This window comes from Mesorhizobium sp. MC2-1-1 (assembly GCF_057597255.1).
Window position 1 is genome coordinate 2,558,500 of the sequence record NZ_CP195205.1, and the last position, 227,727, is coordinate 2,786,226.

General features: G+C 64.1%; 203 protein-coding genes, 2 other RNA genes and 1 pseudogene (2 of these 206 cut by a window edge). 81 read left to right on the top strand and 125 right to left on the bottom strand.

Translation table 11 applies throughout. The features are described 5' to 3' along the window. On the bottom strand, positions 1–262 hold the 5' portion of the coding sequence (locus ACR64R_RS12870) for a DUF2853 family protein (RefSeq protein ID WP_278048133.1). Its footprint begins 50 nt before the window's first position; 262 of the gene's 312 nt are visible here — the first part of the coding sequence; it begins with the start codon at positions 260–262; the stop codon falls past the left edge of the window. A 168-nt stretch (positions 263–430) separates the two neighbouring features. On the opposite strand from ACR64R_RS12870, the gene ssrA reads away from it, so the two are divergent. After that, positions 431–791: a transfer-messenger RNA gene (gene ssrA / locus ACR64R_RS12875) on the top strand. A gap of 100 nt (positions 792–891) precedes the next feature. Further along, positions 892–1,449 carry an AAA family ATPase gene (locus ACR64R_RS12880; RefSeq protein ID WP_487361990.1) on the top strand — a complete coding sequence of 186 codons (558 nt, stop codon included), beginning with the start codon at positions 892–894 and terminating at the stop codon, positions 1,447–1,449. A 44-nt stretch (positions 1,450–1,493) separates the two neighbouring features. Here ACR64R_RS12880 and ACR64R_RS12885 read toward each other — a convergent pair whose 3' ends face one another. Beyond that, positions 1,494–2,699, bottom strand: coding sequence for a multidrug effflux MFS transporter (locus ACR64R_RS12885; RefSeq protein ID WP_487361991.1), 1,206 nt, complete (start codon positions 2,697–2,699; stop codon positions 1,494–1,496). Positions 2,700–2,911: 212 nt separating this feature from the next. Here ACR64R_RS12885 and ACR64R_RS12890 point away from each other — a divergent pair, with 212 nt between their 5' ends. The 4 genes from ACR64R_RS12890 (at position 2,912) to ACR64R_RS12905 (ending at position 4,684) form a co-directional block, all read left to right on the top strand. Beyond that, positions 2,912–3,595: a TetR/AcrR family transcriptional regulator gene (locus tag ACR64R_RS12890; protein ID WP_487361992.1), complete on the top strand. Its 684-nt coding sequence runs from the start codon at positions 2,912–2,914 to the stop codon at positions 3,593–3,595. 115 nt (positions 3,596–3,710) lie between these two features. Beyond that, positions 3,711–4,241 carry an SspB family protein gene (locus ACR64R_RS12895; protein ID WP_487361993.1) on the top strand — a complete coding sequence of 177 codons (531 nt, stop codon included), beginning with the start codon at positions 3,711–3,713 and terminating at the stop codon, positions 4,239–4,241. Between the two features lie 9 nt (positions 4,242–4,250). Continuing rightward, on the top strand, positions 4,251–4,448 hold the full coding sequence (locus tag ACR64R_RS12900) for a DUF4169 family protein (protein ID WP_487361994.1): 198 nt from the start codon (positions 4,251–4,253) through the stop codon (positions 4,446–4,448). 8 nt (positions 4,449–4,456) lie between these two features. Next, positions 4,457–4,684 (top strand): ribbon-helix-helix domain-containing protein, encoded by a 228-nt coding sequence (locus tag ACR64R_RS12905; RefSeq protein ID WP_487361995.1) that lies wholly within the window; start codon positions 4,457–4,459, stop codon positions 4,682–4,684. Here ACR64R_RS12905 and ACR64R_RS12910 read toward each other — a convergent pair. Continuing rightward, positions 4,681–6,486, bottom strand: coding sequence for a chloride channel protein (locus ACR64R_RS12910; protein ID WP_487361996.1), 1,806 nt, complete (start codon positions 6,484–6,486; stop codon positions 4,681–4,683). The two genes, ACR64R_RS12905 and ACR64R_RS12910, sit on opposite strands and share 4 nt — an antisense overlap. Positions 6,487–6,655: 169 nt before the next feature. Between ACR64R_RS12910 and ACR64R_RS12915 the strand changes: the two genes are divergently transcribed. Then, positions 6,656–7,084 (top strand): MarR family winged helix-turn-helix transcriptional regulator, encoded by a 429-nt coding sequence (locus ACR64R_RS12915; protein ID WP_487361997.1) that lies wholly within the window; start codon positions 6,656–6,658, stop codon positions 7,082–7,084. 43 nt (positions 7,085–7,127) lie between these two features. Here ACR64R_RS12915 and ACR64R_RS12920 read toward each other — a convergent pair whose 3' ends face one another. Further along, a complete protein-coding gene (locus ACR64R_RS12920; RefSeq protein WP_487361998.1) occupies positions 7,128–11,051 on the bottom strand; it encodes an AsmA family protein in 3,924 nt (1,307 codons plus the stop codon). A 191-nt stretch (positions 11,052–11,242) separates the two neighbouring features. On the opposite strand from ACR64R_RS12920, the gene ACR64R_RS12925 reads away from it, so the two are divergent. Continuing rightward, positions 11,243–12,211 carry a Dyp-type peroxidase gene (locus ACR64R_RS12925; RefSeq protein ID WP_487361999.1) on the top strand — a complete coding sequence of 323 codons (969 nt, stop codon included), beginning with the start codon at positions 11,243–11,245 and terminating at the stop codon, positions 12,209–12,211. Between the two features lie 15 nt (positions 12,212–12,226). Here ACR64R_RS12925 and ACR64R_RS12930 read toward each other — a convergent pair whose 3' ends face one another. Then, positions 12,227–13,642: an FAD-binding oxidoreductase gene (locus ACR64R_RS12930; RefSeq protein WP_487362000.1), complete on the bottom strand. Its 1,416-nt coding sequence runs from the start codon at positions 13,640–13,642 to the stop codon at positions 12,227–12,229. Between the two features lie 165 nt (positions 13,643–13,807). Here ACR64R_RS12930 and ACR64R_RS12935 point away from each other — a divergent pair, with 165 nt between their 5' ends. Further along, a complete protein-coding gene (locus tag ACR64R_RS12935) occupies positions 13,808–14,293 on the top strand; it encodes a thioesterase family protein (protein ID WP_487362001.1) in 486 nt (161 codons plus the stop codon). A 145-nt stretch (positions 14,294–14,438) separates the two neighbouring features. Beyond that, a complete protein-coding gene (locus ACR64R_RS12940) occupies positions 14,439–14,636 on the top strand; it encodes a hypothetical protein (RefSeq protein WP_487362431.1) in 198 nt (65 codons plus the stop codon). Positions 14,637–14,654: 18 nt separating this feature from the next. Here ACR64R_RS12940 and ACR64R_RS12945 read toward each other — a convergent pair whose 3' ends face one another. Further along, the gene (locus ACR64R_RS12945; protein WP_487362002.1) at positions 14,655–15,131 is read right to left on the bottom strand and encodes an Lrp/AsnC family transcriptional regulator; all 477 of its coding nucleotides are present in this window, start codon (positions 15,129–15,131) and stop codon (positions 14,655–14,657) included. A gap of 88 nt (positions 15,132–15,219) precedes the next feature. Between ACR64R_RS12945 and ACR64R_RS12950 the strand changes: the two genes are divergently transcribed. From ACR64R_RS12950 to ACR64R_RS12965, 4 genes are all read left to right on the top strand, one after another. Then, positions 15,220–16,149, top strand: a complete 930-nt coding sequence (locus ACR64R_RS12950; RefSeq protein WP_487362003.1) for an EamA family transporter — start codon at positions 15,220–15,222, stop codon at positions 16,147–16,149. 172 nt (positions 16,150–16,321) lie between these two features. Next, complete coding sequence (locus tag ACR64R_RS12955) at positions 16,322–17,419, top strand: histidine kinase dimerization/phosphoacceptor domain -containing protein (RefSeq protein ID WP_487362004.1); 1,098 nt, start codon at positions 16,322–16,324, stop codon at positions 17,417–17,419. Beyond that, positions 17,416–17,865, top strand: a complete 450-nt coding sequence (locus ACR64R_RS12960) for a response regulator (protein ID WP_487362005.1) — start codon at positions 17,416–17,418, stop codon at positions 17,863–17,865. Before ACR64R_RS12955 ends, ACR64R_RS12960 begins: the two co-directional genes overlap by 4 nt. A 267-nt stretch (positions 17,866–18,132) precedes the next feature. Continuing rightward, positions 18,133–18,576 carry a hypothetical protein gene (locus ACR64R_RS12965; protein WP_487362006.1) on the top strand — a complete coding sequence of 148 codons (444 nt, stop codon included), beginning with the start codon at positions 18,133–18,135 and terminating at the stop codon, positions 18,574–18,576. 34 nt (positions 18,577–18,610) lie between these two features. Here ACR64R_RS12965 and ACR64R_RS12970 read toward each other — a convergent pair whose 3' ends face one another. After that, positions 18,611–20,926: a glucose/quinate/shikimate family membrane-bound PQQ-dependent dehydrogenase gene (locus ACR64R_RS12970; RefSeq protein WP_487362007.1), complete on the bottom strand. Its 2,316-nt coding sequence runs from the start codon at positions 20,924–20,926 to the stop codon at positions 18,611–18,613. Between the two features lie 240 nt (positions 20,927–21,166). On the opposite strand from ACR64R_RS12970, the gene ACR64R_RS12975 reads away from it, so the two are divergent. Beyond that, positions 21,167–23,791 (top strand): ATP-dependent helicase, encoded by a 2,625-nt coding sequence (locus ACR64R_RS12975; protein WP_487362008.1) that lies wholly within the window; start codon positions 21,167–21,169, stop codon positions 23,789–23,791. Between the two features lie 9 nt (positions 23,792–23,800). On the opposite strand, the gene ACR64R_RS12980 is transcribed toward ACR64R_RS12975, so the two are convergent. The 5 genes from ACR64R_RS12980 to ACR64R_RS13000 form a co-directional block, all read right to left on the bottom strand. Continuing rightward, positions 23,801–24,859, bottom strand: coding sequence for an ABC transporter permease (locus ACR64R_RS12980; protein ID WP_487362009.1), 1,059 nt, complete (start codon positions 24,857–24,859; stop codon positions 23,801–23,803). Next, entirely contained in the window at positions 24,859–25,647 is a 789-nt protein-coding gene (locus tag ACR64R_RS12985) for an ATP-binding cassette domain-containing protein (RefSeq protein ID WP_487362010.1), read from the bottom strand. Before ACR64R_RS12985 ends, ACR64R_RS12980 begins: the two co-directional genes overlap by 1 nt. Positions 25,648–25,724: 77 nt before the next feature. Continuing rightward, positions 25,725–26,738, bottom strand: a complete 1,014-nt coding sequence (locus ACR64R_RS12990; RefSeq protein ID WP_487362011.1) for a substrate-binding domain-containing protein — start codon at positions 26,736–26,738, stop codon at positions 25,725–25,727. A gap of 83 nt (positions 26,739–26,821) precedes the next feature. Then, positions 26,822–27,730, bottom strand: a complete 909-nt coding sequence (locus ACR64R_RS12995; RefSeq protein ID WP_487362012.1) for a sugar phosphate isomerase/epimerase family protein — start codon at positions 27,728–27,730, stop codon at positions 26,822–26,824. Beyond that, positions 27,727–28,758 carry a Gfo/Idh/MocA family protein gene (locus ACR64R_RS13000; RefSeq protein WP_487362013.1) on the bottom strand — a complete coding sequence of 344 codons (1,032 nt, stop codon included), beginning with the start codon at positions 28,756–28,758 and terminating at the stop codon, positions 27,727–27,729. The genes ACR64R_RS12995 and ACR64R_RS13000 overlap by 4 nt, the downstream gene beginning before the upstream one ends. A 196-nt stretch (positions 28,759–28,954) precedes the next feature. On the opposite strand from ACR64R_RS13000, the gene ACR64R_RS13005 reads away from it, so the two are divergent. The 3 genes from ACR64R_RS13005 to ACR64R_RS13015 all read left to right on the top strand — a co-directional run bounded on the left by ACR64R_RS13005 (position 28,955) and on the right by ACR64R_RS13015 (position 33,180). Then, the gene (locus tag ACR64R_RS13005; protein ID WP_487362014.1) at positions 28,955–29,980 is read left to right on the top strand and encodes a LacI family DNA-binding transcriptional regulator; all 1,026 of its coding nucleotides are present in this window, start codon (positions 28,955–28,957) and stop codon (positions 29,978–29,980) included. A 166-nt stretch (positions 29,981–30,146) separates the two neighbouring features. After that, a complete protein-coding gene (locus ACR64R_RS13010; RefSeq protein WP_487362015.1) occupies positions 30,147–31,616 on the top strand; it encodes an esterase-like activity of phytase family protein in 1,470 nt (489 codons plus the stop codon). 91 nt (positions 31,617–31,707) lie between these two features. Beyond that, positions 31,708–33,180 (top strand): MATE family efflux transporter, encoded by a 1,473-nt coding sequence (locus ACR64R_RS13015; protein WP_487362016.1) that lies wholly within the window; start codon positions 31,708–31,710, stop codon positions 33,178–33,180. Between the two features lie 121 nt (positions 33,181–33,301). Here ACR64R_RS13015 and ACR64R_RS13020 read toward each other — a convergent pair whose 3' ends face one another. Continuing rightward, entirely contained in the window at positions 33,302–34,510 is a 1,209-nt protein-coding gene (locus ACR64R_RS13020; protein ID WP_487362017.1) for an MFS transporter, read from the bottom strand. A gap of 138 nt (positions 34,511–34,648) precedes the next feature. Between ACR64R_RS13020 and ACR64R_RS13025 the strand changes: the two genes are divergently transcribed. Then, positions 34,649–35,224 carry a TMEM175 family protein gene (locus ACR64R_RS13025; protein WP_487362018.1) on the top strand — a complete coding sequence of 192 codons (576 nt, stop codon included), beginning with the start codon at positions 34,649–34,651 and terminating at the stop codon, positions 35,222–35,224. 3 nt (positions 35,225–35,227) lie between these two features. Here ACR64R_RS13025 and ACR64R_RS13030 read toward each other — a convergent pair whose 3' ends face one another. After that, positions 35,228–35,509 (bottom strand): hypothetical protein, encoded by a 282-nt coding sequence (locus ACR64R_RS13030; RefSeq protein WP_487362019.1) that lies wholly within the window; start codon positions 35,507–35,509, stop codon positions 35,228–35,230. Positions 35,510–35,660: 151 nt separating this feature from the next. Between ACR64R_RS13030 and ACR64R_RS13035 the strand changes: the two genes are divergently transcribed. Then, on the top strand, positions 35,661–36,527 hold the full coding sequence (locus tag ACR64R_RS13035) for an SDR family NAD(P)-dependent oxidoreductase (RefSeq protein ID WP_487362020.1): 867 nt from the start codon (positions 35,661–35,663) through the stop codon (positions 36,525–36,527). Positions 36,528–36,535: 8 nt separating this feature from the next. Here the strand turns inward: ACR64R_RS13035 and ACR64R_RS13040 are convergent, their stop codons facing one another. The 4 genes and pseudogenes from ACR64R_RS13040 to ACR64R_RS13055 form a co-directional block, all read right to left on the bottom strand. Next, positions 36,536–37,030, bottom strand: a complete 495-nt coding sequence (locus tag ACR64R_RS13040) for a low affinity iron permease family protein (RefSeq protein WP_487362021.1) — start codon at positions 37,028–37,030, stop codon at positions 36,536–36,538. A gap of 270 nt (positions 37,031–37,300) precedes the next feature. Further along, entirely contained in the window at positions 37,301–37,942 is a 642-nt protein-coding gene (locus ACR64R_RS13045) for a DapH/DapD/GlmU-related protein (RefSeq protein WP_487362022.1), read from the bottom strand. A gap of 59 nt (positions 37,943–38,001) precedes the next feature. After that, positions 38,002–38,488, bottom strand: a pseudogene (locus ACR64R_RS13050) (CreA family protein). Positions 38,489–38,569: 81 nt separating this feature from the next. Beyond that, a complete protein-coding gene (locus ACR64R_RS13055; protein WP_487362023.1) occupies positions 38,570–39,073 on the bottom strand; it encodes a cytochrome b in 504 nt (167 codons plus the stop codon). A 200-nt stretch (positions 39,074–39,273) separates the two neighbouring features. Here ACR64R_RS13055 and ACR64R_RS13060 point away from each other — a divergent pair, with 200 nt between their 5' ends. From ACR64R_RS13060 to ACR64R_RS13070, 3 genes are all read left to right on the top strand, one after another. Beyond that, positions 39,274–39,858, top strand: coding sequence for an SCO family protein (locus tag ACR64R_RS13060; protein ID WP_487362024.1), 585 nt, complete (start codon positions 39,274–39,276; stop codon positions 39,856–39,858). Between the two features lie 58 nt (positions 39,859–39,916). Further along, positions 39,917–40,789, top strand: coding sequence for a 50S ribosomal protein L11 methyltransferase (locus tag ACR64R_RS13065; RefSeq protein ID WP_487362025.1), 873 nt, complete (start codon positions 39,917–39,919; stop codon positions 40,787–40,789). 85 nt (positions 40,790–40,874) lie between these two features. Then, positions 40,875–42,719, top strand: a complete 1,845-nt coding sequence (locus ACR64R_RS13070; RefSeq protein ID WP_487362026.1) for an aminopeptidase P family protein — start codon at positions 40,875–40,877, stop codon at positions 42,717–42,719. Positions 42,720–42,796: 77 nt separating this feature from the next. Here the strand turns inward: ACR64R_RS13070 and ACR64R_RS13075 are convergent, their stop codons facing one another. The 11 genes from ACR64R_RS13075 to ACR64R_RS13125 form a co-directional block, all read right to left on the bottom strand. Further along, positions 42,797–43,093: an AzlD family protein gene (locus ACR64R_RS13075; protein WP_487362027.1), complete on the bottom strand. Its 297-nt coding sequence runs from the start codon at positions 43,091–43,093 to the stop codon at positions 42,797–42,799. Next, entirely contained in the window at positions 43,090–43,818 is a 729-nt protein-coding gene (locus ACR64R_RS13080) for an AzlC family ABC transporter permease (RefSeq protein ID WP_487362028.1), read from the bottom strand. Before ACR64R_RS13080 ends, ACR64R_RS13075 begins: the two co-directional genes overlap by 4 nt. A gap of 119 nt (positions 43,819–43,937) precedes the next feature. Then, complete coding sequence (locus tag ACR64R_RS13085) at positions 43,938–45,332, bottom strand: glutamine synthetase family protein (protein WP_487362029.1); 1,395 nt, start codon at positions 45,330–45,332, stop codon at positions 43,938–43,940. Positions 45,333–45,361: 29 nt separating this feature from the next. Beyond that, positions 45,362–46,456: a branched-chain amino acid ABC transporter permease gene (locus tag ACR64R_RS13090; protein WP_487362030.1), complete on the bottom strand. Its 1,095-nt coding sequence runs from the start codon at positions 46,454–46,456 to the stop codon at positions 45,362–45,364. A gap of 16 nt (positions 46,457–46,472) precedes the next feature. Further along, positions 46,473–47,372: a branched-chain amino acid ABC transporter permease gene (locus ACR64R_RS13095; RefSeq protein WP_487362031.1), complete on the bottom strand. Its 900-nt coding sequence runs from the start codon at positions 47,370–47,372 to the stop codon at positions 46,473–46,475. A gap of 8 nt (positions 47,373–47,380) precedes the next feature. Continuing rightward, positions 47,381–48,085 (bottom strand): ABC transporter ATP-binding protein, encoded by a 705-nt coding sequence (locus ACR64R_RS13100; RefSeq protein ID WP_487362032.1) that lies wholly within the window; start codon positions 48,083–48,085, stop codon positions 47,381–47,383. 16 nt (positions 48,086–48,101) lie between these two features. Next, positions 48,102–49,256, bottom strand: coding sequence for an ABC transporter substrate-binding protein (locus ACR64R_RS13105; RefSeq protein WP_487362033.1), 1,155 nt, complete (start codon positions 49,254–49,256; stop codon positions 48,102–48,104). 42 nt (positions 49,257–49,298) lie between these two features. Next, positions 49,299–50,024, bottom strand: a complete 726-nt coding sequence (locus tag ACR64R_RS13110) for an ABC transporter ATP-binding protein (protein ID WP_487362034.1) — start codon at positions 50,022–50,024, stop codon at positions 49,299–49,301. A gap of 139 nt (positions 50,025–50,163) precedes the next feature. Beyond that, positions 50,164–50,748 carry a helix-turn-helix domain-containing protein gene (locus ACR64R_RS13115; protein WP_487362035.1) on the bottom strand — a complete coding sequence of 195 codons (585 nt, stop codon included), beginning with the start codon at positions 50,746–50,748 and terminating at the stop codon, positions 50,164–50,166. Positions 50,749–50,937: 189 nt separating this feature from the next. Then, the gene (locus ACR64R_RS13120; protein ID WP_487362036.1) at positions 50,938–51,777 is read right to left on the bottom strand and encodes an N-formylglutamate amidohydrolase; all 840 of its coding nucleotides are present in this window, start codon (positions 51,775–51,777) and stop codon (positions 50,938–50,940) included. Next, complete coding sequence (locus tag ACR64R_RS13125) at positions 51,755–53,164, bottom strand: aldehyde dehydrogenase family protein (RefSeq protein WP_487362037.1); 1,410 nt, start codon at positions 53,162–53,164, stop codon at positions 51,755–51,757. The genes ACR64R_RS13120 and ACR64R_RS13125 overlap by 23 nt, the downstream gene beginning before the upstream one ends. Positions 53,165–53,321: 157 nt before the next feature. On the opposite strand from ACR64R_RS13125, the gene ACR64R_RS13130 reads away from it, so the two are divergent. After that, complete coding sequence (locus ACR64R_RS13130) at positions 53,322–54,080, top strand: SDR family NAD(P)-dependent oxidoreductase (RefSeq protein ID WP_487362038.1); 759 nt, start codon at positions 53,322–53,324, stop codon at positions 54,078–54,080. A 39-nt stretch (positions 54,081–54,119) separates the two neighbouring features. Here ACR64R_RS13130 and ACR64R_RS13135 read toward each other — a convergent pair whose 3' ends face one another. The 21 genes from ACR64R_RS13135 to mraZ form a co-directional block, all read right to left on the bottom strand. Then, complete coding sequence (locus tag ACR64R_RS13135) at positions 54,120–54,812, bottom strand: DUF2461 domain-containing protein (protein WP_487362039.1); 693 nt, start codon at positions 54,810–54,812, stop codon at positions 54,120–54,122. Further along, on the bottom strand, positions 54,812–57,019 hold the full coding sequence (gene ligA / locus ACR64R_RS13140; RefSeq protein WP_487362040.1) for an NAD-dependent DNA ligase LigA: 2,208 nt from the start codon (positions 57,017–57,019) through the stop codon (positions 54,812–54,814). Before ligA ends, ACR64R_RS13135 begins: the two co-directional genes overlap by 1 nt. A 188-nt stretch (positions 57,020–57,207) precedes the next feature. Continuing rightward, on the bottom strand, positions 57,208–58,881 hold the full coding sequence (gene recN / locus ACR64R_RS13145) for a DNA repair protein RecN (RefSeq protein ID WP_487362041.1): 1,674 nt from the start codon (positions 58,879–58,881) through the stop codon (positions 57,208–57,210). 8 nt (positions 58,882–58,889) lie between these two features. Then, a complete protein-coding gene (locus ACR64R_RS13150) occupies positions 58,890–59,759 on the bottom strand; it encodes an outer membrane protein assembly factor BamD (protein ID WP_487362042.1) in 870 nt (289 codons plus the stop codon). 201 nt (positions 59,760–59,960) lie between these two features. Continuing rightward, positions 59,961–60,908: a UDP-3-O-acyl-N-acetylglucosamine deacetylase gene (gene lpxC / locus ACR64R_RS13155; protein ID WP_487362043.1), complete on the bottom strand. Its 948-nt coding sequence runs from the start codon at positions 60,906–60,908 to the stop codon at positions 59,961–59,963. Between the two features lie 376 nt (positions 60,909–61,284). Next, positions 61,285–62,940, bottom strand: a complete 1,656-nt coding sequence (gene ftsZ / locus ACR64R_RS13160) for a cell division protein FtsZ (RefSeq protein ID WP_487362044.1) — start codon at positions 62,938–62,940, stop codon at positions 61,285–61,287. Positions 62,941–63,007: 67 nt separating this feature from the next. Beyond that, complete coding sequence (gene ftsA, locus ACR64R_RS13165; protein WP_487362045.1) at positions 63,008–64,315, bottom strand: cell division protein FtsA; 1,308 nt, start codon at positions 64,313–64,315, stop codon at positions 63,008–63,010. After that, entirely contained in the window at positions 64,312–65,256 is a 945-nt protein-coding gene (locus tag ACR64R_RS13170) for a cell division protein FtsQ/DivIB (RefSeq protein WP_487362046.1), read from the bottom strand. The genes ftsA and ACR64R_RS13170 overlap by 4 nt, the downstream gene beginning before the upstream one ends. Next, positions 65,244–66,170, bottom strand: coding sequence for a D-alanine--D-alanine ligase (locus tag ACR64R_RS13175; RefSeq protein ID WP_487362047.1), 927 nt, complete (start codon positions 66,168–66,170; stop codon positions 65,244–65,246). The genes ACR64R_RS13170 and ACR64R_RS13175 overlap by 13 nt, the downstream gene beginning before the upstream one ends. A gap of 334 nt (positions 66,171–66,504) precedes the next feature. Then, the gene (gene murB / locus ACR64R_RS13180; protein ID WP_487362048.1) at positions 66,505–67,470 is read right to left on the bottom strand and encodes a UDP-N-acetylmuramate dehydrogenase; all 966 of its coding nucleotides are present in this window, start codon (positions 67,468–67,470) and stop codon (positions 66,505–66,507) included. Beyond that, a complete protein-coding gene (murC, locus tag ACR64R_RS13185; RefSeq protein ID WP_487362049.1) occupies positions 67,467–68,873 on the bottom strand; it encodes a UDP-N-acetylmuramate--L-alanine ligase in 1,407 nt (468 codons plus the stop codon). The genes murB and murC overlap by 4 nt, the downstream gene beginning before the upstream one ends. Beyond that, positions 68,870–69,994 carry an undecaprenyldiphospho-muramoylpentapeptide beta-N-acetylglucosaminyltransferase gene (gene murG, locus ACR64R_RS13190; RefSeq protein WP_487362050.1) on the bottom strand — a complete coding sequence of 375 codons (1,125 nt, stop codon included), beginning with the start codon at positions 69,992–69,994 and terminating at the stop codon, positions 68,870–68,872. Before murG ends, murC begins: the two co-directional genes overlap by 4 nt. 6 nt (positions 69,995–70,000) lie before the next feature. Then, positions 70,001–71,152, bottom strand: a complete 1,152-nt coding sequence (ftsW, locus tag ACR64R_RS13195; RefSeq protein WP_487362051.1) for a putative lipid II flippase FtsW — start codon at positions 71,150–71,152, stop codon at positions 70,001–70,003. Further along, on the bottom strand, positions 71,152–72,555 hold the full coding sequence (gene murD / locus ACR64R_RS13200) for a UDP-N-acetylmuramoyl-L-alanine--D-glutamate ligase (protein ID WP_487362052.1): 1,404 nt from the start codon (positions 72,553–72,555) through the stop codon (positions 71,152–71,154). Before murD ends, ftsW begins: the two co-directional genes overlap by 1 nt. 9 nt (positions 72,556–72,564) lie before the next feature. Beyond that, complete coding sequence (mraY, locus tag ACR64R_RS13205; protein ID WP_487362053.1) at positions 72,565–73,647, bottom strand: phospho-N-acetylmuramoyl-pentapeptide-transferase; 1,083 nt, start codon at positions 73,645–73,647, stop codon at positions 72,565–72,567. 27 nt (positions 73,648–73,674) lie between these two features. After that, complete coding sequence (locus ACR64R_RS13210; RefSeq protein ID WP_487362054.1) at positions 73,675–75,108, bottom strand: UDP-N-acetylmuramoylalanyl-D-glutamyl-2,6-diaminopimelate--D-alanyl-D-alanine ligase; 1,434 nt, start codon at positions 75,106–75,108, stop codon at positions 73,675–73,677. Beyond that, positions 75,105–76,559, bottom strand: a complete 1,455-nt coding sequence (locus tag ACR64R_RS13215) for a UDP-N-acetylmuramoyl-L-alanyl-D-glutamate--2,6-diaminopimelate ligase (protein WP_487362055.1) — start codon at positions 76,557–76,559, stop codon at positions 75,105–75,107. Before ACR64R_RS13215 ends, ACR64R_RS13210 begins: the two co-directional genes overlap by 4 nt. Positions 76,560–76,613: 54 nt before the next feature. Beyond that, positions 76,614–78,341, bottom strand: a complete 1,728-nt coding sequence (locus tag ACR64R_RS13220; protein WP_487362056.1) for a peptidoglycan D,D-transpeptidase FtsI family protein — start codon at positions 78,339–78,341, stop codon at positions 76,614–76,616. Next, positions 78,338–78,733 carry a cell division protein FtsL gene (gene ftsL, locus ACR64R_RS13225; RefSeq protein ID WP_487362057.1) on the bottom strand — a complete coding sequence of 132 codons (396 nt, stop codon included), beginning with the start codon at positions 78,731–78,733 and terminating at the stop codon, positions 78,338–78,340. The genes ACR64R_RS13220 and ftsL overlap by 4 nt, the downstream gene beginning before the upstream one ends. A gap of 4 nt (positions 78,734–78,737) precedes the next feature. Then, complete coding sequence (gene rsmH / locus ACR64R_RS13230) at positions 78,738–79,754, bottom strand: 16S rRNA (cytosine(1402)-N(4))-methyltransferase RsmH (protein WP_487362058.1); 1,017 nt, start codon at positions 79,752–79,754, stop codon at positions 78,738–78,740. Then, positions 79,751–80,209 carry a division/cell wall cluster transcriptional repressor MraZ gene (mraZ, locus tag ACR64R_RS13235; RefSeq protein ID WP_487362059.1) on the bottom strand — a complete coding sequence of 153 codons (459 nt, stop codon included), beginning with the start codon at positions 80,207–80,209 and terminating at the stop codon, positions 79,751–79,753. Before mraZ ends, rsmH begins: the two co-directional genes overlap by 4 nt. A 391-nt stretch (positions 80,210–80,600) precedes the next feature. Between mraZ and ACR64R_RS13240 the strand changes: the two genes are divergently transcribed. After that, positions 80,601–81,716, top strand: coding sequence for a cystathionine gamma-lyase (locus ACR64R_RS13240; protein WP_487362060.1), 1,116 nt, complete (start codon positions 80,601–80,603; stop codon positions 81,714–81,716). 94 nt (positions 81,717–81,810) lie between these two features. Here ACR64R_RS13240 and rnpB read toward each other — a convergent pair. The 5 genes from rnpB to ACR64R_RS13265 form a co-directional block, all read right to left on the bottom strand. Continuing rightward, positions 81,811–82,207, bottom strand: an RNA gene (gene rnpB, locus ACR64R_RS13245) — RNase P RNA component class A. Between the two features lie 128 nt (positions 82,208–82,335). Then, complete coding sequence (locus ACR64R_RS13250) at positions 82,336–83,043, bottom strand: lytic transglycosylase domain-containing protein (protein WP_487362061.1); 708 nt, start codon at positions 83,041–83,043, stop codon at positions 82,336–82,338. A gap of 176 nt (positions 83,044–83,219) precedes the next feature. Beyond that, the gene (locus ACR64R_RS13255) at positions 83,220–83,996 is read right to left on the bottom strand and encodes an N-acetylmuramoyl-L-alanine amidase (RefSeq protein WP_487362062.1); all 777 of its coding nucleotides are present in this window, start codon (positions 83,994–83,996) and stop codon (positions 83,220–83,222) included. Next, positions 83,993–84,712 (bottom strand): TerB family tellurite resistance protein, encoded by a 720-nt coding sequence (locus ACR64R_RS13260; protein ID WP_487362063.1) that lies wholly within the window; start codon positions 84,710–84,712, stop codon positions 83,993–83,995. Before ACR64R_RS13260 ends, ACR64R_RS13255 begins: the two co-directional genes overlap by 4 nt. A gap of 132 nt (positions 84,713–84,844) precedes the next feature. Beyond that, on the bottom strand, positions 84,845–85,051 hold the full coding sequence (locus tag ACR64R_RS13265; protein ID WP_487362064.1) for a hypothetical protein: 207 nt from the start codon (positions 85,049–85,051) through the stop codon (positions 84,845–84,847). Positions 85,052–85,227: 176 nt separating this feature from the next. Between ACR64R_RS13265 and ACR64R_RS13270 the strand changes: the two genes are divergently transcribed. From ACR64R_RS13270 to ACR64R_RS13280, 3 genes are read left to right on the top strand one after another with little or no spacing between them, the layout of a single operon-like run. After that, positions 85,228–88,860: a hydantoinase B/oxoprolinase family protein gene (locus ACR64R_RS13270; RefSeq protein ID WP_487362065.1), complete on the top strand. Its 3,633-nt coding sequence runs from the start codon at positions 85,228–85,230 to the stop codon at positions 88,858–88,860. 43 nt (positions 88,861–88,903) lie between these two features. Then, on the top strand, positions 88,904–90,202 hold the full coding sequence (locus ACR64R_RS13275) for a BtaA family protein (RefSeq protein WP_487362066.1): 1,299 nt from the start codon (positions 88,904–88,906) through the stop codon (positions 90,200–90,202). After that, on the top strand, positions 90,199–90,858 hold the full coding sequence (locus ACR64R_RS13280; RefSeq protein ID WP_487362067.1) for a class I SAM-dependent methyltransferase: 660 nt from the start codon (positions 90,199–90,201) through the stop codon (positions 90,856–90,858). Before ACR64R_RS13275 ends, ACR64R_RS13280 begins: the two co-directional genes overlap by 4 nt. A 19-nt stretch (positions 90,859–90,877) precedes the next feature. Here the strand turns inward: ACR64R_RS13280 and ACR64R_RS13285 are convergent, their stop codons facing one another. Continuing rightward, positions 90,878–91,906 (bottom strand): NAD(P)-dependent oxidoreductase, encoded by a 1,029-nt coding sequence (locus ACR64R_RS13285; RefSeq protein ID WP_487362068.1) that lies wholly within the window; start codon positions 91,904–91,906, stop codon positions 90,878–90,880. A 12-nt stretch (positions 91,907–91,918) separates the two neighbouring features. Between ACR64R_RS13285 and ACR64R_RS13290 the strand changes: the two genes are divergently transcribed. After that, positions 91,919–92,797 (top strand): LysR family transcriptional regulator, encoded by an 879-nt coding sequence (locus tag ACR64R_RS13290; protein ID WP_487362069.1) that lies wholly within the window; start codon positions 91,919–91,921, stop codon positions 92,795–92,797. On the opposite strand, the gene ACR64R_RS13295 is transcribed toward ACR64R_RS13290, so the two are convergent. Next, entirely contained in the window at positions 92,794–94,176 is a 1,383-nt protein-coding gene (locus tag ACR64R_RS13295; protein WP_487362070.1) for a serine hydrolase domain-containing protein, read from the bottom strand. The two genes, ACR64R_RS13290 and ACR64R_RS13295, sit on opposite strands and share 4 nt — an antisense overlap. Positions 94,177–94,465: 289 nt before the next feature. Here ACR64R_RS13295 and ACR64R_RS13300 point away from each other — a divergent pair, with 289 nt between their 5' ends. Together ACR64R_RS13300 and ACR64R_RS13305 are read left to right on the top strand one after the other, a co-directional pair. Continuing rightward, positions 94,466–95,257 (top strand): glycoside hydrolase family 25 protein, encoded by a 792-nt coding sequence (locus tag ACR64R_RS13300; RefSeq protein ID WP_487362071.1) that lies wholly within the window; start codon positions 94,466–94,468, stop codon positions 95,255–95,257. A 180-nt stretch (positions 95,258–95,437) separates the two neighbouring features. Beyond that, a complete protein-coding gene (locus ACR64R_RS13305; protein ID WP_487362432.1) occupies positions 95,438–96,616 on the top strand; it encodes a lytic murein transglycosylase in 1,179 nt (392 codons plus the stop codon). Between the two features lie 168 nt (positions 96,617–96,784). On the opposite strand, the gene ACR64R_RS13310 is transcribed toward ACR64R_RS13305, so the two are convergent. Beyond that, positions 96,785–98,005 carry an alanine racemase gene (locus ACR64R_RS13310; protein ID WP_487362072.1) on the bottom strand — a complete coding sequence of 407 codons (1,221 nt, stop codon included), beginning with the start codon at positions 98,003–98,005 and terminating at the stop codon, positions 96,785–96,787. Between the two features lie 213 nt (positions 98,006–98,218). Between ACR64R_RS13310 and ACR64R_RS13315 the strand changes: the two genes are divergently transcribed. Beyond that, positions 98,219–99,139: a DMT family transporter gene (locus tag ACR64R_RS13315; protein ID WP_487362073.1), complete on the top strand. Its 921-nt coding sequence runs from the start codon at positions 98,219–98,221 to the stop codon at positions 99,137–99,139. A 374-nt stretch (positions 99,140–99,513) separates the two neighbouring features. Here the strand turns inward: ACR64R_RS13315 and metF are convergent, their stop codons facing one another. Both metF and ACR64R_RS13325 read right to left on the bottom strand, forming a co-directional pair. Continuing rightward, positions 99,514–100,431, bottom strand: coding sequence for a methylenetetrahydrofolate reductase [NAD(P)H] (gene metF / locus ACR64R_RS13320; protein ID WP_487362074.1), 918 nt, complete (start codon positions 100,429–100,431; stop codon positions 99,514–99,516). Continuing rightward, entirely contained in the window at positions 100,431–101,438 is a 1,008-nt protein-coding gene (locus ACR64R_RS13325) for an ArsR/SmtB family transcription factor (RefSeq protein ID WP_487362075.1), read from the bottom strand. Before ACR64R_RS13325 ends, metF begins: the two co-directional genes overlap by 1 nt. Positions 101,439–101,577: 139 nt before the next feature. Between ACR64R_RS13325 and tsaA the strand changes: the two genes are divergently transcribed. The 3 genes from tsaA (at position 101,578) to ACR64R_RS13340 (ending at position 103,372) form a co-directional block, all read left to right on the top strand. Then, positions 101,578–102,084 (top strand): tRNA (N6-threonylcarbamoyladenosine(37)-N6)-methyltransferase TrmO, encoded by a 507-nt coding sequence (gene tsaA, locus ACR64R_RS13330; RefSeq protein ID WP_487362076.1) that lies wholly within the window; start codon positions 101,578–101,580, stop codon positions 102,082–102,084. Further along, entirely contained in the window at positions 102,081–102,395 is a 315-nt protein-coding gene (locus ACR64R_RS13335) for a DUF2293 domain-containing protein (RefSeq protein WP_487362077.1), read from the top strand. The genes tsaA and ACR64R_RS13335 overlap by 4 nt, the downstream gene beginning before the upstream one ends. A 137-nt stretch (positions 102,396–102,532) precedes the next feature. Further along, positions 102,533–103,372 carry an SDR family oxidoreductase gene (locus tag ACR64R_RS13340; RefSeq protein ID WP_487362078.1) on the top strand — a complete coding sequence of 280 codons (840 nt, stop codon included), beginning with the start codon at positions 102,533–102,535 and terminating at the stop codon, positions 103,370–103,372. 37 nt (positions 103,373–103,409) lie between these two features. Here the strand turns inward: ACR64R_RS13340 and ACR64R_RS13345 are convergent, their stop codons facing one another. Then, a complete protein-coding gene (locus tag ACR64R_RS13345; RefSeq protein ID WP_487362079.1) occupies positions 103,410–104,039 on the bottom strand; it encodes an MOSC domain-containing protein in 630 nt (209 codons plus the stop codon). A 180-nt stretch (positions 104,040–104,219) separates the two neighbouring features. On the opposite strand from ACR64R_RS13345, the gene ACR64R_RS13350 reads away from it, so the two are divergent. After that, on the top strand, positions 104,220–104,786 hold the full coding sequence (locus tag ACR64R_RS13350) for a methyltransferase family protein (protein ID WP_487362080.1): 567 nt from the start codon (positions 104,220–104,222) through the stop codon (positions 104,784–104,786). 7 nt (positions 104,787–104,793) lie between these two features. On the opposite strand, the gene ACR64R_RS13355 is transcribed toward ACR64R_RS13350, so the two are convergent. The 3 genes from ACR64R_RS13355 to ettA form a co-directional block, all read right to left on the bottom strand. Next, on the bottom strand, positions 104,794–105,915 hold the full coding sequence (locus ACR64R_RS13355) for a beta-ketoacyl-ACP synthase III (protein ID WP_487362081.1): 1,122 nt from the start codon (positions 105,913–105,915) through the stop codon (positions 104,794–104,796). 101 nt (positions 105,916–106,016) lie between these two features. Continuing rightward, on the bottom strand, positions 106,017–106,784 hold the full coding sequence (gene tam, locus ACR64R_RS13360; protein WP_487362082.1) for a trans-aconitate 2-methyltransferase: 768 nt from the start codon (positions 106,782–106,784) through the stop codon (positions 106,017–106,019). Positions 106,785–106,827: 43 nt separating this feature from the next. After that, the gene (gene ettA, locus ACR64R_RS13365) at positions 106,828–108,477 is read right to left on the bottom strand and encodes an energy-dependent translational throttle protein EttA (protein WP_487362083.1); all 1,650 of its coding nucleotides are present in this window, start codon (positions 108,475–108,477) and stop codon (positions 106,828–106,830) included. 267 nt (positions 108,478–108,744) lie between these two features. Here ettA and ACR64R_RS13370 point away from each other — a divergent pair, with 267 nt between their 5' ends. Further along, positions 108,745–110,022 (top strand): GGDEF domain-containing protein, encoded by a 1,278-nt coding sequence (locus tag ACR64R_RS13370; RefSeq protein WP_487362084.1) that lies wholly within the window; start codon positions 108,745–108,747, stop codon positions 110,020–110,022. Positions 110,023–110,037: 15 nt separating this feature from the next. Here the strand turns inward: ACR64R_RS13370 and ACR64R_RS13375 are convergent, their stop codons facing one another. Continuing rightward, positions 110,038–111,045, bottom strand: coding sequence for a ribonuclease T2 family protein (locus tag ACR64R_RS13375; RefSeq protein ID WP_487362085.1), 1,008 nt, complete (start codon positions 111,043–111,045; stop codon positions 110,038–110,040). Between the two features lie 191 nt (positions 111,046–111,236). On the opposite strand from ACR64R_RS13375, the gene ACR64R_RS13380 reads away from it, so the two are divergent. From ACR64R_RS13380 to ACR64R_RS13390, 3 genes are all read left to right on the top strand, one after another. After that, a complete protein-coding gene (locus ACR64R_RS13380; protein ID WP_487362086.1) occupies positions 111,237–112,169 on the top strand; it encodes an alpha/beta fold hydrolase in 933 nt (310 codons plus the stop codon). Positions 112,170–112,250: 81 nt separating this feature from the next. Next, complete coding sequence (locus tag ACR64R_RS13385) at positions 112,251–113,423, top strand: CaiB/BaiF CoA transferase family protein (RefSeq protein WP_487362087.1); 1,173 nt, start codon at positions 112,251–112,253, stop codon at positions 113,421–113,423. After that, positions 113,420–115,069 carry a thiamine pyrophosphate-binding protein gene (locus ACR64R_RS13390; RefSeq protein WP_487362088.1) on the top strand — a complete coding sequence of 550 codons (1,650 nt, stop codon included), beginning with the start codon at positions 113,420–113,422 and terminating at the stop codon, positions 115,067–115,069. Before ACR64R_RS13385 ends, ACR64R_RS13390 begins: the two co-directional genes overlap by 4 nt. Positions 115,070–115,127: 58 nt before the next feature. Here the strand turns inward: ACR64R_RS13390 and ACR64R_RS13395 are convergent, their stop codons facing one another. The 5 genes from ACR64R_RS13395 to ACR64R_RS13415 all read right to left on the bottom strand — a co-directional run bounded on the left by ACR64R_RS13395 (position 115,128) and on the right by ACR64R_RS13415 (position 119,576). Further along, the gene (locus ACR64R_RS13395; RefSeq protein WP_487362089.1) at positions 115,128–115,565 is read right to left on the bottom strand and encodes a CHRD domain-containing protein; all 438 of its coding nucleotides are present in this window, start codon (positions 115,563–115,565) and stop codon (positions 115,128–115,130) included. A 165-nt stretch (positions 115,566–115,730) separates the two neighbouring features. Then, positions 115,731–116,702, bottom strand: a complete 972-nt coding sequence (locus ACR64R_RS13400; protein ID WP_487362090.1) for an ABC transporter substrate-binding protein — start codon at positions 116,700–116,702, stop codon at positions 115,731–115,733. A 39-nt stretch (positions 116,703–116,741) separates the two neighbouring features. After that, a complete protein-coding gene (locus tag ACR64R_RS13405) occupies positions 116,742–117,896 on the bottom strand; it encodes an ABC transporter permease (protein ID WP_487362091.1) in 1,155 nt (384 codons plus the stop codon). Further along, positions 117,893–118,771, bottom strand: a complete 879-nt coding sequence (locus ACR64R_RS13410; protein ID WP_487362092.1) for an ABC transporter permease — start codon at positions 118,769–118,771, stop codon at positions 117,893–117,895. Before ACR64R_RS13410 ends, ACR64R_RS13405 begins: the two co-directional genes overlap by 4 nt. 13 nt (positions 118,772–118,784) lie before the next feature. Then, entirely contained in the window at positions 118,785–119,576 is a 792-nt protein-coding gene (locus ACR64R_RS13415) for an ABC transporter ATP-binding protein (RefSeq protein WP_487362093.1), read from the bottom strand. A gap of 119 nt (positions 119,577–119,695) precedes the next feature. Between ACR64R_RS13415 and ACR64R_RS13420 the strand changes: the two genes are divergently transcribed. Continuing rightward, the gene (locus ACR64R_RS13420; protein WP_487362094.1) at positions 119,696–120,100 is read left to right on the top strand and encodes a cupin domain-containing protein; all 405 of its coding nucleotides are present in this window, start codon (positions 119,696–119,698) and stop codon (positions 120,098–120,100) included. Positions 120,101–120,186: 86 nt separating this feature from the next. On the opposite strand, the gene ACR64R_RS13425 is transcribed toward ACR64R_RS13420, so the two are convergent. The 4 genes from ACR64R_RS13425 to ACR64R_RS13440 are packed head-to-tail and all read right to left on the bottom strand — an operon-like array spanning position 120,187 to position 123,497. After that, on the bottom strand, positions 120,187–120,543 hold the full coding sequence (locus tag ACR64R_RS13425) for a hypothetical protein (RefSeq protein WP_487362095.1): 357 nt from the start codon (positions 120,541–120,543) through the stop codon (positions 120,187–120,189). A gap of 23 nt (positions 120,544–120,566) precedes the next feature. Further along, positions 120,567–122,018, bottom strand: a complete 1,452-nt coding sequence (hydA, locus tag ACR64R_RS13430) for a dihydropyrimidinase (protein ID WP_487362096.1) — start codon at positions 122,016–122,018, stop codon at positions 120,567–120,569. A gap of 13 nt (positions 122,019–122,031) precedes the next feature. Continuing rightward, positions 122,032–122,250 carry a hypothetical protein gene (locus tag ACR64R_RS13435; RefSeq protein WP_487362097.1) on the bottom strand — a complete coding sequence of 73 codons (219 nt, stop codon included), beginning with the start codon at positions 122,248–122,250 and terminating at the stop codon, positions 122,032–122,034. Then, positions 122,247–123,497 carry a Zn-dependent hydrolase gene (locus tag ACR64R_RS13440; protein WP_487362098.1) on the bottom strand — a complete coding sequence of 417 codons (1,251 nt, stop codon included), beginning with the start codon at positions 123,495–123,497 and terminating at the stop codon, positions 122,247–122,249. The genes ACR64R_RS13435 and ACR64R_RS13440 overlap by 4 nt, the downstream gene beginning before the upstream one ends. Positions 123,498–123,618: 121 nt before the next feature. Here ACR64R_RS13440 and ACR64R_RS13445 point away from each other — a divergent pair, with 121 nt between their 5' ends. Beyond that, positions 123,619–124,257, top strand: a complete 639-nt coding sequence (locus ACR64R_RS13445) for a TetR family transcriptional regulator C-terminal domain-containing protein (protein WP_487362099.1) — start codon at positions 123,619–123,621, stop codon at positions 124,255–124,257. 98 nt (positions 124,258–124,355) lie between these two features. Here ACR64R_RS13445 and aptA read toward each other — a convergent pair whose 3' ends face one another. Further along, the gene (gene aptA / locus ACR64R_RS13450; RefSeq protein ID WP_126060037.1) at positions 124,356–125,684 is read right to left on the bottom strand and encodes an omega-aminotransferase AptA; all 1,329 of its coding nucleotides are present in this window, start codon (positions 125,682–125,684) and stop codon (positions 124,356–124,358) included. A gap of 235 nt (positions 125,685–125,919) precedes the next feature. Here aptA and ACR64R_RS13455 point away from each other — a divergent pair, with 235 nt between their 5' ends. Further along, positions 125,920–126,549: a TetR family transcriptional regulator C-terminal domain-containing protein gene (locus ACR64R_RS13455; RefSeq protein ID WP_320252537.1), complete on the top strand. Its 630-nt coding sequence runs from the start codon at positions 125,920–125,922 to the stop codon at positions 126,547–126,549. 54 nt (positions 126,550–126,603) lie between these two features. Here the strand turns inward: ACR64R_RS13455 and ACR64R_RS13460 are convergent, their stop codons facing one another. Continuing rightward, a complete protein-coding gene (locus tag ACR64R_RS13460; protein WP_487362100.1) occupies positions 126,604–127,476 on the bottom strand; it encodes a helix-turn-helix transcriptional regulator in 873 nt (290 codons plus the stop codon). A 103-nt stretch (positions 127,477–127,579) separates the two neighbouring features. On the opposite strand from ACR64R_RS13460, the gene ACR64R_RS13465 reads away from it, so the two are divergent. Both ACR64R_RS13465 and ACR64R_RS13470 read left to right on the top strand, forming a co-directional pair. After that, positions 127,580–128,425 (top strand): SDR family NAD(P)-dependent oxidoreductase, encoded by an 846-nt coding sequence (locus tag ACR64R_RS13465; protein ID WP_487362101.1) that lies wholly within the window; start codon positions 127,580–127,582, stop codon positions 128,423–128,425. Then, entirely contained in the window at positions 128,422–129,144 is a 723-nt protein-coding gene (locus tag ACR64R_RS13470) for an SDR family oxidoreductase (protein WP_487362102.1), read from the top strand. The genes ACR64R_RS13465 and ACR64R_RS13470 overlap by 4 nt, the downstream gene beginning before the upstream one ends. A 58-nt stretch (positions 129,145–129,202) precedes the next feature. On the opposite strand, the gene ACR64R_RS13475 is transcribed toward ACR64R_RS13470, so the two are convergent. The 5 genes from ACR64R_RS13475 to ACR64R_RS13495 form a co-directional block, all read right to left on the bottom strand. Beyond that, a complete protein-coding gene (locus ACR64R_RS13475) occupies positions 129,203–129,661 on the bottom strand; it encodes a carboxymuconolactone decarboxylase family protein (RefSeq protein ID WP_487362103.1) in 459 nt (152 codons plus the stop codon). A 28-nt stretch (positions 129,662–129,689) separates the two neighbouring features. Continuing rightward, positions 129,690–130,208, bottom strand: coding sequence for an RrF2 family transcriptional regulator (locus tag ACR64R_RS13480; protein WP_487362104.1), 519 nt, complete (start codon positions 130,206–130,208; stop codon positions 129,690–129,692). A gap of 114 nt (positions 130,209–130,322) precedes the next feature. Further along, positions 130,323–131,636 (bottom strand): NAD-dependent dihydropyrimidine dehydrogenase subunit PreA, encoded by a 1,314-nt coding sequence (preA, locus tag ACR64R_RS13485; protein WP_487362433.1) that lies wholly within the window; start codon positions 131,634–131,636, stop codon positions 130,323–130,325. Positions 131,637–131,638: 2 nt separating this feature from the next. Further along, on the bottom strand, positions 131,639–133,003 hold the full coding sequence (locus ACR64R_RS13490; RefSeq protein ID WP_487362105.1) for an NAD(P)-dependent oxidoreductase: 1,365 nt from the start codon (positions 133,001–133,003) through the stop codon (positions 131,639–131,641). Positions 133,004–133,261: 258 nt separating this feature from the next. Then, on the bottom strand, positions 133,262–133,549 hold the full coding sequence (locus ACR64R_RS13495) for a gamma-glutamylcyclotransferase (RefSeq protein WP_487362106.1): 288 nt from the start codon (positions 133,547–133,549) through the stop codon (positions 133,262–133,264). 252 nt (positions 133,550–133,801) lie between these two features. Between ACR64R_RS13495 and ACR64R_RS13500 the strand changes: the two genes are divergently transcribed. After that, on the top strand, positions 133,802–134,578 hold the full coding sequence (locus tag ACR64R_RS13500) for a VOC family protein (protein ID WP_487362107.1): 777 nt from the start codon (positions 133,802–133,804) through the stop codon (positions 134,576–134,578). A 28-nt stretch (positions 134,579–134,606) separates the two neighbouring features. Here the strand turns inward: ACR64R_RS13500 and ACR64R_RS13505 are convergent, their stop codons facing one another. Continuing rightward, complete coding sequence (locus tag ACR64R_RS13505; protein ID WP_487362108.1) at positions 134,607–135,095, bottom strand: hypothetical protein; 489 nt, start codon at positions 135,093–135,095, stop codon at positions 134,607–134,609. A gap of 199 nt (positions 135,096–135,294) precedes the next feature. Here ACR64R_RS13505 and ACR64R_RS13510 point away from each other — a divergent pair, with 199 nt between their 5' ends. Then, a complete protein-coding gene (locus ACR64R_RS13510) occupies positions 135,295–135,687 on the top strand; it encodes a DoxX family protein (RefSeq protein ID WP_487362109.1) in 393 nt (130 codons plus the stop codon). A gap of 262 nt (positions 135,688–135,949) precedes the next feature. Here the strand turns inward: ACR64R_RS13510 and ACR64R_RS13515 are convergent, their stop codons facing one another. Next, positions 135,950–137,488, bottom strand: coding sequence for a trimethylamine methyltransferase family protein (locus ACR64R_RS13515; RefSeq protein ID WP_487362110.1), 1,539 nt, complete (start codon positions 137,486–137,488; stop codon positions 135,950–135,952). 210 nt (positions 137,489–137,698) lie between these two features. Here ACR64R_RS13515 and ACR64R_RS13520 point away from each other — a divergent pair, with 210 nt between their 5' ends. Further along, on the top strand, positions 137,699–138,289 hold the full coding sequence (locus ACR64R_RS13520; RefSeq protein WP_487362111.1) for a transglycosylase SLT domain-containing protein: 591 nt from the start codon (positions 137,699–137,701) through the stop codon (positions 138,287–138,289). Positions 138,290–138,399: 110 nt separating this feature from the next. Here the strand turns inward: ACR64R_RS13520 and ACR64R_RS13525 are convergent, their stop codons facing one another. The 6 genes from ACR64R_RS13525 to ACR64R_RS13550 form a co-directional block, all read right to left on the bottom strand. Next, on the bottom strand, positions 138,400–140,733 hold the full coding sequence (locus tag ACR64R_RS13525) for a dipeptide ABC transporter ATP-binding protein (protein WP_487362112.1): 2,334 nt from the start codon (positions 140,731–140,733) through the stop codon (positions 138,400–138,402). A 50-nt stretch (positions 140,734–140,783) separates the two neighbouring features. Next, a complete protein-coding gene (locus ACR64R_RS13530; RefSeq protein ID WP_487362113.1) occupies positions 140,784–141,941 on the bottom strand; it encodes an ABC transporter permease in 1,158 nt (385 codons plus the stop codon). A 12-nt stretch (positions 141,942–141,953) separates the two neighbouring features. Beyond that, on the bottom strand, positions 141,954–142,988 hold the full coding sequence (locus ACR64R_RS13535; RefSeq protein ID WP_487362114.1) for an ABC transporter permease: 1,035 nt from the start codon (positions 142,986–142,988) through the stop codon (positions 141,954–141,956). A gap of 147 nt (positions 142,989–143,135) precedes the next feature. Next, positions 143,136–144,794: an ABC transporter substrate-binding protein gene (locus tag ACR64R_RS13540; RefSeq protein ID WP_487362115.1), complete on the bottom strand. Its 1,659-nt coding sequence runs from the start codon at positions 144,792–144,794 to the stop codon at positions 143,136–143,138. Between the two features lie 275 nt (positions 144,795–145,069). Continuing rightward, on the bottom strand, positions 145,070–151,123 hold the full coding sequence (locus tag ACR64R_RS13545) for a translocation/assembly module TamB domain-containing protein (protein ID WP_487362116.1): 6,054 nt from the start codon (positions 151,121–151,123) through the stop codon (positions 145,070–145,072). A 2-nt stretch (positions 151,124–151,125) separates the two neighbouring features. Further along, positions 151,126–153,054 (bottom strand): autotransporter assembly complex protein TamA, encoded by a 1,929-nt coding sequence (locus ACR64R_RS13550; protein WP_487362117.1) that lies wholly within the window; start codon positions 153,052–153,054, stop codon positions 151,126–151,128. A gap of 277 nt (positions 153,055–153,331) precedes the next feature. On the opposite strand from ACR64R_RS13550, the gene ACR64R_RS13555 reads away from it, so the two are divergent. The 10 genes from ACR64R_RS13555 (at position 153,332) to ACR64R_RS13600 (ending at position 169,018) form a co-directional block, all read left to right on the top strand. Further along, on the top strand, positions 153,332–158,812 hold the full coding sequence (locus tag ACR64R_RS13555; protein ID WP_487362118.1) for an alpha-2-macroglobulin family protein: 5,481 nt from the start codon (positions 153,332–153,334) through the stop codon (positions 158,810–158,812). Between the two features lie 76 nt (positions 158,813–158,888). After that, on the top strand, positions 158,889–160,979 hold the full coding sequence (gene pbpC, locus ACR64R_RS13560) for a penicillin-binding protein 1C (protein WP_487362119.1): 2,091 nt from the start codon (positions 158,889–158,891) through the stop codon (positions 160,977–160,979). 37 nt (positions 160,980–161,016) lie between these two features. Beyond that, complete coding sequence (locus ACR64R_RS13565) at positions 161,017–161,703, top strand: M15 family metallopeptidase (protein ID WP_487362120.1); 687 nt, start codon at positions 161,017–161,019, stop codon at positions 161,701–161,703. 200 nt (positions 161,704–161,903) lie between these two features. Then, positions 161,904–162,932, top strand: a complete 1,029-nt coding sequence (locus ACR64R_RS13570) for a sulfate ABC transporter substrate-binding protein (RefSeq protein ID WP_487362121.1) — start codon at positions 161,904–161,906, stop codon at positions 162,930–162,932. Positions 162,933–162,997: 65 nt separating this feature from the next. After that, the gene (gene cysT / locus ACR64R_RS13575; RefSeq protein ID WP_487362122.1) at positions 162,998–163,849 is read left to right on the top strand and encodes a sulfate ABC transporter permease subunit CysT; all 852 of its coding nucleotides are present in this window, start codon (positions 162,998–163,000) and stop codon (positions 163,847–163,849) included. Next, the gene (gene cysW, locus ACR64R_RS13580; protein ID WP_487362123.1) at positions 163,842–164,726 is read left to right on the top strand and encodes a sulfate ABC transporter permease subunit CysW; all 885 of its coding nucleotides are present in this window, start codon (positions 163,842–163,844) and stop codon (positions 164,724–164,726) included. Before cysT ends, cysW begins: the two co-directional genes overlap by 8 nt. A 70-nt stretch (positions 164,727–164,796) precedes the next feature. Beyond that, a complete protein-coding gene (locus ACR64R_RS13585; RefSeq protein WP_487362124.1) occupies positions 164,797–165,837 on the top strand; it encodes a sulfate/molybdate ABC transporter ATP-binding protein in 1,041 nt (346 codons plus the stop codon). 192 nt (positions 165,838–166,029) lie between these two features. Beyond that, entirely contained in the window at positions 166,030–167,016 is a 987-nt protein-coding gene (locus ACR64R_RS13590; RefSeq protein ID WP_487362125.1) for a sulfate ABC transporter substrate-binding protein, read from the top strand. Positions 167,017–167,266: 250 nt separating this feature from the next. Continuing rightward, positions 167,267–167,716 (top strand): RrF2 family transcriptional regulator, encoded by a 450-nt coding sequence (locus ACR64R_RS13595; protein ID WP_027167615.1) that lies wholly within the window; start codon positions 167,267–167,269, stop codon positions 167,714–167,716. A gap of 156 nt (positions 167,717–167,872) precedes the next feature. Further along, entirely contained in the window at positions 167,873–169,018 is a 1,146-nt protein-coding gene (locus ACR64R_RS13600; RefSeq protein WP_487362126.1) for a hypothetical protein, read from the top strand. Between the two features lie 15 nt (positions 169,019–169,033). Here the strand turns inward: ACR64R_RS13600 and ACR64R_RS13605 are convergent, their stop codons facing one another. From ACR64R_RS13605 to ACR64R_RS13635, 7 genes are all read right to left on the bottom strand, one after another. Beyond that, positions 169,034–169,537 (bottom strand): gluconokinase, encoded by a 504-nt coding sequence (locus ACR64R_RS13605; protein ID WP_487362127.1) that lies wholly within the window; start codon positions 169,535–169,537, stop codon positions 169,034–169,036. A 44-nt stretch (positions 169,538–169,581) separates the two neighbouring features. Beyond that, entirely contained in the window at positions 169,582–170,568 is a 987-nt protein-coding gene (locus tag ACR64R_RS13610) for an ABC transporter permease (RefSeq protein ID WP_487362128.1), read from the bottom strand. Beyond that, positions 170,565–171,545 (bottom strand): ABC transporter permease, encoded by a 981-nt coding sequence (locus ACR64R_RS13615; protein WP_487362129.1) that lies wholly within the window; start codon positions 171,543–171,545, stop codon positions 170,565–170,567. Before ACR64R_RS13615 ends, ACR64R_RS13610 begins: the two co-directional genes overlap by 4 nt. Continuing rightward, complete coding sequence (locus ACR64R_RS13620; protein WP_487362130.1) at positions 171,542–173,086, bottom strand: sugar ABC transporter ATP-binding protein; 1,545 nt, start codon at positions 173,084–173,086, stop codon at positions 171,542–171,544. Before ACR64R_RS13620 ends, ACR64R_RS13615 begins: the two co-directional genes overlap by 4 nt. Positions 173,087–173,159: 73 nt before the next feature. Further along, the gene (locus ACR64R_RS13625) at positions 173,160–174,287 is read right to left on the bottom strand and encodes a sugar ABC transporter substrate-binding protein (RefSeq protein ID WP_487362131.1); all 1,128 of its coding nucleotides are present in this window, start codon (positions 174,285–174,287) and stop codon (positions 173,160–173,162) included. A gap of 351 nt (positions 174,288–174,638) precedes the next feature. Beyond that, positions 174,639–175,667: an HTH-type transcriptional regulator GntR gene (gene gntR / locus ACR64R_RS13630; protein WP_487362132.1), complete on the bottom strand. Its 1,029-nt coding sequence runs from the start codon at positions 175,665–175,667 to the stop codon at positions 174,639–174,641. Between the two features lie 158 nt (positions 175,668–175,825). Beyond that, the gene (locus ACR64R_RS13635) at positions 175,826–177,058 is read right to left on the bottom strand and encodes an MFS transporter (RefSeq protein ID WP_487362133.1); all 1,233 of its coding nucleotides are present in this window, start codon (positions 177,056–177,058) and stop codon (positions 175,826–175,828) included. Positions 177,059–177,213: 155 nt separating this feature from the next. On the opposite strand from ACR64R_RS13635, the gene ACR64R_RS13640 reads away from it, so the two are divergent. Further along, positions 177,214–177,501, top strand: coding sequence for a DUF3175 domain-containing protein (locus tag ACR64R_RS13640; RefSeq protein WP_487362134.1), 288 nt, complete (start codon positions 177,214–177,216; stop codon positions 177,499–177,501). 62 nt (positions 177,502–177,563) lie between these two features. On the opposite strand, the gene ACR64R_RS13645 is transcribed toward ACR64R_RS13640, so the two are convergent. Further along, the gene (locus ACR64R_RS13645) at positions 177,564–178,340 is read right to left on the bottom strand and encodes a FadR/GntR family transcriptional regulator (RefSeq protein ID WP_487362135.1); all 777 of its coding nucleotides are present in this window, start codon (positions 178,338–178,340) and stop codon (positions 177,564–177,566) included. 101 nt (positions 178,341–178,441) lie between these two features. Then, complete coding sequence (locus ACR64R_RS13650; protein ID WP_487362136.1) at positions 178,442–179,338, bottom strand: NAD-dependent epimerase/dehydratase family protein; 897 nt, start codon at positions 179,336–179,338, stop codon at positions 178,442–178,444. A gap of 74 nt (positions 179,339–179,412) precedes the next feature. Here ACR64R_RS13650 and ACR64R_RS13655 point away from each other — a divergent pair, with 74 nt between their 5' ends. Beyond that, a complete protein-coding gene (locus tag ACR64R_RS13655; protein WP_487362434.1) occupies positions 179,413–180,426 on the top strand; it encodes an NAD(P)-dependent oxidoreductase in 1,014 nt (337 codons plus the stop codon). A gap of 101 nt (positions 180,427–180,527) precedes the next feature. On the opposite strand, the gene ACR64R_RS13660 is transcribed toward ACR64R_RS13655, so the two are convergent. Next, positions 180,528–181,517, bottom strand: coding sequence for a sugar-binding protein (locus tag ACR64R_RS13660; protein ID WP_487362137.1), 990 nt, complete (start codon positions 181,515–181,517; stop codon positions 180,528–180,530). A 450-nt stretch (positions 181,518–181,967) separates the two neighbouring features. On the opposite strand from ACR64R_RS13660, the gene ACR64R_RS13665 reads away from it, so the two are divergent. From ACR64R_RS13665 to ACR64R_RS13715, 11 genes are all read left to right on the top strand, one after another. Further along, positions 181,968–182,711 carry an ATP-binding cassette domain-containing protein gene (locus tag ACR64R_RS13665; RefSeq protein WP_487362138.1) on the top strand — a complete coding sequence of 248 codons (744 nt, stop codon included), beginning with the start codon at positions 181,968–181,970 and terminating at the stop codon, positions 182,709–182,711. Positions 182,712–182,752: 41 nt separating this feature from the next. Further along, the gene (locus ACR64R_RS13670; RefSeq protein WP_487362139.1) at positions 182,753–183,751 is read left to right on the top strand and encodes an ABC transporter permease; all 999 of its coding nucleotides are present in this window, start codon (positions 182,753–182,755) and stop codon (positions 183,749–183,751) included. A 150-nt stretch (positions 183,752–183,901) separates the two neighbouring features. Beyond that, positions 183,902–184,729, top strand: coding sequence for a helix-turn-helix domain-containing protein (locus ACR64R_RS13675; protein ID WP_487362140.1), 828 nt, complete (start codon positions 183,902–183,904; stop codon positions 184,727–184,729). A 107-nt stretch (positions 184,730–184,836) separates the two neighbouring features. Continuing rightward, the gene (locus ACR64R_RS13680) at positions 184,837–185,280 is read left to right on the top strand and encodes an SRPBCC family protein (protein ID WP_487362141.1); all 444 of its coding nucleotides are present in this window, start codon (positions 184,837–184,839) and stop codon (positions 185,278–185,280) included. Positions 185,281–185,292: 12 nt separating this feature from the next. Continuing rightward, positions 185,293–186,087, top strand: coding sequence for an FAD binding domain-containing protein (locus tag ACR64R_RS13685; RefSeq protein ID WP_487362142.1), 795 nt, complete (start codon positions 185,293–185,295; stop codon positions 186,085–186,087). A gap of 52 nt (positions 186,088–186,139) precedes the next feature. After that, the gene (locus ACR64R_RS13690) at positions 186,140–186,622 is read left to right on the top strand and encodes a (2Fe-2S)-binding protein (protein ID WP_487362143.1); all 483 of its coding nucleotides are present in this window, start codon (positions 186,140–186,142) and stop codon (positions 186,620–186,622) included. A 9-nt stretch (positions 186,623–186,631) separates the two neighbouring features. After that, complete coding sequence (locus ACR64R_RS13695) at positions 186,632–187,999, top strand: xanthine dehydrogenase family protein molybdopterin-binding subunit (RefSeq protein WP_487362144.1); 1,368 nt, start codon at positions 186,632–186,634, stop codon at positions 187,997–187,999. A gap of 1 nt (position 188,000) precedes the next feature. Further along, the gene (locus tag ACR64R_RS13700) at positions 188,001–189,005 is read left to right on the top strand and encodes a xanthine dehydrogenase family protein molybdopterin-binding subunit (RefSeq protein ID WP_487362145.1); all 1,005 of its coding nucleotides are present in this window, start codon (positions 188,001–188,003) and stop codon (positions 189,003–189,005) included. 9 nt (positions 189,006–189,014) lie between these two features. After that, positions 189,015–189,896, top strand: a complete 882-nt coding sequence (locus tag ACR64R_RS13705) for an AAA family ATPase (protein ID WP_487362146.1) — start codon at positions 189,015–189,017, stop codon at positions 189,894–189,896. Positions 189,897–189,966: 70 nt separating this feature from the next. Next, positions 189,967–191,103 (top strand): vWA domain-containing protein, encoded by a 1,137-nt coding sequence (locus tag ACR64R_RS13710; RefSeq protein WP_487362147.1) that lies wholly within the window; start codon positions 189,967–189,969, stop codon positions 191,101–191,103. Then, complete coding sequence (locus ACR64R_RS13715; RefSeq protein WP_487362435.1) at positions 191,103–191,990, top strand: amidohydrolase family protein; 888 nt, start codon at positions 191,103–191,105, stop codon at positions 191,988–191,990. The genes ACR64R_RS13710 and ACR64R_RS13715 overlap by 1 nt, the downstream gene beginning before the upstream one ends. A gap of 44 nt (positions 191,991–192,034) precedes the next feature. On the opposite strand, the gene ACR64R_RS13720 is transcribed toward ACR64R_RS13715, so the two are convergent. The 6 genes from ACR64R_RS13720 to ACR64R_RS13745 form a co-directional block, all read right to left on the bottom strand. Continuing rightward, positions 192,035–192,442 (bottom strand): carboxymuconolactone decarboxylase family protein, encoded by a 408-nt coding sequence (locus tag ACR64R_RS13720; protein WP_487362148.1) that lies wholly within the window; start codon positions 192,440–192,442, stop codon positions 192,035–192,037. Positions 192,443–192,665: 223 nt separating this feature from the next. Then, positions 192,666–194,162 (bottom strand): sugar ABC transporter ATP-binding protein, encoded by a 1,497-nt coding sequence (locus tag ACR64R_RS13725; RefSeq protein ID WP_487362149.1) that lies wholly within the window; start codon positions 194,160–194,162, stop codon positions 192,666–192,668. Continuing rightward, positions 194,162–195,217 (bottom strand): SMP-30/gluconolactonase/LRE family protein, encoded by a 1,056-nt coding sequence (locus ACR64R_RS13730; protein WP_487362150.1) that lies wholly within the window; start codon positions 195,215–195,217, stop codon positions 194,162–194,164. Before ACR64R_RS13730 ends, ACR64R_RS13725 begins: the two co-directional genes overlap by 1 nt. Beyond that, the gene (locus tag ACR64R_RS13735) at positions 195,214–197,337 is read right to left on the bottom strand and encodes an ABC transporter permease (protein WP_487362151.1); all 2,124 of its coding nucleotides are present in this window, start codon (positions 197,335–197,337) and stop codon (positions 195,214–195,216) included. The genes ACR64R_RS13730 and ACR64R_RS13735 overlap by 4 nt, the downstream gene beginning before the upstream one ends. Positions 197,338–197,431: 94 nt before the next feature. After that, positions 197,432–198,457 carry a sugar ABC transporter substrate-binding protein gene (locus tag ACR64R_RS13740; protein ID WP_487362152.1) on the bottom strand — a complete coding sequence of 342 codons (1,026 nt, stop codon included), beginning with the start codon at positions 198,455–198,457 and terminating at the stop codon, positions 197,432–197,434. An 87-nt stretch (positions 198,458–198,544) separates the two neighbouring features. Then, positions 198,545–199,531: an ABC transporter permease gene (locus tag ACR64R_RS13745; RefSeq protein ID WP_487362436.1), complete on the bottom strand. Its 987-nt coding sequence runs from the start codon at positions 199,529–199,531 to the stop codon at positions 198,545–198,547. A gap of 444 nt (positions 199,532–199,975) precedes the next feature. Between ACR64R_RS13745 and ACR64R_RS13750 the strand changes: the two genes are divergently transcribed. Both ACR64R_RS13750 and ACR64R_RS13755 read left to right on the top strand, forming a co-directional pair. Further along, on the top strand, positions 199,976–200,977 hold the full coding sequence (locus ACR64R_RS13750) for an ornithine cyclodeaminase family protein (RefSeq protein ID WP_487362153.1): 1,002 nt from the start codon (positions 199,976–199,978) through the stop codon (positions 200,975–200,977). Further along, entirely contained in the window at positions 200,974–202,470 is a 1,497-nt protein-coding gene (locus tag ACR64R_RS13755) for an HAL/PAL/TAL family ammonia-lyase (RefSeq protein WP_487362154.1), read from the top strand. The genes ACR64R_RS13750 and ACR64R_RS13755 overlap by 4 nt, the downstream gene beginning before the upstream one ends. Before the next feature lie 189 nt (positions 202,471–202,659). Here the strand turns inward: ACR64R_RS13755 and ACR64R_RS13760 are convergent, their stop codons facing one another. The 8 genes from ACR64R_RS13760 to ACR64R_RS13795 all read right to left on the bottom strand — a co-directional run bounded on the left by ACR64R_RS13760 (position 202,660) and on the right by ACR64R_RS13795 (position 210,106). Then, positions 202,660–203,724, bottom strand: a complete 1,065-nt coding sequence (locus tag ACR64R_RS13760) for an ABC transporter ATP-binding protein (protein ID WP_487362155.1) — start codon at positions 203,722–203,724, stop codon at positions 202,660–202,662. Next, entirely contained in the window at positions 203,724–204,512 is a 789-nt protein-coding gene (locus ACR64R_RS13765; RefSeq protein ID WP_487362156.1) for an ABC transporter permease, read from the bottom strand. Before ACR64R_RS13765 ends, ACR64R_RS13760 begins: the two co-directional genes overlap by 1 nt. Then, a complete protein-coding gene (locus ACR64R_RS13770; protein WP_487362157.1) occupies positions 204,512–205,381 on the bottom strand; it encodes an ABC transporter permease in 870 nt (289 codons plus the stop codon). Before ACR64R_RS13770 ends, ACR64R_RS13765 begins: the two co-directional genes overlap by 1 nt. Before the next feature lie 25 nt (positions 205,382–205,406). Further along, entirely contained in the window at positions 205,407–206,471 is a 1,065-nt protein-coding gene (locus ACR64R_RS13775; RefSeq protein ID WP_487362158.1) for an ABC transporter substrate-binding protein, read from the bottom strand. A gap of 41 nt (positions 206,472–206,512) precedes the next feature. After that, positions 206,513–207,487: a PfkB family carbohydrate kinase gene (locus tag ACR64R_RS13780; RefSeq protein ID WP_487362159.1), complete on the bottom strand. Its 975-nt coding sequence runs from the start codon at positions 207,485–207,487 to the stop codon at positions 206,513–206,515. Further along, positions 207,484–208,518 carry an ADP-ribosylglycohydrolase family protein gene (locus tag ACR64R_RS13785; RefSeq protein ID WP_487362160.1) on the bottom strand — a complete coding sequence of 345 codons (1,035 nt, stop codon included), beginning with the start codon at positions 208,516–208,518 and terminating at the stop codon, positions 207,484–207,486. Before ACR64R_RS13785 ends, ACR64R_RS13780 begins: the two co-directional genes overlap by 4 nt. Before the next feature lie 2 nt (positions 208,519–208,520). Continuing rightward, a complete protein-coding gene (locus tag ACR64R_RS13790; RefSeq protein ID WP_487362161.1) occupies positions 208,521–209,246 on the bottom strand; it encodes a GntR family transcriptional regulator in 726 nt (241 codons plus the stop codon). 89 nt (positions 209,247–209,335) lie between these two features. After that, the gene (locus ACR64R_RS13795; protein WP_487362162.1) at positions 209,336–210,106 is read right to left on the bottom strand and encodes an IclR family transcriptional regulator domain-containing protein; all 771 of its coding nucleotides are present in this window, start codon (positions 210,104–210,106) and stop codon (positions 209,336–209,338) included. Positions 210,107–210,213: 107 nt separating this feature from the next. Between ACR64R_RS13795 and ACR64R_RS13800 the strand changes: the two genes are divergently transcribed. From ACR64R_RS13800 to ACR64R_RS13815, 4 genes are all read left to right on the top strand, one after another. Continuing rightward, on the top strand, positions 210,214–211,071 hold the full coding sequence (locus ACR64R_RS13800) for a CoA transferase subunit A (protein WP_487362163.1): 858 nt from the start codon (positions 210,214–210,216) through the stop codon (positions 211,069–211,071). Beyond that, positions 211,068–211,871, top strand: coding sequence for a CoA-transferase subunit beta (locus ACR64R_RS13805; RefSeq protein WP_487362164.1), 804 nt, complete (start codon positions 211,068–211,070; stop codon positions 211,869–211,871). Before ACR64R_RS13800 ends, ACR64R_RS13805 begins: the two co-directional genes overlap by 4 nt. Next, positions 211,872–213,077 (top strand): 3-oxoadipyl-CoA thiolase, encoded by a 1,206-nt coding sequence (gene pcaF, locus ACR64R_RS13810; protein WP_487362165.1) that lies wholly within the window; start codon positions 211,872–211,874, stop codon positions 213,075–213,077. 78 nt (positions 213,078–213,155) lie between these two features. Further along, positions 213,156–213,446: a hypothetical protein gene (locus tag ACR64R_RS13815; RefSeq protein ID WP_487362166.1), complete on the top strand. Its 291-nt coding sequence runs from the start codon at positions 213,156–213,158 to the stop codon at positions 213,444–213,446. A 21-nt stretch (positions 213,447–213,467) separates the two neighbouring features. Here the strand turns inward: ACR64R_RS13815 and pobA are convergent, their stop codons facing one another. From pobA to ACR64R_RS13870, 11 genes are all read right to left on the bottom strand, one after another. Further along, complete coding sequence (pobA, locus tag ACR64R_RS13820) at positions 213,468–214,640, bottom strand: 4-hydroxybenzoate 3-monooxygenase (protein WP_487362167.1); 1,173 nt, start codon at positions 214,638–214,640, stop codon at positions 213,468–213,470. Further along, positions 214,640–215,692, bottom strand: a complete 1,053-nt coding sequence (locus tag ACR64R_RS13825) for a 3-carboxy-cis,cis-muconate cycloisomerase (RefSeq protein WP_487362168.1) — start codon at positions 215,690–215,692, stop codon at positions 214,640–214,642. Before ACR64R_RS13825 ends, pobA begins: the two co-directional genes overlap by 1 nt. 11 nt (positions 215,693–215,703) lie before the next feature. Continuing rightward, entirely contained in the window at positions 215,704–216,318 is a 615-nt protein-coding gene (gene pcaG, locus ACR64R_RS13830) for a protocatechuate 3,4-dioxygenase subunit alpha (protein ID WP_487362169.1), read from the bottom strand. Beyond that, the gene (gene pcaH, locus ACR64R_RS13835; RefSeq protein WP_487362170.1) at positions 216,318–217,070 is read right to left on the bottom strand and encodes a protocatechuate 3,4-dioxygenase subunit beta; all 753 of its coding nucleotides are present in this window, start codon (positions 217,068–217,070) and stop codon (positions 216,318–216,320) included. The genes pcaG and pcaH overlap by 1 nt, the downstream gene beginning before the upstream one ends. Then, positions 217,063–217,461 (bottom strand): 4-carboxymuconolactone decarboxylase, encoded by a 399-nt coding sequence (gene pcaC / locus ACR64R_RS13840; RefSeq protein WP_487362171.1) that lies wholly within the window; start codon positions 217,459–217,461, stop codon positions 217,063–217,065. The genes pcaH and pcaC overlap by 8 nt, the downstream gene beginning before the upstream one ends. Next, entirely contained in the window at positions 217,454–218,266 is an 813-nt protein-coding gene (pcaD, locus tag ACR64R_RS13845; RefSeq protein WP_487362172.1) for a 3-oxoadipate enol-lactonase, read from the bottom strand. Before pcaD ends, pcaC begins: the two co-directional genes overlap by 8 nt. Before the next feature lie 102 nt (positions 218,267–218,368). Next, on the bottom strand, positions 218,369–219,223 hold the full coding sequence (locus ACR64R_RS13850; protein ID WP_487362173.1) for a sugar phosphate isomerase/epimerase family protein: 855 nt from the start codon (positions 219,221–219,223) through the stop codon (positions 218,369–218,371). 1 nt (position 219,224) lies between these two features. Further along, positions 219,225–220,001 carry an ATP-binding cassette domain-containing protein gene (locus ACR64R_RS13855; protein ID WP_487362174.1) on the bottom strand — a complete coding sequence of 259 codons (777 nt, stop codon included), beginning with the start codon at positions 219,999–220,001 and terminating at the stop codon, positions 219,225–219,227. After that, on the bottom strand, positions 219,998–220,990 hold the full coding sequence (locus ACR64R_RS13860) for an ABC transporter permease (RefSeq protein WP_487362175.1): 993 nt from the start codon (positions 220,988–220,990) through the stop codon (positions 219,998–220,000). Before ACR64R_RS13860 ends, ACR64R_RS13855 begins: the two co-directional genes overlap by 4 nt. Before the next feature lie 67 nt (positions 220,991–221,057). Next, entirely contained in the window at positions 221,058–222,047 is a 990-nt protein-coding gene (locus tag ACR64R_RS13865) for a sugar ABC transporter substrate-binding protein (protein WP_487362176.1), read from the bottom strand. A 61-nt stretch (positions 222,048–222,108) separates the two neighbouring features. Next, complete coding sequence (locus tag ACR64R_RS13870) at positions 222,109–223,185, bottom strand: LacI family DNA-binding transcriptional regulator (RefSeq protein ID WP_487362177.1); 1,077 nt, start codon at positions 223,183–223,185, stop codon at positions 222,109–222,111. Between the two features lie 144 nt (positions 223,186–223,329). Between ACR64R_RS13870 and ACR64R_RS13875 the strand changes: the two genes are divergently transcribed. Next, on the top strand, positions 223,330–224,361 hold the full coding sequence (locus ACR64R_RS13875; RefSeq protein WP_487362178.1) for a hydroxyacid dehydrogenase: 1,032 nt from the start codon (positions 223,330–223,332) through the stop codon (positions 224,359–224,361). Positions 224,362–224,374: 13 nt separating this feature from the next. Here ACR64R_RS13875 and ACR64R_RS13880 read toward each other — a convergent pair whose 3' ends face one another. Further along, positions 224,375–225,052: a GntR family transcriptional regulator gene (locus ACR64R_RS13880; RefSeq protein WP_487362179.1), complete on the bottom strand. Its 678-nt coding sequence runs from the start codon at positions 225,050–225,052 to the stop codon at positions 224,375–224,377. Between the two features lie 138 nt (positions 225,053–225,190). Here ACR64R_RS13880 and ACR64R_RS13885 point away from each other — a divergent pair, with 138 nt between their 5' ends. The 3 genes in view from ACR64R_RS13885 to ACR64R_RS13895 are tightly spaced (at most 5 nt apart) and all read left to right on the top strand, a layout consistent with a single transcriptional unit that may run on beyond the window. Further along, positions 225,191–225,778 carry an amino acid synthesis family protein gene (locus ACR64R_RS13885; RefSeq protein ID WP_487362180.1) on the top strand — a complete coding sequence of 196 codons (588 nt, stop codon included), beginning with the start codon at positions 225,191–225,193 and terminating at the stop codon, positions 225,776–225,778. Then, on the top strand, positions 225,771–227,576 hold the full coding sequence (locus ACR64R_RS13890; RefSeq protein ID WP_487362181.1) for an alpha/beta fold hydrolase: 1,806 nt from the start codon (positions 225,771–225,773) through the stop codon (positions 227,574–227,576). Before ACR64R_RS13885 ends, ACR64R_RS13890 begins: the two co-directional genes overlap by 8 nt. A 5-nt stretch (positions 227,577–227,581) precedes the next feature. Then, positions 227,582–227,727 carry the start of an LLM class flavin-dependent oxidoreductase gene (locus tag ACR64R_RS13895; protein WP_487362182.1) on the top strand. Its footprint extends 907 nt past the window's final position, so 146 of the gene's 1,053 nt are visible here — the first part of the coding sequence; its start codon is at positions 227,582–227,584; its stop codon lies off the right edge, out of view.

Sequence of the window (227,727 nt, forward strand, 5' to 3'; positions counted from 1 at the left end):
TCACGCGGCTCTTGGTGTTGTCGGCATGCATCGCCTTGCAGGTCTTCTCGATCGAGGCGTTGGCTTTTGCGGCATCCGCCACGCCAAGCTTCTTGCCGATCCAGTTCTCCCGCACGCGGTCGAGTTCCTTCGGGTCGGTGCAGGACACCAGCGAGGAATCGCGGTTCCTGAGGGCAATGCCCAGATGCTTGACGATCTTATCCACCGCCTCGGCGCTGGCGCCGGCATCGTATTTCTTCACATCCGCAAGATAGTCGGCCATCGAACTTCCCCTCGTCGGCGCCACGGATCCGGTCGATGAGGGTTGTGGCGCGTTACGCAACGTGTGCGTCAGGTCAGAGATTCCTCACCGGGAGCGAGATTTGATTGAGCGGGCGCGCAAGTCAACCCTTGGCTGCACAGTTTGGCATAACCGGATAAGCGCCGGTTTGGCCTTTCTTTTTCCGTTATCGGTCCCTATATTCGCTTCGTCGGCTTGACCGACTATGGCGATAAACAGGCGATGAAATAAGCCGTTCGGACCCGGGGGCGGTACCCGGCGCCTCCACCAAAAACCGCTCTGGCTGACGGAGCGGCTTTTGCTGGGGGCGAAATAGGATCGACGAAGGTGTAAAGATCGTACTTTTGCCCGGCATTGTACCACCGTCATCGGGCTAAACTTATAGTTGCCAACGACAACTATGCGGAAGCTCGTCTCGCTGCTTAATGCGGCGCGAACGCTTCAAATCAAGTCCTAGCGGTTCGCACTTCTAGGCGGGGTTCGGAGGTACCTGGCAACAGAAACCTCCACCTTCCCCCATTTTGCTTCTTCCCGATCAACCGACGGCCAAGGCACGTCCGGCGCTTGGTGCGTGGCGCGCAGCCTTGCCGCTCATCCTCAATGGACAAGCGATGCAAAATGATTGCGACCGATTTTTCGCGCTGACCGGCGGCCCCGGCTCGGGCAAGACCACCTTGATCGAGGCGCTGCGGGCTAATGGCTTCGCCACGGCGACCGAGGCCGGGCGCGGCATAATCCGCGACCAGATGGCCGTCGGCGGCCCTGCCCTTCCTTGGCAGGATCGCGCGCTCTTCGCCGAGCTGATGCTGTCGTGGGAATTGCGCTCGTGGCGCGCCGCACACGCCGAACCCGGCCCGGTGTTCTTCGACCGCGGCGTGCCCGACACGATCGGCTATCTCAGGCTCTGCGGCTTGCCGGTGCCGGACCACGTCACAGGCGCGGCGCGGAAATTCCGCTACGCGCGCCGCGTCTTCGTCGCGCCTCCCTGGCCGGAGATCTTCATCCAGGACGAGGAGCGCAAGCAGACGTTCGACGAGGCCGAGCGCACATTCCGCTCGGTGACCGGCGTTTATGCCGAGTTCGGCTACGACCTTTTGCCGTTGCCTCTCGCTCCAGTCCAGGAGCGACTGCGCTTCATCATCGACCAAGCAGGCCTGCCGCAGACATGAAAAATGTCGGGCAAGCCCGGCCTTTTTGTGTCGTCCGAGATGACCTATTCCGCCGGTGCCTCGGCCGCCTCGCGTGCGCGGCCGAGGGTCAGCTTGGCCAGGGTGAACGAGATCACTGCGCAGAGCGCGATGCCGGCCACCATCGGAAGCGGCGTGCCGTCGAAAAAGATACCGGCGATGCCCATTGCCAGCGCGCCGATGGCGAAATGCAGCGTGCCCATCAGCGCCGAGGCCGTGCCCGCGATCTCGCCATGCTCTTCCATCGCCAGCACCGAGGTGGTCGGGATGACGAGGCCAAGGAAGCCGTAGCCGATGAAGAGCAGCGCCGCCATCACGTCGAGCCGGTCGACGCCGGACGCCATGATCGCGAAGAGCGCCATCATCACCGTGGCATAGCCGGTGACCGCCACCCAGACCACGCGCTTCAAGCCGAAGCGATCGGCCAGCATCCCGGTCAGCTGCGACATGCCGATGAAGGCGACCGCGTTGATCGAGAAGAACACGCTGTAGACCGACGGCGACAGGCCGTAATGGTCGATCAGGATGAACGACGAACTCGACAGATAGACGAAGAAGCTAGCAATGCCGAAGCCCGCGATCGCCACGAGGCCGAGGAAGTTGCGGTCGCCCATCAAGTAGCGATAGCCGGCAATCGCCGTGCCGAAGGACGAGCCGGCGCGCTCCTCGACCGGCCGCGTCTCTTTGAGCGATGTGGCAAGCAGAATCGTGGCCAATGCCGCGGCGCCCGTCACCGTCCAGAATACAGCGCGCCAGCCAAAGCTTTCGATGATCTGGCTTCCAGTCAGCGGCGCGAGGATAGGCGATACCGAGAACACCAGCATCAGGAGCGACATCAGCTTGGCGGCCTCGTTGCCCGTGTGCAGGTCGCGCACGATGGCGCGAGGCACAGCCATGCCGGCGCTGGCGCCGAGACCCTGCAGGAAGCGGAAGGCGATCAGCCATTCGATGTTGGGCGCCATCGCCGAGCCGACGCCGCCGACCATGAACAGCGCGAGACCGGCATAAAGCGGCGCCTTGCGCCCGACCATGTCGGAGATGGGACCGACGACGATCTGCCCGAAACCCATCGACAGGAAGAAGATCAGAAGGCTCATCTGCACGGCGGCCGTGCCGGCATGCAGGTCCTGACCGATCGAAGGCAGCGCGGGAAGATACATATCGATCGCGAACGGGCCGATCGCGGACAACAAGCCGAGCACGACCGCGATGCGGAGGAATTTGGGACTCATGAGAAGGCTCTTTCGGATCTGGTTGCCGCCGCGAAATGCCGGCGTCTGAACCCAGGACGTTCCATCCCGCGGAAATCCGACATCCGGGAGCGAACCTCGTTTCGTCTCCGCGGAGGCGAACTTGTCTATCCCGCAGCGCGGACTCTCCTTTGTTGTGTCCATAAATTTAGACAGACTTGTCCAATTCGTCAATCACCGCTATATAGATTTTCATGAAGCACGGCGTCTCTCCTGACACTTTCCCGCCACGCAGCCATGAGGCCAAACGCGTGTCGGTGGTCGACGCTGCAGCCTCGGTCTTCTGCCGGGAAGGCTATGCCGGCGCCAATATCGACCTGATCGCGGCCGAGGCCGGCGTGTCGCGCCAGACCGTCTACAACCATCACGGCGACAAGGAAAAGCTCTTCGTCGCCGTCGTACGCGACCTGACGGAGCGCTGCAATGCCGGGATCTTCGCCACCATCGCGACCTTTCCCGACCAGCCCACGGACCTCGAAGCCGACCTCATCGCCTTTGCCGTGCGCATGAACCGCAACTGCATCTGCAACCGCGATGGCCGCTTCCTGCGCAAGCTGATCCATGCCGAAGGCGAACGTTATCCGGAACTGTTTGCCGAATGGCGTGAACAAGGCCCGGGCCGAACCTGGTCAGCGCTTGCCGCGCGCTTCGCCCGGCTCGCCTTTGCCGGCCACTTGTCGATCGGCGATCCCGACGTCGCTGCGCGGCAGTTCCTAGCTCTCGTCAATGCCGAGCTTCAGGTCACTTTCATGCTGGGCGGGGTGCCTACGGAGGAAGAGGTGCTGCGCTCCGCCACCAATGGCATGCGAACCTTTCTCGCCGCCTTCGCCAGAAAGAAATTCCCGGCCGGCAAACAGGCGGCGCTGGCCCACGCCTAGCGATCAAATCGCCGGTACCCCTATTGGCCTGAGCGCTTTGCGCCTATATGCGGTTTACGCCGCGCCTAAGCTTCATTACAGCTATGCGGACGATTCAACGGAACCCGACCATCACATGGCCGACGACCACATCCGCTACGACATTCTGGCCCAGGAGGCACTGCGCGGCGTCATGCGCAAGGTCCTGGCCGAGGTCGCGCGCACCGGCCTTCCGGGCAATCATCATTTCTTCATCACCTTTCTGACCGGCGCGCCGGGCGTGCGGATCTCGTCCAGGCTACGCGAGCGTTATCCGGACCAGATGACCATCGTCATCCAGTTCCAGTATTGGGACCTCAAAGTGACCGATGCGGGCTTTGAGGTGGGACTCTCTTTCTCCGATGTTCCGGAAAAGCTGGAAATCCCCTTCTCCGCAGTGCGTGGCTTCTACGATCCGTCGGTCAATTTCGAGCTCGAATTCGACGTCAAGACGGAGAACGTCGAAGACGAGGCAGCCGCTCCCGCGCCCGAGCCGATCGCCGTCGTGCCTGAGAAAAAGGCCGAAACGAAAAAGAAGGCTGCCGAAGCCGAGAAGAAACCAGCCGTCGCCGAGACCGGCGGCAAGGGCGCCGACGTCGTTTCGCTCGACGCCTTCCGCAAGAAATAGCCCGGCGGCATGGGCGAGGTCGTCAATCTCCGCCAGGCCCGCAAGCAGAAAGCGCGCACCGAGAAGGACCGCCGGGCCGTCGAGAACCGTGCGCTGCATGGCCGGACCAAAGCCGAGCGCGAGCGCGAGCGGCTGATCTCCGAAAAAGCCGGGAAATTCGTGGCCGGCCATCGCCGTGAAAAGCCTGACGACCTTGGCAAGCGCTGAGTCCTCCGATGGCCGCGGTCGAAAAACGTTCGGTAACGATCCGCGGTCACCGCACCAGCTTTTCCCTGGAGCAACCATTCTATGACGATCTCATCGCCATCGCAGCCGAGCGGTCGCTGTCGCTCGCGGCCCTGATCGCCGAGATCGACGAGAGCCGCACCCGGGATGCCAACCTTTCTTCCGCTCTGAGGCTCTATGTGCTCGCCTGGGCTAAGCGCCGCGGTACCGCGTTCTAGGCCGCGTTGTCGCTAACGCTTTGCCCAGCCTTGCGCCTGGCGCCGAAGCTGAGAAGCGCCGAGCGCTCGCGCTCTTCCGCCTGCTTCTTCGACCTTACCCGCATCATGTCTTTCCAGCCGATATAGCCGATGAGCCGCTCGTCCTCGCGTGAGACCACGGGCAGATGTGAGACATTGGCGGTGAGCAGCTTGTCGGAAAGCGCCTCCAGATATTCGTCTGGATAAGCCAGCGTGATCTTGCTGCCGGCGAGCAACTCGCCGAGAGTCGTCTTGCGATGCATACCGGCCCGCCGCCAGCGCAGGATCGCGGGCGGGTCGATGAGGCCGAGCACATGCCCCTCCCCGTTGACCACCGGGAAGCTCGGATGCCGGGTGTCCGGGGCGGTCAGGAAGGTCGCCGCGCCATGCAGCGTCATCGTCGCCGGCACGCTCTCGACCTTGGTCGTCATCACCTCCCTGACCCTGGTCAGCGCGAAAGGATCGACGCGGTATTCGCGGACGAGGTGATGCCCGCGACGCGCTACTTTCTCGGTCAGGATCGAGCGCTTCATCAACAGCACGGTTACCGCGTGCGCGGTGGCGCAGGCCGCGATCAGCGGCACGAGGACATGCGTGTTACCGGTCAGCTCGGTGGCGAAGAAGGTCGCGGTCAGCGGGGCGCGCATGGTGCCGCCCATCGTCGCCGCCATCGCCAGCAGCGGCCAGAAGCCGGGGCTCGCCTCGGGCAGGATGCCCGACAGCACCGCCCCCATCGCGCCGCCCATGATGAGCAGCGGCGCCAGCACGCCTCCCGATGTCCCCGACCCCAGCGCCACCGACCAAATGACGGCCTTCACCACCAGAAGCAGCATCGCGGCGGCCGCGACCGTGCGGCCGTCGAGCATGTTGGCGATGTTATCGTAGCCGACGCCAAGCGCGTGCGGCTCGACCAGTCCGCCGATGCCGACCACCAGACCGCCGATCATCGGCCACCACATCCAGTGTATCGGCAACTTCAGGAAGGCGTCCTCGCAGGCATAGACCAATTGCGTCAGCAGGCCCGAGAGAAGTCCGGCGGCAATGCCGATCAGCACCCAGCCGCCCAGCCCGGCGATCGATGCCTGCATGGTCCCGGAGAACGGAAAAATCGGACCCGGCAGGTGCAGCAGACTGCGCTCGACTTCCGCTACGATCGCGGCGACGGCGACAGGAATGAAGCTGCGCGGCGTCCATTCGAACAGGAGCAGCTCGACCGCAAGCATGATGGCGGCGATCGGCGTTCCGAACACCGTCGTCATGCCGGCCGCCGCGCCCGCCACCAGCAGCGTCTTGCGCTCGTTGTCGCTGACCGGCAGCATCTGCGCGATCAGCGAGCCGATCGCCCCGCCGGTCATGATGATCGGGCCTTCGGCGCCGAACGGCCCGCCCGAGCCGATCGAGATCGCCGACGACAGCGGCTTCAGCACCGCGACCTTGGCGTCGAGCCGCGAGCGCCCGAGCAGGATCGCCTCGATGGCCTCGGGAATGCCGTGGCCGCGGATCTTCTCGCTACCAAAGCGCGCCATCAGGCCGATGATCAGCGCGCCGATCACAGGGACGATCACGGCGGCATAACCCAGCGGCGAGTCCTCAAGCTTGAGGTCGGCCAGCGAGAACTGGCCAAAATAGGCGATATTGGTGGCAAGCCTGATCAGCCGCAGAAGCACGATGCCGGCGAAGAGCCCGGCGGTTGCCACCACCACGGCGATGGCAGCGATGACGAGCACGCGCGGATCGGTAGTGAAGTCGCCAAGATGGCCGTTGCCGGCGCGAGCGGATTTCATATGGGAGCCTGAGCTTTCTGTTGGGCGCGAAGGCCGTCCGGTTTCAGGTGGCTCATATCGTAATACGATATAAATCATCAAGCGGTTTTCGGTCGCTGGGCCGCGTCATTTTGGACTTGGATCGCGACTGCCAGTTGAGCTTTCGCCGTAAAGGACCATAAGTCGGGGAATGACGCCGCCGAAACCACGCCCCGCCATCAGCCAGGCTGATTATCAGCGGCTGTCGCAATTCCGCTACCTGATCCGCCGCTTTCTCGAATTCAGCCAGGTCCAGGCCAATGAGGCGGGCCTCACGCCGCGCCAGCATCAGGCGCTGCTGGCGATAAAGGGATTTCCCGGCGGCGGACCGGTGGCAGTGGGCGACCTCGCCGAGCGGCTGCTCATTCGCCACCACAGCGCGGTGGAACTGGTGAACCGCCTTGCCGAGGCAGGGCTGGTCATCCGCGATCAGGACAAAGACGACCACCGTCGCGTCTTGTTGCAGCTCACCCCTCTCGCCGACGATCGCCTGGCCGAATTATCGGCCGCGCATCTCGACGAGCTTTCGCGGATAGAGCCGATGCTGCGGCGTCTGCTCTCGCGCCAGGAAGAGTCGTAGGCGCCCTGGTCTTCGGCTGGTTCCGTCACGCGGAGCGTAAAGCTCAACCGCCGTCGAGCGACTTCAACAGATTGTCGATCGTGAACGGATTGGCCTTTGGCTTCGCCGGCGTCGGGGTCGAACCGACGCCGGGCAGCGATCCGTCGGCCTTCCGCGTCTGCTCGGCCGCCTTGCGCGCTGCTTCCAGCTTCGCTTGCTCGGCCTTCTTGCGATCAGCCTCGGCCTGCGCCTTGGCTGCCTCGTCCGCGGCCCGCTGCTCGGCCTCCGCCTTCGCCTGCGCATCTGCATTCGCCTTGGCGTCCGCCTCGGCCTGCGCCTTGGCGTCGGCCTCCGCCTTGGCCCTCGCCTCTTCATCGGCCCTGGCTTTCGCGTCGGCTTCCGCCTTTGCCTGCGCTTCCGCCTCGGCTTTCGCCCTGGCTTCGGCCTCGGCCTTTTGCCGCGCTTCTTCCTCCTGCCGGCGCAACTCCTCCGCGGCCTTGTCGCGCTCGGCCTGCAGCGATGCATAGTAGCGCACTTCACGCCGCAGCCGCTGCTTCTCCAGCAGCGCCGCCTGCATCGCCTCGACCCGCTGCTGTTCCTTCTCCAGCGCGCGCTGCGTCAGGAACTGCGCCAGCGGACCGCTATCGAACTGGAGCGCGGTCGCCCCAAGCGGGCCCGAGAGGCTGAAATTGACGGCCGGCTCGGAGCCGACCATCGCCTCGTCGCCGGGACGGTAGGTCAGCGCCCCCTTTGCCGTGACGGTGCTTGTGTTGAGATCGGCGGTTACGTCGGCGGACAGGGTCGCGCCGGGATTGTCGAGACTGATTGGCGGCACCCGTAACGTGCCGTTGGCGACTGTGAAGGCCACATCCGTGTCGCCGGCGGCGAAGCTGCCGTCCCCGGCGATCCGCGGCGCGAAATCAGCCGTCCTGGCCGCGTCGATGTCACGTCCGATCGCGTCGGCCTTGGCGATAATTCCAGCAAACCCGTCCGGATTGATGCCGTCCACTTTCAATCCCCTCAGCGCCGCGGTTCCGGACCCTGACAGGGCGGCAATCATGGCGTCGACGGATTTGCCGCTGGTCGACAGCGCCGCCGAAAGGTCACCGCTGCCGCCGATCCCGGCGCCCGGCAGAACCGCGGAAAGATCGGCGCCGGCAAGCCTTATCTGGCCGGAGAACAGGCCGGTGCCCTCCGTGTTCTTCAGGTCGAACAGGCCGGTCAGATCGCCGCCATGCAGCTTCGCCTTGAGGTCGGAGACATGGATGCCTTCCCGATCAAGCTTCAGCGAGAATGAAGCGTCATGCGCCGTCGCGAATGACCCGACGGCGAGCGCCGATGTGTTTAGATCGAGGTCCGCGTTGAACGGCAGCGTCGATTTCTGGCTGAACGGCGTCGTCGGCCATCCACCCTTGGCGGGAGTGAAGGACTGGTCGCCGAACAGCGAAACCGCCAGCGGATCGAGGTCGAACTCGTCGAGCGCGACCGCCCCCGCTAGATGCGGCAGCCCATCCTTGGCGTCGATATTGATGTCGCCGGACACCGCCGCCTTGTTGATCGACCCGGTGAGACCGCTCAGCACAAGGAGCCCGTTGCCGAAGTCGGCATCGGCCGCCAGCGACGTAGACGTCCCGGTTCCCATGCCGGGCAGGCCTACCCCCGTCGTCATCAGCCACGGTTCGATGTCGGCGGCATCGAGATTGACCTTGCCCTTGGCGGTCGGGCCCTGCGCCGTCGCGGCGACGGTTCCGTCGAAGCCCGCCCTGAAATCGTCGGCCGTCAGGTTGAAGCTGGTCGCGAGACCGCCGGCGATCGAGCCCTTCGCCGAGACGTCGGTATTGGCATGGCCGAGCATGCCGAGTGGCAGGGTCGGCAGGCCGTAAAGCGCCAGCAGCGTGGTTGCATTGTCGTTACGGGCGTTGAAGGTGATCGACACCGGCGCCTGGGATAGCTTGTCCACGGTTCCCTTGCCGGAAAGCGAGGCCGAGAAGGCCGAGCCGCCGGCCTTGCCCTGGGCCGAGAGCGCCAAGCCCGTGGTGCCGTCGCCATTGTCGGCGGCGCTGGTCAGAAGATCGATGCGCGCATCCTGAAACAATTCGGGATAGGCCGCCGCGCGACTGGCCAGGCCCCTGAGCGCGGCATTGTCGGGATAATGCTCGGCCGCCATATCGATCAACGGCTTGAGGTCCACCGCCACCACGGAGGCGTTGAGCTTGCCCGTCGGGCTCTGCGGGAAATCCTTGACCCGGCCCGTGGCGCTGATCGAGGCGCCGGCCAGGCCGCCGATCGAAAGCCGGTCGATCTCGAGCAGGCCTTCGCGCAGCCGCAGCGCCGTGTCGACCGCGTCGGCGCTCAGGCCGCCGGCGCTGACTGGGCCCGCCTTGATCTGGAAATCGAGATCGCGATTCGAAAAGCGGTTGGCGCCCTTGTCGCTGATGAAGATCGACGCGAAGGCGGCGAGCCCGTCCAGGTCCATCTCGCCGCCCGTCAGCCGCATCAGCACCGATGGCCTGGCGCCCTCCGGCTGGCTGGAATCGATGCTGCCCGAAAATTTCGCCTTGCCGAGGACAAGTTCGAGGTCGCTGAAGGACTGCCGGTTCTCGCTGAGATCGACCTTGGCCTTGAAGCCGGCCGCGGGCAGCCGGCGGATGGCCTCGTCGACATCCTTCGACAGCCAGGCGGCAAAGCCCGAAGGCTGCCCGACGGCGAGCAGCAAAGAGCCGGTGAAGCCGAAATGGTCTTGCAGGCTCAGCATGCCGTCCGCTTCGAGCGTCGTGCGGCCCGGCAGGGTCGCGGCAAGCGACTTGACCGACCAGCCGCCTTCGACCGGCTCAGCCGAGAGCCGCACGTCGCGCACAGTCGTATCGCCGGCCACCACCGCCGGCAGCCGGACCTCGAGCGTGCCCGGTATCGTCGGCTTCGGCATGTGCTGCAGCGTCTGCTCCAATGCCGCGATACGCTGGTCGAGCGTGAAGCCCGATCCAGGGGCGCCGCCGACAGCCTCGTCGAACTGCACCTGCGCGCCATCGGCTTCGACCGCGAAATGCGGCTTCAGGCCGAGATCGACCGAGGCCTTGCCGTCGGCTGTGTAGGGATTGTCGAGTGGCCCGGTCTCGAAGCGGAACTCGTCGACATTGAGCTTCTGGTGGTCGAGCGCGAACTTGCCGTTCAGCCGGAAGCCCGGGTCGGGTTTGCCGGTGCTGATCTTGACCGGCTCGCCATTGTTGCCACGCAGTTCGCCCGAATTCTTGTCGGCGCCGGAGATCTTGAACTGGCCGGAATAGACCGCGGCGCCCTTGACGATGCCGGCATTGCCGTCAGTTTCGATGATCAGGGGATAGGCATCGGGGTCGGCCTTCAGCCTGAGCCGCATCTGGCCGTCCGCTTCCACCTTGCCGGTCGAGGCCGAGACGTCCGCGTGCAGGCCGTCGAAGCGAAGCGTTCCGTCCATGCGCCAGGGGCCGGCGAGCGATTTGGCGGAAATCGTCGAATTGATCTCGGAGATCACATGGCTGCGCCCGCCGGCTTCATGACGTAGTTCGATCCGCCCTTCGGTCACGGTCAGCTTCTCGATGGCGATCTGGCCCGGATCGAATGGGCTCGACGGCCGGATCGCCCAGTCGACGGTGCCGTCATTGGCGACGTCGATGGTCGCCTTGGGATGCACCAGCCGCATGTCGAAGATCAGCACCTCGCCGCGCAGGAAGGGTGCCAGTTCAGCATCCATCGAGAAGGTTTCGACCGTCATGGCGGGCTGGCCGCCAGGGCCGCCCGCGACCTCGACATTCGAGAAGGTCACCGACGGGAATGGCAGAAGCCGCGCCGTCGCGTCACCCTTCACCGTCACCTTGCGCCCGAGGATGGCGCTCGCCTCGCGCTCGAAATCGCCCCGGTAGCCCGTCCAGTCGATAAAATACGGCACCACCAGCGCCGCGCACAGCACCAGCACGAACAGGCCACCGAAGATCACGAACAGGCGGGCGAGCATCTGTTTACCAGGTTGAAAGTCAGCCGCACTCTACCCGCATCCGCGTGTCGATAAAGAGGCAATTCAGCGCGACAGCCGCCAACGTCTCCAGTTGCGCGGCGGCTCGAGGTCGGGGTATCTCCTTTTGCCTACCCCACCCCTCCGGCCACGCCCTGGCCGCAACGGATCTCAACCCAACCGGAGCGTTCCCGATGTCAGGCAAGAACTGGGATAGAGTGCCCATCGACGCGCAGAGCGTTGACGCTCCGCTGTCGACGGCCGCGATCTTCCTCGTCGTCACGGTCGGCGGCGACAAAGCGGCGTTGGCGAACGTCGCTACGGTGCTCGGCGAGCTCGACGACCTCGTCAAGAATGTCGGTTTTCGCGACCTCTCCGGCCGGCTGTCTTGCATAGCCGGCATTGGCGCCGACCTCTGGAACCGTCTGTCGCCTGACCGGCGGCCGCGCGAGTTGAAACCCTTCGCGCCAATCGAGGGGACAGCGCATTCGGCGCCCTCGACGCCGGGCGATCTGCTTTTCCACATCCGCGCCGAGCGGCCCGACATGTGCTTCGAACTCGAACGCATGCTGCTGAACAGCCTTAGCGATAGCGTGACGGTCGTCGACGAGGTATCGGGCTTCCGCTATTTCGACGCGCGCGATCTTCTGGGTTTTGTCGACGGCACCGCCAATCCGACCGGCCTCGACCTGCCTGCCTCGGCCCTGGTCGGTGACGAGGACGGCGACTTTGCGGGCGGCAGCTATGTCGTGGTGCAGAAATACCTGCACGACATGGCCGCCTGGGGCAAAACGCCGACCCATGTCCAGGAGGAGATCATTGGCCGCACCAAGATCGACAACATCGAGATCGACGATGACGACAAGCCGCGCAAGTCGCACAAGTCGCTGGCCACGATCGAGGACGACGCCGGCAACGAGTATGACATCCTGCGCGACAACATGCCGTTCGGCCGCCCAGGGCAGAACGAATTCGGCACCTATTTCATCGGCTACACGCGCTATTTGTGGGTGATCGAGAAGATGCTGCAGCGCATGTATGTCGGTGAGCCGCCCGGCGCCTATGACAGGCTGCTCGACTTCTCCACCCCGCGCACCGGCACCACCTTCTTCGCGCCGACACGGTCCATGCTGCAGAAGCTGGCCGAAGAGGCGCGGGAATGACCTCTGGCCGGCGGACTACCCGGCCGCCGGCAATATCTTGCCCGGGTTCATTATGTTGAGCGGATCAAGCGCCTGCTTGATCGTGCGCATGACATCGACGCCATGGCCTAGTTCGCGCCTTAGGAAGCCGATCTTGCCCTGGCCGATGCCGTGCTCGCCCGTGCAGGTGCCATCCATGGCAATGGCGCGCATGTTGAGCCGGGCGACGAATTCCTCGCACCGCGCGATCTCCTGGGGATCGTTAACGTCCATCAGCACCAGGGTATGAAAATTGCCGTCGCCGGCATGGCCGACGATCGGTGCGATCAGCCCCATCTCGGCGATATCGGCCTCGGTCTCGGTAACGCATTCGGCCAGCCGCGAGATCGGCACGCAGACATCGGTCGACAGCCCCTTGGCGCCGGGGCGCAGCGTCAGCGACGACCAATAAGCATCATGCCTGGCCTTCCACAGCTTTGTCCGCTCCTCGGCGACGGTGGTCCACAGGAACGGCCCGCCGCCATTCTCCTCGGCGATCATGCCGAACGTCTCGGCCTGTTCGGCGACGCCGGCATCGCTGCCGTGGAACTCGACGAACAGGCACGGGCTCTCCGGATAGTCGAGCTTGGAATAATTCTTCATCGCCCGCATCTGAAGCGCGTTGACCAGTTCGATGCGCGCCACCGGGACACCCATCTGGATGGTCGCGATCACCGTGTTGCACGCCGCCTCCAGGCTGGGGAACGGACAGACGCCGCCGGAAATCGCCTGCGGAATGCCCTGCAGCCTCAGCGTCAGCGACGTGATGACGCCGAGCGTGCCTTCTGACCCGACCAGAAGCCGCGTCAGGTCATAGCCGGCCGAGCTCTTCTTCGCCCGCTTGCCGGTCGTCACCGTCTCGCCGTCGGCCATGACGGCGGTCAGCGACAGCACGTTCTCGCGCATCGTGCCGTAGCGCACCGCATTGGTGCCGGAAGCCCTGGTCGCCGCCATTCCGCCAAGCGAGGCGTTTGCGCCGGGATCGATCGGAAAGAACAGGCCGGTGTCGCGCAGGTGCCGGTTGAGGTCCTCGCGCGTCACACCCGGTTCGACGGTGCAATCGAGATCCTGCGGGTTGACGGCGAGGATCCGGTTCATGCGCGAGGTGTCGATCGAGATGCCGCCGCCAGGAGCATTGGTGTGGCCCTCGAGCGAGGAGCCGACGCCGAAAGCGATGACCGGCACCCGGTGCGCGGCGCAAGCGCGCACGATCTCCTGCACCTCCTCGGTCGTCTCTACAAAGGCGACGCCATCCGGCGCCTGGGTCGGGATATAGGTGGTGGTGTGCGCATGCTGGCTACGGATCGCCGCGCCGGTCTGAAATCGCTCGCCGAAGCGCTGCTTGAGGATGCCCAGCACCGAAGCGATGCCTTCCTCATTGCGTTCGACAGGGTTGAGGTCGCTCAAAGCCATGAATTCCTCCGCGAATGGACCAGTGGCCACCCTTGTTCTGCAGCTATGGATGGTGCCTAAAGCAATTCCAGGAAAGGTGTGAAGCGGTTTTCCGGCCGGAATTACGCCAATCTTATGAGAACCTCACCAACAACGCTCTGTCCAGCGACGATCAAGGAAAACCAGATGATCATCCCCGCCCCCTTCATTTCCGATCCGATGGGCATCGAGAAAGACTGGATCGACTATAATGGCCATCTCAACATGGCCTATTACAACGTGCTGTTCGACCGCTGTTCGGACGAGGCCTTCGAAATGATGGGCATGGGGCCGAACTACGCAAGGGATCGCCGCCTCACCATCTACACCGCCGAAGTCCATGTCTGCTACGTCCAGGAGCTTCACCTCGACCACAAGGTGAAGGTCTCGTTCCAGCTCATCGACCATGACGAGAAGCGGCTGAGGGTCTATCAGGAAATCCGCCATGTCGACGGCTGGCTGGCCGCCACATCCGAGCAGCTTGCCCTGCATGTCGACATGTCGGGTCCGAAGGTCGCTCCCTTCCCCACCGACGTGATGGCCAAGGTCGAAGCTCTGCGCGCCGCCCACTCCCTTCTGCCGATGCCGGAGCGCGCCGGCCGCTCCATCGGGATCAAGCGCAAGAACGCTTGATGCACCCCGACGCCCGCGTTAACCTTACCAAGGTTTTAACGTGAACAAGCCGCTTGAGTCCGTTGAACGACTCAGTGTCACGTTCGAAAACCGCCGTACCGGGCTTGCGCGCGGGCGGCTGCGGAATGCGGTGCGAGGACAGGGCATGAAAACAGACATCAAGGTCGAAGTGGAGCGCTTGGCGTCCGATCCACGCATCAGCGACTATGATTTCTGGCGATCGTTGAAGAACGTCAACAACGAGATTTTCCACATCGCCAACAACAACGAACCCATACCCTTCGACATGATCCGCTGGCGCGCCATTCTGAAGCAGGCGCGCATGAAGCGCGGCCACGCTTGAACCATTATTGCCACCTCATCATCGCGGCTTGAACCCACCCAGCGGCGAGCGCGGCTCGACCGGTGACGACTGGATGATGGCGGTGTTGGTCATCGCATATGGGATGATCCGGTCGATCACACGCTCGAGCTCGCTCACCGAACCGACATGGGCAAGCGCGATGAAACAGTCCTCGCCGGTCACCCGGTCGCATTGCGCGATTTCCTGCAGTTCGCGGATGATTTCCGCCACCACTGAAAGCTGCCCGGGCACCGGCCGGATTCTGAGCCATGCCGACAGCTTCAGCCCAAGCGCCGCCGGGTTGATCCTTACCGTGTAGGCCTCGATCACGCCGTTTTCCTGCAGCTTGCGGATACGCTCCGCCACGCTCGGCGGCGACAGCCCGACCCCGCGCGCCAATTCCGCCGTGCTGATGCGCGCGTCCCTTTCCAGCAGCCGCAGGATCTTCAGGTCCGTGGCGTCCAGGTCGGCATTTTCATTTCGAAGGTCTTTCAACGTGATTCCCTTTCATAAGAAAGAAGAAAAGCCAGAAAGCAATTCATCAAACATATGATCGTCGATTTTCGCCTGCGACAATGCCCGCATGAAAGCTCAAACGCAAATCCCAGTTAGGAGCCTGCCCGCCAGCGCTGCCGACGCGCGCTCAACCCTCGCCGGTCCCACCACATTTGCCAGAACGGCCAACGCGCTGCCTCCGCATGCCTGGTTCTGCGTCAGCGCCGTGTTTCACTATCTTGGACCGGCCTTCGCCGTGATGCTTTTCGCCGAGGTCGGCGTGCTCGGCATGGCCTGGCTGCGCATCGCAACAGCCGCGCTTATCTTCGCTCCGTTGACCAGGCCCTGGCGCGTCTTCGCTCGTGCGGATCGAGCTCAGCGGCTGTTGCTGCTGGCCTTCGGCATCTGCCTGGCGGTGATGAACTGCTCGTTCTATCTCGCGCTCGAGCGCTTGCCGATCTCGCTGGTGGCGGCGATCGAGTTCGTCGGTACAATCGTAATCGCGCTCGTCGGCCTGCGAAGCTGGCGCAACTTTGCAGCGCTCGCTGTTGCCGTTGCCGGTACCTTGCTTCTCATCGACGTTAAATGGTCAAGCAATCCGGTCGGCCTTTCCTGGGCCTTTCTGAACGGCGCCCTGTTCGTCGGCTACATCGTGATCGGTCACCGTGTCGCCCGGACCGGCATCGGCATTGCAGGCCTCGGCACCGCGATGGCGATCGCGTTCCTCGTCGTGCTGCCTATCGGCTTCCGCGACGCGCTGCCGGCCTTCTCGTCGCCGCGACTGCTCGGCGCCGCGGTAGGCGTCGGAGTCTGCTCCTCGGTCATCCCTTACATTTGCGATCAGTTCGCCATGGCGCGGCTACCGCGCGCGAGCTTCGCGCTGATGTTGTCGCTCCTGCCGCTGACCGCGACACTGATCGGCGTCATCGTGCTGCGCCAGGTGCCGGGCGTCGCCGACTGCATAGGTGTCGCAATGGTGATCGCGGGCGTCGCCATGCACAAGCCGCTGCCGCACTAGATCAGAAAACAATTTCCGCCCAAGCCCTTACAAGAATGACGGTTTTGTTCCTTCACTTTTCCATCCGCGACTACAAAACCCGCGATTGAACCAATTCCAAACCTGCACCGTTGTGGCCGCGGTTATTGGCTTGGACGAAAAGCGCACGAAAGAGTCGCCAGATGCCTGGCACATGACCGACGATCTTCACGCCGAGCAGGGCAAGGGCGATCCTTTTGCAGCGGCCATCCGTGCCACGCGCATGTCGATGATCATCACCGATCCGCGCAAACCGGACAATCCGATCGTATTCGCGAACGACTCGTTTCTGCGGTTGACCGGCTACGCACGCGAGGAAGTGATCGGCAGGAATTGCCGCTTTCTCCAAGGCCCCGACACGGACGCTGATGCCGTCGCCGAAGTTCGCGACGCTGTTGCCGGGTGCAGGGACATCAGCATCGACCTTTTGAACTACCGAAAGGACGGTTCCACGTTCTGGAACGCGCTCTATCTCAGTCCTGTCTCCAACGCCAAGGGTGAGCTCTTGTTCTTCTTTGCCTCGCAACTCGACGTTTCGGACCGCAAGCGCTCCGAACAGCGCACCGCGGCCGACAAGCAGCGCTTCGAAGAGGCAGTGAAGGAGCGGACCAGGGAGCTCGAGGCCGCGCTCGAGACACAGACGGCGCTGCTGCATGAGGTCGACCACCGGGTGAAGAACAACCTGCAGATGGTCTCGTCTCTGATCCTGATGCAGAGCCGAACCATCAAGGACGAAGCGGTCAAGAATTCGCTCGCCACGATGCTGGAACGCATCGAGGCGCTTAGCACCGTGCATCGTAGGCTCTATCAGTCGAAGGACGTCAGCAAATTCGACGTATCCGATTTTGCCAGGGACCTAGTGTCGGATCTGCTTGCGGCGTCCGGCCGGTCGCAGATCACGTCGAAGCTCGATCTGGAGCCGATCGTCGTCCCGGCTGAAAAGGCGACGCCTGTGGCACTGATCGTCAACGAGCTCGTCACCAACGCGCTGAAGCACGCCTTCAAGGACGAGACGACGCCCGGCAACATCGGCGTCAGGATGCGCCAACCGGAGGAGCATCTGATCATTGAAATTTCCGACGATGGCGTCGGCATGGAAGCCAAGGCCGGCGACGGCACCTTCGGTATGAGGCTTATCCGGCAACTCGGGCGGCAACTTCGCGCCGATGTCGAATGGCGGAACACAAGTCCGGGTACGCAAGTTGTCGTAAAGATGCCGAACGGGCCTCAGCACAAAGGGGACGTGTCATGATCGAACCGCTGAAAGTCCTGATCGTGGAGGACGAAGCTCTTCTGGCGATGGAACTGGAGAGCCTGATCGAGGAAGCCGGCCATAGCGTCGTGGGATGGGCGGTTTCGTCGGACGAAGCCAAGGCAATGGTCGGCACCAGCAAAGCCGATATTGCATTTGTCGACATTCATCTTTCCGACGGCCCGACGGGCCTTGACGTGGCCGAGCATATTCGGCGATCGGGTCAGCCTATGGTCGTGTTCATGACCGCGAATCCGAAACGCATCCCCGAAAACTTTGTCGGCGCGGTAGGCGTAATTGCGAAGCCGTATACGATGAACGGTGTGATGTCGGCTCTGCGCTATCTCCAGGAAGGCGTGCGGCGCCCGCCTCCCGTCTCGGCGTTGCCGGCAGGCTTTACGCTTGCGCCCGATTTTGCAGCGGTATGGGCTCCGTCGATCGCCTGACGCGATATGAGCGTCAGGCGACCTTATCCTTCAAGAAGCCGATCGCTCGGCTCCAAGCAAGGTCGACCGGGTCGAGCTCGGACGGTCAAGTGACGTGCTGCTCCCGATCCCACACGGAAAGCAGCTGCCAGCCTGCGCGCCGCAGCGCTGGCCGCCAAGCCGCTCATCACATTTTGGTCATTTCCGAAAACCTTGATGATGCTGTCACACTGGGCCGGGAAGCTGCCCATGCAGCCTCGTCTGACCCGACGGCGAAAGGGGAATGCCATGAACGTCCAGGACATCGTCAACACCGTCTCGCAAAAGGCAGGACTCGATCAGGCGACGACCGAGAAGGTCGTCGGCACAATCTTCTCAGTGCTGGAGCACGAGGCGGAGGGCACCAGTGTTTCGTCCTTCTTCGCCAAGATCCCCGGCGCCGACGCGCTGGCGCAGAAATATGACGTGATGGCCGCCGGCGCGGCTGCGGGTTCGGGCGGCGGGCTCCTGTCGTCGCTGGAGGGCGCGCTTGGCGGCGTCCTTGGCGAAAAGGCCGGCGCACTGATCAACGGCATTGCCGCGCTCAAGGCGTCCGGCCTCGACATGGCGCAGATCCAGCAGGCCGGCGAGACCTTGATCAAGCAGGCTGAGGCGGCCGCCGGCCCCGACCTGACAAACCAGGTGCTGGACCAGGTGCCGAGCCTCAAGGGGCATCTTGGCCTCCAAGGATAGGCCCTTCCAGGGGTACGCTCGGAACGGCCTCGTCCTATTTCGGCAGAGCGTAGGCCATAACGTAATCGCCCGGCTTGGTACCGACCGAGCCGTGACCGCCGGCGACGATGACGACGAACTGGCGGCCGTCGGCCACCGTATAGGTCATCGGTGTCGACTGCCCACCCGCCGGAAGCCTCGCCTGCCAGAGTTGCCTGCCAGTGGTGAGGTCATAGGCGCGCAGATAGTCGTCAACCGCGGCGCCCAGGAAGGCGACGCCGCCCGCCGTGATCATCGGCCCGCCGATGCCCGGAACGCCGACCTTTAGGGGCAGCGGCAGCGGCGTCATGTCGTAGACGGTGCCGTTGCGGTGCTTGTAGGCGATGTTTCCCGTCTTGAGGTCGACGCCCGCGACGTAACCCCAGGGCGGCGCCTGGCAGGGAATGCCGAGTGGCGACAGGAACGGCCCCATCACCACCGCGTAAGGTGCGCCTTCGTTGCGGTTCAGCCCCTGCTCGCTGCCCTTGGTGGCATCGCCCGGCGGCGGCACGTCCGCGCGCGGGATGAGCTTCGAGGTGAAGGCGAGATAGGTCGGCATGCCGAACATCACCTGCCGCACCGGATCGACCGCGACGCCGCCCCAGTTGAAGACGCCGAAATTGCCGGGATAGATCAGCGAGCCCTGCAGCGAGGGCGGCGTGTAGCGCCCCTCGTAGCGCAATTTCTTCAGTTCGATCCGGCACGCCAGCTGGTCGAACATGGTGATGCCCCACATGTCGGCGCCGGTCAGCGGCTTCGGATTGAAGGACAGGTCCGAAGCCGGCTGCGTTGGGGAGGCATGATCGCCATCGATCGCGCCGCCGGGTGCGGGCACTTCCTTCACCGGAATGATCGGCTCGCCGGTGCGACGGTCGAGCACGTAGAGGTCGCCTTGCTTGGTCGGTCCGACCAGCGCCGGCACGACGCCGTTCGCCGTGGTGATGTCGACAAGCGACGGCTGCGCCGGCACGTCCATGTCCCACAGGTCATGATGCACGGTCTGCCGCACCCAGCGCAATTGCCCGGTGTTGATGTCGAGCGCGGTGATCGAGGAGGAGAATTTCTCGACATTGGCGCTGCGACCCATGCCGAGCTGGTCCGGCGTCTGGTTTCCGAGCGGCAGATAGAGCAGCCCGAGTTTCTCGTCGGCGCTCGCGGTCGACCACATGTTCGGCGAGTTGTGGGTGTAGGTTTGCCCGGCGGGCAACGGCGTCGTCACATCCGGATTGCCGGAATCCCAGTTCCACAGCAGCGCGCCGGTGTTGACGTCGAAGGCACGGATCACCCCTGACGGCTCCTCGGTCGAGTAGTTGTCATTGACCGCGCCGCCGACGATGATCTTGCCGCCGACGATCAGCGGCGCCGAAGTCGAATAGTAATAGCCCGACTTCGGATAGGGCATGTTGGCCATCAGGTTCAGCGTGCCGCCCTCGGCGAAAGACGCACACACCTGCCCGTTCGCGGCGTCGAGCGCGATCAGCCGCGCGTCGGAGGTCGGCAGGTAGATGCGCTGCGCGCAAGGCTGGCCGGCAGCGATCCTGGCGTCGGCGTAATAGGATACGCCGCGACAGGTCTGGTGCTGGCGGTTGTTGTCGAGCTTGATCTTCGGGTCGTAGCGCCACTTTTCCTTGCCGGTCGCGGCATCGATGGCGATGGCGAAATCATGCGGCGTGCAGATGAACAGCGTGTCGCCGATCTTCAGGGGTGTCACCTGATAGGTCGTCTCGCCGATGTCGCCAGGCCCCTTCACGTCGCCGGTGCGGTAAGTCCAGGCCGGCTGCAATTTGGCGACATTGTCGGGCGTGATCTGGTCGAGCGGCGAATAGCGCTGGCCGAAAGGCGTGCGGCCGTAGAAATGCCACTCGCCATCCGGGATGTCGCCGCCGAGATTGGGGGCCGTCGCCACCTTTTCGGTGCCCAGCGTGCCGGCGATGTCCGTAGGATCGGCGGTCATTGAATAGCCGGCGACCGCGAGCGATGCGAGCACGGCCAGGATCAGCGGCGCGCGCGCGTCTGGCCCCCGCAGGCCCCGCCTTGCCCATGGCGTCAGCAGCCACAAGGCGATGAGCACGATGACGCCGCCGCGCGGAGCGAGCTGCCACCAGTCGAAGCCGATTTCCCAGACCGCCCAGCACAAGGTCGCGAGCAAGAACAGCGCGTAGAGCCAGAGCGACGTCGACCTGCGCCTGAAAAACAGCCAGGCGGTGATCAGCAAGACCAGGCCGGCGGCAAGGTAATACCAGCTGCCGCCCAGCACCGCGAGCCAGACGCCGCCACCGCTCAGAATGAGACCGATGATGAGGATGAGGAGGGAAGTGATGGTGACAGCCAAGACGGTGCTCCTTCGACTGTTGCGCGCTTTCAAGCAATTCCAGGAAAAGTGTGAAGCGGTTTTCCGTCCGGAATTGCGTCTAACGAGGAGGCGGCTTTCAGGCGACGGCATGCCGTCCCTGCCCTGCCGCCAGCTTTCCCTTGCCCGCTCCAGCTGTCAAGTTGGCCTGGCACATGCGAAACTGGAACAAAACGTAGACAGTTCTGGTCTTTCGCTGCCGAATCACTACATTCGGGATCAATGTCGGGCTTTTCCGAAGACATGCCTTTTTTTGATGAACCGAATGCGCGGCCCGCGGCGGCCCCGTCCGGCATAGCCGCGCGCGCCATGGCGGCCCGCAGCGGCCAGCACAGCGCCCCCGACTACCTGAAGGGCCTGAACCCCGAGCAGCGGCTCGCCGTCGAGACGACCGAGGGCCCTGTCCTGGTGCTCGCCGGCGCCGGCACCGGCAAGACGCGGGTTCTCACCACGCGCATCGCCCATATCCTTGCCACCGGCAGGGCGTTCCCCTCGCAGATCCTGGCCGTCACCTTCACCAACAAGGCCGCGCGCGAGATGAAACAGCGCATCGGCCACCTGATCGGCGAAGGCAATGTCGAAGGCATGCCCTGGCTCGGCACCTTTCACTCGATCGGCGTGAAGCTGCTTCGTCGTCACGCCGAGCTTGCCGGGCTGAAATCCGATTTCACCATCCTCGACACCGACGACGTCGTGCGGCTGATCAAGCAGCTCATTCAGGCCGAAGGGCTGGACGACAAGCGATGGCCGGCCAAGACCTTCGCCCAGATGCTCGACAACTGGAAGAACAAGGGCCTCGGCCCCGACGAGATAGCGGAAGGCGATGCCCGCAGCTTCGGCAACGGCAAGGGCCGCCAGCTCTACAAGGCCTATCAGGAACGGCTGCAGACGCTGAATTCCTGCGATTTCGGCGACCTGCTCTATCACCCGATCCGAATCTTCCGCGCCTATCCGGACGTGCTGAAGGAATATCACCGCAAGTTCAAATACATACTGGTCGACGAGTACCAGGACACCAACACCGCGCAATACATGTGGCTAAGGCTCCTGGCGCAGCGGCCCGGGCGCAGCCCATCGGCCGAAGGCCGCAAGCCCGACCGGGGGTCGGCCGGTCAGGCCGCCCCCGCGGAGGCCAGCGAGCGCGCGGCCGTGAGCGAGAACAAAGTCAATATCTGCTGCGTCGGCGACGACGACCAGTCAATCTATGGCTGGCGTGGCGCCGAGGTGGACAACATCCTGCGTTTCGACAAGGATTTCCCGGGCGCCACCATCATCCGGCTGGAGCGCAACTATCGCTCCACCGCGCATATACTGGGCGCGGCTTCCCACCTGATCGCCCACAATGAGGGCCGCTTCGGCAAGACGCTGTTCACCGATCGCAACGACCCCGAGGACGACAAGGTGCATGTGCATGCCGCCTGGGACTCGGAGGAAGAGGCCCGGGCTATCGGCGACGCCATCGAGGCCTATCAGCGGCAGAAGCATAATCTCAATGACATGGCGATCCTGGTGCGCGCTTCGTTCCAGATGCGCGCCTTCGAAGACCGCTTCATCACGCTGGGCTTGAACTACCGCGTCATCGGCGGCCCGCGCTTCTACGAGCGCCTGGAAATCCGCGATGCGCTGGCCTTTTTCCGCGTCGTCGCCAACAGCGGCGACGACCTCGCCTTCGAACGCATCGTCAACGTGCCGAAGCGTGGGCTGGGCGAAGCCACCATCCGCCAGATCCACGACACCGCGCGCGCCATGCGCGTTCCGATGCTGGAAGCGGCCGCCACGCTGGCCGAAAGCGACGAACTGAAGCCGAAGCCGCGCGCGGCATTACGTGAGGTCGCCGCCAATTTCGAGCGCTGGCAGAAAGCGCTGGAGACCACGCCGCACACCGAGCTCGCCGAGACCATCCTGGAGGAGAGCGGCTACACCGACATGTGGAAGAACGACCGTTCGGCGGATGCGCCCGGGCGGCTGGAAAACCTAAAGGAGTTGATCCGCTCCATGGAGGAGTACGAGTCGCTTCGTTCCTTCCTCGAACATGTGGCGCTTGTCATGGATGCCGAACAGAACGCCGAACAGGACGCCGTCTCGATCATGACGCTGCATTCGGCAAAAGGCCTCGAATTCGAGACCGTGTTCCTCCCCGGCTGGGAGGAAGGCCTGTTCCCGCATCAGCGCGCACTGGATGAAGGCGGCCGCTCCGGCCTGGAGGAAGAGCGCCGGCTTGCCTATGTCGGTCTGACCCGCGCCAAGAAGAACCTGCATATCTGGTTCGTCTCCAACCGACAGATTCATGGGCTGTGGCAATCGACAATCCCGTCGCGCTTTGTCGATGAGCTGCCGGAAACCCATATCGACATCGCCGATGGCGGCAACTCCTATGGCGGCTACGGCAATCCCTACGGCGGTGGCAGCTTCGCCTCGGGCCGCGGCGGCGGCCGGCAGAACCCCTACGGCGCCTCGCGCTTCGACAATATAGGCGCCAAGGATCAAGGCAGCTTCTCCAACACCTATGCCACGCCCGGCTGGCACCGCGCGCAGGCCAACCGCACCGAAGCCACCGATCGCAACTGGGGCACGCGCTCGGGCCACCAGGTCGAGCGCATCGGCTATGGCGAGACCGATTCGGGCTACGGCGCCGGCCGCACCAGTGTCAAAGGCCGCACGATCGAGGGCGAGCTGGTCGCCAAATCCGTTGCCGACACGCCATCCGCCTTCAATGTCGGCGACCGCGTCTTCCACCAGAAATTCGGCAACGGCAACATCGCCGCGATCGAAGGCAACAAGCTCACCATCGACTTCGACAAGGCCGGCCAGAAGCGCGTGCTGGACGGGTTCGTCGCGCCAGTGTGACCAGCCCCTTCACCTGTACCGTGCCTGGTTCCACTTATGTCCGAGCAGCGACAGGATGATAATCAGCCCGTTGAAGAACTGCACGTAGAAGCCGCTCAGGCCCGCAGCTACCACGCCGGTCTGGATGAAGGATACAGTGACCGCGCCGATCGCACCGCCGACCACGGTGCCGATGCCACCCCAGGTCGGCGTGCCGCCGACGAACACCGAGGCCAAAACCGGCAGCAGATAGCCATCGCCCGCCGTCGGCCACCAGGTGAAGTTGATCATCACCGAGAAGCAGCCGGCGATCGCCGCACCGATGCCGGTGAAGACGAACACCTTCACCCGCACCAATTTGACGTCGATGCCCATCTGCCTGGCGCTGTCGGGATTGTCGCCGACAACTTTCACCTGCGCGCCGAAGCGGTGCCGGTTGTAGAGCAGCGCCGAGAAGACCACGAAGCCTATCGCCCAGAATATCTGCACGGGGATGCCGAAGACCTGGCTGGAGAAGATCTTGTAGGCCGCGCTGTCGGCAAGGCCGGTCAGCGCCATCGACTTGCCCTCGTTGATGATCTGGATCAGGCCGCGCAGCAGGAAGTTCATGCCAAGCGTTGCGATCAGCGACGACAGGCCGCCATAGACGACCAGCGAGCCGACCATGAAGCCGAGCAGCGTGCCGGTGACCAGCGCCGCCACGATGCCTACGAACGGATCGAAGCCGGCCTGCACCACCAGCGCGAAGACCCATGAAGCAAAGCCCATCGTCGCCGGAAACGACAGGTCGATCTCGCCGCAGGTGACGACAAAGACCAGCGGCACCACCACGAACAGCGCCACGGGAAGCGTCGTCAGCACGGAGCTGTAGAGATACCAGGTGGTGAAGACGGTCGGGTTGGCGATCATGAACACCGCCATCATCACGATGAACACGGCCAGAGTGCCTAGCGCCGCGCGGTTATCGAGGACGAAGCCACGCAGCCAGTGATTGGATGGATGGCTCCATTCCTTGGCCGACTCCTTGGCCATCTGGCCGCGTGTCCTTCCCAAAGGCGTTTGCAGATCGGGTTCCATCACCTTGCTCATCACGCTCTCTGCTCCGCTTCACCGTGCAAACCGGGCAATCCGCCGGGATGCGCCACGTCTTCCATGAAGTTGATGAGATCCTCGGCCGACTTGACCTCGGTGCGGTCGGCGGTCAGCGCCACCTTGCCGCGGTCGAGCACCACAAAACGGTCTGCGATGTCGAAGACGTGGTGGATGTTGTGGCCGATGAACAGGATCGAGCGGCCGCTCGCCCGTACCTGGCGCACGAAGTGGAATACCTTGGCGGTCTCGGTCAGCGACAGCGCCGTCGTCGGCTCGTCGAGGATGATCAGTTCCGCCTGCTTGTAGATGGCGCGCGCGATCGCCACGCCCTGGCGTTCGCCGCCTGAAAGCTGGCCGACGATCGAATGCGGCGTGAACACCTTCGAGGTGAATCCGATCTCGCGCATCAGCCGGCTCGCCTCCTCGATCTCCTTGTTGACCTTGAGCCAGCCGAGAAAGCTGGTGAGCTCGCGGCCCATGAAGATGTTTCGGACGATCGTCTGCTGCACGGCCAAAGCGCGATCCTGGAACACCGTCTCGATGCCGGCGTCGCGCGAGCGCGCAGCGCTCCACCCGGTCACCGGCTTGCCGCGCACCAGGATGTCGCCGCTGGTCGGCTTGACCACGCCGGACAGGATCTTGATCAGCGTCGACTTGCCGGCGCCGTTGTCGCCGATCAGGCCGACCACCTCGCCGCGGTCGACGCTGAGGTTGACCCCGCCCAGCGCATAGACCTGGCCGTAGGATTTCTTGATGTCGCGCAGTTCGATGATGCGTTCGCTCATGCGATCCTCGCTTGCAATTGTCAGTATGCCGGCGGTCCAGCCGGCCGGGCCATCCACCCGGCCGGCTGCCTGGGAGGTCAGCGCAGCGCCTGCTTGGCGAGCTCTGAGACGATCTCGTAGTTCTGCGGCGTGACGAAGCCGGCGCCGGTGTCGACATTCATGGGAGCAAGTCCGAGCACCACCTGCTGGCACAGGCTCAAGATGGGCAGATAGCCCTGCAGGAAAGGCTGCTGGTCGGCGGTCAGTTGCACCCAGCCGCCCTTGAAGCCTTCGACGATCTGCGGGCTGGTGTCGAAGCCGAAGTTGAAGATGTCGCCGGGCTTGCGCCCCGCGGCCTGCATATAGGTCGCGACATTGCCGAGCATCTGGCCGCCGGGATAACCGACCGCCTTGACGTCCGGGTGGTTGAGCAGCGCCGCGGTGATCACCGGAATGGCCAGGTTGGGATCGGACGCCCATTCGCCGCTTGGCGGCGAGGACAGCTGGATCACCTCGACGCCGGCTTCCTTCAGGGCCGCCACCGTGCCGCGCTCGCGCGCGCCGCGGTTCTCGTTCTCGAACGGACCGATCATGATCGCCTTGTCGCCGGCCTTGAGCTTGCCGAGCTTGAACGCCTCGGCGCCGAGCGCGCGACCCTGCTGCTCCTGCTGCGCGCCGACATAGCCGCCGCCGAATGCTTCCACCACCTTCGGCACCGGGACGTTCTGGTACATCATCTTGATGCCGTCCTTGTGCGCCTGCTCGGCCAAAGGCATGATCGCGGCGTCGCCCGGATGGCCCATCATGGCGATCCCCTGCGGCTTGACGGCGACAGCCTCGCGCAATTGCTGCACCATCTTCTCGACGTCCCACTGAGAGAAGATGTAGTCGACTTTTGGCCCGAGATCGGCCGCCGCCTGCTTGGCGCCATTGTAGACGATGGTGCCGAAGGCGTCACCCTCGGCGCCGCCGACGAAGAAGCGGATGTGCACGTCCTTGCACCATTGCGCGTCGAGCGCCTGTGCCGGCAAGGTGGAGATCGAGGCGCAGAGCGCCGCGGCGGCAGCCACGACGGTCGAGCGCAGAACAGTCCTTCTGGTCGTCATGCTCATGCACGTTCCTCCCTTTTGGTTCCCTCGCGATCAAGGGTTACGACAGTGATTTCGATCGGCCGGCTCCTCCCGCCGGCCGCTGCTCAAGTCGGATTGGGCAGGTAGCTGGCGCCTCCCCGGCATTGCTTCAGATAGTCGAGCGCCCGCGCCTGACCGGTGATCTCGAGGTCGCCGCGATAAACCGGGTCGTGCCAGCCCTCGATGTCGATGGCGCCCTTGTAACCGGCCAGCCGCAATTCGCTGATCACCCGCGTCCAGTCGCTGTCGCCGAAGCCCGGCGTGCGCATCTGCACGAAAGGCAGGCGGCCGAACACGCCATGCTCGCGGATCACGTCCCAGCGCACCGTCGCGTCCTTGCCATGGACATGGAAGATGCGGGGCGCCCATTTACGGATCTGCGGCATCGGGTCGATCAGATAGACGAGCTGGTGGCAGGGCTCCCATTCGAGACCGAGATTGTCGTTGGGCAATTCGTTGAACATCAGCTCCCAGGCGTCCGGATTGTGGGCGATGTTCCAGTCGCCGCTCGCCCAGTTGCCGTCCATGGCGCAATTCTCGAAAGCGATGCGCACGCCCTTGTCGGCGGCGCGCCTGGCCAGCGGCCCCCACACTTCGCGGAAGCGCGGCAGGCTGTCGGTCAGCTTCTTGCCCCGAATGCGGCCGGTGAAGCCGCTGACCGTCGAAGCGCCGAACAGATGCGCATTGTCGATGACGGTCTCCCAGGCCGCGAGCACGCCGCGATCGACGTCGCCGCTCTCCAGCGGATTACCGAACACGCCGATCGACGACACGATGACGTCGGCGTCGCCGATCGCCTCACGGATCTCTCCGGCCAGCCGCGGCAGATCCTTGCCGCCCAGCGTCTGCCAGAAGAAGGGCTGGATGCTCTCGAAGCCGAGCGGCAGGATCTGCCTGATATAGGCCGCCGGATCGTCGAGATTGGCCCGCACCATGGTGCCGATCCTGATATCGAGAAGCGGGTTCGGCATCATTGCTGTTCCTGTGTGATCGGGACGCGGCGCCCGGTCTCGGCGCTCTCGATGGCACCGAACACCATGGCCAGACTGCGGATATTGTCGATGCCGCGCGTTTCCGGCTCGGTGCCGGCCTCGACCGCCTGCATGAAATCCTGGATGATGCCGAGATGACCGTCGATGCGATCGGCGGGATCGAGCGGCGGCACTTCGATCGGTTGGGTCTTGTCGATGATGCCGTCGCGGCCTGACGCGACCACTTCGGCCTTCAAATCATCATAGCCGTCCCAGATCAGGCTGCCCCGTTCAGCGACGATGCGCCAAGCGCTTTCCCAGCTCGTGCGAAAACCGTCGGCGCACCAGGATCCGGCATAGGTGAAAACCTTGCCGCCACCGAAATCGAAGACGGCGCTTGCCGACGAGCCCTGCCGGTACCAGGAATTGGCCGGCTCCCACTCCTGGCAATAGACGCTCGCCGGTTCGCCCGCGACCATATAGCGGGCCGCATCGAAGGTGTGGATCGCCATGTCGAGCAGCAGCACATGCTCCATCTCCTCGCGAAAGCCGCCGAAATGCGGGGCGACGAAGAAGTCGGCATGGATGCTGGTCGGCGCGCCGATCGCGCCGGAGTCGAGGAAACGCCGGATGCGCCGGACATTGGCGACATAGCGGCGGTTCTGGACCACGGCATGGATGCGACCGGCTCGCCGCGCCGCCGCGATGATGGCGTGTGCGTTTTCGGGACTGTCGGCCAGCGGCTTTTCGGTGAGCAAATGGCAATTATGGGCGAAGGCCGAAAGCGCGACCTCGCGGCGCGCTGCCGGAACCACGACGTCGAACACGGCATCCGGCTTGGTCTGATCAAGGACGGCATCGAGGCTGGTGCCAATGACAGCGTTGGTGAGCTCGTATTCGCGCGCCCGCCCCTGCGCCCGTTCGGCATCGAGATCGACAAGGCCGACAACGGCAAGCCCATCGGCCCGCCTTGCGGCATCGAGCCAGTGCTTGCTCATCGCTCCGCACCCGACCAGGACGACCTTCATCATCCAGCGCTCCTCCTCCGCCCGGTCCCTCCAGACCGGTGATCACGGCATTCACGGCAGGACCGTAAACGTTTTTCCGTAAACGTTTACGAGAACACACCCGATGGCGTAGAATGTCAACCGGCTGTCTCTCAAAAATCTTCCGGATGCCTTGGCCCGGGCGGCGGCCAATGCTAGCCAAGGCAAGGGAGAGTGGCTCTTGGCGTCCAGCATTCACGACCTTGCGCGTCATCTGAACATTTCAATCGGCACCGTGTCCCGGGCGCTGAACGGCCGCGCCGATGTCAACGCCGATACACGCCAGCGCGTGCTGGAAGCGGCCAGGGAATTGAACTATTCGCCAAACCAGTCCGGCCGCAGTCTGAGGCAAGGCGCCACCCGTTCGATCGCCTTCATGCTGCAGCCGCATCCCGGCGACCAGCAATATGGCGAGCCCTTCTTCATCCCGTTCCTCATCGGGCTGCAGGCGAAGCTTGCCGAGCATGACCTCGATCTTATGGTCGTCATGGGTGAGCCCGGCCAATATCAGCAGGAGCGGTTGCGCCGCGTGGTCGAGACGCGCCGGGCCGACGCGGTCGTGTTGGCCAATACACGGCGTGAAGACGATCGGATCGACTATCTCAGCAAGGCCGGCTTCCCCTTCGCAACGCTTGGCCGAAGTCGGTCCGGCGGCGACACCTATCCTTCGCTCGACATCGATTTCGAGCGGGCGGGCGATGAAGCCGTCGAGCGGCTGGTCGCGCGCGGCCACCGCCGCATTGCTGCCATCCGCCCTTCGCTTGATCTCAACTTCGGCTACCTGTTCCTCGACGGCTACCGCAAGGCGCTGAAGCGGCATGGCATCGAGGTCGACCCCGGCTTGGTCGCCGACGGGTTCATCAACGAGACCGGCGGATACCAGGTGACGCCGCAAGTCATGCGCTCCAGGGACCCGCCGACGGCGATCATCTTCAACAATGACGCGATGGCGCTTGGCGGCTGCAAGGCGCTTGCCGAGATGGGAATCAAGCCTGGCCATGACATGGCGGTGATCGTCATCGTAGACACGCCGCTCTGTCGCTACTTCTCGCCGACATTGACCGCCTTCCGTCCGGCACTGGAGCCCATGGGTCGGCGGCTGGCCGAGATGCTTCTGGCCGCGCTGCCTGCTTTCGCTGGCCCGGAAGGGCCGCGCATCATCCGAGAGGTCTGGCCGCTGGAGCTGATCGCAAGAGAGAGCGATTGAGCGGAAGCCTCTCCCTTCTCCCCTTCGTATGGGTGAAGGGCGTCCCCTCCTGTCACGCAACCATCACGTTGGCGTCCTAGACCGCTCGACGGAAAGCGGCTTGCGGCATCTTCGATCCTGCGCCCTTTCAGCCATTGGCCGCCATGCTCGTCACGAAGGGATATTCATGAAGCATCTCAACCGAACCGTCGCGCTCGGCGCGGCACTGGTCCTGCTCACGCTCCCCCCGGCGCTCGCGGATGGCGTCGCCTATGTCAACAAGGGGCTGGTCGGCGTCGGCCGCATCCCGGCCAGCCAGAAAGACAAGTTCGGCGAGACTTTCGGTTCGGGTTCCGGCATGTCGATCGACACCAAGGGCTGGGCGCGCGACGGCGCTGGCTACAAGGGCTCGCTCTGGTTGCTGCCGGATCGCGGCTACAATGTCGTCGGCACCACCGACTACCGTCCGCGCCTGAACACGATCTCGATCGAGCTGACCCCGACCGCTCCAGGTGCCGCGCCCGCCTCGGGGAAGGAACAGACCGGCGTCAAGGCGACGCTCGCCGACACCATGCTCCTGACCGACGACAAGGGCACCGACGCCACCGGCCTCGATCCGTTGAACGGCGTGCGCCAAGCCGCAGGCGATATGCCGATCCTGCCCCAGGCCGACAACGGCAAGCTGGCGCTGGACGACGAAGCGATCGTGCGCCTGCCGGACGGCACCATGTTCATTTCCGACGAATACGGCCCCAACATCTATCGCTTCTCGGCCGAAGGCCGCCTGATGTCGGCGACGCAGCCGCCTGCGGCCCTGGTGCCGACGCGCCACGGCAAGCCGAACTTCGCTTCCGACAATCCCGGTCCCGGCGCCGCCGAGCCCGACCCGAAAGATCCGGAGACCGGCCGCCAGAACAACCAGGGCCTCGAAGGCATGTCGATGACCCCTGACGGCAGGTTCCTGATCGCCGTGCTGCAGTCGGCCACCCGCCAGGATGGCGGCGATTCCGCCGCGACGCGCCAGAACACCCGCGCGTTGGTCTATGACGCCTCCGACCTCGCCCATTTGAAACTGGCGCACGAATATGTCGTGCCGCTGCCGGTCTTCAAGGACGCCAAGGGCAAGACCAAGGTCGCCGCGCAGAGCGAGATCGTCGCGCTCTCCGACAAGAGCTTCCTGATGCTGGCGCGCGACTCGGGCAACGGCCAGGGTCTCAAGGGCGACGAGTCGCTCTATCGCAAGATCGAGATCGTCGATCTCTCCGCCGCCACCGATATCGCCAATGGCCCGTTCGACGCCGCCGACAAGCCGGTCGCGCCGAAGGGCGTGCTTGACCCGTCGGTCACGCCTGCCAAGCTCACCGCCTTCATCGACATCAATGACAAGAGCGAGCTCGGCCGCTTCGGCCTGCACAATGGCGCGCCGAACGACAAGGACAACCTGTCGGAGAAGTGGGAGGCGATGTCGCTGGTCTCCGTGCTCGATCCGAAACTGCCCGACGATTATTTCCTGTTCGTCGCCAACGACAACGACTTCCTCACCCAGGACGGCTTCCAGGTCGGCGCGCCCTACAAGGCCGAGGATGGCGCCGACGTCGACACCACCTTCCTGGTCTATCAGGTCACGCTGCCCGGCCTTTCCAGCAACACACAGTAAGTCAGCTGGTCATCTGGCCCAGCCCGGAAGGGATGCATGAGCGTCAGGCCTGCGATAGCATCGCGGGCCTGATTCATTTTCGGGACGTGCCATGGATGACAAGACGAGCGGCCGCCAGCGTGTCGGCGACCTGACCAGCGGCCCGATCCCGCGAACGCTGCTTTTGTTCGCGCTGCCGGTGCTGGGCTCCAACGTGCTGCAATCGCTCAACGGATCGATCAATTCCGTCTGGGTCGGCCGTTTCCTCGGCGAGGCTGCGCTGACCGCCACCTCCAACGCCAATCTCGTGCTGTTTCTCATACTAGGCACCGTATTCGGCGTCGGCATGGCGGCAACCATCCTGGTCGCGCAGTCGGTTGGTGCCCGCGACCTGCCGAAGGCGCGAAGCATCGTCGGCACCAGCGCAACCTTCTTCTTCCTGGTCTCGGTGGTGTTCGCCGTCTGCGGCTGGGTCTGGGTCGACGCCATCCTCAACGGGCTCGGCACGCCGGCGGACGCCTTGCCGCTGGCGCGCGCCTATCTGCGCATCATCTTCGTCGCCGTGCCGATGATGAACCTTCTGTCCTTCGTCATGACCGTGCTGCGCGGCGCCGGCGATTCGCGAACGCCGTTTATCTTCATGGCGCTGGCGGTCGTTCTTGACGTCGTGCTCAACCCGCTGTTGATCCGCGGCATCGGTCCCTTCCCCGAGCTTGGCATCGCCGGCTCGGCAATGTCGACGCTTGTCGGCCAGACCGTCAGCGTGATCGCCATCCTGATCGTGCTCTATGTCCGCAAACATCCGCTCAGGCTGGCGGGCGCCGACCTCGCCCTTCTCAAGCCGGACCCGGCGCTGCTGCGTATCGTCGTCTTCAAGGGCGTACCAATGGGTCTGCAGATGATCGTCATCTCCGCCGCCGCGCTGACGGTGATGGGCATCGTCAATTCCTACGGATCGCAGGTCGCGGCCGCTTATGGCATCGCCGCGCAGCTCTGGACCTATATCCAGATGCCGGCTCTCGCGATCGGCGCCGCGGTCTCCTCGATGGCGGCGCAGAATGTAGGTGCCGGCCGCTGGGACCGCATCGGCAAGGTCGCAGCCTCTGGCGTTGGCTTCAACCTGGTGCTGACGGGCTCCCTGGTGGCGCTGCTTTTCGTCTTCGACCGCGCGGTGCTCAGCCTTTTCCTCATCGGCGACAGTACCGCGATCGACATCGCCGCCCACATCAACAAGGTCGCGTCCTGGTCGTTCATCCTGTTCGGCATCACCATCGTCCTGTTCGCGACTGTACGCGCCACCGGCGCCGTGATGCCGCCGCTGATCATCCTGGTCATCTCGGTGCTGATCATCCGCACCGGCTTTGCCTACTCCATGCGCAGCGTCATCGGCCAGGAGGCGCTGTGGTGGAGCTTCCCTGCCGGCTCGATCGCGTCGCTTCTGCTGGCCGCCGCCTACTATCGCTTCGGCCGTTGGCGCACGATGCACATGATCGAGGGCAGGCCGGCCGTCGGCGAGCCACCGGACACGGGCCTCGGCGTGCCACGCCAGCGCGCGCGTCTGGCTCCCGAGACGCCGGACGGCTGAGCGGCCGCGTCGGCCGGCAGCTAGGACATGACCCCGAAAGTGGGAACCGGTTTTCGGAAAATATCATGCTCCAACAGGAGTTAGGTCAGGGTCACGATACTCAACGAAACGCCGTCCTGGTCTAGCGTGCGTATTTGGCGCCGAACCCCAGCGCCACCAGCGAAAACACTGTGATCATGACGGCAAAGGCGAGGCTCGCCATCGTCGCATTCGTCACGGTCGTCAGGATGCCGATGCCGATCACCGGCAGCGCGTTGCCGCAGAAGCAGCAGATGAAGAAGGCCGACACGACCTCGGCGCGGCGATCTGCCGGCGCGGTCTGGTTCACCACTTGCAGGCCGCCGCGATAGCCGAGCGCCGCCACCACGCCGCAGGCCGCTGTCGCGGCTATCATGAGCGTCATAGACGCGTAGACCTGCGCTGCCACGATCAGCGCCACAGTCGGGACCATCAGCACCAGCGCCGAAAGCATGGTGGAGCGGCTGGAGAGCCACGTGGTGCCGACAATGGTGATGGCCGCCACGCTCGACAGCTCGAAGAATAGCCCGCCGGCTTCGGCATGATTGGTCACATGCAGTTGCTGCGCCAGGATGCTCGGCGCCAGCGCCGCATAGAAACCGACCAGCGCCATGGCGCCGAAGCCGGTCACGGCCGGCGCGACGAATTGCGCGCGGATATCGTCCGGTACCGATAGCCGCGGCCGCAGCGAAACATTGGAGAGCCGCCCGGGCTCGGAGACTGTTTCCCGCGTCCGCCAGATCAGTGCTGTGACCAGTGCAAGCATCACGAGATAGACGACAAAAGTGAGCCTGAGCGGCCAAGGCGCGTATTGGGCGAGCAACCCCGACACGAGCGCGCCAGCCCCGAGACCGACAAAGTTGGTGCTGGTGGCGATGACGGCGGCGCGCGACTTGTCCTTGCCTTCGCTCAGCTCGGCAAGCCAGGCCGTGCCGGCACCCGCGCCGGCACCGATGCCTAGCCCGCTGAGAATGCGGGCGATGTCGAGCCAGGCGAGACTTTCGGCGAAGAGGAAAAATAGCGCGCTGACCATCGCAACGGCCATCGCGAAAAGCGCGGCGGGGCGCCGGCCGACGACATCCGACAGGCGGCCGAAAAACAGCAGCGCCGCCAGATTGCCGATCACATAGACGGCATAGACCAGCGTCAGCGTGATCTGCGAGAAGCCGAAGGCCTGCTTGTAGATCACGTAGAGCGGGGTCAGCGCGGTGCTGCCGGCAAAGAGCGCGGCGATCATGGCGGCCACGGCAGCCTTGGCGGCGGCCCCGCCAAGTTCATTTGCACGCATCACGGTTTGAGCGTAGCGCGTCACGGCGACCTCCGGCGGTTGCAAGCCCAACGCCTACATAATGGCGCTGTTCCAACCGTCGGACGCCCTCCTGACAATCCTGGCAGGATGGTCAGGCGCGGCGTCCTCCCGTAACCTTTGCCTGTTCAGCGGGGGAGAATCATGGGCAAGGGACGGGTCGAGGCTTTCACCGATGGCGTCGTCGCCATCATCATCACCATCATGGTGCTGGACCTGAAAGTGCCGCACGGCGAGGATTTCTCTGCGCTTCTGCCGCAATGGCCGATCTTTCTTTGCTACGTGCTCTCCTTCATCAATGTCGGCATCTACTGGAACAACCTGCACAACATGTTCCACACCGTGCAGCGCGTCGATGGGCGCGTCCTGTGGGCCAATCTCAACCTATTGTTCTGGCTATCGCTGATGCCGGTGACCACAGCCTTCATGGGGGAAAATGAATTCGCTCCGGCGCCCGTGGCCGTCTACGGCATCGACCTGGTGCTTTGTGCGGTCGCCTATACCATCCTCGTCGTCAAGCTGCGCCATCTGCACGGCGCCGATACGACCTTCGCCAAGGCAGTGGGTCACGACACCAAAGGCAAGATTTCGCTGGCGCTTTACATCGCCGCGGTCCTGCTTAGCTTTCTCAACCAATGGATCAGCGTCGCGATCTACGTGCTTGTGGCGGCGATCTGGTTTGCGCCCGACAAGCGGTTTGAGAGACTGATCGAAAAATAGGACCTACTTGCGCATCTCTTTCAGCTTCTCGGCCACCGAGGCGGCAAGGTCGGCATAGCGCTCCTCCAGCCGCTCGGCCGCCTTGATGATCGGGAAGTCATGTCCGAACCTTTCCAGCGCAAGCCGCAGCTTCTCGGCGAAATCGGCCTGCTTCTCCAATGCCGCGAACAGCGTCTTCACTTGCGCCTCGCTGATATCGGGATTGGCGAGCATCGCGGGCACCTCACGCCCCATCTGGTCGCCATTGACGGTCTGTTCCTTCAGGATTCCGATCCAGTCGGTCAAATGCCGAACTCCTTTTTCCAGGACAACATGCGCGGCGAGCGCCGCAATGGTCAACCCGTTACGGTTCTCGCGGCAGATCCGGGAAGACAACCAGCCTTGCCTCCGCGGCGCTGCGCGTTAAGTTCGCCGCGACCCGAACAGGATGGAAATTATGACCAGCGACGCCCAAATCCAGACCGCCCTGCCCGCTTTTGCTTCCGGCAATGTCGCCGTCATCACGGGCGGCGCCAGCGGCATCGGCCTTGCCGCCGCGAAACGCTTCGCGGCGATGGGCATGAAGACGGTGCTGGCCGATATCGGCGGCGTGCGTCTCGACCAGGCGAAAGATGCTGTCGCGGCGATTGCCGGCGACGATGCCGTGCTGCCTATCCCGACGGACGTCTCCAAAGCCGCCGAGGTCGACCGGCTGGCCGAACTCGCTCACGACGCCTTCGGCGCGGTGTCGGTGCTGATGAACAATGCCGGCGTCGGCAACAACCCGGGCAAGCCCTGGGAGAACCGCGACGCCTGGAAGCGGCTGCTCGACATCAATTTCTGGGGCGTCGTGCATGGCGTCGAGGCATTCGCGCCGCGCATGCTCGCCGCCGGCAAGCCGGGCCTGATCATCAACACCGGGTCCAAGCAGGGCATCACCACACCGCCCGGCAACCTCGCCTACAACGTCTCCAAGGCTGGCGTGAAGACGTTTACCGAAGGTTTGGCCCACGCGCTACGCAACGAGCCGGGAGCAAAGGTTTCGGCGCATTTGCTGATCCCCGGCTTCACCTATACCGGCCTGACCGAAGGCGCGACGGAAAAGCCCGCCGGCGCCTGGACCGGCGAACAGGTGATCGACTTCATGCTGGCATCGCTGATGGACGGCGACTTCTACATCCTGTGCCCCGACAATGAGGTCGCGCGGCCGACGGATGAAAAGCGCATGGCATGGGCGATCGGCGACATCATCGAGAACCGTCCTGCCTTGTCGCGCTGGCATCCCGATCACAAGGAAGCCTTCGCGGCCTTCATGAACCGCTGACAGTCCGGTCAGGCGGCGGGTTTCTTCCTGGAGCTGCTCCCGCCTGCTACGGCTTTCTTCGCGGCGGTCTGGGCAACCTTGCGATTGTCCCTGGTGCCGTTCTTGGCGGCCACGGCCTTCTTGGCCGCCATCTCGGCGATCTTTTGGTCATTTCGTTTGGCGGCGCGCTCGCATTTGTCGCGGATTTGCTCGACCTCGGATTCGGTCGGGTGCTCGATGCCGATGAAATGATTGTGACCGCGGCCGACCCTGATGAGCTCGTCCAGCTTGGCCTGGATCGCCGCGCCGTCGCGATTCTGCGTGTTCTGGATCAGGAACACCATCAGGAAGGTGATGATGGTGGTGCCGGTGTTGATGACGAGTTGCCAGGTATCCGAAAACCCGAAGATGGGGCCGCTGACCGCCCACGCAACCACGATCAGCACGCAGACGGCAAAGGTCGCCGGCAGGCCGGTCACATGGGCCACCTTGTTGGCTATCCTGGTGAAAACCTTCTCGATCATGCAACTCCCTCAAAACCGTGAATGTTCAGGCATCTGCTGAGAAACAAGCTGCCATGTGATCCGGTTCCCAAGGGGTGAATTTTCGTTTGCGCCGAGCCACAATCCGACACGCGAGGAGAAGTGCGGCCGCGTGAGAAACGCCTTATCCGGTGTTTGCCATAGTGCCGGTGCAGGCCGGAAAGCCGGTTCTTCCGCTTCACGGCATGAACTGCCAGCCCCTTCCGCAGCGCCACTCCCGCATGGCGAAAGGGGGCACTGAACCGCAACTTTTCAGGGAGCGTCGTCTTCCCAGCGATCAAGGAAGGCCTCGATCGGCATGACCTGCATATCGGGGATTGCGCCTGCGAGTTTCTCGGGCGCCCAGTCCCACCAGGCGAGGGCCTCGATGCGCGCCGCGACGGCGGCCGGGAACCGCTGGCGCAACGGCCTTGCGGGAGCGCCGGCAACGATCGTGTAGGCCGCAACGTCACGCGTCACCACGGCATTGGCGCCGATGACGGCGCCGTTGCCGATCTCGACTCCCGGCATGACGACCGCGCCATGGCCGATCCAGACATCGTGTCCGACAATGACCGATTTCGCCTGTCGCCGCGCGCGGAATTCGGCGTCGACGCCCAGCCAACGGAAATACTCATTCGGCCGGTAGCTGACCTTGTGCTGCGTCAGCCGCTCGATCGGGTGTTCAAGCGCGTTGATGCGGCTGTTGGCGGCAATCGAGCAGAACTTGCCGATCGTCGCGTAGATCGCCTCGCAATGGCGCTCGAAATAGGAAAAGTCGCCGACGCTCACCTCGCGCAGGATCACCCGCTCGCCGATCGAGGCGTAGCGGCCGAGCCTGCACGCCTTCAGCTCCGCTGTCGGGTGAATGCGCGGCTCGGGATCCTTCAGCAGAAGGTTTTCAGCACGGTCCATGGCGCGGCTTTACGCCCGAGCGACCGGTCCCGCAAGCGGGGCCGGTCGTCCGCCTCATCCTATTGAGGCTTGCCCTTTGTCCACACGACGTTCTGGCCATAGAGCGGCACGGTCGTGACCGACATCTTCGCCGAGCCGTTCTGCACCTGGCGCGAATGCGACAGATAGATCAGCGTCTCGTTCTTCCTGTCGTAAATGCGGTTCACCACCTGCTTCTTCCAGATCAGGCTGAGGCCCTGCTTGAACACCTCCTCGCCGCCTTCGCTCATATCGATGTCGCCGATGGTGATCGGCCCGGTCTGACGGCAGGAGATCGACGAATCGGAAGGATCCGTCGAACCAGTTGCCCTTGTGCAGCCGGTCGATGATGCTGCGGTCGAAATAGGCGACATGGCAAGTGACGCCGTCGACTTTCGGATCCTTGATCGCGTCGATCATGATGTCGTTGCCGACCCAGTCGACACCGACCTTACCCACCTCGTCGGCCAAGGCCGCGCCGGCGCTGAGAGCAAGACATGCGGCGAATAAGCCGGTCAGTTTTCGCAAGGAAGCCTCCTCGGTTCACGTTTGCCGGTGTCAGGTGGGACAGAACCGTGGCTTTTGCAAGCCGCCCGATGACCGCGAGGACTAAGCCTGCCGGAAGGCCAGCATCTGCCGCAGCACATTCGACTTCAGAACAAAGTGCTGGACGAGCGCGCCGGCGATGTGCAGCAGCACGACATAGAGGAGGATGTTCTTGCCGAGGCCATGCACCAGCCCCGCGCCGGGCACCTGCAGGAACCAGGCCGCGGCGCCGGAAAGTGGCACGATGAAGATCAGCGCATAGATTGCCAGATGCGTTATCCTCGCGAGCAACCGCAGCGCCGGATGCTCCATGCCCGACACCGCCGGGACACCGCGCGTTGTTCGCAGCCACAGCCGCCAGGCGGCCAGCACCAGCACCGCAAGGCCTAGCACGATATGCATGTAGGCCAGCGGCCAATCGCCGGCCGAGGCCTCCTGGCCCCGGCGCAGCGCACGCCACACATGCTCCATGCCGTCATGGGCAACGAACTGAACCAGGATCAGCGCCGCGATGCTCCAATGCAGCCAGATCTGGGTCTTCGAATAGGATACTGGCGCACCGGCCATCAGGGCTCTCCATTACGAAAGTCTCGCGGAAGATAGTTGTGAGCCGAGACCGGTCAAATTAAGGATCGGTAATGGTCCACGGCAATCGGTCTGGCCATCCGATTGCGGCAACGCGACATCTTTGCACGGCCGTCACCGACCCGCTAAGACTGTCGCCAAAACTGGCTTGCCCCAAAGCAATCACGACGGGACATTCACTGATGATGCGTTCAATCCTGGTCGGCATTCTCATCCTGATGGCGGCGGGCATCGGCTGGCTGACATTTGACTGGTACCGCAGCCGCTATGGCGGCGAACCCTTCGGCGCGCCCTTTACGCTGGTCGACCAGAAAGGCGCGCCGATCACCGAAGCCGCCTTCAGGGGACACCCGAGCGTCGTGTTCTTCGGCTTCACCCATTGCCCAGAAGTCTGCCCGACGACACTGTTCGAGCTGTCCGGCTGGCTGAAGACGATGGGCGACAGCGGCAAGAACCTCAACGCCTATTTCGTCACCGTCGATCCGGAGCGCGACACGCCGGAGACGATGAATACCTATGTCAGCAACTTCTCCGACCGCATCACCGGCATCACCGGCGATCCTGAAAAGGTGCACGCCATGGCCAAGGCCTTCGGCATCTATTGGAAGAAAGTCGACACCGGCGACGGCGACTACACCATGGACCATACGGCCTCGGTGCTGCTGCTCAATGCCAAGGGCGATTTCGCCGGCACCATTGCCTATGGCGAAAGCGCCGATACCGCTGTCGCCAAGCTGAAGCGGTTGGCTGCCGGCGGGCAAACATGATCCCGAACAGTGGGAACCGGTTTTCGGAAAAGATAATGTTCAAACCTGAGTATTTGCGATGAGCCAGACCCGGCTTTATCTCATCGCCAACAAGGTCGAAGCCGCCCGCATCTTCGAGGCGCTCGACAAAGCTTTCGAAGACGACGGCTTGCCGATTGCCGTCCTGGAGCTCGACGAGGAAAGAGACGTCCACGAAGTATCGCTCTACGCTGACGGCGACATCGACCCCATCGAAGCTAGGGTCAGGGACATCCTCGCCGGTCTCGGCCTGCCGAAACCCGTCGAGCGCGAGGTGCTTCCCGATGTGGACTGGGTGGCGCGCTCACTGGAAGGCCTGAAGCCCGTGCGCGCGGGCCGCTTTCTCGTCCACGGCTCGCACGACCGCGCCAGGCGCCATCCTGGCGACCTTGGCATCGAGATCGAGGCCGGACTTGCCTTCGGCACTGGACATCATGGCACCACCGCAGGCTGCCTCGAAATGCTGGAGCAGGTGGTGTTGCGCGAGCGGCCGCGCAACGCGCTTGACCTCGGCACCGGCAGCGCCGTGCTTGCCATCGCGCTCGCCAAGCTCGCGCATATTCCGGTGCTGGCGACCGACATCGATCCGGTCGCCGTCCGCGTCGCCGCCGCCAACGCCCGCCTGAACCACGTGAAAGCACTGGTCGAGACGGTGACGGCGCCGGGCTTCCACAACCCGATCTTCGCCAGGCGCGCGCCTTTCGACCTCATCGTCGCCAACATCCTGGCCCGGCCTTTGATGCGGCTTGCGCCCCAGATGGCAAAGCACATCAGGCTCGGCGGCTCGCTGGTGCTTTCCGGCATCCTCGACCGGCAACGCGACGCGGTGATCTCGGCCTATGTCGGCCAGAGTTTTCGCCACGTCCGCACTCTGCATCGCGAAGGCTGGGTAACCATTCACCTCAAGCGCTGAGGCCGTCTGGCCCTGCCGAAATCGATTCCGGATTGGCTAGGCATGCGCTAGGCTCGGTCCAAGCCATTCGAGGGAGACGCCAGAAATGTTCCAGACCTTTGATTCCGCTGGTGATCCGGCCGTCGGCAAGCCTCGCGTGGCGCTGCTGCGGCAATGGCTGGCCGAGAACGGCCTGGATGGCTTCCTTGTTCCCCGCGCGGACGAGCACCAAGGCGAATATGTCGCCGACCGCTCGGCGCGGCTGAAATGGCTGACCGGCTTCTCCGGTTCGGCCGGCGTCGCCATCATCCTGCGCGATCGCGCCTTCATCTTCGTCGACGGCCGCTACACGCTGCAGGTGCGTAACGAGGTTGACCTGTCGATCTTCAGCATCGAAAGCCTCATCGACAATCCGCCGGCCTCTTGGATCAAGGACAATCTCGGCAAGGGTGCGAGGCTCGGCTTCGACCCCTGGCTGCACACGATCGGCGACATCAAGGCGCTCAAGGCGTCAGCCGAGCAATCTGGCGCGACCCTGGTGGCGCTCGACAAAAACCCTATCGACATGATCTGGGAAGACCAGCCCGAGCCGCCGCGGGCGCCGGTGGAGTTGCAGGAACTCAATTTTGCCGGCGAGCTTGCCAAGGACAAGCTGGCACGGCTGGCCGGCGCCATCCAGAAGGACGGCGCCACCCACGCCGTGCTGACCGATCCCTCCTCTATTGCCTGGGCCTTCAACATTCGTGGCGGCGACGTTCCGCACACGCCGCTGGCGCTTGGCTTTGCCGTCCTCGCCGCCGACGGCAAGCACCAGCTGTTCATGGACCAGCGCAAATTCCCGCGCCAGGTTGCGGCCTATCTCACGCAGCTTGCCGACCTGCATGATCCGGACGAGTTCGAAGCCGCGATCGTCGAGCTGGCCAAGGACGGCGCCAGGATCGCGCTCGATCCAGTGCTGGCGGCGGACAGGCTCCGGATGCTGGCCGAAGACAATGGCGGCACCGTCGTGCTGGCCGCCGATCCGGCGCGCATTCCGCGCGCCACCAAGAACCAGGCCGAGATCGCCGGCAGCCGCGCCGCGCATCGCCGCGACGGTGCCGCGATCGCCAAGCTGCTCTGCTGGCTCGACCGCCAGAAGCCAGGCTCGCTGGACGAGATCGCCGTCGTCACCAAGCTGGAGGAGATGCGTCGACGGACCGGCGAGGAAACGCAGATGCCGTTGCGCGACGTCTCCTTCGACACGATTTCCGGGGCCGGCCCGAACGGCGCCATCATGCATTACCGCGTGTCGCGCGCCACCAGTCGCAAGCTGGAGAGCGGCGAGCTGTTCCTGCTCGATTCCGGCGGCCAGTATCAGGACGGCACCACCGACATCACCCGCACCGTTCCAATCGGTGAGCCGACCGAGGAGATGCGCGAGCGCTTCACGCTGGTGCTGAAAGGCATGATCGGCATCTCGACACTGCGTTTTCCCGCCGGCACGCGCGGCTCGGAAATCGACGCAGTCGCCCGCATGGCGCTGTGGAAGCATGGCTGCGACTTCGCCCATGGCACCGGCCACGGCGTCGGCTCCTACTTAGCCGTGCATGAAGGGCCGCAGCGCATCGCCCGCACCGGCACGGAAAAGCTGCTTGCCGGCATGATGCTGTCCAACGAGCCAGGCTACTATAAGGAAGGCGCCTACGGCATCCGTATCGAGAACCTGATCCTGGTCACGCCGGCACAGCCTGTGGAGGGCGGCGACATTCCCATGCACCGCTTCGAGACGCTGACCCTGGCGCCGATCGACAAGCGGCTCATCCGCACCGATCTGCTGACCCGGGACGAGTTGCAGTGGCTCGACCAGTATCACGCCTGGGTGCTAGCCGAGATCGGGCCGATGGTCGATGGCGAGACGCTGGCTTGGCTGGAGAAAGCCACCGCCCCGCTGCCTCACGACGCGAAGATATGAGTTTCATTCTCCCCGTTCTACGGGGAGAATGCCCGACCGCGCGATGAGCGGCAGCGCCAGCCATCCAGGATGGAAAGCTATCCGGCGAACTGGCGGGCGATTATCAGCACCGCAGCACCTGCCAGGAACATCGCCATCAGGCCGCCGCGCAGCGACACCGCCGCGGTGACGATCAACGCCGCCCATTCGGCGGGCCCAGCGCCAAGCACTGCCGGCGCGACAAGCGTCGTCAGCACCGCGGCAGGCACGGCGTTCAGCCCCGCCTCGACACGCGGATGGATATTCTCGAAGCGCGAGATGACGAGGTGACCGCCGACACGGGTGAGATAGGTGGCGATGGCGCCGGCAAGGATGATCCAGAAGGTCGTGCTCACGGCCGCTCCCCCACTCCGCTGTGATGCGGCGGCAGGACCACGGCGAGCAGCACACCGGCGATCGCCCCGATCGAGACATGCCAGGGCGAGCCGACCGTTTTGTAGGCGACGATCGATGCGGCCGCGCTTGCGGCGACGACGGGCAGCCAGAGCGGCCGCTTGCGGAAACCGAGGACGAGTCCAAGGAAGTAGATCGGCAGCAGGAAATCGATGCCCAACGCATGGGTGTCGGGAATGAGCTTGCCGAACACCGCGCCCAACCCGCTCTCGATCACCCAGAACACGTAGACCGGCAGGCCGAGCCCAAGATACCAGACGAACCCGACCGGCTTGCCCGACACGGCCCTCGCCTCCGCCACGGCAAATTGCGGGTCCGTCAGGATGAAGTAGCCCAGTGCCTGCTGCAACACCGGCCAATGTGCGATGCGCCTGCCGATGCCGGCCGAATAGAGCACATGGCGGAAATTCACCGCGAAGATGGAAAGCACGATCAGCCACGGCGCCACATGCTGGCCGAACAGTTCGATGCCGACCATCTGGCTGGCGCCGCCATAGATCATGGCGCTCATCAGGAAGGCTTCGAGCACCGAGAAACCGTTGTCTACGGCGATCGCGCCGAACAGCAGCGCAAACGGCGCCGATGCCACGACGACCGGCATGGACAGGCGAACGCCGTCCCAGAAATCGCTCCTCGCTCCGCTTTCGGAGATCGCTTCCGCCGACATCCACTGCTCCCTTGGAGCGCCCGATGTAGGGAGCCTCGCCCTGCTTGTCACACCAATTCGCTTGACCCAGCGATCAGCGGAACTGATCGCCGGGTTGCAAGCGCCGAGGCCTTGGCAGCTCAGCTGACGAAATAACGCTGCCACTCGAAATCGGTGATGTGCGACGCCTGCCAGGCATCGAACGCCGCCTGCTCGGCGCGGCGGCTTTCGGCGTAGTTGTCGCGGAACGCCTCGCCGAAAGCTTCGGCGCAGAAGTCGGATGTGGCAAAGGCTTCGATGGATGCGTTCAGCGTGCGCGGCAGCTTCGGCTTGTCGAGATTGGCAAGGTTGGATGTCACCGGCGGCTCAAGCGGCAGGTCCTTCTCGATGCCTTCGCAGCCTGCCGCCAGGATCGCCGCGATCGAGAGATATGGATTGACGTCCGCCCCCGGCGCTCGGTGTTCGAACCGGCAGGCGGCATCGTTCGGCGTGGTGATGGCGCGGATCGGCGCGGTGCGGTTCTCGAAGCCCCAGGCAACGTCCTCCGGCGACCACGCGCCGCGATCGAAGCGGCGATAGGAATTGACCGTCGGCCGGAAGAAGATATGCGTCTCCTGCATGCGGTTGAGCACGCCGGCGAGAAACCTTTCTGCGACGGGTGTCAGGCGGTTGGGGCCGGCCGCGAAGGCCGGCTTGCCGTCCTGCCATAGGCTGACATGATGATGCGCGCCGCAGGCGCTTTCCTTGCCCGGCGGCTGGAAGCGCGTCATGAAAGTGGCGACAAGCCCACGCTCGGCGCAAAGCTCGCGCAGATGCAGCTTGGCCCGCATGGCGGCGTCCGCGGCTTCCAGCGCGCTCTTCGGCGTCAGCGCAAACTCATACATGCCGTAGCCATATTCGGTCACCATCGAGGCCACGCCGATGCCGATGCTCTTCATGCGCGTGATGAACTCGGCGGCGAAATCCTGGTACTCGCCGCTGCGCACCAGGTCGTAATTGATCAGCGAATGGCCCCAGGGCTTGAGCTCGCGATAGCGGCCGGCGCGCATAAGATCGTGGTCGGCGTGGAAAATGCCGAATTCGTATTCGAGGGCGAATTTCGGCTCGTAGCCAAGCGCCCTGGCGCGCTGCTCGACATGGGCGAGGACGTTGCGGGGGTCATAGGCACAGGGCGAGCCGTCGAGCATGTAGGAGCGCGTGATGGCGGAAGCGAATTTCGGCTTCCAGCCATGCTGCGTCACCGTATCTGGATCGATGATGCCCTTGATATTGGGAAAGCCGTTTTCCTCATTGGCGCTTGGCGAGGCGAAAGCGACATCGCCCATCGGCTGGCCGTCGCCATGGGTGACGCAATAGAGGATGGCGTTGATCGACTCGCCGGAGGCCGAGAGCTTCAGCGGCGCGATCTTGGAGCGCACCACGCCTGACGTGTCGACCGTATGCACCTCGACGAACTCGACGCCGCGCGATGCAAGCTCGGCCTGCAGCGCCTCGAGCTTCGGCGCGTACTCCGCCACCCTGTCCTCGAATTCCACGTTCAACCCTCCACCAGGAAATGACGACGCTATTTGGCGTTGCGCCGGAAAAGAAGCGACAGCAGCTCATCGAGCTCATGCCGTCCGCTAATGCCGCTTGGCCGGAACGCCATGCTGAGCACGATGACCACGCCGAGCGCTACGCCCGACAGGCCGAGCAGTTGCGGCAACTGAATGCCGGCGACGGTCACACCGGATTCGATGCTGCGGATGAATTCCAGTCCGATCGAAAGCACGATGACGCCGGTGACCGCCCCTGTCACCGTTGCCATGCCGCCGAGGATCAGCATCGCCAGCGTGTTGAAGATCATCTGGAAATAGAAAAGCTTGGGGCTGATCGTGCCAGCGAAATAGGCGTAGAGCACGCCGGCGAGGCCGCAGATCAGGGCCGACAGCACCCACGACATCAGCCGCAGCTTCTTCGCATCGATGCCGAGTGCCGCCGCCGCCTGCGGGCTCTGCGCGCTGGCTCTCAGCTGCAGGCCCCAGCGGCTGTCCTTGAACAGCCGCGCCGCGACGATCGCCAGCACCGCAAAGACCAACATCCACGGCAAGCCGACGACTTTGGGAATGCCGAAGAAAGCCTGGTTGCCCTTGAACAGGTCAGTCCAGTTGAGGAACACCGAGTGGACGATGATGAGCAGCGCCAGACTGACGATGGTCGCTGCAACCCCGGACAGCCGGCTGATCACCTTGCCGCTGACCAGCGCCACGATGCCGACGACGGCAAGCGCGATGAGCGCCGACGAAACCGGATCGAGCTCCAACGTCCCGAAACCGAACGGGGCGTTGGGGATCGACACCTTCTTCATGGCAAGCGGCGTCGACAGGATGGCGACGCCATAGGCGCCGAGGCCGACAAAGGCGCTGTGGCCGAGATTGGCGATGTTGGAATTGCCCATGAACACTTGCAGCCCGACCACCACGATCAGGTTCACGAAGGCGCCGAGCGCCAGGAAGGTGTAGTAGGTCGGCGCGAAATTCAGCACCAGGAGCCCGATGACCAGCACCGGCAGCGCCGTCACCAGCCCGCCGATCAGCGAGCGGAAGACCGTGTTACCGGACTGCGCGGCGGCCGGGGACGCGATCTGTTCGACTGCCTGCGACAATTCGGAGCCTGCCATCTCAGATCTCCCCACGTCAGATTTCCTTGTCGCCGAGTTCGATGCGCTGACCGAGCAGGCCTTCGGGCCGGTAGACCAGCAGGGCGACGATGATCGCGTAGGTGAGCGCGTCCCTGAAGCCCGCATATTCCTGCGGCAGGGCGACGAGCAGGCCGACTTCGATGAAGCCGAGCAGCATGCCGCCGACCGCCGCGCCAGGCAGCGAGCCGAAGCCGCCGATGACGCAGGCGACGAAAGCCTTCAGCACCAGGCCGAAGCCGAGGTCGGGCGAGACACTGCCGCGCCGGGCCAGGATGAAGACGGCGGCGATCCCCGCCAGGCCGCCTGAAATCGCGAACGCCGTGGCGATGACCCGGTTTGCCTTGATCCCCATCAGCCGCACAGTGGCGAAATCGCGCGAGGCGGCACGGATCGCCAGACCAAGCGTCGAGCGGTTGAGGAAGAGCACCAGCGCAAGGATGGTCAGGCACGAAACGATCAGCTCCATCACCTGCAGCGAGGAGACGGCAAACGGGCCGAAGAACCACATCTGGTTCAAGCCGTTTAGGATAGAGACCGACTGCGGCTTGGGCGAGATCAGAAGCATGAAAAGGTTCTGCACCACGATCGACACACCGAAGGCGGTGAGGAGCCCGGTCGTGGTCGGCGCGTAGCGCACCGGGCGGAAGGCGACGCGCTCGAACACGACCGCGGCGAGCGCCGCCATGCCGACCGCGATCAGCACCGCGACGAATGGCGAGGTCAGCCCGAGTGCTGCGGCAAGGAACACGCTGTAGGCCGATACGCCGATGATCTCGCCATGCGCGAAATTGACCAGGCCCATGATCGAGAAGACGACGGCAAGTCCGAGCGCCACCAGGGAATATTCCGCGCCGAAGGCGAGCGCGTTGAGAAGCTGCTGCAGGGCATAATCCATGTCGCCGCCTACCCGCCTATATAGAGGTTGAACAGGCCGTGCTCGTCGGCGAGCTTGGCCGGCGGTCCGTCGTAGCGCAGCGTGCCCGAGCTCACGACATAGACGCGGTCGGCGAAGCGCAGCGCCTGCTTGGCGTTCTGCTCGACCACCAGCAGCGTCAGTCCTTGCGCCTTGAGCTCGCCGATGAAATCGAAGATGCGCGACACGATCTTCGGCGCCAGTCCGAGCGACGGTTCGTCGAGCAGCAGGAGTTTCGGCCGCGACATCAGCGAACGGGCGATCGCCAGCATCTGCTGCTCGCCGCCCGAAAGCGTGCCCGCCGCCTGGCCGTAGCGTTCGGAAAGCACCGGGAACAGCGACAGGAACCGTTCGATGTCCTGGCGCACGCCGGCAGGGTCGCGCCGTGTCGCCGCCCCCAGCCGCAGGTTCTCGCCGACGCTGAGATTTGCAAAGATGTGCCGGCCTTCCGGAGTCGAGGTCAGCCCGGCGCGGATGCGGTCCTCGGTGCGGACATGCGAGATGTCCTTTCCGTCAAGGACGATACGCCCCGAGGCCGGCGTAACCAGCCCGGTCAGCGCGTTGATGGTCGAGCTCTTGCCGGCGCCGTTGGGCCCGAGCAGGGCGACAAGCTCGCCCTGCCCGACCTCCAGCGACAATTCGCGCACCGCCGTGACGGCGCCATAGCGCACGACAAGCTTCTCGACCTTCAGCACGTGTTCCCGCCCCGCCCTAGTTCAGCGCCGGAACGAAGGTCGGCCGGGTGTCGGTGATCAGCACCCGCTTGCCATCGGCAAAGCCCATAACCGGAACGGCCTTAACCGGATAGCCCTTCTTCTCGGCAAAGGAGATCGTCGGCGCCGTCGTGCCCGGATAACCGCCCGGCGCGCGGATCGCCTCGCGCAAGGCGGCGGGCTCGACGGTGCCGGCCTTCTTGGCCGCCTCGTAGCTGATCTGCACCATGTCGGCGCCGAGCGCGTCGAAGATGCCGTTGATCTTGTAACCGTCGGCCTTGCACTGGGCGAGGAACTTGTCGATCGGGCCGTCGACGCCGGTCGCGCCGTGAGTCGCGAACATCACCTTCTCCAGCGATTTCGGATCGCCGACGGTGCCTTCCAGCGACTTGTCGTCGAAGGCGTCGCAACCAGCCACCCAGCCGTCATATCCATTGGCGCGCAATTGCCGGATCAGGATGCCGACGTCCGGCAGCACGGCGCAGATATGGATCGCATCCGGCTTCTGCGGCAGCGCCTTGATACTGGCAATCTGCGGCGACCAGTCGGTGGTGCCGTAGGAATAGTTGAACTTGCCGACCACCTTGCCGCCGAGATGCTCGAACACCTCGCCGAACCACTCCGGCAGCTTTTCCGAGTAGGAACCGGCATCGGGCGACACCATCAACGCAACGGTCCCCGCGCCCTTGCCGTAAAGCGCGTTGGCGGTGGCCGAGGCATTGATCGGATCGGGTACCGCGCCAGCGATGAAATTGTCGAGCCCGGCCTGCTGCATCTCGAGCTGTGTGTTCGGCGCCGAAAACACTGTGGCGCCGTAGGGCTGCGCGGTCTGCGCCATCGGGATCAGTGCATCCGGAAACGGCACGCCCGTGATGATCTGCGCGCCGGCATCGAGGAATTTCTGGCCGAGCGAGACCGAGAGCTGCGGATCGGAACGGTTGTCCTCGATCATCAACTCGACCTTCGGATCGCCCGGCCCCGCCGCCTTGTTCAGCTTGTCGGCCATGCAGCGCGCACCCTCGGCCTCGCTATAGGGCGCATAGGCGCCGGTCATTGCGACCGCGAGCCCGATCTTCAGATCGGCGGCGCCAGCCTGCCCGACCTGCAACAGGCCGGCGGTAAGCACCGCGGCTCCCAGCAAAATCTTTTCCATTCCACCCCTCCTTCTTTTCATTGTGGTTGTTCTTCCCGGCCGTCAGACTGTCTCCGACTGCCCGACATAGACCTCGATGACGCGCGGATCGCGCCACACTTCTTCCGTCTCGCCCGAAGCGATCACCTGGCCCTGGTCCATCACGCAAAGCCTGTCGCATAGCCGGTTGATGAAGCGCAGATCATGGTCGATGACGATGGTGGCGCAGCCGACATCGCGGCGGATGCCTTCGATCGCGATCGCAAGCGTTTCCGACTCGGCCTCGTTGAGGCCTGCCGCCGGCTCGTCGAGCAGCAGCAGCGACGGCCCCAGCGCCAGCGCGCGGGCGATCTCGAGCCGGCGCTGGCTGCCATAGGGAAGCGTGCCGGCCGGGCTGTCGGCAAAGCCCGCCAACTCGTATTGGTGCAGCAACTGGTCGACGCCGATGCGCTTGGCTGCGTCGGGGCGCACGGCCCGGCAGGTGATATGCGCGACCTCGACGTTCTGGCGAACGGTCAAATCCTTGAAAAGCCTGATCGTCTGGAAGGTGCGGCCGACCCCTGCCCGCGCGCAATGCTCCGGACCGCGGCCGGTGATCTCCTCGCCTGCCAGGCGAACTTTGCCGCTATCCGGCTTGAGCACGCCGGAGATGGCGTTGACGAGGGTGGATTTGCCGGCGCCGTTCGGACCGATGAGCCCGAGGATCTCGCCAGCCTCGCAGGTCAGCGAGGCGTTGCGCAACGCCTGCACGCCACCAAATGTCTTGCTGACTGCCTCAACCGACAGCATCGGCCATCTCTCCCATTTCCGGCCGCTGGCTGTTCTCCTGTCGGCCGGTCAAAAGGATGCTAGCCCCCCGACTTTTCCATAACAAGTATTTTTTTCCATTTTAGAAAAATTCTTGAGTGGAAAGGTCTCGGCCGGTTCGTCAGGCGCCCGTTCCCGGCGGCAGCCCATCGCGCGGCACCGTGTTCGACATCAGCATGATGACGGGCTCGTCCCCGAGCGCCACATAAGCGTGTTGCATCTCGCCATCGAACAGGATGCTGTCGCCGGGCTGCAGCACGGTCGGGTCGTAATGGAGCGTGTGCAGCTGCAGGCTGCCGCTCAGCACATGGATGAACTCTTCACCCGAATGACTGCGCCAGCCGCCGTTTTCCTCGAAGCTTTTGGCGCGCAGCGTTACACGCCAGAAAATATTGGTCTTGTCGCGGAAATCGCTGCACAAGACCTCGAATTCCATGCCGTTGCCTTCATGCAGGATGCCGCTGCCGGCGCGCGTGATCGAGCGGCGCGCCTGCGGCCCGGGCTTCGGGCTGAACAGGAAGGAGGCCACCGGCACGTGCAGGACGCCGGCGATCATCAGCGCGATATCGACAGTAAGTCTGGCCTTGCCGTTCTCCAGCTTCGACAGCTGCGAAACGGAAAGGCCGGAGCGCTCGCTGAGATCGCGCAAGGTGATGTTCTGCTGCTTGCGCGCGTCGCGGATCTTGCTGCCCACATTGCCTTGCATCGTCCACGCCCTTGGCTGTCGTGTTTCCAATTCGACAAGCTCTAGAGCATGATGCCGAAAAGTGTGAAGCGGTTTTCGGGCGACATCATGCTCTATCTCTCTCTTGGATTTGGAGACGGATTCAGATTTCAGGTCGATTCGACCTGAAATCATCCGGCTCTAGCGGTCCGCTATTTGAGCGTCCAGCCTTCAGACGGCTGCGGCCGATTGCGGCCATAGGGATATCGCGACGGTGGAAAAGGCCTTTTCGAGAAGGCGGCTGATGCGTTCGAAAGTCTCCGGATCGACAAGCAGGTCGTTGCGGACCTCGAGGTAGAGGCAGGGCCGGCCTTGCTGCAGCCCATGCCGGTTCAAAGTGTAGCCCACGGCCTGGCGCCAGTCGTAGGGTTCGTTGTCGCCGATCCTGAAGCCTGCTTCCGCGCCCTGGGTCCCGAGCGTTTTCAGCACCGAGGTGACAAAGGGCGATTGTTCCCGCCACAGCACGCCGATATCGACATTTCGCTTCACCCCGCCCATCACCGGCGTGAAGGAATGCACCGAGATCAGTGCCCGACGGCGCAAGGCGGCTTCGATAAGCTCGCGTTCGACCGGCGCCCAGGCGACAAGCTTGCGCAGCCTCGCATCCGCCACGTCGACCGCAAGATTGCCCGGCACCGGGATGCCGCCGAGATCCGGCCGCATGAAGTCCCATTCGTCCGCAGGCCGATTGTAGTCGAGGAACAGCCGCGAATAGCGCGCAATCACGGCCGGCGCGCGCAGCGTTTGCGAGAGCCGCCGCGTCAGCGCATCGACGCCGATATCGACCGCGAAATGCGTATCGAGATAGGGCTCCGCCAGGCCAAGGTCGCGCCAAGGCGCAGGCACCACATTGCCGGCATGTTCGGCAATCAGCAGATAGGGGCTGTCTGCATCTGGCAGCAACCGTTCCACGCCGTCCGCGGCAAGCGCCGCGACGGCCGAATCGCCCAGCTTTTCAAGGTCCCGCACGACCGGATGCCCTTGGCGGTCAGGCGATGACGGAACGGACATGGTAAGCCTTCGCCGCCGTCGCCTCGATCAGGCCGGCGCGCCCGTTGGTGCGGCCGAGACCGGAATTCTTGATGCCGCCCCAGGGCAGATAGAGGTCGGCGTGGTCGCAACGGTTGAGGTAGACCGTGCCGGCCTCGACCTCGTCGAGCAGTGCCACGCCGCGCTCGACATCGCGCGTCCAGATGGAGGCACTCAGGCCGTAGTCGCTGTCGTTCATCAGCCGGATCGCCTCGTCGTCGCCGCCGACGGCCTGGATGCAGGCCACCGGCCCGAACAGTTCGTCGCGCATGATCTGCATGCCATGGTCGACACAGGTCAGCACCTCGGGCGCGACATAGGCAGTGCCGAGGCTGGCCGCCTTTAGCGCGCCATCCTGCGGCATCAGGCGCTTTGCGCCTGCCCGCACCGCGTTTTCGGCGAGGCCGCGGATGGTATCGGCCGCGACCGCGCGCACCACCGGACCCACCATCGGTTTTTCGCCGATCGGATGACCGATGCCCCATTTCGCCGTCTCCGCGACCAGCGCCTCGACGAAGCGGTCGTGGATCGAGCGGTCGACATAGATGCGCTCCACCGAGCAGCAGGACTGGCCGGCATTGGAATAGGTGCCCTCGGCAATCAGCGGAACCGCCGCCTCGAGGTCGGCGTCGGAGCGCACATAGGTCGGGTCCTTGCCGCCTAGCTCGAGATGCACCTGGGTGAAGGTCCCGGCGGCAGCCGCGTGCACCCTCCGGCCGCCATTGACCGAACCGATGAAGTTGACGGCGTTGAGGACGCCGGAGGCGATCAGCCGCTCGGCGTCCAGATGGTCGAGATGCAGGCTCTGGAAGACGCCTTCCGGTCCGCCGGCGGCGCGGAAGGCCTCCTCGGCAAGCTCCGCGATCAACGGCGTCTGCGGGGAGTGCTTGAAGATCACCACATTGCCTGCCCCAAGCGGCGACGTGACCAGGTAGCCGAGCATCGCAGTCGGATAGTTCCACGCGCAGATCGACAGATGAAGGCCGCCGGCCATCGGCTTGGCGTAGCGGCGGATGTTCTCATCGGACGGAAACGGCATATCGGCCAGCGTCTGCGGAGCGGCGCTCGCAAGCAGCTCGCCGATCAGCGCCAGGCGCGGCGTCTCGTCGGCCTGCCACAAGGGCCTGCCGATCTGCCATGCCACCGCTTCGGCCAGCGGGGCGGCGCGCGCCTTCATCTCTTCGCCAAAGCGCAGAAGGATCACCAGGCGCTCGGCCAGAGGCATGCGCCGCCAGGCCGGCAGCGCCGCGCGAGCTCGGGCGACCGCGGCCTCGATCGCGGCGCCGTCGGCATAGTTTCGCGTGGCATAGGTCGAACCGTCGACAGGAGAGGTCACCGAGAAGGTCCGTGCGCCGGAATGCAGGTTCATCGTCTTGAAATCCACCCAAAAGGAAAGCCGTCAATCGCGGCACGATATCGCGATTTTCCATTTTGGCAAATTTTTTCGAATACGGCTTGATGGTTTTTTTGTCCGCCCCTATTGTCCCGCCATCGCGCCTTGGCGCCAACATCAAGAGGGGTGACGGATGGTCGTCTTTGATTTTACCGGCAGGCATGCGGTGGTGGCCGGCGCTGGCGGTGGCATGGGCGAGGCCATCGCGGTTGCGCTGCTCGATGCCGGCGCCTCCGTCACCGCCATCGACGTGAAGGCGCGTCCGGCCTCGCTTGCCGGATATGACGATCGGCTCACCTTCTCGCAGGGCGACCTCACCGACGCCGCCTTCGTTGAACAGGTCATTGGCGCCGCCGGCCGCGAACGCGGCGGTATCGATTATCTCGCCAATGTCGCCGGCGTGCTGTGGTTCGGTCGCGACAAGTCTGCGCTCGACATGGATCTCGGCGTCTGGGACGACGTCTTCAACATCAACCTGAAATCCTTCGTGCACACCGCGCGTTCCGTGGTTCCCCATATGCGCGCCGGCGGGCGCGGCGGCGCCATGGTGCATTTCTCCACCATCCAGTGGTATCGCGGCGACCCGAACCCGCAGGATGCCTATCAGGCCTCGAAGGCCGGCGTGTGTGCGCTGTCCAAGTCGCTCGCCATGCAGCTTGCCGCCGAGCGCATCCGCTCGAACGCGATCTGCCCCGGCATGGCGCTGACGCCGCTGCAGGCGCGCTGGGATACCGAGGAGAAACGCGCCGCCGTTGCGAACTATGCCCCGCTCGGCCGCATCGGCACGCCGCAGGATATGGCGAACGCGGCCCTCTTCCTGCTCTCGGATGCCGCCAGCTACATCACCGGTATCGAACTCCCTGTCGACGGCGGCCTGTTGATGCGGATGTAACCGCGGGCTTCGCCCGGCTCCGACCAACGCTATTGAAGGTCAGGCCGCTGCCACCGCGCCCTGGATCGCCCTGCCCCAGTCGAGCAGCGGCTTGGCGTCAAGCGTGAAGTCGACGAGATCGTCGACCAGGGCCGGCGAATGGATCGTCGCCGGGTCGATGTCGTGCCGGACCACGAAATGCCGGTTACGCACCGCCTGGGCGAGATCCTCGTCGCCGACCTCCTCGAAGCCGCGCGGCGCGCGCTTCAGGCGGTCTTCAGCATCGAGTTCCAGACCTGCTTTCCTGAGCGACGAGACCATGCCGCGGAACGCGGCCGGCTTGCTCACGATCGCCTTGCGCATGGCCTGCAGCAGCTCCGGCGCCGGCTGCCACCAGGCGACGCCGGCAAAGCAGCGCTCCAGCCCGATATGCACATAGAAGACGCCTTGCTCCATCTTGGTGCCGTCCGGCGACAGGATCGCCGACAGATGCCGGTTGTAGGGTCGCTTGTCCTTCGAGAAGCGCACGTCGCGATTGATCCGGAACAGAGATTTCTTGCGGTCGCCGCGCAGACCGAGGCCCGCTGCCGCAAAGCGCTGGCTGAGCGTTTCCACGAGATCGCAGAACGGCTCGTGTAGTTCGCTTTCATAAAGGTCGCGGTTCTCCTGGAACCACTCGCGGCTCTGGTGAAAGTCGAGCGCCTTCAGGAAGGGGATGGCCTTCTGCCCGAAACCCTTGAACGCGCCGGCCATCAGCCCCCCCTGCCGATGCGCTGCAGCCAGGTGTCCTCGTCGATCACCTCGATGCCGAGGTCGCTTGCGGCTTTCAGTTTCGAGCCGGCTCCAGGCCCGGCCACCACCAGGTCGGTCTTGGCCGAAACCGAACCCGCGACCTTGGCGCCGAGGCGCTCGGCCATCGCCTTGGCTTCCGAGCGCGTCATCTTTTCCAGCGTGCCGGTGAACACCACCGTCTTGCCGGAGACTTCGCTGCCGGCCGAGATTTCCATGACATAGGGCTTCGGGTGGACTTGCGCGAGCAAGGCATCCAGCACGTCGTCGTTGCGCTCATTGCCGAAGAAGTCGCGCAGCGCGTTGATCACCGTGTCGCCGATGCCGTTGATCGACGGGAAGACGCTGTGCGGATCCTCCGCCTTCGCCATCTCCTTGCCGACGCGGATCAGTTCCTCGATGGTCGAGAACTGGCGGGCAAGCACGGCCGCCGTCGTCTCGCCGATATGGCGGATGCCGAGTGCGAAGATGAAGCGGTCGAGTTCCGGCTCGCGCCGCGCGTCGATGGCCGCGAAGAGCTTGTCGAGGCCTTCATAGTTGCGCTCCTCGGCGCTGCGCACATTCTTGCGCGTCTTGCCCGAGGCTTCCTCGCGCAGCCGCGCCTGCTCCTCGCGCCGCTCGGCCAGCGCCTTGGTGACGGCCGGGCGACGATCCTTCAGCGTGAAGATATCGGCCGCGGTCTTGACCAGCCCGGAGTTGAAGAAAAGGTCGATGTTCTCGGCGCCGAGCCCCTCGATATCCATCGCGCCGCGCGACACGAAATGGCGCAGCCCCTCGACGGCCTGCGCGGCGCAGATCAATTCGCCGGTGCAACGCCGGCGCGAATCCTCCTTGCCGGTCTTCTCGTTGATCTCGCGCGTCGCCGGCGAGCCGCAGACCGGGCAGGTATGCGGAAATTCGTAAGGAACCGCATCGGCGGGCCGCTTGTCGAGGACGACACTGACGATCTGGGGGATGACGTCCCCTGCCCGTTGGATGACCACGGTATCGCCGATGCGCACGTCGATGCCGCCGCGGATCGGCTGGCCATTGCTGTCGAGCCCCTTGATGTAGTCCTCGTTGTGCAGCGTCACGTTCTCGACCACCACGCCGCCGACCGTGACGGGCGCCAGCCGCGCCACCGGCGCCAGCGTGCCTGTGCGGCCGACCTGGATGTCGATCTTCTCGACCGTCGTCATCGCCTGCTCGGCCGGGAATTTGTGAGCGACAGCCCAGCGCGGTTCGCCGGTGACGAAACCCCAGCGGCGCTGCAACTCGAGTTGGTCGACCTTGTAGACGACACCGTCGATGTCGTAGCCGAGCGAGGAGCGCTGCTCCTCGATCCTGTGATATTGCGCGATCAATTCCTCGACCGATTTCGCCCGCACCATCAGCGGGCTGACCTTGAACCCCCACTCCCTGAATTTCTGCACCGCATCATACTGGGTCGGGGCAGGATCGGCCGTCGTATAACCCCAGGCATAGGCGAAGAATTTCAGGTTGCGGCTGGCGGTGACCGACGGATCCTTCTGGCGCAGCGACCCGGCCGCCGTGTTGCGCGGATTGACATAGTCCTGGCCGCCTGCAGCGGCGGAACGCTGCTTGAGCGCCTCGAATTCGGCATAGGTCATGTAGACTTCGCCACGGATCTCGATGACGTCCGGCCAGCCCGAGCCCTCGAGTTTCTTCGGTATGTCGGCAATCGTCTTCAGATTGGCGGTGATATCCTCACCCACGGTGCCGTCACCGCGCGTCGCGCCCTGGACGAACACGCCGTTCTCGTAGCGCAGCGAGGCAGAGAGCCCGTCGATCTTCGGCTCGGCGGTGAAGGCGATGTCGAGGTCCTTGTCGCGGTCGAAGAAGCGCCGTCCGCGCTCGATGAAATCGGCGACGTCCTGGTCGGTATAAGCCTTGGCGAGGCTCAGCATTGGCACCGCGTGCCGCACCTTGGCAAAGCCTTCCGCCGGCGGCGAACCGACCCGGCGCGACGGCGAATCCTCGCGAACCAGATCCGGGAAACGCTCTTCGATTGCGAGGTTGCGGCGCGCCAGCGCGTCATACTCGGCGTCGGAGATGATCGGTGCGTCCTCGGCATGGTAGTGGCGGTCGTGCTCGGCGATCTCCGCCGCCAGCCGCTTCAGCTCCGCCGCGGCCTCACTTTCGCTCAGCGATTCGACTGGTTTTTCCGACATGAAGCGCGGTCCTCGAATTATGGCCGATCACTATAAATCAGGATTCGCCGCGAGGGAGATGGCCTGTGGAAAAATCATTCACCGACAGCAGGATACAGCCATCTGCTGACTCTGCTTACGAGGCGCGTGTCAGGCGCTTAGTATGTGTTGAGACCAAGATCAGGACGCGCACCTGAATAACGACGCGGCTAGACCGCGGCCGTATTTTCGCGCAGCAACCTGTCCGCGGCGGCGCGCGCCTCGTCGGTGATGACGGCGCCGGCCAGCATGCGCGCGATTTCTTCCTGGCGCGCCGCGCGGTCCATTTCGGCGATGCCGGTGGCGACACGGTCCTTGCCGCCGGATTTCGAGATCAGGAAATGCGTGGCCGCGCGCGCGGCCACCTGTGGCGCATGCGTGACCGAAAGCACCTGCACCCGCTTGGACAGCCGCGCCAGTCGCTGGCCGATGGCGTCGGCCACCGCGCCGCCGACGCCGGTATCGATCTCGTCGAAGACCAGGGTCGGCGCCGAGCCGCGATCGGCAAGCGCCACTTTCAGCGCCAGGAGAAAGCGCGAGAGTTCGCCGCCGGAGGCAACCTTCATCATCGGCCCGGGCCTGGTTCCCGGATTGGTGCGCACCCAGAACTCGACCTGGTCGATGCCTTGTTCCATGCGGCTTTCGGGATCGCTTTCCATCTCGACGATGAACTCGGCCCGTTCGAGCTTCAGCGCCGGCAGTTCGGCCATCACCGCCTTGGTCAGGCCCGCCGCCGCCGCATGGCGCAGCGAGGAAAGCTGCGCCGCGGCAATATCATAGGCCTCGCGCCCGGCCGCGGCCTGCTTCTCCAGCGTATGCAGCCGCTCCGCGCCGGCATCGAGATCGGCAAGATCGGCCACCATCGTGTCGCGCAGTTGCGCAAGATCGTCGACCGCGACATTGTGCTTGCGAGAGGCCGCACGCAGCGCGAACAGCCTCTCTTCCGCCTTTTCCAGCCGCTGCGGATCAAATTCGGTGGCGCGAAGCGCCGCCTCGACGCCGGACTGCGCGGCGTCGAGCGAGATCATCGCCTCGTCCAGCGATTTAACCACATCGTCGAGCAAGCCGGGCGCTTCGCCCGACTTGCGCTGCAGCCGGCGCAACAGGCTGGCGAGTTGCGGCAAGGGCGAGGACGGTCCCGACAGCACATCCTGCGCGTCATGGATTTCGGTGGCGATCTTCTCCACGCGCATCATCTGCGCGCGCAGTTCAGCCAGTTCCGTTTCCTCGCCCGGCTGAGGATCGAGCTTTGCAAGCTCGGCGACCGAGGCACGAAGATAATCGGCCTCGCGCGCGGCCGCTTCTACCTTGGCGCGATGCCTGGAAAGCTCCTGTTCGCAGTCTCGCCAGTAGCGCCAGGCTTCGCCTGTGCCGCGTGCAGCCCCCAGATGGCCGCCGAAACTGTCCAGCAATTCGCGATGCGCGCCGGGATCGACCAGCGCGCGCTCATCATGCTGGCCGTGGATCTCGACCAGCGCCCGGCCGACATCGCGCATCAGCGTGACGCTGGAAGGCTGGTCGTTGACGAAGACGCGCGTGCGGCCATCGGCCGTCTGCACACGGCGAAGGATGATGTCGCCATCGTCCTCGATGTCGTTTTCGGCAAGTAGCGCGCGGGCCGGATGGTTGCGCGGCACGTCGAACACCGCGATGACCTGGCCTTGCCCCACGCCATGGCGGACGAGCGACGCGTCGCCACGCGCGCCAAGCGCCAGCGACAAGGCGTCGAGCAGGATTGATTTGCCGGCCCCGGTTTCCCCGGTCAGCACCGAGAGCCCGGGCAGGAAGTCGATGTCCAGCTTCTCGATCAGGACGATATCGCGGATCGACAATCTGGATAGCATCGCAAGCTTCAGGCGCCGGTGATCAACTTCCCGGCCTTGGAGATCCACGATCCGGCATTCTCCCGCGGCTGAAGCCCGTTGCTCTGCAGGAGCTTATAGGAGTCCTTGTACCACTGGCTGTCCGGATAGTTGGTGCCGAGCACCGCCGCGGCCGTCTGCGCTTCCGAGGTCAGGCCCATGGCATAGTAAGACTCGGTCAGGCGCGCGAGCGCCTCCTCGACATGGCGGGTGTTGGAATAGTTCTCGACCACGGTGCGGAATCGCTTCACGGCGGCGATGTATTCGCGGCGCTCGAGATAGTAGCGGCCGACCTGCATTTCCTTGCCGGCGAGTTGATCGGTGGCGAAGCGTATCTTGTCCTTGGCGTCGGCCACATATTCGGAGTTCGGCCAGCGCGTCACCAGGTCCTGCATGGTCTGGATGGTCTGACGCGCCTCCTTCTGGTCCTGGGTGACGTCCTTGATCTGACGGTAGTAGCTCAACCCAATGATGTACTGCGCGTATGCCGCGTCGTCGGTCGACGGATAAAGCGTCAGATAACGTTTCGCAGTGCCGATCGCTTCGTCGTAATTGCCCGCCCGATAATCGGCGAAAGCGCCCATCACCATCGATTTGCGGGCGAACTCTGAATACGGATGCTGGCGGTCGACGGCATCGAATTTCTTGCTCGCCTCGTCCAGGCGGCCGGCATTCATGTTGGCGAGGCCCTGATTGTAGAGGACGTCGGCCGGCTCGGTCTGATCGACATAGGTCGCCAGATTGACGTCCTTCTCGGAGGACATGCAGGCCGACAGGACGAGCGCGGGAGCAACCACCGACAGCGCCAGCAAAACACGCCGACGCGGCGTTACCGATTGACCAACTCGCGAAAAAAACATGTTTGGATTCCGCCCCTTCGGCGTCGTTTTCGGTCCGGGCCGAAGCCATAGACCATTATCCCCTTGCCCGGCAACGCTATGTCCGGCCAATCGCACATTTTTGTGGCGGCCCGCCGCTATGCGCGAGGTTGTGCAATTTCAGCGATTCGTGATGCAATCGCGCAACACGCCCGCCTTACAAAGCCAGAAAACGGTTAAAAATCAGATCACCCAGGGCGCGTAGACCGGCCGGCTGACGGCGATCATCTCGGCTACCCGGCCCCGCTCGCGGCGTCTCGTCTCGACGATCTCGAAGGCCGTATGGTCGGAAAGCAGCCGGCGCAAGGCCGATGCATTCATGCGATGGCCGCCGCGATAGGAACGGAAGCAGCCGATGAAGCGCGCGCCGGCCAGCGCCAGATCGCCCATGGCATCGAGCGTCTTGTGGCGGGCGAACTCATTGGGATAGCGCAACCCGCCGACATTGATGACGCGATTGTCGTCGCCGATGACCAGCGAGTTCTCGAGCGATGAGCCGAGCGCGTAGCCGGCGGCCCAAAGCCTCTCTACGTCCTTCATGAAGCCGAAGGTGCGCGCACGCGCGATATCGCGACGGAAGATATCGGGATTGATGTCGGAGGCGAATTGCTGCCGTCCGATCGCCGGGCTTTCAAAATCGATCTCGACCTCGAATCGGGTGCCGTCATAGGGCCGGAACTCCGCCCAGGATGCCCCGGCTTCGACGCGCACCGGCTTGACGACACGGATATAGCGGCGCTTCACCGCCAGCGTCTCGATGCCGGCCTGGTCGAAGGCCTCGACGAGGGCTATGGCGCTGCCGTCGAGGATGGGGACCTCCGAACCGTCGATCTCGATGATGAGGTTGTCGATGCCGAGGCCGAATACCGTGGCCATCAGATGCTCGACGGTGCCGATATGTTCGCCGGCCGGATCGCCGAGCATGGTGCAGAGATCGGTAGCGCCGACCTCCGCGACCAGAGCCCGGAACTCTCGGGCTTGGGCGCCATTCGAAAGATGGAAGACGATGCCCGTATCGGCGTCGGCCGGCAGGAAATGGACGGTGACGGTCTTGCCGCTATGGACGCCGATGCCGGCCACCGTCGCGCGCGATTTCACTGTCGTCTGATAGTCGTGCAAGAGTAACCCCATACGCCCTAATGCCTGCGTCCGCTCTGTCGGCCTTGGGTATCTTGCAGCCAGTCCTGAATGGGCTGGCGCTCGCATAGATGCGGCAAAATAAGCAAGAGCATGCGGCTCTGGTATGATCGGCAGGCTGGGCTACTCCCCGAATCCCGGCGAACCGACTTTAGTCCGTGGCGAAGATAATGGCCTGGCCTGGAGACTCCAAATCACGGTTTCTTACCCCGTGTAACCACGGAATTGCGCCAGGAATAGCTCACAAGCCATTGTTTTAAAACAATTTCACGAAAGACACAGGCAGACGACTGCTCGTCTGCCTGTTAACAACCGTTATATATCGTTAACGATCAGCGACACGCTGTATCGCGACCGGCGACCCGCCGTATCAGTTGGCCTGGCGGCGCAGGAAGGCCGGGATCTCCAACTGGTCGTCTTCCTGGACGGTACGGCTCTGCGGCGTCAGGCGGCCCTGATCGTCCAGCTGGCCACGGCGCGGCGCATAGAGCTGCGGGTCCTGGCTGGCGAGGCGGCGCATCTCGGGCGCGGCCTGGCGCAGTTTCGGCTCGCGCGGCTGTGCCGGCTGAAGCCGCGCCGGCTCTTCCTCGCGACGGGTCAGGCCGTTGGTCAGCCGCTTGATCAGCCCCATCGGACCGCTGTTCTCATGGTCCGCGGGCCGGGTCTTGGCTTCGACTTCAGCCCGCACGACCGGCGGAAAGTCTTCCACACGCGGCATACGCTGCGGTACGGCGGCCACCGGCTGCGGCATCTCGCGCTGCGGCGCGGGCTGCATAACCTGCTGCGGCGCGACCGGCTGCGGCCGAGGCTGGGCAGGCGGCGCCTGGAAGATCTTGCTCTGCGGCTGGAAGTCGTCGACCGGAACCGGGCGCGGCTGCCCCATGGCGGCTGCGTTTGCCTCGGCCAGCTGGATCGCCTCGGCGACCGGATCGATGGCGCGCGGCTCATAGGCCTGCGGCTGAACCGGCGCGGGGCGGATTTCAGCAGCCGGGGCCGCCGGACGGGCGGCCGGCTTCTGCGGCGCGCGGATCGAGATCGGCGCCGCGGCGATTTCGGCCGCCGACTTGTCGATGCCGGTGGCGACGACCGAAACACGGATCACGCCTTCCAGTTCCTCGTCGAAGGTGGCGCCCAGGATGATGTTGGCGTCCTGGTCGACCTCCTCGCGGATGCGGGTGGCTGCTTCGTCCACTTCGAACAGGGTCAGGTCGCGCCCGCCAGTGATCGAGATCAGCAGGCCCTTGGCGCCCTTCATCGACGTTTCGTCGAGCAGCGGGTTGGCGATAGCGGCTTCGGCAGCGGCCATCGCGCGGCCCTCGCCCGAAGCCTCGCCGGTGCCCATCATCGCCTTGCCCATCTCGCGCATCACCGAACGGACGTCGGCGAAGTCGAGGTTGATCAGGCCTTCCTTGACCATCAGGTCGGTGATGCAGGCGACGCCCGAGTAGAGCACCTGGTCGGCCATGGCGAAGGCATCGGCGAAGGTGGTCTTGTCATTGGCCAGCCGGAACAGGTTCTGGTTGGGGATGACGATCAGGGTGTCGACGCATTTCTGCAGTTCCTCGATGCCCATGTCAGCCGTCTTCATGCGGCGCTGGCCCTCGAAGTGGAACGGCTTGGTGACGACGCCGACCGTGAGGATGCCCTTCTCGCGCGCCGCGCGGGCGACGACCGGAGCGGCGCCCGTGCCGGTGCCGCCACCCATGCCGGCGGTGACGAAGCACATATGGGTGTTGGAGAGATGATCGATGATCTCGTCGATGCACTCTTCCGCCGCCGCGCGGCCGACTTCCGGCTGCGAGCCGGCGCCGAGGCCTTCGGTGACATGCGCGCCGAGCTGGATCAGCCGCTCGGCCTTCGACATGGTCAGCGCCTGGGCATCCGTATTGGCCACCACGAACTCGACGCCGCGCAGGCCGGCCGTGATCATGTTGTTGACCGCATTGCCGCCGCCGCCGCCAACGCCGAACACGGTGATGCGTGGCTTGAGCTCGGTGATGTCCGGCTTTTGCAGATTGATGGTCATTGTCTCCGTCCTTTGCCTTTCCCGCCGCTTCGCCGCCGCGGCCGCCTATGGGGCTGTCCCCGTCAAATTAAAAACTGTCTCTCAACCACTGACTCATGCGATGCAGTCTTCCGCCCGTCCCGGTCATCCTGAAACCGGAAAGTCCTTTCGCCGAATGGCTTTCGAAGCTCGCCATCTGCGGATAGATCATCAGTCCGACCGGGGTCGAGAACGCCGGTCCTTTGGCCGCTTCAGGCAAGCCGGCCACGCCGAGCGGGCGGCCGATGCGCACATTGCGCCCAAGGATACGGCGCGCGGCTTCCGGAAGGCCCGCGAGCTGGCTGGCGCCGCCGGTGAGCACGACGCGCTTGCCGACGGCACTGCCGTAGCCGGACTTGTTCAGCCGGTCCCGCAGAAGTTCGAGCGTCTCGTCGATGCGGGCGCGGATGATACGCGTCATCATCGAACGCGGGATCTGCAGCGGCAAATCGCCTTCCTCTCCGATCGGCTGGATCGAGACGAGGTCGCGGTCGTCGGCGCTTCCGGGCAGCGCCGAGCCATGCATCACCTTCAGCCGTTCCGCGGCGGCGAGGGATGTCGACAGGCCCTTGGCCATGTCGAGCGTCACATGGTTGCCGCCAATGGCGATGGCGTCGCCATGGACGAACTTGCCTTCCGAGAAGACCGAGATGGTCGTCGTGCCGCCGCCCATGTCGATGCAGGCGGCGCCCATCTCGAGTTCGTCGTCGACCAGCGAGGCAAGCCCGCTTGCATAGGGCGTCGCCACCATACGCTCGACCGACAGATGAGAGCGGTTGATGCAAAGCTCGAGATTGCGCATGGGCGCCGCATCGCCCGTCAGCACATGCATGTCGACGCCGAGCGTATCGCCCACCATGCCACGCGGGTCGCGCATGCCGCGCTCCGCATCGAGCGAGAAACCGACCGGCAGCGAATGGATTACCTCGCGCTCGGCCCTGAGCGCCTGCTTGGCGCCCGCGGCGAGCACGCGCTTGATGTCGACTTCCTCGACCTGATGACCGCCGAGATTGATGGTCGCCGAAAAAGCTTCGCTCTTCAGCCGACCGGCCGTCATATTGACGATGAGGGAATCGACCGTGAGTCCGGCCATACGCTCGGCCGCGTCGACGGCAAGCCGGATGGCATGCTCGGCGCGATCGAGATCGACCACGACGCCGGATTTCACGCCTTGCGACTTTTGGTGGCCGATGCCGATCACCTGGATGCGGTGCGAACGACCGCGCAAGAGCTTGCCGTCTTCGTTCGGCTTGAGCTTCGCCACCACGCAGCAAACCTTGCTCGACCCCACGTCAAGCACGGTGAGCGTGCCCGACCGGCGCGCAGATTGATCACCGCCGCCGCCAAGCCAGCTCATATCTTCGTCTCCGCCTTGCGCTTGGCCAGACCCTTCGGCTTGTCGCTGAGCGCGGCTTCGCGCTGCGTCGCCGCTTCGGGTGACAGTTCCACGACCAGCCGGTCGGGGAGCCGCATGTCGACGGCGGCGATGTCGCGCGTCAACAACCCATTGTCATGGTCGATTTTGACGAGTTCGGCGATCGAACGGTCCTCGTCGTCTTCCGGCAGCTTGATCGTGACGCCGTTTTCAAGCCTCAGATCCCAGCGCCGCTCGCCGACCCGGATATAACCTTTGACCCGCGCCGCAAGCTCGGGGTAGCGCTTGATCTTGTCGAGAAAGGCCGGCGCCATGGCCGGCGCGCCCGCGCCGATGATCAGCGGGAGCTGCGCCTGCTTGCCGCCCGAGAACGGCGCGATCACCTCGCCCGACCGCTCGATGACCGACACCGAGGCGCCCTGCTGCCAGAGAGCGAAAGGCTCGCGCTCCTCGATGCGCACCTCCAGCGTATGGGGATAGATCTTGCGCACCGCAGCGCCCTCGACCCAGGGCAGCGTCGCGATGCGCTCGCGCGCCGCCTCTGCATCGAAGCCGATCAGCGAGGTCCAGCCGTCGAGGCCGAGCCGGTCAAGCACATCGATCTCGGAAGTCTGGCGGTTACCGACCACCTTGATCTGGTCGACGGCAAAACCCGTGCGCGCGGTTATGCCCTGCACGATGCTGTCGGCATAGCCGCCGAGATAGGCGCCGTAGGCACTGCTCGACGCAAGCAGCGCCGCGGAAAGGATGGCCGCCGAAAAGCGCGGCGCCTCATACTCGCCGCCGCACAGGCGCGCCAGCACCCGCATCGGCCGGCGAAGCTGACGCGGTAATACGAAACGGTCGAATGACAGCGACATGCCGAACGGCGCGGACCAAGCCGCGCCACCGCCATTACCCTGTCCCCACCTCAACGCAGACACGAAGCGTCCTCCACCATCCAACTCAACAAATCGCCGAACGAGTGCCCCGCTTGCACGGCGATTTCCGGCACCAGAGACGTCGGCGTCATGCCCGGCTGAGTGTTGACCTCGAGCCAGACAACCTCGCCGTTTTCGGAGTGGCGGTCGTCGTAACGGAAGTCCGATCGGGAGACGCCCCGGCAACCAATGGCAAGATGAGCCTTGAGCGCCAGTGTCTGTATTTTTTGGTAAATATTCGGTGAAATTTTTGCAGGGATTTCGTGTTTTGACCCGCCGGGAACGTATTTTGAATCGTAATCGTAGAACGAATGCCCGGTCGGAATGATCTCGCAGACGCCAACCGCCACGTCACCCATCACCGCGCAGGTCAGTTCCCGGCCATGGACATAGCGTTCGACCATGACGGTCTCGCCATATCGCCATTCCGTCGAGCCAATCACCTGCGGCGGATGCGACTGCCCCTCATGTACGATGACGACGCCGAAACTCGACCCCTCGTTGACCGGCTTGACCACATAAGGCGGCTTCATCGGATGTTTGTTCTTGACGGTGAAGCGGTTGACCACCCTGGATTCCGCAACCGGAATGCCCGACGCCTTGGCAATCTTCTTGGCCTGCTCCTTGTTCATGGCCAACGCCGAAGCGAGCACGCCCGAATGGGTGTAGGGAATTCCGAGATACTCGAGAATCCCCTGGATGGTGCCGTCCTCGCCGAACGGACCGTGCAGCGCGTTGAAGGCGACGTCGGGCTTGATCTCGGCAAGCACAGCCCCGACATCGCGCGAAACATCGACACGGGTGACCTGATAGCCTTCATTCTCAAGCGCATCCGCACACGCTTTCCCCGACGACAGAGACACGGGCCGCTCCGAGGAGAATCCACCCAGGAGAACAGCCACATGTTTCTTCTTCATTTCCCGCCATCCCTCTCACGCCCGGCCTGCAACCGGTAGTTCCGCACGCAACATTTCCGCACATTGAGTCCGAGTCTTCCGGCAGGTTGCCCCCCAGACGGAAAACGCGGCTGAACGCGTCGAACGACTCAAATCAGGAAACGCTTCAGGGCAGAGAATCAGAGAGTTGATTCCCTGGCAAGTGCCTATGATTCCGACAGATTCACTTTCCGCGAAAACGGGCCAGAAAAGTGTGTTGTTGAGTCTTTGCGGCAACGGTTCACGGCGTTGCCAAGCGCTGAAGTTCAAGCTTTACTTGAACGTCGCGAGACGCCGATCTGTGCCGGGATTCAACTCAAAGAAGCTGCCCGAGGAACTCCTGCACCTCATGACCCGGCCGGAAGTTGCCGATGCGCTTGATCTCCCACTGCAGCCGGATGCCTGAATTCTCGAGCACCCGCGCCCGCACTGTCTCGCCAAGATATTCGAGGTCGTAGCCGGTCGCCGTGCCGGTGTTGATCATGAAGTTGCAATGCATCGGCGACATCTGCGCGCCGCCGATCATCAGCCCGCGGCAGCCGGCCTTGTCGATTTCCTTCCAGGCGGAGGTGCCTTCCGGATTCTTGAAGGTCGAGCCGCCGGTCTTCTCGCGGATCGGCTGAACCGTTTCGCGATGGTTCTGTACGGCTTCCATCGCCGCCTTGATTGCCGCCCTGTCTTCAGGAACCCCTTCCAGGATCGCCGAGGTGAAGATCAGGCCGGCGGGCGCGGACGAGTGGCGATAGGCGTAGCCCATATCGGCATTGCTGAGCGCATGGAGATTGCCCTTGCGATCCAGCGCCCTCACCTCGACGACCCGTTCCCGCGTCTCCACGCCGTTGGCGCCGGCATTCATGCGCAGCGCGCCGCCAATGGCGCCGGGAATGCCGTGGTAGAAGTGGAAGCCTCCGATGCCGGCTTCATAGGCTACCGCGGCGACGCGCTTGTCCGGCGTTGCCGCGCCGGCTTTGATGGTGGTCGGCCCAGTGACCTCGGCCTCGCCGAAACCCTTGGCGGATAGCCTGACGACGAAGCCCGGAATGCCGCCGTCGCGCACCAGGAGGTTCGAGCCGACGCCGACCACCATGACCGGCACCTCTTCCGGCACCGCGCGCAGGAAGGCCGCCAGGTCTTCCTCGTCGGCCGGCTGGAACAGCGCTTCCGCCAGCCCACCGGCCCGGAACCAGGTGATCTTGTCCATCTCGGCGTTCGGCGTGATGCGGCCGCGCAGGCCGGACAGCCGGTCGCCAAGCCTGTCGATGAGATCCTGGCCGCGCATCATGAGGGCGTCCCGCCAAGTTCCTTGGGCAGCGCATAAGCCCATTGCGTGATATTGCCGGCGCCGAGGAAGACGACGAAATCGCCGGGCTTGGCCAGGTCACGAATGACAGGCGCGATCGCCGCCGGGCCATCGATATATCGCGCGTCGCGATGGCCGCCCGCGCGGATACGCGATACCAGCGCGTCCGACGTCACCCCCTCGATCGGCTCCTCGCCGGCCGCATAGACCGGCGCCACCATCACCGTATCGGCGTCGTTGAAGCAGACGGAGAATTCATTGAACAGGTCGTGCAGCCGGGTGAAGCGATGCGGCTGCGCGATGGCGATCACCCGCCCCTTGGTCGCGCTGCGCGCGGCCTTCAGCACCGCCGCGATCTCCACCGGATGGTGGCCGTAATCGTCGAACACCTCGACGCCGTTCCACGAGCCGGTATGGGTGAAGCGCCGCTTGACGCCGGCGAAGGACGACAGGCCCTTCCTGATCGCCTCGGCCGAGAGGCCAAGCTCATGTGCGACCGCGATCGCCGCCGTCGCGTTGGAGACGTTGTGGCGGCCGGGCATCGGCAGGCTGAGGTCCTTGATCGTCGTCGTGCCGCGCCCCTTGCGGTCGCGGATCACCACGTCGAATTCCGAGGCCGCGCCCCGCATGCGGTGATTGGTGAAGCGCACGTCGGCCTGCGCGTTCTCGCCATAGGTGATGACGCGCCGGTCCTCGATGCGGCCGACCAGCGCCTGCACTTCCGGATGGTCCGTGCACATCACGCCAAAGCCGTAGAACGGCACGTTCTCGACGAACTGGCGGAACGCCTCGCGCACATTGTCGAAGCTGCCATAGTGGTCGAGATGCTCGGGATCGATGTTGGTCACGACGGCGATGTCGGCCGGCAGTTTCAGGAAGGTGCCGTCGCTCTCGTCCGCCTCGACCACCATCCACTCGCCGTCGCCCATGCGCGCATTGGTGCCATAGGCGTTGATGATACCGCCATTGATGACGGTCGGGTCGAGCCCGCCTGCCTCGAGCAGCGTCGCCACCATCGAGGTGGTCGTCGTCTTGCCATGTGTGCCGCCGATGGCGACCGCCTGGCGGAAGCGCATCAGTTCGGCCAGCATTTCGGCGCGCCGGACGATGGGAAGCAGCTTCTCCCGTGCGGCCTTCAGCTCGGGGTTGGACTTCTTGATCGCGGTCGAAACGACAACGACTTCGGCGTCGCCGAGATTCTCGGCCCTGTGCCCGACGAAGCATTCGATGCCTTTTTCGCGCAGCCGTTGCACATTGGCGCCGTCCGCCTGGTCGGAACCCTGCACCTTGTAGCCGAGATTGTGCAGCACCTCGGCGATGCCGCTCATGCCGATGCCGCCGATGCCGATGAAATGCACAAGGCCGATCGTCTGCGGCATCTTCATGCGCGCGTCCTCCTGTAGTCCGAAACCGTTTTGCCGGACGCAATAGCCTCTGTGAGATCCGCGAGCAACCGCGCCGCGTTCGGTTTGCCGGCCGAGCGGGCCGCGGCGGCCATGGCCGCCAGCCGGCCCGGATCCAGCATCAGCCCGCTGACCAGCTGCGCTATCCGTTCGGCCGAAAGCGTCGACTGCGGATGGAGCTCGGCCCCGCCGGCGGCGGCAAGCGCCGCGGCGTTCGCCGCCTGATCGTGGTCGAGCGCGTGCGGATAGGGTACCAGCAGCGCCGGCCGGCCGACGACCGCTATTTCGGAGACGGTCGAGGCGCCGGAGCGCGACATCACCAGATGTGCCGCCGCCATCCGTGCCGCCATGTCGGTGAAGAAGGGAGAGACCTGGACGTCGACGCCGAGCTCCGCATAGGCGGCCTTGACCCGCGCCACGTCCTCGGCGCGCGCCTGCTGGGTGACAGCCAGGCGCTTGCGCAGGTCTTGCGGCAAGAGCGCGACCGCCGCCGGAACGGCATCGGAAAAGAATTGCGCGCCCTGGCTGCCGCCGAATACCAGCAGGCGGAACGGCTCGCCCTCGTTCGATGCCACGTAAGGCGTTTTCGCGGCCTCGATGACCTGTGGCCTGACCGGATTGCCCGTGGTCACCGTCTTTGCGCCGTCGGCGCTCGCGCCCTCCGGCAGAAAGCCGCCGGCGATCGCATCGACGCGACTTGCAAGGGCCTTGTTGGCGCGGCCCATGACGGCGTTCTGCTCATGGATCAGCGTCGGCACCTTGCGCCTTGTCGCCGCATAGAGCGGCGGCAACGTCGGATAGCCGCCGAAGCCGACGACCGCCTCCGGCTTGATCCGGGCGATGACCCTTCCCGCTTCGCGCACGCCCTGCCAGATCTTCCAGAAGGCCGAGGCCAAGGCGACCGGATTTTTCGAGCCTAGCGTCGCCGAAGGGATCGCATGGATGTCGGCGGCTGGAAACTGTCCGGAATAGCGCTCGGCGCGCCGGTCGGTGGCAAGATGCACCTTCCAGCCGCGTTCGATCAGCTCATGCGCAAGCGCCTCGGCCGGGAACAGATGTCCGCCCGTTCCGCCGGCTGCAAGCAGGATGACACCCTTCGCCATCCCGCCTCATTCCGCCGGGATTGCGCGCTGCGCGAGGACATAGCCCATCTGCTTGCGCCTTTCCGGACGCTTGCGCGTCAATGCGAGCACCATGCCCATGGAGACGGCGATCGCGATCTGCGAGGAGCCGCCGTACGAGATGAAGGGCAGCGTCATGCCCTTGGCCGGCATCAGCTGAAGGTTGACGCACATATTGATGGCCGACTGCAGGCCGAAGACGGTAACGAGTCCGCCCACCGCGTAGCGAGTGAAATCGTCCTGTTCCTTGAGCGCGATGCTCAAGCCACGCAGCACGATGAAAGCGAAGATCGACATGATGAAGAAGCACATGATGAGACCGAACTCCTCGCCCGCGACCGAGAAGACGAAGTCGGTATGGGCATCCGGAACGATGCGCTTGACGGTTCCCTCGCCCGGCCCGACACCGAACCAACTGCCATTGATCAGTGCCTCGCGGCCCATGTCGACCTGGAAGGTATCGCCTTCGCCGGTCAGAAACTTGTCGATGCGCAAGGCAACGTGCGGGAACACCGAATAGGCGGCGAACAGACCGCTTGCCCCGATGACGCCGAGAGCCATGATCCATAGCCACGGCAGGCCGGCCATGAAGAACATGACGCCCCAAGTGCCGGTCACCAGCATGGTCTGGCCGAGATCGGGCTGAGCGACCAGCAGAGAGACCACCAGCACGAGCAAAAGCAGCGCGAACAGGTTGCCGGGAATATCGGGCTGGCGCTTGTGCTCGGCGAAGAGCCAGGCGCAGATGACGACGAATGCCGGCTTCAGGAATTCAGACGGCTGGATGGAAAGCCCGGCGAGCGACACCCAGCGCCGCGCGCCCTTAACTTCGACGCCGACATAGAGCACCGCCACCATCAGCACCAGCATGATGCAGAGCATCACCAGGGACATGCGCCTGATCTGCCGCGCCTCAAGGAAGGAGACCGCAAGCATGACGATCAGCGCCGGGATGGTGAAGATGACCTGTCTGGTGGCGAAGTGGAAGCTGGAGAGGCCGATGCGCTCGGCCACGGCAGGGCTCGCCGCGAAGGACAAGATGATGCCCAGCCCCATCAGCGACAGGAACGCGGCCAGGAACCAGCGATCGATCGTCCACCACCACGTGGCGACAGGACTTTTGTCGAGACGGCTTTGCATCAACGTGGCCCTCCGATGGGTTTCACACCATCAATAGCAGTCGCAGCTTGCCTGAAGGCTTCGCCGCGGACTTCGAAATTCTTGAACTGGTCGAAACTGGCGCAGGCCGGCGACAGCAGCACCACGGCCTCGCCGCCGGTGTCGCTCGCTGCGTCGCGGGCCGCATGTTCGACCGCCGCCGCCAGCGTTCCGGATATCTCGTAGGGCACCGCTTCGCCGAGCGTGGCCGAAAAGGCGGGCGCCGCCTCGCCGATCAGATAGGCTTTTGCGATGCGCGGGAAGAAGCCGCGCAACGGCTCGATGCCGCCCTCCTTGGGCAGGCCGCCGGCGATCCAGTAGATGCGGTTGGCGAAGCTCGACAGCGCGGGGGCCGCCGCATCGGCATTGGTCGCCTTGGAATCGTTGACGAACAGCACATGATCCTTGCGGCCGACCTGCTCCATGCGGTGCGCCAGTCCGGGGAAGCTCTCGAGTCCGGCCTGGATCTCGCCAAGCTCGAGCCCGACCTTCAGGCAGGAGACGACGGCGGCGAGAGCGTTCTGGGCATTGTGCTGGCCGCGCAGAGAGCCGATGCCTTCTAGGAAGGCGACGCGGCTGTAGCGACCATGCACGGCTTCCATCAGATTGGTGCCGTCGGCGAAAAAGCCATCGGTCAACGGCAGGCGTTTGGAAATCCGCACGACCTGCCGCCCTGCCCGCTCCAGCCGGTCGGCGATCTGGGCGCACCAGGAATCGTCGACGCCGACGATCGCCGCATCGCTGCCGGCGACCAGCCTTTCCTTGATCGAGGCGTAATGCGCCATCGTGCCATGCCGGTCGAGATGGTCGGGCGTCAGGTTGAGCAGGATGCCGGCGGTCGGGTTGATCGAGGGCGCGAGGTCGATCTGGTAGGACGAGCATTCCACCACATAGTGCTGCTTCGGTTCGGGCGGATCGAGCGTCATGATGGCGCGGCCGATATTTCCGCCCATCTGCGTGTCGCGGCCCGCAGACTGCAGGATATGCGCCGTCAGCGCCGTCGTCGTCGACTTGCCGTTGGTGCCCGTGATGGCGATGAAAGGCGCGGTGGGCGCGCGCCTGATGCGCTCGCGGCAGAACAGTTCGATATCGCCGATTACCTCGACGCCGGCGCCGCGCGCGAGTTCTACCGTCCAATGCGGCTTTGGATGCGTCAGCGGCACCCCCGGGGACAGCACGAAGGCGGCGAAATGCTGCCAGTCCGCGGCGCGCAGGTCGCCGGTCGCAATGCCCGCGGACGCTGCCTTGGCGACGCTGTCGGGATTGTCGTCCCAGGCCAGGACCTCGGCGCCGCCCTCGATCAGAGCGTGCGCGGTGGCTATCCCCGAGCCGCCCAGCCCGAAGAGCGAAACGCGTCTGCCTGAGAAAGAAGCGGCGGGAATCAAGCGTGCGTCCTACCTGAGCTTGAGGGTGGAGAGGCCGACCAGCGCCAGGATAACGGCAATGATCCAGAAGCGGATCACCACCTGGCTTTCGGTCCAGCCGAGCTTTTCGAAATGGTGATGGATCGGCGCCATCAGGAAAACGCGCTTGCCGGTCATCTTGAAATAGCCGACCTGGATGATGACCGACAGGATCTCGACCACGAACAGGCCGCCGACGATGACCAGCACGATCTCGTGCTTGGTGGCGACCGCGATGGTGCCAATCAGGCCACCCATCGCCAGCGAGCCGGTGTCGCCCATGAAGATGGCGGCCGGCGGGGCGTTGAACCAGAGGAAGCCGAGGCCCGCGCCGATCACCGCGCCGAGCACGACGGCGAGTTCGCCGGTGCCGGGAACGAAATGGATCTGCAGATATTCGGCGAAGACCGCGTTGCCCGAAAGATAGGCGATGACGCCGAACGACGCCGCCGCGATCATGATAGGCACGATCGCCAGGCCGTCGAGGCCGTCGGTAAGGTTCACCGCATTACCCGCGCCGACGATGACGAAACAGGAGAATGGCACGAAGAACCAGCCGAGGTTGATCAGGAATTCCTTGGCGAAGGGGAAGGTCAGCGACGACGAGAACGGCGCCTGGCCATTGTGCATGATCACCCACGCGGCGATCGCGGCGATGATGAATTCGATCGACAGCCTCGCCTTGCCGGAAAAGCCCAGATGCGACTGCTTGGTGACCTTGAGATAGTCGTCATAAAAACCGATCGAGCCGAAGCCGACCGTGACCAGCAGCACCACCCAGACATAGATGCTGGACAGGTTCGCCCACAGCAGCGACGAACCGATGATGCCGGACAGGATCATCAGACCGCCCATGGTCGGCGTTCCCGCCTTCTTGAAATGGGTCTGCGGGCCGTCGGCGCGGATCGGCTGTCCCTTGCCCTGGCGCAGGCGCAGCGAATTGATGATCGTCGGCCCGAAGATGAAGACGATCAGCGCCGAGGTGATCAGAGCGCCGCCTGTGCGAAAAGTGATGTAGCGGAAGACGTTGAAGAACGAGATCCTGTCAGCGAAATCGACGAGCAGTGTAAACATGGTCCTTCCGTCCCCCGGAGCCCGACCTCAAGTCGGTTGAATGTTTGCGGCTTCCGCCGGAAATTTGCCGAGCAATGCCTCGACCAGCTTTGAAAACCCGATGCCTTTCGACGATTTGACCATCACCACGTCGCCGGGCCTGAGCGCCGAGATCACGACCGGCTTCAGTTCCTCGACGCCTGCCCGATACTCCGTCTGCACATCGGCCGGCAAAACCTCGGCCAGCGCCCGCATTTCCGTCCCGCCGAGAAAGACGTTGCGCGTGCCCGTGCCGACGATGAGTTCCGCGAGCGCCGCATGGAGCTTCTGCGAGTGGCTGCCGAGTTCCAGCATGTCGCCAAGCACCGCGATGCGCCGGCCTTCGCCCGAGACCGGCGTTGCATTGAGCAGTGCCATCGCTGCCGCCATGGACGCCGGATTGGCGTTGTAGCTCTCGTCGATCAGCGTGATCGGCCCGTTCGGATGGTGCAGGACATGGCGCCGGCCGCGCCCGCGTTCGGCCGAGAGATCGGCAAGCGCGGTCGCGACCTTGTCGAGATCGGCGCCGACGAGCTGTGCGGCGCCGAGGACTGCCAGCACGTTTTGCACCATGTGGCGGCCGGGCGCGCCGACACGCGCCGCAACATCATGCTTGCCGATCCTGGCGGTGATGTCGGAATGATCGGCGTAAAGCTCGCAGCCGGTCAGCCGGAAAGTCGAACGGGCATTCTCGCCGAAGCCGAAGACATGTTCGACACCGGCCTCCTTCGCCATCTTCTCGAGCAGCTTCCAGCGGTGATCATCACGATTGAGCACCGCGGCGCCGCCGGGCTCCAGTCCTTCGAAGATCTCCGCCTTCGCCTTGGCGATCTCGTCCAGGTTCTTGAAGAAGCCGAGGTGAGCGGCGGCAATCATCGTCACAATGGCGACATGCGGCCTGACCATCTTGACCAGCGGCCTGATCTCACCCGGATGGTTCATGCCGATCTCGAAGACAGCGTAGTCGCAATCCTGCGGCATGCGGGCGAGCGTCAGCGGCACGCCCCAATGATTGTTGAAGGACTGCGCCGAGGCGTGCACCTTGCCGACCGCCGACAGCACATGGCGCAGCGCTTCCTTTGTCGTTGTCTTGCCGGCCGAACCGGTAACCGCGATGATCTTGGCCTTCGAGCGGGCGCGGGCCGCGATACCGAGTTTCTCGAGCGCCGCAAGCACATCCTGCACCACGATCATCGGCGCCGTCAGCCGGCCGAGCGAGGGCAGCTTGCCCTCGGCGACGACCAGAACCGCGGCACCCGCTTTCACGGCGGCGGTCGCGAAATCGTGGCCGTCCATCGCCTCGCCCTTGATGGCAAAGAAGGCGTTTCCCGGCTCCAGGCTTCGGCTGTCGATCGAAATACCGGTGATGCCTTCCGGCAGCGGGCCGATGGGCCTGCCGCCCATGGCTTCGACCAGCGCTTCCGACGTCCACAGCAAACTCATGCGGCGCGCTCCCTAAGCGCCTCGCGCACTTCCTCATGATCGGAGAAGTGAAAGGTTTCGGCGCCGATGGTCTGGCCTTCCTCATGTCCCTTGCCGGCGACGATGAGCGTATCGCCGGCGCGAAGCATCGCCACCGCCTCGTGGATCGCCTTGCGCCGGTCGCCGATCTCGATGGCGCCGGGCGCCGCTGCGAGAATGGCCGCGCGGATGGTCTCGGGCACCTCCGTGCGCGGATTGTCGTCGGTGACGATGACGATATCGGCGAGCCGCGTCGCGATCTCGCCCATGATCGGCCTTTTTCCCCGATCGCGGTCGCCACCACAGCCGAACACCACGACGACGCGGCCCGTGGTGAAAGGCCTGACCGACGTCAGCACGTTTTCCAGCGCGTCGGGCTTGTGCGCGTAGTCGACATAGACGGGAGCGCCGGCGGCCGTTGTGCCCACGAGGTCGAGCCGACCCGGCGCGCCCTTCAATTTTTCCAGTGCGGCCAAAGCTTTATCCACGGGCGTTCCAGTGGCGATGGCAAGCCCGGCCGAGACCAGCGCGTTGGCGATCTGGAAGTCGCCGGCCAGAGGCAGATCGATCTCGTGCAGCACGCCGTTCGCCTCGACCTCGGCGCGCTGCCGATGGCGCTCGTGCTCGACCCGCTTCAGCGTCAGGAAATCGCCATGACGGCCGACGGTCAGGACCTTGAGGCCCGCCGCCTTTGCGGCCTTGATCGTCGGCTCCGACCACGGATCGTCGGCAAAGATGATCGCGGGCGCGCCCTTCGGCAGCAGCGTGTCGAACAGGCGCAGCTTGGCGTGGTGATAATCCTCGACCGTCGGATGGTAGTCCATGTGGTCGCGACCGAGATTGGTGAAGGCCCCGGCCGCAAGCTTGACTCCGTCGAGACGGCGCTGGTCGAGGCCGTGGCTCGAGGCTTCCATCGAGGCGTGTGTCACGCCGGCATCCGCTAGTTCCTTGAGCAACCGGTGCAGCGCTACCGGATCGGGCGTGGTCAAAGAGCCATATTCGTTGCGGCCGGGGGCCGCCACGCCGGTCGTGCCGATCGAGGCGGCGGCGAAACCCACCTGCTCCCAGATCTGGCGGGTGAAGGCGGCGACGGAAGTCTTGCCGGCGGTGCCGGTGACGGCGACCATGGTCCGCGGTTGGCGCCCGAAAAAGCGTGCGGCGGCGAGCGCCAGCGCATGGCGCGGATCATCCACGGCAAGAACCGGGATCGACAGGCCGGAAACGGCCGCGCTCTTGCCTGTGACGATCGCGGCGGCCCCTCGGCCGGCGGCATCAGCGGCATAGGCCGAGCCATCGGCCTTGCTGCCGGCAAGCGCGAAGAAGATCACGCCCGGTCCCACCTGACGGGAATCGGAGGAAAGTCCGGTAACCTCCAGGTCGCGGGAAGCTGTTCCCTCGACAGGCAGGATACCGGCTAGATCTTTTAGATGCATTGAGTCCCGTTCATCGCAACAAAATAGCGCGCAGTTGCCGGCGCGCCCTAAGAATCACTGATAGGAAACCAGCGTTGCACCATTTTCATGGCTGAAATCTGGCTTCACGCCAAGCATTGCGGCCGAGCGTCTGATGATATTGCCGGCGATAACCCCTGCATTGGCGGCGGCGACGTCCGTCATGCCAGGCTTCTCCGGATGCGGCGCATCGGCGATCGTAAAGACGAGGTATTGCGGATCGTCCATCGGGAAGGCGGCGACGAAGGTGTTGAAGTTCAAGTCCTTCGAATAGCGCCCGTTAATGACCTTCTCAGCCGTTCCGGTCTTGCCGCCGACCCGGTAGCCGGGGACCCTGGCGTTTCTGGCTGAGCCTTTCTCGGCGTTGAGCGAATAGAGGTAACGCATGCCTTCGACCGTCTTTTCGCTGACTACTTTCTTGGCCACTGCCATTGCGTCCTGTTCGCTGCGCACCAGGAATGTCGGCTGGATCAGATAGCCGCCATTCATCAGCGCCGCGCAGCCGACAGCAGCTTGCAGCGGCGTCGTCGACACGCCGTGGCCGAAGGCGATCGTGAAGGAATTGACCTGTTTCCAGACCTTTGGTTCGGTCGGACGGGCGACTTCCGGCAGTTCGGTCTGCATCTTGTCCAGAATTCCGAGCCGATGCAGGAATTCGCGGTGCCCCTCGATGCCGACCAGTTCGGCCTCCCTGGCCGACCCGATGTTGGACGAATAGAGGAACACCTCCGGCAGCGACAGCACGCGATTCTTGCCGTGGAAATCGTGAATGGCCTGGTGGCCTACCCGGATCGGATGCGAAGCGTCGAAGCGGCTCGCCATCGTCGCCTTGCCGGAATCGAGCGCCATGGCCGAGGTGAAGCTCTTGAACGTCGATCCCATCTCATAGAGGCCCGCCGACATGCGATTGAGCCGATCCTTGTCCTGTGCGTTGTAAGGGTTGTTCGGGTCGAAGTCCGGCACCGAGGCCATGGCTATCACTTCGCCGGTCTTGACGTTCAGCACGACCGCGCCGGCACCCATGGCGCGATAGCGTTCCAGGCCGGCGGCGATCTCGTCGCGCACCACATGCTGGACGCGCAGATCGATCGAGAGCTTCACCGGTTTCAGGTCCCTGGCCACCGCCAGGCCCGAGGCCTGCAGGTCGCTCAGACCTTGCTCATCGATATACTTCTCCATGCCGGAGATGCCCTGGTTGTCGATGTTGGTCAGGCCGACGACATAGGAGGAGGTCTCGCCGCTCGGATAGAAGCGGCGCTTTTCCGTGCGGAAGCCGAGGCCGGGGACGCCCAGCGCCAGGATGTCGGCCTGTTGTTTCGGCGTCAGCTGGCGCTGCAGCCAGACGAAACCGGCACCGCTCTTGAGCTTGCGATAGGTCTGCTCGTAGTCGATCTCCGGCAACACGGTCGACAGTTTCTCGATCGCTTCGTCGGCATCGACGATGCGCCGCGGCTCCGCAAACAGCGACGCCGTCCTGATGTCGGTCGCCAGCACTTCGCCATTGCGGTCGACGATATCGGGACGCGACGCGGTCACCCTGCTCTGCGGGCCGTCCGACAGGTCCGGATTCTGCAGGCCGAGATAGACGAGCCGGCCGGCAATCGCCGAATAGATGGCGAAGAACACCGCCATCGTCATGACGATACGGGTCCTGGCCTTGCCGCCCGTCGCCTTGCGCGCCGCGTCGACGACGATCGAGCCGTCCTCGGCGGTTTTCTTCCGACGCCTCAGCAGGCCAGCGACACTTGGAAACCTGCTGATCATTGCACCGTGCTCCCGGTGACGACCGGATCCTTGTCACCCGCGGGTCCATTGCCGGAATTGTCGGCCATGCCGCCAAGCCGCTGCGAGGAAAGGTCCTCGATGGTCAGCGGTTTCACCGGAATATCGTCAAGGCCGCCGATCTGGTGGGCGCCAACCGGTTCGAGCCCGAGTTGGCTCTTGTAGACGTCGGCAAGCTTCTGCAGCCGCGAAGGCTGTGTAAGCAGGCTCCAGTCCGCCTTGAGGAGGTCGATCGTATCCTCCTCATAGCGTATCTGCGCCTGTATCTTCTGCACGGCCGCCATTTGCTCCTCGGCCTCGCGCTTGGTCTTGTAGGTCAGGGCCGCGGCCGAGACCATCACGGCGATCAGGACTATGTCGCTGGTACGAAACACGTGCTCACCTCTCCCCCGGCCGTTCGACGTCGGGAAGCTTTGGAAGGCCGAAAATCGAGAAATCGCCCGCGCGCGCCGGCACATCGGTGCGGATCGCCGCGCGCAGCCTGGCGGAGCGCGCTCGTGGATTGGCCGCTATCTCTGCCTCCCCTGGCGTCACCCCGCCGCCGGCCTTGCGGAATGTCGCGAGACGGGCGGGAGCATCGGGCATGTGGCGCGAGCCGCTGGCGGCTTCGGAACGGTCGGCGATGAAGCGCTTGACGATGCGGTCTTCCAGCGAATGGAACGTCACCACGGCAAGCCGTCCCCCGGGTCTCAGCGCGCGCTCCGCGGCCAGCAGCGCCCTTGCAAGCTCGCCAAGCTCGTCATTGACGAAGATGCGCAGCGCCTGGAAGACGCGGGTGGCCGGATGGATCTTGTCCTTCGGCCCACGCCCGATATGGGTTTCAATGGCGTCGGCGAGATCGAGCGTGCGCTCGAAAGGCTTCTTTTCGCGCCGGCTCTCGATCATGCGCGCGATGCGGCCGGCATGGCGCTCCTCACCGAGAAAGCCGAAGATGCGGGCAAGATCGCCGGCCTTGAAGGTGTTGACGACGTCGGCGGCGGAGAGCCCCGACTGCGCCATGCGCATGTCGAGCGGACCGTCGGCGCGAAAGGAAAAGCCGCGCTCCGCCTGGTCGAGCTGCATGGACGAAACGCCGATGTCGAGCACGACGCCGTCGGCACTCTCGACATGTTCGTCGAGCGTCGAGAACGGCGCCTGGACAAGCCGAAGCCGGCCGCCAGCCCGACGTTCGAGCGCCCTGCCCGCCGCGATAGCGTCCGGGTCGCGATCTATGGCAACGACGGAGGCGCCGCGGTCGAGGATGGCGCTGGTATAGCCGCCGGCGCCGAATGTTCCGTCGACGATAGTCTCGCCGGCCTTCGGCGCAAGCGCGTCGAGCACCTCGGCAAGGAGGACCGGAATGTGGCCGGCCGGTCCGCCGACGGCGTGAGGATCATCGCCGTGGCCAGCCATCATTCCGATCGCTCCCCGGGCTTCGTCCCCTGCCGAAGCTGCAAAAGCCTGGCGCGCGCCTGCGCCCCATAGCCGGCAAGCCGTCCAGGCTCCCAGATCTGAAAGAAATTGCCGCGGCCCACAAAGGCCACCTCGTTCGAGATGCCCGTATGCTCGCGGATGAAATCGGTCATGGTGATGCGGCCGTCCTGGTCGAGCTTCAGGAACGTCCCGTCGCCATGGCAGAAGAACGACATGTCGTCCGCCGTCTGCAGGAAGGAATCCTCCAGCGCGATCCGCTGCTCGTAGCGGTCGAGCAGGTCGAGCCCGCCGACATCCATGGCCGGCAGGTCTAGGCAACGCAGCGCATAAAGCTCCGAATAGCCGCGTTTCTGGACCACCGCGCGGAAATGCGCCGGAACGGAAACCCGCCCCTTCGCATCTATCCTGTTCACCGCGCTTGACAGAAATCGGTCCAATGAACGCTACAGCCGCTTCCGCCGCCGCACCCCTTCCCATGTTGTTCTCCGCGCCCTCTGCCCGCTCGCGGCAAATCGCTTCATTCACCGGGGCGAAAACCGACGAACGCGCAGCCGCCGCGGCTGCCCGATTGGCGTACGCTTCACCCTGACGCGGAACGAAAGCTTGATTTGGATGGGATATCATGGGGTACTATGGGCGTCAACGGGAACAGGCATCACAAACATAAGCGCACAACCAGAAAGCGCAGGCTTCAGGCACGTCTCGTCTTTATCCTCCATTAAGCCTAACGAACCGTTTAGAGCCCTCTGGCCCAAGAAGACGCAGCTTGATGTGAACTGGCGCCGCGCATAGCGTCGGCGCGACCGCTGCAGCTGGAGAACGACCCTCATGTCGGAAAACGCGACGTCACGCGCCGCCGCACTTTCCCATTTGCGCAGCCGCGATTTCGCCAAGGGAGATCCGATCCCCTTGCCGCTGACCATGGCCTCGATCTTCCATACGCCGGGCGCCGAATCCGGTTTCGATCAATATGGCCGCTACGACAATCCGACTTGGCGCGCCGTCGAGCACGCGCTTGGCCATCTCGAAGACGCGCAATGCGTCACCTTTCCCTCCGGAATGGGCGCGATCTCGTCGGTTTTTTTCGCGCTGCTGAAATCCGGTGACCGCGTGCTTTTGCCATCCGACGGCTATCACGCCACGCGCGCGATGGCTGAGCGTTTCCTCAAGCCGCTCGGCATAGTCTGCGACACGAGGCCGACGCCCACCTTCCTCGACGGTGGCTTCGGAGGCTACCGGCTGGTCTTTGCCGAAACGCCATCAAATCCGCGTCTCGACATCTGCGATATACCGGCCGTCGCCGAAGCCGTGCATAAACAGGACGGGCTGCTGGTCATCGACAACACGACGATGACGCCGTGCGGCCAGCGTCCGCTCGACCACGGCGCGGACATCGTCGTCTCAGCCGACACCAAGGCGGTGAACGGTCATTCGGATGTTCTGTTCGGCCACGTCGCGAGCCGCGATCCGCAGATCATCTCCAAGGTGACGGACTGGCGCAGCCTGGTGGGCGGCATTCCCGGGCCGTTCGAGGCATGGCTGGTTCATCGCGGACTGGAAACGCTTGAGGTTCGGTTTGACCGCATGTGTTCGTCGGCGGAAGCGATTGCAAGGAAGCTGAAAGGCCATCGCGCGGTAAGCGGCTTGCGCTATCCCGGCCTCGATGGCGACCCGTCGCACAATCTGGCGCGGGCGCAGATGGAGCGCTTCGGCTTTCTCATCTCGTTCGAACTGGCCTCGGAGCGGAAGGCCGAAGACTTCATCGACAATTGCGCGCTGATTGAATCGGCAACGTCCTTCGGCGGCGTGCACACATCGGCCGAGCGGCGCTCGAAACGCGGCGACGCGGTGCCGGCGGGCTTCGTGCGCCTGTCGATCGGCTGCGAACCGGTCGAAGAACTCTGGCAGGCTATCGAGGCGTCTTTGGACAGGATTGCAAGCTGAGCGATACTTGCTCGCGCCCGATATCTCACTTTGAATCAAAAGGCTCGCCTTCCGGCGTAACCTTTTGATTTCTCAGCGTCGCCGCAGCTTTGAAAATGCCAGCTGGCCTGTAAGCCGGGTTCTGTATGGCCCTCGCCTTGCGGCAAGAACGTGGCGGCCATTCATCTTGGGCGCATGTTGCCACGCGCCTCACGCAACCTACCCGGACGGTGAGCCGGAAACAGCCCTCGAAGGTTTCCCCTCGCACCGCCCCTATTCGGTTTTGCTCCCGGTGGGGTTTGCCCTGCCGCTCCTGTCGCCAGTCGCGCGGTGGGCTCTTACCCCACCCTTTCACCCTTGCCACGGACGATGCCGCGGCGGTTTGCTTTCTGTGGCACTTTCCCTGGGGTCGCCCCCGCCGGCCGTTAGCCGGCACCGTGTCTCCATGGAGCCCGGACTTTCCTCACTCGCAGCCTTTCGGCTCTCGCGGGTGCGGCCGCCCGGCCAGCTGGCACGCGCGTATAAAGGGACTCCCACCTGAAAACGCAAACGAAAAAGTGCGCAGCCAACAGGCAGCGGTTTTGGACAACACGTTCACGAGAAGAGCGCGCGTTGCCCAAAACGCCGCGACAACAGTGCTTCAGGCCGGCGAACCCAGCGCCGCCATCTGCACCTTCACCTTGCTGCAATAGGCGGCCGAAACCGGATTCATCCGCGTCGCGCCGTGACCGGCATTGTATTTCAGGATCGTGCCGCAGGTGGTGCCGCCACCAAGACCCTGCGCCATGGAGAGATATTTCATGCCGAACTTGATGTTGGTGTCGGGATCGAACAGGCCCCTTGCAGAGCCGGTGTAGCCCATCATGCGCGCCGTCGCCGGCTTGATCTGCATGAGGCCGATCTCGCCGGCGCTGCCGACCATGTTCGGCCTGTAGTTGCTTTCGATCTTGATGACGGCCTTGGCCAGCGACACCGGCACGCCGTAGCTCGCGGCATAGCGCGCAATGATCGCCGAATATTGGCCGCTTCCCGTTGCTGACGATGACAGGGACGGCTTCTCAGGATTGATGGAAGCTGTCGTGGTCAGGTCGATGATCTGCCTGTTATGCTTTGAAGCGCGGCTTGCCGGCTTCTTCTCCGCTTTGGACACAGCGACCTTTTCTGCTTTGGTCGCGGCGGTTCTGTTGATCTTCGAACCCTTGGCGGCCGAGCTTGCCTTGGGTGCTGCTGGCATGGCAGCAAAGCCATTATCTGCCCTCAAGCTCAGAGGGGCACTGTTCGCCGGGTTGAAGGCAAAAGTCATCACTCCGGCAGCAACAGCTGCCGCTACAACGGTCAATTTTTGCATGTAGTCCTGTTCTGTTAGGACCGCGCGAAGAACTTCACGCAGTTAAGGTCAAATCCAAATCGAGCATCTTGCGGGATAGACACTCGACAACTTGCGGGAGAGGCATTTGAAGGCGGAATTGGCGGCAATGAAGGCAGCGCAATTCACTTTGAGTGACAGATTGTAATTTAAGGATCTTATCGCGACGGTTGGGCAGCGGGTGACTTAACGGAAGCCAGAAGCCTATGCAGCGTGCGGATCGTCGAATTGTCCGCTACCCCATCCACCAGCCGCCGCCGGAAGTGCCGCTGGAACGCCGCCACCACAATTTCCGTCTGCCGGTCGTAGACACCCGATATCTCGACCCCATAGCCATAGAGCGCCAGCATCGACTGCAACACCTCGATGTCGGGGCCGGTATCGCCGGCCTTCAGGGCGGCGCCCGCCCTTATCGGCGCCGCCGGCACGAGGTGGCCGACACCGGCCACGAACAGCGCCTTCCAGGGGAACTTCTCGCCTGGATCAACCTTGCGGCCCGGAGCCACGTCGGAGTGCGCAAGCACTCTTGTCGCGGGGATGGAGTGGCGGCCCACGATACCCGCGCACAAGTCGATCACGGCACCGATCTGTCGCCGGGGGAAGGATTTGTAACCCAGCGAATGCCCCGGATTGACAATCTCGATGCCGACCGAACACGAGTTGATGTCGGTGCGCCCGAGCCAGGAACTCTTGCCGGCATGCCACGCGCGATCGCTCTCGCGCACCATCTGGACGATGCGGCCGTCCTCATGGACAAGATAGTGCGAGGACACTTCGCTTGCCGGGTCGCATAACCATGCCTCGGCGCCTGCGCCGCTTGCCATGCCGGTGTAGTGCAGCACGATCATGTCGGGCCTTGGCGTGCTGAGGCGCTGACCAAAATTCGGCGACACCCGGACCTCGGCACCTGGCTGGTCGGGCAGGAAACCGCTCATGCGTGCCTGAGGCCCCGCTCGATCATCTCATAGGCGGCATTGATCGCGGCGACCCTGGTCGTTGCGATCTTGATGAATTCCTGCGGCAGGCCGCGCGCGATCAGTCGGTCGGGATGATTGTCCGAGATGAGCTTGCGATAGCGTTTCCTGACTTCCTCGAACGACTTGCCGCGCTCGATGCCCAGAACGACATAGGGATCGGCGGCGCCGAGATTGACGTGCCGCGACAAGATCGCCTCGTAATGCACCTCGTCGATCCGGAAGATCTCGGCAATGCGATGCAGGAACTGCCCCTCTTGCTCATGGATAAGACCGTCCGCCTTGGCGATGTGGAACAAGCCGTCGAGTATGTCTTCCAGCATCACGCAATTTGCATGGCCCGAGCCGCAGAGTTGCGCCATGCGCTGGGCATAGATCTCGAAGCCTGCGACGTCCTGCTTGGCGATATCGTAAAGCCGCGCCACATTGCGTCTCTCGCTGGGAGGCACCTCGAAGATGTCCTGGAAGGCGCGCACCTCATCCTGGGTGACTATGCCGTCGGCTTTAGCCATTTTGGCCGAGAGCGCGATCATGGCCACCGAGAAGGCGACGCGCCGGCGCAGGTCCGGATCGCCGGAAAAAACGGTGCGCACGGCTTCTACGACATCTGCGACGCCCGAGGACGCTGACGACGAAACACGAGCGATGAAGTCGCCAAGGGGGTACCAAATCGACATGCCGGCTTCATAGTGCGAACCGGGCGGTTCTATCAAGCCGGGACGATGCCGCAGGTGATCGGCATCTTTGGGCTCACGGAGCAAAAAAGAAGGCCGGCAATGCCGGCCTTCTCGGAACCTGTTTCTTGGCCCTTACTGCGCAGGCGCGGCAGGAGCCGGATTTGTTGCCGGAGCCGGTTCAGCGGGCTTCGTAGCGTCGGGCGAGGCAGGCTTCATCGGCTGCTCGCTGGCCGGCGGATTGGTGCTCTGGGTGGTGGTCTTGTCGGTGCCACTATCGCTGCAAGCGGCAACCCCCAGCAGGGCGAGCGCGGAAACTGACGCCAGAATGAGCTTCTTCATGATATCTCTCCTTCAGCAGACGCTCACGTTTCGGTGAGCGGTCGCGAGAGAAATGCATCAGCGGGCCCGGCGGTTTCGTAACGTTGCATTTCTACCTGTAACATCAACTTGCGATTGCTGGCGTATAAATGCCGAACTAACAGAGCATGCGCTCAAAGACATGATGGAAAAGCAGGATGCCGGCAGAAGCGGGGACAGGGAAATGGGATTTCTGGGTCGACCGCGGCGGCACCTTCACCGACGTCATCGGTCGTGACCCGCAAGGACGGCTGCACCCTCGGAAACTCCTGTCGGAAAATCCAGAGGCTTATGCGGACGCGGCCATCCAGGGCATCCGCGACCTGTTGGGCTTGAAGACCGGCGACGCCATTGCCGCCGACGCGATCGGCGACCTCAAGATGGGCACAACCGTTGCCACCAACGCGCTGCTCGAGCGCAAGGGCGACCGCGTGCTGCTGCTCATCACGAAGGGTTTCCGTGACGCATTGCGCATCGCCTACCAGGCGAGGCCGGACATCTTCGCCAAGGAGATCATCCTGCCCGAGCAGCTCTACGAGCGCGTCATCGAGATCGACGAGCGCGTGCGCGCCGACGGCTGCGTCGAGCGCCTGCTCGACATCGCGGCTTGCCACCCGGCGATCGAACAGGCCAGGGCCGACGGCATCGACGCGGTCGCCATCGTCTTCATGCATGCCTGGAAATATCCCGATCATGAAAAGGCCGTGGCCAAGGTCTGCCGCAAGATCGGCTTCAGCCAGATCTCCGTCAGCCACGAGGTCTCTCCGCTCATCAAGCTGGTCGGCCGCGGCGACACCACCGTGGTCGACGCCTATCTGTCGCCGATCCTCTCGCGCTATGTGCAACGCGTGGCCGGCGAACTGGGCGCCGGCCCGCGTCTGATGTTCATGATGTCGTCGGGCGGCCTCACCGCCGCCGACATGTTCCAGGGCAAGGACGCGCTGCTATCCGGCCCGGCGGGCGGTGTCGTCGGCATGGTAGAGACGGCCAGGCTCGCCGGCTTCGAAAAGGTGATCGGCTTCGACATGGGCGGCACCTCGACCGACGTCGCCCATTACGACGGCGAATATGAGCGCGCCTTCGACACCGAGGTCGCAGGTGTGCGCATCCGCGCGCCGATGATGCGCATCCATACGGTCGCTGCGGGCGGGGGCTCGATCCTGCATTATGAAGCGGGCCGCTTCCGCGTCGGCCCGGATTCGGCCGGGGCCAATCCCGGCCCGGCCGCCTACCGGCGCGGCGGCCCGCTCGCCGTCACCGACGCCAACGTGATGCTGGGCAAGCTGCAGCCCGATTTCTTCCCCGCGATCTTCGGGCCTGGCCAGGACCAGCCGCTCGATGTCGGCACGGTTGGCGAAAAATTCGCCGCACTTGCCGCGGAAATCGGCGACGGCCGGACGGCTGAGGCGGTGGCCGAAGGGTTCGTCACAATCGCCGTGGAGAACATGGCCAACGCCATCAAGAAGATCTCGGTCCAGCGCGGCTACGACGTCACGGAGTATCTCCTCAACTGCTTCGGCGGCGCCGGCGGCCAGCACGCCTGCCTGGTCGCCGACGCGCTCGGCATGGAAGCGGTGCTGATCCACCCCTTCTCCGGCCTGCTTTCAGCCTATGGCATCGGCCTCTCGTCCGTCTTCGCCTCACGCCAGCAGGGCCTGCTGCAACCGCTTGCAGAGGAATCGCGCTCGGCGATCGAGGCGATCATCCTGGCCTTGCAAAGCGACGTCATGACCGAGCTGGGCGAGCAAGGCATTGCCGGGGAAACGGTTTCGACGCGGCCTGTCCTGCATGTGCGCTATGATGGCACGGACACGGCGCTGCCGGTGAATTTCGAGCATGGCTCGATCTTCCGCGCCAGAAGCGATTTCGAGGCCGCGCACAAGGCGCAGTTCGGTTTCGTCTACGACGACAAGCCGATCGTCGTCGAGACCGTCGCCGTCGAAGGCATGGAAACCGCCCGAGAGGACAAGGCTGAAGCCTACGCGCCCGCCGGACCGGCGAGAGTCGAGGCCAGGCCTTTGGAAAGCCGCCGCCTCTACACCGAAGGCCGCTGGCACGAGGCCGGCGTCTATCGTCGCGAAAACTTGCGGCCGTCCCACACGGTCGCCGGGCCCGCGCTCATCATCGAGCCGAACCAGACCATCGTCGTCGAGCCGGGCTGGCGCGCCGAAATCACCAGTCTCAACCACGTCGTCATACGCCGAACGGAAAAAAAGGCGCGCGCCGCGGCGCTCGGCACCAGGGCCGATCCGGTGATGCTGGAGGTCTTCAACAACCTCTTCATGTCCATCGCGGAACAGATGGGCGTGACGCTGCAGAACACAGCCTATTCGGTCAACATCAAGGAACGGCTCGACTTCTCCTGCGCCGTGTTCGACCGCCATGGCGCGCTGGTCGCCAACGCGCCGCACATGCCGGTGCATCTGGGTTCCATGGATCGTTCCGTGGAAACCATCATCCGCCTGAACTCCGGCGACATCCATCCAGGCGACGTCTTCGCGCTCAATGCGCCTTACAATGGCGGCACGCATCTGCCCGACATCACGGTGGTGACGCCCGTCTTCGACGATGCGCGCAAGCAGATCCTGTTCTGGGCGGCCTCGCGCGGCCACCACGCCGATGTCGGCGGCACCGCGCCGGGCTCGATGACGCCGCTTGCGACCACGGTCGACGAGGAAGGCGTGCTGTTCGACAATTTCCGCATCGTCGATCGCGGCCGCTTCCGCGAGAAGGAACTGGAGACGCTGCTGACTGACCACGCCTATCCCGCGCGCAATCCGGCTCAGAACATCGCCGATCTGAAGGCACAGATCGCCGCCAACGAAAAGGGTGTTGCCGAGCTGCGCAAGATGGTCGGGCATTTCGGTCTCGACGTCGTCGAAGCGTATATGGGCCATGTCCAGGACAATGCTGCCGAGAGCGTGCGCCGCGTGATCGAGCGGCTTCCCGACAGCGCGGCATACGAATACCCCACCGACACCGGCCAGGTGATCAAGGTGAAGATCACCGTCGACCGGCAAAAACGCGAGGCGACCGTCGATTTTACTGGTACCTCGCCGGTCATGAAGAACAATTTCAATGCACCGGAGCCGGTCGCCCGCGCCGCCGTGCTCTATGCCTTCCGCGTCATGGTCGAAGACATGATCCCGATGAATGCCGGCTGCCTCAGGCCGATCAACATCGTCATCCCCAACGGGTCCATGCTGAAGCCCGCCTATCCAGCCGCCGTCGTCGCCGGCAATGTCGAGACCTCGCAGCATGTGACCAATGCGCTGTTCGGCGCGATGGGCGCGATGGCCAATGCGCAAGGCACGATGAACAACCTCACCTTCGGCAACAAGCAGTACCAATATTACGAGACGATCTGCTCCGGCTCGCCGGCCGGCCGGATGAATTCCGGCCGAGGGTTTGCTGGCACGTCGGGTGTTCACACTCACATGACCAATTCGCGCCTCACCGACCCGGAGGTGCTGGAACTGCGCTTCCCCGTCGTGCTGGAGGACTTCCACATCCGCGGGGGTTCCGGCGGCAAGGGCAAGTGGAATGCCGGCGACGGCACCAGGCGCACCATCCGCTTCCTCGAGAAGATGGAATGCGCGATCCTGTCTTCCCACCGCAATCGTCCGCCCCGGGGCCTCGACGGTGGCGGCGATGGCGAGGCCGGCTCGACCACGGTCAGGCGCAATGACGGCTCGATCGACATCTTGAAAGCCTGCGACCAGACCACGCTCGAAGCCGGCGAGGCCGTGATCGTCACCACGCCGACAGCGGGAGCGTTCGGCAGGGTGTGAAACGAGCGTCAGCTTGCGGTCAACAGGCTGTCACCCGCTTGTCATGACGCTGCGCTACCCGCTTGCGCCAACGCAAACGGGGAATCACCTTTCCATGTCGGACGTATCCGGAGAACTCGTTTATCGTCGAGGCAAGGAAGTCGGAAAGGCCGTCTACCAGAACCGAGCATTGTCGAAGGACGGCATTTCCGAGCGGTTGTTCGCTTTCCTCTTTTCCGGCCTCGTCTATCCGCAGATCTGGGAAGATCCCGAGGTCGACATGGAGGCCATGCAGCTCGGCGCCGGTCACCGGATCGTCACGATCGCGTCGGGCGGCTGCAACATACTGGCCTACCTGACCCGCTCGCCCGCCAGGATCGACGCCGTCGATCTCAACGCCGCGCACATCGCGCTGGACCGCATGAAGCTGGAAGCGGTGCGCCACCTGCCGTCGCAGGGCGATCTCTTCCGCTTCTTCGGCGCAGCGGGAACCACCCACAATTCGGACGCCTACGACCGCTTCATTGCGCCGCATCTCGATCCGGTGAGCCGCCACTACTGGGAGCGCCGCAACTGGCGCGGCCGGCGGCGCATCTCGGTCTTCGACCGCAATTTCTATCAGACCGGCCTGCTCGGCCTGTTCATCGCCATGGGTCATCGCGTCGGCAAGCTGTTCGGTGTCGACCCGGCCGGCATCATGAAGGCTGAGAACCTCGGCGAGCAGCGCCGCTTCTTCAACGAGGAGCTGGCGCCGATCTTCGACAAGAAGCTGCTGCGCTGGGCGACCTCGCGCAAGGCTTCGCTATTCGGCCTCGGCATTCCGCCGGCCCAATACGACTCGCTGATCACGTCCGGCGACGGTTCGATGGCCAGCGTGCTCAAGGCGCGGCTGGAAAAGCTCGCCTGCGATTTCCCGCTGAAGAACAATTACTTCGCCTGGCAGGCCTTTGCCCGCCGCTATCCGCAACCCGGCGAGGCCGCGCTGCCCGCCTATCTGGAAGAACGCAACTACAGGACGATCCGCGACAACGTCGATCGCGTCGCCATCCACCACGCCAACCTCATCAAGTTCCTGGCCGCCAAGGATGCGGGCAGCGTAGACCGCTTCGTCCTGCTCGATGCGCAGGACTGGATGACCGACGACCTGCTCAACGCGTTGTGGACCGAAATAACCCGCACCGCCTCGGTCGGCGCGCGCGTCATCTTCCGCACCGCGGCCGAACCCAGCCTGCTGCCGGGCCGTGTTTCCAGCTCGCTGCTCGACCAGTGGACGTACGAGGCTGACGCCTCGCGCGAATTCTCGGCAAAGGATCGCTCGGCAATCTATGGCGGCTTCCACCTCTATGTGAAGCGCGCCGCATGAGCGCGACCGAGCTGCCGGCCGGCCATGCCGAACTGATGGACGGCGTCTACCGCTGGCAGCGCCATATCTATGACCTCACCCGCAAATACTATCTGCTCGGCCGCGACCGGCTGATCGACGGGCTAGACGTGCCGCAAGACGGCACCGTGCTGGAGCTCGGCTGCGGCACCGGGCGCAACATCGCGCTTGCCGCCCGCCGCTATCCGGACGCCCGCTTCTTCGGTCTGGACATCTCGGCCGAGATGCTGGAGACGGCCACCGCGGCCATCGCTCGCGAAGGTCTCGCCGACAAGGTCAAGCTCGCACGCGGCGACGCCACAGATTTCGACGCCAACGATCTCTTCGGCATCGAGCACTTCGACCGCGTCTTCGTCTCCTATTCGCTGTCGATGATCCCCGGCTGGGAGAAAACCGTAACGGCTGCCCTCGCCGCGCTCGCGCCCGGCGGCTCCCTGCACGTCGTCGACTTCGGCCAGCAAGAAGGCCTGCCGCTCTGGTTCCGCGCCCTGCTGCGCGGCTGGCTGCGGAAATTCCACGTCACGCCGCGCGCCTCGCTGCGTGACGTGCTTGAATCGGAATCCGAGCGCGCCGGCGCAACCTTCCGTTTCAGAACGCTTTATCGCGGCTATGCCTGGCTCGGCGTTATTGGGGAGTGATAGCGGGGGCGACCCTGCGTCAGGAGCTGACGTTGAGCGCAGGATGGGCAACCTCCCAAGGCGCCACCCAATCTCCCGCGACCCGGAGTGAGATATTGGCATCATCCTCTATCACCTTGCAGACGGTCATCTCACCAGCGCCGACGCCGTAGCGCTCACCCGCCAGCTTGAAACGATCATGTGTCGCACGCGTCAGTTCGCTCCTTGTGCCGGTCTCGGTCATCAGTTCTTCGATCAGGCTCAGATCTTTCAGGCAAAGCGCGATCGGAAAGGACGGATCGTAGTGGCCGGCGAAAATGGACGGGACGTCGTGCTGCAGCACGAAGCTATCGGCCGCGCCGCCTTTCATGACCTGCCACCAGACGTCGGGCTCCAGACCTGCGAGCTTCGCCGTCACCATCGCCTCACCGATCGCGGCCGCGTGGATTTTCCAGAGCTGGTTGTTGACGAGCTTGGCGACATAGCCATTGCCGTAGCGTCCGACGCGCCGCAATTCACCCATGGACTCGATAACAGAGCGCACGGCCTCGACGTCACTGTCGTTTCCGCCAACGAACATCGGCATGTCGCCTCGTATGGCGGCATCCACGGAGCCGGTGACCGGCGCATCGACGGGACCGCCGCCTTTTGCTTGGAATTCGCTTGCCAGCTCTCGCATCAGCTTGGGACTGCTTGTCGTCATGTCGATCCAGTATTTGCCGGTGCAGGATGTGGTCAGAAATCCGCCTTCACCCCTTACGACCTGTTCGATTTCCTTCGGCCCGAACACCATCGTTACGACAACGTCGCTGCGTTCGAGCGCATCGGCGGGGCTTGTGGCCTTGGCGGCGCCGGCGGCCGCGAGCGCGTCCATCGCTTGCGGGCGCACATCATAGACGACCATGTCAAACCCGGCCCGCCGCACGTTCAATGCTGCGTTTCGCCCCATCGTCCCGAGCCCTATGAACCCAACGATCATGATGATTTCACCTCCACTATGATTGGCCGGAAAATCTGCGGAGGCGTCTGATCTGACAAGCAAATTGTCCTTATTCGCCGAATAAGCCATGCTGATGCTGCCATGGACATCGAAGTTCGCCTGCTGAGAAGTTTCGTTGCTATCTACGAGCGCGGCTCGCTATCGCGCGCCGCCGAACGGCTTGCCTGCACGCAGGCCGCAATGAGTATGCGGCTGAAAATGCTGGAGACCGAGGTCGGCGCGCCGCTCTTCATCAGGCATCATCACAGGATCGAGCCGACATCGAAGGGCAGCGAGCTCTACGCAAAGGCGCTCAGCGTGCTGGCCGTCTACGACGAGATGCTGTCGAGTACGTGCAATCAGCGGCCCCGGATCAAAATCCGCATCGGTATGCCCGACGATTATGCCTTGGCCTTTTTGCCGCGCATGATCGCGACCATGCGCGATCGAATGCCCGAGACGGAGATCGAGATCATTTGCGATCTCAGCGCCAAGCTCGCCGCCGCGCTCCAACGGCAGGAAATCGACGTCGCGCTGGTCACGCTGGCTGCCAGTCCGACATCGGCGAGGTATCGGTTTCAGACGCGACTGCACTGGGTTCTCGGTCCGGATTTTCGGGCGGAGCCCGGTGGAACGATCCCGCTTGCCGCATATCCGGAAGGCTGCGTCTTCCGTCGCGCGATGATCTCCGCTTTGGAAGCGTCGCAGCGTAGTTGGCGCGTGGCCGTGCAAAGCAGCAGCCACCCCGGCATTCTCGCGGCAGTGCGGGCAGGCGTTGCGGCGACGTCGATGGCCGCCGGAACGGCACCAGCCGGATTGGTCGAGGTGTCAGGCAACGATCAGCTACCCGAACTGGAACCCATCCCGCTCTATCTGCTGAGCCAGGGCGACGATGCGGGCACGGCCATCCGGCAATTCGAAGAACTGATCCTTGCGGAACTCGAAACGTACAGCGCCCCACCCTCGCCGGTACCGGTCTAACGCAACGCCTTGACCAGCGCTCCCACCATAGCCTGCGGCCGGTAGTTCAGTTTGGCCGGCGTCAGCCCAAGCCGCACCACCACCAATTGCTCCGATGGAATGATCGTCACCGTCTGGCCGTCATGGCCTTCCATCCAGTAGGTATCCTTGGGCAGGCCGGCGGCAGCACCCGCGCCAGGTTTTTCCTCATCGCCCGGGCCTTCGATCCATAGCTGCCCCTTGCCGTAGACCTTCGAGGCCGGCGCCGGCTCGCGCATCCAGTCTACGAAACCGGCGGGCAGTATCTGGTTTCCGTTCCAGACGCCGCCTTGCAGCAGGAACTGGCCGAAACGCGCCCAGTCATGCGCCGTGGCGTAGAGATAGGACGAACCGACGAACGTACCCTGCTCGTCGGTTTCGAGCACGGCACTATGCATGCCGAGCGGCTCGAACAGCGCCGTACGCGGCCAGGCCAATGCCTTGGCCTTGTCGCCGATCGCGTCCTGCCACAGCCGCGACAGCATCACCGCCGTGCCGCTCGAATAGGAAAACACTTTGCCCACCTCGCCGGTCAACGGCTTGGCCGCTGCAAAGCCCGCCATGTCCGGCTCGAGATAGAGCATGCGCGTCACGTCGGCGACATCGCCGTAATCCTCATTGAATTCCAACCCGCTCGACATCGCCATCATGTCGGCAAGGCTGATGGCGGCGCGGCCATCGGCCTTCCACGGCGCAAAAAGGCCCTTGTTGCCGATGGCCATCTTGCCGTCCTTGACCAGCGTGCCGACGATCGCGGCGTTCACCGTCTTTGTCATCGACCAGCCGAGCAGCGGCGTCCTGGCCGAAAAGCCGTCGCCGTAGCGCTCCGCGACGACACGGCCGTTCTTCACCACCACGATGGCACGCATGCCAGTACCGGCCATGGCCGCGTCGCCGAGGATCTTTGTGACCTCGGGGTTCTGCGAGGGATCCACGCGCTCGCCGTCGGGCCAGAGCGCGTCCGGCTGCGCCGCCGCCTGCGGCGGGGCGCGCAGCGACGTCTGCCTTGCCCTGCCGGTATCGCCGTCAGGGACAGAGGCGCAGCCGACGCCGTCGCGTTGCACCGCAACGCTCTTGCCGAAAACCCAAAGCAGCCCGGCGGAGACCAGACCCCTTTCCTTGTCGACGGAGACCTTCATCAGCCTGAGAAGCGGATGGCCCGGTGCCTGCACGTCGACGGCCAGAACCTCGTTGGCATCGCGGCCTGCAATGAAGACGTTCGAGCAGACGATCTTGGCCGAGTAACCGGAGCCGACCCGGATCAGCTCGGGCGGCGAGAAATAGAGCCAGGCGAACAGCGCGGCCACAGCCAGGATCAAAAGGCCAAGCAGCCATTTGACGAACTTCACGACAGCCCGCATCTTTTCGGCCTTCCGGATTCTTCGGCTGGATTTATGTCATCGATTTGCCGCCATTGCTTCAGCAAAATCATTGGCGTTGTCGAGCGCCGTCAATGGATTATCAACCATGTTCGGCGATCAACTTGTCCGTGTCGCCCAAAAGTGCGCAGCGGTTTTGGGACAAACACATGGACAGACGAAGGAGGCGGACGATCTCGTGGGGCGATCGTCCGGCAGGGGGCGCCAAGTTAGCGACCACCATCGGTGAAGGACCCATCAGCGGCCGGCTGAACCCGGCCAGGGAAACGCCATGCGCCGTCTTGCGGCCATCCTGATGCTGACGCTGCTCTGCGCCTGCTCGACCGTCGACGACATTTCACCGCTGTCGCCGTCCTCGCAGGCAGTCGCCGTTCGAGCGCCCAAATTCGAGGACTCCAAGCCGCATGTATGGGAGAGCGGCGCGCCATGGACCTACGCCATCCATGGTACGGATGTTTCCAAATACCAGACCTCGGTCGACTGGCCGACGGCGAGAGCCAGCGGCATATCCTTCGCCTTCATCAAGGCGACGGAAGGCGGCGACCGCTTCGATGAATATTTCAACGAGCACTGGACGCGCACCAAGGCCGCCGGAATTCCGCGCGCGGCCTATCATTTCTTCTACTTCTGCACGCCTGCCGAAGCCCAGGCGCGCTGGTTCATCGCCAATGTCCCGAGAGACCCGTCGGCGATGCCGCCGGTTCTGGACATGGAATGGAACCCGAAATCGCCGACTTGCCGCCTGCGCCCCGATCCGGCCACCGTACGCAGCGAAATGAGCGTCTTCCTGCAAATGGTCGAACGTCACTACGGCAAGAAACCGATCATCTACACCTCGATCGACTTCTTCGACGACAACCAGTTGGCGACCTTCCGCGGCTATCCCTATTGGCTGCGCTCGGTCGCCGGCCACCCGCGCGAGAAATACGGCAGCCACCCCTTCACCTTCTGGCAGTACACCGGCACCGGCATCGTGCCTGGCATGACCGGCAAGTCGGACATCAATGTCTTCAACGGGTCGGAAGCGGCCTGGAAGAAGTGGCTACGGCAGAACACCCGTTGACATCAGCCGTCCCGCCTGCTTTTCGACACGGCGGGCGGCGAAACATGCAACCGCTGGTAATCTGGAGCAGCGTACTCACGCGAGTGACTGACGCGGCTCCCGAGCTTTGAAGTCCCCGCATGCCTGTCCGATCCCAGTCGGGGTCACGACGGCGCCATGCGCGGTCTCGAAAGGGAAGCGATGCGATTGCGCGTTGAAATCCTGGTGGCGCTCTTTGTCGGCGCGTTTGCGCTGCCGGCCGCGGCACAGGAATGCGGCGGCGATTTCGAGACCTGGAAGCAGGGCGTGGCGGCCGAAGCCAAGGCCGCCGGCGTCGGCGCCGTCGGCCTCGACGCGCTGGAGGACGCCACCATCGACGATCGGGCGCTGGCGCGCGATCGCGCCCAGGGCGTTTTCACTCAGACTTTCACCGAATTCTCCAACCGGATGATCTCGGCCTACCGCCTGAAGCAGGGCGCGGCCAATCTGAAGAAATATGCCGATGTCTTCGATCGCGCCGACAAGGAGTTCGGTGTGCAGCCGGCCATCATCGCCGCTTTCTGGGGCCTGGAGACCGACTTTGGCGCCGTGCAGGGCGACTTCCATACGCTCAGCGCGCTGGTGACGCTCTCGCATGATTGCCGCCGGCCTCAGCTTTTCCGGCAGCAATTGGTGCCGCTGCTCACCCTCATCGACCGCGGCGTGCTGCCGGCCGACGTCAAGGGCGCCTGGGCCGGGGAGATCGGCCAGACGCAGATTCTGCCGACCGACTATCTGGCCAAGGGCGTCGACGGCGATGGCGACGGCAAGATCGATCTCAGGAACAGCGTGCCGGACGTCATCATGACGACCGGGAACAAGATCATGTCGCGTGGCTGGAAGCGCGACCAGCCCTGGGTCCAGGAAGTGCGCGTCCCCGACGACATGCCCTGGGACCAGACCGGGCGCACCAATAAGCTGCCGCTGTCGCAGTGGTCGCAATGGGGCGTCACCCAGCCCAACGGCAACCCGCTCATCGACAATGGCCTGAAAGCCGGCCTGGCGCTGCCGATGGGCCGCAAAGGCCCCGCCTTCCTGACCTACGACAATTTCGACGTCTATCTCGAGTGGAACCAGTCCTTCACCTATGCGCTGACCGCGGCGGTGCTCGCCACGCGCCTTGCCGGCGCGCCGCAATTCGATCCACGCACGCCCGAGCCCGGTCTCAGCGGCGACCAGATGAAGGCCCTGCAAACCAAGCTCGAAGCCAAGGGCTACGATGTCGGCACGGTCGACGGCATCCTCGGGACCAACACCCGCGAAGCGGTCCGCAAGGAACAGATGCGGCTTGGCCTGCCGGTGGACGGCTGGCCGACGCCCGAATTGCTGGCGAAATTGTAGGACTTAGGCAGGCAGTAGACAGTAGGCAGTAGGCAGTAGGCAGTAGGCAGTAGGCAGTAGGCAGTAGGCAGTAGGCAGTAGAAAATGGTTAGTTTGTGAGTGGCTGGTCCCGCAAGGGCGTCTACCCTTTCCCCTACTCCCCACTGCCTAATCCCTATTGCCTGCTTCCTAATCCGCCATCGTCTCGAGGCTGGCAAATCCTTGCGGCGCATCGCCCTCGTCGAAGGGCGTCGTCACCTCGACGAATGTATCGGGATAAAAGCCGTTGAAGCGCGTCCTCAGCGACAGTGAGTAGGCGCCGATGTGGCCGATCTCGATCCAGTCGCCGGTGTCGACCGTTTCCGGCAGCCAGAACGGGCGCGACAGGATGTCGACGGAATCGCATGTCGCGCCGCAGACCTTGAACGGCACGATGGTTTTCTCGTCGCCATTGCGCGTGCGGATCGCCGGATCGGGAATGAAGCGCGCCGGCAGCGTGATCTTGCCGGTCCATGAATCCGACAGTGACGCCCAGATGCCGTCATTGATGTAGAGCCGCTTGCCCTTGCGCAACAGCACCCGCACGATCAGCGAGAGGCACCGCGCCACGATCACGCGCCCAGGCTCGGCCACCAGCGGCACCTGGTCGAACTGGTACTCTTTCAGGTCGCCGGCCAGCCGTGACATCAATTGACCGAGCGACGGCATCTCGACCTGCCTGCGGTTGGGATCATGGCCGTACTCGGCCGGGAAGCCGCCACCGACATCGAGCCCGGCAATGTCGAAGGTCAGGCGGTTGCGCACCCAGTCGGCCGAAGCCAGCGCGCGCTCATAGGTGTCCGGATCCTCGATCTGGCTGCCGACATGGAAGCACAGGCCGACCTTGTAGCCGGTGCGGTTCAGCCGCTCGGCGAGCTCGACCGCGTTGGCCGGCCCCGCGCCGAATTTCTTCGACAATTCGTAAGCCGCGTGGCCCTTGGTCTGGATGCGCACGAAGACGGTGATGGCGCCGGGATCGATGTCGAGCGCGCGCACGACACGCGTCAGCTTCGTGATCTCGTCCTCATGGTCGAGCGAGATCACCCGGATGCCGTACTTCTCCAGCGCCAGCTTTATGTCCGACTGCGCCTTGACCGGATGCATGTAGAGCATCTCGGCGCCAGGTGAGACCGCGCGCACGGCTGCGAACTCGCCGGGCGATGCGACGTCGAAGGCGCTGACGCCGGCTTCCACCAGCGCCTTCAGGACGATCTGCTCGCCGTTGGTCTTGACCGCGTAGGCTGTCTTGCCAGGGAACATGCCCATGAACTGCAGCGCATCCGCCTTCAGCACCTGAGGGCGGAAACAATAGACCGGGTCGTCGGGACGAAGCGCCAGAGCCGCCTCGCGGGCATTTTCGAATCGCTGCATGGACGAATCCTCAGGACTGGAGCGCGCACAATTAATCTTAGCTAGCCGCCAAATAAAACAGTTCTGTGTCTCGCCATCCCGCGCGGTCCTCCATACCGTTGCCAACGCTAAACCCCCGGCAGGTTTCGGGTGGCCCGGGCCGCCGAACCCGATAACGATTGTCGAGCTGTTTGATGGGCTGAGATTGCGATCGGCCGCGGGGAGGAACAGGAGATGCCCATTTCGGCCAGCGCCGCGCCGAAGCGCGGACCGATGACGATCAAGGATTGGGCGCAGCTTCTCTTGCTCGGCGCGATCTGGGGCGGCTCGTTCTTCTTTGCCCGCATTGCCGTATCGGAGATGCACCCGCTGGTTTTGGTACTCTTTCGTGTCGCCATCGCTGCGGCAGCGCTTCACCTTTATCTGGCGACCCGCGGTCCTTCGTTCCGCCTCGCCTTCCCGCATGCCGGTCTCTTCCTCCTGCTGGCGTTCACCAACAATGTCGTGCCGTTCTCGCTTATCTTCGCCGGCCAGACGCAACTCGGCGCCGGCGTCGCCTCAGTGCTCAACGCAACGACGCCTTTCTGGACGCTGATCCTTGCCAATGCGCTCACTGCCGACGAGAAGCTGTCCTGGAACAAGCTGGCTGGCATCGCCCTCGGCGTCGCCGGCACGGCGGTGATGATCGGACCTGGCCTGCTGGGCGGGCTCGGTGGGCCGGTGTGGGCCAAGTTCGCGCTGATCGGCGCCTCGCTGTCCTACGCGGTCGCGCTGATGGTCGCCCGGCGGTTCAAGGGCGTACCGTCAGCGGTCATCGCCACGGGGCAATTGACCGCTTCGACCGTCATCATGATCCCCATCGTGCTCATTGCCTACGGGCCGACAGGCCTGTTTTCGTCCTCGGCCCCTGTGTGGGCCGCCGTACTGGGGCTGGCGCTGCTGTCCACAGCCTTCGCCTACATCCTCTATTTTAACCTCGTCGCCTCCGCTGGTGCCACCAATGCCTCGCTGGTGACGCTCATCGTGCCGGCCAGCGCGGTGCTGCTCGGCTTCCTGTTCCTCGGCGAGCGGCTGGCGCTGTTCGAGATCGGCGGCATGGCGCTGATCGGACTCGGCCTGATCACCATCGACGGGCGCCTCCTCGGCCGATGGTAGCGGTGTCATGCCACACGGCCGCCACAATTTATTCACAACTGCCAACCCGCCTTTTGCCGAAGAGTTTCAATAGCTAACGACAGATGGCAGGTCGCAAATTTCACAATCACGTCGCAATGCAGCATATTTTCCGCTTGCCTGTGACCCAAATGACCCTAGACTCCGGCCATAGCTCTTTAATAAGAGGAGGCTATGACATGGGACTGACGAGGCCGATCAACGCTTTGATGATTTGTGCCGCATTCGCATTCATCGGCGCCCTTATCATAGGCGTTCTTCCCTGACCCGCCAAAGCCGGGAAGACTAGCACCGAGAGTAGTCCAAACAGTTCGAAAAGGCCGGGTTCTACCCGGCCTTTTCCTTGTCCGCCAAGCTCAGGCCGCGGCCGAGCCGGCCGCCTCCGCTTCATGCGAGCGGATTCCGATCATGTGGCAGACGGCAAAGACGAGATCGGCGCGGTTCATCGTGTAGAAATGGAAATCGCCGACGCCGCGTTCAACGAGATCCAGTACCTGCTCCGCCGCCACGGCCGAGGCTACCAGCGCATGTGTCTGGGGATCGTGCTCCAGCCCCTCGAAACGCTCGGCCAGCCAGGCCGGCACCAGCGTCCCGCAACGCGACGAAAAATTGGCGACCTGGGTGAAATTGTGCACCGGCAGGATGCCCGGCACGATCGGGATATAGATGCCGGCGCGCCGTGCCCGCTCGACATAGCGCTCGTAAAGGTCGTTGTCGAAGAAGAACTGGGTGATCGCCCGTGTCGCGCCATTGTCGACCTTGCGCTTCAGCATGTCGATGTCAGTGGCGAAATCCGGGCTCTCCGGATGCTTTTCCGGATAGGCCGAGACCGAGATGTCGAAATCGCCGGCGTTTTTCAGCGCGCCGACCAGTTCTGCGCCATTGGCGTAACCGTCGGGATGCGGACGGTAGCTCGTCCCCACACCAGCCGCCGGATCCCCGCGCAGCGCCACGAAGCGTCCGACGCCCATGTCGGCGAATTCGCGGATGACCGCATCGACCTGATCACGGGAGGCATCGACACAGGTCATATGCGCCGCCGGCGTCAGCGACGACTCGTTGAGGATGCGCCTGACGGTCCGCGCCGTGCGCTCGCGGGTCGAGCCGCCGGCGCCGTAGGTCACCGAGACGAATTCCGGCTTGAGCGGCTCCAGCCGGGTCACCGTGTCCCAGAGCCTCGCTTCCATATCGTCGGTCTTCGGCGGGAAGAACTCGAACGAGACGCTGACCCTGTTGCCTATGTCGGGGCGGCGGGAAAAGCGGAACTGGTTCATCAGGCTGTTTCCCTCGCTGGCAAGGAATCATTGGACGGATCGGCGATCAACAGCCGGCGGTCACGGCCGAGCCAGAGCTTGACGGTCAGCCTTGCCTCGTTGCCGCCGCGTGGCTCGAATTCCTGGCTGTCCTCGAGGTCGAGTCCCGCCTCTGCGAACCATTCCGCTATCTGGCGGTCGGAAAAGCCGAGCCGCATATGAGCGTGCTGGTCGCGCAGGAATTCCAGGTTGTGCGGGGCGAAATCGACGACGATCAGCCGTCCCGATGGACGCAGCAACCTTGCCGCCTCCGCGATCGCGCGTGCCGGATCGTCGAGATAGTGCAGCACCTGGTGGATGGTGACGAGATCGAAGGCGTTGCGCTCGACCGGTGGCGAGAAAATGTCGCCCTGGCGCACCTGCGCGTTGGCGACGCCCGCCTTGTCGAGATTGGCGCGCGCCACCGTCAGCATCTCGCGCGACATGTCAATGCCGACACCGCGCCGGTAAAGCGGCGCGAAAATTTCGAGCAGCCTGCCCGTGCCGGTGCCAAGGTCGAGCATGGACTGGAAAGGTCGCTTGCCGACAAGCTTGATAAGCGCCGCTTCCACGGCGCGGTCTGGCACATGCAGCGAACGAATATGATCCCAGCTCGCGGCATTCTCGGAGAAATATTCGGCGGCCCGGTCCTGTCGCTTGCGCTTGACCGCCGCCAAGCGCTCCAGATCGCGCACCACCTGCGGATCGGCCTCGCTGATGCCCGCAACCAGACGCTGCACGAAATCGCGCGAATTGTCCGTGTCGGTCAGCCTGAAGAAGGCCCAGGACCCTTCCTGATAGCGGCCGATCAGCCCGGCATCGAGCAACAGCTTGAGATGACGCGAGACGCGCGGCTGCGACTGGCCGAGGATTTCGGTGAGATCGGAGACAGTCAGGTCGCCACGCGACAGGAGCACCAGAATGCGCAGCCGGCTGGATTCGGCCGCCGCCTTCAATGTATCTACCATTGTGTCGAGCGAGACATGCATGAGCGGCTCTCGTTGAAAGATATAAAGATATGTTTATGTCGATTTTGGCATTATGGCAAGCGCTATGTCGCTTCCGGACAAGAAAATGGCGCAGCCTTGACCCGCGCAAGACCGGCCGTCTTTCCAAGGGGTGAATAGGATGTTTGAGACGCGCGAAGGCGAAACGCTTCTTGAAACCGATCCGGCGCAACTGCGGCCTGACGGCCATGTCGTCTTCATCGGTCGCATTGTCTCGCCATGGGCCAGTCGTGAGGATTGCCCCAAGAACATGCGCGCCGCCCGGGAATCCGGGCGCACGGCGACCATTCTCATCGGCGAGCCCTATCGCCCGGGGTTGCAAAACCTGGAACGCGCGAGCCACATCGTCATCCTGTCCTGGCTCCATCACGCGCCACGGAATCTGATTGTGCAGAAGCCGCGCCATGCGGCTGAACCGAAAGGCGTTTTCTCGCTTCGCTCCCCTGCCCGGCCGAACCCCGTCGGCCTGCATGTGGCCAAGCTCGTCGCTCTCGACATGGAGGCCGGCCGGATCGGAATCGATGCCATAGATGTGCTCGACGGCACGCCGGTCATCGACATCAAGCCTTACTATGCTTCGATCGACGCTTTCCCCGAAGCGACCATCGCAGGACGTGACGACAAATGAACGCGCCCACCGGCCGACGCCGTGCCATCGCCAAGGCGTTGACCGCTCTATTGCCGCTCGCGCCTTACGCCGACATGGAGAAGATCCGCGCCGACGCCGGCTCGGTGCATATGAAGACCTTGCCGCCGACGATCGCGGTGTGGCTGGCCACAATCGCCCATGTCCGCCACGCCCATACCGATTACGAAAAGCTCCTCGCCGAAGGCTATGACCGCGACTCGGCGCGCTTCTTCGTCATCGGACGGACCAATGAGGTGCTCACTCGCTGGCGGGCTACACGGCTGCTCCAAGAGGATGACGATGACGAGTAGGCGCCACCGCCACCGGATTTCGTCAATTAATTCCACTGCCACCTCTGGAAAAATGCTGGCGGCACCGTAAATGCAGCAAACGGAGCTTCCTCCGTTTCTCTCCGAATTCATCGCCCTGTGGGCAAGGATCACAGATCATGACTGATAAGGTTTGGTTCATCACCGGCTCGTCGAAGGGCTTTGGCCGCGTTTGGGCCGAGGCCGCGCTTGCGCGCGGCGACCGTGTCGCGGCCACCGCGCGCGATGCCGGCACGCTCGCCGATCTCGTCGGAAAATATGGCGACAAGGTCGCCGCCATGCAGCTCGACGTCACCGACAAAAAGGCAGTCGAAGCCGCCATCGCCGAGGCGCACAAACGCTTCGGACGCCTCGACGTCGTCATCAACAACGCCGGTTACGGCCATTTCGGCGCCATCGAGGAGGTCACCGAGCAGGAGGCGCGCGACCAGATCGAGACCAACGTGTTCGGCGCGCTTTGGGTGACGCAAGCCGCGCTGCCGATCATGCGGGCGCAGCGCTCCGGCCACATCATCCAGATCTCGTCGATCGGCGGCGTCAACGCCTTTGCCTCGCTTGGCCTCTACCACGCCTCGAAATGGGCGCTGGAGGCCTTCAGCCAGTCGCTCAGCCTGGAAGTCGCCGGTTTCGGCATCCATGTCACCCTCGTCGAGCCGGGCGGTTTCTCCACCGACTGGGCCGGCCCTTCCGCCAAGGTCTCCAAACCGTTGGATGTCTACGAAGCGACCCGCGCGGCGATGGCCGAGCGGCGCAGCCGTTCGGTGGCCGGCGATCCGCAAGCGACCGGTGCGGCAATGCTCGCAATCGTCGATGCGGCCGAGCCGCCATTGCGTGTCTTTTTCGGCGATGGCGGCCTGCCGATGATCAGGCAGGAATATGCCAACCGCATCGCCACCTGGGAAAAATGGGACCATGTCTCGGTGATGGCGCAGGGCGCCAACAAGAACAGGAAAGCCTAATGAAGGCCATCGGCCACGCTGCCTCAGCGGCGTGGCCTCAGGCCCGATAGATCCACTGTTCCGGCACCCGCACGGAAATCTCTTCGTCAACCCTGACCGTGCCCGGCTTCTCGACCCAGGCGACAAGGCCGCGCAGACGCTTCGCCTCCTTTGGAAAGAGCAGCGCGGTTGCATCGTTATCCGCCGCGCCGACATGCCCGGCGATCGATTGCCCCGCAAAGCGGCAGGGCTTGTTCTGCCCGTCGACCTTGAGCGTCACGCCACCCTTGAAGAACATCAGTGAGCCGGCCGGCAGCATCGACAGATTCGGCACGCCGTCGACAAGGATGTTGGCTCCGACCCATTCCGGCTTGATCTCCTCCAACCCCATCCGCTGGGCGACGATGGCAAGTTCGTCCGCCGCGACGAGCGACAATTGCCGCTCGTTGCGCATCTCCGTGCCGCGCGGATACCAGGGCTCGCGTCCGCCGGAACGCCGCGTTGTGCCGCCATGAAAGTCGCCGGCGATACCGTCGAAGCCAAGTCGCAGTTCCTCGACCGCCCTTGTCTCGAAATGGTCGTGTGGGGCGGCAAAGAGCGCCACCGCCTTTGCCGTCAGCTTGCGGCCCGGCACTACGTCGAATGCCGGCTCCGATCCCGGAAAAAGCTCAAGGTTGGTTTCATGCATGCCGCTGGTCTAAAGGCGCCAAACAATGCGGTCCAGTCGAAAGCGCTGATGATCCGATCACGCCGTTTGATGGCGATCACGACTTTCTTACCGCAAAATCCCTTTCGCTGGCCGCCGCAAGCCGCAATGCTGCCGCGCCGGCGCTATAGGGGATCACCCGCAATCAGGAAGGTTCGATCCATGCAGGTTGGACAAGCTGTCGCCGGCCTCTGGCTGTTCTGGCTGGTTTCCTGGCTTCTTGCCGCTGCCTGGGCGGATCCGGCGCAAAAGCGCGCTGATCTCAAGTCGGAAGCGCACTACCGGATTCTCTGGGTCGCCGGCACCGTCCTGCTGTTCGTGCCGGCACACGGCTATGTCGGCCGGCTTCGGCTCTGGACGCCGACGCTAACGGAGGCCTGGATCTGCGTTGCCCTGATCGCCATCGGCATCGCTTTCGCCTGGTGGGCGCGTCTTCATCTTGGCCGCCTGTGGTCGGCCAACGTCACCGCAAAGGCCGATCACCGCGTGGTAGAAACCGGTCCCTATGGCCTGGTCCGCCATCCGATATACAGCGGCCTGCTGCTTTCGGTCCTTGCCACCATGTCGGTCAAGGGCACCGTCTGGGGCATTGCCGGCGCCGCCCTGCTGCTCGTCGGTGTCGTCGTCAAGGCGAGGCTGGAAGAGAGCTTCCTGCGCGGCGAGCTCGGCCCGGCCTATGACGACTACGCCAGGCGCGTGCCGATGCTGGTGCCTTTCGCGCCGGCCTGATCGCCAGCTACAGCATTCGCAAGAGCGCGCCGCCGATGGAATAGCCGGCGCCGAAGGCGCAGATGAGGCCGAAATCGCCGGCCTTCATGTCGGCGTGGTTCTCCGCCAGCGCGACGATCGCGCCGGCGCCGGCCGTGTTGCCGAGCCGCTCCAGCACCATCGGCGCGCGGTCGTGGTCGACGTCGTGGCCAAAGGACAGTTTCAGGATCATCGCATTCATGCGCGCATTGGCCTGATGCAGCCAGAAGCGGCGTATGCCCTCCGGCGTCAGCCCGTGCTCGGCCAGGAACTCGACGATGAATTTTTGGCCGGCCACTGTGACTTCCTTGAACACCTTGTTGCCGACCTGCTTGATGAGATTGCCCTCGAGGTTGATCATGTAGGGATCGTCCTGGGCTGTGCGGGTGTGGTAGCCGAGATTGGTGCGGATGTTGTTCGACATCTGCGTCCAGATGCGGGTGTCCAGCACCTCGAAACGTTCCGGCCGTTTGTCGCCCTGGGCAAGCCCCTCGACCACCATCGCAACCGAGGCGTCGCCGAATATGAAATGCGTCTGCCGGTCGCGGAAATTGAGATGCCCCGTGATGATCTCCGGCGTCGACACCAGGATGCGCTTGTGCACCCCCGACCTCACCAGGTTGACGGCGACATGAAGCGCGGCGGCCGCGGAAGAGCAACCGAGGCCCATGTCGAAGCCGGCGCCTTTGGTGCCGAGCGCGTCCTGCATCTCGATCGCGATGGCCGGATAGGGCCGCTGATGATGCGAGGCCGAGCAGATCACCAGATCGATGTCCGCCCCATCGATCCCGGCATGGGCTAGCGCCTTCGTGGCCGATGCAACGCCGAACTCCGCCTCCAGCGACAGCGCATTATCCGGCCGCGCCGGAATACGCGGGGCCATGCGGGTCGGGTCAAGGATGCCCTCGCGCTCGATGACATGGCGGCTCTTCACTCCCGACGCATGCACGATGAAATCGCTGTCCGACTTCTGCAGCAGGGTTTCGCCGGTCGTGGCACGACGCGCATTCTCGGTGTCGACCCAACTGTTGAAGCTTGCGACCAGCTCCTCATTGGTGATGACGGGTTCAGGGATTTCGGCGCCGATGCCGCTGATGATGACGCGATGCATGTCCAATCCGTCCGAGGCAGGGGCCTTGATGTGGGCACCGAAGCGGCCCGGCGCTACCCTTGTCGCATTTAGCCGGTTTATGCCAGCTTAAAGGCGCCGAGTCAGGCGCGCTTGGCGACGATGAATATCCGAGGGAAGCGCAGCAGCACCTTGCCGTTCGCCGCCTTCGGATAGGCCCGGGCGATCTTGGCGGTGTAGCTGTCTAGGAACAGCCTCTTCTCATCCGCGTCGAGTGGACCGAGGAACGGCTTCAGCCCTGTCGACTTGACCCATTCGACGATCGCCTCGGCATCGGCCAGCGGATGGTTGTAGATCGCATGCCAGATGTCGAGCCGGTCGGCGTGCGGCGACAAAAGATCGTAGTAGAAGGACACGGGCGGCAGCTGCCCGCGCGCGACGCCCGTGAGCTTGGTCGCGAACGGCACCTCCGCCGCGGTCTCGCGCATCAGCTGGTGCGAGGCTTCGCCGACATTGTCCGGCATCTGGACGGCCAGGGCGCCGCCGGGCGCCAGAAACCCCATCAGCCGCAGGAACACCGCCGGATGCTCCGGCACCCACTGGAAGACAGCATTGGCGAAGATGACGTCGACGGGATGCTCGGGCTTCCATCGGGCGGCGTCCGCCAGCTCGAAATTGACGTTGGGCAGACGCGCCCTCGCCTTCTCGATCATGTCGGGCGAGGTGTCGAGACCGCTGACTTGGGCATCCGGCCAGCGCTCGACCAGCAGTTCGGTGGAGTTGCCCGGGCCGCAACCGATATCGACGACGCGGCGCGGAAAATCGACCGGCACCTGCGCCACGAGATCGCGCGCGGGCCGCGTGCGCTCATCCTCGAACTTCAGATATTGGGCGGCGGACCAGTCAGCCATGTGAGAACCTCGGAGTTGCTCGCCGCCACTTCGGACTGATGTGCTACCTTGTCAGCCGCTTGTGCGTCATGCGGTGCGGGGTCGCAGCTTCGGCGCCGAGGCGCCGCAGCTTGTCCTTCTCGTATTCCTCGAAATTGCCTTCGAACCATTCGACATGCGCGTCGCCCTCGAAGGCGAGCATGTGGGTCGCCATGCGGTCGAGGAACATGCGGTCGTGGCTGATGATGACCGCGCAGCCGGCATAGGCTTCCAGCGCGTCTTCCAGCGCGCTCAGCGTTTCGGTGTCGAGATCGTTGGTCGGTTCGTCGAGCAGCAGCACGTTGCCGCCGCCCTTCAGCATCTTGGCCAGGTGCACGCGGTTGCGCTGGCCGCCCGAAAGGTTCCCGACTTTCTGCTGCTGGTCGCCGCCGCGGAAATTGAAGGACGAGCAATAGGCGCGGCTGTTGACCTCGTGCTTGCCGAGCTTGATGACCTCGGCGCCACCGGAAACCTCTTCCCAAACCGTCTTGTTCGGGTCGAGCGCGTCACGGCTCTGGTCGACATAGCCGAGCTTGACCGTCTCGCCGATGCGGATCGAGCCGGCATCCGGCTTCTCCTGGCCGGTGAACATCTTGAACAGCGTCGTCTTGCCGGCGCCGTTCGGGCCGATGACGCCGACGATGCCGCCCGGCGGCAGCTTGAACGACAGGTTCTCTATCAGAAGCTCGTCGCCGAAGCCTTTATTCAGACCTTCGACCTCGATGACGACATTGCCCAGCCGCTCGCTCGCCGGGATGACGATCTGCGTGTCTGTCGGCTTGCGGTTCTGCGATTGCTCGACCAGTTCCTCATAGGCCTTGATGCGCGCCTTCGACTTGGTCTGGCGCGCCTTCGGAGAGGACTGGATCCATTCGCGCTCGCGCCAGATGGACTTCTGGCGCGCATCGTCCTCGCGCCCTTCCTGGATCAGGCGCTTGGCCTTGGCGTCGAGATATTTGGTGTAGTTGCCCTCGTAGGGAATGCCGCGGCCGCGGTCGAGCTCGAGGATCCAACCGGTGACGTTGTCGAGGAAGTAGCGGTCGTGGGTGATGATCAGCACCGAGCCCGGATAGTCGCGTAGGTGCTTTTCAAGCCATTGGGTGGTCTCGGCGTCGAGATGGTTGGTCGGTTCGTCGAGCAGCAGAAGGTCGGGCTGTTCGAGCAGCAGCCGGCATAGCGCCACGCGGCGGCGCTCGCCGCCCGACAGGTTGGTCACTTCGGAGTCGGGCGGCGGGCACTGCAGCGCATCCATCGCCATTTCGACCTGCTGCTCGAGATCCCACAGATTGAGGCGGTCCATCTCGTCCTGGAGCTTGGCCGACTCGTCCGCCGTCTCGTCGGAATAGTTCATCATCAGTTCGTTGTAGCGCTCGATGATGGCGGTCTTCCTGGCAACGCCGTCCATGACGTTTTCACGCACGGTCTTGCTGTTGTCGAGCTGCGGCTCCTGCGCCAGGTAACCGACGGTCGCGCCCTCGGCCAGCCACGCCTCGCCCTGGAATTCCTTGTCGAGCCCGGCCATGATGCGCAGGATCGTCGACTTGCCCGACCCGTTGGGGCCGAGGATGCCGATCTTGGCGTCCGGGTAGAAGGACAGGTGGACGTTATCGAGCACCTTCTTGGTGCCATAGGCCTTCGACAGGCCGGACATGTGATAGATGAACTGGCGAGCCACGCGCGCTTTCCCTTGGAAACTGAAGTGTCAAGGTGGATGGGGGTTGCGCGCTATGTAGGCGATGAAGCGCCGTACGGCAATCGCTTTCGGCGCGCCGGCGAGCGATCACGGCGCTTTCGCTCATTTGCAGACCCAAACCCATGCTTGCAGCTTTCGCCGCCGCCGGCGCCGGCGCGAAATCAGTGGTTAACCATTCGCCTGCAAAACGCTAATAGATTGGCAAATCACGGCCATGCCCGGGTTTCGGGGAAAAATCGGATCGACGACGTGCTGAATGTTGCCCTGCTCCTTGCCGAAGCGGTTCTCTATTTCGGCGCCATGGTCACGCTTTTCCGCTTCCGGCGCCGCATCGGGCTTGGCGTGTTCGTCTGCGCGCTCGGCGTCATGCACTTCCTCGAAACCTATCTCGCCAGCGTCTTCTACGTCGCGCTGCCGTTCGGCATGGTTTCGCCGGGTTCCGCCGTGCTCTTCTCGGGCAAGCTGGTGATGATCCTGCTGCTCTACATGAAGGAAGACGCGGCGACCGTCCGCCAACCCATTTACGGCCTGCTTCTCGGCAACGCGCTGATGATCGGCCTGGTGCTGATCCTGCGCCTGCACGCGATCGCGCCGCTACCGGACGGCCGGACCCCGGATATCGCTTTCATCGACGAGATGGGCTGGCTCATGGTCTGGGGCACCTCGCTGCTTTTCGTCGATGCCATACTGATCATCCTGCTGTACGAGAAGCTCGGTGCTTACCTGCGTCACTTGCCGTTCGTCCGCATCCTGGCATCGGTGGCGTGCGTATTGACCTTCGACCAGGCCGGCTTCTTCACCGCGCTGCATTTCGTCGCCGGCGCGCCGGTCGAGGTCTTCCTCGGCGGCTGGTTCGCCAAGATGGGCGCCGCGCTCGCCTATAGCGCCATGCTCGTCGCCTATCTCAGATGGATCGAGGACAATGACGTTGCCGTGCCGCGCGGCCTCTCCGACATCTTCGACACCCTCACCTACCGGGAACGCTATGAAGCCCTGATCAAATATGTAGGCCGCGACGGTCTCACCGGCCTGCTGCATCGCGGCAGCTTCGATGCCGATGGCGAGTCAGCGGTCTCGGCGGCCATCAGGATGGGCAAGCCTCTTAGCCTGCTCATCGTCGATGTCGACCATTTCAAGTCGATCAACGACCGCTTCGGCCACGCCGAGGGCGACAAGGTGTTGAAAGCGATGGCCGCGATGCTGGCGGAGACGATCGGCGGCAACGATCTGGTGTTCCGGATCGGCGGCGAGGAGTTCGCGATCCTGACGCATCAGGCGCACGCGCCCGCCAGGCTGCTGGGCGAGACCATCAGGAATGCCACGAAGACCTCGGCGCATACCGGCCGCTTCAACATCACGGTGAGCGCCGGCGTCTCCACCGTCAGCGAGACGACGCGCAGCCTCGCAGACATTTTCGCGCTGGCCGACCAGCGCCTCTACAAAGCCAAGCTGAGCGGCCGCGACCGCGTGGTCGGCGAACCAGGCAGCGAAGCGATCATTATCCGGGCGACGCCAAGGACGGGGTGATCGGGCAACGCTCGCCTATTGGAACCCGATCGCGTCGACGGTGCCCTTCGGACAGCCGGCCTTGGCTGTAGGCGCGGACGCCAGCAGCAGATCGCCAAGCTTGCTGTCCGGACCGATCGGGCCTGACAGGCCGAGCGTCAATTCGCCGATCATACGTCGGCCGCTCGACGGATCGACCAGGCAGGAGACGCGCACGCGGTCCCCGGCGCCGGCGCCGAAGGCCTTGTTGAACGCGTCGCGAATCTCGTCCGAGGTCAGCTGCTTGCCGATATTCCTGGTGAAGAGATCGCGCACCGCGGAGGCGTTCACCGCCCGCATCAGGTTAAGCGCGTCGGAGAAGTACTCCTGCTGGCTCTTCCCATAGCAGGTGCCATGCTTGATCCATTCGTGGCGGTCGAGTTTGGAGGCCGTGCCCGGCATCACCTGGTCGAGCTCTGCGCGTACGCTGGCGTCTAGATTGACCGGCGGCAGATCTCCCCAATGCGCCGGGTTGTCGTTGGCCTTGTCGCCCGCCGACACCTGGCAATAGAAATTGCCGTTCGGCTGCGGCCACAGCCCATGCAGAGTAAAGTGCGAGGCATCGAACTCGGCGGGGTTCTGTGCCTTGCATTCGGGCTTGCTTGCGTTGGTCTCGCAAAAAGCCGGCTGCCAGCTCAGCGCAAAGACATATTCGGGTTTCCCGGAAGCCGACGTCGGCTTCGTCTGGCCCGAAGGCGCAGGCGTGGTTGCCGCGCCGCCGCCGGTGACGTGGCCGCAACTGATCTTGACCCAGCGCCGCTCGGGCTCGGCGCCCGGCACCTGGATGAGATAATGGGTGGGCTCGTCCTTGTTGCCGGCAAGAAGCTCATAGCTCTTCCCGGCCTCGGTCGAGATGTTGCCGGGGTTCTTGCCGTTCCTGATCGCCTGGGTTGCGGGACAAGCGCTGTCGGCAACGAAAGTGCCATTCATCTTGACGTCGGCATGCGCCGCGCCGGCGCAGACGAGAGCCAGCGCCATCGAACCCCATAGTGCCCAGACCCGCATCCCGCTCTCCCCGCAATCATTGGACGTATTGGATTCGTCACATAGAACAGCCGACGTGTCAGAATTGCGATCTTTTTCACCGCGCAAGAGAACAATCCCCAGCTGATCGCCCACTTCGGGGCGCATGCAGGCGCGCCCGTCCACTTGACGTCGGCAAAGCCCTCGCCCAACAGTCGCCGAGGGAGCGAGATATGCATTTCGATAAGCAGACCACGCTGGCCTCGCCGACCGGGGCCGAGCTCAACCTTTATGTAAAGGAAACCGCGGGAAAGCCGCGCGCCGTGATCCAGATCAACCACGGCCTGGCCGAGCATGCGGCTCGCTACGCCCGCTTCGCCGATTTTCTGAGCGGGCGCGGATTCCATGTCTATGCCCACGACCATCGCGGCCACGGCGCGACGAAGGCAATTGACGCGCCGCTCGGCAAGTTCGCCGACAGCGATGGCGTCTTGAAGGTGATCGCCGACGTGGAGGCCGTGCACGACCTCATCGCAAGGGAGCATCCCGGACTGCCGGTGATCGTTTTCGGACATTCGCTGGGCGCCTCGGTCGCGCTCAACTTCGTCCTGCGTCATTCCGGGCGTGTCCATGCGGCTGCGATCTGGAATGGCAATTTCTCGCAAGGCCTGCTCGGCCAGTTGGCGCTGCTGATCCTCGGCTGGGAGCGCATGCGGCTTGGCTCCGACGTGCCGTCCCGCCTTCTGCCCAAGCTCACCTTCCAGGCCTGGGGCAAGGCGGTGCCCAACCACCGGACTTTGTTCGACTGGCTGTCGCGCGACCCCATTGAAGTCGACAAATACATCGCCGACCCGCTCTGCGGCTGGGATGCCTCGGTCTCGATGTGGCGCGATGTGGTGGACATGGCGCTTCACGGCGGCAAGGACCAGAGCTTTGCCGGCGTCAGGCGCGATCTCCCCGTAAACCTCGTCGGCGGAGAGAAAGATCCGGCATCGGACTATGGCAACGCCGTCCATCACCTGGCAAAGCGCATGCGGGCAATGGGGTTTTCGAATCTGGTTTCAAAGGTTTACACCGAGACCCGCCATGAAAGCCTGAACGAGATCAACCGCGACACTGTCATGAACGACTTCGCCATCTGGGCGGACAGCGTGCTGAAACCCTGATGCGGCGTGGCCCAGCGTATGGTTCGTGACACGGCGGTTGCGGGTTGCTAGAGGCTGCGTTTTGTTAGAGCACGGTGATCCATGGCCGCCCCTCCGCTGAAAGGCATCCGCGTTATCGAACTTGCCCGCATCCTCGCAGGCCCCTGGGCCGGGCAATTGCTGGCCGATCTCGGCGCCGACGTGATCAAGGTGGAAAGCCCGGATGGCGACGACACCCGCAAATGGGGTCCGCCCTTCGTCACTAGCCGCGACGGCGAGAACCTGTCGGCCGCCTACTACCATTGCTGCAACCGTGGCAAGCGCTCGATCGCGGTCGACTTTTCCAGGCCGGAGGGCGCGCACACGCTTCGCGAGCTGGTCGCCACCGCCGATGTGCTGATCGAGAATTTCAAGCTCGGGGGCCTGAAGAAATACGGCCTCGACTACGAAAGCCTGAAGGCGGTCAATCCGCGCCTCGTCTATTGTTCGATCACCGGCTTCGGGCAGGACGGTCCCTACGCGCCGCGCGCGGGCTACGATTTCATCATCCAGGCGATGGCCGGCATGATGTCGATTACGGGCGAGCCTGGGCGCGAGCCGCAGAAGGCCGGCGTCGCGATCTCCGACCTGTTCACCGGGCTCTACTCGGTGATCGCCATCCAGGCAGCACTTCGCCATGCCGAAAAGACCGGCGAGGGTCAGCACATAGACATGGCGCTCTATGACTGCCAGATCTCCGCGCTCGGCAACCAGAACCTCAACTATCTGGTATCCGGCAAGTCGCCGGCGCGGATGGGCAACGCGCACATGAACATCGCGCCTTACGAGGTGCTGCCGGTCAGGGACGGCCACATCATCCTCGCGGTCGGCAATGACGGCCAGTTCGGCAAGTTCTGCGCTGTCGTCGGCCTGACCGATATGCCCGCCGATCCTGATTTCGCCACCAATCCGGCTCGCGTCGCCAATCGCGCGAAGCTGCGCGAGCGCATCATCGAGACGCTCACCGCCTGGGATCGCGATCCGCTGCTGGCGAAGCTCGAGGCGGCCGGCGTGCCGGCGAGCCCGATCAACACGATCGGCCAGATGTTCGCCGACCCGCAGACGGTTGCGCGCGGCATGCGCCTCGACCTCGACGACGGCCATGGCAATCGCCTGCCCTCGGTGCGCGCGCCCATGGTCATGTCGGGCACGCCGCTCGTCTATGAACGCCCCTCGCCGCGTCTTGGCGAGCACACGCAAGAAATCCTGGCCGAACTGGAGAGAGCAGCAAAATGAAGACCGGCGGACAACTGATCGTCGAGGCGCTCGAGGCAAACGGCACCGACCGCATCTTCTGCGTTCCGGGCGAATCCTACCTCGCGGTGCTGGACGCCCTGCATGACTCATCGATCCGCACCATCGTTTGTCGCCAGGAAGGCGGCGCCGCCATGATGGCCGACTGCCAGGGGCGGCTGACCGGCAAGCCGGGCATCTGCTTCGTGACCCGCGGCCCCGGAGCCACCAATGCGTCGGCCGGCATCCACATCGCCATGCAGGATTCGGTGCCGATGATCCTGTTCATCGGCCAGGTCGCCAGCCATGCCAAGGAACGCGAGGCCTTCCAGGAGGTCGACTACAAGCGCTTCTTTGGCGACATCGCCAAATGGGTGGTCGAGATCGACGACGCTTCACGAATTCCGGAATTCGTCACCCGCGCTTTCGCGGTCGCGACATCGGGGCGCCCCGGCCCGGTCGTCATCTCGCTGCCTGAGGACATGCTGACCAGCGAGGTCGAAGCCCCGCAAGCGCTGCCGCACACGCCCGTCGAGACGCGCCCCGGCGAGGCCGAGCTCGACGCGCTGGAAATGCTCCTCAACGGTGCAAAGCGTCCGTTCGTCATTCTCGGCGGCACGCGCTGGAACGAACAAGCCGTGGCGCATATGCGCGCCATCGCCGAGACATGGTCTATGCCCGTCGGCTGTTCCTTCCGCCGTCAGATGCTGTTTGACCATCTGCACCCGAACTACGCCGGCGATGTCGGCATCGGCATCAATCCCAAGCTGGCCGAGCGGATCAAGCAGGCCGATGTCGTGCTCTTGCTCGGCGGCCGCCTGGGCGAGATGCCGTCTTCGGATTACACGCTGCTGAAAAGCCCTTATCCGGACCAGGCGCTGGTGCATGTTCACGCCGACGCCGGCGAGCTCGGCCGCGTCTACCGGCCGACAATAGCCATCAACGCCTCTCCCGCCGCTTTCGTCGAGGCCTTCGCCAGGCGCAAGCCTGCAGCCAAGCCTGCCTGGGCGGCGGAGACCGAGAAGGCGCACGCCGCCTATCTCGAATGGTCGACGCCGCCTCAGACCGGACCTGGCCCGGTCCAGATGGGCCCCATCATCGAACATCTCGGGAAGGTCCTGCCGGAAGACGCCATCCTCACCAACGGGGCCGGCAACTACGCCACCTGGGTGCATCGCTTCTACCGCAACCGTCGCTACGGCACGCAAGCGGCACCCACGTCCGGCTCGATGGGCTACGGCACGCCGGCGGCGGTCGCCGCCAAATCATTGTTCCCGGAGCGCACCGTGATTGCCTTCGCCGGCGACGGCTGCTTCCTGATGAACGGCCAGGAGTTCGCGACCGCTGTCCAATATGACCTGCCGATCATCGTGATCGTCGTCAACAACGGCATCTACGGCACGATCCGCATGCACCAGGAGCGGGAATATCCGAACCGCGTCGTCGCCACTGATCTGAAGAACCCCGACTTCGCCGCTCTTGCCCGCGCCTATGGCGGTCATGGCGAGACGGTGGAGAAAACCGCCGACTTCGCGCCGGCTTTCGAACGCGCCAGCGCCAGCGGCAAGCCGGCGATCATCGAGATCAGGCTCGATCCCGAAGCGATAACGCCGACCCGCACACTGACGCAGATACGCAATAAGAACTGAAGCGGCGTTTCCGCCGGTTGCAGGACAAGCGGGGCGGTTTACCGCCCCTCTTCTGTCTTTACATCGCTTTCTCGATCTGGCCGCGGATCTCGCCGTTCTTGTTCTTGGCGGTGTGGACATTGACGTAGTATTTTCCGGCTTCCAGATCGGCTGCTTGGGCGTCGGTGAGCGTAGCCGAGCCCTTGATCGGGCTCTTCAGGTTCTTGAACGGAATGACCGGATCCGCGTTCGCGCCCATATCGGCGGGACCGTGGATGTGGGCAGCCACGGCCGGGCCGCTCAGACCGGAATATTTGACGTTCCAGGTGAGTTTCTTGCTTGTGCTGTCGAAGGTGAATGTGGCGGTCCCCTTCCCCTTTGTGGTGACGGGCGGGCTCTGCTGGCTACCGTCGAGCGTCGCCTTGAATTTCATCGTCTCGGCCATGGCCGGCGATGCGATGAGAAAGGCTGCCGAGACGGCCAAAGCCGAAAGCATCGGCATTGATAGGATGCGCATGAAGAACCTCCGTTGGTTGCAGCACCCTTCGCTGCTCCCCTGCGCGCGGGTGCATCGATCAAACGCTTGGCCGCCTCGAAGTATCCCTGCACACGTTAATTTTACCGCGAATACAAAAAAGGGGCGGTTTCCCGCCCCTTTGAAATCGGCTGTCGAGCCCCGACCTTACTTGATCGCCTTGTCGGTGATCGCGGTCGTATAGGCGCCGCTTGCCTCCTTGCTGATGATCTTCTGGTCGAGCAGAGCTTTGGCGGTGCGCTCGTAAGCGGCCGGTATCAGCTTGCCGTCGGCATTGTCGATCAGCTTGGCGACTTCCTTCATCATGAATTTCTGGTGGTTTTCGTCCTGGCCTCCGGCGTCGACGACGATCCCGGCCGCTTCGTCGGTGTTCTCCGTAGCGTATTTCCAACCCTTCATCGAGGCGCGTACGAAGCGCACCATCTTGTCCTCGAAAGCCGGATCCTTGAGCTTGTCCTCAAGCGTGTAGAGCCCGTCTTCCAGAAGGTCGTTGCCCATGGCCGAATAGTTGAACACGACCAGATCCTCCGGCTTGTAGCCGGCGTCCAGCACCTGACCGTATTCGTTGTAGGTCATCACCGAGATGCAGTCGGCCTGCTTCTGGATAAGCGGCTGCACGTCGAAGCTCTGCTTGAGGACGGTGACACCGTCCGGACCGCCATCGGTCTTGAGGCCGATCTTGTTCATCCAGGCGTAGAACGGATATTCGTTGCCGAAGAACCAGACGCCAAGCGTATGCCCCTTGAAGTCGGCTTCCGTCTTGATCGGTCCGTTCTTGGGGCAGACCAGTTCCATGCCCGCCTTCTTGAACGGCTGGGCGATGTTGACGAGCATAACGCCCTTGTCGCGGGCCGCGAGCGCGCCGCCCATCCAGTCGACGATGACGTCGGCGCCGCCGCCGGCGATCACCTGCTCCGGCGCGATGTCCGGACCGCCCGGCTTGATGTCGACGTCGAGGCCCTCGGCATCGTAGAAGCCCTTGGCCTTTGCGACATAGTAGCCGGCGAACTGGGCCTGCGTGACCCATTTCAACTGCAACGTAACCTTGTCGGCCGCCATCGCCTGGAACGCGGCCAGGGACATCGCACCGGCCAAAGCGGAAACAATAAGTCTTTTCATGTTTTTACCCTCTGAAGTTAGCACCCGAACCCACCGCCCCTATCCACCACGGACAGAGGGATGCCAAAACGTGACGGCTCTCTCGATGAGAGCGACCACGCCATAAAAGACCGAACCCGCAAGGGCTGCAACCGCGATTTCGGCCCAAACCATGTCGATGTTCATGCGCCCGACTTCCGTCGAGATGCGGAATCCCATGCCGACCACCGGCGTGCCGAAGAACTCCGCGACGATGGCGCCGATCAGCGCCAGCGTCGAGTTGATCTTCAGCGCGTTGAAGATGAACGGCATCGCCGCCGGCAGCCTGAGTTTCAGCAAAGTCGGCCAATAGGACGACGCGTAGGTGCGCATCAGGTCGCGCTCCATATGCCCGGAAGCGGTCAGCCCCGCGACCGTGTTCACCAGCATCGGGAAGAAGGTCATGATGATGACGACCGCGGCCTTGGACGGCCAGTCGAAGCCGAACCACATGACCATGATCGGCGCGACACCGATGATCGGCAGCGCCGAAACCATATTGCCTATCGGCAGCAGGCCGCGCCGCAGGAACGGCACGCGGTCGGCGAGGATGGCGACGGCGAAGCCGGCGAGGTTGCCCACGATATAGCCGATCAGTACCGCCTTGAAGATCGTCTGCCGCACATCCGAGCCCAGGATCGGCAACGAGTTGGCGATGCGCGCGCCGATGGCGCTCGGCGGCGGCAGAAGGATGAACGGGATGCCAGCGCCGCGCGTCACCGCCTCCCAGATGATCAGTATCCAGGCGCCGAAGATCGCCGGGATGATAAGGCGCAGCACAGTCTTCGCCCAGCCCAGCGTCGGGCGCAGCGACGAAAGCAGGGCAACACAGCGCCAGGCGAGAAGCCAGGCCGCGGCAAGCAGCAGGAAATACGGCGCCAGCGCCGTGCCTTCGAAACCGGCTATGCCCTTGATCAGGACCCAGGCGGCGGCATGCGCGCCGACGAAGAGCAAGATGGCCTCCACGAGCGGAGTCAGTTTTGCGGTCGAAACCAGCGCCGCGATGAGCACCAGTCCGATGATTAGCGCCTTCGTACCCATATAGGGGTAGGCCAGCGTCGCTGCCGGCTCTGCCAGCGCGGCGGCTTCCGGCTTCGTCATTGCGCCGAGCGCGAATGCGATGAGGCACAGCGCAATCGCCAGCACCGATTGCCAGGAAGGTTTCAACCAGCTCATGCCGGCCTCCCGCCCATCGCGCGATCGACGAGTCGCCCGGCAATGCCAACGACCATAACCAGCAGCGCCGCGACCACGGAACCCGCGACCAGCGCCGACCAGATGTCGATCGTCTGGCTGTAATAAGCGCCGGCCAGAAGCTTGGCGCCGATGCCGGCGACGGCGCCCGTAGGCAACTCGCCCACGATGGCGCCGACCAGGCTCGCCGCCACCGCCACTTTCATCGAGGTGAACAGGAACGGCACCGAGGCCGGCACCCTGAGCTTCCAGAATGTCTGCGAGGCGCTGGCGTTATAGGTGTGCATGAGATCGAGGTGCGTGAGCTCGGGGGAGCGCAGGCCTTTCACCATGCCGACCGTGACGGGGAAGAACGACAGATAGGTGGAGATCAGCGCCTTGGGGATCAGCCCGGTCACGCCGATCGCCGCCAGCACCACGATGATCATCGGCGCCACTGCCAGGATCGGTATCGTCTGCGAGGCGATGATCCATGGCATCAGGCTGCGGTCGAGCGTCGTCACGTGCACGATGCCGACCGCGATGACGATGCCAAGCGCGGTGCCGAAGGCGAAGCCGAGCAGCGTCGAGGAGAGCGTCACCCAAGCGTTGTAGACGAGGCTTCGGTTCGAGGTGACGGACCGCAGGAAGGTGTTTTCGAAGAAATTCACCGCCACCTGGTGCGGCGCCGGCAGCGTCGGCTTCGGCTGCGACAGTGTCTTGCCGATGAACTCTACTGTTCCGGGGGTCGCGTTGGCCCTGGCGTCGAGGTCGCGCTGGAACGGCGCGTTGAGGATGACGGCGAAGACATACCACAGCACCACCGCTCCAGCGAGGATGCTGGTGACGGGAACGATCTTGGAGCGGAAGCTATCCATCTAGCAGGGCGCCTCAATCATCATAGCTGTGCCCAGCCCTCAAGCCGTCGCGCACGCGCGCGGCGATCGCCAGGAACTCCGGCGTTTCGCGGATGTCGAGCGGACGCTTCCTCGGCAGCGTCGATTCGATGATGTCTGTGACGCGGCCGGGCCGCGGCGACATCACCACGATGCGGGTCGACAGGTAGACAGCCTCGGGGATCGAATGGGTAACGAAGCAGATCGTCTTGTTGGTGCGGTCCCAGAGATCGAGAAGCTGTTCGTTCAGATGGTCGCGCACAATCTCGTCAAGCGCGCCGAACGGCTCGTCCATCAAAAGCAGGTCCGCGTCGAAGGCTAACGCGCGCGCGATCGAGGCGCGCTGCTGCATGCCGCCGGAGAGCTGCCAGGGATACTTCTTCTCGAAGCCCGAGAGGTTGACCAGCGCCAGCGTGCGCTTGATGCGCTCCGCCTGCTCGGCCTGGCTCAACCCCATGACCTCGAGAGGCAGCGCAACGTTGCGCTCGATCGTACGCCACGGGAACAGCGCGGCGGCCTGGAAGACATAACCGTAGGAGCGCTTCTCGCGCGCCTGCTCGGGCGTCAGTCCGTTGACGGAGATCGTTCCGGATGTCGCCCTTTCCAGGTCGGCGATGACGCGCAGAAAAGTCGTCTTGCCGCAGCCGGACGGGCCGATGAACGAGACGAATTCGCCCTTGTCGACGGTAAGATCGACATTGGAGAGCGCCTGCACCGGACCATCATTGGTCTGGAAGGTGAGGCCGAGCTTGCTTGCCGCGACGACGGCTGGCGACTGTCCGGTCATTGGCTGGAGCCCGCCTGTCGCAGCCGCTGCCGCGATCCCCGCAAACCGGTTGATTTTATGATAGCGTTGCTTTCCACTCGTCCTGTCCCACCCGATCGACGCCGCCCGGAGCCTTGCCGATGCCGCCTAAACCCACCTGTCATCTCGTTCGCCCCGAAAGCACCTATGAGGGCAAGCAGGGGCTGAGCTATTTCGCCGGCATCGCCGCCGAAACCGTCGGCTCGTCCGGCATCTGCATGCATCTTCTCACCATGCCGCCCGGCGCCCGAGCCAAGGCGCATAAGCATGAAAGCCACGAGACGGCGATCTATGTGCTCTCCGGCGAAGTCCACACCTGGTATGGCGACCGGCTCGAGCATCACGTCATCGTCAAGGCCGGCGACCTTTTCTACATCCCGGCCGGCGTGCCGCATCTGCCGGCCAATCTGAGCGGCGCCCCCTCTTCGGCCGTCATCGCCCGCACCGATCCCAACGAGCAGGAAAGCGTCGTCCTGTTGCCCGAACTGGATGGGCTCGTCGCCTAGGGCATTTTGCAGCCAAGCGGCATCGCTTGGCGTCGCATAAATGCGGCCGGAACCAATACGTCCCACAGGAACCGACGGGGTCGCCGTCATTTGCATCGCGCGACTTCGCCCATCAGATTGCCGTCTTCGTCGGCCACCACCAGCTTCTTCGCGTCCTTCGCGCTGCGCTTGATGGTGAACTTGGCCGGCGCCTGTCCCTCTTCGCCTTCGGCTTCGCATTTTGCCGTCACCACCAGCGAGCCGTCGGCCTGGGCCTGCTTGTCGCTGAAGGTGCAGGCGCTGGCCGCCGTGATCAGTTCCTTGTCGGTCACGAGCAGCATCTTGTCAGCAGCCACCTCCTGCCCGTTCCGGTTGATGCAGCCATATTTGTCGCCATAAGGCTTGCTGAGGTCTATGCCCGCGCCGTGAGCCTGACCGGCGGCCACAATCGCCGCTGCAGCCAAGGCAAGATGAAGAGCCCTCATCGTTAGACCCCGGTTGCCGGAATGCCGGAACGCTCCACCTTGCGCGGCGCGGAAATCTCCTTCCAGGTCGAGAGTGCACGGTTGACGGCGGCGTTCGGCTCGCGGGCGACGAACTCGCCATGGCCGGCCTTGGCCTTGACATCGGCCTCCTCGATCGAGAGTTCGCCGCGCGAGAAGACGAAGCGCGGCAGACCGGTCACCTCGACGCCTTCGAAGACGTTGTAGTCGATCACCGACTGCTGCTTCTTGGCCGAGATGGTCTTCTTGCGCTTCGGGTCCCAGACGATGATATCGGCGTCGGCGCCTTCGACGATCGCGCCCTTCTTCGGATACATGTTGAGGATCTTGGCTATGTTGGTCGAGGTCACCGCGACGAACTCGTTCATCGTCAGGCGGCCGGTGTTGACGCCTGTCGTCCACAGGACCGGCAGGCGATCCTCGAGCCCGCCCGTGCCGTTCGGGATCTTGGTGAAATCGCCGACACCGTTGCGCTTCTGCTTGGTGGTGAAGGAGCAATGGTCGGTCGCCACGACCTGCAGCGATCCGGCCTGCAGGCCGGCCCACAGCGAATCCTGGTGAAGCTTGTTGCGGAAGGGCGGGCTCATCACGCGACGCGCCGCGTGGTCCCAATCCTTGTTGAAATATTCGGTCTCGTCGAGCGTCAGGTGCTGGATCAGCGGCTCGCCGAACACCCGCATGCCCTTCTGGCGGGCGCGCCGGATGGCTTCATGGCTCTGCTCGCAGGAGACATGCACGACATAGAGCGGCACGCCGGCCATGTCGGCGATCATGATGGCGCGGTTTGTGGCCTCTCCCTCCACTTCCGGCGGGCGCGAATAAGCGTGGCCTTCCGGGCCGTTGTTGCCGGCGGCAAGGAGCTTTTGCGAGAGCGCGGCGACCACGTCGCCGTTTTCGGCGTGGACGAGCGGCAGCGCGCCGAGATCGGCGCAGCGCTGGAACGACGCATACATCTCGTCGTCGTCGACCATCAGCGCGCCCTTATAGGCCATGAAGTGCTTGAACGAGGTGATGCCCCTGTCGACGACGGTCGCCATCTCGTCGAACACCTGCTTGCCCCACCAGGTTATCGCCATATGGAAGGAATAATCGCACGACGCCTTCGAGGTCTTGTTGTCCCACATCTGCAGGGCCTCCAGCAGCGACTGTTGCGGTGCCGGCAGGCAGAAATCGACCACCATCGTCGTGCCGCCGGAAAGCGCGGCGCGGGTGCCGGATTCGAAATCGTCGGCCGAATAGGTACCCATGAAAGGCATTTCGAGGTGGGTATGCGGATCGATGCCGCCCGGCATGACATAACAGCCCGTGGCGTCGAACTCATGGTCACCATGCAGGTTCGAGCCGATGGCGACGATTTTGCCGTGCTGCATCAGCACATCGGCCTTCCACGTGCGGTCGGCGGTGACGATGGTGCCGTTCCTGATCACTTTGGTCATCTTTATCTCCCAACTATTCGTCCCGCTCGATCACGATATCGCGATAGACCAAGGCGCCGCCTGGGTTCATGTAAATGCCCCATTCGACGTTTTCGCAGAGAAAGGCAGCCGCCTTTTCGATCGTGGCAAACCGAACTGCTTTCCCGCGATTGTTTTCGCTCTTTGGGAAGCATTGGTACAGACCGTCAACCGGCACGGCCTCTTGCCCTGTGCCCCTATTGACGATCCTCATTCCACGATACCCGCTGTCTCGACCACCGCGTGGAACAGCACGTCGGCGCCGGCCGCCGCCCACTCCTTGGAGATCTCCTCGGCCTCGTTGTGGCTGAGACCGCCCACGCAGGGGCACATGACCATGGTCGCCGGCGCGACCTTGGCCGCCCAGCAGGCATCGTGGCCGGCGCCGGAAACGATGTCCATGTGGCTGTAGCCGAGCTTCTCGGCGGCGGTGCGCACGCGGCCGACCAGCGTCGGATCGAAGGTTATCGGATCGAAATGGCCGACCGCCTCGACCGAACATTTCACGCCGAGCGCCTCGCAGATCTTCGGCGCTTCCTTCTCGATGCGGGCGCGCATTCCGTCGAGCTTCACCCGGTCGGGCGAGCGGATGTCGACGGTGAAGACGACGGTGCCCGGCAAAACGTTGCGCGAATTGGGCGTGAACTTGACCTGTCCGACGCCGCCGACGGCGCCGGGCTGGTTCTCCATGGCGACGGTCTGCACCATCTCCAGGATACGCGCCATGGCCAGCCCGGCATTGACGCGCATGTTCATCGGCGTCGAGCCGGTATGCGCCTCCCGGCCGGTCAGCGTGAATTCCAGCCACCACAGGCCCTGGCAGTGGGTCACCACGCCGATCTGCTTGTTCTGCGCCTCCAGGATCGGCCCCTGCTCGATGTGGTACTCGAAATAGGCATGCATCTTGCGAGCGCCGACCTTCTCGTCGCCGACCCAGCCGATCCGCTTCAGTTCGTCGCCGAAGGTTGCGCCTTCCATATCCTTGCGGGCGTAGGCGTAATCCAGCGTGTGCACGCCGGCGAACACGCCGGAGGCGAGCATGGCCGGCGCGAAGCGCGCGCCCTCCTCGTTGGTCCAGTTCGTGACGACGATCGGATGCTTCGTCTTGATGCCGAGATCGTTGAGCGAACGCGCGACCTCGAGCGCCGAGAGCACGCCGAGCACACCGTCATATTTGCCGCCGGTGGGCTGGGTATCGAGGTGGGAACCGACATAGACCGGCAGCGCGTTCGGATCGGTGCCGGCGCGCGTCATGAACATGGTGCCCATCTGATCGACGCCCATCGAGAGCCCGGCCTCGTCGCACCACGACTTGAACAGCGCGCGGCCCTCCTTGTCGGAATCGGTGAGCGTCTGGCGATTGTTGCCGCCGGCGATCCCGGGGCCGATCTTCGCCATCTCCATCAGGGTGTCCCACAAACGGTCTGAATTGATTCGAAGATTCTCGCCGGGTGCGGCCATTTGCGGTTCCCATTTACATCCGGGGTCTTGTCGCCCCTTGAGTGGTTTGCATCCTGACCGTATGGTCAGCTTTCAGACTACACAACCTGACCAAGCGGTCAACGAGAATCTTGGGGGAGACATGACCGAATCCACCCGTCCAATGCGGCGCCAGGACATAAGGCGGGAGAATGAAAAAGCCATTCTGCTCGCCGCTGAAAAGGTATTCGCCGAGGCGGGTTTTGGCGGCGCCACAATGCAGTTGATCGCCGACCTGGCGGGCCTGCCAAAGGCAAATCTCCACTATTATTTCGCCACCAAGGAAGAGCTCTACCGGTCCGTCGTCCAGAACATCTTCGAGATCTGGCTGCAGGCGGCCAATTGCTTCGACGCGGCGCGCGGGCCGATAGACGGCATCAGCGCCTATATCGACGCCAAGATGGAAATATCGCGTCGCCACCCGGACGGTTCGAAGGTCTGGGCCTCCGAGGTGATGCACGGGGCGCCGGTGCTTCAGGACTATATGGAATCGACGCTGCGCGAATGGACCGACGGCCGCGTCGCGATCATCAAGCGCTGGATCGATGAGGGCAAGATGGACCCGGTGGACCCGCGTCATCTGCTCTACATGCTCTGGGCCACGACCCAGCACTATGCCGATTTCGGCCACCAGATCGAGACGCTCAACGGCGGCAAGCCCCTGTCCAGCCGGCAATGGCAGGAGGCCAAGGAGAATATCAAGCGGGTGATCCTGACCGGTATCGGCGCGCTGCCCGCCTGATTCAGACCGCCCTCAGGATCGGCGCGTCGGCGTCGACCTCGGCCAGCTGTCTCACGGACACCCTCCCCTCGACGGGGAGGGATATCCGCACCGGCCCGTCAGTCGATGGACCTCAGAACGTCGCGAACATGATCGATCAGCTCGTTTATCTGGCCCTTGGTGATGATCAGCGGCGGCGACAGCGCGATGATATCGCCGGTGGTGCGGATCAGGGCGCCGCGCTCGAAGGCCTTGACGAAGGCCGAGAACGCCCGCTTGGTCGGGCTGCCGGCGATCGGCGCCAGCTCGATCGCGCCGATCAGGCCGATGTTGCGGATGTCGATCACGTGCGGCTCGCCCTTGAGCGAATGCAGCGCGTCTTCCCAGTAAGGCGCCAGTTCCTCGCCGCGCGTCAGCAGGCCCTCTTCCTTGTAGGTGTCCAAAGTGCCGAGCGCCGCGGCGCAGGCGATCGGATTGCCCGAGTAGGTGTAGCCGTGGAAGAACTCGATCATGTGCTCCGGGCCGGTCATGAAGGCGTCGTGGATCTCCTTCTTGACGAACACCGCGCCCATCGGGATGACGCCGTTGGATACGCCCTTGGCGGTGGTCATGATATCCGGCGTGACACCGAAATAGTCGGCCGCGAACGGCGCGCCGAGGCGGCCGAAGCCGGTGATCACTTCATCGAAAATCAACAATATGCCGTGCTTCGTGCAGATTTCCCGAAGCTTCTGCAGATAGCCCTTCGGCGGCAGGATGACGCCGGTGGACCCGGCGACCGGTTCGACGATGACGGCCGCGATGGTCGAGGCGTCATGCAGCGCGATCAGCCGCTCGAGATCATTGGCGAGTTCCGCGCCATGCTCCGGCACACCCTTCGAGAAGGCGTTCTTCTCCGGCAGGTGCGTGTGCGGCAGATGGTCGACGCCGCCGAGCAGCGTGCCGAACATCTTGCGATTGGAAACGATGCCGCCGACCGAGATGCCGCCGAAATTGACGCCGTGATAACCGCGCTCACGGCCGATCAGTCGGGTGCGCGAACCCTCGCCCCTGACGCGGTGATAGGCGATCGCCATTTTCAGCGCGGTCTCGACCGATTCCGAACCGGAATTGGTGAAGAAAACATGGTCCATGCCCTTGGGCGCGATATCGACCAGGCGGTTCGCCAGCTCGAACACGATCGGGTGGCCCATCTGGAAGGCGGGCGCGTAGTCGAGTTCAGCAGCCTGATGCTGGATCGCCTCGGTGATCTTCGGCCGGCAGTGGCCGGCGTTCACGCACCAGAGGCCCGCGGTGCCGTCGAGCACCTTGCGCCCGTCGCTTGTCGTGTAATGCATGTCCTTGGCGGACACGAACATGCGCGGCGCCTGCTTGAACTGGCGGTTTGCCGTGAACGGCATCCAGAATGCGCTGAGATCGTTCGGCGTGACTTTCAGCCGGTTGGACATGACCAAGACTTCCCCTTGTAACCTGTTTCGGTGCGGCCAACGCTTGGTCTTCGCTGCGTTTTCGTGCTACGCAAAATTTTGACCGGTTGGACAAACGTTAGCGCCGCCTGTCGGCGGTCAGGGGATTACTAGCGGAAATGCCGCACAAAAAGCGCGCTCCACAGCCTCAGGAAAAACTGGTCCAGAGAATTGGTCCAGGAAGCCAGCGCGGCGGCCGGCAAGGATGACGGACACGATGGAAGGCTCCGCTCCCCGCCGCACCCGCATCCAGCAGGAAAAGCGTGAGCTCATCCTGGAAGCCGCGCTCGAGGTCTTCTCCGCCAACGGCTTTCGCGGCTCGACCATCGACCAGATCGCCGAAGCCGCCGGCATGTCGAAGCCGAACCTCCTCTATTACTTCCGCCGCAAGGAGGACATTCACGAGACGTTAATGCAGCGCCTTCTCGACACCTGGCTGGCGCCGCTCCGGGAGCTTGACGACATCGGCGATCCGCTGACCGAGCTCAGAAGCTACATCCGCAGGAAGCTCGAAATGGCCCGCGACTTTCCACGCGAAAGCCGGCTCTTCGCCAACGAGATCCTGCAGGGCGCGCCGCGCATCAAGCCGATGCTGGAGGGCGAACTGAAGACGCTGGTCGACGAGAAAGCAACCGTCATCAAGGGCTGGATGCGCGCCGGCAAGATTGCCCGCACCGACCCCTGGCACCTGATCTTCTCGATCTGGGCGACGACGCAGCATTACGCCGATTTCGACGTTCAGGTGCGGGCCGTGCTGGGCGCCGACCGAGGCGGGGACGGCCGCTTCGAGGACGCCGCGCGCTTCCTGGAGCAGTTGTTCCTCGATGGGCTGAAGCCGAAGGGCTAGCGCCTCGTGGTTTGGTTGGCGCCGCCCCTGCGGATTGGCCGCAGCCTCTCGCCTTCAAGCACTGCGCCGTTCGGCTCGCTGGCAATTCAGCAATTTTTGCAGCTTCGCTACCGAGTTCTGCTCCGCCAGAGGCGTGTAGACGATCAATCGCATGTCCGAGCCGTCGTCGATCGACAGGCTCATATGCTCGAACGTCATCGCGCCGGCGATCGGGTGGCGCAGATGCTTCAGGCCGTAGAGCCGGTGCACCACATCGCGTTGCGGCCACCACTCGCGGAACTCCGGGCTTGAACGCATCATCAGCGCGATCAACCGCTCGAAATCCGGATCACCGGTATATTTCGCGCTCTCGGCGCGGAACGCGGCGAGCGTTGCACGAGCTACCTGTTCCCAGTCGACCAACAGATGCCGCCGATGCGGATCGGTGAAGACGCCGTGGATGATGTTGCGGGCATCGCCCTCCAAGAGGCCGTAGTCGCCGAAGATGGCGACCGCAGCGTCATTCCAGGCCAGCACGTCCCAGCGCGGGCCGACTACATAGGCGGGCTGCAGGACCAGGCTTTGCAGCATATGCAGCAAAGGTCCATCGACCTTGCCCGCAACGATGCGCCGCCGCTCCGGCTGCTGGCGGCCGGCGAGCGTGAACAAATGCCGCTGCTCGGCGCCGTCGAGCCGCAGCGCCTGGCAGAGCGCCGACAGCACCTCGACCGAGGGCCGCACGTCCCTGCCCTGCTCGAGCCACGTGTACCAGGTCGTGCCGACACCGGCGATCATCGCCACTTCCTCGCGCCTGAGGCCGGGCGTGCGCCGCCGTGCGCCGCAAGCGATGCCGGCGGCATCAGGCGAAAGTCTTTCGCGCCGCGAACGCAGGAAGGCGCCGAGCTCGCGCCGGCGGTGATCTTCGGGGGAATGGGCAACGGTATCCATGTGCGTATTATAGCAGTACCGATACCAGGATAAAGTTTGAACTGTTTAGGCTCGGTGCTGTGTCCCATCTTCTCGTTCGGAGCAGCGCAAGGAGGCTCCGAACATGGAACTCAAGGACAAAACCATTCTCATCACGGGCTCGACTGACGGCGTCGGCCGCTTGGTTGCCGAAAGGCTCGGCGCCGCCGGCGCCCGCGTGCTGGTGCACGGCCGCGACGCAGGCCGCGGCAAGGCGGTCGTGACCGCCATGGAGGCAAAGGGTGGCAAGGCGGAGTTTCTCGCCGCCGACCTCGCTTCGCTCGCCGAAGTGCGCCGCCTTGCTGAAGCGGTGCGCGCAAGGACCGATCGGCTCGATGTCCTGATCAACAATGCCGGCGTGGGTACCGGTGGTCAGGGCGCGAAGCGGCAGGTCAGCGCCGACGGCTATGAGCTGCGCTTCGCCGTCAACTATCTCGCCGGTTTCCTGCTGACCGCGGAACTTCTGCCGCTGCTCAAGGCAAGCGCGCCGGCGCGCATTATCAACGTCGCCTCGGCCGGCCAGCAGGCGATCGAGTTCGACGACGTGATGCTGACGCATGGCTATAACGGCATGCGCGCCTATTGCCAGAGCAAGCTGGCGCAGATCCTGTTCACCATCGACCTGGCCGAGCAGCTCGACGGCACCGGCGTCACCGTCAACGCGCTGCATCCGGCGAGCTATATGGACACGACCATGGTCCGCCAGGCCGGCGTCACGCCATGGAGTTCGGTTGAGACCGGTGCCGACGCCATCATCAACCTCGCCGCATCGCCGGCGCTCGAAGGACGCAGCGGCCGCTATTTCGACAGCCAGCGGGAATCGCGCGCCGACGCACAGGCCTATGACGAGGAGGCCCGCCGCCGGTTGCGGGCACTGAGCCTCGAACTGACCGGACAATCTTCTGCGACATCCAAGGAACGGCACTCATGAGCTACACCATCGAACATTGCGTCATCGTCGGCGGCTCATCCGGTATCGGTCTTGCCACGGCCAAACGGCTGGTCAGCCCCACAATGAAAGTGACGATCACTGGCCGCAACGAGGACAAGCTCAAGAGCGCCTGGGCGACCCTTGGCGGCACCGTCGGCAAGGCATCGTTCGACGCCACGAAGCCGGATGAAGTCGGACGGTTTTTCGCCGAGCTCGGCCCGTTCGATCATCTTGTCCTCGCCGCGAGTGGCGGCAAAGGGCTGGGGCCGTTCGCGACGCTCGATCTCGCCGACATCGGCAGCGGCGTCGACGAGAAGATCCGGCCACAGCTCTCTTGTCTGCAGGCGGCCTTGCCGACTTTGGGCAAAGCCGGTTCGGTCACCTTCATCTCGGCCGTCTCGGCACAGATCGCCGCCCCTGGCGTCGCCGGCATCGGCGCCATCAACGGCATGCTTCTGACCGTCGCGCCGATCCTGGCGGTCGAGTTGAAGCCGCTGCGCGTCAATGTCGTAGCGCCTGGTGTCATCGATACACCATGGTGGGACTTTTTGCCGGACGATCAGCGACAGGCAGTGTTCGCCGAATATGCCGGCAAGACGCCGGTCGGCCGCATCGGCCGCGCCGACGATGTCGCCGACGCGATCGCCTTCCTGGTCTCCAACGGCTTCATGACCGGTCAGGTGCTGACCTGCGACGGCGGCTTGAGGTTCGCGGCTTAACGACCTGAAGATAGAAAAGCGTGGGCCCATCACAGGCCCACGCCATTGCTGAGTGAAGTCAGGCTGCCTTAGCGGCCGGCATCGGATGGATGGCGTGGAACGGAACGCACAACCTGTTCCAGGTGTTGATCATGCCGAGCGCGACCGAGAGCTTGACCAGTTCCTCTTCCGAGAAATGCTCCAGCGTGCTGGCATAGAGTTCGTCAGACACGCCATTGCCGGCGATCAGCGTCACCGCCTCGGTCCATGCGAAAGCGGCGCGTTCGCGTTCGGAAAACTGCGGCGATTCCTTCCAGGCTGCAACGAGGTAGAGGCGGGTTTCGGTCTCTCCGTCGCGCTTCGCCTCGCGGCTGTGCATTTCGACGCAGTACGAGCAGCCATTGATCTGCGAAGCGCGGAGCTTGATCAGGTGCAGCAGGCTCACTTCCAGCCCGCACTCGTCCACGGCCTTGTTGAGCGCCGACACCGCCTTCATGATTTCCGGCGCCTTGGCAAAGAACTGCAGTCTCTGTTTCATCGTCTTTCCTTCCAGGTTTTGGGTGGGTCTATTTCTGCTTGGATGACGCGGATTTCTGCGGCCGCTGGTTACGCTCGACGAAAGCGCAGCTCGCGGCATAGGATCGCGGATCGCCTTCGGCCGCGTATTCTGCCACGATGTCGGACAGCTTCACTTCGGCGAGCGCCGCGCGGTAAGCGCGCTCGGCCTTCAGCATCGCGACATTTATGCCGCAGGGTTTGACATAGGCCGAGGCATCGATCTTGACCGGGCCGCGCTGGCGGATCTCTCCGCAGCGGAACGCGGGCTCCCGTCCCCCGACCGCCAGCACGATATCCAGCAGCGTGATCTGTTCCGCCGCTCGCGCCAGCCGGTAGCCGCCCGTCGGCCCGGGCAGTGATTCCAGGATGCGCGCCGTCGTCAGCTGGTTCAGATGCTTGAGGAGATAGCTCGGCGACAGGCCGAACGCCTCGGCCAGAGCCGAGCCCGGCATCGTGCTGTTGCCATCGACACTTGCCAGCGTCGCCGCGCAATGGATAGCCGCCTCGACTCCGTCGCCGAGCTTCATAGCTTCGATCTCCAATTCATGGATATCATTTATCCTGGATAATCTTTATCTGCAATAGGTAAAACAGAAAACGGCGCCCGAAGGCGCCGTCTTGTTCACCCAAATCGAGCGCTCTTATTCCGCGGCCACCTTGGCCATCGGATTGTTGGGGTGCGTCGTCCAGTTGGCGTAGATCGGCGACACCGGCTTGCCGGTGCGCTGGTCGATCGCGCCCGCCGCCAGCGGTTCCATGGTGATGCAGCCTTCGACCGGGCAGACATTGACGCAGAGATTGCAGCCGACGCATTCGGCCTCGATAACCTCGAAATGCCTGACACCGTCGACCATGTGGGTAATCGCCTGGTGCGAGGTGTCCTCGCAGGCGATGTGGCAGCGGCCGCATTTGATACAGGCGTCCTGGTCGATATGCGCCTTGGCGACATAGTTGAGGTTGAGATACTGCCAGTCGGTGACGTTGGGCGTGGCGCGGCCGATGATGTCGGCGAGCGAGGCGTGCCCCTTCTCGTCCATCCAGTTCTCCAGCCCCGCGATCATCTCTTGCACGATCTTGAAGCCGTAGGTCATGGCAGCCGTGCAAACCTGCACGTTGCCGGCGCCGAGCGCCATGAATTCGGCCGCGTCGCGCCAAGTGGTGATGCCGCCGATGCCGGAGATCGGCAGCCCGCGGGTCTCAGGATCGCGCGCGATCTCGGCCACCATGTTCATGGCGATCGGCTTCACCGCCGGGCCGCAATAGCCGCCGTGCGAGCCCTTGCCGTCGATGGTCGGCTGCGGCGCGAAACTGTCGAGGTCGACGCCGGTGATGGAGTTGATCGTGTTGATCAGCGACACCGCGTCGGTGCCACCGGCATGCGCCGCCCTGGCGGGCTTGCGGATGTCGGTGATGTTGGGCGTCAGCTTGGTGATGACGGGCATGCGCGTATATTGCTTGCACCAGCGCACCACCATCTCGATATATTCCGGTACCTGGCCGACCGCCGAGCCCATGCCGCGCTCGCTCATCCCGTGCGGACAGCCGAAATTGAGCTCGATGCCGTCGGCGCCGGTCTCCTCGACCAGCGGCAGGATCGCCTTCCAGCTCTCCTCGACGCAAGGCACCATGATCGAGGCGACCAGCGCCCGATCCGGCCAGTTCATCTTGACCTGCTTCATCTCGCGCAGATTGGTCTGCAGGTCGCGGTCGGTGATCAGCTCGATGTTGTTTAGGCCGAGCAGCCGGCGGTCGGCGCCCCAGATCGCGCCATAGCGCGGCCCGTTGACGTTGACGACCGGCGGACCTTCTTCACCCAGCGTCTTCCACACCACGCCGCCCCAGCCGGCCTTGAAGGCGCGCTCGACATTGTAGGCCTTGTCGGTGGGTGGCGCGGACGCCAGCCAGAATGGATTGGGCGACTTGATGCCGACGAAATTGTTGCGGATGTCTGCCATGCTCATGCCCTCCCGTTAGAGGTCAGCGCCCGGTGGATGCTCTCGGCCGCGTCGCGCCCTTGCGCCACGGCCGAGACCGTCAAATCGTCGCCGCCGAAGATGCAGTCGCCGCCAGCCCAGACTTTCGCAAGCGAGGTGCGGCCTTCGGCATCGACCTTGATCCGCCCGCCTTCGAGATCGATGGTTTCGCCGCTGCCGTTGAGATGCGCCGGCACGAAGCTCTGGCCGATCGCCTTGAATACCTGGTCGACGACGAGCGTGAGGCGCTCGCCGGTGCCGGTGAGCGTATCGCCATTCATCGCCGTGTACTCGAGCTCGATCGCGGAAACCTTGCCGTTGTCGGCGATGACGCGCTTCGGCTGCAGCCAGTGGCGAATGGTGACGCCATTGGCGGCGGCCAGGTCCTGCTCGAACTCCGAAGCGTTCATATGCTCCCGGCCGCGCCGGTAGCAGATCGTCACCTCTTCCGCGCCGAGCAGCTTCGACTGTACCGCGGCGTCGATCGCCGTCATGCCGCCGCCGATGACGACGACGCGCCGGCCGACCGGTAGGCTTGAGAGATCGCTTGCCTGGCGCAGTTCCGAGATGAATTCGACCGCATTGGCAACGCCGTCCGCCTCCTCGCCCTCGGCGCGCAGCGCGTTGACGCCGCCAAGGCCAAGGCCAAGGAATACCGCATCGTAGTTGCGCATCAGGTCGGCCAATTGGAAATCGCGGCCCAGCACCTTGCCGTTCTGGATGTCTATGCCACCGATCGCTGTCACATAGTCGACCTCGGCCTGGGCGAAGTCGTCGACGCTCTTATAGGCGGCGATGCCATACTCGTTGAGCCCGCCTGCCTTCGGCCGCGCCTCTAGTATCGTCACGTCATGGCCGTGGCGGGCAAGCCGGTGCGCCGCCGCCAGCCCCGCCGGTCCGGCGCCGACCACGGCGACTGTCTTGCCTGTCGGCTCGGCGCGCTTGTAGAATTGCTTGCCTTCGTCCATGGCGACATCGGTGGCGTAGCGCTGCAGCCGGCCGATCTGCACCGGCTTGCCTTCAGCCACCTCGCGCACGCAGACCTCTTCGCACAGCGTCTCGGTCGGGCAGACGCGGGCACACATGCCGCCGAGGATGTTCTGGTCGAAGATTGTCTTGGCCGAGCCAAGCGGATTGCCGGTCGCTATCTGGCGAATGAAGAGCGGGATGTCGATCGAGGTCGGGCATGCGTTCATGCACGGCGCGTCGTAGCAGAAATAGCAGCGGTCCGATTCGACCAGCGCCTCGTGGTGATCGAGCGGCGGATGCAGGTCGGAAAAATTCTCGGCATACTGCTCGGAAGACAGCCGGCCGCCGGCGATGCCTTCGATGAAATGACCAGTCGCCATTCCAGCTCCCCTTGTTGTCGTTTTGGGAAAGGCTAGCACGTTTTATTTTTTTATCAATTGGTCAATTTTCGGCCAAGTCACTGTATTGCTTGTATAAAAATATGACAAACACATTCATGTTATGCCTGAGCGGGGCACCCCTACCGGTCACGCCAACGCAGAGGCCCAGCGCCCGCGCCGACCTCGCGCGGTTCACACCGGAACCCTGCTGACCGAGGCATCGGCCTTGTGATGGTCGATCTCGTGCCGCTACAGCCTCTAGATGTGAACAGCCTTGTCGCCATCCGGCAGGCGGTAGATGACACCGTCGCAGTGCCCGCCGCGTTCCAGCGCCATCATCCCGGCTGCACGGCGCAGCCCCTCCAGCGAACCAGGCCGAGGCAGAACGAACGATGCCAGCCAGGCCGAGGCGCGCTGCTGCTCGACGGATTCGAAGGCCGGCTTCCAGATCAGCGAGCCATAGGCGAATACCCAGAGCGGTCCCTCGCCGGCTTCACCGGCGAGACGCGTGGAGAGCGCGGTGAAATCGTCGTCGCTGAGCTGCATCCACTCCCGCTCGGACCGGGATCGATCTTGTCGCGATGGCAAAGAGCGACAAGCTCGGGTGAGCGACATCTGGCGCATGGAAAAGCGCGAACCCCTTTGAGGCAGCAAAGTCGAGAAGCGCGGGCTACGCAAGATCAGGGGCGGAGCGGCTTGCCGATTGAGATTTTCGGCCCATGTCGGATTTCTGTCGCCAGGATCGTCCTAGTATGGATCGAACCGCGATCGCCGCCTGAACCGGTGAGGAGACCGACCATGCCGAAATCCCCGCAACCTTTCTTCTGGTACGAACTGATGACCACCGACCTCGACGCCGCCGAGGCTTTCTACACGGCCGTGGTTGGCTGGCGGGCCGAGCCCTTCGGCAAGGCGCCCGGCACACCCCGCTACATCGTCGTGAACTCGGCCATGCGCGGCGTCGGCGGGCTGATGACGATGCCGGAAGAGCCCGCCAAGATGGGCATGCCGCCGGCTTGGATGGGCTACATCCATACCAAGGATGTCGATGCCTCCACGAAGGCGCTCAAGGACGCGGGCGGCGCGATCCATCGCGCGCCCGACGATATACCGGGCGTCGGCCGCTTCGCAGTCGTCGCCGATCCGCAAGGCGCGGCCTTCATGTTCCTTCAGCCCAACCAGCCCGACCAGCCGCCGGTGCCGGCGACGACGCCCGGCCATGTCGGCTGGCATGAGCTCTATACTTCGGAATGGAGGGCGGCCTTTGACTTCTATTCGGACCAGTTCGGCTGGGAGAGCGCCGGCGAGTTCGATATGGGCGAGATGGGCATCTACAAAACCTTCTCGGCCGGTCCTGAATCCGGCGGCGGCATGATGAACAAGCCGCCGCAGATCCCTCTTCCGTTCTGGCAGTTCTATTTCAACGTCGATGCGATCGATGCAGCGGCCAAGCGCGTCACCGACAATGGCGGCAAGGTGCTGATGGGACCGATGGACGTGCCGAGCGGCCAGTGGATCATCCAGTGCCAGGACCCGCAAGGCGCGCATTTCGCGTTGCTGGCACCGGTCCGCTAGCAGCGTTTGCTCGCTGGCTGGCGCCGGATCACTCCGGCGTCAGCACCGCCACCTTGAGATCGGGTTTCCTTGCACCGCTGAACTGGACGATGGCCGCCCCGCCCGCGAGCTTGAAGCGCACGCTCTTGCGGATGCCCGGGCAAGTTTTCACCCCGCTGAATGCCGCCGATTTGACAGTCTTGCCATCCTGCACGACATCGATCCAAGCCTCGTCGGACAGGCTGAACTGGATCTCTCCTCCCGGCGGCACGGTCACATTTGCCGTGGCGCCGAAAGTGCCGGCAGCCGGTGCGCGTTCCGGCGGCACGTCAAAGCTGACAGTGTCGACGGCTTCGAGCGAGAGAGCCATCGCCTGCCCGACTATCAGGGTTGCGCCGGACTGGGCCGCCGGCGCCGCCGGGAACAGGGCTTGCTCGCGTGTAACCGGCCATTTGAAGGCGCCGCAGCCGGCGTCCGCGGCTGCGGCGAAGCCGGTGCTGGCGAGGATTGCGAACAGGCTGATGACGACTTTTCTCATGGCTAAGCAGATCCGTTTGGTTTGATGCCGCCGCATATCGATACAACCATAAGGATAAATATGCAACTATTACGAGAATGAGTTTGGCAGATGAAACCATGTCCCCTCACCGATTGTTGATGGCACGCCATGGGAAGTGAGTGGTCCCTTGCCGGAGGGTAAACTATGGCCGGCCCGGGCGGGCGACATGGAGTCTTAGATGAAGCTTCTCGAAGGCCTTCCCCGCTACCGCCCTCAGGCGCTGGGCGTGCTGCGTATCATGACCGCCCTGCAATTCATCGAGCATGGCTCGCAAAAGCTGTTCGATTTCCCGCACAGCGCCCAGCCGCACACTCTCAGCGGATTGACGCTGACCGCCGGCATTCTCGAATTCGCCGGTGGCATCCTTTTGGCGCTGGGTCTCTTCACCCGCCCGGTCGCGTTCCTTCTGGCCGGGGAAATGGCGATCGCCTATTTCATGGCGCACATGCCGCGCAGCTTCTTCCCGGTCAACAACAGCGGCGACGCGGCGATCTCCTTCTGCTTCATCTTCCTCTATCTGGTCTTCGCCGGACCGGGCGCCTTCGCCCTGGACAATCGCCGCGGCGCCTGAACTCTCGAGGTCATCGCGCGCCTGCGAGCAGGCGCGCATCCGCTCGAAATTGGCCAGAGCGCGATCCCGAAGAACCGGTTTTCGGAGAAGATCATGTTCCAACAACGAGTTGGATCGGGATGACGATTCACGCCATCCTGGTTTGGACAGCGGCGCGGCATGAATGCGCGCAGCGCTTGCCGCCGCCGATGACTTTGGGGTTTTCTCTCGTCGGTTCAGTGAGTTGGGAGATCGAAGCGAATCGGATTGGGAAGCTGTTCTCTCACGGCTCGCCCTGCCCGATCGCTTCCTTGCGGCGTGCCATATAGGCTTCGAGCGCTTCACGAATGGCAGGATCCATGGCCGGCTGGACATATTCCTCCAGCGCCTTCTTCCAAAGCCGCGTCGCTCGCGCAGTCGCGTCGGGCGCCCCGGCTTCCTGCCAGGCTTCGTAATTCTGCCAGTTGGACAGCATCGGCTGGTAGAAGGCAGTGGCGTAGCGCTCAAGCGTGTGCGGCTCGCCGAAAAAATGTCCGCCTGTCGGCACCGCGCCCAGGGCCTCCACCGCCAACTCGCCCTCGTCGACAACGATCGGGCGCAAGAATTCCATCATGTGCTGGATCATCTCGACGTCGATGATGAGCTTTTCGAACGATACCGTCAGTCCGCCCTCCTGCCAGCCGGCCGCATGGTAGACGAGATTGCCATGGCCGAGCACCGCGCCCCACAGCGCCATCATCGTCTCGTAGGCCCCTTGGGCGTCCGCGGCATTGGAGGCGGAGCCCGGCGTCGTGCGGTAAGGCAGTTCATAGCGTCGCGCCAGCTGGCCCGAGGCGACGTTGGCCTTGGTGTTTTCTGGCGTGCCGAAGGCCGGCGCGCCCGACCTCATGTCGACATTGGAGGTGAAGGCGCCGTACATCACCGGCGCGCCGGGGCGTACGAGCTGGGTGAGCACGACACCGAACAGTGCCTCGGCATTCTGCTGCGCCAGCGCACCGGCCAGGGTCACCGGGCTCATCGCGCCCATCAGCGTGAACGGCGTGACCGCCACGGACTGGCCATATTCAGCCATCGTCATCAGCCCTTCGGCCATCATCTCGTCGAACCGGCGTGGCGAGTTGACCGAAATGATGGTGCTGATGCCGGGATCGTCGCGCATCTGATCCAGCGTCAGCCCGCGCGCGATGGCCATCATTTCGATGCCGTCGAGCGCCCTGCCCCGGCCGATCGCCGAGACGTGGAAACATTTGTCGGTGAGCGTCAGGTTGGCGAAATAGGTGTCCATGTGCCTGGTGTTCGCAGGCAGCTCGATCGGCGCGCAGACCTGATTGCCAAGCATGTGGATGCAGTTGAAATGCTGCGCCAGCCGGACAAGGTCCTGATAGTCCGACATGTTGCCGGCGCGGCGGCCGCGTTCCATGTCGTGCACATTGGGCGGACCGGCGACGAGCGTGAAGTTGATTGTACTGCCGCCAAGATGAATGGCGCGGGCCGGGTTTCGCGGGGTCAGCGCATAGCTGGCGCGCGTCGACTTCAGCGCCTCCTCGACCATGCCGCGATCGACGCGCACATTCATCGACACGTGGTCGACCTTGGCGCCGGCGCGCTCGAACAGCGAAAGCGCCCGCGGGCTCATCAGCTCGATGCCGAAATTCTCCAGAATATGCATCGATGCCTGGTGGATCGCCTCGATCTGGTCGGCCGACAGCAGCGCCATCGGCGGATAGGGGTTCTCGACCCGCCGCTGCGGCAGTTGCGGTATGGCGACTGGCCCCCGATTGCTCGTGCGCTCGGCGCCGCGCTTGCGTCTTGGTTCGCTCATGCGCGCATCAGAGCGTCCGCGTCACATGCAAGCTGTCAGGAATTCGCCATTTGCCGGCGCGATTTTAGCCAAGGCGGCATTTTTCAGGATCGGCAAAAAGAATAACGACACCGGCAGTCGTAATATCGATACCAGGCCTTTCGCGCTCCCGCTCCCGGGTTAAGAAACCGCGCAACACTCCTTTTATGATTTCGGCCTATTCGTCTTCCAATGCGTAGGTCGAGTTTTAGTAAAATTGTCGCTGTCTCCGTGCTGCTGGCGCTTTCGGCCTGCGCGACGGCACCCAACCATATCAACAATGTCTGCGCCGTCTTCGACCAGAATGACGGCTGGTTCGACAACTGGCAGTCCGCCGCCGAGCGAACCGAACAGAAATACGGCATTCCCGTTCCGGTGCTTATGGCGACGGTGCGCAAGGAATCCGACTTCAAGAGCAATGCCCGCCCGCCGCGCACCAAGCTTCTCGGCTTCATCCCGTGGACGCATGTGTCGAGCGCCACGGGCTATTCGCAGGCGCTGGACGGCACCTGGTCACAATATCAGAGCGAGACCGGCAACTGGACGGCGCGCCGCACGCGCTTTGCCGACGCCATCGATTTCGTCGGCTGGTACCACTCCAAGACCGCCGACACCTTTGGCGTCGCCCGCAACGACACCTACAATCTCTACTTGGCCTATTATCTCGGCTGGACCGCTTATGGCCGCGGCAATCGCGGCGACGCCGGCGTTCAAAGCTACGCACGCGCCACCGACCAGATGGCGCGCGATTACCAGGCGCAGCTACGACAATGCGGAAACTAGAGCGTGATCCCTCGAAGCGGGAACCGGTTCGCGGAAAGATCATTCTAAAACAAAGAGTTAGGCCAAGATCACGATGCAACGAAACGTCATCCTGATCTAGCACGTCCGGGCTAGTGCCGTCTCGTCGTATCCTTCGGCTTCTTGACACCCGTTTCCGAAACCTCGTCGCGGATTTGGTGGCGACGGGCCTTCATGCCGGCCTGGTCTTGCTCCACGGCGTCCCCGATCTGATCGGCTTCCGCGCTGCCCCTTTTGCCACGCGGGCGTTTTGGCGCCGTTCCGGCGAGGCCTGGCCCTGAGCCACGGGGCGCATCATCCGGCACGCCTTCATGCGCGGCATGTTTCTTGTCGAACTTGATGACCGGCTCCATCTTGGCGAGCACGTCGTCCGAGAGCCAGCACAGGCTCGTATGGCCGCCACCGAGATCCTTGACCGGCGGCACCTTCGTCTCGCACAGATTGTCCGGCACCAACTTCTTGTAGCCGCACCGCGTCTGGAACGGACAGCCGGTCGGCGGGTTCATGGCCGACGGGATGTCGCCTTCGAGTACGATGTGTTTCTTGACCACGCTGGTGTCGGCGATCGGGATCGCGGATAGCAGCGCCTCGGTATAGGGATGGTAGGGCGGCGAGAAGATCTGGTCGGTCGTCCCTTGCTCGACGATGTAGCCGAGATACATGACGACGACGCGGTCGGCGATGTAGCGCACCACCGACAGGTCGTGGCTTATGAACAGCATCGTCGTCTTGTTCTTGCGCTGGATGTCCATCAGGAGTTCGGTCACCGCCGCCTGCACCGAGACGTCGAGCGCCGAGACCGGTTCGTCGGCCACCACCACCTTGGCGTTGCCGGCAAAGGCGCGCGCGACGCCGATGCGCTGCTTCTGGCCGCCCGAGAGCTGGCGCGGCTTGCGCGTCTCGAAGGCGCGCGGCAGCTTGACGAGGTCGAGCAGCTCCAGCATGCGCTGGCGTCGCTCGGCAACATTCTTGCCGACCTTGAATTTTTCCAGCGTGCGGATGATCTGCGATCCGACCGTGTGACTGGGATTAAGCGTGTCGAACGGGTTCTGAAACACCATCTGGATCGAGGATACCGTCTCGACGTTGCGGCTCTCGATTCCGGTCGACTGGATTTCCTTGTTGCCAAGTGTCACCGTGCCGGAACTGGCGGTCTCCAGACCAAGCAGCACCTTGGCCAGCGTCGACTTCCCGCAACCGGATTCGCCGACGATCGCCACGGTTTCGGATTCGCGCGCGGTGAATGAGATCGTCTCGTTGGCCTTGACGACGCGGCCTTCGCTGGAGCCGAACACCTCGCCCCCGCCGACCTTGTAGTATTTCTTGAGATCCTGGATTTTCAGCACCGGCGCGCCGGGCTCGACCTTCTCATTGACCTTTTTGGCGCCGGGCGGCAGCGCCTCCCAGTCGATCTCGTTGAACCGCACGCAGCGCGAGAAATGCCCCTCGTGGCCGTCGACCGGGATCATCGGGATTTCGGCGGCGTTGCAAACGCCCTCGACGAAATGGTGGCAGCGCGGGCCGAAATTGCAGCCCTTCGGCCGCTCGTGCGGCAGTGGCAGCTGGCCCGGGATGGAAATCAGCGGCCGCGAGTTCTTGTCGGCGCCAGGCAGCGGGATCGAGCGGAACAGCCCTTGCGTATAGGGATGGCGCATCCGGTCGAACACGTCCTCGATCTTGCCGGTCTCGACCGCCTCGCCGGAATACATCACCGTGATCTTGTCGCAGGTCTCCAGGATCAGGCCAAGATTGTGCGACACGAAGATCATCGAGGTGCCGAACTTCTCGCCGAGCCCCTTGACCAGTTCGACGATGCCGGCCTCGACGGTGACGTCGAGCGCGGTGGTCGGTTCATCGAGCAGAAGCAGCGCCGGCTTCGACAGCAGGGCCATGGCAATGACGATGCGCTGCTGCTGGCCGCCCGACAGCTGGTGCGGATAGGAGCGCATCATGCGCTCCGGATCGGGCAGCTTCACCGCGCGCACCATCTCCAGCGCCCGCTTATGGGCCTCGTCCTTCGACACCTTGTCGTGGATCAGCGGCACTTCCATCAGCTGCTGCCCGATCTTCATCGCCGGATTGAGGCTCGCCATCGGCTCCTGGTAGATCATGGCGATCTTGTTGCCTCGGATGGCGCGCAACTCCTCCTCGGAAAGCTCGCCCATGTCCTTGCCCTGGAACTTGATCCTGCCGCCGACGATCTTCCCGATGTTGGAGAGGTCGCGCATGATGCCGAGCGACACGGTCGACTTGCCGCAGCCGGACTCGCCGACGATGCCCATCGCTTCGCCGGGCATGACCGTGCAGGAAAAGTCCATAACGGCCGGGATCTCGCCCTTGCGGGTGAAGAAGGAGATCGAGAGGTTCTCGATCTCGATGATCGGCTGACTGGCCGCCTTGGCTGGATCTCGAACTGCCTCGTTCATGGGTCGCTCCAATCCTTGGTTCTTGGCAGGTAGGGCCATTGACCCCGCCATCAATCCTTCATCGACTGCTCACGCAGGGAGTCCGCCAGCAAATTGAGACCCAGCACGAACGACATCAGCGCGATCGTCGGCGGCAGCGCCGGGTGGATGAAGGAACGCAAGAGGCGGCTCGCATCCTTGATCGCCGTGCCCCAGTCGGGGCTCTCGGGCGCCAGGCCCAGGCCGAAATAGCCGAGCGTTCCAAGCAGGATCGTCGTGTAGCCGATGCGCAGGCAGGCATCGACGATCAGTGGACCGCGCGCGTTGGGCAGGATCTCCCACAGCATGATGTACCAGGGCGATTCGCCGCGCGTCTGCGCCGCCGCCACATAGTCGCGCGTCTTGATGTCCATGGTCAGCCCGCGCACGATGCGGAACACGCCGGGGCTGGAAGCGAACACCACCGCCACGAAGATGTTGAGCTGGTTGGGATCGATGTGGACGATCTTAAGCGGATCCTTGTCGAAGACCAGGCCGGCATAGATCCAGCCGCCCAGGATCAGCGTGATGCCCAGCAGGATGTAGAGCCGATCCGGCCGGTTCTTGAAGCGGGTCCAGAACAGGACGCAGAAGAAGACGATCGGGAACAGGAAGAACAGTCCCGCCATCGCATAGGGGATCGGCGTATCCATGATGCCCGGTGTCACCAGCAGGTAGAACAGGAGGATAACCGGGAAGGCCAGCACCAGATTGGCAAGGAAGGACAGCACCGTGTCGATCTTGCCGCCATAGTAGCCGGCCGGCAGGCCGAGCGTGATGCCGACCATCAGTGCGAAGCCGGTCGCGGCAGGCGCGATGATCAGCACAATCTGGCTGCCATAGACCATGCGCGAGAACACGTCGCGGGCCAGCTTGTCGCCGCCGAAATAGTAGACGAGCTTCGACGCCGGTTCGATCGCGCCGGGCAGCGTGTCCTTCATCACCGATATCTGCGCCAGCGGATCGAAGGGCGAGATGGTTGAGGCGAAGATCGCCGTGAACAGCCAGAACAGGCAGATGAAGACGCCGGCAATTCCGACGCCGCTGTCGAAGAGCTGGCCGTAGAGGCCCAGCCGCCGCCTATAGGTGAAGCTTGCGCCCATGACCAGGATGAGCCCGACCCACACCGGCCAGAATCGCCAGAGCACGCCGATGACGACGTCGAAGGCGCTTATATATTCGGTTTGCATCGGCCCTGCCCTCTACTGAACCCTGATACGCGGATTGAGAAACGCGTAGCCGACATCCGAAATGAGCTGCGTGATCAGGACGATGAACACCGAGACCAGCGAGCAGCCGAGCAGCAGGTCGATGTCGTTGTTGCCGGCTGCCTCGACCAACGTGTAGCCAAAGCCCTGATAGCGGAACATCACCTCGACAATGACGACGCCGGTGAGCAGCCACGGGAACTGCAGCATGATGACGGTGAAGGGCGCGATCAGCGCGTTGCGCAATGCATGCTTGATGACAACGCTGCTGAAGGACAGGCCCTTCAGCCGGGCCGTGCGGATATATTGCTGCGTCATCACCTCCACCATCGAGGCGCGAGTCATGCGCGCGATATAGCCGATGCCGTAGATCGCCAATGTGATCACCGGCAGCGTGAAATTGTAGAAGGTGATGCCCTGGCTGGCGGATGCGGCCGAACCGTTCAGCCAGCCGAGCCATGACGCGAAGATGACGGTGAAGATGACGCCCGACACATATTCGGGCGTCGCCGTCGAGGCGATCGAGGCCACGGACAGCACGCGATCGGTGCGCGAGCCTTCGCGCATGCCGGCGAGAATGCCGATCAGCAGCGAGATCGGCACCATCACTGCCAGCACCCAGAACATCAGCAATCCAGTTGCGCCGAGGGCCGGGAACAGCTTGGCCGCGACCGTCGTCTTGAACTTGGTCGAGCAGCCGAAATCGCCCTGCAGCACGCCGGAGAATGTCGGCTGGACAGGGTCGTTGCAGAAGGAGAAGCGCTGCGTCGTCTTGCCGGTCGCCGGATCGGTGACCGGATGCTTGGGCAGAACGCCCAGCCATTGGCCGTAACGCACAAAAAAGTTTTGGCGGTAGCCATGATTGACCAGCCAGCTTTCAAGCTGGTCGGCGGGTGTATGCATCTCAGTCTGACTGATTGCCAGCTTCTTGAGATTGGGCTCCAGATTGACGAGAAAGAAGACGACCAGCGTCAGGCACAGCATCGTAAGCAATATGGTGCCGATGCGTCTGGCGATGAATGAGAACATTATGCCCCCCTGCCGGCCGGGTTGGGGTCAGATGCGTTCAACCCTGTTTCGGAAAGCCGATGAAGCCCAGCCGCCGCTGCAGGATATGCAACGACGACGAAGCTGGAGATACGAGGGGCCGCGGCCCCTCGTACTCATCGCCATGGATCACGCCTTGTCGAGCCAGACCTTGCCGAAGTCGTGCTCGTAGGTGGGGTGCATCGAGTGGTTCTTCACCTCGGGCTTGATGTTGATGTAGAGCTTGCGCCAGTAAGGCTGGATGATGATGCCGGAATCCTGCAGTATCTGCTCGATATCCTTCATCACCACCTTGCGCTTCTCCGCATCGGCGATGCCGAGCGCCTCGTTCACCTTCTTGTCGAAGTCCGGATTTGCGTAGGCCGTCTCGTTCCAAGCTTCGCCGCTACGGTATGCGATGGCGATCACCTGGATGCCGAGCGGGCGCATATTCCAGTTGGTTTCCGAGAACGGATACTTCGTCCAGTCGTTCCAGAAGGTCGAGCTCGGCAGCACGGTGCGCTTCACCTTGATGCCGGCTTCGCGCAACTGGGCGGCGATCGCGTCCGTGGTGTTCTTGTGGTAGTCCTCGTCGTTGCTGATCAGCTCGTGCTCGAAATCGATCGCGCCGGCTTCGGTCAGCATCTGCTTGGCCTTGGCGATGTCGCGCTTGACTTCCGGCAGCTTGACATATTCCGGATGGATCGGCGCGACATGGTGGTTTTCGGCGGGTGAGCCGGCATTGCCGTAGCCGAGCTGCAACACGGTGGCGTTGTCGACGGCAAGCAGCATTGCCTGACGAACCTTCTGGTTGTCATAGGGCTTGTGCGTGACGTTGAAGCGCGACACCACGGTGGCGGCCGTCACGACTTCCGAAACGGGAGCGCCGACATCCGCAATGATCTTGACGTAGTCGGCGGTGGTCTCGTGGTTGGTCTGGACTTCACCCGACTCGAAGGCCGAGACGGTCGCGGCCGGATCGGTGCCGTAGTCGATGAACTCGACCCCGTCGAGGAAAGCTTCGCCCTGCCACCACTTGCCGGTCGTGCGGCGCTTGTAGACCACCTTCTGGCCGACATCGTAAGAAACCAGCTCGAACGGACCGGTGCCGATCGGGCAGTTCTTGAAGTTGGCGCCCTTCTCGTCGAAGGTCTTGTGCACGACCAGCGCCGGGTAGTCGGTGAGGTTCGGGATGATAGCGATGTCGGGCTTCGACAGTTTGAGCTTCACCGTCATGTCGTCGACCTTGACGATCGAACCTTCGCGGAGCTTCTTGGTTTTCTCGTCGACGAGGCTGCCCAGGCGACCCGGCATCGAGTTGCCTTCCGCGGTCTTGTCGGCCCAGCGGCTGAAATTGTAGATCACGTCGTCGGCGGTGAACTTGTCGCCATTGTTCCATTCGACGCCAGGCCGCACATGCAGCGTGTACTCGGTGGCGTCGTCATTGATGTCCCAGCTTGCCAGCAGGTACGGCGCGAAGGTGTATTCCTTGGTGTACTTCACCAGCGGCTCGAGCGCCTGCCGCTCCGCGTTGGCGATTTCGGACCAGTCCGCGGTCCGCGGATCCTTCGGATCCTTGATCGACATTGCGACCTTGATCACCCCGCCCTTCTTGCCCTGCACGTCCTCGGCCCGGGCCGGGGTAGGCGCGGCGAGGCCGAGCATGCCGTAGGCCATCGCCGTCGACGCGCCGAAGACGCTTGCCAATGCCAGAAATTCGCGCCGGTCCACACTCCCCGACTTGGCTTCTTCGGCCATTTTCAGGATGTGGTCGGGAACGCGATCACCATTGCTTTTATAGATTGCCATGACTTACTCCCATTGTTGGCTTTCCGCCTTGTAACATTCCGCATCCAGACCGCGTTGTCAAAACGCAGCGTGGAAGAGGAACATGCCAGCGAATGTGCATCTTTGGATGCAACCCGGTTCGCGCGATAGCGACAGTCTTGACGCAAATTTGTTAGCGCAACACGGATTTCCCAAGAAATCGCCGCGGATGATTAAATCAATACATTTTATAAGGATAACGGCCCAGCATCGGCGGCGGAGAGCCGCCGTGTATGCAGAAAAACGCCCGTGCGGCCTCAATATTCGCGTTCATAGAAGACGCCGCCTTTGGCTTCACCGGCATCGTTAGCCTCGCCGCGCAGCTTCACCCCGCGACCGACATTGAGGTCGATCGTGGCCTTGCCGGAGCCTGGTTTGTCGCCCTTCTGGATCGTCACATAGGTGCGATCGTTGAGGTACTTGCCGGCCGAAACGGCGGTGCCGCCCTTCTCGTCCGTCGTCACGTCGAGATCGTCGACGCCGATGGCGCTTTGCAGGTTCTCCAGCAGCGAGGTCGAACCGCCGACGCCGGCCAGCTGCGCCGCCGCGCTCGCAAGCTGCGCGATCTGGATTGGCGACAGTTTCGACATGGATTGACCGAAGATGAGCTGCGCCAGGATCTCGTCCTGGGGCAGCGCCGGCGCGGAGGAGAAGGTGAATTTCGGATCGGTCGCCTCGCCCGACACGACGATCGTGACCGTGGCACTGCTCGTCGTCGTAGTCGCCGTCATATTGAGGTAGGGCACCAGCGAACCCTGGAATCCTATCGTGCCCTCCGTGAAGGTCAGCCGCTTGGAAAGGATGATCAGCCGCCCTCGCTGCAGGGTAAAGGTGCCAACCGCATGCGGCGCCGAGGCCGGGCCCGTCAGTTTGAGCGAGCCGCCAAGTTCGGCGTCGACGCCCCTGCCCTGAATGAAGATCTGGTTCGGCGCATTGACCGTCACGTCGAGCGTCAGGCCGCTGCCGCCATTGCTGCTGCCACTTGACGTCGCCGGGCGCAGCGCCTTGTCCTGCGCCCGTACCGACGCCGGCGCGTTCTTGTGCTTGACATCCAGCGCCGAAAGTGACGCCGGCAGCCTTTCCGGGACGGTGATGACCGTCCTTGCCAGGTTGACGGTGCCGGCGATCACCGGCGCGGAGACGAGCGGCCCCTTGACGGTCAGATCGCCCCCGAGATTGGCGGTCACCGCACGGCCGTCGGTGTAGCGGCCGTCGGTGAGCTTGATCGACAGGTCGGCAGGGAAGCCTTGCGCCGGATTGATGCCCACCGTGCCGCTAGCCGAGAGCTTGCCCCGCGTCGAAAGCGTGCCGGTGAGCCTGTTGATCCTGGCGACGCCGCCGCCGATAGAAACGTCCGCGGCAATGTCGTTGACCGCAAGGCCGGATCTGGCATCGACCAGGCGAGCGCCGGAAGTGCTCACCGTTCCGGCGATTACCGGCGACGACGACGGACCGCGCACCTGCACGTTGACATTGGCGGTTCCGGTCAGGCCCAGCCCTTGCGCGGCGAGCTTCGAGGCAAGGAAGGAAAACGGCACCTTGCCGTTGAAATCGAGCGCCAGGGCCGGCGTGCCCGACGTCGTCACCGAGCCGCCCCCCTTGAGGCTGAGGCCGGCGCCGTCGGTGATGTTGGCGTCGAAAGCGAGCTTGTTGCCCGCGAAAGTTCCCGAAGACGACACATTCATGCCGCCGAGGCCGGCGCCTCGCGTCTGCGAGGTCTGCACGCCCGAAGCATCGATGTTGAAGGCAACCGACGGAGTCGAGGGCTGGCCAGTCACCTTGACGGTGCCCGAAATCGAGCCGGCCGCGTCGAGACCTGGCGAAAAACCGTTGGCGATCGATACCGGCACCCGGGACAGATTGGCGTTGAGGTCGAGCGCCTGCGCCACCTTGCCCGTCACCGTCGCCGTGCCGCCGCCAAGGTTGAGCACCAGCCGGTCGAGTGTCGTTACCCCGTTGGCGATGGTCACGGTCGAGGCCTGAGCGATCGCGGCCTTGATGCCCTGCACGCTCGCCTGCCCCGCGGCGAGTTCGATGGTGGTCGTGCCGTTGGCGACCTTCACGCGACCGGCAGCCCTCGCAGGGATGTTCTTGACGGTGGCGCCACCCGAAAAGGCGGTCCAGTCGCCGTCGCGCTTGAGGTCGACATCGATGCCGGTGATGGCCGTGCCGCCGGAAGTCACGCTTTCGGCCCGCACCGTGCCGGTGATCACCGGCGCTGCCATGTAGTTCGCGATTTGCGCGTCGACAGCAACGTTTCTGGCGGAGAGGTCACCGCGCTTGATCTGCGAGGTGTTCGCCTTGATCGCGACGTTGGGTCCATTGGCCGTCTTCGAGAAGGCGATCGTGCCGCTCACATTGCCCTCGGCCTTTTCCAGTGCCAGCGCGGCAAGCGGCCCGATATCTGGAAGATCGAGCGTGACGGTGCCGACCGGCACGAACGCATCGTCGAGCGCGAGATCGCCGGAAATCTTGTTCGGACCGAGCGACAGCAGAAGCCCGTTTATCGCGCGGCCGCCATTGGTTGTCGCAAGCACCGCGCTGCCCTGCAGGTTCTGCCCGGCAACGTTGCCGATGAGCTGCACATTGGCCGCGGGATTGGCGGCATCGGCCTTGCCGGTGGCCGTCAGTTTCAGCCCGGCGATCTCGCGCTCCGCCACCAGGAGCCGGTCACTGTTGACCGTGAGCGACAGATCCGGGGCGGTGACTGGCCCTTGCGCATCCAGGGCAAAGGCAATGGCGCCCTTGGCATCCTTCGAGAGCAGCGAAACGTCGCTCAATACTCCCCTGATGGCAGCGGCCAGCTTGCCGTCGGCAAGGCTCGCCTGCCCATCGGCGCTGAGTGCGCCCGAATTGAGCTTCAGGCCGTCGATATTGACATTGCCATTGGCATCGCGCTTCAGCGCCGCACTCAACTTCGCGCTCTCGCCCAGCACGCCGCGTACCGCCGCCGGCAAGGCGGAAGAAGCGACGTCGGCCGTCATATTGAGATCGACGGCGCCATCGCCAAGCGATATCCGGCCCGCAACCTGGCTGTTGAGCGCATCGCTCTTGAGGAATCCGCTGTTGACAGCGACGGCATCGCTCGTCATCTGGCCATTGACCTTGGCCGTGACCTTGCCTGCAATCAGCGGCGCGATCGTAGGATTGTCCAATCCGATCCTTTCCACCGAGACCGTGCCGGAAACCGGCCCTGTCCGCCCCTTGAGGTCGAAGGCGTCCGAGTGCAGCGTTAACGTCAGCCCGTTGACCTTTGCCTGGCTGTCGACAATGGAGGGCACGATAGCCGACACGTCCAGCCGCGCCTGCGTGCTTTCGCCCGCCATCTTTGCCGACAGTGATTGAACCTCGAGCCTGACCGGGCTCTCGGCGCTGCCGACCGTCAGCGGCAGGCTGGGTCCGGATGATGTGAGGTCGATAGAGAAGTCGCTGGCGCCGTTGGGGTTGAGGGTTCCAGCGGCCTTGCCCGAAATCTTGTCGCCCGAAAGCGTGGCGTGGTCCAGCGCAACCCCGCCCCCCAGGGAGTAGCTGCCGGCCGCAGCGAGATCGAGCGACCCGAACCCCGCCTGCCGGGTCTGGCTGGTCTCGGCGCCCGCCACCTTGGCGTCGAACTGAACATCCGGATTGGACGACGGACCCGTCACATGGGCCGTGCCGTCCACCGTTCCGGCGCCGTCGAGGCCTGGCACGAATGCATTGGCCAGCGCCACCGGCAGGTTGATGAGATTGGCCGTCAGGTCCAGCGTCTGGCCCGCGCTGCCGGAAACCGTCGCCGAACCGCCACCGAGATCGAGGACGAGCTTCTCCACGGAAGTCACGCCATTGGCGAATGAGATGCTCGACGGTTCGGCGATAACCGCCTTGATGCCGCGCACGGTCGCTTCGCCGGAAGCGATTTCCACATTTGTGGTGCCGTTGGCGATCTTCAGTCGCCCCGTGGCCGTTGCCGGGATACCCGATGCCGTGGCGCCGCCGGCAAAGTTGGTCCAGTCGCCGTCGCGCTTTAAATCGATGCCGATGGCGCTGACGACCGTGCTGCCCGAAGTCACGCTATCGGCCTTGATCGTGCCCGAGATCGCCGGCCCCTTCAGGTAATTGGCGATCGCCGCGTTGACGGTGATCTTTTTCGCCGCCAGGTCGCCCCGCGCGATCGACGCGCTGGCCGCGTTGATGCTGACGGTCGGCGCGTCGCCCTCCTTGGCGAAGGCGATCGTCCCGTTGATATCGCCGGTCGCTGTCTGATTTGCCAGCGCGGCAAGCGGTCCGATGTCGGGCACGGCAAGCGTAAGTGTGCCGAGCGGCAGGAAATTGTCGTCGAGCGCGAGATCGCCCGAAACCTTGTTGTCGCCGAGCGCGAGGCTAAGACCCTTGATCGTGCGCTTGCCGTCTGCAGTGACCAGTGAAGCCCCGATGTCGAGCGCCTGCCCTTCGGCACTGCCGGTCAACGAGAGGTCGGCCGACGGATTGACGACGTCGGCCTTGCCTTTGGCCGAGAGCTTGATGTCCTTCACCGTGCGGCCGGCGGCCGTCAGGCTGGCGCTGTCGGCCGAAACGGAGAAATCCGGCGCCAGGCGCGGACCGCTCGCGGTCAGCGCGAAGTTTATCCCGCCCGCGAGCGGCGTGCCGGCGAGCGACGACAGTGAAGAGACGTCGCCCAGGGTACCCTTCACATCGGCCTGGATATCCGTTCCTTGCATGCTGCCGGTGCCGCTGGCGCTGAGCGAGCCGGAGGTGAGCTCCAGGGAATTGGCGGCGAACGCGCCCTGTGGATCACGGGTCGCGGTCGCGGAGAACTTCACCCGATCGCCTAGCAGCGAGCTGATCTGCGGCGGCAATGCCTTCGAGACGGCGTCGGCATTCATCTTCAGTGTCATCGACAGATCGGCGAGCGACACGTTGGCCGTCAGCGCGGCATTGAGCGCATCGCTGCGCAAGGTGCCCTTGTCTATGGTAACGGCATCGCGGCTGATCGTGCCGGATAGATCGGCGGCGAGCTTTCCGGTCACCAGCGGCGCCAGCGTCGCCACATCGGTCTTCAGGCCCGCGGCGGCGAGGTTGACGCTGACCGGGCCGCTGCGGTTCTCCACGTCGAAGCCGTCGGAGTGAATCGCGGCCGTCACATTGTTGAGCTGCGTGCCGCCGACGGCCACCGAGACGAGCGATGTGCCGATATCGACCATGGGGGCCTTGCCGTCGCCGAAGGCGCGCGCGGTGGCCTTCTCGACCGCGACCAGGATAGGCGCGGCGCTGTTGCCGACATCGATGGTGACCGGCTTGTCCTTGGCGGAGAGCTCGACCGCCAGGTCGCTGGCGCCCTTGGGATCGACGTTGCCGGTCGCTGTCCCATGGACGGTATCGCTTTCAATCGTGGCGCGCTCGATATCGACCCCGCCCGACGTGGTCGCCGTTCCGGCAACGTCGAAGCTCGTCTTGCCGGCAAAAAGCGCTTTTATCTTCTCCGGCAGGAAGCCTTCAAACTGGCCGTCGCCCTTGGCCTCGATGCGATGGCCCTTGTCGGTGAGTTGATGGCGGCCGGTCAATTGGCTGACGATCCGGCCGTCGACCATGAAGGTGCCGACGCCGCTCCAATTGGCCAAGGGTCCACTGCCGGAGACGACGATGTTTACAGGAGGCGCACCGGGCAGCTTGAGCAGGTTGGCGATGATCCCACCGGCCGGCTCCGACGCCTTGAGATCGAGGTCGAGCTTGTCGTCGGCCGGGGCGAAATGGACCTTGGCGTCGACATTGCCCTCCCTGCCGTCATGGCGGGAGACGCTGAGCATGGTTTCGATGGCCAGCGGCGACGGATCGGCCTTGAGCGAGCCCTTGGCGGCCAGTTCGGCAATCCCGGTGCCGGCAAGCTCCTGGCCGAGCGCGATCTCCGGCAGGTCGATCTGCCTGACATCGATCGACACCGGCAGGCTGGCCGACCCACTCTGCGATGGCTGCTGGCTCGGTTGCGGCAGCCGGGCCAGTTCAATGCGCTCGGCGGCAAAGCGGTCGGCAATGAAATTCTTGGAGAGAAGTGCCGTCGGCGACCAGTCGAGCGCCACCTTGCGCGCCACCATCCACGGACCTGCGCGGTCTTCCAGCACCACATGGTCGAGTCTCAGCGCGCCCGACCATATGCCCTCGATGCCGCTGACCGTCACCTTGCGGTCCTCGCTCGAAGCCATCTTCGAGATCAAGCCGGCAAGGTTCTGGCGGCCGCCTTCGGTGCCGGTCAGGATGACGAGCGCGCCGATCGCCACCACCAGCACGATCAGCAGCGCGTAGAGGCAGATGCGAAGGATGCGCCAGACTGTCTTCATGGTCAGAACGCCTGGCCGATGCCGGCATAGATGCCGAAATGAGGATCGCCCGGATCGCGGTTGAGCGGTACTGCCGCGTCGATGCGCAGCGGTCCGAACGGCGTGATGTAGCGCAGGCCGACGCCCGCGCCCACCTTGATGTTCGAGAAATCGGGGAATGACCTGGTCGAAACGGTGCCGGCATCGACGAACGGAACGATGCCGATCGTGTCGGTGACGCCGATGCGCATCTCGACCGAGGTTTCGAAGAAGGAGAGGCCTCCGATCGGCTGGCCGTTGATGTCCTTAGGGCCGATGCCCTGGTAGGAATAGCCGCGTACCGAGCCGCCGCCGCCGGAATAGAAGCGCCGGTCGGCGGGCACGTTCTGCAGTCCGGTGCCGACGATCGACCCAAGCGTCGCGCGTTCGGCAAGCACGAACCGGCTTGCAGTATCGAGCGACTGGTAGGTGTAGCCCTCGCCCTTCAGCTTCAGGAAGGTCGCGCCGTTCAATATGTCGTAGCTCGGCTCGGCATAGGCGAGAAAGCGGAATCCCCTGGTCGGATTGAGCTTGTTGTCACGGTTGTCGTAGACATATTGCAGCGGCACGCTGGCGATCAGATAGGTATGCTTGCCGAAGGCGTCGGTGATCCTCGAATAATCGAGGTCGAATTCAGCCGAGACCCGCTGCCTCTTGTCGAGGTCGTAGGAAACGCCCGCGTCGCCCTTGACCGAGAAATGATCGTAGGCATCAGGATGTTCGAACACCGTCTTGACACCCGCGAAGAATTTCGACGTCGGCCCGAGCACGCCCGGCTTCTCGAACATCACCCCGGCATTATAGTTGAGCGCGGAAATACTGTTGCTGCCGATGCCGCTGATGGAGCCGTCGATACGAAGCTTCTCGGCCTGCCCGAACAGGTTGCGATGCCCCCAGTAACCTTCGAGCCCGAGGCCTTCGGTGTTCGATAAGGTGCCGCCGAGGCCGAAATAGCGCGGCTTGCGCTCGCTGACCTGGACATCGATCGGAACGTTGCCGTTGGCGTCGAGGCTGTCGCCTTCCTTGATGGTCACGCTGTTGAAGACTTCCAGCCCGAGCAGCCGGTCGCGGGCATCGTCGATTTCCTGCGGCGAATATTGCTGGCCCCGTTTCAACCCGGTCATGTATTCGGTGAAGTTGCGATCGACCTTCTCGGTGCCCTCGACAGTCGTGTCGCCATAGCCGGCAACCGGGCCAGCCGCCACCGTCAAAGTAACATCCAGCGTCGAGCTGGTGTGCTCGGCGACGATCTCGCGGTTCGTCACTTTTGCAAGCGGTCTGCCTTCGTCCTTCAGCGCCCGCACGATCAGGGCTTCGGCCTTGAGCACGGCGCCGGAACCGGCATCACCGCCGGCGATCAGTCCGAAATCGGCGCTTGCCAGCCCGGCGGCATCCCCCTTCAGCCGGATATTGCCCAATGTGAATTTCGCCCCGGGCGCGACGCTGATGACGACCGGAATGGGCTGCGGTCCCTTGAATTCGGCGTCCGGCGGCAATTCGTCGATGGACTTGCCATCGATCGTGATGGTGACCACGCCTTCATAGCGAGCATCGGCGTAGAGCGCGGCGACCAGTTGTTCGCGGTCGCCGCGCGCTTTGGCCATCAGGCCGAGCGATCCGGACACCGGATGATCCTCGTCGCTTTTCAGCGCCGAGGCGTTTTCTAGCCTCTTGACCAGATCCTTGTCGGCGTCCGGCGCATCGATCGTCACCGAATAGCGCAGCGGATCGACGATGTCGGCATCCTCGTTCTTGGACGAGCCCCAGAGCTTGATGCCGAAGATCTCGAAAGCCGCCGCGGGCCGTGCCTCGCCGGCCAGCACGCTCAAGCAGACGAGCGCGAAAAGCAGGGCGCGCGCAAGCTCGCGCCCTGGCGCGAACCGTCCTGACATCTGCGTTTCATGCGCCGGCATTAAGACAACCTAGTCGACAAACCTAAAATTGGAATGAAGTTTCGACACGTTCGTAAAGGGGCCACAATCCAATTGTCTGAAATAGACCGGGCTTGGAATTCACACCTTTTGCATTTTCGCAAGAATGTGTGATCCGTCTCACAGAGGTTCTGTCCGAATAACGGCCTTTGGCCGGCATGGAAACCGTTCGCGGGTGAAAAACCCGCGGCGCTCCGGCGTTGACAAGCCTGTTTGAAGCTTGATCATGCCCGGACGCTGGCAATGTCTGGAGGGTGATGTGGCAATGCGCGCGGCTCGTGGTCTCTCTTTCCTTCTTCTCATCTTTTTCGCCCTGGGCGGGGTGGCGGTTGCGGCCGAAGCCCGGCGCATCGTGACAACTGACAATTCCGACTATTTCGGCTTCGACCTCAGATCGGAGCAGAATGTCGGCCTCGACCAGTGCAAGACCATGTGCCTCGGCGATTCCGCCTGCCGCGCCTTTACCTACAACACCAAGGCGAAGTGGTGCTTTCTCAAATCCGACTATAACCAGTTGAAACCCTTCACCGGCGCCGTCGCCGGCAAGGTCGCCAATTTCGATGGCGATCCCGATATTGGCGCCCCGCCGGCGCTCGCCTTTTTCCCGAATTGGATGGCCGACCAGGCCCAGCAGTTCCGCAACAAGCTGACCGATCCGGCCTATGACAAGCCGACCGAAGGACTTTCGGCCCTGCAAGCAGCCGCCGAGCAGGCGGCGCTTACCGGCGACCACCGCCTTGCCATGCAGAAATACCAGTCTGCGCTCTCCATCCTGCCCGATGACGGCGCGCTGTGGCTGTCGCTGGCGCGCGAGATCCTCGCCGTGGAGCCGGCGTCGAACACCGCGGAACCCTCGACTTTCCCGATGAACGCCACCTCGGCCGCCTTCAACGCCTACAAGCTGGTGCGCACCGCAAAGACCCGCGCCGAGGCGCTGGCGCTGCTTGCCGCCGGTCTCGACAAGCGCGACCTTTACCGCCCCTCGCTGCAGGCCTATGAAGCCAGCCTTGCGCTGGTGAGTTCGCCGGCAGTCCAGGCCGATTATGCCGACCTCAAGGCGCGCAAGGGTTTCCGCGTCGTCGAGCACACCGTCGATGCCGATTCCTCCTCGCCGCGCATCTGCGCGCAGTTTTCCGAGGAACTGGTCAAGACCGGCGTCGACTATGCCCAGTTCGTCACCGTCGACAACGCCGCGCCCAAGGCTGTCGAAGCCAAGGACAAGCAGATTTGCGTCGAAGGCCTGCAACACGGCCAGCATTATGACGTGACCTTCCGCGCCGGCCTGCCGGCCGCGATCGGCGAGACGATCGCCGCGCCCGTCGTGCTGTCGATTTACGTCCAGGACCGCGCCCCGTCGGCCCGCTTCACCGGCGACAGCTTCGTGCTGCCTGCAGGCGCTAGGCGCGGCATCCCGGTCGTGACCGTCAACATGAACGCTGCCAAGATGACGCTTTACCGGATCGGTGACCGTTCGCTGGCGCAGCTTCTGTCCGGCTATCAGTTCCTGCATCAGCTCGACGGCTACGACATTTCCACGATTTCCGACCAGATGGGCGCCCCCGTCTGGTCCGGCACGCTCGATATCGCCAATGATCTCAACAAGGAGGTTACCACTTCGTTCCCTGTGGATGAGGCGATCCCGCAGCGCAAGCCCGGCGTTTATGTGCTGACCGCGCAACCGGTTGACGACAAGCGCGACGACTACGGTTCGCGCGCCACGCAGTGGTTCGTCGTCTCCGATATCGGCCTTTCAACCTATACCGGGCAGGACGGGCTTAATGTCTTTGCCCGTTCGCTGGGCTCGGCCAAGCCGATTTCGGGCGCCGAACTGACGCTGCTTGCCAAGAACAACGAGATCCTTGGCACGGCGACCACCGATGCCGAGGGCCACGCCGTCTTCAATCCGGGCCTGACGCGCGGCGAGAACGGCATGGTGCCGGCCGTGCTGATGGCCAAGCAGGGCGACAACGACTTCGTCTTCCTCGATATGGGCAAGGCCGGATTCGATCTTTCGGACCGCGGCGTCGAGGGGCGCGCCTCGCCGGGCGCGCTCGACGTCTATGCCTGGACCGAGCGGGGCATCTACCGTGCAGGCGAGGATGTGCATGTCGCGGCCCTTGCCCGCGACGGCGCTGCAAAGGCGGTCGAGAACCTGCCGTTGACCTTCATCTTCACGCGTCCCGACGGTGTCGAAAGCCGCCGTGTAGTCAGCAATGGCGAGTCCGCAGGCGGCCATGCCGTCGACCTGCCGCTCGAGGCCAACGCCATGCGTGGCACCTGGACTGTGTCGATCTACACCGATCCCAAACAGGCGGCGGTCGCCAGCCAGATGTTCCTGGTCGAGGATTTCGTGCCGGATCGCATCGAATTCGACCTTACCGCCGACAAGAAGGAGATCACCCAGGGCGAGACTGCAAACGCCACGGGCGACGGCCGCTTCCTCTATGGCGCTCCGGCCGCGGGCCTGGCACTCGAAGGCGAGACGACGCTGTCGACGACGAGCACCTGGGACAGCTTCAAGGATTTCACCTTCGGCCTGGCTGACGAGCAGTCGAGCGAGCCAACCGTGACGCCTCTCGCCAATCTTCCGGTGGTTGGCGACGACGGCAAGGCGACTTTCCCGATCACGATAGACCAGTTGCCGTCGACCACAAAGCTGGTCAAAGCCAAGGTCACCGTGCGCATGCGCGAGGCCGGCGGTCGCGCCGTCGAGCGCTCGCTCGACATCGGCGTTCGCCCGCAGCGCGACGTCATCGGCATTCGCCCGGACTTCGCCGATGATGAGGTGCCGCAGGGCGGCACGGCCAAGTTCAGCATCATCGCAGTCGACCCAAACGGCAAGCGCGAGGACCTGAAAGGCGCCCAGTGGTCGCTGGTCAAGGTCGAGCGCAATTATCAGTGGTACCGTTCCAACAATTCCTGGAACTACGAGGCGGTGAACCTCACCAAGTCGGTCGCCAATGGCGCGGTCGACCTGAAGGCCGATGGCGAGGCGACAGTGTCGTTGCCTGTCGACTGGGGCCGCTATCGGCTCGAGGTCGCGACGGCCGATCCCGAAGGTCCGGCGACCAGCTATGAGTTCGACGCCGGTTGGTACGTCGCTTCCACCACCACCGAAACGCCCGACGGGCTGGAGATCGCCCTCGACAAGAACAGCTACGCCGCCGGCGAAGTCGCCAAGCTGAAAATCTCGCCGCATTTTGCCGGCGAGCTGCTTGTCACCATCGGCGCCGAGAAGCTGTTGAAGACCGTCACCGCTTCGGTGCCGGCCGGCGGCAGCACCGTTGACATCCCCGTCGGCGACGGCTGGGGCGCCGGCGCCTACGTCACGGCGACCTTGTTCCGGCCGGGCGACGCGCAGGAATCGCGCATGCCGGCCCGCGCCATCGGCATCCAATGGCTGTCGGTCGATCCGGGCTCGAAGAAGCTGGCGGTTACGCTGACGCTGCCGGAAAAGACCGTGCCCCGCCAGCAGCTGTCGATCCCGGTCGCCGTCAACGGCGCCCAGGCCGGCAGCAACGCCTATGTGATGGTGGCCGCCGTCGATGTCGGCATCCTCAACCTCACCAACTACAAGGCGCCTGATCCGGAGAACTGGTTCTTCGGCCAGCGCATGCTGGGGCTGGAGATCCGCGACCTCTATGGCCGCCTGATCGACGGCTCGCTCGGCACCATGGGCAAGATACGCACCGGCGGTGACGGCGCCAACATGCAGGCGCAGGGCAGCCCGCCGACCGAAAAGCTGGTCGCCTTCTTCTCCGGCCCGGTCGAGCTTGATGCCAGTGGCAAGGCGCGCATCGACTTCGACATCCCGCAGTTCAACGGCACCGTGCGCGTCATGGCCGTCGCCTGGACCAAGGATGCGGTCGGCCATGCCCAGACCGACGTCATCGTGCGCGACCCGGTGGTGATCACCGCCGGCCTGCCGCGCTTCCTGGCGCCGGGCGATGCGGCCACCATGCGTCTCGACATCGCCGACACCGATGGCCCGGCCGGTGACTATGGGCTCTCGGTCATCACGACCGGGGATCTCACGACGGGCGACAAGCCCTTGCCAGAGAAGCTGACGCTCGCCCAGGGCAAACGGCAGTCGCTCACCTTCCCGCTGGTCGCGAAGACCGCGGGCGACGCCTCGATCACCGTCAAGCTCGCCCACGCCGACGGCACGCAGGTCGAGCAGACGCTTTACCTTCCGGTGCGCCCGGCGCAGCTTCCGGTCACCAACCGCATGGTTGTCGACCTGAAGCCACATGGCGGCTCGTTGCGCGTCGACAAGGAACTGCTCGCGGCAAGCGTGCTCGACGGCGCTTCGGTCAGCGTCGGCGTTTCGCAGTCGTCCGCGCTCGACGTGCCGTCGCTTTTGATGTCGCTCGACCGCTACCCCTATGGCTGCGCCGAGCAGACCACCAGCCGCGCCATGCCGCTGCTCTATGTCAACGACATGGCCAAGAGCATCGGCATGGAAAGCGACCCGGACCTGCATCAGCGCATCCAGGACGCCATCTACAAAGTGCTGTCCTACCAGTCGTCGAGCGGCAGCTTCGGCCTCTGGGGGCCTGGCTCCGGCGATCTGTGGCTCGACGCCTATGTCACCGAGTTCCTGACTCGGGCGCGCGAGCAGAAATATGACGTTCCGGCGCTCGCCATGAACCAGGCGCTGAACAACCTGCAGAACTCGCTGGGCTACGATCAGGACGTTCAGGACAAGGGCAGCGAGATCGCCTATTCGCTCTACGTGCTTGCCCGCAACAAGAAGGCCTCGATCGGCGATCTGCGCTATTACGCCGACACGCAGCTCGAAGCTTTCTCCAGTCCGATGGCCGTCGCCCAATTGGCGGCAAGCCTTGCGCTTTACGGCGACACGCAGCGTTCGGAAGCCACCTTCCAGACGGCGCTCAGGCTGGCGCAGTCGGAAACCGACTACGACTGGTACCGTTCTGACTACGGCTCGCGGCTGCGCGATGGCGCAGCGATGCTGGCGCTGGCGGCGGAAGCGAAGCCCGTGCCGAGCATCATGCCGCAGCTGATCAAGCTGGTGGGCGTGGCGCGCGCGGATGCCCGCTGGACGAGCACGCAGGACGAATCCTGGATGCTGCTGGCCGCGCGGGCGCTGAAGGAAGGCAATGATTCCATCATGCTTTCCGTCAACGGCGCGCCGCATTCGGGCGGCTATTCCGACCAGGTCGCGGGCAGCGATCTGGTCAACAGCCCGCTCACCATCGCCAACACCGGCGCGACGCCGCTGCAGGCGGTGGTCACGGCGGTGGCCGCGCCGGTCGAGCCGCTGCCGGCCGGCGGCGACGGCTTGACCATCGATCGAACCTACTACAAGCTCGACGGCACCGAGGCCAACGTCACCGAGGCCAAGCAGAACGAGCGCTATGTGGTCGTGCTCAAGGTCTATGAGCAGAACAAGTGGCCGTCGCGGCTCCTGATCACCGACCTGTTGCCGGCCGGCTTCGAGATCGACAATCCGAGCCTTGTTTCCAGCGCGCAACTGTCGAACTTCTCCTGGCTGGCGCAGACCGACGCCGCGCATCTGGAGTTCCGCGACGACCGCTTCGTGGCCGCCTTCAATCCGAATGAAGGCGACGGCGACCGCAACATCACGCTGGCCTATGTCGTACGCGCCGTGACGCCGGGCACCTACGCCCATCCGGCGGCGACAGTGGAGGATATGTACCGGCCGCAATATTCGGCCCGCACCGCCACCGGCGTGATGGAGGTGAAGGCGGAATAGCAAGGTAGCCGGCTTAGCCTTCTCCCCGTCACTATACGGGGAGAAGGTGCAGGCAGGCGGATGAAGGGCAGAAACCATGCTCTCCAGAAAATTCCTCAGACGAACAGCGATCGCAGGCGCCTGCATCGCCGGCTTCGCGGCGCTTTCGATCGCCGCGCTCTGGGAGCTCGACCGCGCTTTCCCACCGCCATTGCCGGAAAAGCTGACGGTCTCGACCGAGGTCCAGGACCGCGACGGCCAGTTGTTGCGCGCCTTCGCCACGCCGGACGGCTACTGGCGGCTCGAAACCCGGCTCGACCAGGTCGACAAGCAATTCGTCGACATGCTGGTGACTTATGAAGACAAGCGCTTCTGGGATCATCGAGGCGTCGATGTCCTGGCACTTTGCCGCGCCGCCGGCCAGCTCGTCACCAGCGGCCATATCGTGTCGGGCGGCTCGACCTTGTCGATGCAGCTTGCCCGGCTGATCGAGCCGCGCGACAGCCGCAGCCTCGGCTCCAAGCTCAAGCAGATGCTGCGCGCCATCCAGATCGAGCGGCGGCTCACCAAGCAGGAGATCCTCGAACGCTACCTGACGCTGGCACCCTATGGCGGCAATCTCGAAGGCGTGCGCGCCGCATCGCTCGCCTATTTCGGCAAGGAGCCCAAGCGGCTCACCGTGTCGGAGGCCGCCCTTCTCGTGGCGCTGCCGCAATTGCCGGAGAAACGCAGGCCAGACCGCAACCTGGACATAGCGCACGTCGCGCGCGACCGTGTGCTCGCCCGTATGGTCTCGGCCGGCCTGCTCGGCGAGCGCGAAGCCTCGCGCGCCGCGCTCGACGATGTTTCAAGCCTGCGCCGCAAGCTGCCGGCGCTGGCGCCGCACGCTTCCTATGCCATGCTGCCCAGGGCCGTGCCCGGCAAACCGCTTCAGCTCACCATCCGCAAGAGCGTGCAGCAGGGGCTAGAACAGGTGGCCAGCGATGCCGCAAGGAAGCTCGGTCCAAAGCTTTCGGTCGCCATGGTGATGGCCGATGCGCGCACCGGCGATATCCTCGGCGAAGTCGGCTCGGCCAATTTCTTCGACGCCAGCCGATCCGGCTGGATCGACATGACTAGGGTGGTGCGCTCCCCGGGCTCGACGCTGAAGCCTTTCATCTACGGGCTGGCCTTCGAGCAGGGGCTGGTGGCGCAGGAGATGATAATCGAGGACAGTCCGGCCGATTTCGGCGGCTACCGTCCGAAGAATTTCGACATGGGCTACCAGGGCGATGTCTCAATCCGCCAGGCGCTGCAATTGTCGCTCAACGTGCCGGCGATCCGCGTGCTCGACGCCGTTGGTCCGGCGCGGCTGACGGCGCGCTTCCGCCAGGCAGGTGTCAACCCGGTCCTGCCGGTCAACGAGGCGCCGGGCCTGGCGATCGGGCTTGGCGGCGTCGGCGTGACCTTGCGCGACCTGGTGCAGCTCTATACGGGGCTCGCCAATGGCGGCAAGATGCACACGTTGCATGACGGCACCGAGCCGGCGGATGCCCCGCGCATTACGGCCACTATGCTCGACGACCAGGCAGCCTGGCAGATCAACGACATCCTGTCCGGCGTCAAGCCGCCGGAAGGCGCCATGCAGCGCGGCATCGCCTACAAGACCGGCACCTCCTACGGCTATCGCGATGCCTGGTCCGTTGGTTTCGACGGCCGCTACGTGCTGGGTGTGTGGGTCGGTCGAGCCGATGCCAGCCCTGTCCCCGGCCTGTCGGGCTATGTCTCGGCGGCGCCCATCCTGTTCGAAGGTTTCGTCCGTTCCGGCCTTGCCAGCGTGCCGCTGCCCGGCCGGCCGCCGGGCGTCTTCAACCCCAAGCGCGAGGAACTGCCGGTGACGCTGGCCCGCTTCGGCGCCGGCGCCGACGGGCTGGTGCAGGCCACGGCCACCGAGCCGGCGCCGACCATCATCTTCCCACCCAACGGCGCCCGCGTCGACCTCGGCACCAATTCGGCCGATGCCACGCCGCTGGTGCTGAAACTGCAGGGCGGCCGCGCGCCGTTCCGCTGGCTGGCCAACGGCAAGCCGCTCGCCGGCATCGACCGCCGCCGCACCGCGACCTGGCAGCCCGACGGCACCGGCTATTCGACGCTGACGGTGATCGACGCGGCCGGACGCGCGGCGAGCGTGAAGGTGTTCGTTGAGTAGAAGACGGCAAGCGATTCAGGGGATTGCGTTTTGCGCGTTGCTTTCGATTGCCGGCACCCCAGCGGCCCTTGCCGATCCCCTGCCCGCCGGCTTCGTCAGGCTTGCCGATGTCGACCCGACCATCCACCAGGACATCCGCTACGCCGGCCTCCATAATTTCATGCATCGCAAGGCCGATGGCTATGACGCGCCAGTGTGCATCCTGACCGCGCAGGCGGCAAAGGCGCTGTCCAATGTCCAGAAAGCCACGACCGCCAACGGCCTGACGCTCGTCGTATTCGACTGCTACCGACCCGCGCGCGCCGTTGCCGACATGGGCAAATGGACGAGAGAAGGCGGCCGGCCGGATCCACAATGGTATCCGACGGTCGAGCGCGGCGACCTTATCGCCAAGGGCTATGTCGGCGCGTTGTCCAGCCATTCGCGCGGCTCGACAGTCGACCTCGCCATCGCCGACCTTCGCAAGAAAAGCGTCGTCCATTCCACCTGCGGCGCGCCGGACGGCGGCACGCTCGACTTCGGCACCGGTTTCGACTGCTTCGATCCGATGAGCGAGACGGCGCACCGCCCTCTTCCCGCTGAAGCGAGAGCGAACCGCAAGATGCTGCTTGCCGCCATGCGCGCTGCCGGTTTCCGCAACTACGAGCGCGAGTGGTGGCACTTCACCTTGGCCAAAGAACCTTTTCCAAAACAGCGCTTCGATTTTCCGGTCACGGCCGATTAACGCGCCCGGCGTGCCCCGCCCCGGCCGCTTACAGTCACTGCGCCTGTCGACCAGGCGGGCAGCCAGCGGGTGAGGAAGTTATTTCCTCAAACGGTCCTAGCTCGGCGAAAAATTGCTTCGGTGGGGCAAAAAAGGCAACAATCAATGCATCTAAATTCTATAAACTCGGTAGAGTTCGCAGCAGTTCAACGGAGGCGGGAATGACCAAAACTCATTTCAGGAAACTGCTCGGCGCGCTGGTCGCGACATCTGTCCAGTTCGGCACGCTCGGCTTCGCGTTCGCGGACACGACCATTCTGAACGTGTCCTACGATCCGACACGCGAGCTCTACAAGGCCTATGACGAGGCCTTCGCCGCGCACTGGAAAGCCGAGACCGGCGAGACGGTCACCATCCAGCAGTCGCATGGCGGGTCGGGCGCCCAGGCCCGCGCGGTGATCGACGGCCTCGACGCCGATGTCGTGACGCTGGCGCTCGAAGGCGACATCAACGCCATCGTCTCCAAGTCGAAGAAGATCAACCCCGACTGGCGCAAGAAATTCGAAAACAATTCAGCCCCTTACACCTCGACCATCGTGTTCCTGGTGCGCAAGGGCAATCCCAAGGGTATTCACGACTGGAGCGATCTGGTGAAGGACGGGGTCCAGGTGATCACGCCGAACCCGAAGACCTCTGGCGGCGCGCGCTGGAACTATCTCGCGGCCTGGGCCTATGCCAATGCGCATGACGGCAATGACGAGGCCAAGACGAAGGAATTCGTCGGCAAGCTCTATGCCAATGCCCCGGTGCTCGACAGCGGCGCCCGCGGCTCGACCGTCACCTTCGCCCAGAAGGGCTTGGGCGACGTGCTGATCGGCTGGGAGAACGACGCCTATCTGGCGCTCGACGAATTCGGCGCCGACAATTTCGACATCGTCTACCCGCCGACCTCGATCCTGGCCGAGCCGCCTGTGGCCGTCGTCGACGCCAATGTCGACGCCAAGGGCACGCGCAAGGTGGCCGAAGCCTATCTTTCCTATCTTTATTCGAAGGAAGGTCAGACGATCATCGCCAAGAACCACTATCGACCGGCCAAGCCCGAACTGGTTCCGGCCGAGGACCTCGCCAAGTTGCCCGAGATCAAGCTGGTCAGCATCGACGACCCGCAATTCGGCGGCTGGAAGAAGGCGCAGCCTTACCATTTCGGCGACGGTGGTATATTCGACCAAATCTACAAGCCGGCTCAGTGAGAGGCCAATCCTCGAAGACTGTTGACTGCAATCTGGTTGAGTAAGAAGGGACGATCCAGAACAGCATGACCACTGCACCCGCTCACGCGGGGTGGCGATCCAGGCAGCCGAGTGTCATTCCGGGTTTCGGACTGACGCTCGGCTTCTCGCTTGCCTACCTCACGCTCATCATCCTCATCCCGCTCTCGGGTCTGATCTGGCGCTCGGCAGCGCTCGGCTGGACCGATTTCTGGGCTTTGGCCACCGATCGGCGCACCCTCACTGCTCTCAAGATCAGCTTCGGCACGGCCTTGATCGCCGCCGCCGTCAACGTCGTCTTCGGCACGCTCGTCGCCTGGGTTCTGGTCCGCTACCGTTTTCCCGGCCGCCGCGTCGTCGATGCGATGGTCGACCTGCCTTTCGCGCTGCCCACCGCGGTCGCCGGCATCGCGCTGACAACGCTCTACGCCCCGACCGGCTGGCTCGGCAAATTGTTGATGCCGCTTGGCCTCAAGGTCGCCTACACGCCGCTCGGCATTGTCGTGGCGCTGGTCTTCATCGGGCTGCCTTTCGTCGTGCGCACCGTCCAGCCCATCATGGAAGAAATCGACAAGGAGGTCGAGGAAGCCGCCGCCACGCTCGGCGCCAGCCGCTTCCAGATCATCACCCGCGTGCTGTTGCCTGGCCTGGCGCCTGCCATCGTCACCGGCTTCTCGCTCGCCTTCGCGCGCGGCGTCGGCGAGTACGGCTCGGTCATCTTCATCGCCGGCAACCTGCCCTACAAATCCGAGATCGCGCCGCTTCTGATCGTCATCCGGCTGGAGGAATACAACTACCCGGCAGCGACCGCGATCGCCGCGATCATGCTGGGTCTGTCCTTCGCGATGCTGCTCGTCATCAACCTCGTGCAGACATGGAGCCGCAAGCGCTATGGCTGACCCCGAGATAAAATCCTACGAGCCTTTGCATGAGAGCCGGTCGGCCGCGGTCACCGAAAGCCGCCCCGTCCGCATCACGCTGACGACCGTCACACTCGTCTTTCTCGGCATCTTCCTTTTGCTGCCGCTAATCATCGTGTTCAAGGAGGCTTTCGCCAAGGGCGTCGGCGCCTATTTCCAATCGCTCAGCGATGCCGACACGCGCTCCGCCATCCGGCTGACCTTGCTGGTGGCGGCGATCTCGGTGCCGCTCAATCTCGTCTTCGGCCTCTCGGCCGCCTGGGCCATCGCCAAGTTCGAGTTCAAGGGCAAGGCTTTCCTTACCACCCTCATCGATCTGCCTTTCTCGGTGTCGCCGGTCATCTCCGGCCTGGTCTACGTGCTGCTTTTCGGCGCGCAAGGGCTGCTCGGCGAATGGCTGAAGGCGCATGGCATCCAGATCCTGTTCGCGGTGCCGGGCATCGTTTTGGCAACCGTCTTCGTCACCTTCCCCTTCGTTGCCCGCGAGCTCATCCCGCTGATGCAGGAACAGGGCAATGGCGACGAGGAAGCCGCGCTTTCGCTCGGCGCCAGCGGCTGGCAGGCCTTCTGGTATGTGACGCTGCCCAACGTCAAATGGGGGCTGCTCTACGGCGTGCTGCTTTGCAACGCCCGCGCCATGGGCGAGTTCGGGGCGGTCTCGGTGGTGTCCGGCCACATACGCGGCCTCACCAACACCATGCCGCTGCATGTCGAGATCCTCTACAACGAGTACAACGCCGTCGGCGCTTTTGCCGTCGCCTCGCTTCTCGCCGGCCTAGCGCTGGTTACGCTGGTCTTGAAAACACTGCTCGAGTTGCGCTACGGCGCCGAGCTTGCCGCGACGCGCGGACACTGAAGAAACGGCTGCCGCCCGAAATGCCCGGCATTTTGGGGTAACGGCGGCATGAACGAACCGAGGGAAATGTATGGAAGTTCGCGTCGTCAACGTGCGCAAGGAGTTCGAGCGGTTTCCGGCGCTCCACGACGTGTCGCTCGATATAAGGTCAGGCGAGCTTATCGCGCTGCTCGGGCCATCGGGCTCCGGCAAGACGACGCTGCTTCGCCTGATCGCCGGCCTGGAGCGGCCGACCAAGGGGGCGATCTTCTTCGGCGACGAGGACGCCTCGCATAAGTCGATCCAGGAGCGCAATGTCGGCTTCGTCTTCCAGCATTACGCCCTGTTCCGCCACATGACGGTGGCCGACAACATCGGCTTCGGCCTGAAGGTCCGCCATGGCGCAGCCCGTCCACCGGCGCAGGAAATCCGCCGCCGGGCGCTGGAACTGCTCGACCTCGTCCAGCTGTCGGGGTTGGAAAAGCGCTATCCGGCGCAGCTTTCCGGCGGTCAGCGCCAGCGCGTGGCTTTGGCTCGCGCCATGGCGATCGAGCCCAAGGTGCTTCTGCTCGACGAACCTTTCGGCGCGCTCGACGCCCAGGTTCGCCGCGAGCTGCGCCGCTGGCTGCGTGAGATCCACGACCGCACAGGCCACACGACCGTCTTCGTCACGCATGATCAGGAAGAAGCGCTGGAGCTCGCCGACCGCGTCGTGGTCATGAGCCAGGGACGCATCGAGCAGGTCGGCACCGCCGATGACATCTACGACACGCCGAACTCGCCTTTCGTCTACTCTTTCATCGGCGAGTCCAGTTCGCTGCCGGTCAAGGTCGAGAACGGGGAGGTCTGGATCGCGGACCGGCCGATCGGCCTGCAGGCGCCGCATGCGCCGGCCGGCGATGCGGTTCTCCACTTCCGTCCGCATGACGTCGACCTGCTCGACGGCTGCAGCGGCTGCATCGCCGGCACCGTCGCCGCCAGCCGCCGCGTCGCCGGCACCAGGCGCGTCGAGCTCGAGATCGGCGGCCAGCGCCAACGCGTCGAGATCGAGCTGCCGGTCGACCATCCCGCCGCGCAGAAGAGCCGGGTAGCGTTCAGGCCGCGACGCTGGAAGCTTTTTCCGGCTTCCTGAGGGGGGCTTCCGCTGCCTTCCGGTTGTTGGCTTCGCCATGAATCTGCCTGGAAGAAAATCCTACCAAAGAGCTGGTTTGGCGAGATATTTTCTCGACCCTCGCCCACCTCTCGGAGCGCTTGCCTCGTCGCACCAGGCTTTCCCCACTATGGTCTCGCAATAGCTTGATCCATTTCCAAGGAGCCCGTTTTCATGAAGCGTCTGTTGCTCGGCATCGCGGCTGTTGCCGGTCTCGTCCTCTCGTCCTCCCAAGCCTGGTCGGCCGACAAGCTCTTGAATGCATCCTATGACGTCGGCCGCGAGCTGTTCGTCGACATCAACAAGGCCTTCATCGCCAAGCATCCCGGCGTCACGATCGATCAGTCGCATGCCGGCACTTCGGCCCAGGCGCGCGCCATCGCCGAGGGTCTTGCCGCCGATGTCGTCACCTTCAATCAGGTCACCGACGTCGACTTCCTGGTCAAGAAGGGCCTCGTCTCGGCCGACTGGCAGAAGGATTTCCCGGACAACGCCTCGCCCTTCTATTCCTTGCCTTCGTTCCTGGTCCGCGCGGGCAATCCCAAGCACATCAAGGACTGGAACGATCTGGTGCGGGACGACGTACAGGTGATCTTCCCGAACCCGAAGACATCGGGCAATGCGCGCTACACCTATCTCGCCGCCACCGCCTACGCCAAGGAAGCCTTCAAGGGCGACGACGCCAAGGTGAAGGAATTCATCACCAAGCTCTTCAACAACGTGCCGATCTTCGACACCGGCGGCCGCGCCGCCACCACCACTTTCGTCCAGCGCGAAATCGGCGACGTGCTGATCACCTTCGAGTCGGAGACGCGCGGCATCCGCAAGGAATATGGCGACGACAAGTTCGAGCAGGTCACGCCTTCGGTCAGCCTGCTGGCCGAGTTCCCGGTGGCGATCGTTGACAAGGTCGCCGACGAGCATGGCAGCCGCGATCTCGCAAAGTCCTATCTCGACTTCCTCTACACTCCGGATGGCCAGGAGGTTGCCGCCGAGAACGGCCTGCGGGCCCGCGATGCGACGGTCGCCGCCAAGCACAAGGCCGACTTCCCGGACGTCCGCCTGCTGACGGTGGAGGAGGTTTTCGGTGGCTGGGACAAGGTGCAGAAAGAGCATTTCGCCGCTGGCGGACTGCTCGATCAGGCCTATGGCAGCCGCTGAAAGAGGCTCCACAATCAGGAAGAGCAAGGAGGCCGGCTTTGCCGGCTTTCTTTATGTAAGCGGGGTTGCATGAGTTCGCAGGGGAAATGCCGGCCCAACGTGAAAAACGTTACGAAGAATCAACGCGTTTGTGCCTAAGCTGTGACGCAAATTATTGGACCAGGCGGCGTCAGACGGTCAAACTGTCATGATTTGCACACAAACAACCGCCAGATGCAGGCGCATTGGGGTTTGATGAACTGAATCGGGCATGCTGACCAAAAAAGGCAAATACGGCCTCAAGGCCCTCGTGCATCTTTCCAGCCTGCCGGCTGGCCAGCTTGCATTCGTCAACGACATCGCGGTCGCCAACAACATCCCGAAGAAATTCCTGGATGCGATCCTGGGAGAGTTGCGCAATGCCGGTTTCGTCCAGAGCCGCAAGGGCAAGGAAGGCGGCTACCGCCTCGCCCGGCCCGCTTCCGAGATCAAGATCGGCCATGTCGTGCGCGTGCTCGACGGCCCTCTGGCGCCGATCCCTTGCGCCAGCCGCACGCAGTACCAGCGCTGCGAGGATTGCGACGAGGCCACCTGCCAGGTCCGCCACATGATGCTGGAAGTGCGCCAGGCGATCGCCGAGGTGCTGGACAACCGCAGCCTCGCCGCCATGCGCGACGCCGACAACGACGATTTTCCAGCGGAACTCACCTCCCAGATTTGAAGCAAATTCGAGCAAGAGGTATCGGCCAGGTTCCGTCCTTCGCCGCAGCTTTCCGCCCGCGCTTGCGCCCGACGACAAGTCGACTTGTGGCCCTTGGTTGCCAGTCTATTGCGGACGCAGTAAAGCGGCTGGGAGGATGAAACAGGGCTCTGACGCATGAGGCTGCCTTGGCTTGGCAATTCCCGCACGGCCAGCCGGCAACCATCGTCGAACGACATCTATCGCACCGAGATCATTGCCGACGTGCCGGTGCCGGGGCGCGAGGAATCCGTCCGCTTCTACAGCCGCCAGGTTATCCGCCCGGGAAAACTGCGCCGTTTCTCCAATCAGGATCTGCGCGAGAGCCTGCTGTCCTGCTTCTATCTCGCTGTCGCGGCGCTGCTGCCGGTCTCCTCGTGGGGACCGATCTGCGACTGGGCCTCCAGCCTCAGGCGCGGGCGCCACTTTCGCAAGGACTTCGCCCGGTACGACGTCGCGGTCAAGGCGGTGCTCGGCGATACCGCCGATACGCGAGCTATTTTCGAGGCGCAGCTTGCCGCCGTTCACCGCCGGCGGCTATTGCTTGCGGCGCATCTCGTCGCCGGCTGGCGCTGGTCGCCGGCGATCCGGCTGGAAGGCCTCGAGGTTCTGCGACAAGCCTTGCGCAACGGGCGCGGCGCCATCATATGGTGCGACCTGTTTACGGCGCAGACCATCATGGGCAAGCGCGCCCTGCATGAGGCAGGCGTCGATGCCCATCAGGTGAGCGTGCGGCACCACGGCTTCTCGCCGAGCAAATTCGGCTTCCGCGTAATCAACCCGCCATTGGTGAAGGTCGAGAACCGCTTCCTGAAAAGCAGGATCGTCTTTGAGCGCACCGACGCCTATCAGGTCACCACGCGCATCCAGAAGGTGCTGAAAGCAAACGGCGTGGTCCTGATGACCAACACCGTCTATGCCGGCTCCGCCTTCGCCGAGGCCGCCATGGGCGAGCGCGGCTTCACCCACCTCGCCTCGGCGCCGGCGAATTTCGCCGCGCGCGCGGGTGCCGCGCTGTTTCACATGGCGACCATCGAGGAGGTGCCCTTTCGCCAGTACCGCGCGATCGTCAGCGAGCTGAGCCCGGATCCGCAAGTGTCCGAGTCGCCGGCAAGGGACAGGGCGGCGAAGAACCTAGCCGTTCAGGCGGGATACATCCTGTCGAAGCGCGACCACATGCTGGAAACCCTCAACCTCTGTCCGGCGCAGATGATGGCATGGTCGAGCGCCACGCGGCTGACCGAGCGGCCGGCCGAGACGGCGATCGGCAACGACGGCGCCTGAAGCGCCCGAACCGTTCTAACCAACGATTCCTTTCACAAGCCCGGCAACCGTCCGCGTTCCGTCGACCGTCACCGCCCGTTCGTCAGCCGTAGGCTCCTCCAGCGTGGCGAACTGGCTGTCGACCAGGCTTGCGGGCATGAAATGCCCCTTGCGGTTGGAGACCCGCCTCCAGGCGGTGTTGCGATCGATCTTCAGATAGAGGAAGACGAGTTCCGGGCAGAAGCGGGTAAGCCGGTCGCGGTAGGCGCGTTTCAGCGCCGAGCACGCCGCCACCGCTCTCCGCCCGCCGGCAACGGAGGTCGCGACACGTTCGCCTATGGCGTCGAGCCAGCCCTCGCGCAATGCGTCCGTAAGCGGCTCGCCGCGCGCCATGCGCGCCACATTCTCCGGCGGATGCAGCCGGTCTCCTTCGATGAAATCGGCACCGAGAGCCTTGGCAAGCGCCTCGCCCACGGCCGTCTTGCCGCAACCGGCAACACCCATCACGACAATGGCCGGCGCCGTCAGCAGGTCGCTCATGCGAAGCTCCGGTACCTGCGGTCTTGCTTCTGCCTCATCCACGGTCAGCGGCTCGCCGGCGCACGCCCGTAAAGCAGAAGCATGGCGACGATGACGACCCCGTAGATGATCTGCCGACCCGCCTCCGGCATCTGCATGACCGAGAGAATGGATTGCAGCAGCGTGATCAGGATCACGCCGGCGACCGTGCCGAGATAAGAGCCCCGCCCGCCGAGGATCGAGGTGCCGCCGAGCACCACGGCGGCGATCGACGGCAAGAGATATGCATCGCCCATCGACTGCGCCGCCTTCGACGCATAACCGGCCAAAAGCACGCCGCCGAAGGCCGACAGGCCGCCGGAGACGGCGAAGGCGATCATCACGATGCGGCGCGTGTCGATACCGGAAAGGTAGGCGGCGCGCTCGCGATTGCCGATGCCGTAGACGGCGCGGCCGAAACTGGTGCGGGTCAGCACGAAGACCATCGCGGCGCCGATCAGCGCCCAGATGATGACGGCGTTGGGAACGCCCGGAATGGTGAAGCCGGTTGCAACATAGCGCATCGCCGCCGTCGCTGAATCCTGTGGCGAGAAGCCGCCCGTATAGACCACCATCAGACCTTGCGCCACGGCATTGGTGGCTAACGTAATGATCATCGAGGGAATGCGCAGATAAGCCACGCCGATGCCGTTGACGATGCCGATCGCCACCCCGCACAGGATCCCGAAGGGGATGGCGAGAGCAACGCCAACCGTCCCATAGGCCGCGGCCGCACAGGCCATCATGGCGCCCGCCGCGACGGACCACGGCACGGACAGGTCGATCTGGCCGAGCAGGATGACCAGCATCATGCCGGTGGCGATGACGCCGAGGAAGGACGCGACCTTCAACTGCTGCAGCAGATATTCCGGCGACAGGAAACTGCGCGAATACAGGCTGCCGAGCAGCAGCAGTATCACGATGCAGGCAAAAGCCGTCAGCACCGCCGGATCGGCTCGGCGGAGAAATTTGGGCATGCGGCCGGCAATGCTCCCGAGTGTCGTCTCGCTCACAGGAACCACTCCAACCGGTTGCGCACCCTGAATAGCGCGAAGGCGCCGAGGCTGACCGCGATCAAAAGGATAACGCCCTGGAACAGCGGCTGCCAGAGCGGATCGAAGTCGAAGACGAACAGGAGGTCGCCTATGGTGCGGAACGCCAGCGCGCCGAAGATGGCGCCGATGGCGCTGCCCTTGCCGCCGAACAGCGAAACGCCGCCCAGCACGACGGACGCGATCGAGAACAGCGTATAGGAATTGCCGCTCGCATAGGCCGCCTCGCCCGTATAGGTGAAGAAGGTGAGGAACAGGCCGCCGATCGACGCCAGCAGCCCGGCCAGCGCGTAAGCGAGGAACTTGCCGCGCCGGATCGGCACACCCGACATATAGGCCGCGGTTTCCGACGAGCCTGCGGCATAAGCCGCACGACCGAATTCCGATCGGCTGAACGGCACCCACACGACCATCACGACGACGAGCAGCGCGACCAGCGAGGTCGGTATCACGTCGAACAGTTTTCCCGTCAGCGCGTCAGCAAGGTCCTCATTCACCGATCCGCCCGGAAACGGCCGCAGCAGGAGCCCGATGCCGTAATAGACCGCGCCAGTGGCAATCGTGGCGACGATCGGCTGCAGGCGCCCGTAGATGACGATGGTGCCGTTGATCGCCCCGCAGACCAGTCCCGCCGCCAGCACCCCGATCACGCCGAGCGTGGTCTCCAGCGGCGTGCCGACCACCAGCCAGGACGCCAGGCAGTTGGTGAGAAGCAGGATCATGCCGACCGACAGGTCGATGCCGGCGGTGATCACCACCAGCGTCTGCGCCATGGCGACGAAGGCCAGAAGCACGCCCTTATTGGCGGCCGTCTGAACGACATTGGCGGTGAACCCCGCGGGATGGTTCGTGGTGTAGATGATGAACATGACGATGAAGATGCAGAGCGCCAGCAACGTGCCGCGCTGCTCGGCCATCAAGTAGCGCCAATCCTTCACGCGCCCGCTCCCTGGTTCGTACCGGCGCCCTTGCCATGGATGTTGAGCGCGCTGGCGATCAGCGCATGCTCGGTGATATCAGCGCCAACGAGTTCGCGCTTGACGCTGCCGTCATAAAGCACGAGCACGCGGTCGCAGCAGCCGATGAGCTCGTCATAGTCGGTCGAATAGAACAGGATCGCCGCGCCCGCATCCGCCAGCTTGCGCATCAACTGGTAGATCTCCTGCTTGGTGCCGACATCGATGCCGCGCGTCGGATCGTTGAGCAGGATGATGCGCGGTTGCCGCATCAGCCATTTGGCGATGACCACCTTCTGCTGGTTGCCGCCGGAGAGCGCGCCGACGGGAATGTCGAGCCCCGCCGTCTTGATTGCCAGCAGCCCGACCATGTCGTCGATCAGGCGCTGCTCCGCGGCACGGTCGATGATGCCGCCCTTGGTCAGCCGGTCGAGCGCCGCGAAAGAGAGGTTTTCGCGCACCGTCATCGGCAGCATCAGCCCCTCGGTCTTGCGATCTTCGGGGATCAGCGCCATGCCGATGCGGTCGTCGCTGGCTGCTTTCGGACTGGAGATGGAAGCTGGCTTGCCGTCGATCAGCACCTCGCCGCGCAGTCCGCGCAGCACGCCGAAGAAGGCAAGCAGCAATTCGCGCTGGCCCTGTCCGTCGAGACCACCCAGGCCCACGACTTCGCCGGCCCTGACGCTCAGCGAAATATTGTCCAGCCGGTCGGCCCAGGAGAGATTGCGCGCTTCGAGAACCGGCGTGGCGGTCGGCGCGGCAACGGGCTTCGGCGGGAAGATGTGGCTGTATTCGCGGCCGATCATCAGCTCGACCACCTCATTATCGCTCTTCGAGCCGGCCGGATAGCTCGCGACGTTGCGGCCGTTGCGGAACACCGTGCAATGGTCGGCGAGCTCCGCGATCTCGTTCATGCGGTGCGAGATGTAGAGCAGCGCCAGCCCTTCCGAGCGCAGCCGCTTCAACACTTCGAAGACCTTGGCGACATCCGCCGCCGTCAGTGCCGAGGTCGCTTCGTCGAGGATCAGGATGCGCGGCTTGCGGGCAAGCGCCTTGGCGATCTCCACCATCTGCCGGCGCGACAGAGGCAGGTCCTTGACCAAGGCGCGGGGGTGGATGTCGGAAGCGCCGGCGCGGGCCAGCGCTTCTTGCGCGATGCGCCGCTGCGCCTTGCGGTCGATCATGCCGAAGCGCTTCGGCGGGTCGGAAATGACGATGTTGTCGGCAACGCTCAGTTCCGGGATGAGCGACAGTTCCTGGAAGATGCATACGATGCCGGCCTGATTTGCCGCGGCCGGCGAGGCAAAATTCACCACGCGGCCATCGAGCTTCATGCTGCCTTCGTCCGGCGCCACGACGCCCGCCATGATCTTGATCAGCGTCGACTTGCCGGCTCCGTTCTCGCCGAGAATGGCGTGTATGCTGCCGGCGCTGACTGTCAGGTCGGCCTTGTCCAGGGCCCTGACGCCGCCATAGCGCTTGGATATGCCTTCCATGCGGAAGAGCGGAACCGCACCGTCCATTGAGCCTCCAGGTGATATCTGCATGAGGCGGCGCCGCGGCTCACCCGCGGCGCCAAGTCATCGATTTGGAAGCTTACTGGTCCGCCTTGGTCTGGCCCATGATTTCCTGCGCGCTGAAATTGATGCCGCAGGTCGGGAAGGAATTGCCGACGAAGAAATTGTCGGATTCCTTCGGGAAGTAATCCGTCCCTTCCTTCATGTTCGGGTCCGAGGCGACTGCCAGAGGCAACTTCACTTCTTGCGGCACCACCTCGCCTTCAAGCGCCGCGATCGCGGTCTTGATTGCCACCGCAACCTGGGCCGGGCCTGACCCCGCTGATGTGCATTTCAGCCCTTCTCCCGAATATTTGGCGCAGAATTTGCGGAAACCGTTCTCGGTCTCGCCGCCGAACGGCACGAAGGGATGCTTGGCATCCATCATCGCTTGCACGATGCCGGTATCGCCACCCTGGCCGGTGATGCCGTCGAACGGACCGTTGGTCGCGATCGCGTCGGCGGTCACCTTCTGCGCCACGCCGTCATCCCACTTGCCGGCAACTTCGGTCACGTTCCACTTCTTGCCGGAAGCATCCAGCACCTCATGGATGCCGTTGTGGCGGTCGGTATCGACCGAGGTGCCGGCGACGCCGCGCACTTCGAGGATCTTACCGCCGTTCGGCACCTTGTCGACCAGCCACTTGGCCCACAACTCGCCGAGGCCCTTCTGGTCGACATTGACGTTGATGGCGTCCTTGGTGTCGAGAATGTTGTCGAAGGCGACCAGCACGATGCCGGCTTCCTTGGCGCGCTTGATGACAGGGCCGAAAGCGGTCGGGTTCTGCGCGTCGGTGACGATGGCGTCATAGCCGGAGTCGATGAAGTTGTTGATTGCCGAAATCTGCGCCGGCACGTCCTCGCCGGTCGAGACGACCTTGAATTCCTTGATCTTGGCCTTCACGTCGGGCTGCGCTGCGTAGGCCTTTGCCGTCTGCACCATCTGGATACGCCAGGTGTTGGCGATATAGCCGTTCGAGAAGGCGATGCGGAACGGGCCTTCCTTCTTGGGGAATTTGAAGAACTTCGTGTCGGCCGACCATGGCGCGAAGCAGTCCGGCTGCGCGGCGGGACCGGAGACGACTTCCGGCCCGGCGGCCATGGCGGCCGAATGGAGCATGACGAATGCAGTGGCGGCAACGACGCCGCCAACGAGTGACTTGATCATCGGTATTCCTCCCAAATGTAGATCTGCTGAACTGTGAAGCCCTGACGCTGTAGGCGGCACCCTCCTGCCCGACCGAAGCGCTTGCCGGGCGACGTGGATCGCCCAGCCTTCTCCTCTTCCCTCACCCTCCGGGACATTCAGGAAACTATCATATTATACATAATAAACAAGCTTGAGCTGTTGCTTATGTATAATAAACAGACCTGAGTTTTGCCGAATGTTGATTTTACAGACAAATGGTAGCGCTACCATGTGAACCTGTAAAGCGCCGCTTTCGTCATTTTTCCGTGTTCGTGAGAGTGCCTCCAGAAACAGTACGCAGCGGCTGGCTCGGCGTTCCCGCCGCAGGCCCTAGCGGGCCGTGCTCTCACGCCGCATGAGCTCGAAACCGAGATCGACGACCCGTTGTTCCGGCCGGTTTCCGGCTATTGCCGCGAGCGCCATGGCGACGGCGCGGGTGCCGATTTCATAGCGGTGCGTGCGCACGCTGGTGATCGAAGGAAACGACACCTGCATCATGTCGAGATCGTTGAAGCCGACAATGCCGATCTGCTTCGGCACGTCGAGTGATGCCCGATGACATTCGAACAGAACGCCAAGCGCGATATCGTCGTTGTTGCAGAACACGCCGTCCAGCGTCGGCATCTTCGCCAGCGCGTCGCGGAACAATTCTCGCCCGAGCGTCACGCTGGACGGCACCGGCGTCGTGGTGATCAGCCGCGGATCGAACAGACCGGCGACCTCCATGGCGGCGCGATAGCCGGCAAGGCGTCGCTGCGAGCGCGGGTCCATGCGCGCGCCGATGAAACCGATCTTGCGGTATCCCGCCTGCAGCAGGTGCTCTGTGGCAGTCCTGCCGCCGTCGAAATGCGAGAAGCCGACCATCATGTCGACCGGGTCCGGCCCGGTCTCCATTACCTGCACCACCGGGCAGCCGGCATCCTCAAGCAGCCGTCGTGCACCGGGCGTCTGATCGATGCCGGCCACGATCAGCGCCGCCGGACGTTGCGATCCGAAAAGCTGCAGCAGTCGCTCTTCCTCGAGGCCCGAATAGTGGGTGTTGCCGATCTGGATACGGAACGAACTGTCGGAAAGGCTGTCATAGATGCCGCGCACCACCTCGGCGAAGACGTTGTTGGTGAGCGAAGGCACCAGAACGCCGAACACCTCGGCCCGCGCCGAGGCCAGCGCACGCGCGTTCGGATCAGGCACGTAGCCGAGTTCGTCGACCGCGGCCTGTATCTGCCGGCGAAGGTCTTCCGATACCCGCCCGGGCTCGCGCAACGCGCGCGATACGGTTATGGCGCCGACACCGGCTTTGCGCGCCACATCGGCAATGGTCGGACGGCCGCCGCCGCGACGGGAGCGCGGCCTGGTCAACGCCTTCTCCCCCAGTCTTGCACGCGCATCCGCAACATCGGGATCGGCACCCCTGTCATCGAACCACCAAACCCAGCCCGCCAAGTTAGAATTGCAGATTGGGGTTCGCGCAGGCGCGAACCATTGTCAAGCAAGCCCAGATCGGCGCCCCAGGCGCGTCAGGCAATTGCCGCGGCGCTGCGGTTGGCCTTCCACGTCAACAACGCGATGGCCCCGAGGTTGACGAGGTTCCAGCCAATTCCGTTGAGGAAGGCGGCGGCGTAGGACCCGGTGAGATCGTAGATCCAGCCCGACATCCAGCCGCCCACCGCCATGCCGAAGATCGTCGCCATGAGGACGATGCCGACGCGCCGGCCGGCCTCTTTTGCGGGCATGTAGTCGCGCACGATGATGGCATAGCAAGGCACGATCCCGCCCTGCGACAGGCCGAAGACCAGCGAGACGACATAGAGCGAGGCAAGCCCATCGAAGGGTATGTAGAAGAGCAGCGACAGGCACTGCAGCCCCGAGCCGATCAGCAGCGTTTTCACCGCGCCGATGCGGTCGGCGAGGAAGCCGGAGCCGATACGGCTGATGACACCGGCCGCCAGCATGATCGACAGCATGTCGGCGCCATGCGCGACGCCGTAGCCGAGGTCCATGCAATAGGCGACGATATGCACCTGCGGCATCGACATCGCCATGCAGCAGCCGAAGCCGGCAACCACCAGCAGGACCTGCAACTGCGAAGGCGACAGCGAGATAGGCTGCACCGGCCGGCCGCGCGGCGCGCCGGATATCGTCTCATGCGGCGCGCGCCGCCGCAACATCAGGACCAGCGGCACCATGGTGACGAGGCAAACGACCCCGATCGCCGCATAGGTGAAGCGCCAGCCGTGGCCTTGCATCACGTAAGGCATCAGCGTCGGCCAAATCGCCCCGGCAATGTAGTTGCCCGACGCCGCCACCGTCACCGCTACGCCGCGGCGGCGGTTGAACCAATGTGAGACGTCGGCGATCAGCGGACCGAAGATCGCCGAACAGCCGACGCCGATCAGCAAGCCTTGGGCGAGCGTGACGCCCAGGATCGAACTGGCGAGCGATGCCAGCAGGAATCCCGCGCCTAGCGCGAACGAAGCGCCCAGTGCCGGTATCCAATAGCCGAAGCGATCGATGGCGCGCCCGATCAGCGCGTTGCCGGCGGCAAACCCCACCATCGTCGCCGTGTAGGGCATCGAGGCGGCGGCACGATCGATACCAAATTCAGCCTGCATCGCGGGCAGGACCACGACCACCGCCCAGGTGCCGACACCGCCGATCGTCGCCAGCAGCAGGGAAATGCCAAGCCGCGTCCACGCATACAGGCTGTCGATGCCAGCGTTGTTCGCCGTATTTGCTGGGACTGTCGTCACGGCGTCTCCTGTCCGCGATTTCTTCAGGACCGCGTGGTTCAGGGCACTATCGCCGCATTTCCCGGGCCGAGCAGCGCCACAAGGCACAATTCCGTGGCTCCAGAGGCGGGAACCCCCTTCGCCTTATAGGGTTTTCCTGGAGGAAGGAGTTCGCCATGACAGCCAAGAAGAAATGGTCGGCAGACGTGACCGAGCACAGCGACGCAATGGATCTCGAGGATCATGTCTTCGAATCCGACGACGCGAAGAAGATCGCCGCATCGCTAAAACGTTCGGCCGAGCACAGCGACCGCCGCAAGGCGGAGCCGTTCCAATCCGCCATGTCGATGTTGAATTTCTACATCAATCGCGCCGGCAAGAACTTGCCTGAAGAGCGCAAGAAAGTACTGGAAAAGGCCAAGGACGAGTTGCGCGTCGCCTTCGGTCGCGAGAAGCGGGATTAACCGACCGATCAGGGCCTTTCGATATTCAGGTAAGGCCGGCCTCAGCCGGACATCGATAGGTCTCAGCGGGACTGGATGACTGCGTCGGTATTGGCAAGCAGCTTGCGGACCGCGTTGCGCGCCGCATCCGGCCTCTTCAGGCGTATGTTTCTTTCGATCGCCTCATGCAGCTTCTGGACATGCTGCAGATCGTCCAACTCGCGTGTCGTGTAGGTGAAGAGATGGTCGAAGGCGGATTCGATCAGCACGCCAAGCGGCACAAGCAGGTCGTTGCCCGAAGCCCTGAGGATGGCGAGGTGGAAGCGTGTGTCGGCGCGGGTACGCTCCTGCAGGCTGGTCGCTTCGCCCATCTCGCGGCAGGCCCGGCTGATCTCGGCCATCTGCTCGTCGGTACGCCGCATCGCCGCGAAAGCGGCCGCCTCAGGCTCGATGATATGGCGGAATTCCTGCACCGTCCTCAGGAAAACCTCGCGATCCGGCGAGGTCGCGTACCAGGACAGCACATCCCGGTCCAGAAGGTTCCAGCGTTCCTTCGGTTCGACCCAGCTGCCGATCTTTGGGCGCGACGCCAGAAGGCTTTTTGCCATCAGCATCTTGATCGCCTCGCGCACTGCGGAACGGCTGACGTCGAAGGTTTCCGACCATTTGGCCTCGTTTGGCAGGATGGTGCCCGGCGGATAGTCGCCGCGCACGATCCGAAGCCCGATCTCGCTGGCGAGCGAGGTGTGCACGCTGGCCCCCGGAATGCGTGGCGCGTTGGCCCGGCGAACGCCGGCAGGACGCTCCGCGGCTGCCGTTTTCGTCGGTCTCTTTTCGTTGTTCGGCTTCGCGTCCCGCATGGTTCCAGAAAATCCCGTTTTCAGAAGCTGTCAAGCACGCCAAGCCAGCTTTCCCGCAACGCGCGAGGATGTGCACAGATCAGCCGGCATTTGGCGCCGCCTCATGCCTTTTTGACGTAATTGCGCCAGCTATGCTGCGGCCGGAAGCCGAGAAGATCACGCGCCTTGCGGTTCGAAAGCAGCGTTTCGTATTCGCCAAGCTCGGCCTTGACGGGCACACCCGGATAGAAACGCCTCAGGAGTTCCGCCGTCGGCAGGTCCGACGAGGTGTCGTCATTGGCAGCGTTGAACACCTGGTAGCCCAGGCCATCCTTCTCGATGGCCCGCAAGGTGATCTGACCGAGATCGCGCGCGTCGATGTAGCTCCAGGCGATGCGCTTGCGGAAACCCGGGTCGGCGAACCATTTCGGGAACAGCGAATATTCATGCGGCTCGATGACGTTGCCGATACGTAGCGCATAAATGTCGGAGCCGCTGCGCAGCGCAAACGCCCGCGCTGTCTTCTCGTTCACGATCTTCGACAGAGCGTAGGAGTCCATCGGGTCGACGTCATAGTCCTCGTCGAGCGGAAAATGCGTCGGATTGCGCGGCTCGTTGGCGAAGACCAGCCCGTAGGTCGTCTCCGAGGAGGCGATGATGACCTTGCGGATGCCGAGCTTTACCGCCGCTTCGACGACATTGTAGGTGCCCATCGCATTGATGCGGAAAACCTCGTTGTCCGGTGTGATCATGATGCGCGGGATCGCCGCGAAATGCACGACGGCGTCGACCGGTTGGGCTCTCAGCGACGGGTCGAACTCGTGCAGGCCCATATAGCTCGACAGCGCGTTGAAGACCTGTCCGCTGTCGGTGATGTCGGTGATCAGGGTCCGCACTTTCGGATTGTCGAGCGGCCTGTTGTCGATGTTGAGCACTTGGCAGCCATGTTCGACCAGATAGTCAACGACATGCCGGCCGGCCTTGCCGCTGCCGCCCGTGAACATGATCCGCTTCGTCATTTTGCTCTCCACAATGCTCGGTAATTATGTGTATTGTCAGACAATAGGGTATTCCGCAATCGCCCGCCACCGCGATCCGCTGGAACCTTCTCGACAAGCGCTGGCCAGGCGAGCGCCATCACCAAGGAACGACAGGGAAGAGAGACGACATGAGCACCACCGCTGCCCGCGAAAAAATCGGTTTCATCGGTCTCGGCCTGATGGGGCACGGCATCGCCAAGAACATCGTCGACAAGGGTTACCCGCTGACCTTCCTCGGCCGCAAGAACCGCAAGCCCGCGGAAGATCTGTTGGGACGCGGCGCAAGGGAAGCCGCCACCTCCAGGGACGTGGCGGCGGCGTCCGACATCGTATTCATCTGCGTCACCGGCTCGCGCGAGGTGGAGGCGATCATTCGCGGCCCCGGGGGACTGAAGGAAGGCCTGAAGCAAGGTTCGGTCGTCGTCGACTGCTCGACCTCCGATCCGGTCTCGACCGTGGCCTTGGCCGCCGAACTCAAGGCGCTCGGCGTCGACTATGTAGACGCCCCGCTCAGCCGTACGCCCAAGGAAGCCTGGGAAGGCACGCTGGACGCCATGGTCGGCGCGCCGGACGCGGTGTTTGCAAGGCTGAAGCCGATCATCGAGACCTGGGCCGGCCGCATCGTCCATATCGGCGATACCGGCGACGGCCATCGCATGAAGCTGCTCAACAACTTCATCTCGCTGGGCTATGCCGCCATCTATTCGGAGGCGCTGGCGCTGGCCCAGAAGGTCGGCATCTCGCCGCCGCGCTTCGACAGCGTCATTCGCAACGGCCGCATGGACTGCGGCTTCTACCAGACCTTCATGCGCTGGACACTTGAGGGCGACCGCGACGCGCACAAGTTCAGCATCGCCAACGCCTTCAAGGACCTGACCTATCTGGAATCGATGGCGGGCGCCGCCGGTATCGCCAATCCGCTCGGCAACGCCACCAAGAATTCGTTTGCGACCGCTTTCGCGACCGGGCCCGCAGAACAGTATGTGCCGATGCTCGCCACCCATATCGGCAAGCTCAACGGCGTCGACCTTATGCCTTCGAAGGACGGTGTGAAGCAGAAGATCTAGGCGGCAGGCGCCCAGGCTGTCTGACGGCAAAACGACGCCTGGAAAAGAGGGGCGCCTCGCGGGCGCCCCTCTTTTCACACTTTACTGTGGATGGCCGGCGCCTACCTCTGGATGCAGGTATCGGCCGTTTCCTTGGTGCATTCGTCAAGCCCGGTGAAGACCGGATCGGCGACCTTCTTGTTGGCGATGAGGTCGAGCATGACCGCAGGCGCCTTGTAGCCCATTTCGAACGGCCGCTGACCGACCAGCGCGGTCACCAGGCCCTCCTTGGCGATCGCCACCTCGTCGCCGATCGTGTCGGCGGCGCCGATGACGAACTCGTTCTTGGCGATCTTGTCGGCCATCGGCTTGAACAGGTCGCGATAGGGCTGCGGAGCGCCGAACAGCGGCCAGCCGCCCATGATGCCGAAGGCGTCGAGCTTCGGATTGGCGGCGAGGATGTCGGTCATCGCCTGCACGCCCTTGGCGCCGTCGTCATTGGTGAACACCGGACAGCCGGCGACTTCGGTCCAGCCGCCTTCGCCAGCAAGTGCTGCAAGGCCTTCCTTGCCCGACAGCGCATCGCGCATGCCTTGTGCGCGGCGCAGGATGTTGTCGGCTGCCGGATTGCCCTCGATCGTGCAGATCGTGCCGCCGTTCGGCTTGGCCTTCTTGATGTACTCGCCGATCTTCTTGCCCATCAGATAGTTGTCGGTTCCGAGATAGGTCTTACGAAGGGCTGCGTCTTCCTTGGCAAGGTCGGCGTCGACCGTCATGATCGGGATCGACGGGTTGGCGCTTTTGATCGTCTGCGCGATCAGCGGCGCATTAGACGGCGAGATAGCCATCGCCGCCGTGTCGGGCTTGCTCAGCATGTCCTGCACGATCTGCGCTTCGCCGGCTTCATCCGAGGTCGATGCCGGGCCCGTGTAGAAGCATTCATATTCCGAGCTGGCGTTCTCCTTGTTCCACTTCTCGCAGCCCTGATGGATGGCCTCGAAGAATGGATTGTCGAGCCCCTTGACGACGATGACGAGCTGTTTCTTGGCCAAAGCCGGCCCGGCGCCCAACGCCATGGCGGCGACGGCGGCGAGTAAAAGTGTTTTCTTCATATCAGTCCTCCCTTGAAACAGACGGACACCGCGTGCCCGCCACACTGATCAGCCCGGATGCGCAAGAACCATGACGAGCATCCCGCGATGTTCGTGTCCTGGGCCGGGCTGATAAGCATTTGCCGACCCGTCTGCCCGAATGCCGGAGCAGCGGATCCTTGATCATAAAGCCGTCTGTCACTCCTCGCCAAATAGACGATCGAGCACCAAACTCTTCCTCCGAGGCTTAGCTAATATCGGCTTTTCGCCAACGTCAATTCCTATTTGTCCTACAAAACCGATTTTTCGTCGAGACTCGAAATTATTCGTCCGACAATTGATTGACGCCCTTGTCCGCTTTTGCCTAAATGCATGCGTCACGCTCGTTCGGGAGGAAAAGGACGAGCATGAAGCATGGGGGAGCCGGCCAGTGTGGCGGGAGCCGCCAACCAATGGGGAGGCTTAAGGCTGGTGTCGGTTCTCGAACTCGCCAACATCTCGAAGCATTTCGGCGCCATCCAGGCGGTCAGCGACGTCTCGTTCTCGTTGGAGGCCGGCGAGGTCGTCGGCCTGATGGGCGACAATGGCGCCGGCAAGTCGACGCTGGTCAAGATGATCGCCGGCAATTTCCATCCGAGCCACGGCACCATGCGGCTGGAGGGCAAGGAGCTTGTCATGCACAAGCCCGCGGACGCGCGCCAGCACGGCATCGAGATCGTCCATCAGGACCTTGCGCTCTGCAACAACCTCACGGCCGCGGCAAACGTCTATCTCGGCCGTGAGCTGCGCCGCGGCTTCGGCCCGTTCCGCATCCTCGACTATGGCGCGATGTACAAGCGCGCCGGCCAGCTTTTCGCCGAGCTGAAGTCGGAAACGCGGCCGCGCGACCTCGTCAAGCAGATGTCGGGCGGCCAGCGCCAGGCCGTGGCGATTGCCCGCACCATGCTCTCGCAAGCCAAGATCGTGCTGATGGACGAGCCGACGGCGGCGATCTCGGTCAGACAGGTCGCCGAAGTGCTCAACCTCATCCGCCATCTGCGCGACCAAGGCATCGCCGTGGTGCTGATCAGCCACCGCATGCCCGACGTTTTCGACGTCGCCGACCGCGTCATCGTCATGCGACGCGGCCGCAAGGTGGCCGACAAGAAAATCGCCTCGAGCTCACCCGAGGAAGTCACCGGGCTGATCACCGGCGCCATCGAAAAAGTGGCCTGACGCACGCAATTCCGCGTCCCGCCTCTTAGGAAAGGTCGACAATGGCAGTTACCCTTGACCAGACGATCGCGCAGAAGCAGCACACTTTCCTGTCGCGGCTCTTCTCCAACCAGACCTTCTGGGTGGTGATCGCGGTCATTCTCGCCTGCTTGTTCCTGTCCGTTGCGACCGATTCCTTCGCCACGTCGAAGAACCTCTTCAACATCACGCGCAACGTCACCTTCACCGCTATCGTGGCGCTCGGCATGACCTTCGTCATCATCACCGGAGGCATCGACCTTTCGGTCGGCTCGGTGCTCTGCCTCTCCTCGATGGTGCTGGCCGTCACGATGCATGCCGGCTATTCGATCGAAGTGGGCATCCTGGCCTCGATCGCCACCGCGCTGGCCGTCGGCGCCTTTAACGGCATGCTCATCGCCTATCTCGGCTTTCCGCCCTTCGTGGTTACGCTCGGCATGCTGTCGGTGGCTCGAAGCCTGGCCATGGTCGCGTCCAACAATACGGTTGTCTTCCAGTTCGGGCCTGATCACCAGAAGCTTCTGGCGCTGGGCGGCGGCGCCTGGCTGTTCGGCATCGCCAATCCGGTGCTCTACATGATCGTCCTGGCGCTGATCACCGGCTTCATCCTGCGCTGGACCAAGTTCGGCCGGCACATCTTCGCCATCGGCGGCAATGAGCACGCGGCGACACTGACAGGCGTTCCGGTCAAGCAGATCAAGGTCGCCGTCTACATGATCTCCGCACTGTCGGCAGGGCTTGCCGGTATCATCCAGACCGGTTGGCTCGGCGCGGTAACTACGAATCTCGGCAATGGCATGGAACTGCAGGTGATCGCCGCCACCGTCATCGGCGGCGCCAATCTCGCCGGCGGCGTCGGCACTGCCCTTGGCGCCATCGTCGGCGCCGCCCTCATCGAGGTGATCCGCAACAGCCTGGGTCTGCTCGGCATCAACGCCTTCTGGCAAGGCACCTTCATCGGCGGCGCGATCATCCTGGCGGTGCTGTTCGACCGCATCCGCAATTTCAGGCGCAGCGACTAGCTTTCCCATATCGCTCAGTCTGAAAATCCGTTCGCTCGCTTTGAAGGCAAGTTTCGCTGCGTCCTGCCTGCCTTGACGGGGCCAGACACCGGTCGCACTATTCCCCGGCAGGCGAAGGGAGGCCAGTCGCCCGCGGGAGGAACGATACCCATGACGGACGCGATCAGGCTCTACTGGGGCCGGTTCGGACATGTATCCGTGCTGAATGTCGGCAACGACTTCGTCACCCACGCGCATGGCGAGGCGCATCTCATCATCTGGCTCGAAGGCACGGCAGGCGAAATGACCATCGGCCGCGAAACGGTGCGGCTTGGGCCCGGCACCGCGGCCGGGATCAACTCGTTCCAGCCGCACAGCCACGCTCTCTCCCATGACGGCAAGCCCGGCCTGTTCCTCGCCTTCTACATCGACCCAGATTGGGCGCGCCAACGCCGCGACCTGCCGCCGTCGGCGCCGCTGTTCACGCAAGCCGCGATCGCGCTGGAGCCCTGGCTGCACCAGGCAGCGGCGAATCTGCTCGAGCACCTGACCGACAATGAGAGCATCGACGACGTGGCCAATTACGAGATCGAGCGCTTCATCGACAGCGTGCTCGACGCGGCGGACGCGTCAGCGCCGCGGACAGCCCGCGCGCGCATCAATACGATGCTCGATTTCCGCGTCCGCAAGGCGATCCAGCTGATGAAGGCCAATGTCTGCGAGCGCATCTCCTTCGACGACGTCGCCCGCTCGGTCGGCCTGTCACGTCCGCATTTCTTTGCGCTGTTCAAGGAGCAGACCAACCTGACGCCGAATGTCTACTGGAACACGCTTCGCATGGAGGAGGCGGTGCGCCAGTTGCAATGGTCGCAGGAGCCACTGATTTCGGTCGCCTGCAATCTCGGCTTCACCACCCAGGGCAATTTCTCGCGCTTCTTCCGCGACCATGTCGGCGTGCCGCCGACACTTTATCGCGAAGCGGCCCGAGCAACAGCCTGACCAGCAACCGGTTTTCCGACTGATTGATACGCCTGCAAGACGCATTGATAAGCGCTGCCTGGCCAGCCGCCCTAGCGTGCTCCCGATCTTTGCAAGGGAACCATTCTATGGCGAAAGTCACCATTTCCAGCGTCATCGACGCGCCGGTCGAGCAGGTCTGGGCGCGCATCCGTGACTTCAACGGCCTGCCGGGCTGGCATCCCCGCATGGTGGAAAGTCACATTGAGGACGGCAAGGACGCCTCCGAGATCGGCTGCGTGCGCAACTTCGCCCTCGTCAGCGGCGCAAGGCTGCGCGAGAAGCTGACTGATTTTTCCGACGAGGACTTCCTGGTCAGCTACTCAATACTGGAGACGCCGCAGCCGCTCACCAACCATAAGGCGACGCTGCAATTGCGCCGCGTCACCGACGGCAACCGCACCTATGCCGAATGGACGGCGAGCTTCGACGCCGCACCGGAGGAGGCCGACAAGCTGGCCGAAGGCATGGGCGCCAACGTCTTCCAGGGCGGCTTCAACGCCCTGAAGGCCCATTTCGCCGGCCAGATCTGACGGGAGCCCTCCATGTCGCTTGCGCTGCGGACCTTTTCGAGCGTGAAAGACGCCAACACCGCGCTGCAGGCGTCGGGCACCCGCTATCTTGGCGGCGGCACGCTCGTCATCCGCGCGGCCAATGAAGGCGACGTCTCAGTCTCCAGCCTGATCCGCGTCGACGATCCCGGCCTGGCGCGGATCACGGTCTCCGGCGATCAGGTCCGGCTCGGCGCTTCGGTCACCATGGCGGCAATTGCCCGCCACCCCGAACTTGCCGCGCTCGTGCCGGCCGCGCGCGCTGTCGGCGGACCTGCGATCCGCAACATGGCGACCGTCGGCGGCAATCTGTTCGCCCCTGCCCCCTATGGCGATTTCGCGGTGGCGCTGCTGGCGCTGGACGCGACCGTCGTCACCGAAACTGGCGAAACCCCGGTCGAGACATTCCTGGCCCGTCGCGAAACGAGCCGCGCTATCGTCACCGCTGTCGATTTCTCATTGCCCAAGGCGGAGACCTTCCGCTTCCTGAAAGTGTCGCGCGTCAAGCCGAAAGGTGTGTCGGTGCTGAGCATCGCAGCGCTTCTGCAGCGTACGGGGGACGGCGCGGTGACCTCGGCGCGCATCGCGCTGGGCTGCATGGCCGATCGCCCGATACGCGCTTTAGCGACGGAGAAGGCGCTGCTCGGCCGCAAGCTCACGCAGCAGGACATCGCGCCGGCGCTTGCCGCGGCGAGCGAAGGCATCGCGCCGATCACCGACCCGATCGCCAGCGCCTGGTATCGCACGGAGGTCCTGCCGGTCCATCTCGGGCGGCTGTTACTGAGCTGACATTCGTAGGGACGCGCTCCGGTTCATCCGGGCGAGCGCGCAGGGAGCAAAAATGGCAAAGGTACCTGTCCAATTCACACTCAACGGCTCGGAGAAAGCCGAGTTCGTCGAAAGCGGCACGACGCTGCTCCACGCACTGCGCGACAAGATCGGCGACACCTCGCCCAAGGGCGGTTGCCACCAGGGCACGTGTGGCGCCTGCTCGGTCATCGTGGATGGTGAACTGAGGCTTTCTTGCCTGACGCTGGCCGAGACTTGCAACGGCACCGACATCAGGACGACCGCCGGCCTCGCCGAGGGCGGCGTGCTGCATCCGCTGCAGCGTGCCTTCCTCGATGCCTTCGCCACGCAATGCGGCTTCTGCACGCCGGGCATGATCATGGCGGCGAAAGTGCTGCTCGACCGCACGCCTGACCCCAGCCGCGAGGATGTCGTCGAGGCGCTGTCCGGCAACATCTGCCGCTGCACCGGCTACGAGCCGATCATCCAGGCGGTGCTCACCGCCGCGCGCGCCAACTCGCAGAACGCCGCCTGAGGAACAGCCATGGAACTGCGCAAGGATTATTTCGCCGATGTCCGCAAGGACGGCCTGCACGAGATCGGCCAGGCCCGCCCCAGGCTCGATTCGCCGGGACATGTCACCGGCAAAACCGCCTATTTCGCCGACCGGAACTTCCCCAACATGCTGCATCTGAAGATGGTGCGCAGCCCGCACCATCACGCCCGCATCCGCTCGATCGACACGTCGGAAGCGGAAAAGCATCCGGGCGTCGTCAAGGTGCTGACCGCCAAGGACGTGCCGCACAATGTCTACACCATCCTGATCCTGATCCAGGTCGGGCCGGAGGACGAGACCGTGCTAGCCGACGGCAAGGTGCGCTGGAAGGGCGAGGCCGTGGTGGCGGTGCTGGCCGAGACGGAGCGCGCGGCGCAGGAAGCCGCCACCAAGGTCAAGGTAAACTATGAGGTGCTGCCGGCCGTCTTCGATATGGAGGAGGCACTGAAACCCGGCGCGCCGATCGTCAACGAGTATCACGGTCAGAACTACTACCTCTATGACAGCGGCGAGTGCCGCAAGGTGCGCTTCGGCGATGTCGAGGCCGGCTTCGCCCAGGCCGACCATATCCTCGAACAGTCCTATCAGTCCTCGCCGATCGAGCATGCGCCGACCGAGACCACGGGCTGCGTGGTGGCGCCCGAAGGTAATGACCGCTTCACCTGCTACACCAACACGCAGGCGATGTTCTTCACCCTCGACAACACCTCGATCATCTTGCAGATGCCGGGCTCGAAGTTGCATTTCGTCGGCGGAACGGTCGGCGGCGGCTTCGGCGGCAAGGTCGACGTCATCGTCGAGCCGATCGCCATCCTCGGCGCCAAGCTCACCGGCCGCCCCGTCTCCTTCGTCTACAGCCGCGAGGAGGAGATGCAGATCTCCTCGCCGCGCGCGGCCGAGAAGGTCGTCATTAAGGACGGCGTCATGAAGGACGGCCGCATCGTCGCGCGCAAGGTGACCGGCTACACCGACGCCGGCGCCTATTCGCGGCACTCACCCTATGGCGCGCAGAAGGGCGCCGCGCACTATCCCGGCCCCTACACTATTGCCAATGTCTGGATCGACACCTATTGCGTCTACACCAACCGCACCCCGTCTTCGGCCATGCGCGGCTTCGGCGTCACCATCGGCGACTTCGCGCTGGAGGTGCAGATGGACAAGCTGGCGCGGCTGATCGGCATGGACCCGCTCGAATTCCGCTTCGTCAACGCTTATCGCGACGGCGACATGAAGGCGCATCGCCAGCCGACGGAGGGCGCGGCGCTGATCGAATGCATGCAGGAAGCCTCGCGCATCGCCAATTGGCCGGTGGCTGAGAAATACATGGCGATGTCCTCCTACGAGAAGGGAGCCTGAAATGGGGATCCGGCGTGGACGCGGCGTCGCCGCGATCAATTATCCGACCGGCATGAATCTCGGCGGCGACCCGACCCAGGCGCTGGTGCATTCGACACCGACCGGCAACTTCATGGTCACATTGTCCAGCGTCGATCTTGGACAGGGAATGAAGCAGATCATGGCGCAGATCTGCGCCGAGACGATCGGGGTGCCGACCGACCGCGTCGTCATCGACACTGCCGACACCGACACCGGTCCGCACTGCATGGGCACTTTCGCCTCGCGCGGCACGCATCGGGCCGGCAATGCCGTCATCCAGGCAGCCAAGGAAGCCCGCCAAGTGATGCTGGAGGTGGCCGCCGAGGAGCTGGAGGTGAACGCCTCCGACCTCGAAACCGACGGCCAGGGCAACATCCAGGTGAAAGGCGCGCCGCAGAAATCGATCTCGATTTTCGATGTCGCGCTGTCGGCGCATTTCAAGCGCGGCCGCTCGATCTCCGGCCGCGGCATGTTCCTGATCCCGCGCTCCTACCCGGAAAAGGAAACCGGGGCGATGAAGCCCTCCACCTGCTACGCCCATGCCTGCACGGTGGCCGAAGTCGAGGTCGACGACGAGACCGGCGAAGTGACGGTGCTGACCGTCAAGAACGTCTTCGAGATCGGCCGTGCGCTGAACCCCAAGATGGTCGAGCAGCAGCTGGTCGGCGGCTCCTGGATGGGCATCAGCCATGCGCTTTACGAGACGACCGAGCCTTATTACCCAAGCCGCGACCACGGCGGGACCGACTTCAACCAGTATCTGATGCCCGGCCCTGGCGATCTGGCCCAGACCGAGATCATCGTGCTGGAGCGCCCCTCGGCCGACGGCCCGTTCGGCGCCAAGGGTCCGGGCGAGATGTGCGCCAACCCGCAGATTCCGGCCGTCGCCAATGCCGTCTTCGACGCCGTCGGCGTTCGCATCGACACGCTGCCGATCACGCCCGAGCGAATCCTGCGCGCGCTGAAGGCGCAGGCCGCGGGCTGAGTTTTCGAGATGATCCAGACGGAAGCAGAGCAACTCGCGGCGTCTCCGGAGGCGGTGGCAGCGCGCCTTGCTGCTTCGCGCTACCTGGCCGACGACAGCCTCGCCACCGCGATCTTCCTGGCCATCCGCCTCGGCAAGCCGCTGCTTCTGGAGGGAGCGCCAGGCGTCGGCAAGACCGAGGCCGCTAAGGCCGTCGCCGAACTGCTCGGCCGCGAGCTGGTCCGCCTGCAATGCTATGAGGGCATCGACGCCGGGCATGCGCTTTACGAGTGGAACTACCAGCGCCAGTTGCTTGCCATCCGCCATGCCGGCGAGCATGAGATCGACATCTATGACGACCGCTTCCTGATCGCTCGGCCCCTGCTGCAGGTGCTGCGGGCCCCGGTTGAGCGCGTGCTGCTGGTCGACGAGATCGACCGCTCCGACCACGAGTTCGAGGCGCTGCTTCTAGAATTCCTCTCCGATTTCCAGATCAGCATTCCGGAGCGCGGCACGATCCGCGCTGCCACGCGGCCCATCGTCATCCTGACCTCCAACCGCACCCGCGAGCTTGCCGAGGCGCTGCGCCGGCGCTGCGTCTATCACTGGATCGGCTATCCAGATGCCCAGCGCGAAGCCGAGATCATCATGCTGCGCTCGGGCGATGTCGCCGAAGCGACGGCAAAGGCGGTGGCGAATGCCGTGCAGGAGATCCGCGCGCGGCCCCTGGCCAAGCCGCCGGGCATAGCCGAGGCGGTCGAATGGGCGAACGCCGCGACCATCCTCGAAAAAGGCGGCAGCCCGTGGCCGGAAGCCTTCCGGCGCGCCATCGGCGTGCTGATCAAGGACGAGGAGGATTTGTCGGCGATCGCGCCGGAGCTTGGGAGGATTGTCGAGGAGGCGCTGGCGTGATGGACAATCGCAACGCCCTGGCGCGAAACCCCAGGGCTAGTGCGCAGCGCTGGCGGGGGGGCGCGAAGGAATGAGGCCTCCGGAAAGCCTGCCCAGGGCCGCCGCGCCCTTCCTCGGCTTCGCCAGGCTGCTGCGCCGCCGCGCCTTCGCCATCGCCCCCGAACAAGTCACCAGCTTCATGCAGGCGGTCACCTTGCTCGGCCCGCGCTCGATGAAAGACATCCGCGAGGCGGCTCTTGCGACGTTCGCGCCCCCGCCCGATCGCCGCGGCGAATTCGAGGCGCATTTCCGAGCCTATTTCCACGGCGATGCCAAGCCTTCGATCGAAGGCGAGGAAGACGACGAAACCCGGATCAAGGACGATCGCGGCACGCACGAGGAAGAGAACAAGGTCGCTCGCCAGGAGAAGGGCGGCGAGCTGTCCTCGGCGCTCGAGCAACTGAGCAGCCGCGAATTCCAGCGCGACGCCGATGGCCTCGGCCAGCTCCGCCGCAAGCTCGCCTCTGCCCTCCCGACGCGCCGTTCCTTCCGCACCGCACGCACCCGCTCGCGCGGCTCGTTCGACCTCCGACGCTCGCTCGGCGAAATCGTCGGCGCCGATGGCGATATCCCCTCGCCGCTGCTGCGCCGCCGCCTGGCCGTGCCGCGAAAACTGCTTCTGCTTATCGATATCTCCGGCTCGATGAAGCTGCACACGGCCGATTACCTCAAGCTCGCTCACGCCGCTGTTCAGGGCGCGGATCGCGCGGAAGTCTTCACCTTCGGCACGCGTCTCACCCGCATCACTTCCGCGCTGCGCATCCGAGACCGCGAGCAGGCGCTTGCCCGCGCCGCGGCGCTCGTCGACGATTGGGACGGCGGCACCCGCATGGGGCCGACATTGCTCGCCTTCCTGTCGGTACCGCGCTTTTCCGCCTTCGCGCGCGGCGCCTGCGTCGTCATCCTGTCCGACGGCCTGGAACGCGGTGACCATTCCGACCTCGAAACCGCGATGCGCCGCCTCGGCGCCCGCGCTTTCCGGCTGTCGCTGGCGACGCCGCTCGCCGGCGATCCGCGCTTTCGCCCGGCGACGGCCGCGCTTCACGCTCTCCTGCCGGTGCTCGACGATCTGGTCGACGGCTCGTCTGTCGGAAGCCTGGCTGATTTCATCCTGTCGCTCGGCCGCCCCGCGCCTGCGGCTTCAGTCATCTGGAAAGGGGTATCGTGATGCAGAGAGCCATCGACGCGCATTTCCACATCTGGCGCCAACAGGATCAGCCCTGGCTGGTCGGGCCGATGGTGCCGCGCATCTTCGGCCCTTACGAGGCGATCCGCCGCGACTACCCGATCACGGAATTCCTCGAAGATCAGAAGGGCTCGGGCGTCGAGAAGGCCGTCTATGTCCAGACCAACTGGGCCAAGGAGGATTTCGAAAAGGAGGTCGCCTTCCTGCAGAAGACCGCGGACGAGACCGGCTGGCCGCACGCCATCGTCGGCTATGCCGACATGACGGTCGACGACGTCCGCCCGCAGATCGACCGGCTGATGAAATATAAGCTGCTGCGCGGCGTGCGCATGCAGCTCCATTGGCACGAGACGCCCGCTTTCCGCTTCGCAGCCTCGGCCGACCAGGTGATCGATCCGAAGGTTCGGGCTAACGTGACGTGGCTGAAGGACTACGGCCTCTCTTTCGACCTGCAACTCTTTCCGGCCCAGATGAAGGACGGGCTGATGCTGGTCTGCGAAAACCCTGAGACTAATTTCGTCCTCACCCATGCCGGCATGTTGACCGGAATGGAGCCGGAAACCACCGAAGCCTGGAAAGCCGGCCTCCGCACGCTTTCGGCGGCGCCCAATTTCTACGCCAAGCTGTCGGGGCTCGGCACTTTCGTTCACCGCAACGACCCCGAGCTCATCGCCTATATCGTCGACAACGCCATCGAGATCCTCGGCAGCAACCGGCTGATGTTCGGCTCGAACCTCCCGATCGAGAAGCTGTGGACCAGCCATGCCGAGCTGATCGAGGCGCACCGCGCCGCGGTTGCCAGGCACGGCGCGATGGCCGAGGCGGATATCTTCTGGAACACGGCGCGGAAGGTTTACCGGCCGGTGTAGGTCTTCCCTTCTCCCCTTGTGGGAGAAGGCAACGCCGCCGCCCCTTACTTCACCTCGAATTGCGGATCGAGCGGGATCTGCATGGCGGTGACCAGATGGTTCGTCTGCCCCGCCAGGCCGATGATCGACACCAGCTCGCCATGCTGCGCGTCGGTCATGCCTTTGGCCCGCGCGGCGGCCGTATGCGAATGGATGCAGTAGGAACAGCCATTGGCGGTGGAGACGGCGATATAGATCATTTCCTTGGTCAGCGGATCGATGGCGCTGTCGGTGACCATTACCGCCTTGAGCTGCTCCCACACCCGCCTCAGCGACGCCGGATCATTGGCCAGCCCCCGCCAGAAATTGTTGACGAAGTCGGATTTCCGCGTCGCGCGTATATCGTCGAACACGGCCTTCACCGCCGGGATCTTTTCGACCTCCGCATCGCTCAGCAGTTTCGTGGTGGCCATGGCGTGGTCCTTTCGTTTGAATCGTCTTCCCAACATATTGAATCAGAATCTGAGCCGTTGCGCTCAATCCATTTGCCCGATTCACTTTTCCAGCGCCGACCCTGGGATTCAGGTCAGGCCGAGTCGAAAATGGTGGCTTCCGAGAACCGGAGCGGAGCGTACTTAAGTACGTGAGCACCGGAAGCGCAGGAAGCCGCCATTTGCAGGCCGGCCTCACCTGAATCTAGTGCACTGCCGCATACATGATCTTTTCCTCCGTCGCCTCCGCCGGCGAGAACTCCTCGACGATGCGTCCCTGCCGGCAGACAAGGATGCGGTCGGACAGGTTCATGATCTCGGGCAGGTAGGACGAGATGACCACGACGGCGAGGCCCTCGTCGGCCAGCCGGTTGATGATCTGGTGGATCTCGGCGATGGCGCCGACATCGACGCCGCGCGTCGGTTCATCGAGGATGACGATGCGCGGCTGCTGCACCAGCCCCTTGCCGATCACCACCTTCTGCTGGTTGCCGCCGGAAAGCTCGACCACCCGGGCATTGTCGTTGATCGTCTTGATGTTGAGCGTCCTGGTCCATTCCGCCGAGAGCTGGCGCATCTCCTGCTGGTTGATCACCCAGGCCTTTTCGCGGCCGGCGGCAAGCAGCCCGCCGAACAGGTTCTCGGCGATGCTCATCGTCTCGAAGATGCCTTCGCTCTTGCGGTCCTCGGTGACATAGACGATGCCGTCGGCCACCGCCTCGCTCGGGACGAGGTAACGGACCGGCTTATCGTCCAGTTCGATCGTGCCGCCGCGCAGGAAATCGCGCTTGTAGATGCCCGAGACGATCTTGAAGGTTTCGGTGCGCCCCGATCCGATCAACCCGAACACGCCGGTGATCTGACCTTCGAAGATCGAGAAGGAATTGTTGCGCACGATGTTGCTCATCGAGATGTCCTGCATTGACAGCACTCTCTTGCCGGCCTTGCGCAGCTTCGTCTCGTCGCGCTGGCGGTAGATCTGTCCCGACAGCGAGCGCCCGACCATGGCGGCGACAATCTTGTCGCGGTCGAAAGCGGACGTATCGTCGGTGATCACCAGTTCGCCGTCGCGCAGGATCGTGATGCGGTCGGCGATCATCAGCGCTTCTTCCAGCGCGTGGCTGATGAACACGATCGAGACCCCGCGCGCCTTCAATCGGCGGATCAGCGCGAAGAAATGGCGCTTCTCCTCCGGCGTCAGCGTCGCCGTCGGCTCGTCGAAGATGATGATCTCGGCATTGTGGTGGACGGCGCGCGCGATCTCGACCATTTGCCGCTTGGCTGCGCCAAGTGTAGCCACCATCGCGTTCGGATCGACCGGGAAGTTCAGCGACTGCAGGAACTGCTGTGCCGAGATGTAGGTGCCGCGTAGCCGGTTGAGGAATTTCTCGGTGCCGAGATAGAGGTTCTGCGCCACCGTCATCGACGGCACCAGGCTGGTCTCCTGGAACACCATGGCAATGCCGGCCTCCAGAGCGGCATGCGGCGAGGCGTAAGCGATCTCCTGCCCCTTGTGGAACATCTTGCCCGAAGTCGCGTCGACGACGCCGGCGATGATCTTGGTCAGGGTCGACTTGCCCGCGCCGTTCTCGCCGAGCAGCGCGTGGATCTCGCCCTTCCTCAGGTCGAAGCTGACGTTCTTCACCGCCGGCACGCCGCGATAAGTCTTGGTGACGCTTTCCAGACGGACGATCGTCTCCATCAGAAACCTCCCGAAGCGAGGTCGACGGCAAGCACGCAATCGCCGCCCTTGGAGGCGATGAAAAGGCGGCCGTCCCGTTCCGCAACGCTGCAGATGCCGTGGCGCGTGCCGTTGGCGCGGCTGTGCAGGCTGAACTGCGGCTGCAGGGCCCGATCGAGCTTCACGACGAGACCGTAGGAACGGCTGGGCGACCACGGCTTGTGGATACCCATGGTGCGGATACCGCCGCATTGCAGCGGCTCGAGGAAGCTGCGGTTAGAGGCGAGCGCCGGCGCGATCCAGTAGGCCGGCGGCACCTGGTCGATCATGTCCTGGCGATAATGTGTTTCCTGCAGCACGAATTCGATAAGCCGGTTGCGCGGCGCAAACAGCGTCAGCCACGCGCCGCCGTCGCCGGCCGGCGAGAGCCGAGCGGGGTAGCCTGGCAGATGCGTCAGCACGTTAGACCGGTTCCCGTTCGCGCCGTCGATGCGCACGAGCTGGTGACGCCAGCTTTCGCTGACCAGCACATCGGCACCCAACGGGTGAAGCCCATAGGGGAAGGCGATGTCGCCGGCGGTCTTTTGAAAACCGATACCTCCCGGGCCGCACCGCCAAAGCGCACCGGATGCGCCCTTCTTCATCAGGTCGGCCGCCCACTGCGACGGCAGGTGGTGTGCCGAACCATTGGCCAGCCACAGCGTGCCGTCATCGGCATAGGCAAGCGCGGTGATGCATCGGATTTCGGCCGGCAGCGAAACTTCCTTGCCGGCAATCAGCAGCCTGCCGCTCTCCAACGCGACCGTCAGTTCGCCCGATGGCGACAGCGCCAGCGCGGTGACGGGCGATTGAAAGGTCTCGACCACCGCTGGCTCGGAACCAGCGGCGATCGCCAGGATGGCGTTGCCGCTGGAGACAAGCATACGCCCATCGGCCGCCAGGAGATTGTCCGGCTCGGTCAGTTCGGCGAAGGCCGGCAGGTCGTCCAGCCGCGTGTTGGGACGGAAAGCGCCGTCCAGCGGCGGGATGGTTACCGCCTTGCCGCGGAAGACATCCAGGATCGGATCGAGGATCATAGCTTGCCTCCCCAATAGGAAGCGGGGCTGGTCCAGTTCGGATCCGCGCCGGCTATCTTGTAGCGCCCGATGCGATTGTTGAGGATGCCCCCGACGAATAGATAGCCCTTGTGCTCGCGCATCGAGGTCACCATCGGATGCGCATTGCCGGAAAGATCGCCGAGCGTCTCGACGATGCCGCCTTTCTCGTTGAACTTCACCACGCCGCCGGTGTTGATGTTGGGAAACAGCCATTCGTCCTGCGGCAGGCGCCGTGTCATGCGCTTGCGCATATCGGGGTGGCGCAACGACAGATCGAAGCTCGGCGTGCGCATGCCCAGCCATGCCATCCAGTAATTGCCGTCGGAAGCGCGGTTGATGTTGTCGGGATAGCCCGGCATGTCGCGGATGACGCATTCGACGGTTCCCGCCTTCGGCCCTTCAAGCCAGTAGCGATGCACGCGGCAGGCCCAGCTTTCGGCGAAGAACAGCGATTTGCCGTCATGCGCCATGCACACACCGTTGGTGTAGCGGTAGCCGTCGAGCAGCGTCCTGGTCGATCCGTCCTTCGGATCGTAGACCAATAGGCGGCCCGTGGCGCGGTTCTCGATCGAGTCCAGCGCCCAGTCATGGGCGTCATAGCGCTTGGTGGAATCCGTGAAATAGATGCGGCCATCCGGCGCGATATCGCAATCGTTGGGGTCGCGCAGGCGCGCATCGTCGACGATCGAGGTCCAGGAGCGCGCGGTCTCGGCCGACAGGCGCTTCACCTCGCGCTCCGGCGAGACCGAATAGAGCCCCATGGCGCCGACGCAGCTGATCAAGTTGCCTTCCTTGTCGAAAGCGAGTCCCAGCGGAAAGCCGCCGATATGGGCAAACACTTCCGACTTCACATAGTCCGGGGCGAAGAAGCGGACGATCTCGCCATGGCGCGTGCCGCAATAGAGATGGTCGTCGCGGTCGAGGATGACGTCTTCCGGTCCTTCCAGCTCGCCGAGCCCGATGTGATCCGCTGCAGAAAGCCGGTTGTCGAGCTCGTAGGACGTGCCGGAGCCGGGCGCGGCTGATTGCGTCTCGCCCATCTTGAGGTAGACCGGCGCGACATAGACCTCGTTCAGCACCTTGTGGCGGTTCTTCAGCCACCGGATATCGATGGTGACGGCGACCGCGAGCAGGATGCCGAGCACCATCTGGTTGGTGCCGGTGCCGTAGCCCAGCCGGATCAGGCCGTTGGTCATGGTGAGCACGATGATCGCGCCCATAAGGCCCTTGACCACCGAGCCGCGTCCGCCACCCAGGCTGACGCCGCCGACCACAGCCGCCGTCAGCGCCATGATTTCCAGGTTGAGACCGGTGCCCGGCCCTGCCCCACTCAACCGGCAGGCGATGAGGAAGCCGCCGATCGATGAGCAGAACCCTGAAAAGACATAGGTCATGAAGACGGTACGGCGCACGCGGATGCCGGCATTGTGCGCCGAGCGGCGCGAACCGCCAACCGCCAGCACATGCCAGCCCGGCCGCGAGCGCGTCAGCGCTATATGCGTTACGGTGGCGAGGATGATCGCCAGCCAGACCGACACCGACAGGCCCCAGAACGTGCCGTCGCCGATGAAGTCGAGCACATCGGACGAGGCCTGGGAAAGCTGGACATCGGCGGCATAGGAGCTGACCAGTATGTCGAACAGCGCCCGCCCGAAGATGAAGGTGACCAGCGTGGTGAGAAAGGCGCGCAGCCTCAGATATCCGACGAGGTAGCCGTTGATGGCGCCGAAGACCAGCCCGGTGGCGAGCGCGGCGGCCAGGGCCAGCCAGATCGACTGATCGAGGATGAAGAAGACATAGACGGCGGAAAAGCACGACAGCGCGAAGATCGAGCCGACCGACAGATCGATGCCGCCGCCGAGCATCACCACGGTCATGCCGATCACCACCAGCGAGAACTCGCCGAGCTGGCGGGTCGATTCCTGCAGGGAGTTGAGCTTGAAGAAGCCAGGAATGATCGAGCCGAACACCCCAAGCGTCGCCACCAGCGCCAGGAACGGTATGGCGTTGTCGGTCCAGCGCTTGGTGAGAATCTCGCCGACCAGATGATCGGGCACGAGATTGTAGCGCCAGGCCTGGAGGCGTTCACGGAAGGTCATCGGCTGCTGCTGTCATTCAAGCGAAAGGAGTGGCAACGGGAAGAGAAGTGGCCGGAACGATCCGGCCACCTCGGGATGCTTCAAACGACGCGGCTTACTTCGCCGCCGCCTCAGCCTGCAGCGCCTTGAGGTCCCAGCAGCTGTCGGGCTTGAGGTCCGCCTTCGTCGTCGCCTTCTCCAGCGTGTAGATATAGGTGTGCGAAGTGCCGGCCGGCTGGCCGCTCTGCAGCAGGAACTTGATGATGGCGTTCATGTCGCCCGACTGGCGGGCAAGATCCGTCATCACCACCGCGCCATAGGTGCCGTCTTGCAGCTTGTCGCAATCGGCCGCCTTTTCACCGCCGCCAGTGGTGACCAAGAACACCTTGCCGTCGAGCTTGGCGTCGCGGATCGCGGCGGAAGCGCCGGTGGCGTCGCCGTCCCAGAAGTCGATGATCGAGCAGATGTCCGGGTGCTGCTGCAGCATCGTCGTCGTCACATTGCGCGAGGTGGTCGCGTCCCAATTGGAGTCCGGCTTGGCGACAACCTGGAAGTCGGGATGCTTCTCCAGCACCTTCATGATGCCGGCATACTGGTAGAGGCTGGAGGAGTTCGCCTGGTCGCCCTGCACCAGCCCGATCTTCTTCGACGAATTCTCGCCGCAACCCTTGATCGCCGCTTCGGCCTCTAGCTGGCCAAGCTTATCCCAGTCGCTGCCAACGAAGGCGTCGGCCGGGAAGTTCGCCGGATTGTCGACCAGCAGCACATAGGTGCCGGCGGCCTGCGCCTTCTTCATCAGCTTCGAGTAGGAATTGAGGTCAGGCGCATGGATGATCAGCACGTCTGGCCGCTTGTCCGAAGCTATGGCGTCGGTGATCGCCTGCGCGCCGGCATCGACGACCCAGTTCGGATCGCGCGTCTCGAACGTGCCACCCCAGGCCTCGACTTCCTTCTTCAGGTAATGCGCCCAGCCCTGCGCCAGGTCGAAGCCCATCGCCAGCGGCACCAACATGACGCGCTTGCCGTTGAGCGCCTTGGCATAGGCGGCCGGGCCCGGATCGTCGGCGGCGAAGCTCGGCGCGGCGAAGGCGGTTACGGCGAGCGCCGTAGCGGCGGCCATCAATGTTCTGAACAGTTTCATGTCATATCCTCTCGTTCGTTTTCATTGCCGGGTGATCGTCACGATCGCTCCGGGTACCCCCAGAGCAGATGGGCTGGCCCATCTGCTCTAAATGTCGCCCTGTTGCGCGGTCTGCTCGTCGCGCGGATTGATGATGCCGTCGACGATGATGGCCCCGAGCAGGATCGCAGCCTTGATCAGGTTCTGGTAGAGCAGCGGAATGTCGATGATGGTCATCGCGTTGAGCAGAATGCCGATCAGCGCGGCGCCCACCAGCACGTTGCGCACCCCGCCTCGCCCGCCCGACAGCCCGATGCCGCCGATCACCGCTACCAGCACGATGTCGTAGAGCAGCGTCGAATTGACGACGCGTGTGTTGATCGAATGCAGGCTGGCCGCTGTGAGCAGACCGGCGATCAGGGCCACCACCGCCGAAAGCGCGTAGCGCAGAACCAGCATCGGCCGCACCGGAATGCCGATGTTGCGCGCCGCGACCGGGTTGTCGCCGGCGAAATAGATGAAGCGGCCCCATTTGGTGTAGCGCAGGAACAGGAAAACCAGGAAAGCCAGTCCGGCAAAGACGAAGACCTCGACGGGGATGTCAAGGAAGCGCACGCCGCCCAGCACTTCCACCCAATGGCCCTGAGGCACCGGAACGGCATCCTGCGTGATCAGTTGCGAACGCACATAGCCGAAGACGAAGGAGCCGGTGGCTAGGGTGACGAAGATCGCCGGCACGTCGGCATAGGCGACCAGAAACCCGTTGAGCACGCCGATGGCGAGAACACCTGCGAGCACATAGGCAAAGGCGAGCCCATCCGCGGTGCCGGTGTTGAGCAACTGGAGGTACCAGGCGACCGACATCGCCATGATAGCCACCGCCGACAGGTCGATTCCGCGGCCGATGATGACGACCGCCATACCGAGCGCCAGGATGCCCAGCACCGATACAGAGCGGACAATGGCGACGATATTGTCGGCGGTCAGGAAGCCGGGCAGGCCGAGGGCCGCGGCGGCAAACAGCAGGATGGCGATGGCAAAGACGATGCCTTCCTGATTGAGGCGCCTCCAGTTCGGCCAGCCGATCGCATTCATCATTTATGTTTTTCGCCCCGACGGACAGGCCTTGGCCAGGCCTGCATCCCCGCACGAAAGCTAATCGGCTCAACGCAGGCTCGTCAAATGAATCCGCGTTCAACAGGCGCACTTGTACTGCCAAAGGACAAGTGGACGCATCGATTGCCGAAACTGGCGCAATAGGCGGAAACTCCTAGGCTTTTGGCAATCCGTTGCACGGATCGCGCGCCCGGCGGAAGGGCTTGTCCGACGACGCCGAAGCAAACGCAATTTAAATCCGCCAAATGCGCCAGGCGCGATCTGAATCGTCTTCTGACGGCCGAAGACCTCGGCTCCGGCACTGGCCGGCGGGACCGGGAAGCGCGGCGCCTCCACGCCGGCCCGCTCCGGAGCTTGCCCAACAAACTTCCGTGTCATCGTTTCGCCTGTTATGGATGAGCCCGGGGTGGCCGAGGAAACCGCATGAAGCCTATCTATATCGACTACCTCAATGCTCTCGACATCGAAGCTTTGGCCATGACCGACGCAGAGATCATCGGCGCCGTCGAAGCCGGCCTGGTCGCGCAGGGCAACGGCCGGACGGTGATCGAGCCCCGCGTCCATCTCGAGCCCGACCCGTCCTTCCACGGCCACTTCAACGTGCTTCGCGGCTATGTGGCGCCGCTCGATGCCGCCGGCGTGAAGATCGTCGGCGACTATGTCGACAACTACATGCACGGCCTGCCCTCGGAATTTGGCATCCTCAATCTTTTCGATCCGCGCACCGGCACGCCGCGCGCCATCCTCGACGCCACCGTCATCACCGACATGCGCACCGGCGCCGTCACCGCCATCGGCGCGAAGCATCTGGCGCGTAAGAATTCGAAGGTGCTCGGCCATATCGGCGCGCGCGGCACCGCTTATTGGAATGTGCGACTGCTCGACCATGTCTTCGACTTCGACGAGATCCGCGTCCATTCGCGCCGGCCTGAAAGCCGCGACGGCTTTGCCGCGAAGCTTGCCGCCGACCTCGGCAAGCCTGTCATGGCCGTGAGCGACTGGAAAAGCTGCGTGGAAGGCGCTGACATAGTGGTCGAAGCCTCTCGGCTGCCGGAGCCGCAGCCGCTGCTCAAGACCGAATGGATCAAGCGGGGCGCGCTGGTAGTGCCCTACGGCACAATGAGCGCCGTCGAGCTTTCGCTCACCGACATCATGCAGAAGATCGTCGTAGACGACTGGGGCCAGTGCAAGGGCGGCAAGTTCGGCTCGCTGCGCGCTCATGTCGAGACGGGACGGCTGAGCGAAGCGACGCTGCATGCCGAGCTCGGCCAGATCGCCGCCGGCCTCAAGGCAGGCCGGCAGAGCGATGGCGAGACGATCCTGTTCTGGCATCGCGGCCTCTCGCTTTCCGACATCGCGCTCGGCAAGGCCATGCTTGCCAAGGCCGGTGAAAACGGCATCGGCCAGAGGCTGCGTTTCGCATGACCCCCCTGGTTCTCACCGGCGCCGGCGTCAGCATCGAAGATGTGGTTGCCGCCGCGCGCAACGCCTGCAAGGTCGAGGTCACGACCGCCGTCCTCGAAAAACTCACCAAGGCGCGCCAGGTCCTCGATGCCGCCGCGGCCGGCGGCCAGCAGATCTACGGGCTGAACACCGGGCTCGGCGCCAATCTCGTCACCGCGGTCGAAGGCGACGCTAGCGCCTTCCAGCGCCAGCTGATCGAAGGCCGCAGCGCCGCCGTCGGCGAGGCCCTGCCGGTACCGGCGGTGCGGGCGGCGATGTTCGCCCGCATTGCAATGCTCGCTTCCGGTGGTTCGGGCCTATCACCGCGGGTGTTTACGGCGCTGCTTGAGGCGCTCAATGCCGGAGTGCATCCGGTGATGCCGTCGCTCGGCTCGATCGGCGCCGGCGATCTTCTGCTTATGACGGCGATCGCCCGCGTGCTCATCGGCGAGGGCGAAGCGGAGTATCAGGGCCGTCGCATGTCTGCGACCAAGGCGCTGATGATGGCGCGGCTTGCGCCCGTCGCTTTCTCACCGAAGGACGGCCTCTCCCTGATCAACGCCTCGGCGGTTTCCAGCGGCACCGGGGCGCTGGCGCTGGCCGATGCGCTGTCCGCGCTCGACCAGCAGCAGCAGGCAGCCGCGCTCACGATGGAAGGCATCGGTGCCAACCGTACCATCCTCGATCCGCGCCAGCATCAGGCGCGTCCCGGCGCCTGCCAGCAGCTTGCTGCGAAGGCCCTGCGCGACCTCTTGGCGCGCGATGAAATACCTGCGCCGACCACCATCCAGGACCCTCTGTCGATCCGCTGCATGCCCTCGATCCATGGCGCCCTGATCCAGGCGATCGACCATGCACGGTTGGCGGTCGAGATCGAGCTCAACGCCGCCGCCGACAATCCGCTGGTGCTTGCCGAGGATGAGCTGGTCATGTCGACCGGCAATTTCCACACCGCGTCGCTGGCGCTCGCCTTCGAGACGCTCGGCCTTTCGATCGCGCAATGCGCGGCGGCTTCAGCCGCTCGCTTCATCCAGCTCACCGGCTCGACCCGCCACGGCCTGCCGAAATATCTGTCGCCGGTCGGCGGGGCTTCCGCCGGCTTCGTCCCGCTGCAGAAGACGGTGACGGCGATCCTGGCCGCGATCCGTCACAAGGCCAATCCGGTGATGCTCGATTTCCTGCCTGTGTCCGAAGGTGTCGAGGACCACGCCACGCAAACGCCCCTCGCCGTTGCCAAATGCGCCGAGATGATCGTGCTATGGCGGCGGCTGATCGCCTTCGAGCTGATGGCCGCGGCACAGGCCGTCGATTTGCGCGAGGGCATGACGCTCGCCCCGGCCACGGGCGCGATCCACGCGGCGGTGCGCTCACATGTGGCGACGCTCAAGGAAGACAGGCCGCTCGGGATTGATTCCGAAGCGCTCTATGCTGCCCTGGCCAGCGGAATCTGGCACGGTCCGCCGGCCGCAGGCTGAAGCTTTCGACTCTTGGATCACGACTTTGCGTCGACCTTCTTCATGAACAGGGTGAGCTGGTCCGGGGCCGTGTGCACGATATGCTGTCTTCCGGATAGGCGCCGCTGTTGACGTTGGCGGCATGTGGCCGCGATTTGTGCCGAGGATTTCCTCGCGCCATTCATATCTCATCAGTGCCGGCAGTCGGCCTTATGCCGCGATCAGCACCGTGCTGTCCGGTGACCAGCTGAGCACGACGGGTTCGCCTTCCGCCAGGCGTTCGGCGCCTGTGTTCTGGACGATCACCTTCAACGTCTGGCGGTCGCGGTCTACGAAATAGGTGCTGTTGTTGCCCGAGAAGATGCGCTTGGACACCTTTCCCTTGAGAACATTGGCGCCCGCCGCTTCAGCTATCCCGGCGCCGGTCGAAATCCGGATGCGCTCCGGCCGCACGGCGCAGCTCGCCTCGGTGCCAGCCGGCACGGAGGCGCCTGTCGAAGCCTGGATCGTCGTCCCGTCCTGCAGCTTGATCCCCGAACCGGTGGCAACGCCGCGAAAGATGTTGGCATCGCCGAGGAAGGTCGCGGCGAACTCGCTCTGAGGTCTGTCATAGATCTCCTCCGGCGGCCCTTCCTGCACCAGCATGCCGTCGCGCAATATGCCGACGCGGTCGCTCATCGTCAGCGCCTCTTCCTGGTCGTGCGTAACGAAGATGGTGGTGATGCCGATCTCGCGCTGGATGCGTTTCAGCTCGATCTGCATGTCCACGCGCAGCGCCTTGTCGAGCGCGCCGAGCGGCTCGTCGAGCAGGAGCACGCGCGGCTTGGTGACTATGGCCCTGGCGAGCGCGACACGCTGGCGCTGGCCGCCGGAAAGCTGGTGCGGCTTGCGGGCGCCAAGCTTGCCGAGCTGCACAAGGTCGAGCGCGCGCTGCACCTCCGCCGTGATCGTCGCCTTCGGCTCGCCGCGCACCGAGAGGCCGAAGGCGACATTGTCGGCGACGCTCATATTGGGAAACAGCGCATAGTTCTGGAACACCATGCCGATGCGACGCTTCTCGACCGGCACACGTTCGACGCTTTCGCCGCCGATGGCGATGCGGCCTGTATCCGGAAAATCGAAGCCGGCGATCTGCCTGAGCAGCGTGGTCTTGCCGCTGCCGGAGGGACCGAGCAGCGCATAGAAGCCGCCATCGGCGAAATCGATCGACACATCGTCCAGCGCCTTGTGCGCGCCGAAGCTGCGGGAGACGTTCGCGACCTGCACGCCTGCCATTATTTCTCTCCGCCAAACTTGAAGAAGCGCGCCGTGAGCAGCATCAACGCCATCGACACGGCAATGATGATCGTCGAGACCGCGTTGATCTCCGGAGTAAAACCCTTTCGGATCGCGGCATAGATCTCAACCGGTAGTGTCGTTTGGCCGGGCGTCGACAGGAAATAGGAGACCACGAACTGGTCGAACGACACTGCGAAGGCGAACAGCCCGCCGGCAATCACGCCGGGCATGATCCAGGGCAAGGTCACGCGCATGGTCACCTGCCACTGATTGGCGCCGAGCGAGCGCGCCGCCTCCTCGAGCTCAGGCGCGAAGGTCTGCAGCCGGGCGGAGACGACGACGATCACATAGGGCAACGCCAGCGCGACATGGCCGAGCAGGATAGCAACAAGCCCCCGGCCGATACCGACGCCGAAGAAGAAGATCAGCATCGCCGTGCCGGTGATCAGCCATGGAATGGCAATCGGCGGAAACAGCAGCGCCTGCAGGAGCTTCTTGCCGCGAAACTCGTAGCGGTAGAGCGCGAGCGAGGCCATCGAACCGAGCACGGTCGAGATCAAAGTGGTGATGATCGCGATCTCGATGCTGTTCCAGGTCGCGGCGATCAGCTGGTCGTTCTGCCAAAGCGACGAATACCAGTCCGTCGTCCACTCGAACGGCAACTGGTAGAAGGGTGACGCGTTGAAGGACATCGCCGCCATGATGGTGATCGGCAGATAGAGGAAGCCGAGCAAAAGCACGATGTATAACCGTCCAAGCCATTCGAGGATCCGCGTCGTCGCCATCAGCCGGCTCTCCGCAGGACGGGCGCGGCCAGCGCCAGAATGATCAGCACGACCGCGAGCAGGATGAAAGAGAGCGCGGCACCCAGCGGCCAGTTGAACACGGCGACGAACTGGTCCTCGATCACCGTGCCGTAGAAAGTGCCGGTGCGACCACCCAGAATGCGCGGCTCCATGAACGAGCCGACCACCGGCACGAAGATGAGTGCTGCGCCCGCGATCAGGCCCGGCATCGACAGCGGAATGATCACCCGCCACAGCACCTGCCGCCGCGACGCGCCGAGCGAGCGCCCTGCCTCGATCAGCGAATCGTCGATAGCCTGCAGCGTGAGGTAACAGGTCAGCACCATGTAGGGCACGTAGGAGTGCACGAGGCCGATGATGACGGCCGGATAGGAATACATGAGATCGATATTGATCTTGAACGGCAGCACGGCGTTGAGCGCGGTGTCGAGGATACCGCCTTCGCGCAGCACCATCGCCCAGGAGAAGATACGCACCAGCCCGTTCGACCAGAACGGCAGGATGACGAGCAGGAAGATCGCCTCGCGGCTGCGCCCCTTCAACACCTTGGCCAGCACATAGGCCGCCGGATAGCCGATGACGACGCACCACAGCGTCACCTCGAGACCGAGACGCAATGATGCGATGAGCAGCGTCGAATAGAGGCCTTGCGAGAAGAAGGCGGCGTAGTTTCCGAGCGTGAAGGACCATTCTTTGCCGGCCAGCGGCAGGTCGGTCATGAAAGAGAAGAACACCATGGCCGACAGCGGCAGGAAGATCGCCACCGTCAGCCATAGATAGGCGGGAAGGAGAAGCGGCAGGGCCGGCCGCAGTCCGCGCCGCGAAGCGATCGCAAGCTGGTCAGCCATTGCCTCTCCTCCCCGAAAGACGCGGTTACTTCACGTTGACCTTCAGTTCCTGCCACAGCGCCAGGTATTTTTCGCGCTGCTCGTCGGTGACCGGCGCCTGGAACTGGATACGCTTGGCGACATCCGGGCTGCCCATGACCTTGCGGTTGAAGGCATCCTCGGGCAGCGCGTCGACCGCCTTGGTGTTGGCCGAGACCGGCGCGCCGACCTTGGTGACCCATTCGACATAGAATTTCGGGTCGATCATGTAATTGATGAAGGCCTCGGCGCCGGCGACGTTCTTGGAGCCGACGGGAATAGAGAAGGCATCGAGCCAAGCGACCGAGCCTTCCTGCGGGATCACCAGCGAGACCGGCAGCTTGAAGTGCGTCTTGGCGCGGTCGGCCGAGCCGCTCCAATAGGTGCCGATGTCGATCTGGTTGGAGGCGACCATCTGGTTCCAGTCGTTCTCCGAGCTCCAGAACGTCTTGATCTGTGGCATCAGCGAGGTGAGCTTCGCCTTGACCGCATCCATATCCTTGATGTCGTTGATGTTCTGTCCCGAAGCCAGCGCGCCGAACTGCACCGCCTCGACGGCATCGTCGCGGATGATGACGCGGCCCTTATGGGCGGGGTTCCACATCTCGGCGATGCTCGTCGGCGGCTTGTCGAAGGATTTCTCGTTGATGGCCAGAGCCGTCAGCCCCCACACCCACGGCACGCCATAGACCTTGCCGTCATGATTGAGCATCGGCGAGCCGGCCTTGTCCTTGGCGATGTCGGCATAGTTGGAAAGCTTCGAGACGTCGATCGGCTGGATCAGCTTGCCGGCCATTGCCTGGTCGTTGAAGGCGGCATTGATCATCACGACATCGTAGAGGCCGGGATTGGTGCGGATCTTGGTCAGCATCTCCTGTTCGGAATTGAAGAAGTCGTTGACCACCTTGAAGCCGGTCGCCTTCTCGAAATTGGCGACCGCCCATGGCTCGTCGGCGCCATAGCCCTTCCAGTTGAGCACATGCACTTCCTCGGCGGCTTGTGCGGCCAGCGTGAAGGCTGAAACGAAGACGGCGGTCGCCGTCAGGAAAGCGGTCAGTCTGGGCATGCGCATGTTGTCTTTCCTCTCATTTGTTTGCCCGATTGACGGGCTTGTTAAGTCGCAGTCGCTTCCGCCCGGCCAAGCGCGGGCGTCGCTTCGCCGCGCTGGGTCAGGAATTCCTCGATTTCTTGATGGGTCGGCGCCGAGGACCCGCCATGGCGAGTGACCGAAAGGGCGGCGGCCGCATTCGCGTAGCGTGCTGCCTCGCAGGGCGAAATGCCGCGCGACAGGCCGCTGACGAAGGCACCGATATGCGTGTCGCCTGCCCCGTTGGTGTCGACGGCTTCCACCTTGAAGCCAGGCACCGCGCGGGTGCCGCCATCGGCAATGCGCACAAGGCAGCCATGAGCGCCGGCGCGGATGACGACACCTTCGGCCTTGGGGCAATGCTCGGCGAGCAACCGGATGGCGACGGTCTGGGCATCGCCGGCACCGGCGATCTCGGCGGCCTCGTCGGTATTGCAGCTCAGCCATGTCGCGCGCGCCAGCACCCTGTCCAGAATCGGTCGCGGAATGTCGGCGATCACCGGCGTAGGGTCGAAGACGAAAGGAATGCCAGCCGGCAACGCCTCGATCCAATCGGCGAGCGCATCGCGGCTGCCGGGATAGCTCAGCGCGTAGCCTGAGGTGAAAACCCAGTCGCCCGGAACAACTTGGACCGGCTTCATCATGTCGAGCGTGAGCCGGCTCTCGGCGCCCGGCCACGAGACGAAGGTCCGCTCGGCGTCGCTGCTGATCATGGCGACGCAATTGCCGCTATCCAGCAAGGGCGATGGCGGCGTCAGCGTCTCGATGCCTTCGGCTGCTAATGCGGCGCGCAGGAAGTCGCCATCCGGCCCCGTGCCGAGTTGCCCGCCGAATACCACCTTCATGCCGGTCCGGCTTGCCGCGACCATCATGTTGAAACCGCCGCCGGCGACCCGCGCATAGCTCGTCGCGGTCTTTTCCGTGCCGGCCGCCGGCAAGGCGTCAATCCGGTAGACGTAATCCACCACCGCGCTGCCGACATGGACGAGCCGTCCGCTCACGCCGCGCCCTCCTTGCCTGGAACGGCCTTGGGGCCGCGTGCTGCAACCAGATCCTCGGCCAGCGCGCGGACATTCGCTATGTCGATGCCATGCAGTCGGGCGATCCGATCCCGCGGCAGTCCCGACAGGCCGGCGCAGGCGCCGGCCATGCCGGCGGCAATCGCCCCGATCGTGTCGGTGTCACCGCCGAGATTGGCCGCGATCACGGCGGCCCGCCACGCATCGCCCTGCGCGACCTCCAGCACCGCGAAGGCTGCCGGAACCGATTCCTGGCTGGCAACGCCGGTGCCGACCAGGTCGACGATCAACTCGATCGCGTCCTTCTCCGCCCTGTCGCGCACCAGCGCCTGCGCCCAGAGAATACGCTCTGCGATGTCGCCGCCGGTGACCCAATGGCCTAGCGCGGCACCAAGTCTTGCGGCTGCGACCGCATGGCCGCAAGCGGCTCGCCAGTCGCTGCCCGCGACACCGAGACTGACGGCGGCGGCGACGGCTGCTGCCGATGCGATGGCTATCGAGGTGTTGTGCGTGGCGCGGCAGGTCTCTGCCACCTTGGCCACGAGCGCGTCGAGCGGGTCCGGCGGCATCATGATCCCGACCGGCGCGATGCGCATCGCCGCGCCATTGGTGTCGCCGCCGCGCCCCGCCTCTTCGGCCGGCACGCCGCTGTTGATGGCGTCGATGGCGCGCTTGGTCGATGGTCCAAGCAGGTCGTAGCTGCCGCGCGCCTTGACGTCGCGTTCCCAGTCGAGCAGCGCGTTGACCCAGCGCGCATGGTCGAAACGCTCGCCGGACTCGACCAGGATGCGGCCAAGCAGCAGCGCCTGTTCGGTGTCGTCGGTGATCGCGCCGGCCGGCAGTCCTTTCGACACCGGGTGATCGGCGGCGGGCGCCACGAAATCCTCGACATGGCCGTAGAGCGCGGCAATGCGGGCAGGCGACAGAAGCTGCGTCGGCATGCCCAGCGCATCGCCCAGCGCCCCGCCGATCAACGCGCCCATGGCCCGATCCAGCGAGGCAGCGTCCGCCATGCTCAGAACTCCAGGTGAAGCGCGAAATGCGCGGGATTGAGCAGGCTGGTGACGAATTCGATGGCGCGCCCGTCGGCGGCGCGCGTCAGCCGGCGCGTGCGCAGGAACGGCGTGCCGGGCGCACAGTCGAGGATCGCGGCGTCGGCCGCGCTCAGCATCTCGATGTCGACCCATTCCTCGCCGTGGTCGGGCACGAGCCCTGCCCCGCGCAGCGTCTGGTGCAGCGTGCCCTCGCGCAGGCCGCGCAGGGGTATGTCTTCCAACTCGGGTGACAGCGGCAGGCGGCTGCGCTCGATCGAGATGGCGTGGCCGTCATCGGCATTGGTGCGGGCGCGGTCGACGGCGATGAAGAACGAGCTTTCGACGCCAAGCCTTCCGGCCAGTTCGGCGTCCTCGATGATCTCGAGCCGCAAGGTGCGGGTCTCGGCATTGGCGCCGGCATTGGCAAGCGCGCGCGACCAGCCGATCGCGTCGTCCACCGGCATGCCGTCGAAGGTCACGAAGGAGCCGATGCCTACCCTGGTGGTGATGAGCCCCCGGCTCGACAACTCCTCCAGCCCCTTGCGCACCGTGTTGCGGCTGACCGAAAAGCGCTGGACGAGCTCGTTTTCACTCTGCAGGCGGTCGCCGAACCCAAGCAGGCCGGAGCGTATCTCATGCTCCAGAACCGTCGCGATCTGCTCGGGCTTGCCCGTGCCGGGAGTAAGCTGTATCGCGCGACGGGCCATATCGATACCTGTTCAATGAACCTGTATAACCCTGTTCATTAGCTTATCTGAAATGAAGCGTCAACGGGCTCTGGCCCGATGGTCAGCGCTCAAACGAAGAAGAACTCCTCGACGCGTTGCCTGGCCTGTTGCAGCACCGGCAGGATGTCGCGCTCCATCGCTTCCACCGAGAAGCGTGCCGACTGCGTAGAGACGTTGATGGCGGCGACGGTGCGGCCGGCGCGATCGACGATCGGCACCGCGATCGAACGCAGACCGAGCTCCAGTTCCTCGTCGACGATGGCGAAGCCATCGGCCCTCGCCTTGTCGATGGCCTTGCCGAGCGGGGCGCGGCCAATGATCGTCTTCGGTGTCCGCCGCTCGAAGGACGCCTCGGCAAGGAAGGTCTTCAACTCGTCCGCCGACAGGCCGGAGAGCAGCACCCGCCCCATCGATGTGCAATAAGCCGGCAGCCTGGTGCCGACATCGAGCGCGACGCTCAGGATGCGCCGTCCGGGAATGCGCGCGACATAGACGACGTCCTCGCCCGACAGCACGGCCGCGTTGCAGGCCTCGTCGAATTTGCCGGCCACCTCGCGCATGATGGGCGCCGCGAAGGTCCAGAGCGAAGCGCCGCCGAGCCAGGTCCGTGCGACGGTCAAAAGGCGCGGCGACAGCGAGAACATTCTGCCTGATTGCGTTGCATAGCCGGTGGCAACCAATGTCAGCAGAAAGCGGCGGGCGCCCGCGCGGGTGAGATCCGCCTCCTCGGCCATCTCGGTCAGCGTCATGCCGCCCGGATGGCGCGCGAGGATTTCCATCACCGCAAGGCCGCGCTCCAGCGAACCGACATGGTCGCGTGAAATTGCTTCATCTTCCATGAGCGCCTCCAGGCCGGCGTTGACTCCGCGCATAGGTTGGAGCTAGAAGTATCTCATGCAAAACATTTGTTCGCAATACGAACTTTTCTGATCCACGGAGTCTGGTGATGGTCAAGTTCCTGCCGCTGAAGGATGCGGTCGCGGAGAACCTGCATGACGGCGACACCGTCGCTTTCGAGGGCTTCACCCATCTGATCCCCACCGCCGCCGCGCATGAGGCGATCCGCCAGGGCTTTCGCGACCTGACTCTCATCCGCATGACGCCCGATTTGATCTACGACCAGATGATCGGCATGGGCATGGCGAAGAAGATCGTCTTCTCCTATGTCGGCAACCCGGGCGTCGGCCTCCTCAGGCGTGCCCGCGACGCAATCGAGAACGGTTTTCCGCGCCCCATCGAGGTCGAGGAGCACAGCCACGCCGGCATGGCCAACGCCTATGAGGCTGGCGCAGCCGGCCTGCCTTGCGCGGTGTTTCGCGGCTATCGCGGCGCCGGGCTCGCCGCGGTCAATCCGAACATCAAATCCGTCACCTGCCCGTTCACCGGCGAGGTGCTTGCCGCCGTTCCGGCGATAAGACCCGACGTCACCTTCATCCATGCGCAAAAGGCGGACCGGAAAGGCAACGTGCTCGTCGAGGGCATTATCGGCGTTCAGAAAGAGGCCGTTCTTGCCGCGAGGCGCGCCGTGGTGACGGTCGAGGAAGTGGTCGACAATTTCGACGACCTCCACCCCAATCTTACCGTGCTGCCGAGCTGGACGATCGCGGCGATTTCGCTCGTGCCTGGCGGCTCGCATCCCTCCTACACGCACGGCTATTACCAGCGCGACAACGCCTCCTATCTGGAATGGGACGAAATCGCCGCCGACCGCGACCGCTTCCAGGCCTGGATCCAGAAGAACGTCATCGAGAGCAGCGCCGACGACTTTGCCGGTCGCGTCGAGCATCTGAGGAAAGCCGCATGAGCGACGCGAAGGATATGGGCTTCACCCCGAACGAGATGATGACGATTGCCGCCAGCCGCGCGCTGAAAAGTGACGATGTCTGTTTCGTGGGCATCGGCGCGCCGTCGGCGGCCTGCAACGTCGCGCGGCTGACGCATGCGCCGGATATCACCTTGATCTATGAGAGCGGCACCATCGGCACCGCGCCTGACATTCTGCCGCTGTCGATCGGCGACGGCGAATTGTGCGAGACGGCGGTCACCACCGTCGCGGTGCCGGAGATGTTCCGCTACTGGCTGCAGGGCGGCCGCATCTCGATTGGCTTTCTGGGCGCCGCCCAGCTCGACAAGTTCGGCAACATCAACACCACCGTCATCGGGGACTACGCGCATCCCAAGACCCGCCTGCCCGGCGGCGGCGGCGCGCCGGAGATCGCCACCTCGTCGAGGCAGGTCTACATCACCATGGCGCAGTCGAAGCGCGGCATGGTCGAGAAGATCGACTTCTTCACCTCGTTCGGCCATGGCGAAGGCGGCGATCACCGCAAGCGCCTCGGCATCGACACCGCCGGCCCGACGCTTCTGATCACCGACCTCGCCATCTGGAAACCGGACCCGGCGACGAAGGAATTCACCGTCGGCTCGTTGCATCCGGGCGTCAGCCGCGAGCAGGTGCAGGAAACCTGTGGCTGGACGGTCAAGTTCGCGGAGGCCCTTGTCGAGACACCGGCGCCGACGGAACTCGAGCTGAAGACATTGCGCGACCTGCAGGCCCGCACCAAGGCGGCGCATCGAGGGACCACCAAAGGGAAAGCTGCATAAATGACTGAAGCCTTCATCTGCGATTACATCCGCACGCCCATCGGCCGCTTCGGCGGTTCGCTGTCCTCCGTCCGCGCAGACGATCTCGGCGCCATTCCGTTGAAGGCGCTGGTCGAGCGCAATCCCGGCGTCGACTGGGCAGCCATCGATGACGTCGTCTATGGCTGCGCCAACCAGGCCGGCGAGGATAACCGCAACGTCGCGCGCATGGCGCTGCTGCTTGCCGGCCTGCCGCAGGACATTCCAGGTTCGACCGTCAATCGCCTCTGCGGCTCGGGTATGGATGCCTCCACCATCGCCGCGCGCGCCATCAAGGCAGGCGAGGCCGAGCTGATGATTGCGGGCGGCGTGGAATCGATGAGCCGCGCCCCCTTCGTCATGCCGAAGGCCGACACCGCCTTTTCGCGCAACGCCGAGATTTACGACACCACCATCGGCTGGCGCTTCGTCAACCCGTTGATGAAGAAGCAGTACGGCGTCGATTCCATGCCGGAGACCGGCGAGAACGTCGCCGAGGATTTTTCCGTCAGCAGAGCCGACCAGGACGCCTTCGCCGTGCGCAGCCAGGACAAGGCGGTGGCAGCGCAAGAGAATGGCCGGCTGGCGAAGGAGATCACGCCGGTGACCATCCCGCAGAGGAAAGGCGACGCGATCGTCGTCTCGAAGGACGAGCATCCGCGCGCCGGCACCACCATAGAGGCTTTGGCCAAATTGCCGACGCCGTTCCGCCCGGGCGGCACGGTGACCGCCGGCAATGCTTCCGGCGTCAATGACGGCGCGGCCGCCCTCATCATCGCCTCCGAGGCAGCGGCGAAGAAGCACGGGCTGACGCCGATCGCCCGTATCCTCGGCGGTGCCGTCGCCGGAGTGGCGCCGCGCATCATGGGCATCGGACCGGCGCCGGCAACGAGGAAGCTTTGCGCCCGCCTCGGTCTGACGCCCGAACAATTCGACGTCATCGAATTGAACGAAGCCTTCGCCTCCCAGGGCATTGCCGTGCTCCGCCAACTCGGAATTTCCGAGGCGGCGGAGCATGTGAACCCCAATGGCGGCGCCATCGCGCTCGGTCATCCGCTCGGCATGTCGGGCGCGCGCATCACCGGCACGGCGGCGCTCGAACTGCGCGAGCGCGGCGGCAAGCTGGCGTTGGCCACCATGTGCATCGGCGTCGGCCAGGGCATCGCCATCGCGCTTGAGCGCGTTTGATCTCTCTTCACGAAACACCGCGTGACGCAGGCAACGGCAACAAATACGATGAGGTCGACAGATATCAGGGTTTGTTCAATGAAAAAGCATTTTTCAAACGAGGAAATTGATTCCTTCATGAAATTGCATGCTGAACGATACCCTGACGCCGTACAAAGAATGCAATTCGTAATGCAGCACCCTTTCGAGGATAATAAGAAGAATACCAGCAGGACCCTTATGGAAATCGGGGAAACTGCTAGATTGCTTGAGTTTTTTAACCGATATACCGAAGTTGAACCGGATGCTTTGCATTATCTAAGACGGGAGGTTTTGGGGCGAGTGGCAGATGGCTTGCGCCTTTCAGCCGTGCGGAACACCGAGAACTGACGCAGAGCGCGCCAAGACCGGTCAATACGGTAGTCCGACGTAGTTCTCGGCCAGCGCGGTGGATGCGGCCTTGGAATGTACGAGATAATCGAGCTCGGCCTCCTGGATGCGTTGGCCGAACTCGCCCGTCTCCGGAAACCGGTGCAGCATCGTCGTCATCCACCAGGAAAAGCGCACCGCTTTCCACACGCGCGCCAGCGCCTTTGACGAATAGGCGTCGAGCCCGGCCTCTGATTTCCCATTATAGAATTCGCGAAGTCCGGCAAACAGATAGCGCACGTCGCTGGCGGCGAGGTTGAGCCCCTTGGCGCCGGTCGGCGGCACGATATGGGCGGCGTCTCCGACCAGGAACAGCCGGTTAAAGCGCATCGGCTCGGCGACGAAGGAGCGCAGCGGCGCGATCGACTTCTCGAAGGACGGCCCGGTGGTGACGGCGGCCGCGATCCGCGGCGGCAGGCGCCGGCGCAACTCGTCCCAGAAACGGTCGTCCGACCATGCCTCGACGCGCTCGTCGGCCGGAACCTGCACATAGTAGCGGCTGCGCCGCGGCGAGCGCATCGAGCAGAGCGCGAAGCCGCGCTCATGATTGGCATAGACCAGCTCGTGGTCGGCCGGCGGCACTTCGGCCAGCACGCCCAGCCAGCCGAACGGATATTGCCGCTCGAACGTTTTCAGCGCGCCCTCCGGCGCCGAGCGGCGGCTGACGCCGTGGTAGCCGTCGCAGCCGGCGATGAAGTCGCAATCGATGCGATGCGTGAGGCCGTCCTTGTCGTAGGTGACGAAGGGCGATGCGCCGTCGAAATCATGCGGCGCGACATTCGACGTTTCGAAGACGGTCAGGAGCTCCGCCGCTTCGCGCTTCCGCATCAGATCCAGCGTCACCTCGGTCTGGCCATAGACGGTGACATGCTTGCCGCCGGTGAGCGCCGTCATGTCGATGCGATGCGCGCGGCCGTCGAAGGCGAGCGAGATGCCTTGATGCGGCAGACCCTGGGCATGCAGCCTGTCCGCCGCGCCCGCTTCGCCGAGAAGGTCGACCGTCCCCTGTTCGAGCACGCCCGCCCGTACCCGGCCAAGCACATGTTCCCGGCTCGACCGTTCGAGAATGATCGTCTCGACGCCCATCGTGGCGAGCAGCTGGCCGAGCAGCAGGCCGGACGGTCCGGAGCCAATGATGGCGACCTGCGTGCGCATCAATGACCGAGGCTCTCGATCTGCGCGCTCATCTCGGCGGCAAGCCGCAGCGCGGCCGCGGTCGCCACGACCATTTGCGGCAGGATGAGCCATTCCAGCGTCCAGGCCGCGCCCGAACGTTCCTGCTCGTGCAACAGTGCCTGGTGCATGCCGGAGAGCTGGACGGCGTTGAATCGCGCCAGCGCCACCAGGGCTTCCGCCTTCACCGGGTTCTGCTTGTGCGGCATGGCCGACGAACCGCCACCGCCGGACAGTTTGATCTCGGACCCGGTCTGCGCCATCAGCGCGACGTCCTGCCCGAACTTGCCGAGGCTGCCGGTGACGAGCGACAGCCAGCCGGCGAACTCGGCAAGCGAGTCACGCTGGCTATGCCATTGCGGCGCATCGCCAAGGCCGAGCTTCGCGGCAAGCGCGGCGCGGACAGTGGCGGCCTTGTCACCGAGCTTTTCCAGCGTGCCGGCGGCGCCGCCGAACTGCAGCACCAGCAGCCGGCCGGAAGGCTCCTTCAAGCGTTCCCGGTGACGTTCGAGCGGCGCGCGCCACGAGAGGATCCGATCGCGCACGGTTATTGGAATTGCCGGCTGCATGCGCGTCATCGCCATGAGCCCGCGATTTCCGAATTCCAGCTCCAGGCCGGTGAGGCGAACGACGTTCTCGCCAAGCAGCAGGCCGATATGGTCGACGACCTGCCGCAGGCGCAGCACCAGCGACGTATCGATCACATCCTGGCTGGTGGCGGCGAAATGCACATATGCATCGTGCGGCGCGCCGACGGCGGCTTTGATCTGACGCACCAGTTCCGGCACCACGACGCCATCCACGGCGACGCCGGCCCGCAGCTTCGCCGTGTCCGGCCGGAATGAAGCCAGCGCTTTCACGATCGCGGCCTCGGCCGCGCTAGGGATCGCGCCGCACTCGGCTTCCGCCTCGGCCAGCGCCCGCTCGAAAGCGAGCATGGCGGCGACATCGGCTTCGACGGAAAAATGCCTGGCCGCCTCCTCGTCGCCGAGCAGGCCGGAAAGCAGCGGGTGATCGAAGGGCGAAACTGTCATGGCGGCCACGGTCAGCTGTCGAAGAAGACCGTCTCCTTTTCGCCCTGCAGATGGATATCGAAGACGTAAGTGTCGCCCCGGCGCTCGGCAATCAGCGTCGGCACGCGCAGGCGATGCTCGATGCGCGCAAGAATCGGGTCCTCGGCATTGGCCTTTTCCTCGTCGGAAAAATAGAGCCTGGTATGCAGACCGATATTGATGCCGCGCGCCACGATCCACAACGTGATATGCGGCGCCATCAGCCGGCCGTCACGAAACGGCACGCGTCCAGGCTTGATCGTCTGGAACAGGCAGACACCCGTTTCCATGTCGGTCGGCTGCCGGCCCCAGCCCTGGAAGTTGGGATCGGCGGCGCCGCGCGTCTCGGCCGGCGAATTGTGGAAGCCTTCGGCGTCCGCCTGCCAGATCTCGATCAGCGCGTCTTTCAGCGGCGTGCCGGTGCCGTCGAACACGCGCATGCGCAATTCGATGCGCTCGCCCCTGGTCTCACTATTGACCATCGCCGAGCCGAGGTCGCTCGCATAGACGCCGCCGATGCCGCAGAAATTGGGTGTCAGCCCGATATGCACATAGGGTCCGGCGGTCTGCGAAGGGCTTTCCTTCAGCCGGTCGAGCGACTGCGCCATCAATTGCCCTCCGGCCTGTTCTCGAACAGCGTCGAGCGGCGCCCGCGCAGCACGATGTCGAACTTGTAGGCGAGCGCGTCCATCGGGATGGTCGACTGCATATCGAGCGCCGCGATCAGTGCCTCGACAGCTCCCTTGTTGGAAATGCCGCCGACGATCGGGCAGCGCCAGATCAGCGGATCGCCCTCGAAATACATCTGCGTGATCAGCCGCTGCGCGAAGCCGTGGCCGAACACCGAAAAATGGATATGCGCCGGCCGCCAGTCGTTCGGCCCGTTCGGCCAGGGATAAGGCCCGGGCCTGACGGTGCGAAAGGCGTAGCCGCCATCCTCGCCGGTGATCGCGCGGCCGCAGCCGCCGAAATTCGGATCGAGCGGGGCGAGATAGCCATCCTTCTTGTGCCGGTAGCGGCCGCCGGCATTGGCCTGCCAGAATTCGAGCAGCACGCCGGGCACGCCCTTGCCGCGTTCGTCCAGCACGCGCCCGTGGACGATGATGCGCTCGCCAATGGCGCTCTCGCCGGCCCTGGCGAAATTATGGATCAGGTCGTTGTCGAGCTCGCCGAGCATCGCGTGCCCGAACACCGGGCCGGTCAATTCCGACAGCGTGTTGTCGAAAGATAGGAGCGCCTTCTGCGGGGAGCGCAGCACCGAGCTCTTGTAGTTCGGCGTGAGCGCGGGCGGATGCCACTGACGGTCGCGCTGGAAGAAGGCGCCGGTTTCCGGCGCCCGGTTGGAGCCGGGCTCAGCCATGGGCGGCTCCATCCATCTGCGCGAACACCTGCTTGGCGATCTTGAAGGCGCGGTTGGCGGCCGGCACGCCGGCATAGATCGCGACGTGCAGGAAGGCTTCGCAGATATCGTCGCGCGAGGCGCCCGTATTGGCGGTGGCGCGCACATGCATGGCCACTTCCTCGTCATGGCCGAGTGCGGCAAGCAGCGCCAGCGTGACGATCGAGCGCTCGCGCTTCGACCAGCCGGGACGCGCCCACACCGTTCCCCAGGCGGCTTCGGTGATCAGTTGCTGGAACGGCCGGTCGAAATCGGTCGCGGCGTCCTCGGCGCGGCCGACATGCGGATCGCCGAGCACGGAGCGGCGGACCTCGAGACCGGTCCGGTAGCGGTTCTTCGTGACATCATCCATGGGCAGGCTTTCCCTCGGGCAACGAGGCGACGAAATCGCGGATCAACGTGACCAACGCTTCGGGCTGCTCGATGCACGGGATATGCGCGCAATTGCGGATCACTTCGAAACGCGCGCCGGGGATCAGTCCGGCCAGCGAGCGGACAAGATCCGGGGGCGTCGAACCATCCTGATCGCCGACGACGCAAAGCGTCGGCACCGCGATACGCCGCGCGCTGTCGGTGAAATCGGCATCGCGCAGCGCCATGCAGGTGCCGATGTAACCAGGCAGAGCCTGCCTGGTGAGCATGTTGCAGCAGCCGGCCAGGTCCGCTGCGCGCCTGGCGTGGAACTCCGGCGTGAACCACACTTTCATGATGCCGTCGGCGATCGCCTCGATGCCGTCGCGCTCGACGGTCGCGATGCGCGTGTTCCAACTCTCGGCGGTGCCGATCTTATGCGCCGTGTCGCTGAGGATCAGCGCCTCAACACATCGGGGGTGGCGGGTATAGAGCCGCTGCGCAATCATGCCGCCGACAGACAGGCCGAAGAGCACGACCTTGTCGAAGCCGAAATGGTCGATCAGGCCGACCAGATCGTCGACATGGTCGTCGATCGAGCGCACGCCGCCGCCGATATCGGAGAGCCCATGGCCGCGCTTGTCGTAGACGAGCATCGGCATTTCGCCCGTCAGTTTCGCGACGACGTCGTCCCAGATGCGGAAGTCGGTGCCCAGCGAATTGATGAAGATGATCGGACGCGACGTGCCGGCCGCCTCGATTTGGCGGTAATGCAGTGTGACGCCGCCTATGCTGACGAATGGCACGATTTCTATCCTCCAAAGCCACATTGCACGAGCAATCTGGTTCGGTAAATCGAAACCATCCGAGCTTGCTTCGGCCGGCTCCTGATGCCAGCTCTCTGCTTCCTATCCCAGCGTCAGCCCCGCCTTCCTCGCCTCTTCTCGCAGGAAGGGCAGGCCGACCTCGATCACGTCGCGCGGATCCTCGGCCACGGGGCGCCAAACGGCGAGACCGCCGGCGATGTCGACATCGACATGGTTCATGCTTTCGAGCGTGATCGCGCCCTGGTAGCCGATATCGGCGATCGCCTTCATGCAGGCGGCCCAGTCGAGCATGCCACGCCCCGGCACGCCGCGATTGGCTTCCGACACATGCACATAGCCGAGATAGGGCGCTGCCGCCTCGAAGCCGGAAGCAAAACTCTCCTCCTCGATATGCATGTGATAGGTGTCGAGATGGATGAAGACGTTGTCGGCGCCGACGCGCTCGATGATGCGAGCCGCATCGATGCCGCGGTTGATCAGATGTGTCTCGTAGCGGTTGCAGGGCTCGATGCCGAGCTTGAGGCCGCGCGACTTCGCCGACTTCGCTGCACGCTCAAGGAAGCGGCACATGCCGTCGATCTCGCGCTGCGTCGGCGCCCGTCCGGTCGTTTTGCCGATCGTGCCGTAAGTGACGCCGCCGAGGGCCTCGCTGCCCACCTCGTTGCAGACCTTGAAGGCCGGCTGGAGGAAGTCGAGCGCCTCGTCCGGCCGCTCGACCACGTCGAGAGAGCGCGGCAGGCCGAGCGACGGGATCAGTTCGACGCCATAGTGGTTGGCGAAGCCGCGCGTGCGCTTGGTGTCGATCTCCTCGGGGCGCAGCAGCGGAATCTCCATCAGGCCGATGCCGAGTTCCTTCAAGCGGTCCATCTGCGGCTCGATACGGGCCAGATCCCAGACCGGAGCGATGGCGAAAGTGTGCAGTCCGAAGGTGTTCATATCAGCCTCGTTGCTCATGCGCCGCGGCCGCGGCAATGTCGCCGCCGCCGACGATGCGGCTGACGACTTCGTTCATGTTGGTGTTGGCGGTGACGAGATCTGCATCCGCCCTGCCGTGGCGCAGCACGACGATACGATCGGTGACCGACAGCACGTCGTTCAGCCGGTGCGAGATCAGGATGACCGCGATGCCTTCAGACTTCAGCCGTCGGATGAGGTCGAGCACGCTCTGCACCTCGCGCACGGCAAGTGCGGCAGTCGGTTCGTCCATGATGACGAGCTTCGGATTGAAGGTCAGCGCACGCGCGATCGCCACCGTCTGCTGCTGCCCCCCGGAGAACGAGCCCACGGACCGGTTGATCGACGGCAGATGTGCGCCCAGCCGTTCAATCATTTTCGCGGCCTGGCGATCCATCTGGCTTTTGTCGACGAAGCCGGGAAAGAGGCCGAACAACCGCTTCGTTGGCTCTCGTCCTAGGAAGATGTTGGAGGCCACGTCCTGTTGTTTGGCCAGAGAAAGATCCTGGTAGATCATCTCGATGCCGAGACGGCGGCGCTGGCCCGGGTCGAGCGCCAGGATGTCCTTGCCGTCGAATTGGATCGAGCCTGTGTCGGCCCGGTAGATGCCGGTGATGGTCTTCATCAGCGTCGACTTGCCGGCGCCGTTGTCGCCGACCAGCCCCACCACCTCGCCGGCCGCTACTGAAAGGTCGACGCCATGCAGCACGTCGACCGCGCCGAAACTCTTGCGGATGCCGCGAAGCGAAAGCAGGGTCATACGCGCGACTCCTTCCGCACCTGGTACTGGTCGATGAAAACCGCGAGGATCAGCACCGCCCCAATCGCCATCTGCTGGTAATAGGACTGCACGGCAAGCAGCGTCAGGCCGTTCTGCAACACGCCCATGATCAGCGCGCCGATCATCGTGCCGAGGATCGAGGCGCGGCCACCGAAGAGATTGGTGCCACCGATGATCGCCGCCGTGATCGCGGTGAGCTCGTAATTGATGCCGGCGGTTGGATCGCCGGCATTGACGCGGGCGGTGAAGAGCAGACCGGCCAGCCCGGCAAGCGCGCCGGAGAGCGTATAGATGATGCGGCGGTGATGCTCGACGCGAATGCCGGCCGCGCGCGCCGCGCCCTCGCTGTCGCCTAGCGCCAGCGTGTGGCGGCCGAAGCGTGTATAGGCGAGCACCGCATGCGCGACGATCGCGGTGAGCACGAAGATGATCACCGGCATCGGGATGCCGAAAGGCCGCCCCTGCCCGATATAGACGATCTCGGGCGGCAAGCCGTAGATCGCTCTGCCCTGCGAAATCACGAGCGCCAGGCCGCGCGCCAGCCCGAGCATTCCGAGCGTGACGATGAAGGCCGGCACGAAGGCGCGGGTCACCAGTTGTCCGTTGATGTAGCCGGCGATCGCGCCGGCCAAAATACAGGCGATCACCGCGAAGACCGACGGCCAGCCGAGATTGACGGCGACGAAGGCGCCTGCCACGCCGGCGAGACCCATCACGGAGCCTAGCGACAGATCGAGCCCGCCCGAGCCGATGACGAAAGTGGCGGCGATCGCCAGTACGCCGATCGTCGAGGTGGCCAGAAGGATGTTGAGGAAGTTGCTGAGCGACAGGAAATAGGGCGACAAGAACGCCATCGCCGTGCTCAGCGCCAGAAGCACCACCAGCGACTCCAGCCTGATGTGGAGCCTTTCGACGGATGCGCGCTGCACCCGAGCCCAGAAGCCGGGCTGCGTCTTTTCGGAAGCCATATCGCCTCGCTGTTGCAAAGAAAGTTGGCTGGCGCAGGGTAGACCCGCGCCAGCCCGTCCGGGAGGACTATTTCACATATTGCAGCATCGGCTCCTTGCCGGCGTCGATCACGTCCTTGGTCAGCACCAAAGTCGGCACTGCGATGCTGTCCTGGACCTTCTCACCGGCCAGCGCCTTCTTGACGTTTTCCACCGCCTGCTTGCCGACGAGATAAGGAAGCTGCGCCACCGATGCATTGAGGCGGCCTTCCTTGATCGACTTCACCGCATCCGAATTGCCGTCGACGCCGATGATCGTCACCTGCGGCCCCTTGCCGGCGGCGTAAACCGATTCCACCGCGCCCAGCGCCATGCCGTCATTGGCGCAGAAGATGGCGACGAGGTCGGGATGCGCGGTCAGCGTGTCGGTGGCGATGGAGGCGGCCTTGCCGCGGTCCCAGTCGCCCGGCAGAGAGGCGACGATTTCGAGCCCGGGCGCCAGTTCCTTCAGCTTGTCGGCGAAGCCCTTGGCGCGCTTTTCGCCGGTGATGTTGCCGGAAAGGCCTTCTATGACCAGAACCGGACCCTTGGCATCCTTGCCGAGCTTGTTGGCGAGATACTCGGCGCCCTGCGCGCCGGCGGCGATGTTGTCGGAACCGATATGGAAGGTCACCTTGACGCCTTCCTTGTCGAGCACCGCCTGGTCGAGATTGTTGTCGAGGTCAACGATTTTGATGCCGGCATCCTGCGCCGACTTCAGGCAAGGCAACAGGTTGGTCGAGTTGATGGCGGCGGTGATCATCGCCACCGGCTTGCGCTCGAGCATCGTGTTGCACAGGTTGAGCTGCGGCTCGGCCGCCTGGTCGCTCTCGGCCGCCTGCTGGAAATATTTCACCCCGGCTTCCTTGGCGCCATCCTCGACGCCTTGCGCCATCGCGCCCCAGAACGGATTGGCCAGCGTCTTCATCAGCACGCCGTACTCGCCGTCCTCGGCCTTGGCGGCGCCGACGGCGCAAAAGGCAAGCGCGGCGCCCACAGCAAGGGTAAATCGATTTATTTTCAAGAAATGCGATGTCATTCGATCCTCCGTTCGATCCTTGGCGCCGACTGCCTCGGCCAGGGTCGGCGCATGCTTCCGTTCACGACAATGGGGGCTTTTGTCGGTCTCCTCCCCCGGAATGCGGACCGCCGCCTGGCGTGCCAACGGATTCCCGCATCAACACCTGGCAGGGCTCGAGGCGCGCCGTGGGTGGTCCCACCGCCCCCTCGACCCTGCGAAACAAAAGGTTCATCGCCTCGCTGGCGATCTGGCGCACCGGCTGCACCACGGCGGCGATGGCCGGCCATGTCACCTGCATCCATTCGGCGTCGTCGAAGCCGACCAGCGAGATGTCGTTCGGGCAATGCCAGCCGCGCCGGCGGAATTCGGACAACGCGACGAGCGTGCCCTTGAGCAACAGCGAGTAGACGGCGGTCGGCCGCTCGCCCCTGGCGAAGTAATCGCGCAGCGAAGCTCTGAGCGGCTCGACGCTGATCTCCGAAGTGATGACGTCGATACGCACCGACGGGTCGAGCGCCAGCGCCTGGGCCCGAAAACCCTCCAAGCGAGCGCGCACGGTTGCCGCACCTTCGGCGAGACCGATGATCAGGATGTGCTTGTGGCCCTTGCCGACCAGCATCCGAGCCACTTCGGCGCTGGCGGCGGCGCTGTCGGCCGAAACCGTGTCGAAGGCGTCGTCGGAGAGCACGCGGTCGATCAGCACGCCGGTCATGCCGTTGGCTTTCATGAAGGCGGCGGCCGGCCCATGCTCGTTGCGCACCGGCGCCAGCACCACGCCGGCAACGCGCCAATCATGCATGCGGGCGAGGATCTCCTTCTCGCGCGCTTCCGATTCACGGCTCGACGCCGCGACCAGCGTATAGCCGCGCTGCTCGGCAAGGCCCTCCAGCTCGGTGACCATCTGGCCGAAAAACTCGCTTTCGAATTCCGGCATGATCGCCCCGATGATGCGACGCTTGGCCCTGCGCATATCGGATGCAAGCGGATCGACGCGGTAACCCAGCCGCTCGACCGCATCGACCACGCGCTGCGCATTCTCCGGCTTCACAGTGGTGACGCCGGCAAGCACCTTGGAGACGGTGGCCGCGGACACGCCGGCATGGCTTGCCACGTCGTGGATCGACGGACGCCGCTGCTGGGCTTCCTGTTGCGCCATTGACCTCCTCCCGAGGGCAGGCAGCGGATTTCTGCCTCGCTGTTTCAATCGATAAATCGATTTTTCATTCTTGTAAATCGGTTCATCGCGAGTAAGACTTGAATATGTGATTGACGCGATCCAATCGCGTCCGGGAGGAAAGACATGTCCGACAACGCCTTGCCGCTGGTCATAAGCGCTCCCGAGCCGCGCACGCTCGACCTGATCTTCACGCCGCCGCAACTGGCGCGCCTTCGCAAAAGCTATCGCATCGTCGAGACCACGCCGGAAGGCGTCGCCGCCCTGCCGTCCGAAACATTGGCCGAGGCGCGTTACATCATCGGCCAGCCGCCGATTTCAGACGAGACGCTGGAAAAGCTGAAGGCGCTGCGCTGCATCTTCAATGTCGAGACCAATCTGCTCAACAACATGCCCTATGAGACGCTGTTCGCACGCGGCATCCACGTCGTCACCACCGGCCTGGTCTTCGCCGAGCCGGTGGCGGAACTCGGCCTCGCCATGGCCCTGAACCTGGCCAGAGACATCGTCGATGCCGACCTCGCTTTCCGGCAAGGCAAGGAATTGTGGGGCGGCGACGGCAACCAGTCCGCGCGGCTGCTCTCCGGCGCCGATGTCGGCATCATCGGCTTCGGCGATCTCGGCCGCGCGCTCAACCGCTTGCTGACCGGCTTCCGCACCCGCACCAAGGTCTACGATCCATGGCTGCCGCCATCGATCCTTGTCGACAACGGCGTCGAGCCGGCCTCGCTGGACGAGGTGCTGTCTCAAAGCGACTTCGTCTTCGTCGTCGCTTCGGTCACCAGCGAGAACCAGGGTTTCCTAGGCGCCGATGCCTTTGCCAGGATGCGCAAGGGCGCGGCCTTCATCCTGCTCAGCCGCGCCGGCGTCGTCGATTTCGCAGCGCTTATGGCGGCGGTGAAGAGGGGCCACATCGTCGCCGCAAGTGACGTCTTCCCGGAAGAGCCGCTGGCGAAGGACCATCCAGTCCGCGCCCTCCCCGGCTTCCTGCGCTCGGCGCACCGCGCCGGCGCACTCGACATCGCCTTCAAGCGCATGGGCGACATGGTGCTGGAGGACATGGACCTCGTCGACCGTGGCCTGCCGCCGCTGCGCTCCAAGCGCGCCGAGCGCGAGACGGTGTCAAGGATGCGCTCCAAGCCCGTCGACAGGAATTGATCGATCGAGCCCTCTACACGGTGCCCAGACGAAGCGCGTCTCGCGCAATTTGCCAGGCCGACTCGACATGCCGCCGGGCCGCGGCCTCCGCTGCCTCCGGATTGCGCGAGCGGATCGCATTCATGATCGCGTGCATCTCGGCGATCGCCGGCTCGCGGCGGTTCTGCGACAGGATCGTCATCGACCGCAACTGGTTGATGCGGACGTTGAGACCGGTGACGATCTCCCAGGCGATGCGCTTGTCAGCGGCTTCGAACAGCACCTCGTAGAAGCTCGCGGTGGCCCTCATCACCTCGGCTGGCACGCCCGATGCCCAGGCCTCGAGCAATTTCGCCAGCGCCGCATCGAGCAGCGCGATCTGATCGTCAGTGGCCGATGTCGCGCAGGCTTTCGCCGCTATGCCCTCCAGCAGGGCGCGCAGCTCGTAGATCTCATCGGTCCGGCCGAGGTCGGGCTTCGCCACGGCCGGACCGTGCCCCGGTATCATCTGCACCAGTCCTTCGGCTTCCAGTTGCCGCAGCACCTCGCGCACGACCGAGCGGCTGACCCCGAGCTGATCGCATAACGGCCGCTCGACCAGCCTTTCGCCGGGCTGGAAATGGAAATCCATGATCGCCTCGCGCATGCGCTCCAGCGCCAGCGTCCTCAACGTCTTGGCGGAGCGGTCGATGCGGAGCGTGTCGTCAGCCATTTTCCTCAAATCCCTAGCCCTGTCACAAAAACAGATTCCATGACCGATTGACAAGGTGCGCTGCATTCCATAGCATGGTATACCATAAGACGATACAGAAATCGATGCAGCCCTGAGCGGCTCATCCCAAGGAATTCCATGCAGCCGGCCATCCGCAAGATCGTGACCTACACCGAAAACACGCTGATCGAAGGCGGCAAGGCAGCGCCGCGTCCGCTGCGCCTGATCGGCGTCGCCGCGGTACTGACCAACCCGTGGGCCGGACGTGGCTTCATCGAGGATCTTTCGCCCGAAATCCGAGCGTTAGCCCCTGTCCTTGGCGAGATGCTGACCGCGGAGGTCATCAATGCGGCAGGTTCCGGCGAGGCGATCGAAGGCTACGGCAAGGCTGCAATCTGCGGCACGTCGGGAGAGATCGAGCATGCGTCTGCACTGATCCACACGCTGCATTTCGGCAACCACTACCGCCGCGCCATCGGCGCCAAGACCTATCTCGCCTTCACCAATCTACGCGGCGGCCCCAACACGCCGATCATGATCCCGCTGATGGACAAGAACGACGAAGGTCGCCGCTCCCATTACCTCACAGTGCATTTCCAGATCGGCGACGCACCTGCCCCTGACGAGCTGGTGGTGGCGCTTGGCGCATCGATTGGTGGCCGTCCGCACCACCGCATCGGCGACCGCTACCAGGACCTGAAGGAGGTGGGAGATCTGCATGGCTGACGCAGCAATGATCCGCAGCAGGGCTCCCGACGGTACCGGCTTCATTCGTGCCGGTTCAGGGGCCCCTGTCCTGCTGATCCACGGCGTCGGCATGGATGCGGCGATCTGGCGGCCGCAGATTGTCGCGATGCAGGACAGGTTCGACCTCGTCGCCATCGATCTGCTCGGTCACGGCGCCTCGCCACTGCCCCCGGAAAACGCAGACCTCTCCGACTTCGCCGATCAGGCGATCCGATTGCTCGATCATCTCGGCCTGGGCCGCGTGGCCGTCGTCGGCCATTCCATGGGCGCGCTGGTCGCACAGGACATCGCGCTGCGCGCGCCGTCACGCGTCGCCTCGCTCGTCTGTCTCAACGCCGTCTTCCGTCGCCCGCCCGAACTCGCGCGGGCCGTGCGCGAAAGGGCCGCAGCGCTCGGCGGCCCCCACGATCCGTCGGCCATCGCCGCGACAATTGCTCGCTGGTTCGGTGATCCGGTCCCGCCGATTCTGGTGGACGCTGCGGCAACGGCCCGCTCGGCGCTTGAGAGCGTCGATGCCGAGGGCTATGCCCGCACCTACCGCCTCTTTGCCAGCGCGGATACCGCGCACGCCGATCGTCTCGGCGACTTGGCAGCACCCGCCCTGTTCATGACAGGTTCGGAAGACCGCAACTCGACGCCCGCCATGTCCGCCGCGATGGCGCGCCTTGCGCCGGCTGGACGATGCCTGGTTCTGAGCGGCGAAAAGCACATGATGACAATCGCTTCGCCGCAAAAAGTGACTCAGCGCATCACGGCCTTTCTCGACCAGGTGGCAGATGTTCCCGCAGGCGCCGAGGTGAGTCCGACGTTCGACGCCATGGAGTTCCGGCGCGCCCTGGGTTCCTTCCTCACCGGCGTCACCATCGTCACCACCATCGACGAGGCCGGTGATGCGCGCGGCTTCACCGCCAACTCCTTCACCTCGGTCTCGCTCGAGCCGCCGCTGGTGCTGGTCTGCATCGCCAAGAAGGCACTGGGGCATCAGGCCTTCTCGACCTCCAAGGGCTTTGCCATCAACATCCTCTCCGAAGACCAGAAGGCGGCATCCGGCATCTTCGCCTCCAAGGCCGCGGACAAGTTCGCGTCCGTCGCTTGGCAGCCCGGACAGACCGGAAATCCACTGATCGAGGGATCGGTCGCGGTGTTCGATTGCGGCATGGAGCAGTTGGTCGATGCCGGCGATCATTCGATCCTCATCGGCCGCGTCCATGACTTCACCCACAACGGCGCCCAGCCTCTCGGCTACTGCCGCGGCGCCTATGTCACGCCGGGTCTCAGCCAGGAAGCGCTTGCGGCGGCTCCGCCCGGAACCGAGGTCGGCGCCATTCTGGAGAATGAAGGCCGCGTGCTCTTCTTCGAGACCGCGGAGGAATCCTACCAGTTGCCGGCCGGTCGCGGCCTCGGCACCGCGAGCGATGCCCGCAGCCTCAGGGGGAGACTTGCGGCAAAGGCGATCGATGCCGAGCTCGGCTTCCTCTACGCGGTATGGGACGACGCGACGAACGTGTCGCGCACCCACGTCTACTATCGTGGAACGGTCGACTCCCCTCTCTCCGGGGACGGCCAGGTCCGCTTCGTCGAGATCGAACGGATCGCCGAACTGAAGATCGCCGATCCCGCGGTTCGTTCGATGCTGGCGCGTTATGCGCGCGAGCGAACGGAAGACATGTTCGGCGTCTATGTCGGCAACGAAGTCGAAGGCGAGGTCCGGCCACTCGCCAAGCCGGCGCCGTCGGCACCGATCCATTCCGGCCCAATCCATTCCGGCAAGCGGTGAGATCGATGAAGTTTTCGCTTTTCGTCCATATGGAACGCTCGGATCTTGCCAAGCCGCATTCCGAATTGCTGGCGGAACTGGAAGAGCTCGTCCTGCTGGCGGAAGCGGCCGGCTTCGAGACGGCCTGGATCGGCGAGCATCACGGGATGGA

Bases quoted from the DNA above. Each gene is read 5' to 3' on its own strand.
- ACR64R_RS12880 (WP_487361990.1), top strand. From the start codon at position 892: ATGCAAAATGATTGCGACCGATTTTTCGCGCTGACCGGCGGCCCCGGC.
- ACR64R_RS12885 (WP_487361991.1), bottom strand. From the start codon at position 2,699: ATGAGTCCCAAATTCCTCCGCATCGCGGTCGTGCTCGGCTTGTTGTCC.
- ACR64R_RS12890 (WP_487361992.1), top strand. From the start codon at position 2,912: ATGAAGCACGGCGTCTCTCCTGACACTTTCCCGCCACGCAGCCATGAG.
- ACR64R_RS12895 (WP_487361993.1), top strand. From the start codon at position 3,711: ATGGCCGACGACCACATCCGCTACGACATTCTGGCCCAGGAGGCACTG.
- ACR64R_RS12900 (WP_487361994.1), top strand. From the start codon at position 4,251: ATGGGCGAGGTCGTCAATCTCCGCCAGGCCCGCAAGCAGAAAGCGCGC.
- ACR64R_RS12905 (WP_487361995.1), top strand. From the start codon at position 4,457: ATGGCCGCGGTCGAAAAACGTTCGGTAACGATCCGCGGTCACCGCACC.
- ACR64R_RS12910 (WP_487361996.1), bottom strand. From the start codon at position 6,486: ATGAAATCCGCTCGCGCCGGCAACGGCCATCTTGGCGACTTCACTACC.
- ACR64R_RS12915 (WP_487361997.1), top strand. From the start codon at position 6,656: ATGACGCCGCCGAAACCACGCCCCGCCATCAGCCAGGCTGATTATCAG.
- ACR64R_RS12920 (WP_487361998.1), bottom strand. From the start codon at position 11,051: ATGCTCGCCCGCCTGTTCGTGATCTTCGGTGGCCTGTTCGTGCTGGTG.
- ACR64R_RS12925 (WP_487361999.1), top strand. From the start codon at position 11,243: ATGTCAGGCAAGAACTGGGATAGAGTGCCCATCGACGCGCAGAGCGTT.
- ACR64R_RS12930 (WP_487362000.1), bottom strand. From the start codon at position 13,642: ATGGCTTTGAGCGACCTCAACCCTGTCGAACGCAATGAGGAAGGCATC.
- ACR64R_RS12935 (WP_487362001.1), top strand. From the start codon at position 13,808: ATGATCATCCCCGCCCCCTTCATTTCCGATCCGATGGGCATCGAGAAA.
- ACR64R_RS12940 (WP_487362431.1), top strand. From the start codon at position 14,439: ATGAAAACAGACATCAAGGTCGAAGTGGAGCGCTTGGCGTCCGATCCA.
- ACR64R_RS12950 (WP_487362003.1), top strand. From the start codon at position 15,220: ATGAAAGCTCAAACGCAAATCCCAGTTAGGAGCCTGCCCGCCAGCGCT.
- ACR64R_RS12955 (WP_487362004.1), top strand. From the start codon at position 16,322: ATGACCGACGATCTTCACGCCGAGCAGGGCAAGGGCGATCCTTTTGCA.
- ACR64R_RS12960 (WP_487362005.1), top strand. From the start codon at position 17,416: ATGATCGAACCGCTGAAAGTCCTGATCGTGGAGGACGAAGCTCTTCTG.
- ACR64R_RS12965 (WP_487362006.1), top strand. From the start codon at position 18,133: ATGAACGTCCAGGACATCGTCAACACCGTCTCGCAAAAGGCAGGACTC.
- ACR64R_RS12975 (WP_487362008.1), top strand. From the start codon at position 21,167: ATGTCGGGCTTTTCCGAAGACATGCCTTTTTTTGATGAACCGAATGCG.
- ACR64R_RS12980 (WP_487362009.1), bottom strand. From the start codon at position 24,859: ATGAGCAAGGTGATGGAACCCGATCTGCAAACGCCTTTGGGAAGGACA.
- ACR64R_RS12985 (WP_487362010.1), bottom strand. From the start codon at position 25,647: ATGAGCGAACGCATCATCGAACTGCGCGACATCAAGAAATCCTACGGC.
- ACR64R_RS12990 (WP_487362011.1), bottom strand. From the start codon at position 26,738: ATGAGCATGACGACCAGAAGGACTGTTCTGCGCTCGACCGTCGTGGCT.
- ACR64R_RS12995 (WP_487362012.1), bottom strand. From the start codon at position 27,730: ATGATGCCGAACCCGCTTCTCGATATCAGGATCGGCACCATGGTGCGG.
- ACR64R_RS13000 (WP_487362013.1), bottom strand. From the start codon at position 28,758: ATGATGAAGGTCGTCCTGGTCGGGTGCGGAGCGATGAGCAAGCACTGG.
- ACR64R_RS13010 (WP_487362015.1), top strand. From the start codon at position 30,147: ATGAAGCATCTCAACCGAACCGTCGCGCTCGGCGCGGCACTGGTCCTG.
- ACR64R_RS13015 (WP_487362016.1), top strand. From the start codon at position 31,708: ATGGATGACAAGACGAGCGGCCGCCAGCGTGTCGGCGACCTGACCAGC.
- ACR64R_RS13025 (WP_487362018.1), top strand. From the start codon at position 34,649: ATGGGCAAGGGACGGGTCGAGGCTTTCACCGATGGCGTCGTCGCCATC.
- ACR64R_RS13035 (WP_487362020.1), top strand. From the start codon at position 35,661: ATGACCAGCGACGCCCAAATCCAGACCGCCCTGCCCGCTTTTGCTTCC.
- ACR64R_RS13040 (WP_487362021.1), bottom strand. From the start codon at position 37,030: ATGATCGAGAAGGTTTTCACCAGGATAGCCAACAAGGTGGCCCATGTG.
- ACR64R_RS13045 (WP_487362022.1), bottom strand. From the start codon at position 37,942: ATGGACCGTGCTGAAAACCTTCTGCTGAAGGATCCCGAGCCGCGCATT.
- ACR64R_RS13055 (WP_487362023.1), bottom strand. From the start codon at position 39,073: ATGGCCGGTGCGCCAGTATCCTATTCGAAGACCCAGATCTGGCTGCAT.
- ACR64R_RS13060 (WP_487362024.1), top strand. From the start codon at position 39,274: ATGATGCGTTCAATCCTGGTCGGCATTCTCATCCTGATGGCGGCGGGC.
- ACR64R_RS13065 (WP_487362025.1), top strand. From the start codon at position 39,917: ATGAGCCAGACCCGGCTTTATCTCATCGCCAACAAGGTCGAAGCCGCC.
- ACR64R_RS13070 (WP_487362026.1), top strand. From the start codon at position 40,875: ATGTTCCAGACCTTTGATTCCGCTGGTGATCCGGCCGTCGGCAAGCCT.
- ACR64R_RS13080 (WP_487362028.1), bottom strand. From the start codon at position 43,818: ATGTCGGCGGAAGCGATCTCCGAAAGCGGAGCGAGGAGCGATTTCTGG.
- ACR64R_RS13090 (WP_487362030.1), bottom strand. From the start codon at position 46,456: ATGGCAGGCTCCGAATTGTCGCAGGCAGTCGAACAGATCGCGTCCCCG.
- ACR64R_RS13095 (WP_487362031.1), bottom strand. From the start codon at position 47,372: ATGGATTATGCCCTGCAGCAGCTTCTCAACGCGCTCGCCTTCGGCGCG.
- ACR64R_RS13105 (WP_487362033.1), bottom strand. From the start codon at position 49,256: ATGGAAAAGATTTTGCTGGGAGCCGCGGTGCTTACCGCCGGCCTGTTG.
- ACR64R_RS13110 (WP_487362034.1), bottom strand. From the start codon at position 50,024: ATGCTGTCGGTTGAGGCAGTCAGCAAGACATTTGGTGGCGTGCAGGCG.
- ACR64R_RS13115 (WP_487362035.1), bottom strand. From the start codon at position 50,748: ATGCAAGGCAATGTGGGCAGCAAGATCCGCGACGCGCGCAAGCAGCAG.
- ACR64R_RS13120 (WP_487362036.1), bottom strand. From the start codon at position 51,777: ATGTCCGTTCCGTCATCGCCTGACCGCCAAGGGCATCCGGTCGTGCGG.
- ACR64R_RS13125 (WP_487362037.1), bottom strand. From the start codon at position 53,164: ATGAACCTGCATTCCGGCGCACGGACCTTCTCGGTGACCTCTCCTGTC.
- ACR64R_RS13130 (WP_487362038.1), top strand. From the start codon at position 53,322: ATGGTCGTCTTTGATTTTACCGGCAGGCATGCGGTGGTGGCCGGCGCT.
- ACR64R_RS13135 (WP_487362039.1), bottom strand. From the start codon at position 54,812: ATGGCCGGCGCGTTCAAGGGTTTCGGGCAGAAGGCCATCCCCTTCCTG.
- ligA (WP_487362040.1), bottom strand. From the start codon at position 57,019: ATGTCGGAAAAACCAGTCGAATCGCTGAGCGAAAGTGAGGCCGCGGCG.
- recN (WP_487362041.1), bottom strand. From the start codon at position 58,881: ATGCTATCCAGATTGTCGATCCGCGATATCGTCCTGATCGAGAAGCTG.
- ACR64R_RS13150 (WP_487362042.1), bottom strand. From the start codon at position 59,759: ATGTTTTTTTCGCGAGTTGGTCAATCGGTAACGCCGCGTCGGCGTGTT.
- lpxC (WP_487362043.1), bottom strand. From the start codon at position 60,908: ATGGGGTTACTCTTGCACGACTATCAGACGACAGTGAAATCGCGCGCG.
- ftsZ (WP_487362044.1), bottom strand. From the start codon at position 62,940: ATGACCATCAATCTGCAAAAGCCGGACATCACCGAGCTCAAGCCACGC.
- ftsA (WP_487362045.1), bottom strand. From the start codon at position 64,315: ATGAGCTGGCTTGGCGGCGGCGGTGATCAATCTGCGCGCCGGTCGGGC.
- ACR64R_RS13175 (WP_487362047.1), bottom strand. From the start codon at position 66,170: ATGAAGAAGAAACATGTGGCTGTTCTCCTGGGTGGATTCTCCTCGGAG.
- murB (WP_487362048.1), bottom strand. From the start codon at position 67,470: ATGATGCGCGGCCAGGATCTCATCGACAGGCTTGGCGACCGGCTGTCC.
- murC (WP_487362049.1), bottom strand. From the start codon at position 68,873: ATGAAGATGCCGCAGACGATCGGCCTTGTGCATTTCATCGGCATCGGC.
- murG (WP_487362050.1), bottom strand. From the start codon at position 69,994: ATGGCGAAGGGTGTCATCCTGCTTGCAGCCGGCGGAACGGGCGGACAT.
- ftsW (WP_487362051.1), bottom strand. From the start codon at position 71,152: ATGCAAAGCCGTCTCGACAAAAGTCCTGTCGCCACGTGGTGGTGGACG.
- mraY (WP_487362053.1), bottom strand. From the start codon at position 73,647: ATGTTTACACTGCTCGTCGATTTCGCTGACAGGATCTCGTTCTTCAAC.
- ACR64R_RS13210 (WP_487362054.1), bottom strand. From the start codon at position 75,108: ATGAGTTTGCTGTGGACGTCGGAAGCGCTGGTCGAAGCCATGGGCGGC.
- ACR64R_RS13215 (WP_487362055.1), bottom strand. From the start codon at position 76,559: ATGCATCTAAAAGATCTAGCCGGTATCCTGCCTGTCGAGGGAACAGCT.
- ACR64R_RS13220 (WP_487362056.1), bottom strand. From the start codon at position 78,341: ATGATCAGCAGGTTTCCAAGTGTCGCTGGCCTGCTGAGGCGTCGGAAG.
- rsmH (WP_487362058.1), bottom strand. From the start codon at position 79,754: ATGATGGCTGGCCACGGCGATGATCCTCACGCCGTCGGCGGACCGGCC.
- ACR64R_RS13240 (WP_487362060.1), top strand. From the start codon at position 80,601: ATGTCGGAAAACGCGACGTCACGCGCCGCCGCACTTTCCCATTTGCGC.
- ACR64R_RS13250 (WP_487362061.1), bottom strand. From the start codon at position 83,043: ATGCAAAAATTGACCGTTGTAGCGGCAGCTGTTGCTGCCGGAGTGATG.
- ACR64R_RS13255 (WP_487362062.1), bottom strand. From the start codon at position 83,996: ATGAGCGGTTTCCTGCCCGACCAGCCAGGTGCCGAGGTCCGGGTGTCG.
- ACR64R_RS13260 (WP_487362063.1), bottom strand. From the start codon at position 84,712: ATGTCGATTTGGTACCCCCTTGGCGACTTCATCGCTCGTGTTTCGTCG.
- ACR64R_RS13265 (WP_487362064.1), bottom strand. From the start codon at position 85,051: ATGAAGAAGCTCATTCTGGCGTCAGTTTCCGCGCTCGCCCTGCTGGGG.
- ACR64R_RS13270 (WP_487362065.1), top strand. From the start codon at position 85,228: ATGCCGGCAGAAGCGGGGACAGGGAAATGGGATTTCTGGGTCGACCGC.
- ACR64R_RS13275 (WP_487362066.1), top strand. From the start codon at position 88,904: ATGACGCTGCGCTACCCGCTTGCGCCAACGCAAACGGGGAATCACCTT.
- ACR64R_RS13280 (WP_487362067.1), top strand. From the start codon at position 90,199: ATGAGCGCGACCGAGCTGCCGGCCGGCCATGCCGAACTGATGGACGGC.
- ACR64R_RS13285 (WP_487362068.1), bottom strand. From the start codon at position 91,906: ATGGCTTATTCGGCGAATAAGGACAATTTGCTTGTCAGATCAGACGCC.
- ACR64R_RS13290 (WP_487362069.1), top strand. From the start codon at position 91,919: ATGGACATCGAAGTTCGCCTGCTGAGAAGTTTCGTTGCTATCTACGAG.
- ACR64R_RS13295 (WP_487362070.1), bottom strand. From the start codon at position 94,176: ATGCGGGCTGTCGTGAAGTTCGTCAAATGGCTGCTTGGCCTTTTGATC.
- ACR64R_RS13300 (WP_487362071.1), top strand. From the start codon at position 94,466: ATGCGCCGTCTTGCGGCCATCCTGATGCTGACGCTGCTCTGCGCCTGC.
- ACR64R_RS13305 (WP_487362432.1), top strand. From the start codon at position 95,438: ATGCGATTGCGCGTTGAAATCCTGGTGGCGCTCTTTGTCGGCGCGTTT.
- ACR64R_RS13310 (WP_487362072.1), bottom strand. From the start codon at position 98,005: ATGCAGCGATTCGAAAATGCCCGCGAGGCGGCTCTGGCGCTTCGTCCC.
- ACR64R_RS13315 (WP_487362073.1), top strand. From the start codon at position 98,219: ATGCCCATTTCGGCCAGCGCCGCGCCGAAGCGCGGACCGATGACGATC.
- metF (WP_487362074.1), bottom strand. From the start codon at position 100,431: ATGAACCAGTTCCGCTTTTCCCGCCGCCCCGACATAGGCAACAGGGTC.
- ACR64R_RS13325 (WP_487362075.1), bottom strand. From the start codon at position 101,438: ATGCATGTCTCGCTCGACACAATGGTAGATACATTGAAGGCGGCGGCC.
- tsaA (WP_487362076.1), top strand. From the start codon at position 101,578: ATGTTTGAGACGCGCGAAGGCGAAACGCTTCTTGAAACCGATCCGGCG.
- ACR64R_RS13335 (WP_487362077.1), top strand. From the start codon at position 102,081: ATGAACGCGCCCACCGGCCGACGCCGTGCCATCGCCAAGGCGTTGACC.
- ACR64R_RS13340 (WP_487362078.1), top strand. From the start codon at position 102,533: ATGACTGATAAGGTTTGGTTCATCACCGGCTCGTCGAAGGGCTTTGGC.
- ACR64R_RS13345 (WP_487362079.1), bottom strand. From the start codon at position 104,039: ATGCATGAAACCAACCTTGAGCTTTTTCCGGGATCGGAGCCGGCATTC.
- ACR64R_RS13350 (WP_487362080.1), top strand. From the start codon at position 104,220: ATGCAGGTTGGACAAGCTGTCGCCGGCCTCTGGCTGTTCTGGCTGGTT.
- ACR64R_RS13355 (WP_487362081.1), bottom strand. From the start codon at position 105,915: ATGCATCGCGTCATCATCAGCGGCATCGGCGCCGAAATCCCTGAACCC.
- tam (WP_487362082.1), bottom strand. From the start codon at position 106,784: ATGGCTGACTGGTCCGCCGCCCAATATCTGAAGTTCGAGGATGAGCGC.
- ACR64R_RS13375 (WP_487362085.1), bottom strand. From the start codon at position 111,045: ATGCGGGTCTGGGCACTATGGGGTTCGATGGCGCTGGCTCTCGTCTGC.
- ACR64R_RS13380 (WP_487362086.1), top strand. From the start codon at position 111,237: ATGCATTTCGATAAGCAGACCACGCTGGCCTCGCCGACCGGGGCCGAG.
- ACR64R_RS13385 (WP_487362087.1), top strand. From the start codon at position 112,251: ATGGCCGCCCCTCCGCTGAAAGGCATCCGCGTTATCGAACTTGCCCGC.
- ACR64R_RS13390 (WP_487362088.1), top strand. From the start codon at position 113,420: ATGAAGACCGGCGGACAACTGATCGTCGAGGCGCTCGAGGCAAACGGC.
- ACR64R_RS13395 (WP_487362089.1), bottom strand. From the start codon at position 115,565: ATGCGCATCCTATCAATGCCGATGCTTTCGGCTTTGGCCGTCTCGGCA.
- ACR64R_RS13400 (WP_487362090.1), bottom strand. From the start codon at position 116,702: ATGAAAAGACTTATTGTTTCCGCTTTGGCCGGTGCGATGTCCCTGGCC.
- ACR64R_RS13405 (WP_487362091.1), bottom strand. From the start codon at position 117,896: ATGAGCTGGTTGAAACCTTCCTGGCAATCGGTGCTGGCGATTGCGCTG.
- ACR64R_RS13410 (WP_487362092.1), bottom strand. From the start codon at position 118,771: ATGGATAGCTTCCGCTCCAAGATCGTTCCCGTCACCAGCATCCTCGCT.
- ACR64R_RS13415 (WP_487362093.1), bottom strand. From the start codon at position 119,576: ATGACCGGACAGTCGCCAGCCGTCGTCGCGGCAAGCAAGCTCGGCCTC.
- ACR64R_RS13420 (WP_487362094.1), top strand. From the start codon at position 119,696: ATGCCGCCTAAACCCACCTGTCATCTCGTTCGCCCCGAAAGCACCTAT.
- hydA (WP_487362096.1), bottom strand. From the start codon at position 122,018: ATGACCAAAGTGATCAGGAACGGCACCATCGTCACCGCCGACCGCACG.
- ACR64R_RS13435 (WP_487362097.1), bottom strand. From the start codon at position 122,250: ATGAGGATCGTCAATAGGGGCACAGGGCAAGAGGCCGTGCCGGTTGAC.
- ACR64R_RS13440 (WP_487362098.1), bottom strand. From the start codon at position 123,497: ATGGCCGCACCCGGCGAGAATCTTCGAATCAATTCAGACCGTTTGTGG.
- ACR64R_RS13445 (WP_487362099.1), top strand. From the start codon at position 123,619: ATGACCGAATCCACCCGTCCAATGCGGCGCCAGGACATAAGGCGGGAG.
- aptA (WP_126060037.1), bottom strand. From the start codon at position 125,684: ATGTCCAACCGGCTGAAAGTCACGCCGAACGATCTCAGCGCATTCTGG.
- ACR64R_RS13455 (WP_320252537.1), top strand. From the start codon at position 125,920: ATGGAAGGCTCCGCTCCCCGCCGCACCCGCATCCAGCAGGAAAAGCGT.
- ACR64R_RS13460 (WP_487362100.1), bottom strand. From the start codon at position 127,476: ATGGATACCGTTGCCCATTCCCCCGAAGATCACCGCCGGCGCGAGCTC.
- ACR64R_RS13465 (WP_487362101.1), top strand. From the start codon at position 127,580: ATGGAACTCAAGGACAAAACCATTCTCATCACGGGCTCGACTGACGGC.
- ACR64R_RS13470 (WP_487362102.1), top strand. From the start codon at position 128,422: ATGAGCTACACCATCGAACATTGCGTCATCGTCGGCGGCTCATCCGGT.
- ACR64R_RS13475 (WP_487362103.1), bottom strand. From the start codon at position 129,661: ATGAAACAGAGACTGCAGTTCTTTGCCAAGGCGCCGGAAATCATGAAG.
- ACR64R_RS13480 (WP_487362104.1), bottom strand. From the start codon at position 130,208: ATGAAGCTCGGCGACGGAGTCGAGGCGGCTATCCATTGCGCGGCGACG.
- preA (WP_487362433.1), bottom strand. From the start codon at position 131,636: ATGGCAGACATCCGCAACAATTTCGTCGGCATCAAGTCGCCCAATCCA.
- ACR64R_RS13490 (WP_487362105.1), bottom strand. From the start codon at position 133,003: ATGGCGACTGGTCATTTCATCGAAGGCATCGCCGGCGGCCGGCTGTCT.
- ACR64R_RS13495 (WP_487362106.1), bottom strand. From the start codon at position 133,549: ATGCAGCTCAGCGACGACGATTTCACCGCGCTCTCCACGCGTCTCGCC.
- ACR64R_RS13500 (WP_487362107.1), top strand. From the start codon at position 133,802: ATGCCGAAATCCCCGCAACCTTTCTTCTGGTACGAACTGATGACCACC.
- ACR64R_RS13505 (WP_487362108.1), bottom strand. From the start codon at position 135,095: ATGAGAAAAGTCGTCATCAGCCTGTTCGCAATCCTCGCCAGCACCGGC.
- ACR64R_RS13510 (WP_487362109.1), top strand. From the start codon at position 135,295: ATGAAGCTTCTCGAAGGCCTTCCCCGCTACCGCCCTCAGGCGCTGGGC.
- ACR64R_RS13515 (WP_487362110.1), bottom strand. From the start codon at position 137,488: ATGAGCGAACCAAGACGCAAGCGCGGCGCCGAGCGCACGAGCAATCGG.
- ACR64R_RS13520 (WP_487362111.1), top strand. From the start codon at position 137,699: ATGCGTAGGTCGAGTTTTAGTAAAATTGTCGCTGTCTCCGTGCTGCTG.
- ACR64R_RS13525 (WP_487362112.1), bottom strand. From the start codon at position 140,733: ATGAACGAGGCAGTTCGAGATCCAGCCAAGGCGGCCAGTCAGCCGATC.
- ACR64R_RS13530 (WP_487362113.1), bottom strand. From the start codon at position 141,941: ATGCAAACCGAATATATAAGCGCCTTCGACGTCGTCATCGGCGTGCTC.
- ACR64R_RS13535 (WP_487362114.1), bottom strand. From the start codon at position 142,988: ATGTTCTCATTCATCGCCAGACGCATCGGCACCATATTGCTTACGATG.
- ACR64R_RS13540 (WP_487362115.1), bottom strand. From the start codon at position 144,794: ATGGCAATCTATAAAAGCAATGGTGATCGCGTTCCCGACCACATCCTG.
- ACR64R_RS13545 (WP_487362116.1), bottom strand. From the start codon at position 151,123: ATGAAGACAGTCTGGCGCATCCTTCGCATCTGCCTCTACGCGCTGCTG.
- ACR64R_RS13550 (WP_487362117.1), bottom strand. From the start codon at position 153,054: ATGCCGGCGCATGAAACGCAGATGTCAGGACGGTTCGCGCCAGGGCGC.
- pbpC (WP_487362119.1), top strand. From the start codon at position 158,889: ATGCTCTCCAGAAAATTCCTCAGACGAACAGCGATCGCAGGCGCCTGC.
- ACR64R_RS13570 (WP_487362121.1), top strand. From the start codon at position 161,904: ATGACCAAAACTCATTTCAGGAAACTGCTCGGCGCGCTGGTCGCGACA.
- cysT (WP_487362122.1), top strand. From the start codon at position 162,998: ATGACCACTGCACCCGCTCACGCGGGGTGGCGATCCAGGCAGCCGAGT.
- cysW (WP_487362123.1), top strand. From the start codon at position 163,842: ATGGCTGACCCCGAGATAAAATCCTACGAGCCTTTGCATGAGAGCCGG.
- ACR64R_RS13585 (WP_487362124.1), top strand. From the start codon at position 164,797: ATGGAAGTTCGCGTCGTCAACGTGCGCAAGGAGTTCGAGCGGTTTCCG.
- ACR64R_RS13590 (WP_487362125.1), top strand. From the start codon at position 166,030: ATGAAGCGTCTGTTGCTCGGCATCGCGGCTGTTGCCGGTCTCGTCCTC.
- ACR64R_RS13595 (WP_027167615.1), top strand. From the start codon at position 167,267: ATGCTGACCAAAAAAGGCAAATACGGCCTCAAGGCCCTCGTGCATCTT.
- ACR64R_RS13600 (WP_487362126.1), top strand. From the start codon at position 167,873: ATGAGGCTGCCTTGGCTTGGCAATTCCCGCACGGCCAGCCGGCAACCA.
- ACR64R_RS13605 (WP_487362127.1), bottom strand. From the start codon at position 169,537: ATGAGCGACCTGCTGACGGCGCCGGCCATTGTCGTGATGGGTGTTGCC.
- ACR64R_RS13620 (WP_487362130.1), bottom strand. From the start codon at position 173,086: ATGGACGGTGCGGTTCCGCTCTTCCGCATGGAAGGCATATCCAAGCGC.
- ACR64R_RS13625 (WP_487362131.1), bottom strand. From the start codon at position 174,287: ATGATCAAGTCACTCGTTGGCGGCGTCGTTGCCGCCACTGCATTCGTC.
- ACR64R_RS13640 (WP_487362134.1), top strand. From the start codon at position 177,214: ATGACAGCCAAGAAGAAATGGTCGGCAGACGTGACCGAGCACAGCGAC.
- ACR64R_RS13645 (WP_487362135.1), bottom strand. From the start codon at position 178,340: ATGCGGGACGCGAAGCCGAACAACGAAAAGAGACCGACGAAAACGGCA.
- ACR64R_RS13650 (WP_487362136.1), bottom strand. From the start codon at position 179,338: ATGACGAAGCGGATCATGTTCACGGGCGGCAGCGGCAAGGCCGGCCGG.
- ACR64R_RS13660 (WP_487362137.1), bottom strand. From the start codon at position 181,517: ATGAAGAAAACACTTTTACTCGCCGCCGTCGCCGCCATGGCGTTGGGC.
- ACR64R_RS13670 (WP_487362139.1), top strand. From the start codon at position 182,753: ATGGCAGTTACCCTTGACCAGACGATCGCGCAGAAGCAGCACACTTTC.
- ACR64R_RS13675 (WP_487362140.1), top strand. From the start codon at position 183,902: ATGACGGACGCGATCAGGCTCTACTGGGGCCGGTTCGGACATGTATCC.
- ACR64R_RS13680 (WP_487362141.1), top strand. From the start codon at position 184,837: ATGGCGAAAGTCACCATTTCCAGCGTCATCGACGCGCCGGTCGAGCAG.
- ACR64R_RS13685 (WP_487362142.1), top strand. From the start codon at position 185,293: ATGTCGCTTGCGCTGCGGACCTTTTCGAGCGTGAAAGACGCCAACACC.
- ACR64R_RS13690 (WP_487362143.1), top strand. From the start codon at position 186,140: ATGGCAAAGGTACCTGTCCAATTCACACTCAACGGCTCGGAGAAAGCC.
- ACR64R_RS13695 (WP_487362144.1), top strand. From the start codon at position 186,632: ATGGAACTGCGCAAGGATTATTTCGCCGATGTCCGCAAGGACGGCCTG.
- ACR64R_RS13700 (WP_487362145.1), top strand. From the start codon at position 188,001: ATGGGGATCCGGCGTGGACGCGGCGTCGCCGCGATCAATTATCCGACC.
- ACR64R_RS13705 (WP_487362146.1), top strand. From the start codon at position 189,015: ATGATCCAGACGGAAGCAGAGCAACTCGCGGCGTCTCCGGAGGCGGTG.
- ACR64R_RS13710 (WP_487362147.1), top strand. From the start codon at position 189,967: ATGAGGCCTCCGGAAAGCCTGCCCAGGGCCGCCGCGCCCTTCCTCGGC.
- ACR64R_RS13715 (WP_487362435.1), top strand. From the start codon at position 191,103: ATGCAGAGAGCCATCGACGCGCATTTCCACATCTGGCGCCAACAGGAT.
- ACR64R_RS13720 (WP_487362148.1), bottom strand. From the start codon at position 192,442: ATGGCCACCACGAAACTGCTGAGCGATGCGGAGGTCGAAAAGATCCCG.
- ACR64R_RS13725 (WP_487362149.1), bottom strand. From the start codon at position 194,162: ATGGAGACGATCGTCCGTCTGGAAAGCGTCACCAAGACTTATCGCGGC.
- ACR64R_RS13730 (WP_487362150.1), bottom strand. From the start codon at position 195,217: ATGATCCTCGATCCGATCCTGGATGTCTTCCGCGGCAAGGCGGTAACC.
- ACR64R_RS13735 (WP_487362151.1), bottom strand. From the start codon at position 197,337: ATGACCTTCCGTGAACGCCTCCAGGCCTGGCGCTACAATCTCGTGCCC.
- ACR64R_RS13740 (WP_487362152.1), bottom strand. From the start codon at position 198,457: ATGAAACTGTTCAGAACATTGATGGCCGCCGCTACGGCGCTCGCCGTA.
- ACR64R_RS13745 (WP_487362436.1), bottom strand. From the start codon at position 199,531: ATGAATGCGATCGGCTGGCCGAACTGGAGGCGCCTCAATCAGGAAGGC.
- ACR64R_RS13750 (WP_487362153.1), top strand. From the start codon at position 199,976: ATGAAGCCTATCTATATCGACTACCTCAATGCTCTCGACATCGAAGCT.
- ACR64R_RS13755 (WP_487362154.1), top strand. From the start codon at position 200,974: ATGACCCCCCTGGTTCTCACCGGCGCCGGCGTCAGCATCGAAGATGTG.
- ACR64R_RS13760 (WP_487362155.1), bottom strand. From the start codon at position 203,724: ATGGCAGGCGTGCAGGTCGCGAACGTCTCCCGCAGCTTCGGCGCGCAC.
- ACR64R_RS13765 (WP_487362156.1), bottom strand. From the start codon at position 204,512: ATGGCGACGACGCGGATCCTCGAATGGCTTGGACGGTTATACATCGTG.
- ACR64R_RS13770 (WP_487362157.1), bottom strand. From the start codon at position 205,381: ATGGCTGACCAGCTTGCGATCGCTTCGCGGCGCGGACTGCGGCCGGCC.
- ACR64R_RS13775 (WP_487362158.1), bottom strand. From the start codon at position 206,471: ATGCGCATGCCCAGACTGACCGCTTTCCTGACGGCGACCGCCGTCTTC.
- ACR64R_RS13785 (WP_487362160.1), bottom strand. From the start codon at position 208,518: ATGGCGGACGCTGCCTCGCTGGATCGGGCCATGGGCGCGTTGATCGGC.
- ACR64R_RS13790 (WP_487362161.1), bottom strand. From the start codon at position 209,246: ATGGCCCGTCGCGCGATACAGCTTACTCCCGGCACGGGCAAGCCCGAG.
- ACR64R_RS13795 (WP_487362162.1), bottom strand. From the start codon at position 210,106: ATGGAAGATGAAGCAATTTCACGCGACCATGTCGGTTCGCTGGAGCGC.
- ACR64R_RS13800 (WP_487362163.1), top strand. From the start codon at position 210,214: ATGGTCAAGTTCCTGCCGCTGAAGGATGCGGTCGCGGAGAACCTGCAT.
- ACR64R_RS13805 (WP_487362164.1), top strand. From the start codon at position 211,068: ATGAGCGACGCGAAGGATATGGGCTTCACCCCGAACGAGATGATGACG.
- pcaF (WP_487362165.1), top strand. From the start codon at position 211,872: ATGACTGAAGCCTTCATCTGCGATTACATCCGCACGCCCATCGGCCGC.
- ACR64R_RS13815 (WP_487362166.1), top strand. From the start codon at position 213,156: ATGAAAAAGCATTTTTCAAACGAGGAAATTGATTCCTTCATGAAATTG.
- pobA (WP_487362167.1), bottom strand. From the start codon at position 214,640: ATGCGCACGCAGGTCGCCATCATTGGCTCCGGACCGTCCGGCCTGCTG.
- ACR64R_RS13825 (WP_487362168.1), bottom strand. From the start codon at position 215,692: ATGACAGTTTCGCCCTTCGATCACCCGCTGCTTTCCGGCCTGCTCGGC.
- pcaG (WP_487362169.1), bottom strand. From the start codon at position 216,318: ATGGCGCAGTCGCTCGACCGGCTGAAGGAAAGCCCTTCGCAGACCGCC.
- pcaH (WP_487362170.1), bottom strand. From the start codon at position 217,070: ATGGCTGAGCCCGGCTCCAACCGGGCGCCGGAAACCGGCGCCTTCTTC.
- pcaC (WP_487362171.1), bottom strand. From the start codon at position 217,461: ATGGATGATGTCACGAAGAACCGCTACCGGACCGGTCTCGAGGTCCGC.
- ACR64R_RS13850 (WP_487362173.1), bottom strand. From the start codon at position 219,223: ATGAACACCTTCGGACTGCACACTTTCGCCATCGCTCCGGTCTGGGAT.
- ACR64R_RS13855 (WP_487362174.1), bottom strand. From the start codon at position 220,001: ATGACCCTGCTTTCGCTTCGCGGCATCCGCAAGAGTTTCGGCGCGGTC.
- ACR64R_RS13860 (WP_487362175.1), bottom strand. From the start codon at position 220,990: ATGGCTTCCGAAAAGACGCAGCCCGGCTTCTGGGCTCGGGTGCAGCGC.
- ACR64R_RS13865 (WP_487362176.1), bottom strand. From the start codon at position 222,047: ATGACATCGCATTTCTTGAAAATAAATCGATTTACCCTTGCTGTGGGC.
- ACR64R_RS13870 (WP_487362177.1), bottom strand. From the start codon at position 223,185: ATGGCGCAACAGGAAGCCCAGCAGCGGCGTCCGTCGATCCACGACGTG.
- ACR64R_RS13875 (WP_487362178.1), top strand. From the start codon at position 223,330: ATGTCCGACAACGCCTTGCCGCTGGTCATAAGCGCTCCCGAGCCGCGC.
- ACR64R_RS13880 (WP_487362179.1), bottom strand. From the start codon at position 225,052: ATGGCTGACGACACGCTCCGCATCGACCGCTCCGCCAAGACGTTGAGG.
- ACR64R_RS13885 (WP_487362180.1), top strand. From the start codon at position 225,191: ATGCAGCCGGCCATCCGCAAGATCGTGACCTACACCGAAAACACGCTG.
- ACR64R_RS13890 (WP_487362181.1), top strand. From the start codon at position 225,771: ATGGCTGACGCAGCAATGATCCGCAGCAGGGCTCCCGACGGTACCGGC.